This window comes from Ottowia oryzae, from assembly GCF_003008535.1.
Taxonomy (GTDB): Bacteria; Pseudomonadota; Gammaproteobacteria; order Burkholderiales; family Burkholderiaceae_C; genus Ottowia; species Ottowia oryzae.
The window spans coordinates 1,410,001-1,639,927 of the sequence record NZ_CP027666.1 but is presented as its reverse complement, the minus strand read 5'-3'; the positions used below and the strand labels follow the sequence as shown (position 1 = coordinate 1,639,927).

Below are 229,927 nucleotides of genomic sequence, written 5' to 3'. Positions count from 1 at the left end.
AAAGTAGCGCTGGTAGGCCGTCATGTCGAAGTGGCCGTGCCCGCTCAGGTTGAACAGGATGGTTTCGGCCTTGCCTTCGCGCTTGCAGCGCAGCGCTTCCTCGATCGCGCCTTTGACGGCGTGGTTGGCCTCGGGCGCGGGCACGATGCCTTCGGCGCGCGCAAACGCCACGCCGGCAGCAAAGCAATCCACCTGGTTGTAGGCCACGGCCTCCATCAGGCCCAGTTCGCGCACGTGGCTGACCAGCGGCGCCATGCCGTGGTAGCGCAGGCCACCGGCATGAAAGCCCGGCGGGGTGAAGGTGCTGCCCAGCGTGTGCATCTTGGTCAGCGGCGTGAGGTGCGCCGTGTCGCCAAAGTCGTAGGCGTATTTGCCGCGTGTAAGGCTGGGGCAAGCCGAAGGCTCCACCGCCACGATGCGCGGCGCCGTGCCGCCCCGCAGCCCGTGCCCGATGAACGGGAAGGCCAGGCCGGCAAAGTTGCTGCCGCCGCCGGTGCAGGCCAGCACCACGTCGGGCCACGCGTCGGCCATCTGCATCTGCTCCATCGCTTCCAGGCCGATGATGGTCTGGTGCAGCAACACGTGGTTCAGCACCGAGCCCAGAGCGTACTTGGTGTCCTCGCGCTGCGCGGCGATTTCCACCGCCTCGCTGATGGCAATGCCCAGGCTGCCGGGGTGGTCAGGGTGCTCGGCCAGCACGCGGCGGCCGTACTCGGTTTCGGCGCTGGGCGACGCGACGCAGCGCGCGCCGTAGGTTTCCATCAAGGCACGGCGGTAAGGCTTCTGGTCGTAGCTGACGCGCACCTGGTAGACGGTGACATCCAGCCCGAAGATCTGCCCGGCCATCGCCAGCGAGCTGCCCCACTGCCCGGCGCCGGTCTCGGTCGTCAGGCGCCGAACGCCCGCCTGGGCGTTGTAGAAGGCCTGCGGAATGGCCGAGTTGGGCTTGTGGCTGCCTGCGGGGCTGACGCCCTCATACTTGTAGAAGATCTTGGCGGGGGTGCCCAGCGCCTGTTCGAGGCGGTGCGCGCGAAACAGGGGCGACGGGCGCCACAGGCGAAACACCTCTCGCACCGCCTCGGGAATCTCGATCTCCCGCTCGGTGCTGACTTCCTGCTCGATGATGCTCATCGGGAACAGCGGCGCCAGATCGTCCGGGCTGATCGGCTGCATCGTGCCGGGGTGCAACACCGCCGGCATGGGCTTGGGCAGGTCCGCCTGAATGTTGTACCAGAACTTCGGCATCTGGCTTTCCTGCAGCAGGTACTTGGTGGGGGTGCTCACGTACGTTCTCCTCTGGGGGTCGTTGGGTGCGCCAAACCGGGCCAGCTCAGTGGGGGCTGCAGCCTCGGCGCGCGCCGACAATATAGCGGCGCCGTGCTGACGCCTTTGCTTGGCCGTGGGTGGCGGCGCAGTGGGGCACCCCACGGCACCCCCAGCACTACGCCGCCGCCAGTGCGGGCTGCGGGTCTGGGGCAGCAGGGCTGCGCGCGGCGATCACTCGTACACGATGGCCGCGCGGCCTTCATCGGCCTGGGCCATCCAGCTGGCCAGGGCCGCGTCGCTGGGGTAGAAGCTGGCCTGGTCGCCCAGTTGCAACTGGGCCATCGCGCCACCCGCGGGCGTGTGCCGCTCCATCAGCAGGCGCACGGGCAGGCCGCGCAGAAGGTCGCCGTGCTCGGTGCGCTCGACCTGTGGCGGGTACTCGTTGAGCAGACGGCGCACGTCGGGGCTCTTGCCGTTCACCGCCACGCGCAGGAACTTGCCAAAGCGGCAGCGCGCCGAGGGCAAATCCCAGACCTGGGTGATCTGCAATTGCAGGCCGCCACTGAACCTGTCCTGCATCACCTTGGCCAGCACGACGATGAATTCGTCGTCCTTCAGCAGGTTCTTGTGCTGCTGGATCAGCGCCTCATCCACGCGCGCGTCCAGCGCGCCGGATTTGTCGTCCAGCTTGAACAAGCCCAGCTTGCCGCGTTGGCCGTTGATAACGCGAAAGTCGCCCACGATGCCCGCCAGCAGCTGCGGCTCGCGGCTTTCAGACAGTTCGTCCAGGCTGCGCCGCACGAACTGGCGCACCTCGCGCTCTACCTCGTCGAACAGGTGCCCGGACAGGTAAAAGCCCACAGCGGTCTTCTCAAAGCTCAGGCGCTCCTTCACGCCCCAGGGCTTCACGGTGGGCAGCGGCGGCTCTTGCGAGATGGAGCCGTGGCCGTCGGCCATCATGTCGAACAGGCCGCCCTGGTTGGCGTTGGCCTCGTTGTTGGCGGCAAACTCAAACGCCAGGTCGATGGCGGCGGCCAGCGTGGCGCGGTCCATGTGCAGGGCGTCGAACGCGCCAGCGCGCACCAGCGCCTCCAGCGTGCGCTTGTTCACGCGGCTGCGGTCCACGCGGCGGCAAAAGTCGAACAGCGAGGTGAACGGGCCAGTCTCGTCCCCAGCCGGTCCGGTGCCACGGCCTTCGCGCGCGGCCACGATGGCTTCGATCGCCTGCTGGCCGGTGCCCTTGATGGCGCCCAAGCCATAACGGATCAGCGTGTCGGTGACGGGCTCGAAACGGTAGCGGCCACGGTTGATGTCGGGCGGCTCGAACTGCACGCCCGCACGCAGCGCGTCTTCGTACAACACCTTCAGCTTGTCGGTGTTGTCCATTTCCACGGTCATGTTGGCGCAGTAGAACTCCGCCGTGTAGTGCACCTTCAGCCAGGCCGTGTGGTACGCCAGCAGCGAATAGGCGGCCGCGTGCGACTTGTTGAAGCCGTAGCCCGCGAACTTCTCCATCAAGTCAAAGACTTCATCGGCCTTGGCTTCGCTGATGCCGTTCTTGGCCGCACCTTCACGGAAGATGATGCGGTGCTTGGCCATCTCCTCGGGCTTTTTCTTGCCCATGGCGCGGCGCAGCAGATCGGCGCCACCCAGGCTGTAGCCACCCAGGATCTGCGCGGTCTGCATCACCTGCTCTTGGTAGACCATGATCCCGTAGGTCTCGCTGAGCATGTCGGCCACCAGCGGGTGCGGGTATTCCACTTCCTCGCGGCCGTGCTTGCGGGCCACGAAGCTGGGAATCAGGTCCATGGGCCCCGGGCGGTACAGCGCGTTCAGGGCGATCAGGTCTTCCAGCCGGGTCGGTTTGGCGTCGCGCAGCATGCCTTGCATGCCGCGGCTTTCAAACTGGAACACCGCCTCGGTGCGCCCCTCCTGGAACAGCTTGTAGGTGGCCGCGTCCTTGAGCGGAATATTCTCGAACTGGAAATCCTTCTGCCCCGGATGGCGCTGCACGATGAATTCGCGCGCGATCTCCAGAATGGTGAGCGTGGCCAGGCCCAGAAAGTCGAACTTGACCAGGCCCACGGCCTCGACGTCGTCCTTGTCGTACTGGCTGACGGCCGATTCGCTGCCGGGCTGCTGGTACAGCGGGCAGAAGTCCGTCAGCTTGCCGGGCGCAATCAGCACGCCACCCGCGTGCATGCCGATATTGCGCGTCATGCCTTCGAGCTTCTTGGCCAGCTCGATCAGCGTCTTGACTTCATCCTCCTTGGCGTAGCGCTCGGCCAGGATGGGCTCCACCTTCATCGCGCCGTCGATGGTGATGTGCTGGCCCGGCTTGTTGGGGATCAGCTTGCTGATGCCGTCGCAGAACATGTAGCTCATGTCCAGCGTGCGGCCCACGTCGCGGATCGCCGCGCGTGCAGCCATCGTGCCGAAGGTGGCGATCTGGCTGACCGCCTCCTTGCCGTACTTGCCTTTGACGTAGTCGATCACGCGGTCGCGGTTGGACTGGCAGAAGTCGATGTCGAAGTCGGGCATCGACACGCGCTCAGGGTTCAGGAAGCGCTCGAACAGCAGCTTGTACTGCAGCGGATCCAGGTCGGTGATCTTCAGCGCATAGGCCACCAGCGAGCCCGCGCCCGAGCCCCGGCCCGGCCCCACGGGGCAACCGTTCTGCTTGGCCCAGTTGATGAAGTCACCCACGATGAGGAAGTAGCCTGGAAAGCCCATCTTGAGGATGGTGGCGATCTCGAACTCCAGGCGCTCCACGTACAGTGGGCGCTGTGCATCGCGCTGCGCCGCATCGGGGTAGATCTGCGCCAGGCGCTCCTCCAGCCCCTCGAAAGACGCCTCTCGGAAGTAGCTGTCGATGGTGTGCCCCTCGGGCACCGGAAAATTCGGCAACTGCGGCTTGTCCAGCACCAGCGTCAGGTTGCAGCGGCGCGCGATCTCGACGCTGTTGGCAAGGGCCGAAGGCAGATCGGCGAACAGGGTCGCCATCTCGGCGCCGGTCTTGAAGTACTGGTCTTCGGTGAAGCGCCGCACGCGGCGTGGGTTGCCCAGGATCTCGCCCTCGGCAATGCACACGCGCGCCTCGTGCGCCTCGTAATCACTGGCATCCATGAACTGGATCGGGTGCGTGGCAACCACCGGCAGCTTGAGCCGCGCCGCCAGCGCCACCGCTTCGGCCACGTGCGCCTCGTCCTCCGGGCGCCCTGCGCGCTGCAGCTCAATGTACAGCCGGTGCGGAAATACTTCGGCCAGGCGCAGGGCCAGGTCTGCGGCCAGTTCCTGGTTGCCTTGCAGCAGGGCCTGGCCGATGGGGCCGGCTTGCGCGCCCGACAGCAGGATCAGCCCGCCAGACAGCTCCTTCAGCCAGGCCCAGCGCACGGTGGCCACGTTCTTGACCACGCCTTGGGTCCAGGCGCGCGCCAGCAGCTCGGACAGGTTCAGGTAACCCTGGTGGTTCTGCACCAGCAGCAGCACGCGCGACGGCGGCTCGCCCTCGCCATCGGGCGACTCCAGGAAGACTTCCGCCCCCACGATGGGCTTCACGCCTTGGCCGCGCGCCGCCTTGTAGAACTTGATCGCGCCGAACAGGTTGCCGAGGTCGCTGATGGCCAGGGCCGGCTGCTGGTCGGCGGCCGCCCGGGCGACGGCGTCATCGACCCGGACGATGCCGTCCACCACGGAATATTCGGTATGCAGTCTGAGATGAACGAACATGAGACGAAAAGAATGGGCGCGCGCCGGGTTCAAAGCGCGATGTCAACCTGGCCGGTGCACGGCGTCAGCGCACTCCACACCAACGAAAAGCCTGATACGGCGCGGCTTGTGCGCATTTCTGCGCATTTCTTGGGCAGAGGGATCGCGGGGCGGGAATGTTAAAAATATACTCTGCGTGTGACACGGTGGCCGATGGCCGCCGAAGTCTTCAGGACGCCACCCCGTGGCTTGTGTTTTTCCGACAGTCTAGGTCAGCAGTGGGGCCTTTGCTGCGTTTGCTCAGATGCCCTTCGATCTATGTCTAACTTGAGACTCGGTGCTTACAAGCTTCCTGCTGCCGAAGTCGTGCTGATACAGACGCTGTTTCGACTCTACTCGCACGGCGGCGACTTCAACTGGACCTTTGTCACAGCCCCTCCGTACGACGCGCTGCTGGTCGATGGCGCCTCCAGCGACGCCGATTCGCCCGAAGTGGCCCGGATGGCCAGGTCCATCCTGCGCCTGACCCGCATGAACGGCGAGGCCGGGCCCGATACGCTGCAGCGCCCCATCCGGGCGGACAAGTTGCAGGATTGGTTGAACTCGGTGTCCTATGGCTTTCAGGACACGCGCCCCGTCGCTCAGACCAGTACGCCCGCCAGTGAGCCGCCCCCCGCAGCTGAGGCCGAGGCGCCCGCCATCAGCGTCAGCCCCGTGCGTTTCAAGCTGCGCCGCTGGCCCCCGGCGGCCTTGCTGCGCAGCGACCCGAACCGCATCCGCATGGCCACCGTGCTTTCGCGCCGTGCCTTGAACGCGGCCGAGCTGTCTTCCATCAGCGGCCAGTCCGTCGGCGACTGCCAGGCTTTCCTGCAAACCCTGCAGACCACCGGCCTGGTCGAGATGCAGCAGGAAGCGCCCGTGGTGGCCGCGCCTGCCAGCACCGATACCGCCTCCCGCCCCGCGGCCGCCACCGTGGCCAAGCCGACGTTCGCGCGCAGCCTGATTTCCGGCATCCGCCGCCGCCTTGGCCTGTAAACAGATTTCGACAACACCATGAACGAGTACAAGATTCTGTTCACCGGCACCATGGGCGCGGGCAAGACCACCGCCATTGGCGCGGTGAGCGAGACACCCCCCATCGTCACCGACGTTGAGAACAACGACCTCTCGCACACCAAGGAACGCACCACGGTGGGCCTGGACTTTGGCCAGTTCACACTGGACAACGGCGACCGCATCCGCCTGTTCGGCACGCCCGGCCAGTCGCGCTTTGACTTCCTCTGGAAGATCCTGTCCAAGAACGCCCTGGGCATGATCATCCTGACCGACAACTCGCGCCCCGACCCGCTGGGCGATCTGCGCGTGTACCTGGAAGGCTTCGCGGACGATCTGGACATCATGCCGTGCGCCATCGGCATTGGCCGCCTGGCCGAACACCCCACGCCCACGCTGGACGACTACATCAACGAACTGGCGCGCCACAACCGCGTGCTGCCGGTTCTGGAGGTCGATGTGCGCAAGCGCGACGACGTCATCCTGCTCATCGATACCCTGCTGGCACAGCTCGAAGCCGGCATGTTTGGAGAATAAACCCATGTCCGTGAAGATCAACCTGGCGCCTTCGGCCAAGGTCATCGCCAGCCGCGAAGCCGAAAACATGCTGAGCGAAGTCGATGGCGTGACCGCCGTCGTCATCGCCACGCTCGACGGCTTTGACGTCGCCTCCGCCATGCGCCATGGCGACCCCGCGCGCGTGGCCGCCATGGCCAGCTCGATCTCGGCGATCAGCTCGGTCGTGTCGCAAGAAGCCAGCCTGGGCCGCAACAAAAGCGTGACCATCGACACCGAATCCGGCTTTGCCGTAGTGTTCAGCGTGCACCGCCCCGACGCGGATCTGGTCATCAACGTCATCGCCGACGGCAGCGCGATCCTGGGTCAGGTGGCCTACCGCACCGCCCAGTTCGCCAAGACACTGGCCGAAGCATGAAAGAGAAGCGCCTGCAGGATGCCGTCGAGGCCATGGCGGCGATGCCCGGCCTGGAGGGCTGCGCGCTGGTCGAGATCGAAGCGGGCATGGTCTGGCACCACGCCGGCCACATCGAAGGCGTGCAAACCTTCGCCGAAGCCGCCAGCGACTACTGGCGCCTGTACACCCGGCTGTCGGATCAGTTCAAGGACCTGGGCGACCTGCGTGCCTCGGTCATGATGCATTCGCATGGCCGGCTGACGCTGCTGCCCTGCGGCACCGGCATGCTGCTGGTGACCCTGACGCGCCAAAAGTCCGAAATCGACTGGGCGCTGTGGCAAGAGAAGACGCGCGAACTCGCGCTGCTGGTCAACGAGCTTTGATGGCGCGCCGCCGCTCGTCGCAGTGCCCACGAGCGGCTTTCAAGTGAAATCGCCCTCTAGCGCCGGTCCCACCAGCGCCGGGTGCTATCAAATTTGAGTATCTTCGCTGCTAGCCTGGCGCGTTCGCAGCCGCTTGTGCGCCGAGCCCTGCGCTGCCACCACATCGTCGAAGCAGCCCACGCCACCCGCGTGCGGCGACCACCGCACAGCTGACGGGCGCCTCCGCGCCCGGCAGGCCAGCAGTTCGCTACCATTGGCGGCTGCCCCACCACCCCACTCTTGGTTACCCGTGCCCGCCTACACCTTTGAAGCGCTGCAAGTTGACGGCAAGACCCGCAAAGGCGTGGTCGAGGCCGACACCGCCAAGGCCGCGCGCGCGCTGCTGCGCGGGCAGTCGCTGGTGCCGCTGCAGGTGGATCCGGTGTCCGGCGGCGAGCTGGCCGCCGACGGTACGCAGCGCGCTGGCCGCTGGGGCGCCCGCGCCTTCAACAGCACCCAGCTGGCGATCTGGACGCGCCAGCTGGCGGGCCTGGTCGGCTCTGGCCTGCCGCTGGAGCGTTCGCTGTCGGCGCTGGCCGACGAATCGGACGACGTACGCCAGCGCAACCTGATCGCGTCGCTGCGGGCCGAGGTGAACGCCGGCTCGTCTCTGGCCAAAGCCATGGCCTTGCACCCCGCCGCGTTTTCGCCGGTGTACACCGCCGTCATTGCCGCGGGCGAACAGGGCGGCGATTTGGGCACGGTGCTGGAACGCCTGGCCGACGATCTGGAAGAGCGGCAGGCGCTGCGCTCCAAGCTGATCGGCGCGGCGCTGTACCCGGCCATCGTCACCGGCGCGGCCATCGTCATCGTCATCTTCCTGGTGACCTACGTGGTGCCGCAGGTGGCCACGGTGTTCACCGGCACCAAGCACTCGCTGCCCTGGCTGACCTCCGCCATGCTGACCATTTCGGCCTGGGTGCGCGACTACGGCTGGTACGCGCTGGGCGTGCTGGTGGTTGGCTTCATCGGTTTTCGGCTGGCGCTGCGCAACCCCGCGGCGCGACTGCGCTTTGACGCCGCCTGGCTCGAGCTGCCGCTGGTCGGGCGCCTGGCGCGCGGCTACAACGCCGCGCGCTTTGCCAGCACGCTGGCCATGCTGGTGGGCGCGGGCGTGCCGATCTTGCGCAGCCTGCAGGCCGCGTCTGAAACCCTGAACAACCAGGCCATGCGGGCCGACGCCGAAGATGCGCTGGTGATGGTGCGCGAAGGCGCGCCGCTGGCTTCGGCGCTGTCGCAGAAAAAGCGCTTTCCCGGCCTGCTGGCCATGTTTGCGCGCCTGGGCGAGCAAACCGGCCAGCTGCCGCTGATGCTGCAGCGCGCGGCCAACCAGCTTTCTGCCGAGGTGCAGCGGCGCGCGATGCAGTTGGCCACGGTGCTGGAGCCGGTGCTGATCCTCGCCATGGGCGTGATCGTGATGATGATCGTGCTGGCCGTGATGCTGCCCATCATCCAGATGAACCAGTGGGTCAAGTAAGCCCCACACCCGCAACCCCACACATCGCCATGGCCGCCACCCTTCAAGACCAGCTCGTGGTGGCGATATCCTCGCGCGCCCTGTTCGATTTCGAGGAAGAAAACCGCCTGTTTGAAACCGGTGACGCCGATGCCTATGTCGAGACACAGTTGCGCCGCATCGACATCCCCGCGCCGCCGGGCGTGGCGTTTTCGCTGGTCAAGAAGCTGCTGGCCTTCAACGAACCCGGCCATCAGCGGGTGGAAGTCGTGGTGCTTTCGCGCAACGACCCGGTCAGCGGCATGCGCGTGTTTCGCAGCGTGGCCGCCGCTGGCATGCGGGTGGAGCGCGGCGTGTTCACCCAGGGGCGCGACCCGTTCCGCTACCTGAAGCCGCTGGGAGCGCACCTGTTCCTTTCGGCGAACGAAGCCGACGTGCGCCAGGCACTGGCCATGGGTTTTCCGGCGGCGCGCGTGGCCACCGGCTCGGCCCGCGCGGGCGAGAACCACCCACACGAAGTGCGCATTGCGTTCGACGGTGATGCGGTGCTGTTTGCCGACGAAGCCGAGCAGGTCTTTCAAAAGCGCGGCCTGGCCGCCTTCCAGGCGCATGAAAAGCGCAAGGCCGAGCTGCCCTTGCCCGACGGCCCCTTCAAGCCGCTGCTGACCGCGCTGCACCGCCTGCAGGGTGCGGGCAGCCAGGCCATGCGGCTGCGCACGGCGCTGGTCACCGCGCGCAGCGCGCCCGCGCACGAGCGCGCCATCCGCACGCTGATGCACTGGGGCATTGGCGTGGACGAGGCGATGTTCCTCGGCGGGCTGCCCAAAGGCGAATTCCTGCGCGAATTCGAGCCGGATTTCTTCTTCGACGACCAGACCGGCCACATCGAGCAGGCGGCCGAGCACGTGCCGGCGGGCCATGTCGCCGGCGGCGTTACAAATTCCGCAGCGGGGGCGGAAACCTCTGAACGCCGCCGACGCTCCAAGTAGCATGAAACATCCATTGGCCTTGATCGGCGCCGCCTACCTTGGCGCCAGCCTGGCGTGCGGCGCCGCCTGGGCGCAAGACGCCACAACCGGCAGCACGGCGTCGCCCCCGGCGCCCAAAGCTGCGCCTAAGACCGCGCCCAAGACCGCATCCAACGCGCCATCCAAATCCGCTGCCAAACAGCCCAGCAAGAACGAAGAGCAGGCGCTGAAATGGTTCAGCATGCTGGACGCCGATGGCGACGGGCGCATCTCCTGGAAAGAAGCGCAAGTAGGCATCCGGCTTCGCCCCTCGCTGGCCGACGAGTTCAAGCGCGCCGACCTGAACGGCGACGGCTACCTGACGCAGGACGAAATCCGCAAGGTGGCCGACCGCCGCCGCGCCGAACGCGAAGCGCGCCGCGCCCGTGAACGCGTCGCCGCCGAAGGCCAGACCAGCGCGGCCAAGGCGCCAGCCGCCCCAACCACCACCCGCTGACGCCGCTGCGCGCCCTGCCGCGCTGCCAGCGCCGCCGTCGCTGCCCGAACGCGCCGTGCCCCACCTCATCAGCCTGGCAAGAAGCCAACCCGTCGCCCGCCGCGTGGCGCCCCATCTCAATGGCTCAACCAGGCTCCAGTGCCCGTTTCCGCTGCGCAAGCAGCTATGTTTTATATAGTACAAGGGGGGCGCTCGCCTGCTGCGTGGATGCGGCTGCGCTGAGGCGCTGACCCTGCGCCGCCTAGCCAGCCGCCGCTCCCACCGCAGCGCGCGGCCGCCCTATCCCTCCACCCACCTCGATGCCGAGCCGTGCCATGCGTCTTGCCGCCAGATTGGCCCAATTTCAGCGCTTCATGAGGCAGGTAGCGCACCTGTCGCTGCCCTACTTCCGGTCGGACGAAAGGTGGAAGGCGCGCGGCTTGCTGCTGGCGATCGTGCTGCTCAACCTGGGCTCGGTCTACATGCTGGTGCTGCTCAACGAGTGGAACCGCGTTTTCTACGACGCGCTGCAGAACAAGGACGCCGCGGTGTTCTGGGCGCAGCTGGGGCGCTTTACCTACCTGGCGATGATCTTCGTCGCCATCGCCATCTACCGCTTTTACCTGACCCAGCTGCTGCAGCTGCGCTGGCGCGCCTGGATGACGCGCCACCTGATGGGCCGCTGGCTGCAGGGGCACGCCTTCTACCGTATGGAGCTGGGCCGCTACGCCGCGCCGTCAGCACCCGGCGATGCCGCCATCAGCCCCAACGGCCTGCCCGCACCGGGCCAGCGCGTGCCCGACAACCCCGACCAGCGCCTGCAGGAGGACGTGAACCTGTTCACCACGCAGACCATCGACCTGTCGATGGGCTTTCTGAACGCGGTGGTCACGCTGGTCAGCTTTGTCGGCATCCTGTGGTCACTTTCGGGCGGCTTCAGCTTTGCACTGGGCGGGCACCAGTTCACCATTCCGGGCTTCATGGTATGGATGGCGGTGCTGTACTGCGTGGTGGGCAGCGTGCTGACGCACTACATCGGGCGGCCGCTGATCGGGCTGAATTTTGAGCAGCAGCGGCGCGAGGCCGACTACCGCCACCACCTGATGCGGGTGCGCGAATACAGCGAAGCCATTGCGCTGGACAAGGGCGAGCAGGCCGAGTACCGCAGCCTGGACCTGCGCTTTTCCGCCGTGCTGGCCAACTACCTGAAGCTGATCCGAAAGCAAAAGCAGCTGGTGGGTTTTACCAACGTGTTCGGGCAGGCCGCCGTGGTCTTTCCGATGCTGCTCGCGGCGCCGCGCTTTTTCAGCGGCGCCATCCAGTTGGGCGAGCTGATGCAGATCTCGTCGGCCTTCGACCGCGTGCAGGGCGCGCTGTCTTGGTTTGTAGACCGCTACGACAGCCTGGCCAGCTGGCGCGCCAGCACCGAACGGCTGACCAGCTTCGAGGCGGCACTTTCAAAGTCAAATGTGCCGCCAGCGCAGGTGCAGCCAGCGCCAGCAGCTACGAATATTGCAGCAATCCAGGCCGACGACCTGAGCCTGCAGCTGCCCGACGGCACGCCGCTGGTGCAGCACGCGCAGCTGCACGCCGCCGCAGGCCAGCACACGCTGGTCCAGGGTCCATCGGGCAGCGGCAAATCCACGCTGCTGCGCGGCCTGACGGGCATCTGGCCCTGGGCCACGGGCCGCGTGGCGCTGCCGGCCAGCACGGCGGTGATTCCGCAGCGGCCGTACTTCCCGGATGGCAGCCTGCGCGATGCGCTGGCCTACCCCGCGCCCGCTGGCGACTACAGCGACGCCGCGCTGCGCCACGCGCTGCAGCAGGCCCTGCTGCCCGAGTTGGCCAGCCGCCTGGACGACCGCGACAACTGGACGCAGAAGTTGAGTGGTGGCGAACTGCAACGCCTGGCCATCGCGCGGGTGCTGCTCAAGCAGCCAGCGTGGGTGCTGGCAGACGAGGCGACCAGCGCACTGGACGTGGCGGCCGAACAGCTGCTGTACCAGCGCCTGCAAGCGATGACGGAGCAGGCCGGCGGCGCGCTGGTGTCGGTCGCGCACCGCCCCACGGTAACGGGCTTTCACCAGCGCGTGTGGCGGCTGGTGCCTGAAGATGACCCTACCGGCGCCGTATCGGGCGCGGCGCGCTACCGCGTTGAATCCGAAGCGCTGGCGCCACAGCCCTGAAGGGGCAGCGGCAACGGGTGCGCGAATGGCGCGGCCGTTGCCCTGCCCTCAAGCGGCCCCGTCAGAAACGGTAGGCGTAGTAAACCTGCACGAAGTTGATGCCGGGGTTGGGCTTTTTGATGCCCAGGTTCGACAGATGCTGCAGCCGCACGCCCAACGTCGATCGCCCGTCTTGGCCAAACTGCATGCCTGCGCCCAGCATGTCGGCAAACTGGAAGGCGGTGCTCATGTTGTGATCGTCGGCCATCCGCGTGTGCGACAGCAGGCGCACGCCGATGGAGCCTTCTACAAAGAACACGTTCGCGCTGCCTTGCAAAGGCCGCTCCAGCCGCAGCACGGGCGAATAGCCCACCTCCACCACGTCGCGCGCCTGGGGCACGTGCCAGGCCGCCAGCACGCCTTCGTGCCGCAGGCGCAGCCGCCACGCATCGCCCTGCCACAGGGGCGCGGGCCGCGTCCAGCCGGCCACCACGCCCACCTGCCGCACGCGGGCGGTTTCGGAAGCGCCGCCGATCAGCGTCCAGTCCACCCCTTGGGCTTGCGCCGCGGCGCCCGCCAGCACCAGCGTGGCGCCAGCGGCCCAGCGGGCGATGCCGCGGCAAGCGTGGCCGACCGGCGGTGTTGAACGGGTGACGCGCGCATGGCGTGGGCTGAGCGGGGTGGCGAGGGCAAACATCGGAATATCAAAGGGTTGGATTCATCAGGCCGAAGCGGCTGTCTGCGCGGCCGTGGCGGCCTGGCTGCCGTACGGCAGGTCAAGGCAACCAGGCTTCAACAAGACTAGACAAGGCGCTTGGCATCGCCGTTTCATTTTTTCACAATACCGCGCGGGGTCTGTCGGACAAGGCCGCCAGACCCTGGCAGCCCGGGGCCGCGGTGATGCCAGGCCTGGCGCGGCGCGGCGGCTGAATCCTCGGCGCCTCAGGCGCGCGCGGCGGGCGCGGCGCTGGCGCCCCCCAGCGCCTGCCGCCAGCCTTTCCAGCCGGCCGCGCGCAGCGCGCAAGCGGGGCATTGCCCGCAGCCGTAGCCCCATTCGTGCCGCTGATCGCGCTCGGCGTGGTAGCAGGTGTGCGTGTGCTCCAGCAGGATGTCGACCAGCGCGTCGCCGCCGCCGTGCGGGTCTGCCGCCTGGCCCAGCGCGTGCGCCATGGCCCAGGTGGCAGCCTTGTCGATCCACATCAGCGGGGTTTCGATCACCAGGCGCCGGTCCATGCCCAGCGACAACGCCAGCTGCATGGCTTTCATCGTGTCGTCGCGGCAATCCGGGTAGCCGGAATAGTCGGTTTCGCACACGCCCGCCACGATGACCTGCAGCCCGCGCCGGTACGCCAGCGCGCCCGCAAAGGCCAGAAACACCAGGTTGCGACCGGGCACGAAGGTGTTGGGCAGGCCCGAACCGGCCAGCGCGATGGCGCTGTCGCGCGTCAGCGCGGTTTCGCTGATCTGGCCCAGCACGTTCAGGTCGATCACGTGGTCTTCGCCCAGGCGCGCGCGCCACTCGGGAAAGCGCGCCTGCAGCACGCGCCGCACCATCAGGCGCTGGCGCATTTCCACATGGTGGCGCTGGCCGTAGTCAAAGCCCACGGTTTCCACGCGGCGATAGCGGCTGAGCGCGTCGGCCAGGCAGGTGGTGGAATCCTGTCCGCCCGAAAATAGGACGAGGGCACTGTCGTGCATGGCGGCTCCAAAAAACAAACGTTATGTGCCGCTGGCGCAGGCTGCACCAGCGCTGGCAGCTATCTATTTAATAGTATTCGGAGCGCTTGCATGGCGCTGACCGCGCTGTGCCGTCGCCTGGGTACGCCCCGCAGCACCGCATTCAACCACGGCGCCAGCGCCTGCAACGCGGCGCGCCCGTGCGCTCAGCCAGCGCTAAGTGAAGCGTGAACCGCGGCGCGCGCACCGCATGGCTGACCGCACCTCAGCCGGGCTTGCCGTCGGCGCGGGGCCGGCCGTACCAATTGCCGTAGCGCAGCGCCCACGCCGTGACGACGGCGGCCCAGGCCAGCGCGGCCAGGGGCGTCAACGCCGCCGGCGCGCCTTGCACCGCGGCGATCAGCCGCAGCCCCACCGCCACCTGCAGCGCCCAGAACAGGCCCCACACCAGGTCGTCGGCCACCAGCGCGCGCCCGCTGTGCCCGCACGACACGCGCGTGACCATAGCCAGCATCAGCGACCCCAAGAAGCCCATGCTGAGCGCGTGCAGCGCGCCCAGGCCCAGCACGGCCTGCCCGGTCAGCAGCCAGATCGCCTGCGACGCGGCGCTGTACAGCAGGGCCACGCCAAACCAGACAAAGCCCACGTGCAGCATGGCCAGCAGGCGGATCTTCAGGCTTTGCGCCAGCCCCCAGACCACCGCCAGCCACAGCAGCACGGCGCCGGCAACGCTTTCCACCACGATGACGAACACCGTCCACTGCGGCCACGCGCGGGCCGAGGGCGCCGCCTGATCGACCCACACCGCCAGCACCTCGAACGCGGCCACGGCCAGCATGAACCACAGCACCCACATCGGCCGCCACACCTCGATCATCGGCAGTGCGCTGGAGGTGAAGAACGGAATCATCCTGTGCGCCACGGCCACGTAGGTCACGACGATGAAGCCCCACAACCCCGTGCGCACCGCCACCAGCGCCAGGTCGACGCGCCCCAACGCCAGGCATGCGCCCACCGCCGCCAGGCACAGCACGCCCACGCAGCCGCCCCACCCCACGGCCAGGGCGTGCACGCGGTCGGGCGCGCGGCTGGCGCGAATCAGCCGCCAGAACAGGCCGTACATCCAGAGCAGCCCCACCCAGGCCAGTGCCAGGCCCAGCAGGGCCACGCCAACCAGCGTGTGCGCGCCCAGCAGCCACAGGCCCCAGCCCACGGCCTGCAACACCCCCGGCGCGCGCAACTGGCGCGCCGCGTAGGGCGGCACGTTCAGCCACTTCGGCCCGGCGGTGAACAGAAAGCCCGAGAAATACAGCGGCATGAAGCCGAACACCATCACCGCCGCATGCGTCAGCGTAGGCGTCACGGCCCCGCCCAAGGCGAACGCGCCGGTGATGCGTCCCCACTGAACCGCCAGCCACCACAGGCTGGCCATGACCAGCACCACCGCCGCCAGGAAGAAGCCCAGCCGGTGCGGCGACGCCAGCAGCGTGCCAAAGCGCCAAGGCCCTTGCGTGGGCGGCGGCCGCTGGGGGCGCTGCGGCGCAGGCTGGATGGCGATCGGCACGGTGCGCGATTCGGGCGTTGTGACGGATGAGGGCAGCGCACTGGCGGCTGGCGCAGCGCGGTCGGGCGGTGGCGTGGGGGTGGATGTGACCATGCGGCTTTGTAGCGCCATGCCCGCAGTGTGGACATGACGATGGTCAAGTGTGCAGCGATGGCCCGGCCCTTCTGGCGATGACAAATGGGCGCCAGCCCTCGCACTATTCACTTTAATTTTGATAGCTGCTTGCGCTCATGGCGCGGGCGCTGGCGGCCTGAATCGCTGACCAACACCCCTCATGCAGCCGAACAGGCGCCGCGCCGCGCCCCGCCGGCAACCATTCAGCGCTGCGATGCGATGCCCTGCGCGCCTACCAGCGCCAGGCTGGCCTGCAGGCTTTCCCACGACGCCCGCATGCGCGCGTTCTGCCGCCAACGCCACACGCGGCGCAGGCGCAGCCGGGGCGCGCGGCGCCAAAGGCCCGCTGGCGCCAGCGCCGTCAGCGTGTAGAACAGGTGGTTCTGGTAGTGCAGCACCAACGTGTGCGCATCCACAGGCCAGTGCGCGTGCAGCAGGTAAGACGCGTACGGCGCGCCCAGCTGCTTGCGAGCCACGACGCGGTGTGTGCTGCCCAGCAGCAGGAAGTCGTTGGCTTCTTCAAAAAGACAATCCCACGAGGTGATCAGCAGCGCGCCCAGCGGCGTGTCGTACTGCGCGTCGATCACGAAGCCGGGCACGCGCTGGCCCGTGTCTTGGCCATCCAGGCGCAAAGCAGACGTCAGCGGCCAGGCCGCGTACGGCCCTTCGTGCTGCTGCAAGGTGTAGCGCTGCGTGGGCGTCATGCGGCGAGTATCCGCGCGTTGGCCGGGCCTGCGTGCGCCGCATGGGCGGGCGTCGGGCGCCGCATCGGCGGGCAGTTGCCCCGCCGCGGGCCAGGCCATTCAAGCCAAAAACGACTGTAGCGCCCTGCCCGCGAGCGCCAGCAGCTACTTATTGAATAGCAAACCCGCCTTGCGATCAGGCCGCACCTTCGCCCGTCACCGCCGCCAGCATGGCGGGCGAGCCCTGCACCGCCGCGCGCTGCATCAGGTGCTTGACGGCGCGCAGGCCGCCCAGCTCTTCGCCACCGCCCGCGCGGCCGGGGCCGCCGTGCTTGAGGTAGGGCAGCGCCGATCCGTGGCCGGTGGATTCGGGTGCGGCGGCGCGGTCCAGCACCTGCAGGCGCCCGTGCGTGGCGGCCATCGCGGTGATGGCTTTCACGGCGGTGGCGGCGTCCTTGGTGACCAGCGTGCCGGCCAGGCTGCCCTTGCCGCGCGCGGCCAGCGCCAGCGCCTCGTCCAGCCCTTGGTAGGCCATCAGCGTGCTGACGGGGCCGAAGGCCTCCACGTCGTGCGCGGCGTGGTGGGCCGCGTCCTGGGCCAGCAGCAGCGTGGGCTGGAAGTACGCGCCCTCGGCAATGCCGTCGCCCACGGGCGCAAAGCCTTCGCCGCCGCCAAACACCACTTCGGCGCCCTGGCGCAGCGTGGTCACGCGCTCGGCCACGTCGGCCTGCTGCGCCTGGCTGGCCAGCGCGCCCATGCGCACGCTGTCCAGCCGGGGGTCGCCCACGGTGGTCTTGGCCAGGCGCTCTTTCAGCCTGGCGGCCACGGCGTCGATGCGGTCGGCCGGCACCAGCGCGCGGCGGATGGCGGTGCATTTCTGGCCGGCTTTTTGCGTCATCTCGCGCGCCACTTCCTTGACGAAAAGGTCGAACTCCTCGTCGTCCGGCGTCACGTCGGGTGCCAGCACGGCACAGTTGAGCGAGTCGGCCTCGGCGTTGAAGGGGATGCTGCGGCGCACCAGGTTGGGCGTGCTGCGCAGCTTGGCCGCTGTGTCGGCCGAGCCGGTGAAGGTGACCACGTCCTGCTCCTGCACGCGATCGAGCAGATCGCCCGTGCCGCCGATCACCAGCTGCAGCGCGCCTTCGGGCAGGATGGCGGCATCGTTGATCAGGCGCACCAGCTTCTCGGTCAAAAAGCTGGTGGCGCTGGCGGGCTTGCCGATGCAGGGCATGCCCGCCAGGAAGGTGGGGCCGAACTTCTCCAGCAAGCCCCACACCGGGAAGTTGAAGGCGTTGATGTGCACGGCCACGCCGCCGCGCGGCACCAGCACGTGCGTGCCAGCGTAGGCGCCGGTCTTGCCCAGCGGGATCTGCGGGCCTTCGGGCCACAGGTTGCCGGACTGGGGCAATTCCTTGGCCATGCTGGCGTAGGCGAACAGCGTGCCGCTGCCGCCTTCGATGTCCACCCAGCCGTCGGCGCGCGTGGCGCCAGTGTGGAACGATAGGGCGTACAGCTCTTCCTTGCGCTCGCCCAGGTATTTGGCCAGCGCCTTGAGCATGGCGGCGCGCTGCTGAAAGTCGGTCTTGGCGAGCGCGGGCAGGCCCACGCTGCGCGCATAGGCCAGCGCTTCGGCGAAGTCGATCGCCTCGGCGTGCGTATGGGCCACCACGCTGCCGTCGATGGCGCTGCGCAGGGCCTGCGCGGGCTGCTGGCCAATCCAGCGGCCGGCGATGTAGCTTTGAAGGGGGGTCACGTAGGGCCTCGTGCTGTGCGATGGGTGATGGAAAAGCGCGCGACGCGCCAGGGGCTGGGCAGCGCAGTCAACCCGCGGGCGACGGCTGCCAATGATGAACAAAACAGCCGCTGGCGCAGGTGCCACCTGCGCCAGAAGCTATCAAAACAATAGTATTGGCGATGCGGCGCCTACGCCGCCGCCCGCGCGCCGCCGACGCCCAGGTAGGTGTCGATCACGCGCTGGTCGTGCATCAGCTCCTTGGCGGGGCCTTGCACCGCGACTTCGCCCATCTCCAGCACGTAGCCGCGGTCGGCCACGTTCAGGGCGGCGCGGGCGTTCTGCTCGACCAGCAGCACCGATACGCCGGTGCTGCGCAGGGCAGAGACGGTGTTGAGCACTTCGCGCACGATCAGCGGCGCCAGGCCCAGTGAGGGCTCGTCCAGCATCAACAGGCGCGGGCGGCTCATCAGCGCGCGGCCGATCGCCAGCATCTGCCGCTCACCGCCGGACAGGGTGGACGCCATCTGCGCGCGGCGCTCATCCAGGCGCGGGAAGATGGCGAAGATTTCCTTCATGCGCGCGGCCTGGTCGCGCTGGCCGCGCCGCCACAGTGCAAAGCCGCCCAGCAGCAGGTTGTCCTGCACCGACATCTCGCCGAACAGCTCGCGCTTTTCGGGCACCAGCGCCACGCCTTCGCGCACCATGGTTTCCACCGTGGGGCGGGCGATGGCCTTGCCGCCCAGGGTGAGGCCGCCGCGCGAAGGCAGCAGGCCCATGACGGCGTTCAGCAGCGTGGTCTTGCCCGCGCCGTTAGGGCCGATCACGGTGACGATTTCGCCTTCGCCCACCCGCAGCTCGATGCCGAAGATGGCTTGAACGGTGCCGTAATAGACAGAGAAATCGGGCAGTTGCAGCAAGGGCGTGCTCATGTCAGGTCTCCCCCCAGGTAGGCGGCGATCACGCGCGGGTCGGCCTGCACCTGCGCGGGCGTGCCGTGGGCGATGACGGTGCCGAATTCCAGCACGGTGATGCGGTCGGCCAGGTTCATGACGAATTCCATGTCGTGTTCCACCACCAAAATCGCCAGGCCCTCGGCGCGCAGCTGCGTCAACAGCCGGGCCAGGCCCTGCTTTTCAAGGTGGCGCAGGCCCGCCGCTGGCTCGTCCAGCAGCAGCACGGCAGGTTGGCCAGCCAGCGCACGGGCGATTTCAACGATGCGCTGCTGCCCCAGCGGCAGCGATCCCGCGGGCGTGTGGGCCACGGCGGCCAGGCCGCAGCGGTCGATCTGGCGCATGGCCTCGCCCAGCACGGCGGCTTCTTCCGCGCGGTCGGCGCGCAGCATGGAAGCCAGCCAGCCCGTGTGGCCGCGCCGGTGCGCGCCCAGGGCCACGTTGTCGAGCACGCTGCGGTCGCCCAGCAGACGCACGTGCTGGAAGGTGCGGCCCAGGCCCAGCGCCGCAAACGCGCGCGACGGCTTGCCCTGCATCGGCTGGCCCATCAACACCACCTGCCCTTCGGTGGGGTCGTCCACGCCCGAGATCATGTTGAAGAAGGTGCTCTTGCCGGCGCCGTTGGGGCCGATCAGCGCATGCACTTCGCCCGCGCGTACGTCCATGTGAACGGCGTTGTTGGCAATCAGGCCGGCAAAGCGCTTGGTGACGTTTTCGGCCTTCAGAACTTCCTGCCCCGCCGGCGGCAGCTGGCGCTGGTCCAGCGTGGCCGCGCCTTGGGCCGAGACGGTGGGCTGCGCGGGCGCGATCTTCAGCACGCGGTTGACCCAGCCAGCCAGGATCGGCCACAGGCCATTGGATGCGCGCTGCAGCACCAGCAGCATCAGCAGGCCGAACACCACGATCTCGAAGTTGCCGCTGGCGCCCAGCAGGCGCGGCAGCCAGTCCTGCAGCTGCTCTTTCAGCAGCGTGATCAGCGTGGCGCCCAGGACCGCGCCCCACAGGTAGCCCGAGCCGCCCACCACCGCCATGAAGAGGTATTCGATGCCGATGTTCAGGTTGAACGGCGTGGGGTTCACGAAGCGCTGCATGTGCGCGTACAGCCAGCCCGACACGGCAGCCAGCAGCGCGGCCAGCACGAACACCTTGATGCGCTGGCGGGCGGTATCGACGCCCATGGATTCGGCCATCAAACGGCCGCTTTTCAGCGCGCGGATGGCACGGCCTTCGCGCGAATCCAGCAGGTTGCTGAGCGCCCAGATGGCCAGCAGCAGCACCGCCCAGATCACCACGCCCAGAAGCCGCGGCGAGGCCAGCGACAGACCGAACACGGTCAGCGGCGGAATGTTGCTCATCCCGGTGAAGCCGCCCAGCCAATCCAGGTTGCCGAAGATGTAGTACAGGCTCAGGCCCCAGGCGATCGTGCCCAGCGGCAGGTAGTGGCCCGACAGGCGCAGCGTGGCCGCGCCCAAACCCCAGGCCACCAGCGCCGTGACCAACAGCCCCAGCACCAGCCCCACCCACGGGTACAGGCCCGCAGGCAGGAAGGACAGCCACTGCGCGGCGGCGGGGGACGTGCACACCCAGGCCGTGGCGTAGGCGCCCAGGCCAACGAAGGCCGCTTGCCCGAACGAAGTCATGCCGCCTACGCCGGTCAGCATGACCAGGCCCAGCGCCACCATGGCGTACAACCCGATGTACGACAGCAGCGTGACGGTGAACGGCGGCAGAAACGGCCACACCGCCGCCAGCACGGCGATGAAGCCGAGGACGAGGTACTGTTTTTTCATTCTTCGTCCTCCACGTGGTGCGTGTTTAGAGAGCGCCACCAGAGCACCGGAATGATCAGCGTGAACACCAGCACTTCCTTGAAGGCGCTGGCCCAGAAAGAGGCAAACGATTCCAACTGACCCACCAGCAGCGCGCCCGCCAGCGCCAGCGGATAGCTGGACAGGCCGCCCACGATCGCGGCGACGAAGCCTTTCAAGCCGATCAGAAAGCCGGTGTCGTAATAGATCGTCGTCACCGGCGCGATCAGCAGGCCCGAGATGGCGCCGATCAACGCCGCCAGCGCGAAGCTGAGGTCGCCCGACAAGGCCGTGGGAATGCCCATCAGCCGCGCGCCCACCCGGTTGATGGCCGTCGCGCGCAACGCCTTGCCGATGATGGTGCGCTCAAAAAAGAAGTACATCGCCACCACCAGCACGGCAGTGGTGCCGACGATGACCATCGACTGGCCAGAGATGCTCAGCCCGCCAACGTCCCACCGCGCCTCCGAAAACGGCGCCGTGCGCGAGCCTTCCGCCCCGAACAGGAACAGGCCCACGCCAACCAGCGCCAGGTGCAGCGCCACCGACACGATCAGCAGGATCAGCACCGTGGCGTCGGCCAGCGGGCGGTAAGCCAGCCGGTACAGCAGCGGGCCCATGGGCGTCACGGTCAGCAGCACCGCAACAACCTGCAGCAGCATGGCTTGCGGCTTGACCACCAGCAGCATCACCGCCGCCAGCGCGGGCACCACTACCGCCCATAGCAGCGTGCTTTTCCAGTCGACTTCGGCGCCACGCGCCTGGCGCACGCCTTCCACCACCAGGCAGACGGCGCACATCACCATCAGCAGCCAAAGCAAAGCGGGCGACTTGCCGGTCTGCAAGGCGGCCATGGCCAGCGCGGCATAGGCGACGAACTCGCCCTGCGGAATGAAGATGATCCGGGTGACGGAAAACACCAGCACCAAAGCCAGCGCCATCAAGGCGTAGATGGCTCCGTTGACGATGCCGTCCTGCACCAACATCAGGGCGATTTGTAAATCCATGCGCGCTACACCGTGGGTTGGGTGCTACAGAAAGATGAGCTTGGTGGCCAAAGCGAACACCGGCCAGCGGCCGGTGTATTTGTCAAACGCGCCCGCAGATCGCCTGCACCGCGGCGAAGGGCCAGCGGCGCAGACAGGGGCGCGAGTCGGGGCTTACTTGGTGCCCAGGTACTTCCACTGGCCGTTCTGGATCGTGACCATCACGCGCGCGCGCTGGTCCAGGCCCAGGTGGTCGTTGGCGGACATGTTGAAGATGCCGTGCGCACCCACCACGTCCTTGGTGCCCTCCAGCGCGTCGCGCAGCGCCGCGCGGAACTGCGGCGTGCCCGGCTGGCCGGCCTTCAAAGCGGTGGGAATCGCCACCTTCAGGATCTGGCCGGCATCCCAGGCGTGGGCGCCGAAGGTGCTGACGCTGCCTTTGCCATGCGCACCTTCATAAGCCTTGATGTATTCCTGAGCGGCTTTGCGCACCGGGTTGTCGGCGGGCAGCTGATCGGCCACCAGCACGGGGCCGGCGGGCAGCAGCGTGCCTTCCACGTCCTTGCCGCCCACGCGCAGGAAGTCGGCGTTGGCCACGCCGTGGGTCTGGTAGTACTTGCCGGCATAGCCGCGCTCTTTCAGCGTCTTTTGGGGCAAGGCAGCGGGTGTGCCAGAGCCGCCGACCAGCACCGCGTCGGGCTTGGCCGCCATGATCTTCAGCACCTGACCGGTAACGGCCGTATCGGTGCGCGCAAAGCGCTCGTTGGCCACCAGCTTGATCTTCTTGAGCTCCAGCGCCTTGGCGAATTCCTTGCCCCAGCCTTCGCCGTACGCGTCGGAAAAGCCGATGTACGCGGCCGTCTTCACGCCAGTGGCGGCCATGTGCTCGGCAATGGCCAGCGCCATCATGATGTCGTTCTGCGGCGTCTTGAAGACCCAGCGCTTCTTGGCGTCTTGCGGTTCGATGATCGCGGCCGAGGCGCCCAGCGTGATCATGGGCGTCTTGGCTTCAGAGATGGCGTCGATCATGGCCAGCGAAGCCGGCGTGGTGGACGAACCGATGATCACGTCCACGTTGCGCTCGGCAATCAGCTTGCGCGTGTTGGTCACGGCGGCGGTGGTGTCCGACGCATCGTCGAGCACGATGTAGTTCACCTTCTGCCCGCCGATGGACTGGGGCAGCAGGCCGATGGTGTTCTTCTCAGGAATACCCAGCGACGCGGCAGGCCCCGTGGCCGACAGCGTGACGCCCACGTTCACATCGGCCCAGGCGGCCGTCGTCATACCCACCACGGCCGCGCAGGCCAGCACCATCTTCTTCAATTGCATGGAATGTCTCCCCCAAAACAGGGTTCATGAGCAACAGGGTTCGGCCGGGTTCTTGGTAGAAACCTGACCGATCGGTCGGTTAATGATTCTACGGGTCGACGCCCGCCCGACAGCCGCTGTTCGCTCAGGAATTACCCTAGCCCGGCAGGTCGCCCGGCCACCAAAAACGCCGCCCCACGGCCAGGCGCACAAGCCCCAGCAAGGGCCATCAAGCCACGGCGCGGGCCGCCTTCAAGGCCGCGATGTCTTCGGCGCTGTAGCCCAGTGCCGACAGCACCTCACCCGTGTCCTGCCCCATGTGCGGTGGCTGGGCCCCGGCACCCAGGCGCTGGCCGTCCAGGGTGAACGGCAGCAGCGTGGTGCGGGCGGTCTGGCCCACACGATCGCCGTCGGTCAGCGTGACTTCGGCCAGGCCGCCGGTAGCCAGAAGGTGCGGGTCGTCGTAGAGCTCTTCGGGTTTGCGGATCGGCGCGTACGGCAGCCCGGCGCCTTCAAACAGCTCGGCCAGCGCTTGCGCACTGCGCTGGGCCAGCCGTTCGCGCAGGATGGGCATCAGCTCCGGCCGCAGGCGCACGCGTGCGTTGTTGTCGGCCAGGCGCGCGTCGGCCAGCAGATCGTCAAAGCCCAGCACCTGGCAAAAGGTTTTCCATTGCGCGTCGCTGACGGCGGCCAGGAAGATCTGCTCGCCGTCCTTGACGGTGAACACGTCGTACACGGCCCAGGCGGAAATGCGGTCCGGCATGGGCGCCGCAGGCTGGCCGGTGATGGCGTACTGCAGCATGTGCTGGCCCACTAGGAACACGTTGTTTTCAAACAAGGCGCTTTGCACTTCCTGCCCCTTGCCGGTGATGCCGCGCTGAATCAGCGCGCCCAGCGCGCCGATGGCGCCAAACATGCCGCCCATGATGTCGTTCACGCTGGTGCCGGCGCGCAGCGGGTCGCCCGGCCGGCCAGTCATGTAGGCCAGGCCGCCCATCATCTGCACCACCTCGTCCAGCGCGGTGCGGTGCTCATAAGGGCCGGGTAGAAAGCCCTTGCAGCTGACGTAGATCACCCGCGGGTTCTGCGCGGACAGGCTGGCGTAGTCCAGGCCATATTTCTGCATGGTGCCGGGCTTGAAGTTTTCGGCCACCACGTCGGCGCTGGCGGCCAGGCGGCGGGCCACGGCGGCGCCTTCAGGTCGGTGCAGGTCGATGGCGATGCTCTTCTTGCCGCGGTTGAACATGGGGAAGAAGCCCGCCCCAGAGCCCAGCAAATGGCGCGTGCGGTCGCCATGAATCGGCTCGACCTTGATCACCTCGGCGCCCAGGTCGGCCAGCACCTGCCCGCAAGTGGGGCCCATGACCATGTGCGTGAATTCGACCACGCGCAGGCCGGTCAGCGGCAGGCGGGGGTTGGGCGTGGGGGATGCGGTCATTGGATGAATCCTGGGCCAATCGCGCAGCGATGGCGCGCGCGCCGGTGAACGGAAATTGCTATCAATAGTGCAGCTGCCAGCGCTGTATGCACCAGCGCCAGAGGCACATTTCAACCTTAACCCAGCACATGGGCCAGGCTCAGCAGCACCAGCAGCAGCAGCCACAAGGCCACGGCGCGCCAGACCAGGCCGATCACCTGGTTGAAGTGCCTGCTGGTCGGGGCATCGCCGGGCAGCGCGTCGCCCTCCAGGTCGACCGGGCCCAACGCAGGCTGGCCCGGCGCCGCCGCGGTGTTCGCCACGGCAACGGGTTTGAGCGTGGCCCCGCCCAGCCGCACGCCGATGGCGCCCGACGTGGCAGCCAGAATCACGCCGTCGTTGCCGTCCGCAAACTGCGCGGCGTGCTGGCGCCAGGTGTCGATGGCGTCCTCAAAACTGCCGACGATGGCAAAGGCCAGCGCGGTGGTGCGCGCGGGTAGCCAGTCGATGGCGCGCCATGCGGCGGCGGCGGCGCTGCGCAGCGCCTGGCTGACGGGCTGGTCGGCCGAATCGCCCTTGCGCCCCCAGTACCCGGCGGCGAACGCGGCGTTGCGATAGAACACCGCCCCGGCGGGCCCCAAGCCCAGCGCCGCCAGCAGGCAGTACCAGGTCAGCACGCCAAACACATGCCGGTGCGCGGCCAGCACGGAGTATTCGATGACGTGGCGGACGATCTCGCTGCGCGGCAACGCGCTGGCGTCCACCTGCTGCCAGCGCGCCAGCAGCTGCCGGGCGCGCTCTTCGTCGCCCGCATCCAGCGCATCGCGGATGCCGGTGAAGTGGTAGCTGAACTGGCGAAAGCCCAGCGTGACGTAAAGCACCGCCACGTTCCACGCCAGCGCCAACGGCCACCCGCCCAGCCAGTGCAGAAACAGGTACACGCCCAGCGCCGCCAGCGCTGGCATCAGCACGGCCAGCGCCCAGGCCAGCCACGCGTGGTGGTGGCCACCCGCGTCTACCGCACGCCCTGCGCCGCGCACCCAGCGGCGCAGGGCGGCCACGGCGGCATTGCCCTGACCCAGCGGGCGCACCTGCTCCAGCAGCAGCGCAATCACGATTGCAAAAAATGCCATGCGGGAATGATAGTCAGCGCACGATGACAGTCAGGCCGTGCGGCTCAGGCGGACAAGAAGCGGTAGAGGTTGCGCAACATGCCGGCCGTGGCGCCCCAGATGAAGTGCTCCACGCCCTCAGGCGCACCGCGCGGCGTTTCGCCACTGCCCACGGAGGCCTGCGCCGCGTCGATGTAGGGCATCGAATACCACTCCCGCGCATGGCCATCCCACTCCAGGCGGTGCCGGCGGTGGTGCGCAGGGTCCATCAAGAACGCCAGCGGCACTTCAAACGCCTGGGCCACCTCGCTGGGGTTCAGGTGCAAGACAAAACCCGGCCGCACCAGCGCAACGACGGGGGTCACGATGAATTGGGTACCGGTGACATACACGGGCAACTGCCCGATCACCTCGGTGAACTCGGGGCGCAGATCCACCTCTTCGCGCGCTTCGCGCAGCGCGGCGGCGGTCACGTCGGCGTCTTCAGGATCGACCTTGCCCCCCGGAAACGCCACCTGGCCCGAGTGGGTGGACAGGTTGGTCGTGCGCTCGGTCAGCAGCACCGTCAGGCCACCCGGGCGCTCGACCAGCGGCACCAGCACCGCCGCGGCGGCGGGCGCGCGATCGGCAAAGCGCGGCTCTTGCCGCACCTCGGGCTGCCACGGCGGAGGGTGCTGAAAACGCTGGCGCAGTGCCTCGGCCGAAAGGCGGTCGCGCGGCACCGGCGGCAGCGTGGATGATTCGGCGCGCACGGGCACCAGGCGGGGGTCGAACAGCGGCAGTGGCGTCAAGGAAGGCGTGGTGCTCATGAAGCGGCTGGCCGGGGGCGCCCCACCTGAAGACGGCGGCGCCTGCGGCAGACAGAAATCCGTTGGATGCGTCGCGCAGGATTCTCACGCAAATGCGCGCGCCGTGTCGGGTGGGCGTGCGGCCCGCCAGCATCCAATGACAAAGCGCAGCCAGGGCTGCGCTTCTCAGCCGCCTCTCGGCCGGCGTCATCTCAGGTTTGGTGCAGTGGCTCAGCTTTTCTTCACCGGGCAGCTGTTCACACCCAACAGCGTGTACAGCGGGCAGAAGCTGAACAGCCCGGTCAACAAAGGCACGGCGCCCAGCCAGCCCCACCAGCCCACGGTGTTGGTGGCTGCCAGGCCGATCAGAACCAAGCCCACCACGATTCGCAAGACGCGGTCAATGCCGCCCACGTTGGATTTCATGAAAGCTCCTACAGAGTTGAGAACAGAAAAACTCAAGACAGCGGCGCGCGGTTCCACGGCGCCCTCGCCAGCACGCGCGCCATCCCGCAGAAGCCGGTGGCGCCCGCAAACATCAGCCCGGCGCCCACGAAGCCGGGCAGCACGTAGAACCACGGCGACACCGTGGTGCCCAGCACCGTGCCCGTGAACACCAGCGCGCCGGCCGCCAGTTGAACCTGGCGCTGCAGTTCGATCGGCGCATGCGCATCCTTCACCACGGGCAGACCGGCGCTGGCCCAGGCGTCCAGACCGCCCTCCAGGGCATAAGCCTCGCAGTCGGTACAGCGGGCCAAGGCCGCGGCGTTCATCTGCGTGCGCACGCCAGAGCGGCAGTGAAAGATGACGGGATGATTGCCCTCCAGGCGTGTTGCGCCGGACTGCAGGCTGGGCAGCGGCATGTGCTTGGCCAGCTCGATGCGCATGCGCGCCCGCTCATCGGCCGCGCGGATGTCCACCAGCACCGCACCCTGCGCAAGCAGGGCCTGTGCGGCCTGGGGCGAAATGGTTCTCAACGTCATAGCAGGGCTCCGAAGGTGGACGTGCGGATCAGCGGCAGAAGATGTCTTTGAGCGTGCCGATGAGCTTGGCGACGTTCGGGTTCTCGATGCGGTAGTACAGCGTCTGCGCCTCTCGCCGGAAGGTGATCAGCCCCTCGTCACGCATTCGCGCCAGGTGCTGCGACAGCGCCGACGGGCTGAGCGCCACCTGCTCGTTGAGTGCGCCCACGCTCATCTCGCCCTCGCCGATCAACAGGCACAACACCAGCAAACGGTGCGGATTGCCGACCGCCTGCAGCAACGCAGCGGCGTCGGCCGCGTTGTCCTGCAGGCGTTCGATGTCGGTTTTGCGTTGGATCATGGTCTTGAAGAAAGTGGTCGACGCTTAATTTAGATTCATGTTAATTTAGCAAAGTCTTAATTGCAAGTGCCACCTCGACCAGAAGGGCCTTGCCGACACAACCACCTCACTTCAACCTGGAGCTTTTCCGACCATGTCTGCCCCCAATTACAAACAGCTCACCCAGACGATTTCCGCCCACCTGGCGCCGCTGCACAAATCTCAGCCCGGCGTGATGAAGGGTTTCAGCGACATGGGTAAGGCCGCCATGGCCGCCGGCGCGCTGGACGCCAAAACCAAGGAGTTGATCGCGCTGGCCGTGGGCGTGGCCGCTCGCTGCGACGGCTGCATCGGCTTTCACGTCAAGGCGCTGGTGCGGCTGGGCGCCACGCGAAGCGAGGTAGACGACGCGCTGGGCGTGGCGATCTACATGGGCGGCGGCCCGTCGGCGATGTACGCGGCCAATGCCGTGGCCGCGTACAACGAGTTTTCCGTGCCTGTCGCGGCTTGAGCCCGGCGACAGCAGGGCCCGGGCGCCCATGAAAAAACCGCCTGGGGCACAGGGCCTTCAGGCGGTTTTTTCTGGAGCCGAAGCTCGCAGCGATCAAGCAGCCGTTTCGGTGACTTGCTTGGCCACGCGGCTGGGCAGCTTTTCCTTGATGCGGGCCGATTTGCCGCTGCGGTCACGCAGGTAGTACAGCTTGGCGCGGCGCACGTCACCACGGCGCTTGACTTCGATCTTGGCGATCAGCGGGCTGTAGGTCTGGAACGTACGCTCCACGCCTTCGCCGCTGGAAATCTTGCGCACGGTGAAGCCGCTGTTCAGGCCACGGTTGCGCTTGGCGATCACCACGCCTTCGTAGGCCTGCACGCGCTTGCGGGTGCCTTCAACGACGTTCACGCTCACGATGACGGTGTCACCAGGGGCGAATTCAGGGATGCTCTTGCCGAGACGCTCGATTTCTTCTTTTTCGAGCTGCTGGATCAGGTTCATGGTTTCCTCAGATCTCGATCATGCACGCGCTACGCTAGGGGCGGCAGACTGCGGTTGCGCCTTGAAAGCGCCACCCGTCCTAAAGAATGCCGCGGCCGGCAGAGGATCGAAAAGCCTTTGATTATAGCCCGGCAGGGCCTGTGCAGTCCATCAAGCGCGGTCGGCAGGCGCCTGCTGCGCCAGAAAGGCCTCGTCGGCGCGATCGAGCAAGCCGCTGGCGCGGGCAGCGGCAATCAATTCCGGGCGGTGGCGCTGCGTGAGCGCCAGGCGCTGGTCGCGCCGCCAGCGTTCAATCTGCGCGTGGTGGCCGCTCATCAACGCTGCGGGGGCGCTTTCACCTTCCCACGCTTCAGGCCGCGTGTAGTGCGGGCAGTCCAGCAGGCCGTCTACGGCAGGGTTGAAGCTGTCGAACTGGTGGCTGCCCTCGTCGTTCAGCACGCCCGGCTGCAGGCGCGCCACCGCGTCGATCAGCGCCAGCGCGGCGATTTCACCGCCCGACAGCACAAAATCCCCCAGGCTGATCTGGTGCGTCACGTACCGGTCGATGAAGCGCTGGTCTATCCCTTCGTACCGCCCGCAGATCAGCACCGCGCCGCTGCTGGCGGCCCAGCGTTCAACGGCCTGATGGCGCAGCGTGTCGCCGATGGGAGAGAAAAGCACGACCGGCGCCTGTTCGCCCCCCGCCTCACCGCGATCGGCGCGCACGGCCTGAAGGCAGCGGGCCAGCGGCTCGGCCATCATCACCATGCCGGGGCCGCCGCCGAACGGGCGGTCGTCCACGCGGCGGTAATTGCCCTCGGCAAAATCGCGCGGGTTCCACAAGCGCAGCACGATCTGGCCGCTGTCGAACGCGCGCCGCACGATGCCCGCCTGGGTGAACGGCGCAATCAACTCCGGAAACAGCGTAATGACGTCAAAGCGCAAGTTGCGCACGCCTTGGGCGGCAGGCGAATCGCTGGACTGGGAAAGATCGACCATCGGCAACAGGCGTAGGTACGGGAACGAACAAGCCGCGCAGTCTGCCACCGAAATCCTGCAGGGCCTTCAATGGCCCGCAGCAAGCGCCAGCCTCACTGCACGGTCTTGGGCTGGGGTGATTGCTGCGCGGCGGGCGTGAACAGCCGGCCCACGTCGACCGCGTCAAAGTGCTCCTGATTGCCGCAGAAATCGCAGCCCACCTCAATGCGCCCCTGTTCGGCCAGGATGGAATCGGCCTCTTCCTTGCCCAGGCCGCGCAGCATGCTGGCCACGCGCTCACGGCTGCACGAGCAGGCGAACCGCGGGCCCTGTGCGCCCTGCAGCGGCGGAAAGCGCAGCAGCTGCTCTTCCCAGAAAAGGCGCCGCAGGATGGTGTCAGCGTCCAGGCCCAGCAGCTCTTCGCGTTTCAGACTTTTGGCGAGGATGGCAATGCGCTGGTAATCGTCGTCGGCCAGCGCCGCCGGCTCGTCTTCGCGCTGCACGTTGCTGCGCGCCAGGTTGTCCTGCCCTTGGCCTGGCAGGCGCTGGATCAGCAGGCCCGCGGCCACCTGTTCGTCGGCGGCCAGCACCAGCGTGGTGTCCAGCTGCTCGGACTGGCGCATGTAGTGCTCGACCACGCCCGCCAGGTCCAGCAGCGGCGCGCCGCGCTCATCGTTCAGCGGCACCACCCCCTGATACGGCTGCTGCCCTTCGCGGCGGCTGCGTGGGTCCAGCGTGATGGCGCAACGGCCAAGGCCTTTCGCGTTGACCATCTGGGTCAGCGTCATGCCGGGAGGCACCGCGCCCACGATGGACGCCGTGGCGCGCAGGCGCAGGTCGTTCTGCACTTCGGCCACCGCCACCTTCACGGGGCCGTCGCCCATGATTTGAAGCACCAGCGCGCCATCGAACTTGATGTTGCCCTGCATCAGCACGGCGGCGGCCGTCATCTCGCCCAGCAGCTCGGCCACGGGCGGCGGGTAGGCGCCGGTTTGCGTGTTGGCGGCGCGGCGGCGCAGCACTTCCTGCCAGGCGTCGGTCAGGCGCACCAGCTGGCCGCGCACGGGCAGGCCGTCGAAGATGAATTTGTGCAGTTCGGACATCTGGGCAATATGGGGCGTGCGGGGCGGCTTATCAATGGCCGCGGGCGCCCGGTGCGTTGCAGGTTACAGCTTTTTCAGCGTGGCGCGGAACATGCGCGCATTGTCGATGTAGTGCTGCGCGCTTTGGCGAAGGCCTTCAATTTGCTCAGGCGTGAGCTGGCGGATGGCCTTGGCGGGCGCGCCGACGATCATGCTGCCGTCTGGAAACTCTTTGCCCTCGGTGACCAGCGCGCCCGCGCCCACCAGGCAGTTCTTGCCGATCTTGGCGCCGTTGAGCACGATGGCGCCAATGCCGATCAGCGATTCGTCGCCAATCGTGCAGCCGTGCAGCATCACCTTGTGGCCCACGGTGACATGCCGGCCCACCGTCAGCGGCTTGCCGATGTCGGCGTGCAGCACGCTCAGATCCTGGATGTTGCTGCCCTCGCCAATGCTCATGCTTTCGGTGTCGCCGCGCAGCACGCAGCCAAACCACACGCTGGCGTCGGGCCCCAGGGTGACGTTGCCCATGACTTCGGCCGAATCGGCGATCCAGGCGGTGGAATCCACCTGCGGTGCCTTGCCATCGATTTCGTACTGGGCCATGGTGTCTGTCTCCTTGCGCAATAGGGGGTGTACGGGCGGCTTGGCCCGCTGCCTACAATTCTAGGGATGGAGTTGCGCCCCCTTGCCCTCAAAGCCCTTTGCGAACCCGATCTAGAGCAAAAACTGGCTCTGGCGCAGGCGCTACAAGCGCAGGCAGCTACGCTTTTGATAGTGCCAGAGACCATGCTGCCAGCGCCTGCCGAGCTGCCTGGCCGCCCGGCGCAGCCCGAATTGATCGAGCCCAAGCGCGTCCCGCAGCGCAGCGTGCAATCGCCCGAAGGCCGCGCGGGGCTGATCCACGCCATCTGCCACATCGAGTTCAACGCCATCAACCTGGCGCTGGACGCGGTCTGGCGCTTTGCGGACATGCCCGAGGATTTCTACCGCGACTGGCTGCGCGTGGCGGCAGAAGAGGCCCACCACTTCAGCCTATTGCACACCCACCTGCAAACGCAGCTGGGCCACCGCTATGGCGACTTTCCGGCGCACGACGGGCTGTGGACGATGTGCGCCAAAACCGCGCACGACATCACCGCGCGCATGGCGCTGGTGCCGCGCACGCTGGAGGCGCGCGGGCTGGACGCCACGCCGCTCATCCAGGCCAAGCTGCGCGGCGTGGGCACGCCCGACGCGCTGGCGGCCTGCGACATTCTGGACATCATCCTGCGCGACGAGGTGGGCCATGTGGCGATCGGCAACCGCTGGTACGCGTGGCTGTGTGCCCGCCAGGGGCTGGAGCCGGTGGCGCACTACCGGCACCTGGTGCGCCACTACGCCGCGCCGCGCCTGCGCGCGCCCTTCAACACCGAGGCGCGGCGGCGTGCCGGCTTCAGTGAAGCGGAACTGGCCGCGCTGATCGCTGGGGATTAGCTCAGGCGCTGGCTGGCGGGGGCACCGCAACCGCTTGGCGATCCGTTGCGTGGCCCGCCTTACCGCCCGCATTCACGCCGGCGCCCTCTGCAGCGGCGGCGGCCAGGCCCGCCGCCAGTTCACCCAGGCGCTGCACCGCCGGCGCCAGCCGCGCGTCGCCCGGGTGCCCCACGTTCAGGCGCATGTGGTGCGTAAAACGCCCGTCGCCTGAAAACAGCATGCCCGGCGCCGTGCTGATGCCCTCGTTCAGCGCCAGGCGGTACAGCGTCAGCGCGTCCACCGCGGGCGGCAATTCCAGCCACAGAAAGTAGCCGCCCGTTGGGTGCGTTACCCGCGTGCCCTGCGGAAAGTGGCGCGCCACCAGCCGCCGCGCCTGTTCGCGCTGCTGCGTCAGCGCTTGGCGCAGCCCGCGCAGGTGGCGGTCATAACCGCCCTGCGCCAGAAATTCGGCCAGCGCCAGCTGCGCCGGCAGCGAGGTGGCCAGCGAACTCATGATCTTCAGCCGCAGCACTTGCGACGCAAAGCGCCCCGGCGCGGCCCAGCCCACGCGGTAGCCGGGCGCGAGGCTTTTGGAGAACGAGCCGCAGTGCAGCACCCAGCCTTCGGTGTCGAAGGCCTTGGCCGGGCGCGGACGCTGCAGGCCGCCGTACAGCTCGGCGTACACATCGTCCTCGATCAACGGCACGCCCCGGCGGCTGAGCAGCTGCACCAGCGCCTGCTTGCGCGCGTCGGGCATCAGCGCGCCCAGCGGGTTTTGAAAGCTGGTCATGCACCAGCACGCGGCCACGCGGTGCTCGTCCAGCAGGGTCTGCAGGGCCTCCAGATCGATGCCCTCAGCGGGGTCGGTGCGCACCTCCAGCGCGCGCAGGCCCAAGCGGTCAAGCACCTGCAGCGCTGCGTAGAACGTGGGCGACTCGACCACCACCAGATCGCCCGGGCGCGTGACCGCCTGCAGTGAAAGGTTCAGCGCCTCCATCGCACCGTTGGTGATGATCGGCTCATCCGCCCCCAGCGCCACACCGTGCAGCGCATAGCGCCGCTGCAGGGCGTAGCGCAGCCGCGCATCGCCCGCCGCGCCCGCGCTGGTGACCTGCACCGGCCGCACGCGGCGCATGGCGCGCGCGCCGCAGCGGGCCAGCTCTTCAAACGGGAAGAGGTGCGAGGCGGGAAAGGCCGAACCCAGCGGTACCAGCGCCTCATCCTGCACGGCCTGGAGCAGCTCCAGCGACAAATCGCTCACCCGCACTTCGGTGGCCTGCGGCACGGCCGGCGCGGCCGTGGGCTGCGCGCCCCGTACGCGGCGGCGGGCGCGCACGAAATAGCCCGACCGGGGCCGCGCCTCGATCAGGCCCTGCGCTTCCAGCAAGCCGTAGGCCTGAAACACCGTGGCCGGGCTGACGCCGCGCACGCGGCAGGTCGTGCGCACCGACGGCAGACGCTCGCCAGCGCGCAGTTGCCCGCGCGCAATGGCGTCTGTCTTCCAGCTCGTGCGCGAGCCGCTGGTACAGGGTTTCAACCGGGGCGGAAGCGGCTTCCAGCGCGGCCGCCTGCGTGCTTTCACCGTCTTGTTCTGCTGGCATCTGATATGGTCCTTTAGCCATTTATCTGAATCTACCAGTTCAAACCCGACCCGCGCATGCTTGGGGCATCGGCAGCGATGCCGCCCCCAACAAGATCCCACATGCGCAACCCGAGCCGTACCATCCCGATGACACCCGTGGCCGTGGAGGCTGCCCAGCGCATCCACGCACGCAGCGCCAACGGCGTCTTCGCGCACCGGCGCCTGGCGCTGGTGATACTCACCCAGCTGTTCTTCTACGGCGTGCCGTGGATCACCATCGACGGCCGCCAGGCGGTGCTGTTCGACCTGGCGCACCAGCGGTTTTACCTGTTCAACACGCTGCTGCTGCCGCAGGATCTGATTTTCCTGACCGGCCTGCTGATCGCCTGCGCGATGGCGCTGTTCCTGGTCACTGTAGCCGTTGGCCGCATCTGGTGCGGCTTTGCCTGCCCGCAGACCGTGTACACCGAGATGTTCATGGCGCTGGAGCGCCGCATCGAAGGCGACCGCTCCGCCCGCCTGCGGCTGGACCAGAGCGGCTGGGGCCCCAACAAGGTGGTGCGCCGCGGCGGCAAGCACCTGTCCTGGGCGCTGCTGTCGCTCTGGACGGGCCTGAGCTTCGTCGGCTGGTTTACCCCCATCCGCGAACTGGTGCACGGCCTGCCCTTCGACATGGGCCCGTGGAACACCTTCTGGATGCTGTTCTACGCCGCCGTCACCTACCTGCACGCCGGCCTGCTGCGTGAGCGCATCTGCCAGCACGCCTGCCCGTATGGCCGCTTCCAAAGCGCGATGCTCGACCGCGACACGCTGGTGGTGACCTACGACCAGGCGCGTGGCGAACCGCGCGGCCGCCACCGCGCAGCGCACGCCGAGCCGGTCGCCGCCTTCGCTGGGGCCGTTGCGTCACCCGCCACCGCGGCAGCCACCGCCAGCGCCGCCGTGGCTGCGGCATCGGCCGAACCCAAGCTGGGCGACTGCATCGACTGCACCATGTGCGTGCAGGTGTGCCCCACGGGCATCGACATTCGCAAGGGCCTGCAGGCCGCTTGCATCAGCTGCGGCGTGTGCATCGACGCATGCAACAGCATCATGGACAAGATCAAGGCGCCGCGCGGGCTGATCCGCTTCAGCCCTTTGAACCCCGATTCGCCGACCCGCGGCGCCCCGTGGCGCAAGCCGCGCCTGTGGGTGTATGGCGGGGTCATCATGGCCGTGGTCACACTGATGATCGCCGGGCTGATGACACGGCCCGAACTGCGCCTGGACGTGCAGCGCGATCGCGGCGTGCTGGCGCGCATGGCGCCCAACGGCGACGTGGAGAACCTCTACCGCCTGCAAATCCGCAGCGCCACCTTGCACCCGCAGCACCTGGACATCCAGGTGAAGGTGGACGGCACGCCCGTACCCGCTCGCCTGATCACAGCCCACAACGATGCGCCGCCAGAGCTGGACGCGGCCGGCAGCCTGAGCCTGCCCGTCACCGTCAGCCTGCCCTACGAAGGCGCGCAAGCCCTGCGCGGGCAAACCGTGCCCCTGCGCTTTGAGGTGCGCGGCACCGACAAAGGCACCAGCGAGGTGCTGGCCAGCTCCACCTTCCGCGTGCCGCGCTGACCCGATCGCCGCCCGCGCGCGGCACCCGACAGGGCCAGGGGGGGACACGCGTGGCCGCTGCGCCCTGTCGACAGCCCCGAGGACGCTGACCGCGACGAAGACGCCGGCACGGATGTGCCGCCCGCCCGGTCGATACCAACGCCCAAGACGCACACGCACAAGCACCCTGAAGACCCGGCGCCCATGAAGGCGCCCCCAGGTTCGCCTGCGGACGCGCGGCGCGTCCTGTGGTCGCTCTACTTCTCGGTCGCCCGCTTCACTTTGGCGCGGTTCCAGGCAGGAAGAATCGCCTTGCGCACGGGCACTTTGGCCAGGGCTGGGAACTGGCTTCGGAAAACAGCCTCGTCGGTGCGCCACGCGTCGGTGATGGTCACCTCGAACGTGCCGCCCGAAGCGCCCGCCACGGCCTGATCGATCAGGGGGATCACCGGCCCCGCCTTCAGCTCGCCCTCCTTTGCCTCGCGCACGGTGGCACGCACGTTGCCCAGGTAGAACACGCCATTCGGCTCTCGTACCGACAAGTTGGCATAGAGCGGCACCTCGAACGTGCCTTGAATGGGAAAGACCATGCCGTTGGCATTCAGCCTGCGCAGGACGTATTCGCCAGGCTCCAGCTCCAGCCTGGCTGCGTAACTGTTCACCGCCGCACCCGGCACGACGACGATGCCTTGGAGGTCTGCAGAAATCAGGTTGCCCTCCCATTTGTCGCCCACGCGGCGGTCGACGACGACCGTCTGAAGCCTGGGATGAAACGATGGCCGGTAACTGTTTTCCAGCGTCACCATCAACAGGTACACCGCCTTCTTGTCCTCGACCTTCTCGGCCGGGGAGGCGAAAGGCATGGTGCGAAAACTGGCGCAACCGGTGGTCAACAAAAGCAACAGGCACGCGCACAGCGTGGCCCAGGTTCGGCGTGTCATGGTGATGGCTCCCTTTGAAAACTTTGCTACTACAGATATCGGCCTATCAATCGAATCGCCTTCCAGCGCCTGCCCACATTGCGTTGGCAGCTATGGTTTTTGATGGCTGCGGACATGATAGCGCCCCCCGCTGACGCCGCCACTGGGCAGCACACGGGCGTTGCGGGCCGGCCCTGCACGCCGAGGGACGCGCACCGAATGCGATAGCCGCTTGCGGCCCCGGCTGCGTGACGCCTTCCGCCTGAAACCTCAAAAAAGCGGATATCGCGCGCCAGTCTTGCCAGCCATGCCGCCCATGCGGTGGCTTGCTTCGGCCACGCCTTGGTGGCGCGGCTGCGTGCGCGTTGGGCACCAGGCACGTTACCGCGGGATCTCGCAGCTTCGCACTGGATGCTTCTATTTCAATAGCTATCTGCGCAGTCTGCACCTGCGCTATCGGCCTAAAACCTTCCTATTCGATGCGCGTCCGGCATTCAACGCCCACCTGCGGCATCGTCCTCAGGCGCGGCACTGCCATCGCTCACTCGGTGCGCCGCGACCGAGCCCCCCAGACCACCCGCGCCCATGCCCAGCCCCATGCCCATTCCGGCGCCACCGCCGCCACCGCCACCCCCACGGCCACCCTGCCCGCGGCCTTGGCCTTGCCCTCCTTGCCCGCCCGCGCCGCGCCCAGCGCCGCCGCCGCTGCGCCCGGCCAATGCCGCAGGCCGCAGCGGCCCTTGCGCGGGCAGCAGCACATCGGCGGGGATCGGGTCCAGATCCAGCGCCTCGCGCACGAAGGTGCGCAGCGACACCACCAGCGCGGCCAGTTCGACCTTGCGGCCGGCCACCATTTCGCTGGCGGCGTGCGCGGCCAGGCGCACCTGCTCTTCGGTGCCCAGCAGGATGACGTCGGACAGCGCCGCCTCCACCGCGTCGCGAATGCGGCGGCGCCGCTCAGCGACCGATTCGGAAGGCGCGTCATCCAACGGTAGCGGGGCACCCGTGTCGGCAAGCACGTTGGCGGCCCCCGGCTCGCCGACGCCGGAGGGCGGCAATGCCGCGTCCAGCGGCTCCGGCACGGGCAAGCTGGTTCGGCGCTGGTCGCGCCGGTGCGTCGGGTCCACCGCCAGTTCACCCGTGAAGGCGCCGCCCAGCACCTTGTAGGCGGCAATCAGCGTGCGCAGGCGCTCGTTGATCTGGCGGTTCTCGCGCTCGCGCCGCCGCTGGATGGTTTGCATGAAAACCAGTCGGATGCCCACCGCGACAACCGAAACCAGCACCAGGCCCATCAGCGTGGTCATCATCGCGCTCCAGGAGCTGAAATCAAGATTGCGCACAGGCGGTGCCCTCAGGTTCTGCGGTCGGTCGATCTTAGGCCGCCCGAGGCGGTTGCGGGGCGTGCCGCGCGCTGGCTTCGTCTATATAGGCGCTGCGCGGTTACAGGCAGGATTGCCGCGCGCGCAACGGCACCAGGTAATGGCGACTTGGCCCGCACGGCGCGCGACCCTTGCGCCCATGCCATCCATAGCTACAGTCCCCCCAATACACCTTTGACACACTCGATTATGTCGGCCAAAGCCTTGTTTACCGCCTGATACCAATTAAACACAATCCAGCAACGAAATCGACAGCAAGGCACTTGTTAAAACAAGAACGCGCGTAACATACAGGCAATGCGATACAGCCAGCGCAAGCGCAAGCGCAAAGACCAATAGGTACGAATCGCCTCGGCGCTCGCGCAAAGGATCTAATACCAAGGTTTTAAATGGCAAGTCGCCAAATCCACAGTTATTGGCAAACAATGCATTGCCCCATTATCCACAGCTCATTCAATAATTTTTAGAAGGGAAAATTATGTCAATCACCAAGAAACTCGTTATTGCTGCGGCTCTGTCTGGCGCCGTGCTGGCCCCTTCCCTGTCGATGGCGCAAACCGCCGGCGGCACGGTTCTGGGCGTCTCTGAAACCGTGCTGGCGGACGTGGTCAGCGGCTGGAGCGTCAAGCGCACCATCCTGAACAAAGCGGTCTACAACAACGATGCCAAACCCGCCAAGGTCGGCAAGATCGAAGACGTGATCATCGCCCCCACCGGCTCGGTGTCTTACGCCATCATCAATTCCAGCGCATTCATGGGCCTGTCCAACCACCGCGTGGCGATTCCGGTGGAGCAGTTCAAGATTGAAGGCGACCGCATCACCCTGCCCGGCGCCACCAAAGACGCCCTGCGCGCCATGCCGGTGTTTCAGTACGCCAAGAAAAAATAATCTGACGATCTGAATCTGAATCCGCGCAGGCAAAGCCTGGGCACTCAGTTTTCAGATCGATCGCGCTCACAGCGCCAAGGCGGACAGATTTTCCGCACCACAAAAAAAACAGGCCCCGCAGGCCTGTTTTTTTATCTTCCAACGGCCATAAACCCCAATTTTTGTGCCGGTCCGCACGGGGTTTGCGATTCAACGCGGTTGAAGCAGCTGCTCAATCCGCCGCGCAAGCGCCGCGCTGACCAGTTGGCTGCCTTCGGCACTGAAATGGCCAGGGTCGTAATACAGCTGGTCTCCGCCCTTGTTCACGTAGCAGAAGCGGTCGTCGCAAAGCTCATCCATGGTGTTGAACCTGCTCGCGCCCGCCAGCCCGTCCAGCGCGCGATCCAGAGTGCCCAGGTACTGCTGGCGCTCGGCCTCGATGTCTGCGCGCGACACAACACATGCAGCGGGCTGGCGCCTGAACCGGGGGCGGATGGTGGCGTCGCACGCCAGCGCCGTGGCAAGCATGGGATAAGTGGGAATCGACTCAATGACCACCACTTTCTTGCCACTGGACAGAAGGCGCTGCACCGTCTGGCGCATACCCGCTTCGTACGCCTGCGCGCCGGTCTCCGACGCAGGGCCACCCATGCGCCGAAGGTTGTCGGCAGGCAGGTACATCAGGTACGCATTGGCGATGATCACGACCTTGATCTCAGGGTCGCCCGCCAGCGACTTGAGTGCCGCTTCGGTGTTCGCCGGGGTCCCCTTGTGCCCAGGGTGCGGAATATGCCCCGGCTTCCAGTCCACACCGTCCAGAAATGGCCACCCCGCCATGGAATAGACGGCGAGGCGGTCGCCGTATATCCACCTCAAGCCATATTCAAGATGCCCGGCATTGCTGTCCCCCAGCAGCGCAATCTTCCCTGTGCTGGGCGTTGCCGGCTTCGCATCATCGAATCGGCTCTTGGGTGGAATCACATAGGACTTTACGCCGAGCGCAATGACATTCTTGTACGCCAGCAGTGACGTGGCGCTTATACCGGCCATCAAGATAATCAAGATTATGGTCAGCATACCGCGCCGCTTGGCTTTGGCCAACGGCCTTTCAACCGCGTGGTATGTCAGCATGGCCAGCACCACCGAGCCGACCACCGCCATGTTTCGATGCGACTGCGACCACTGCCCATCGCCGATCAGGCGCGCAAATACCAAAAGGGGCCAGTGCCACAGATAAAGTGGGTAGCTGATCTTGCCCACATAAACCATCACCGGGTGCGAAAGAATTCGCCGGTTGACCCAAGCCGTGGGGCCTGCCGCGATAAACAGCACGGCGGCCAGCACCACCACAATAACGTAGTAGCCGGGGAACATTTTTGCGTCCAGCGGCGTGGCCAAGACCACCGCCAGCAGCAGCACCCCGCCCCAGCTCAGCGCGTTGCGGGTGCCCGGCAAGGGGCTCAGGTCAAAGGGCGTGGATGCGCGGTGCGCTGCCGCCAGCAGGCCGCCGGCCGCCAACTCCCAAAACCGGCCAAACGGCAGGTAAAAGGCGGCCGCCTGGTTTTTTGATGTGAGATAAATGTTCAGCGCCAGCGAAATGAAAACGACCACCAAGGTCGCATTCAGAAATGACATTCGCTTTCTGAATGCCAGCCACAATAGCCATGGCCAGACCAGGTAGAACTGCTCCTCCACCCCCAGCGACCATAAATGCAGCAATGGCTTGAGCTTGCTGGCGACATCCCAATAGCCTGCCTCGGCGTAAAAACCCATATTGGCAGCGAAAACACTGCTCGCCCAGGCAGACAAGCTGACCCTGCCGTATTCATCGGGGTAAAGAATCAGCGGCCCAACGAACACCACCGCTGCCAGCACCAGCAACAGCGCCGGGAACAGCCTGTTGATCCGCCGAACATAGAAATCCCTGAGAGAGAATGTCTGCAGGCGCAGTTGGTCAATCAGAATGCCTGTGATCAGGAAGCCCGAGATAACAAAGAAAACATCGACGCCAATGAACCCATTCGGAAAACGCGATGGCGCGGCGTGTACGGCCAACACCAGGGTGACCGCCAAGGCGCGCAGGCCATCAATATCGGGGCGGTAGGTGGTGCTCATAAAACGTTCACGCCAGCGGCCAAGGTGGTGTGGGCAGCCGGCTTGCCTCAACCCCGCGGGTGGTGCTGGGCGTGCAGCGCCTTCAGACGCTCGCGGGCGATGTGGGTGTAGATCGTGGTGGTCGATATGTCGGCGTGGCCGAGCAGCATCTGCACCGCGCGCAGGTCGGCGCCGTGGTTGAGCAGGTGGGTGGCGAAGGCGTGGCGCAGGGTGTGGGGCGACAGGGGCGAGGTGATGCCCGCTTCGCGCGCATAGCGCTTGACGATGTTCCAGAACATCACGCGCGACATGGCTGTGCCAGGGATTCGGCCCGCCGTCGTTATGAACAAATCATCCGTCTGGCGCCCGCCCAGCAAGCGCTGCCTGCTATCTAACATATAGCGATCCAGCCATTCCCGGGCGACTTCGCCAAACGGCACCAGGCGCTCTTTGCTGCCTTTGCCCATGACGCGCAGCACGCCTTCGGCCAGGCCCACGTGGTAGGTCTTGAGCTGCACCAGCTCGCTTACGCGCAGGCCGCTGGCGTACATCAGCTCCAGCATGGTGCGGTCGCGCACGCCCAGCGGCGTGGCTGCGTCGGGCGCGGCCAGCAGCGCTTCGGCCTGGGCTTCGCTCAGCGTCTTGGGCACGCGCAGCGGCTGGCGCGCGGCCAGCAGCTTGAGGGTGGGGTCGGCGTGGATCATCCGCTCGCGCAGCGCCCAGCGGAAAAAGCGCTTGAACACGGTGAGGCGCCGGTTGGCCGACGTGGCCCGCGTGGCCGCGCGCGCGGCAAAGTAGCCCAGCAGGTGGTGTTCGGCGCTGGCCAACACGCCCAGGCCGTGCGTGGCGTGCAGCCAGTCGGCGTACAGCTTCAGGTCGCGCCGATAGGCGTCGAGGGTGTTGCGCGCCAGGCCGTCTTCCAGCCAGAGGGCGTCCACGAAGGCGTCCACCTCGGGTGCTGGCACCGGTATGGCGCGGGCGGGCGTGGCGGGCGGTGGCGGCGCGGCGTGGGGATTCACGGCGCGACGATAGCAGAGGCCAGAAGCGCGGCTTTGTCCCACAAGCGCGGTGCCGCCCGGGCGCCTAGGATGGCGCACAGCCCGCCCTAAACCCTGCCCTGGCCCGCGAGACAAGCCAGACGGCGGCCCACACATCCAACCAGAAGAAGGCGACCACGGTGCAAGCGTTTGACTTACTGCGCGTCGGTGTGGCGTTGGCGTGCACGCTCGTCGGCACGGCGGCTTTGGCGCAAACCGGCAACCCCCAGGCCGGTCAGGCCCTTTACGCCAACGGCGTGCCGCCCGCGGTACCCGCTTGCGCCAGCTGCCACGGCGCGCAGGCACAGGGCGCGGGCACCTTCCCACCACTGGCGGGCAGCGGCGCGGCGTACGTGCGGGCGCAGCTGGACGCGTTTGCCGACGGCACGCGCGCCAACGCCGTCATGGCGCCCAACGCCAAGGGCTTGACGGCCCAGCAGCGCGCCGACGTGGCCGCCTACCTGGCCACGCTGCCCAGCGGCATTGCGCGCGCCCCGCAGCCGCCCGCGGCGCCCAAGGCCAGCGACGCAGGCGCCTGGCTGGCCCTGCGGGGGCGAATGGGCGAGGGCATTCCGGCCTGCGCCGCCTGCCATGGCCCGGCGGGCGAGGGCGTGGGCGAGCACTTCCCGCCGATTGCGCACCTGAACGCGGCCTACATGCAGGCACAGATCGACGCGTGGAAGCAAGGCCAGCGCGGCCCGGGCCCGCTGGGGCTGATGCAGGGCATCGCCAAGAAGCTGAGCAGCGACGACGTGGCCGCCGTGGCGAAATACTACGGCGCGCAGGCCAGGTAAGCCCGTTCGAGAGGCCCGCATGAACCCGCCCAACCCCTCTGATTCTGGCCGCGCAGCCGTCGGCACGAACGCCATCACCAGCGGTTCGGACGACTTCCCGTGGTGGCTGAAGTTCATCGCCATCATGTTCACCGGTGCGATCTTCGCGGTGCTGTTCCGCGCAGCCGTGGCCATCCCAGACGCCTTGACCGCGAACGACCCGTTTCGCCAAGGCACGCCCGCCAGCGCATTGGTGAACTCCGGCGCGCCGGCCGCGGCGGCCAGTGCCGCGCCCACAGATACCACGGCAGCTGCCGCGCCATCGGCAGTCAGCGTCAACGCCGCAACGGGTGCGGGCAACACGGGCAACGCGGCCAGCGCTGCGGCGGCCCCCGCCAGCGCCGCGGCCACCACGGCAACCGCAGCGCCTGCGCCGAACGGGGTCAGCAAAGTCGCCTTCAAGCCCCCGGCCGATGACACGCTGCCGGACGGCCCGATGGGCGACGTGATCCGGCGCGGTCAGCAGATCTTTCTGCACACCGGCACCTACGCCAAGGCCTACGTGGGCAACAGCCTGAACTGCGTGAACTGCCACTTGGACGCGGGGCGGCTGGCCAAATCGGCGCCCATGTGGGGCGCGTACGGGCTGTACCCCGCCTACCGCGCCAAGACCCAGCATGTCGACAGCTTTGAAGACCGACTGCGCGGCTGCTTTGAATACAGCATGAACGGCAAGGCCCCGCCCTACGGGGGCGAGGTGCTGGGCGCGCTACAGGCCTACGCGTACTGGATGGCCAAGGGCGCCCCGGCGGGCGAAAAGCTGCCCGGCGCGGGCTACCAGGCCCTGCCCAAGCCCGCGCAGCCGCCCGACTACCAGCGCGGCCTGGCGGTCTACAGCGCCCAGTGCGCGCTGTGCCACGGCGCCAACGGCGAAGGCACGCGCAGTGGCGACACGCAGGTGTTTCCGCCGCTGTGGGGCGCGCAGTCGTACAACTGGGGCGCGGGCATGGCCAGCGTGAAGAATGCGGCTGCCTACATCCAGGCCAACATGCCGCTCAGCCGCGGTGGCAGCTTGAGCGAGCAGGACGCCTGGGACGTGGCGCAGTACATCGACAGCCAAGACCGCCCGCAAGACCCGCGCTTCACCGGCAGCGTGGAGGCCACGCGCAAGCAGTTCCACGACGGCGACGGCTCGATGTACGGGCAGACCGTCAATGGCAAGCTGCTGGGGCGAAATACACGATGAAATAGGCCTCCAGCGCAGGCAGCACCAGCGCCGGCAGCTACTATTTTCATAGCACAAAGGATTCCGCCAGCCCGGGCCTCGTAGCGGGCTTGCCACGAAGTCGCGCCTTCATGGCCACACCGCGGCGCCGTCCAGCCAACGCAACACATGCGTCTGGGCAAAGAAAAAGGGCGCCGACTGGCGCCCTTCGCTGTGTGGCCCGGCTTTAAGCCAGGCCCCGGCAGTCACGCCCCTCAGAGCGTCAGCTTCTGCTTTTTCACCACTTCCTTGTAGACGTTGAATTCGTCCTTGATCTGCTTGGAGAACTCTTGCGGCGTATTGCCCACGATGATCGAGCCCGTCTCTTCGATGCGCTTTTTCACCGCCGGCTCTTCCAGCGCCTTCTTGGCCGCCGCATACACCTTGTCCACGATCTCCTTGGGCGTGCCCTTGGGCGCCAGGATGCCGTAGTAGGCCATGCGGTTCACCGGCTCCAGGCCCACCTCTTTGAACGTGGGCGTGTCAGGCAGATCCTTCAGGCGCGCGGGCGCGGCCACCACGATGGGCACCAGCTTGCCGGTCTTGATGAAAGGCAGCGCAGAAGGCAGGTTGTCGAACATGATCGGCACCTGGCCGGCCACCACGTCGTTCAGTGCCGGGCCCGCGCCGCGGTACGGAATGTGGGTGACGAACAGGCCAGTCAGGCTCTTCCACAGCTCGGTCTGCAGGTGGCCAATGCCGCCCGTGCCCGACGAGGCGTACGAATACTTGCCCGGGTTCTTCTTGAGCAGCTCGACGAACGACTTGTAGTCTTTTGCGGGGAACGACGGGTTCACCGCAATGATGTTGGGCGTGGCCGCGATGTTGATGATCGGCACAAAGTCGTTGATCGGGTCGTACGACAGCTTGGGGTTGATGGCCGGGTTGGCGGCGGTGGTCGACACCGTGGCCACGCTCAGCGTGTAGCCGTCGGGCGCTGCGCGCGCGGCTTCCGCCGCACCGATGGCGCCGCCTGCGCCGCCCTTGTTGTCCACCACGACCGACTGGCCCAGCGCCTTGGTCAGCGGCTCGGACATCACGCGGGCAATGATGTCCGTGGTGCCGCCCGCGGCGAAAGGCACGATCAGCCGGATCGGCTTGCTGGGGTAGTTGCTCTGCGCAAAGGCGCTGCCGCAAGCCAGCGTAGCAGTGGCAGCCGCGAGTGCAATCAGGTGGCGACGGTGCATAGGTTCTAACTCCTTCAATGCAAATAACCAAAAGTGTCGATTAGAAGGCCGAAACGGCCGATTGTTCAAACCCGCAACGCAAGTAAAGTGAGGGTTTGCCCCAAGCCGTGCGGGTATGCTCGCCCCCCGTGCACTACGCCCAGCTGCTTTTCCCTGATTTTTCGCTGATCTTGATCGGCTACCTGCTGTGCCGCTACACGGCGCTGAACAAGCCCGTCTGGCAGGCGGTGGAGGCGCTGGTTTACTACTTTCTGTTTCCGGTGCTGCTGTTCCAGTCCATCGTGCGCACGCCGCTGGATCTGGCCGCCGCGTCGGGCTTGATGGGCGCCGGGCTGCTGACCGGCCTGGGCGGCATTGCCCTGGCCTACGCCCTGCCCCGCCTGCCGGGGCTGGGCAAGCACATCGACCGGCGCGACCACGCGGTCAGCGCGCAGGTGGCCTTTCGCTTCAATTCGTTCATCGGCCTGGCGCTGGCCGAGCGCCTGGCGGGCGCGCAGGGCCTGCAGCTGATCGCCGTGCTGATCGGCGTGTGCGTGCCGCTGTTCAACGTGGCGGCCGTGTGGCCGATGGCGCGACACGCCGAGCGCGGCTTTCTGCGCGAGGTGGTGCGCAACCCGCTGATCATCGCCACCGCGTCGGGCCTGGCCTGCAACCTGATGGGCCTGACCACGCCCGACTGGGCGCTGCCCACGGTGTCGCGCATCGGCGCGGCGTCGATCGCGCTGGGGCTGATGGCCGCAGGCGCCGGAATGCAGTTTCAGTCGCTGGCGCGCGGCAAGGCGCTGGGCGTGGCGCTGCTGGCCATCCGCCACCTCATCACACCGCTGTTGGCCTGGGGCATGGCGCGCGCCTTCAGCCTGGGCCAGCCCGAAACGCTGATGCTGCTGACCTTCTCTGCCCTGCCCACGGCATCGAGTTGTTACGTGCTGGCCGCGCGCATGGGCTACAACGGGGCGTACGTGGCGGGGCTGGTCACGCTGTCGACGCTGCTGGGCATGATCAGCCTGCCTTTTGCCCTGGGGCTGATCGGCCGGGGCTGAGCGCGTTCACGGCCACGCTGGCGCGGCGCAAACGTGGTGTGAAGGCGGTGTGAACGCGGCGCAGGCTGTGTGCACAAATGCCGCCGTTGTCACCTTGCCGCGGTTGACGCATGACCTAGAATGCTATGAAATTGGCAGCGGCCGCCGCTCTACCGGCGCGGGCCAGGCACTCAAAATCCTCTGAAAACCCATGCCTTTACCTTCGCAAGGCCCAATCGACGTGTTCGCGCACGATGGCGCTGGGGTGCTCGGCATGGGCGCGCAAGGCGTCGCGCAGCGCCGCGCGGCGGTCGTCCTCTGCCGGCAGCGCAGCCAATGCGTTGCCGATGGCCACGGCCACGTTGCGCAGCCAGCGCACGTGGCCAATGCGGCGGATGGGGCTGCCTTCGGTGCGCTGCAGGAACTCTGCCTCGCTCCAGCGCATCAGATTGACCAGCTCTGCGCCGGTCAAGCCCGGGCGCGGGTCGAAGTCGGGCAGCGCGCTGCGCTGGGCGTACTTGTTCCACGGGCAGATCAGCTGGCAGTCGTCACAGCCGTAGATACGATTGCCCAGCCAAGGCCGGAGGGATTCGTCGATGGAGCCGTCGTGCTCGATGGTCAGGTAAGAGATGCAGCGCCGCGCGTCGATGCGGTGCGGCGCGACGATGGCGCCCGTGGGGCACACGTCGATGCAGGCCTGGCAGCGCCCGCAGTGCGGCGCCACCGGCTCGGTGGGCGGCAGCGCCAGGTCGATGTAGATCTCACCCAGAAAGAACATCGAGCCGCCTTCGCGATTCAGCACCAGCGTGTGCTTGCCGCGCCAGCCCTGGCCGCTGCGGGCGGCCAGCTCGGCCTCCAGCACCGGCGCCGAATCGGTGAACACGCGGTGGCCGAACGGCCCAATGGCGTCGGCCAGTCGCTGCTGCAGTTTTTGCAGCCGGTTGCGCAGCACCTTGTGGTAGTCGCGCCCCCTGGCGTAGACCGAGACGATGCCTTCGGTGGGGCGGTTCAGCCGGTCCAGCTCCAGCGCCTGCCAGTCGGGCGGCGTGCTGCGCGGCAGGTAGTCCATGCGCGCGGTGATCACGCTCACCGTGCCGGGCACCAATTCGGCCGGGCGCGCGCGCTTGAGGCCGTGCGCCGCCATGTAATCCATGCTGCCGTGAAAGCCGTCGGCCAGCCACGCCAGCAGCCCGGCTTCGGCGCTGGACAAATCCACGCCCGCCACGCCCACATGCGAAAAGCCCAGCTCGCGCGCCCAAGCGCCGATCTGGCTCCACAACGCCTGCGCGTCCATCGCCTTGTCATGCTCCACACCCCGATTCTAGAAACCGCTCCCCGCCGCGTGTGGCGCTGGGGCAGCGAAGCCGATACCGAGGCCTTCGCGCGCCAGCTGGCCGCCTCGCCTGCGCTGGGCGATGCGTTCATCGAACTGCATGGCGACCTGGGCGCTGGCAAGACCACCTTCGTGCGCCACCTGCTGCGCGCGCTGGGCATCACCGGCCGGGTTAAAAGCCCCACCTACGCCGTGGTGGAGCCGCACGAAACGCCGGCCGGGCTGGCGATTTCGCACTTTGATTTTTACCGTTTCAACGACCCGCTCGAATGGGAAGACGCGGGCTTCCGGGACCTCTTTGCCGCCCCCGGCCTGAAGCTGGCCGAATGGCCCGAAAAAGCCGCCGGCCTGCTGCCGGTGGCCGACTGGGTGGTGCGGATCGACGCGCTGGACGACGGCGCGCGGCAGGTGCAGGTGGCTGCGCCCACGCCGCTGGGGGTTCGTTTGCTGCAGGACATGCCTTGATGACCGAACCGCGCACGCCCCCCGCCCCCGCCCGCCGCCGCCTGCTGCTGCAGGGCGGCTCGCTCGTGCTGCTGCTGGGCACTCACCATATTGCGCGCGGCGCCAGCATCGTCGCCGTGCGCCTGTGGCCCGCCGAAGACTACACGCGTGTGACCATCGAGTCCGACACCGCGCTGAAGGCCACGCACCGCATGGTCGGCTCGCCCCCGCGCCTGGCGGTGGACATCGACGGGCTCGACCTGAACCCTACCCTGCGCGAGCTGGTGGCCAAGGTGCGCTCGGACGACCCGAACATCGCCGGCATCCGCGTGGGCCAGAACTCGCCCGGCGTGGTGCGCCTGGTGGTGGACCTCAAGCACGAGATCAAGCCCCAGGTCTTCACGCTGTCCCCGGTGGCGGCCTATCAGTACCGGCTGGTGTTCGATCTGTACCCCGCCAACCCGCCCGACCCTCTGGAGCAGCTGATCGCCGAGCGCATGAAGGACCTGGGCGCCAGCCCCGCGCCCGACGCCGCCAAGGCCAGGGCCGACGCCGCGGCCGTCGATTCGCTGGGCGACCTGATCGCGCGCCAGTTCGAGCGGTCCAACGCCTCTGGCCGCAAGCCCAGCGACACCACGGTGGCCCGCGCACCCAAGCCCCCACCGCCCGCAGCGGCCCCATCTCGGCCTGGTGCCCCGCCGCCGGTGGCGCGCGCGCCCGCGCGGCCGCCGGCCCCCGTGCCCGGCAGCACCGACCGCCTGATCATCGTTGCCATCGACCCCGGGCACGGCGGCGAAGACCCAGGCGCCACCGGCCCCGGCGGCACGCGCGAAAAAGACGTGGTGCTGCAGGTGGCGCTGAAGCTGCGCGACCGCATCAACAATTCCACCGTGGGCGGCAGCCCCATGCGGGCCTTCCTCACGCGCGATGCCGACTTTTTCGTGCCGCTGAATATGCGGGTGGAAAAAGCGCGCCGCGTGGGCGCCGACCTGTTCGTCAGCATCCACGCCGACGCCGTGCCCCACCCCAACGCCAGCGGCGCCAGCGTCTACGCCCTGTCTGAACGCGGCGCCAGCAGCACCACGGCGCGCTGGCTGGCGCAGAGCGAGAACGACTCTGACCGCGTAGGCGGCGCCAACCTGGGGGTGCGAGATTCGGCCTTGCAGCGCACGCTGCTGGACATGAGCACGTCAGCGCAGATTCGTGACAGCCTGCTGCTGGGGGACTCCATGCTCAGCCAGATCAAAGGGGTCGGGCGACTTCATAAAGCGCAGGTTGAGCGCGCCAACTTTGCCGTGCTGCGCCAGCCCGATATTCCCAGCATCCTGGTCGAGACCGCCTTCATCAGCAACCCCGAGGAAGAGACCAAGCTGCGCTCGGAAACCTACCAGAACAACCTGGCCAACGCGCTGATCAACGGCATCCAGAAGTACTTCGCCGCCAACCCGCCGATGGCGCGCAACCGGCAGATCTGACCTGCCCGGCGCCGCCGGATGTCAACAGCTTGCGCCTTGTCCTACAGCAAGCGCTGGCGCACTGTGATGCAATGCATACAGGCGGTGGCCCTGCCCTGTTGACGGGGCCGGTTTCCGCCCATTGCAAGTTCTCCTCATCCCATTCAACGGGCGTTCGCAAGGGCGCCCGTTTTTTATGGTGCTGACACAGCAGCTGAGCCCGGTCAGGCCGGGCTGCCACCTTGCTTTTCAGCGCGCCCCGCGCGCCAGCCGCCGTAGATGGCGATCAGGGCCGGCACCAGGATCAGCGCCCAGATGATCTTGCTCAGGTTGGCCTGCACCCACGGCATGTTGCCGAACACGTAACCGGCGGTGCACAGGCCCAGCACCCAGATCACTGCGCCCACCACGTTGAACAGCGTGAACTTGGCGCGCTGCATCTCCGCCACGCCAGCGACGAAGGGCACGAAGGTGCGAATAAAGGGCATGAAGCGCGCCAGGATGATGGTCACGCCGCCATAGCGTTCGTAGAACGCGTGCGCCTTGTCGAAGGCCTTTCGGTTGAAGAAGCGCGAATCCTCCCACTGGAACACCTTAGGCCCCAGGTAGCGGCCAATGCTGTAGTTGCACTGGTCGCCCAGGATGGCCGCCGCCAGCAGCACCGCGCACGCCACGCCGATGTGCATGTGCCCTGCGCCGGCCAGCGCGCCCACCACGAACAGCAGCGAATCGCCCGGCAGAAACGGCATCACCACCACGCCCGTTTCCACAAAGACGATGATGAACAGCAGCGCGTAAACCCAAACCCCGTACTGGGCCACGAAAGCGCCCAGGTATTTGTCGACATGCAGGATGAAGTCGACCAAATGCATCACGATTTCCATTCGCCAATTATCGGTGGGCAAGGTCACTGGCTTGAAAGCATTGCGCGTGGGTACCCAGGTGCTCGTCGCGGAACAACACATCGGCCAAGCGCACCACGCCCGCAAGGGGCGCCGTCCGACAGGCCAGGCGTGTCGCGCGCCTCACACTGAACGCTCCAATTTGCGCAGGATTGATTGCCATGAACCGCCCATCTCCCGAGCAAACCTCGGTGAACCTCAAAGCCAGAACGCCGCAACCCGGCGCGCTGCCCCATGAAAACGATCAAGCGCCAAGCAGCCAGAAGCCAGCGGCCAGGCAGGACAAGCAGAAGGTCGCCGTCGAGGGCTATGCCGATGCGCAGCGCGGCCGGCCTGACACCTCGGCCGCGCCCCAATTGCAGCAGCCATCGCCTGCGGAATCCCATGCTGCGGGAATGAAGCAAGGCGCACGGACGGAACCTGGGCGGAAACCGCGCAGCCCATGAGCACCAGCACCCGCCTGCGCAAGCGCGCCGCCGCTCCCGCCAAGTCCAACGCGACCGCCAGGCTGGAGACCACCTACCGTCGTCTGCAGCGAGCGCAGGTGGCGCTGGACAGCCAGCGCGCCAAACCGGCAAGCTCTAAAAAACTGCCGCAAACCGGCCCAGGCCTGGATGGGGAGCCCGCCCCGCCGCTGCCGCGCAAGCGCCTGCGCAAGCCCGGGCGCGAGGCTGAACTTGACTTGGCGCCGCGCTACCTGAATCCCGCCTACCTGGGTTCACGCAAGCTCGATGGCAAAGTGGCCCTGATCACCGGCGGCGACTCCGGCATTGGCCGCGCCGTGGCCACGCTGTTCGCGCGCGAAGGCTGCGACATCGTGCTGGTGCACCTGGGCGGCGAGCAACAGGACGCTGCCATTGCGCACGACGCAGTGGTCAACGAAGGCCGCAAGTGCGTGTTGCTGGCCGGTGACGTGCGCCAGCGCGGTTTTTGCGAGCGCGCCGTCGCCAAGGCCCTGAAGGCGTTTGGCCGGCTGGACGTGCTGGTGAACAACGCCGCGTTCCAGTTGCATGCCGACCGCCTGGAAGACCTCAGCGACGAGCGCATCGACCTCACGCTGCAGACCAACGTGGCCGGCTACCTGCGCATGGCACGCGCGGCGCTGCCGCACCTTGAAGCAGGCGCGTGCATCATCAACACCGGCTCGGTGACGGGACTGGCTGGCAGCCCCAGCCTGGTCGACTACTCCGCCAGCAAGGGCGCGATCCACGCGTTGACCAAGGCGCTGGCGCAGCAGGTGCTGGACCGCGGCATCCGCGTCAACGCTGTCGCGCCGGGGCCGGTGTGGACGCCGCTGAACCCGGCCGATAAGCGGCCATCGGACATGGCCGAATTCGGCAGCCACACCGCTTTTCGGCGCCCAGCCCAGCCCGAGGAACTGGCCCCGGCGTACGTATTCCTCGCTTCGCCCTGCACCGCGAGCTACATCACCGGCATCGTGCTGCCGGTGACCGGCGAGGTCGGCGCGATCTAGCGTTGCCGAAGCCGCGGCCAGCCAGCCGTTCACGAGGCAGCGGCGCGCCAGAGTCGAAGCCGCCGCGCGGCGATGGCTTTCTAGAATGGCGCCATGTCCCAAGCGCGCCGCCCCATCCTTGAGTTGCCTGACGAACTGATCAGCCAGATCGCCGCCGGCGAAGTGGTGGAGCGCCCAGCCTCGGTGGTGCGCGAGCTTCTGGACAACGCGCTGGACGCGGGCGCCACGCAGATCACGCTGCGCCTGTCGGCCGGCGGCGTGCGCCTGATCAGCCTGGAAGATGACGGCGACGGCATCGTGCCCGAGCAGATGGCCACCGCGCTCAAGCGCCACGCCACCAGCAAGATCGCCAGCCTGGCCGAGCTGGAAGCCGTGGGCACCATGGGCTTTCGCGGCGAAGCGCTGGCCGCCATCAATTCGATAGCTGAACTCGCTTTGCTGTCGCGCGCTGCAGGCCAATCCAATGCATGGATGCTGGATGGGCGCACGGGCGAGCTGAAACCCGCCGCCCGTGCAGGCGGCACGACCGTCGAAGTCAAAGAGCTGTTCTTCAGCGTGCCGGCGCGGCGCAAGTTCCTGAAAACCGACGCCACCGAACTGGCCCACTGCATCGAGGCGGTGCGCCGCCACGCGCTGGCCCGGCCCGACGTGGGCTTTGCCATCTGGCACGAAGGCAAGCTGGTGGAGCAGTGGCGCCGCCAGTCCGGCGAAGACGCCCGCGACCGCCGCGTGGCCGACGTGCTGGGCGAGGATTTCCTCGCCAACTCCATCGCCGTGGACCACCGCGCTGGCGCCGTGCGCGTGACCGGGCGCGCGGGCTTGCCAGACGCCGCGCGCTCGCGCGCCGACCAGCAGTTTGCCTACGTCAACGGCCGCTTCGTGCGCGACAAAGTCATCGTGCACGCCGCCCGCAGCGCGTACGAAGACGTGCTGCACGGCCACCGCCAGCCGGTGTACGTGCTGTTTGTCGAGCTGGACCCGGCGCGGGTTGACGTGAACGTGCACCCCACCAAGATCGAGGTGCGCTTTCGCGACGGCCGCGAAGTGCACCAGGCGGTGCGCCACGCCGTGGACCAGGCGCTGGCCGCCCCGCGCGCGGCGCTGCTGGCGCAAGCGGCCACCGGTGACGCACCGGGCGCGTCCGCCTGGGCCCCGCGCGAGGGCGATGGCGAAAGCGCCAGCCTGCGCGCAGAAAGCTTCATGCCTTTTCGCCCGCCAGCGCAGATGCCACTTGCGCAAGCAGCTATTAGTTCAGGAGCATCCAACGCGCTGGCGATGGAAGAGCTGCGCGCCCTTTGGCAGCCTCAAGTCAGCCCCGCGCAAGAAGGCGCTCCGCCGCCGATGCCCGCCAGCGACGCTGAAAGCGCAGGCGCCGACACCGTGGCCGCCACGCCCGAATGGCCGCTGGGCCGCGCGGTGGCCCAGTTGCACGGCGTCTACATCCTGGCGGAAAACCGCGCCGGGCTGATCGTGGTGGACATGCACGCCGCGCATGAGCGCATCGTGTACGAGCGGCTGAAAACGCAGCTGGAAGGCGCGCAGGTGGCCAGCCAGCCGCTGCTGATTCCCGCCACCTTCGCCGCCACGCCGCAGGAAGTGGCCACGGCCGAAGGCGCCGCCGATGTGCTGCAGCGCCTGGGCCTGGACATCACCCCTTTCTCGCCTAAAACGCTGGCCGTGCGCGCCGTGCCCGCCACGCTGGCGGCGGGCGACGCGGTGGAACTGGCGCGCAGCGTGCTCGCCGAACTGGCGCAGCACGACGCCAGTACGGTGGTGGAGCGTGCCCAGCACGAATTGCTGGCCACCATGGCCTGCCACGGCGCGGTGCGCGCCAACCGGCGCCTGACGCACGAAGAAATGAACGCGCTGCTGCGGCAGATGGAGGCGACCGACCGGTCTGACCAATGCAACCACGGCCGCCCGACCTGGCGGCAGCTGACCATGCGCGAGCTGGACGGCTTGTTCCTGCGCGGCCGCTAGCGCCGGCCGGCCGACGCGCGGCCTGGCCGCCACCCGATATTCATAACCAAGTCCGAGGAAGGGAAACCCATGTTGTTCGACATTCATCTGCCCAGGCGCACTTCGGTGGCGCGGGCCGCTCAAGCCAGCGCCGTGTTGCTGGCCGCCGCCTGGCTGGCCGGCTGCGCCCAGACAGGCGCGCCGGGCGCCAAGGCCGACGCGGCTTCGGGCACCAAGGCTTCGGCCGCCAGCGCCGCCGCCCAATCGCGCGCGGAATCGGGCGTGGACCGCATGCCGACCGAGCAGAACACCACGCCGTTTTTCACGCTCAGCTCTGCCACGGGCATCGACGAAAGCGTGAAGGTGCCCTACTACACCTACCGCGCCAAGGCGAGCTTCACCTACGACCAGCAGGGGCGCCTGACCCGCGTCGACAAGAATGAGCCGCTGGACGAAGGCTTCATGCCGCTGGATGCACCCGAAACGGCCGACCTGGCCTGCAAGCCCTGGGGCGCCGGCTACAACCAGCGCGTGGGCTGGCACCCGAGCACCGGCGTGTTCGTGGCGGGCGGCGCGCCCACCGCCATCCGCGGCAAGCAGCCCGTTGCCCTGGCACCGCTGGACCAGCGCGACCCGCAAGGGCTGCTGTTCAGCACCCTTCGCGTGAACGGCGTGCAGGCACTGTGGGCGCCTTGCGTGGGCGAAAAGCCCGCCACCGGTTACCAGGCCAACCGCTACCTGGGCGCGGGCGACCGCATTGCGCTGCGCGCCGAAGACGGCACGCGCGTTCAGCTGGCCTTGCCCAGCGTGCAGACGCCTTACGTCATGCTGGTGCCGTCGGATGTGCAGGAAAGGGGCTTCGGCGTGGTGCCGATGCGCCTGGCCATCGTGGCGGTCGACATGGCGCGGCGCCACGTTTCCCTGCAGGTGAAGCCACGACGCCGCAGCTGGAGCTGACCGCCATGGTCTACATGTTCACCCCCACGGCCGCCGAGGTGCGCGGCGCAAAGCCCCCTTACCGCGATGCCTACCGCCAGGCGGATGCCCACCTGGCCGCCTGCGCGGCGCCCACCAGCCCGATCGAGCCGTGCGCGTGGCCCAAGGCGTTCACACCCTACATGGACCCGGACAAGCCACAGGCCGCCCCGCGCGCCCGCGCAGCGCGCCGCCGCTGACCGACACGGGCGCAGGTACGCGCCCGATGCCTTGAGGCATCGCCGCCCTTGTCCTACAGCGGGGCTGGGGTGATCCGCCTACGGTGAAGGCTTGCCCGGTGCAAAGGGGTCCGGGGACCCAGTCGCACCGTTGTTGCCCCACCGTCACGGAGACCGCCATGAGCCAGAAACCCGAAGAGAACCTCGACCCCATCACCGGCGAGCCCGGCGCGCACCCGGTCGGCACCGGCCTGGGCGCCTTGGCGGGCGGCGCGGCGGCTGGCGCTGCCGTGGGCACGGTGGTCGGCCCCTTGGGCACGGCGGTGGGCGCCGCTGTCGGCGCCATCGTCGGTGGCATGGCCGGCAAGGCGGTGGCCGAGGCGGTAGACCCCACCGCCGAACACGCCTATTGGGAAGCCGAACACCCCCGCCAGCCCTACCACAAGGACGGCTACACCTTTGAAGACGACTACGCCCCCGCGTACCGCCTGGGCCTGCGCGACGTGCAGCAACACCAGGGCCGTCCGTATGAGGAGGTGCAGGAAACGCTGGCGCAGGACTGGGACATGTACCGCGGCAAGTCGCGCCTCACGTGGCCCGAGGCCAGCCCGGCGGCACGCGCCGCGTGGGAACGGGCGCAGCACCTGAACATGTCGTCCTGAAGCGCGCGGCCTGCCGGCCGACGGCAGGCGTCACCGGACGGGCTGCCGTTTAGTGGCGCCGCCGCCCCGCAGATCGACCAGGCGATCAGTCGTCGCGCGCGGCCTTGGCGTGATCCGCGAAGTCCGAGAACACGCCGTCAACCCCAAGCTCATAAAAGCGCCGGTACTCGGCCTTCGGGTCGCCCTTGTCGTCGGCGGCCAGGCGCTTGGCTTCGCTGCGGAAGGTGTACGGGTGCACGAACAGGCCGACCTTGTGCGCATCGGCCAGCACGCTGGTGGCGCGCATCACGGTGCGGTCTCGTTCGTCGATGGCGCCGTCGCCATTCAGGTCAACCGGCTTGCCGTCGGCGCCCACCGTCAGGCGCGTGGGAATCAGGTAGGGCTTCCAGGGCCCGATGCCGTCGGCGTAGGTCTTGATCTCGGCCAGGCCCGCGGGCGTGAGCAATGCGCCGTAGTTGCGCTTGTCGCCCGCCAGCGTGAGGTCGTAGGGCTGGCCCCACGGCAGACTGAAGTCGATGCTGCCGTCGGGGTTAATGTCGTAGCCATCCACCAGCTGCACCAGCCGCACGGCGGTCTTGGTGCGCAGGTAGCGCAGGTTGCTGGTCTCGAAGGATTGGATGATGACCGGCGAATCCTTCTTGGTCAGCCCCTGCTGCGCCAGCGCGGCCAGCAGGCGGTCTTCCAGCGGCAGGCCCAACTGCGCGTGGTACGTGGGGTGTTTGGTTTCGGGGTACACGCCGATGGTGCGGCCCACGCGCTTGGATTCGCTTTGCGCCAGCGCCAGCACTTCGTCGAAGGTGGGAATCGCAAACTTTCCATTGAAAGACTGGTGGCGGTCGGGCAGCGGCTGCACGGCGCGCAGGGTTTTCAGCTCTGCCAGCGTGAAGTCGCTGACGAACCAGCCCTCCTCTTCAAACCCGTCCACGCGCATCTTGCGCTTGCGGCTGGCGAATTCCGGGCGGTCCTTCACGTCGGTGGTGGCGACGATGTTCGGCTCATGCCGCGCCACCAGTACGCCGTCCTTGGTGGCCACCAGATCGGGCTCGATGAAGTCTGCGCCCAGATCCACGGCGCGGCGGTAGCCCTCCAGCGTGTGGTCGGGCAGGTAGCCGGCGGCGCCGCGGTGGCCGATGACCAGCGGCTTGTCGCCGTCCAGCGTGTTGTAGCTGCCGCTGCCGCCGCAGGCGACCAGGCTGGCGGCGACGAGCGCGCTGCCCATCAGGGTGTTGATCAGTGTCGTCATGGCGTTGCGGCTCCCTTGGGTCAGATGGACGTGGCGCGAGGCTAGCACCGCGCCGCGTATTGAGCGTGACAGCGGCGACAGCGCCACGCTCAGGCCTCTCGCCGCCTGCCGCCAGCCGCCATGCGCCGATGGCCTACGCGGCTGCGCGGCACGTGCTGGCGCGCTTTCTGGGGCGGCGCGGGTGAAATCAGGCGTTCACACTCAACGACAAGGAAAGCACGCCATGGCAGACATCGACCAGCAGCCACAAGAAAACCTGGGTGGGCCCGACGCGCGCGCCAAGATCCACGCCATCGGCAAGCACGCGCACATGTGCATGCTGGCCACCGGCGTTGCGCAGTACCCTGGCGACGTGCGCCCCATGGCGATCCAGGCCGTGGATGAGCAAGGCGTGTTCTGGCTGCTCAGCTCGTCTGAAAGCGAGAAGAACCGCGACATCGCCCTCGACCCGCGCGTGGTGCTGACCTGCCAGAACGACAGCCGCTACGAATACCTGGCCATCTCGGGCACCGCGCGCATCCACACCGACCGCGCCACCATCGACAAATACTGGACAGCGTTTGCCCGCGCGTGGTTCGACGGGTCGGACGACCCACGTGTCACCGTGCTCAGCATCACGCCCGACGAAGGCCATTACTGGCAGACCGAATCAGGCAAGGTGGTGTCCTTCGTCAAGATGAGCCTGTCCGCCCTCACCGGCTCCAAGCTGAGCGACGGCGGGGTGGACGGGCAGCTGACCGTCTGATGACCCGCGCCGCGCCCGCCCCCACGCCGCGCGGCGATCTGGTCGTGGCCACCCCGCGCGGGCTGTACTGCCCGGCGGGCGATTTCTACATCGACCCCTGGCGCCCCGTGCCGCGCGCGGTGATCACCCACGCGCACAGCGACCACGCGCGGCGCGGCCACGGCGCCTACCTGGCGCAGGCGCAGGGCGAAGGCGTGCTGCGCGCCCGCCTGGGTGCCGACATCCGCCTGCAGGCCGTGGCTTATGGCGAAGCGGTGAGCATCAACGGCGTGCGCGTGTCGCTGCACCCCGCCGGGCACGTGCTGGGCTCAGCCCAGGTGCGGCTGGAACACGCGGGCCGCGTATGGGTGACCTCAGGCGACTACAAGCTCGACCCCGACCCCACCTGCGCGCCGTTTGAGCCGGTGCGTTGCGACGTCTTCATCACCGAATCCACCTTTGGCCTGCCCATTTACCGCTGGCCCAGCGGCGAAGACCTGTTTGCCGACATGTCCGCCTGGTGGCGCGCCAACGCCGACGCGGGCCGCGCCAGCGTGGTGTACGCCTACGCGTTCGGCAAAGCGCAGCGCGTGCTGGCGGGGGTGGACGCCAGCGTGGGCCCGCTGGTGTGCCACGGCGCGGTGCAGGTGCTGAACGACGCCTACCGCGCCGCCGGCGTGGCGCTGCCCGCCACCCACCGCGTGACCGACGACGGCCTGGCACCCGCCGATTTGCGCCGCGCGCTGGTGGTGGCGCCGCCCTCCGCCGCGGGCACGCCCTGGCTGCGCCGCTTTGGCGACCAGGCCGACGCCTTCGCCTCGGGCTGGATGCAGGTGCGCGGGGCGCGCCGCCGGCGCGGGGTAGACCGTGGCTTCGTCCTGAGCGACCACGCCGACTGGCCCAGCCTGCAACGCGCCATTGCCGCCACCGGCGCCGAGCGCGTCATCGTCACGCACGGCAGCGTGCCGGTGATGGTGCGCTGGCTGCGTGAACAGGGGCTGGACGCAGGCGCCTTCGCCACCGAATACGGCGGTGAGGGCGACGATGACGACGGCCAGCCGGACGCGGCCCGTTCGTCTGGTGCGGCGAATGATGACGATGGCACCGAAGGCGCCGATGAGGCCAGCGGAACCGCGTCAGCCCTCAGCTACAAAAGCGAAAACGCTATCGAAAACGAAGCTGCCGGCGCTGAATCCACCAGCGCTGGAAGGCTTTTTGGCAAAGATTCCGGCAACGCCGTTGCTGCGCCGAACGCGCCGATGCAGCCCCCGCCGCCCACGCACCGCGCGCACTGACACATGCACGCCTTCGCCACCCTGTTCCACGCACTGGACGCCAGCACGTCCCACCTGGCCAAGCAGGCCGCGTTGCAGGCCTACCTGCGCGCCGCGCCGCCGGCAGACGCCGCCTGGGCGGTGTACTTCCTGGCGGGCGGCAAGCCGCGCCAGCTGGTGCCCACGCGCGTGCTGCGCACCCTGGCGCGCGAGGCCGCCAGCTTGCCCGAATGGCTGTTTGACGAAAGCTACGACGCCGTGGGCGACCTGGCCGAAACCATCAGCCTGCTGCTGCCCCCGCCCACCAGCGCCGACCAACGCGGCCTGGCCGAATGGATGGCCGACGACCTGCTGCCCCTGCGCGGCCTGCCGCCGGATGAGCAGCGCGCGCGCCTGCTGGCGCAGTGGCAGCGCCTGGCGCCCGATGAGCGCCTGCCCTACTTCAAGCTGATCACCGGCGCCTTCCGCGTGGGCGTGTCGCGCCTGCAGGTCACCCAGGCGCTGGCCGCCGTGTCGGGGCTGGACGCGAAGCTGATCGCGCAGCGGCTGATGGGCTACACCCACATCGGCGCGCAGCCCGGCGCTGCCGACTACGCCGCGCTGATCGCGCCGCAGGCCGCACCCAACTCGCTGCTGGGCGGGCGCGCGGCCGACCCATACCCCTTCTTCCTGGCCCACCCGTTCAACGAGGCGCCCGACCGGTTCGACGCGCTGCTGGGCCCGCCCGCCGACTGGCTGATCGAATGGAAGTGGGACGGCATTCGCGCGCAGGTGGTGCGGCGCGGCGACCAGGTGGCCGTGTGGTCGCGCGGCGAAGAGCTGATGACCGACCGCTTTCCCGAGCTGGCCGCCATGGCCCAGACCCTGCCCGACGGCACCGTGCTGGATGGCGAGATCGTCGTATGGCTTGCTCCTGAAATAGAAGCTGCCAGCGCAGGTGCAGCCAGCGCCGGCGCCCTGAATGATGCAGAACAAAGCTCAGCCGACGCCAGCGCCGTGCTGGCCGGCGCGGTGCGCCCATTCGCCGAACTGCAGCGCCGCATCGGCCGCAAAAACCTCACCCCCAAGATCCTGCGCGAACAGCCCGTGGCGCTGCTGGCCTATGACCTGCTGGAGCAGGCTGGCCAAGACCTGCGCGCCCTGCCCCAGCGCGAACGCCGCGCGCGCCTGCAGGCGCTGGTGGCGGCGCAAAGCCACGCTGCGCTGCACCTCAGCCCGCAGGTCACCGGCGCCAGCTGGGCCGACCTGGCGCGCCAGCGCACCGCCGCGCGCCGCCTGGGCACGGAAGGCTTCATGCTCAAGCGGCTGGACGCGCCCTACGGCGTGGGCCGCACCAAGGTGGCAACCGCGCAAGCCGTGGTCGCCGCCGCCGACGGGGAAAGTGCGGATGGCGCCACCGCTGCGGCAAACGGCGACGGCAACGCCCCGCCCGCCGCCGCACCCGCCCGCGTGGGCGCCTGGTGGAAGTGGAAGATCGACCCGCTGAGCGTGGACGCCGTGCTCATCTACGCCCAGCGCGGCCACGGCCGCCGCGCCAGCTTGTACAGCGACTACACCTTCGCCGTGTGGAACGCGCCGCCCGGCACCGAGGGCCGCGCGCTGGTGCCGTTTGCCAAGGCGTATTCCGGCCTGACCGACGCCGAAATGGCGCGCGTGGACGCCGTCATCCGCAAGACCACCGTCGAAACCTTCGGCCCCGTGCGCAGCGTGCGGCCCACGCTGGTGTTTGAGCTGGGCTTTGAAGGCATCGCCCGCAGCCCGCGCCACAAAAGCGGCATCGCCGTGCGCTTTCCGCGCATGCTGCGCTGGCGCGAAGACAAGCCGGTGGACGAAGCCGACACGCTGGACAGCCTGCACGCGCTGATGCCCGCATGAGCCGCGCCAAGCCACCGCCCTGCCCGTCGCGCCCCATCGGCGCGCCAGCCAGCGCCGATGCGCCCTCGCCTTCCGCGCCGAAAGCCAAGCACCGCCGTCCCAACGCCCAGCCGGCGCCGTCAGCCACCGCACCCGATGCCGCCACGCGCTGGCTGGCCGAGCGCGGCTGGGCACCGTTCGACTTTCAGCGCGAGGTGTGGCAGGCCATGGCGCAGGGCCGATCGGGCCTGCTGCACGCCAGCACCGGGGCGGGCAAGACGCTGGCGGTGTGGCTGGGTCTTTTGATGCATTTCTCGGCGCCAGCGCAGGCTGCACTTGCGCTGGCAGCTACCAAAACAAAAGCAAAGCTGCCACCCGCGCCGCCGCTGACGGTGCTGTGGCTGACCCCCATGCGCGCGCTGGCCGCCGACACGCTGCGCGCCCTGCGCGCGCCCATGGCCGCGCTGGCGCCCGACTGGACGGCGGGCCTGCGCACCGGCGATACGCCCGCGGGCGAACGCGCCGCCCAAACGCGGCGCCTGCCCACGCTGCTGGTCACCACGCCCGAAAGCCTGTCGCTGCTGCTCAGCCGCGCCGACGCGCACGACACGCTGGGCCGCGTCGGCGCCGTGGTGGTGGACGAATGGCACGAGCTGCTGGGCAGCAAGCGCGGCGTGCAGGTGCAGCTGGCGCTGGCGCGGCTGGCTTCTTGGAACCCCGCGCTGATGGTGTGGGGCATGTCGGCCACGCTGGGCAACCTGCCCGAGGCGCTGGATGCGCTGGTGCGGCCCTTGCAGCCAGCGGACGCCGCGCAGGGCAAGCGAGAAACTACGAATTTGATAGCTGCCGGCGCAGGCCCCACCAGCGCTGGCGGCCAAAAATCCTCTCACCCCCCGGCCAGCAATCACACCCCGCCGCCCGCGTTGATTCGCGGCCTGCTGCCCAAGGATCTGGTCATCGACACCCTGCTGCCCGCGCGCGCCGAGCGCTTTGCCTGGGCCGGGCACATGGGCTTGCAGATGCTGCCGCAGGTGGCCGAGGTGATCGACGGCGCGGGTTCCACGCTGATCTTCACCAACACCCGCTCGCAGGCCGAGCGCTGGTACCAGGCGCTGATCGAAGCGCGGCCCGACTTGGCGGGCGTGCTGGCGCTGCACCACGGCTCGCTGGACAAATCGGTGCGCGACTGGGTCGAGCTGGGCCTGAAGGAAGGCCGCCTGAAAGCCGTGGTGGCCACCAGCAGCCTGGATTTGGGGGTGGACTTTCTGCCGGTGGAGCGCGTGCTGCAGATCGGTAGCGCCAAGGGCGTGGCGCGCCTGCTGCAGCGCGCCGGGCGCAGCGGCCACGCGCCGGGGCGCACGTCGCGCATCACGCTGGTGCCCACGCACAGCCTGGAAATCGTCGAAGGCGCCGCCGCGCGCGAAGCCGTGGCCGCCGGGCAGATCGAATCGCGCCACAGCCCGCGTGCGCCGCGCGACGTGCTGGTGCAGCACCTGGTCACGGTGGCGCTGGGCGGCGGCTTCGTGCCCGACGCGCTGCTGGCCGAGGTGCGCCGCACCGCCGCCTACGCCGACCTGCCGGACGACGAATGGCGCTGGTGCCTGGATTTCGTGCGCCAGGGCGGCCCGTCGCTGGCGGCGTACCCCGACTTTCGCCGCGTGGTGCCGGGCGACGACGGCGTGTGGCGCGTGCCCGATGCGCGGCTGGCGCGGCGCCACCGCAGCAACATCGGCACCATCGTGAGCGACGCGGCCGTCAGCGTGCAATTCGTCGGCGGGGCGCGGCTGGGTTCGGTGGAGGAAAGTTTCATCGCGCGCCTGAAGCCGGGCGACGTGTTCATGTTCGCCGGGCGCCTGCTCGAGCTGGTGCGCGTGCACGAGATGACCGCCCAGGTGCGCCGCGCCCCGGCGGGCAGCCCCGCCCTGCCGCGCTGGAACGGCGGGCGCATGCCGCTGTCGAACACGCTGGCCGATGCGCTGGTGCGCCAGTTCGCGGCGTATGCGCGTGGCGAGCGCGCCAGCCCCGAGATCGACCGCGTGGCGCCGCTGCTGGCGCTGCAGCAGCAATGGTCGCGCCTGCCGGTGCCGGGCGAGCTGCTGGCCGAAACGCTCAAGACCCGTGAAGGCTGGCACCTTTTCCTCTACCCCTTTGCCGGGCGGCAGGTGCACACCGGGCTGGCGGGCCTGCTGGCGTGGCGGGCTGCGCGCGGGCAGCCGGGCACGTTCTCGATGGCGTTCAACGACTACGGGCTGGAGCTGCTGTCGCCCACGCCCATCGACTGGGCCGCCCTGCTGCCCGACATGCTGGCGCTGCCCGCCGAGCACGCCGCCGACCTGGCGCGCGGCCAGCGCCCCGCGCTGCTGGCCGAGGTGCTGGACAGCCTGAACGCGGGCGAGCTGGCGCGGCGGCGCTTTCGCGAGATCGCCCGCATCTCGGGCCTGATCTTTCAAAGCCACCCGGGCGAGCAGCGATCCAGCCGGCAGCTGCAGGCGTCGGCCAGCCTGTACTACGAGGTGTTCCAGCAGCACGACCCCGGCAACCAGCTGCTGCTGCAGGCGCAGCAAGAGCTGCTGGAGCAAGAGCTGGATGTCGACCGGCTGGCCGATACGCTACAGAAAATGCAGCAGCAGGCGCTGATGGTGCAAGCGCTGCAGCGCCCTTCGCCACTGTCTTTCCCGCTGATGGTGGAGCGCTTTCGCGAGCGCCTGTCCAACGAGCCGCTGGCCACGCGCATCGCCCGCATGGTGGCCGATCTGGAGAAAGCCGCTGGCGCCTCTGCGGCGGAGGAGGCGGCTGGCGCAGCGGGTGCAGCTGATGCGCCGGCCAGCGCGCCATCCGGCAGCGGCGCCTCGGCCAGCGCGGCGCCCAACAGCGTGCGGCAGGCGCTGGACCTGTCCGCGCCCGACGCCCCTCGCCAGCCCGGGCGGCGGCGCACGCGTAGGCGTGGCGATGGCAACAGCGGCTCAGGCGATACAGGCGCCCCGGTGCCGCGCCCGCGCTTGGCACGCCGGCGTGGCGCGGGCTGAGCTGCCCATCAATGCATCGCCCCGCGCCCTCGGGCTGCCAAACCAGACGCCGAAGCAGCCAAAGCAACCGCCACAATCGCCCGATGAGTTTTCTGGCCGAGCCCCCCGCCGCGCCGTCGTCGGTGCGCTTGCCGCTGCCGGGCACCGAACTGCACCTGCGCCCCGAAAAGGCCGTCTGGTGGCCAGAGCAGCGCACCTTGTTCATCGCCGACGCGCATTTCGGCAAGGCCGCCACCTTCCGCGCCCACGGCCTGCCGGTGCCCGAAGGCACGACGCAAGCCACACTGGGCGCGCTGACGGCCCTGATCGAAGACACCGCCGCGAAGCACATCGTCTTCCTGGGCGACTGGCTGCACGCGCGCGAAGGCCAGCTGCCGCAGGTGATGGCCGCGCTGGCCGCCTGGCGCGCGCAGCACGCCGCCGTGGCGCTGACGCTGGTGCGCGGCAACCACGACCAGCACGCGGGCGACCCGCCGCCCGATTTCGGCATGGCGGTGGTGGACGAGCCCTGGCGCATCGGCCCGCTGGCCGCCTGCCACCACCCGCAGCAGGTGGCGGGCGCCACCGTGCTGGCCGGGCACTGGCACCCCGCCGTGCACCTGGCCGGGCGCGGGCGCGACCGCCTGCGCCTGCCCGCCTTCTGGCACGCGCCGGGCCTGCTGGTGCTGCCCGCCTTCGGCGCCTTCACGGGCACCCACGCGCCCCCGCCCACGCCGGGCGCGCGCCTGTATGCGGTGGGCGGCCAGCGCGTGTGGCCTCTGCCGGGGTGAGCTGCCGGGCTGGTCTGCGTGCGTGAACTTTCAACGCTCAGCGCGCATCCGATCCATTCGATGAAACGCCTTGTACAGATCGCCTCTTTGCTTGCCGTGGCCGCGCTGACGGCGGTGGGCTGCCACACGCTGGATGAAAAGCAGCGCGCCTGGATTTTTCAACCCACCGACCGCGCCTGGGGCAACTCTGCCGTCGGCGCGCAGGGCATGCAGGACGTGTGGATCGCCTTCGATTCGCGCGTGTCGGGCCAGCCCGTCAAGCTGCACGGCCTGTGGCACGCCGCCGACCCCGCCGCGCCGCGCGGCAGCGCCACCTGCGCGCAGGCGCCCTTGCTGCTGTACCTGCACGGCGCGCGCTGGGACGTGCGCGGCTCGTCCGGACGCATCCGCCGCATGCAGGAATTGGGCTTTTCCGTGCTGGCCATCGACTACCGCGGCTTCGGCCAAAGCTCGCCCGGCCTGCCGTCTGAAGCGATGGCGGTGGAAGACGCGCGCGCCGCGTGGGACTGGCTGGCCGCGCAGCACCCCGGCGCGCCGCGCTTCATCTTTGGCCACTCGCTGGGCGGCGGCGTGGCCGTGCAGCTGGCCGAGCAGGTGCAGGACCAGCGCGGGCTGATCCTGGAAGGCACCTTCACGTCCATCCCCGACGTGGCGCGCACCATGAAATGGGGCTGGCTGCCCGTGGGCCCGCTGATCACGCAGCGCTTTGATTCGCTGTCGCACATCCAGCACGTGGGCTCGCCCGTGCTGGTGGTGCACGGCAGCGAAGACCGGCTGATCCCGCCCGAGCTGGGCCAGCGCCTGTACGACGCCGCGCCGGGGCCCAAGCGGTTCGAGCTGGTGCAGGGTGGGTCGCACCACAACACGAACAGCGTGGGGCAAGCGCAGTACCGGGCGGCGTTGCCGGAGGTGTTTGGGGCGGATTGCTTTGCGCGGCCGGTCGTGGGTGCGGCGGGGGCGGCGTGAGTGTTTGCCTACCGATCTGATTGCGGTGGAATACGGCTTTGGCGCTGGTACTGCCTGCGGTGGTAGCTATCTTTTTTGATGTTTGGTTGGGGTTGCCGAGGGCAGAAGCCGGGTCTCGGCCCGGCGGCCGACCTGCTTTCTTTTGCTTCGCCAAAAGAAAGTAGGCAAAGAAAAGGCGACCCCACTGGGCGTGTCCCTTCGCTTCGCTGCGGGCAACCTGCGATGCTCGGTCGTGGGGCGGCGCTGCGGAACTCACTTTGCTGCTGCGCAGCGCCGTTCGAACAACCGCAGCAAGCTAGAGCACGAAGCTGAGGGCATGCTGCGCTGCCCTCAGCCCGCCCCACGCCCTGCGCTTCTCGGCACGTCCAGAGGGGATCGAAGCCCGATACGGGCCATCGCTGCGCTCGGCCTGGGTGCAGGGGTTTGCGAGCGACGTCCAAGCAGTTACCTGCTACTGCGGCCGCCTTCCATCTTGGCTCTCCCCACCTGCGCTTCTCCTTCTGGGACTCTGAAGTCCAGCACCAGGGTTTGGGCAGGTTCAGTTCGGTGCGGTTAGTTTCAAGCCGGGCCAGGTCACATCGCGTTCAGCGATCAGTTGCGTCCCGTGGCACCCCAAACCCAGGGCCGAGCGAAGCGATGGCCCGTATGGTTCCCTACACCCTTCTGGATGCGCCTGGGGCGGGGTGCTGGTGGGGTGGCTCGTGCACCGAAGGATGCACGAGCTTCGTGCTCTAGCTGGCCGTAGTTGTCCGAACGAAGCTGCGCAGCGGCGAAGTGAGTTCTGCGGCCCACCCCGCCAGCGCCCCGACACAGGTTGCCCCGCAGCAAAGCGAAGGGGTCGCAGCCAGCAGGGTCGCCTTTCTTTTGAGTCCTTTTCTTTGGCGAAGCAAAGAAAAGGACTTCGGCCGCCGGGCCGAGACCCGGCCTCCGCCCTCAGCAACCCAAGCGAACATCAAAAAAGATAGCTACCAGCGCAGGACAGCCCAGCGCCACAAGCCAATCAACCACCCCCACAACCCATCTGCTACCCTCCCCCGGTGCCCGCCCCAACGCCCCCCACGCCCAGCCCCCTCACGCGCCCCCGCGCCCTGTGCATCGCCGGGCCCACGGCCAGTGGCAAAAGCGCGCTGGCGCTGGCGCTGGCCGAGCGGCTGCCGGTGGAAATCATCAGCGTGGATTCGGCGCTGGTGTACCGCGGCATGGACATCGGCACCGCCAAACCCACGGCGGCCGAGCGCGCGCTGGCGCCGCACCACCTGATCGACATCCGCGAGCCCACGCAGCCCTACAGCGCAGCCGAGTTCGTGCGCGACGCGCAGCAGCTGATCGCCGACATCCACGCCCGCGGCCGCCTGCCCGTGCTGGTGGGCGGCACCATGCTGTACTTCAAGGCGCTGTTCGACGGGCTGGACGACCTGCCCCCGGCAGACGCCGCCGTGCGCGCGGCCATCGAAGCGCGTGCGGCCAAATTGGGCTGGCCCGCGCTGCACGCCGAGCTGGCGGCGGTCGACCCGGCCACCGCCGCGCGCCTGGCGCCCGCCGACGGCCAGCGCATTCAGCGCGCGCTGGAGGTGTGGCAGATCACCGGCCAGCCCATGTCGGCGCTGCATACTACTAAAAACATAGCTGCCAGCGCCGGTACCGCCTGCGCTGGGCCGCTTTTTTCCTTGGAACCAGAAGACCGCGCCTGGCTGCACGCCCGCATCGCCCAGCGCTTTGACGCGATGCTGGCCGACGGCTTTCTGACCGAAGTGCAGGCATTGCGCGCACGCGGCGACCTGCGCCCGGACATGCCTTCGATGCGCTGCGTGGGCTATCGCCAGGCGTGGGAAGCGTTGGACGCCGCCGCGCCCCAAACGGGTGCATTGGGTGCGCCGCAGCTGGCCGCCCTGCGCGAACGCGGCGTGGCCGCCACGCGCCAGCTGGCCAAGCGCCAGCTGACCTGGCTGCGCAGCATGCCGCAGCGGCACGTGATCACAGTTGGTGACAATTCCCGTCCTTCGGCGTTGGCACAGCAGTTGCTGGCTTCGCTGCCGCCAGACTTTTTTTGACACGTTCTTGGCGCCCCGCCTGCTGCCTTCGGGCTGCACGCCGGCTGCGTCGCGCGTCGTCCGACGGCCCCAGGCAGGGCCAAAGAACAACACGAGAGGATCCATGAGCCCTGATGACGCCGACACGGCGCTGCTTCGCGCGCGCGCGCCAGAACCCCACGCCGACGCCGCTGGCGCCGATGTGGCCACCGGCAGCCAAGGCGCCTCGGCGTCCGCCCCAACGCCAGCCCCCTCGCCTCGCCGCCTGACCCAGCTGGCCGGCTTGTCCGCACTGATGTCGGCCGTGCTGGCCGCCTGCGGCGGCGGCGGCGGCAGTGGCGACGACAGCGGCGGCACGGGTACGACGGGCGGCACGGGCGGCACCGGTGGCGTGGGCCCCGACAGCGGCAACCCCCTGCGCCCAGGCGCACCGGGCACCGAGACGCGGCCTTCCACGCCCACGCCCTCACCCACACCAAGCCCCGCGCCCGGCCCCAGCCCCACGCCAAGCCCCGGCCCTTCGCCCAGCACGCCCCCGCCGCCCAGCCAACCGACCAGCATCACCACGGCTGAGGCCGCGCGCTTCCTGCACCAGGCCGCGCTCAGCGCCAGCGATGCCGACATCTCGGCCGTGCAGTCGATGGGCTATTCCGCCTGGCTGGACGACCAGATGAGCATGGCCAGCTACACCGCTGGCTGGGACTGGCTGATGGCGCAGGGCTACAACCGCCTGGACGTGCGCTACAACAGCCAGTACAGCGACTTCATGATGTGGAACCAGCTGGTCACCGCGCGCGACGCGGTGCGCAAGCGCGTGGCGCTGGCCTGGTCCGAGATCATGGTGGTGTCGGTCAGCAGCCTAGAGGGCGACACGCCTTCCTTCGCGATGGCCGCCTATTGGGATTTGCTGAACCGCAACGTGTTCGGCACCTACCGCCAACTGCTGCAAGAGATGACGCTCAACCCCGCGATGGGCGCCTACCTGAACACGCGCGGCAACCAAAAGGAAAACCCCGCCACCGGCCGCCTGCCGGACGAGAACTACGCCCGCGAGGTGATGCAGCTGTTCTCGATCGGCCTGTACCAGCTCAACACCGACGGCACGCCGCGCGGCGGCACGCCCACCGAAAGCTACGGCCCTTCGGACGTCAGCAACCTGGCGCGCATCTTCACCGGCTACGACCGCGACCCCGCCGGCCACCAGGCCGCCGTGTATCCGGTGGCCTACCGCAACCCGATGGTCGCCACCGCGTCGCGCCACTCCAACCTGGAGGCGCGCTTTCTGGGCGCCACCGTGCCCGCCGGGGCCGACCCGGCCACGCGCCTCACGCAGGCGCTGGACATCATCGCCAACCACCCCAACGTGGGCCCCTTCATCGGGCGCCAGCTGATTCAGCGCCTGGTCACCAGCAACCCCAGCGCCGCCTACGTGGGCCGCGTGGCAGCGGTGTTCAACAACAACGGCGCTGGCGTGCGCGGCGACCTGCGCGCCGTCACCAAGGCCGTGCTGCTGGACCCGGAGGCCCGCCGCGACCCTGGCGTGGCACCGCCCAACTGGGGCAAGCTGCGCGAACCCATGCTGCGCTTTGTGCAATGGGCGCGCACGTTCGACGTGACCTCGTCCGACAACCGCTGGGTGGTGTACAGCCTGGAATCCGCACTGGGCCAAAGCCCGCTGCGCAGCCCGTCGGTGTTCAACTTCTTCCGGCCCGGCTACGTGCCAGCGGGCACGGCCATGGCCGCCAGCGGCCAGCAGGCGCCCGAGTTCCAGATCACCAACGAGAACACGGTCGCCACCTACATCAACTTCATGCGCGACCGCATCGCGTACGGCTACAGCAGCGACAACTCGAAGATCGCCGCCAACTACACCCGCGAGCTGGGCCTGGTCAACGACCCTGCGGCGCTGGTGGCGCGGCTGAACCTGCTGCTGACGGGCAACCAGCTGTCGGCCTCCACGGTGTCCACCATCCGCGACGCCATCACCACGATCAACGCCGACAACGAATCGGGGCGCAACAACCGCGTGTGGGCGGCCATCCTGCTGGTGATGTGCTGCCCCGACTACATCGTCCAAAAATAAGGCAGCGGCCAATGACACAAGCAAGCAACATCGCACGCCGCGCCTTCCTGCAGCGCATGGGCCAACTGAGCGTGGCCGGCACCGCCGCCCCCTGGGCGCTGAACCTGGCAGCCATCAGCGACGCCGCAGCTTTCACCAACGACGGCTACAAGGCGCTGGTCTGCATCTTTTTGTACGGCGGCAACGACCACGGCAACACCCTCATCCCCTGCGACGCCAGTGGCTATCAGGACTACGCCACCGCGCGCGGCAGCGTGCTGACCACCAGCGGAGGCATCGTGATTCCGCGCTCGCAGCTCACCGGCAACGAGCTGTCGCCCGCCGGCCTGCCTTCGGGCCGCCAGTACGCGCTGGCGCCTGAGCTGGCACCGCTCAAGCCCCTGTACGAAGCCGGCAAGCTGGCCGTGCAGATGAACGTCGGCCCGCTGATCGTGCCCACCACGCTGACGCAGTTTCGCAACCAATCCGTGCCCTTGCCGCCCAAGCTGTTTTCGCACAACGACCAGCAATCGGTGTGGCAAAGCTCGTATGCCGAAGGCAGCGTGCGCGGCTGGGGCGGCAGCCTGGGTGACTTGGCGCTGCAGGCCGGCAACGGCGGCAGCTCGCTGTTCACCTGCATGTCGGTCACGGGCAACGCGGTGTTCCTGTCGGGCGCCAACGCGCTGTCCTACCAGATCGGCCTGGGCGGCGCGGTGGCCATCTCGCCCGTCACGGGCACGGCCTACGGCTCGGCCGCGTGCCAGTCGGCGCTGCGCAACCTGATCACGCAGCCGCGCACGCAGACGATGGAAAACGAGCTCAACCGCATCACGCTGCGCTCGATCGATTCGCAGGTCATCCTGGGCAACGCGCTGACGGGCAGCTCGGGCAAGTTTGACGGCGTGCTGCCCGACCAGGTCGGCGGCATGACCAGCAACCTGAACCGCCAGCTGAAGATGGTGGCGCGCCTGATCGACGGGCAGCGCTCGCTGGGCCTGTCGCGCCAGGTGTTCATGGTGTCGATGGGCGGGTTTGACCTGCACGACAACCTGGCCGTGAATCAGCCGCGCCTGCTGGGCACGCTGGCCGCCGCCATGTCGGGCTTTCAGGCGGCGATGGAATTGATCGGCAAATCCGACGCCGTCACCACCTTCACCGCGTCGGATTTCGGCCGCACCATCACTTCCAACGGCGATGGCTCCGACCACGGCTGGGGCTCGCACCACCTGGTCATGGGCGGCGCGGTCAAGGGCCGGCAGTTCTACGGCAACGCACCCACGGCCCCCCTGGGCGGGCCGGAGGACGTGGGCCAGGGCCGCTACATCCCCACCACGTCGGTGGACCAGTACGCGGCAACGATGGCGCGCTGGTTTGGCGTGGCGCCCACCGAAATGGCGCGCGTGGCCCCGTCCATCGGCAATTTCGACTTGAAAGACATCGGCTTCCTGCGCTGACGCGCCTTCTTGCTGGACCTTTTCAACCGCCCTCCGGGGCGGTTTTTTGTGCTCGCTGGCCGTTGTTGGTGGACCGCCGTGGCCACTGGCGCTTGCGCGCAGCCCCTGCAAACCGCCAAAGCATGGGAAAATCGCACTTTTGGCCGCCATCGCGTGGCCTTCACCCGCGCAACCCGCCTGCGCCGCCGCTCTTCACACAATCCATGTCGTCCTCCCTGCACCCCATGCTCAACGTGGCCATTCGGGCCGCACGCGCCGCTGGCGCCATCATCAACCGCGCCGCGCTGGACGTGGAAGCCGTTCGCATCTCGCAGAAGAACATCAACGACTTCGTCACCGAGGTTGATCACGCCAGCGAAGCGGCCATCATCGAGACGCTGCTCACGGCCTACCCGCACCACGGCATCCACGCCGAAGAGTCCGGCCGCGAGCATGGCAACCCGCATTCGGATCACATCTGGATCATCGATCCGCTGGACGGCACCACCAACTTCATCCACGGCTTTCCGGTCTACTGCGTCAGCATCGCGCTGGCCGTCAAAGGCCGAGTAGAGCAAGCCGTGGTGTACGACCCCACCCGCAACGACCTGTTCACCGCCACGCGCGGGCGCGGCGCGTACTTGAACGACCGGCGCATCCGCGTCAGCAAGCGCACGCAGCTGAGCGAAAGCCTGATCGCCACGGGCTTTCCCTTCCGCAAGGGCGACAACTTCCCCGCCTACCTGAAGATGATGGGCGACGTGATGCAGCGCACCGCCGGCCTGCGCCGCCCGGGCGCGGCCGCGCTCGACCTGGCCTACGTCGCGGCCGGCTTTACAGACGGCTTCTTTGAAACCGGCCTGCAGCCCTGGGACGTGGCCGCCGGCTCGCTGCTGGTGACCGAGGCCGGTGGCCTGATGGGCAACTTCAGCGGCGAAAGCGCGCCCATCGACCAGCCCGAATGCTTGGCAGGCAACCCGCGCGTGTACGCGCAACTGGTCACGCTGCTGCGCAAATACTCTTCTTTTGATAGCGCCCAGCGCCCGTCGGATGAGCGCAAGGAGCGTGTTTCGCTCAAAAAGCGCAACGCCGCCGCGGCCGATGACGGCGCCGCCGAGGCCCAGGGCGACAGCGCCGCCGATCAGGCCTTCCAGGCCTGGTCGGGCGACGAAGGCACGGCCGACGGCCCCGCCCAAGCGTGACCGGCGCCGCGCCAGACCGCCCAGCGCAGGGCGATGCGCCGCCGTTGCCCGCGGACGGCGTACAGCGCACCAGCACGCCAGACGCTGCTGCCAGCACACCCAACGACGACACCGCGCCCACCCACGCGCCGGGCTTTGCCGCCAACGTCGCTTTTCCGCGCGGCGTGCGCAGCTTCGTCGTGCGCGCGGGCCGCACCACCACCGGGCAGGCCCGCGCGCTGGCCGAACTGGGGCCGCGCTACGTGCTGCCCTACGATGCCGCCACTACAGATTTGGTAGCTGCCTGCGCTGATGCAGCGGGCGCTGGCGGCCAAAAATACACGCAAACCGTGCTGGAGATCGGCTTCGGCATGGGCCAGGCCACGGCGCACATCGCCGCGCTGCGGCCAGACACCCTATTCATCGGCTGCGAGGTGCATGAGCCCGGCGTGGGCGCGCTGCTTAAGCTGCTGGGCGAACAGCAGCTGGCCAACGTGCGCATCCTGCAGCACGACGCGGTGCAGGTGCTGCAGGACATGGTGGCGCCCGCCAGCCTGCACGGCGTGCACATCTTCTTTCCCGACCCGTGGCACAAAAAGCGCCACCACAAGCGCCGCCTGATTCAGCCGCGCCTGGTGCGCCTGCTGGCCGAGCGGCTGGCCCCTGGCGGCTACCTGCACTGCGCCACCGATTGGGAGCCGTACGCCGAGCAAATGCTGCAAGTGCTGGCCGCCGAACCGCTGCTGACCAACACCGCCACCGGCTACGCCCCCAAGCCCGATTACCGGCCCGAGACGAAGTTCGAGCGCCGCGGGCTGAAGCTGGGCCACGGCGTGTGGGACCTGGTCTTTCGCCGCAACGACGTGCCGGTGGCCGATGCGCCGCCCCTCGTCGCGGGCGCCGATTCGCTATCAGATCAGTAGCTGCCAACGCTGACAGCACCAGCGCCTGCGGACCATTTCTCTTCAAACCATGAGCCGCCCGCGCCGCCCCGCCGCACTGCCGCTGCTGGACGGCGTGAGCGCCAGCTGCGCCGTGGTGCATGGCGGCCCCTGGCCCAGCGCGCTGGATTTTCTGACCGCGCGCCTGCCGGTGCTGCACCGTGACGAATGGGCCGAGCGCTTCGCACGCGGCGAAGTGCTGGACGCGCAGGGCGCCGCCTTGGCGGCCAGCGCGCCGTGCCGCGAAGGCCAGCGGCTTTTCTACTACCGCCGCCTCGAAGCCGAACCTGCCGCGCCCGAAGCGCCGCGCGTGCTGCACCAGGACGACACCCTGGTGGTGGTCGACAAGCCGCACTTCATGCCCGTCACGCCGGGCGGCCGCTTCATCCAGCGCAGCCTGCTGGTGCAGCTCAAGCGCATGCTGGGTCTGCTCGACTTGGCACCGCTGCACCGCATCGACCGCGAAACCGCCGGGCTGGTGATGCTCGCCGTGCGTCCGGACGTGCGCGCCGCCTACCAGGCGCTGTTTCGCGACCGGCGCATCGACAAGCTGTACGAGGCCGTTGCCCCCGACGTGCCCGCGCTGGCCACGCCCCGCACGCACGCCAGCCGCTTGCAAGAGGATGCACAGCGCTTCTTTCTGTCATGCGAAGTGCCGGGCGAGCCCAACAGCTGCTCGCACGTGCAGCGGGTGGCGCCAGTCGGCAGCGCCGGCCACGCCTTGTACCAGCTGCGCCCCATCACCGGGCAACGCCACCAGCTGCGGCTGCACATGCTGGCGCTGAGCGCGCCTATTCTGGGCGACACCTTTTACCCGACGGTGCTGCACGGCCCGCACAGCGAGGCGGACGACCTCATGCGCCCGCTGCAGCTGCTGGCGCGCGAACTGGCGTTTGAGGACCCGCTGACGGGGCAGCGGCGGGTGTTCCGCTCGCAGCGGCAGCTGGCGGGCGCGGTGGGCGCTTGGCCGGCGGCTGCCCCATAGAGCCCGCGCGACAGCGCGGCGCACCATCAGGCGCTGGGCAGCGCCCCGAGATCGGTCAACGCGGCGGGTCGCAGGGGCGCATAGTCGCTTCGCCCACGCGCTTCGCGCCGCTCCCGCAGGCTGCGGCGCACGTCTTGCAGGAAGTTGGACGACGCAGCTTCATGCGTCATGGGCTTGTTGGATGCTGCGACGACGGACGCAACACGCGCTGAGCTGATGTTGCGGCCCACGTGGGCCGCTGCGGCCTGATCGTCGGCGTCTTCGATGTGCAGCAGCAGGGGCGCGCCCTTCAGCTCGCCCAGCTCATTGAGCTTGCGGCAAAAGAACTGGCGAATCTCCTCGCGCGATTCGCGGGGAACGCGCTGCAGCGTGGACAGCCTCAGCACATAGCCGCTGCGGCCATTGCCGTCCTGGCTGACCAGGCATTGCACGCGGCCTGTCATGCCCACGTGGCGCATCAGGTACAGGGTCGCGGCGCGGATCGTGCGCGCTGCGGCCTGCTTGGATCTCCATGGCAAACGCAGACGTTGGATAAACTGCATGACGAACTGGTAGTTAGAGAGCGGGCGATAGCGCCTGGGTACGTTGTAACCCATTGTCACCTTTTGTGCATTCGCGAAAGTGACATACGCCAAATATGCAACACTTTGGTTCTAATTTTTGACTTGACAGCCATGCCAGCCTTGCCCCCAGACCTGATCGTGTGCGAGCGCGACTGGCTGTCGTCCAACAACCTGCTGTGCCTGGGCGATGCGCCTGCGGTGATCGACACCGGGCACGTCAAGGCGGCGGGCGACACGCTTCGGCTGGTGCGCCAGCACCTGCAGGAACAGGCGTTAGGTCAGCATCCCTTGGCGCGCATCGCCCACACGCACCTGCACAGCGACCATTGCGGCGGCACCGGCGCGCTGCAAAAAGCCTGGCCCGGCGCCGAGACCTGGGTGCCGCAGCCGTCGCTGGCGGACGTGCATAACTGGGACGAAGCGGCCCTGAGCTTTGGCGACACCGCCCAGCGCTGCGACCGCTTTGGCGCGCAGCACGCCCTGGTGCCCGGCCACACCGTGCGCCTGGGCGCGCGCGACTGGGACATCCACGCCGCGCCCGGCCACGACAACCTGGCGGTGCTGCTCTTTCAGCCCAACACCGGCGTGCTGATGGCGGGCGACGCCATGTGGGAGCACGGCGTGGGCGTGATCTTTCCGCACATCGACGGTGTGGCGGGCTTCGAGCCCTTTCTGCACACGCTTGAGCTGATCGAGCGCCTGGCCCCGCGCGTGGTGGTGCCCGGCCACGGCGCGCTGTTCACCCGCGACAACGGCGCGCTGGACGCAGCCCTGGCGCGCGCCCGTTCGCGCGTGCAGTACTTCATCGACCACCCCGCGCAGCACGCCGCCTACGCGGCCAAGGTGCTGATCAAGTACCAGATGCTGGATGTGGAAGCCATGGCGCTGGCCGACTTTCACGCCTGGCTGGAAGCCGCGCCCGCGCTGCGCAAGCTGCACCAGCAGCACCGGCCCGACCTGGGCTGGCACGACTGGCTGGAATCGCTGCTGGCGCCGCTGTTCGACAAGGGCGTGCTGCGCCGCACAGCCACGCATGTGCTGGACGGCGCGTAGGGCGGGCGCGGCCGGGTTGAAAGCCCAATCGGCCTCCAGCGCTGGTGCAACCAGCGCCGACAGCTACCATTTAGATAGCAATTGGTAGACGCCTCACGCGCGGCGAGCCGTCAGGCCTTCACCTCGCTGGCGCTGATCTTGTACTTGAAGGTGGTCGGCTCGTACTGGTCGAACCAGCCATCGGCGTTCTCGGCCATCGGGTACATCACGAAGCCCAGCGCGTCGCCCTGGCTGCCCGGCAGCTTCACGTCGTGCGCGGTGTTGTAGGCCATCCAATTGCCTTCCCACGCGCCGTACAGGCCCTGGAACACCGGCGTGATCAAGGGGTTGCTCACGCTCTTGATCCATTCCGGCTTTTCTTGGCGCATCACCTTGGCCACGTCGGCCGGGTCCATCGGCGTCCAGCCCTTGGCTTGCAGGTAGACCTCGGACCGGCAGTGCTGGGCGCCTGTCAGGCTGGCCGAGCCGCTGCCCAGTTGCAGGTAACCAAACGCAGAAGGCGCCAGGCGAATGCCGTACACGTCGCGCGCGGGCACGCCCACGGCGCGGCACAGGCCGACGAACAGCGCGTTCAGGTCGGCGCACTTGCCGCCCAGGTTGCCGGTCTCCAGCATGGTCTTGATGTCGCCTTCACCGCAGCCTTTGACCTTGGGCTCGCGCCAGGCGTTGTGCACCACCCAGTCGTAGATGGCGCGCACCTTGGCTTCGTCACCGCGCGCGCCGCGTGTGGCTTTCAGCGCCGTTTGGCGCACGATGCCGTCGGTGGGGATCAGGCGCGTGGGCTGCAGCGCGGCGCGCAGCACGCTGGGGTCTTCGCGCTCGGGGCGGGCGCCCGGCGCGCGGCTTTGCGTGCGCACGCGGCTGGTCACTTCCACATACGGCTGCGCGGTGCCTGCGGCAAATTCGGCGGTGACCATGCGCACGCCCTGCTCGCCATCGGTCACCACGCGGGCCTTGCCGTTGCTGATGAAGGCATCGTCCAGCGGTGTTTGCCAGTCGGTCTGCACCGAAGGCAGCGGCACCCAGACGCGCGTGGCGCTGGTGGTGGCGGGCAAATCGACGCGAGTCACCACGTCAAAGCTGCGCCAGTCGCCGGCTTGCGGCGCAAAGCGCGGCGTGCTGGCGGCGGGGGCGGGGGCGGGCGACTGCGCCCAGGCATTGAGGGCCAGCGAGGCAGGCAGGGCCGCGGTCAGGCCAACGCCCGCCGCACGCCCGATGAAGGCACGGCGTACCAGGTTCATCCAGAGAACTCCTATCGGTCACGAAACGCCTGTCGGGCTGCACGAGGGCGCTAGGCAAGGCCCGGCGTGACCAACATCCCGAAAGCAGGCGACCGCCGCCGAAGGTGGCGCGCGGCGCCGGAATTATCGGCGGTGATGGGCGGTTGGCGGGCCGAAGGGGCTACCGTGCCAAGCAAGGGGGTTGATGCGTAGGGCTGGCCGCGTGCACGCCAGCCCGGTGCCGTCGCCCGCCGCCGTCAGCTGCGGCGCAGCGCCGCCACCCACTGCTGCGCCTGCGCGCCGGTCCAGTCCACCGCGCCGCTGACCACGCGCTGCGGCCGCCCTTGCGTGTCGACCAGCACCGTGGTGGGGAAGACCGTCATGCCCCAGGCGCGCGTGATGTCGCCGCGCGGGTCGGGCAGGACGGTAAAGGTCAGCCCTGCCTGCTGCACATAGCGCGCCACGCGCGGCAGCGGCTCGCGCACGTTCACGGCCAGCACCACCAGGCCGTCGCCTTCCAGATCGGCCAGCGTTTGCAGCGTGGGCATCTCTTCCTTGCAGGGTGCGCACCAGGTGGCCCAGAAGTTGATCAGCACGGGGCGGCCGCGCAGCGCTTCCAGCGACCACGCCTTGCCACTCATATCCGGGGCATTCAAAGCCGGCAACCGGCGCCCGCCAGGCCAGGTTCGGGCCACGTTTTGCGCCCCCGCGAGCGACGCGACGGTGCTTGCCGCCAGCGCGACGCACCAACGTCGGCGTGACACGGTGTTCATGGTCATGTCAGGCGGACAGCGTTCAAACCCGCTCGGCCACCCAGGCTTGAACGGATGCCAGGGCTTTCGGCAGGCCGGACGCATCCGTGCCACCTGCCATCGCCATGTCGGGCTTGCCCCCGCCCTTGCCGCCGACTTGCTGAGCGACGAAGTTGACCAGCTCGCCCGCTTTCAGCTTGCCCACGCTATCCTTGGTGACGCCGGCGGCCAGTTGCACCTTGTCGCCATCCACGGCGGCCAGCACGATGGCGGCGGTCTTGAGCTTGTCTTTCAGCTTGTCCAGCGTGTCGCGCAGGGTCTTGGCGTCGGCGCCGGGCAGCGCGGCGGCCAGCACCTGGATGCCCTTCACGTCCACGGCTTGCGTGACCAGCTCGTCGCCCTGGCTGGACGCCAGCTTGCCCTTGAGCTGGGCGATTTCCTTTTCCAGCGCCTTCACCTGATCCAGCGTCTGCGCCAAGCGGCCCTGCACTTCGGCCGCGGGCGCGCGCAGCGTGGCGGCCACGCTTTGCACGGTGGCTTCCAGGCCCTGCACGTACTGCAGCGCATTCACGCCGGTGATGGCCTCGATGCGGCGCACGCCCGCCGCCACGCCGCCTTCGCTGACGATCTTGAACAGGCCGATGTCGCCCGTGCGCTGTACGTGCGTGCCGCCGCACAGCTCGCGGCTGGTGCCGATGTCCAGCACGCGCACGGTTTCGCCGTACTTCTCGCCAAACAGCATCATGGCGCCGGTCTTTTGGGCGCTTTCGATGTCCATCACGCGCGCCTGCGTGGGCGCGTTGGCCAGCACTTCGGCGTTCACGCGGCGTTCGATCTCGGTGATCTGCTCGGGCGTGACGGCCTGGTTGTGCGCAAAGTCAAAGCGGGTCTTGTCGGCGTCGACCAGGCTGCCCTTTTGCTGCACGTGCGTGCCCAGCACCTCGCGCAGCGCCTTGTGCATCAGGTGCGTGACGCTGTGGTTGCGCATGGTGGCGGCGCGGGTGGCTTCGTCCACGCGCGCGTCCACGGCGTCGCCCACTTTCAGGGTGCCCTGCGTCATCACGCCATGGTGGCCGAACACGTCGGCGCGGATTTTCTGCGTGTCCTGCACGCCGAATTCCACCCCTTCGGCCACCAGCACGCCCGCGTCGCCCACCTGGCCGCCGCTTTCGGCGTAGAAAGGCGTGGTGTCCAGCACGACGATGCCGCTTTCACCTTCTTTCAAGGCGCCAACGCTTACGCCATCTGCGTAGAGCGCTACCACTTTAGAAGCATGAACCAGCTCATCGTAGCCGGTGAAGACGTTGGCGGCGCCGGTGTATTCCACCTGCCGGTCCATCTTGAACTTGCCTGCGGCGCGGCCGGCGGCTTTTTGCTTTTCCATGGCGGCGTTGAAGCCGTCCACATCCACGGTCACGTCACGCTCGCGCGCCACGTCCTGCGTCAAGTCCAGCGGGAAGCCATAGGTGTCGTGCAGCTTGAAGGCCACATCGCCCGGCAGCGTCTTCTGGCCGCCTTCCAGCGCGACATCCAGGATCTCCATGCCATGGGCGAGCGTTTCGTAAAAGCGCTCTTCCTCCGCCTTCAGCACCTCTTCCACCCGCTTGGCTTCGGCCTGCAGGCGCGGGTAGGCGGCGCCCATCAACTCGACCAGGGGCGCCACCAGCTTGTAGAAGAACGGCGTCTTCTGGCCCAGCTTGTAGCCGTGGCGGATGGCGCGGCGGATGATGCGACGTTGCACGTAGCCGCGCCCCTCGTTGCTGGGGATGACGCCGTCGCTGACCAGGAAAGACGTGGCGCGGATATGGTCGGCAATCACCTTGAGCGAAGGGTTGGCCAGATCGGTGCAGTCGGTTTCGCGCGCAGCGGCCTTGATAAGGGTGTCGAACAGGTCGATCTCGTAGTTGCTGTGCACGTGCTGCAGGATGGCGGCCAGGCGCTCCAGGCCCATGCCGGTGTCCACGCAGGGCGCGGGCAGGCGCTCGACGCTGCCGTCTTCCTTCATGTCGAACTGCATGAACACGTGGTTCCAGATCTCGATGAAGCGGTCGCCGTCCTCGTCGGGGCTGCCGGGCGGGCCGCCGGGAATGTGCGCGCCGTGGTCGTAGAAGATCTCGCTGCACGGGCCGCACGGGCCGGTGTCGGCCATCATCCAGAAGTTGTCGGACTTGTACTTGCCGCCCTTGTTGTCGCCGATGCGGATGATGCGCTCGGGCGGCAGGCCGATCACCTTGTGCCAGATGTCATAGGCCTCATCGTCCTCGTGGTAGACGGTGGCCAGCAGTTTTACGGGCGGCAGGCCGTAGACCTTGGTCAGCAGCTCCCAGCCCCATTCGATCGATTCGCGCTTGAAGTAGTCGCCAAACGACCAGTTGCCCAGCATCTCGAAGAAGGTGTGGTGGCGCGCGGTGTAGCCCACGTTTTCCAGGTCGTTGTGCTTGCCGCCCGCGCGCAGGCAGGCTTGCACGCTGGTGGCGCGCTTGTAGGGGCGCTTGTCGGTGCCCAGGAACACGTCCTTGAACTGCACCATGCCGCTGTTGGTGAACATCAGCGTGGGGTCGTTGCCGGGCACCAGCGGGCTGGAGGGCACCACGGTGTGGCCCTTGCTTTCAAAGAAGTCCAGAAAGCTTTTGCGGATGTCGGCCACCGACATGGGGGTCTGGGTGTTTTTCATGGTCTTTTTGTGCTCCAGCGCTGATGGGGCGTGCGCTGGCAGCTATGTTTATTGAAGCGCCGACCGGGTGGCGCCAGAATGGCTGCGGCGCGGTCGCCAAACCCCGAATTTTATCTGCGCGGCGCCCTTCGCGCCGGGCCATGCCGGGCCGCTCCCACCCGCCGGGGCGCGGTGCCCGGCCGAGCCGATCAGCGCCCGGCTTCGCCGTGGCCGTCGATGGTGCGGTCGATCAGCTCTTCGTTGTGGCGGATGAATTCTTCGCGCGTCATGCTGGAGGCGCGCCACTTGGCCTGCAGGGCGGCGTCGCGGTCCAGCCATTGGTCGCGCGTGGCGTGGTCGTATTGGTGGCGGCGCGCGTCTTGCGAGCCGTGCGAAGCGTCTTCGTGAAACTGGGACATGGTGAGGTTCCTGCTAAAAAAAATCGTCGAACTGCCGACGGTCAAAGGATGCTAGCACCGGCCGGGCAGCGCACGCAGGCGACTGATGTGCGTGCGCCTGCGCCCAAAATCAAGGCCGCCTGGCGTTGCCGCCGGCGGCCTTGGGGGTGGAGGGCGTGGTCCGATGCGGGCGCGAAGCCCGTGCGGATGTCAGCCCTGCCTGCGCGCCGCCGAAGCGGCGTTGCTCAGCGCCAGTTGGAGCGGGGGGCGCCGCCCGATGTGGTCTTGGGCCGTGCGATGTTGACCGTCATGTCGCGGCCGCCGAGGTCGCGGCCATTGAGGCCTTCCACCGCGGCGCTGGCTTCCTGGGCGCTGCCCATTTCGACAAAGCCGAAGCCCTTGGAGCGGCCGGTGTCGCGGTCGACGTTGACTTGTGCGGACACGACGGTGCCGAAGGCGGCAAATTCGCGCTGCAGGTCTTCGTCGCGCACGCCGTAGCTCAGGTTGCCGACGTAAAGTTTGGATTCGTTCATGGTTTAACTCTTTAAAGATATGAGTGAAGGGAAAGGGATCAGGGCCATCAACGGCGGCGAGGTGCGCCCGCGCCGGCGGGTGCCCTGCGCTCGATATGGCGGAACGTCAGCCGGCCTTTGTTGAAGTCGTAGGGCGACATTTCCAGCGACACGCGGTCGCCGGCCAGCACGCGGATGCGGTGCTTGCGCATCTTTCCGCCGGCGTACGCCACCAGCTGGTGGCCGTTTTCCAAGGTCACGCGAAAACGGGCATCGGGCAGCACTTCGTCCACCGTGCCCTGCATTTCGATCAGTTCTTCTTTGCTCATTCGCGCTCCTTGGTTGCTGGGGTTATGACGGGTAGCTGTTGGCTTGTTGTGCCTACGGCGCCAGGGCGAGTTGACGGCCTTGCTGGATGGCGTAGCGCACAGCGCGCGCAGGGCTGGAAAAGGCCTGCGCGAAGCGGTAGACGCGGTCGTGCGCGCCACGGCGAAGAGAGACCGAGGCCAGAAAGCCACCGGCGCCGTCGTCTTTGACCAGCGGGGTGACAAGGTAGTGGCCCACCCGGTCTTGGGTGTTGGAGGAATACATACTAGAAATCAAATGAATGCGTAGGTGCGGCCGCGCCCGCGCGCAAGGTGCGTGCAGACCAGCCGCCAGATGACACGGGGCTTGGCCGCATCCAAAGCGATGCTGCGCGCGGTGTCAGGGGTGTGAAGGTGTTGACCTTGTCAGGGACAACGGGGTCGCTCGAATTGAGGAGAGCTTGACAGTGGCCGACCGCCCGTGAGCTGGGGGTGGCTATCGCTAGGGCGCAGTGGCGTCCGCTAGATGCAAACCGACGCAGGGAAGACGAGAAGAGCCGTGCGTACCCGGGCAGTGTAGCCGTTTGTCGCCCATCGTGCACGCCGCGATGGCATTGGCCTTGCGCTTGGCCGCCGCCGGCCAGCGCAGGTCAATGGAAATCGCGGCTGGTGGTCAGCCCCGCCAGGCGGCCCAGCAGGTGCGTCAGGTCATCCAGGCGGTGGGCGATCAGGTGGCGCACCTGGCCGCTGCCGGGCCGCCCCCAAGCGGCCAGCACCCCCGCGGGGGGCAGCGCAGCAGGCGAAGCCGCGAAGCCTGGGGGCATGGGGGTCTCGCCGCTGCCCTGGTCGCGCTGCCATTCGCCGTGCACGGCCAGCAGTTGCGAGCGCAGCAAGGCGTTGCGCTGCGCCTCATCAAAGCGCAGGCTTTCCCACACGATCACGTTGACCGGGCCGGTTTCGTCTTCCAGCGTGACGAAGATCGTGCCCTTGGCCGTGGCGGGCTGCTGGCGGCCGATGACCAGGCCGCAGGCGATCACCTTGCGCCCGTGCGGCAGGCGGTCCAGCTGGGCGCTGCTGCGCACGCCGCGCCGCGCCAGCCGCTCGCGCAGCAGCGCCAGCGGGTGGCGCCGCAGGGTCAGGCCCAGCGCGGCGTAGTCGTGCACGATGTCTTCGCCCTCGGGCGCGGCGGGCAGCGCCAGGTCTTCTTCGTGAATGGGCGCGTCGTGCAGCAGCCCGCGCGGGGCGTTGGCCAGGGCGCGCTGCGCGGCCATGGTCGCCGATTCGGCCGCCTGGCGTGGGGCGGTTGTGGCGCCGCGCGGCGGTGCAGCCGATGCAACCGGTGTGGCGCGTGGCATGGGGCTGCGCGGGCTGTGGCGAGCGGCGCTGCTTTGCCATACCTGCTGGCGGCGGTGACCGGCCAGGCTGGCCAGCGCGTCGGCGGCGGCCAGCTGGCGCAGGTCGCGCGCGTCCAGCAGGGCGCGGCGGGCCAGGTCGTCCACGCTGGTGAAGGGCTGCGCGGCACGCGCGGCGGCGATGCGGTGGGCCGACGCCTCGGCCAGGCCCTTGATCAGCCGCAGGCCCAGGCGCACGGCGGGGCGTGGGCTGGCGTGGGCTTTTGGGGCGTTTGCTTCCAATTGAATAGCTGCTGGCGCTGGTGGCACGGGCGCTGGGGGCGTATTTTCTTCATCAGCAGCTTGGGCTGACCGGGCCATCGGCGCAATGAATTGCGATGCGCCCATGGTGTGGGCAGGCGGCACGTACAGCAGGTTCTGCGCAGGTGGCGGGGCGGAAGGTACGGCGGGTGGCACGCCAAACTCTTGCTCTTGCTCTTGCTCTTGCTCTTGCTTTGGCGCTGGTGGTGCCTCTTCAATCTCTATATTTTTGATAGCTGCTGGCGCTGGTGGCACGGGCGCTGGCGGTGTTTTTTCTTCATCGCCCATCTCCAAAGCGCAATCCCAGCCACTTACCGTCACGTCCGGGGGCAGCACCTGCACGCCGTGGCGGCGAGCGTCCTGGATGAGTTGCGAGGGGCCGTAAAAGCCCATGGGTTGCGAGTTGAGCATGGCGGCCAGGAAGGCCTCGGGCTCGTGGCATTTCAGCCACGCGCTTTCGTAGGCGATCAGGGCAAAGCTGTAGGCGTGGCTTTCAGGAAAACCGTATTCGCCAAAGCCCTGTATCTGCCGGAAGATGCGCGCAGCAAAGTCCGCGCTGTAGCCGTTGCCCAGCATGCCCTGGGTCAGTTTTTCTTCAAACGGGGCCAGGCCGCCCTTGCGCTTCCAGGCGGCCATGGCGCGGCGCAACTGGTCGGCCTGCTCGGCGGTGAAGCTGGCGGCCAGCATGGACAGCTCCATCACCTGTTCCTGAAAGATGGGGATGCCTAAAGTGCGCTCCAGCGCCTTGGCCAGGCGGGGCTTTTGGCCAGGCACATCGTGGTGCGACAGCTCGTATTCGATGGGCAAGCCGCGCCGCCGCCGTTCGCGCGCCTTCAGGTAGGGGTGCACCATGCCGCCGGTGATGGGCCCGGGCCGCACGATGGCGACCTGCACCACCAGGTCGTAGAAGGTGGTGGGTTTGAGGCGCGGCAGCATGCTCATCTGCGCGCGGCTTTCGATCTGGAAGGTGCCCACGGTGTCGGCCTGCCGGATCATCCGGTAGGTGGCCGGGTCTTCGCTCTGAATGTCGTAGCGCGTGAACTTGGTGCCACGCCGGCTGGCGACCAGATCAATGCAGCGGCGCACGGCGGTGAGCATGCCCAGCGCCAGCACGTCGACCTTGAGCATGCCCAGCGCTTCCAGGTCGTCCTTTTCCCACTGGATGACCTGGCGCAGCGCGGACGACGCGGGCAGCCAGGGGTCGAGCGGCGATGGCTCGGGCGCTGGCGTGCAGACATCAGCGTCAAGGCCGTTGGCGCTGATGGCTGGGGCGTCGCCGCCATCGTGCTCGGGCTCGGGCTCGTGCGGCAATACGCCCAGCGTGTCCTCCCAATCGTCGTCCCGCGTCATCGCCGCGGGCTCGACCGGCACCAGGCGGTGCAGCGGCGTTTCGGTCAGCACGAAGCCGCCCACGTGCTGGCTGAGGTGGCGGGGCGCGCCCTTGATCTGGCGCGTCAGCTCCAGCCACAGCTGCATCAGCGCGGGTGGCGCGGGGGCGCCGATGCTGTGCGCCAGCTCGCTCAGCCGGTGCGCGGCCAAGCCGTGATGACGGCCCCCACGCTCCACGCCTTCGTCTGTTGCGCTGCCCCCCGAGGGGGCTGCGCCGCCTTCGGGCGGCCGGGCGGCGGCGCTCCGGCCCCCACGCTCCACGCCTTCGTCTGTTGCGCTGCCCCCCGAGGGGGCGCTCGCCGCTTTCGGGCGGTCGGGCGGCGGCTCGATTTCAAACCAGTGGTGGTCTTTGGCGAAGGCGTCCACCAGCCGCGCGTCCACGCCCAGCGCGGTGCCCACGTCGCGCAGCGCGCTGCGGGTGCGGTAGCAGATGACGGTGGCGGCCAGCGCGGCGCGGTGGCGGCCGTAGCGGCGGTAGATGTACTGGATGACTTCCTCGCGCCGCTCGTGCTCAAAGTCGACGTCGATGTCGGGCGGCTCATTGCGGCGCGCCTTGCTGATGAAGCGTTCGAGCAGCGGGTGGGATTTTTCAGGGTCGGCCGCGGTGATGCCCAGGCACCAGCAGACGACCGAGTTGGCCGCCGAGCCGCGCCCCTGGCACAGGATGCCCAGGCGCCGCGCGGCGCGCACGATGTCGTGCACGGTGAGGAAGAACATCTCGTAGCCGCATTCGGCGATCAGCGTGAGTTCTTTTTCGACGAACGCCACGATGGGCGGCGGAATGCCGTGGGGGTAGCGCTGCGCGGCGCCTTCGTAGGTCAGGCGGCGCAGCGTTTGCGTGGGCGTCAGCCCCGGCAGCACGCCGTCGCGCGGGTAGTTGTATTGGACCTCGTCCAGCCGAAAGCGGCAGCGCGCGGCCACGGCCAGCGTGGCGGCCAGCGCAGGGGGCGTGTACACCTCGGCCAGGCGCGGGCGCGGGCGCAGGTGGCGTTCGGCATTGGGCTGCAGGGCAAAGCCGCACTGCGCCACCGGCCGGCCGATGCGGATGGCGGTCATCACGTCCTGCAGGCGCTTGCGGGCGCGCAGGTGCATGTGCACGTCGCCCGCGGCCACCAGCGGCAGGCCGGTGGCCGCGGCCAGGTGCTGCAGGGCCAGCTGGTGCAGGGCGTCGTCAGGTTCGGCGTGCAGCTGCAGCAGCAGCCCGGTCATCATGCCAAAGAGGCCGCCGGCGCCCGACTGACCAGCGCTGGCAGCTACAAAATCAGAAGCATTCAGCATGGTAAGCAGGCTGGGCCGGTCGGGCGCCCACAGGCGTTCGCAGCCCGGCAAGGCGGCCAGCGCCACGGGCAGCGGCGGCAGGCGGTAAGCGCCCTTGGCGGCCGCGCCTCGGCAGCGGGTGATGAAGGTGCACAGCTGGCCCCAGCTGGCCAGATCGCGCGCCAGCACCACCAGCGTGCCCTGCTCGGCCAGCGGGGCGCCCGGCGCGGTGGCGGTGGTAGGGTCAAAACGGAATTCGCTGCCGTAGATGAGCTGCAGCGGCGCGGCGCCCATGCCGCTGGCCGCGCGGGCGCTGTGCAGCGCGGCCAGCGCTTGGGCACCGACGCTGCCGTCGCCGGGGGCGGCTGCGGATTTCTCCAGCTCGCCCAGCGTCTGCCAGGCGCGCACCACGCCGGCCACCGAGCATTCGTCGGTGATGGCCAGCGCGCTGTAGCCCAGCGCCCAGGCGCGGTGCACCAGCTCTTGCGGGCTGCTGGCGCCGCGCTGGAAGCTGAAGTGCGTGAGGCAGTGCAGCTCGGCGTACGGCGGCGGGGCGGCCTGCGAGCTGGGTGTGCCGGGTGCGCCTTGTTCGCCCGCTTGGCTGGGCGTGCCGGGCGCGCGCGTGCCGGGCGGATCTTCGGGCGCGGGCGCTTCGGTCGGCCGCTGCGGCGCGCGCGATGCAGGCAGCGGCGGCGCGGCGCGCATCGCCCGGCGGGCGGCTTCGGCGAGCAGCTGCTGCGCCTTGCGGCTGGGCTCAGGCATACAGGCCGTGCAGAAACCAGCGCGGCGCAGCGCCCGCCGCACCGGGTTGCGCATGGGTGGGCCGCTCGCGGTAGATCCACAACAACTCGGCCGTGGCGCTTTGGGCGATGAAGTAGTCCCGACAGATGGGGCCCCCACGCTCCCCTGCTTCGCATGGTGCGCTGCCCCCCGTGGGGGCTGAGCCGCCTTCGGGCGGCCGAGCGGCGGCTCGTGGGCCCCCACCCTCCACGGCTGCGCCTGTTGCACTGCCCCCCGAGGGGGTGGAGCCGCCTCCGGGCGGCCGGGCGGCGGCTCGTGGGCCCTCACGCTCCCCTACTTCGCATGGTCCGCTGCCCCGGTCCAGGGAAGGGCCCCTGGACGTGCCAGGAGCCGGCGCTGAGCCACCTCCGGGCGGCCGAGCGGCGGCTCGTGGGCCCCCACGCTCCACGGCTGCACCTGTTGCGCTGCCCCGGTCCAGGGAAGAGCTCCTGGACATGCCAGGGGCCGTGATGGTGCCGCCTTCGCGTGGCCGGGCGGTGGCTTCTGCACCGACACGCTCGCCCGCTGTGCGTGGCTTGGTGTCCTGATCCGAGGCGGGGCTGCTCGACTCGCCGCTCCGTGCGATCAAGCTTTCTTCGGCGCTCGGCGGTGGCTCTGCTTCGGTGTCAGCACCCAACCACCAGCTCGCTTCGACGCGCTGGGGGCCAGAGATCAGCCGCAGGGGCTGGCCGTGGTACAGCGGCTGCTGGTCGGGGGCGATGGCCAGTGGCTGGGGTGGGCGCAGCAGCCAAGTGGGGCTGAGGGCGTCGGGCAGTTGGCGTGCAGCGGGGGTGGCGGGGGTGGCGGATGTGGCGGATGTGGTGGGGTTCATGCGGATTCCTTGGGGTGCTGCCTGCGTGCCCGGGCCTGCGGGGTTGGCCCGGCCGGCGCGGCGGGTTGGCGCGGTCGGGCGGCGCAGGGTTTGTTCGGCGTTTTGCCAGTGCTGGCGGCCTTCGGGGCGGTGGTCGGCCTGGGCGACGGGCACGCGCACGTTGTGCGCACCCAGGCGGGCGCTGACGCGTTCGATGAAGACGTGCCAGGGATCGCCGCGCGGCTGGTCTTCAGGCAGGAAGCTGGGGGTTTCGGCCTGCCAGGGGGCTGTGTCGACGGCGCGCAGGCACAGGCTGCGTGCGGGCGCCAGCATGGCAGTGCGGGCCAGCCGCTCGGCCAGCAGGCGCTGCAGGTGGGCCATGGCCTGCACGGGCTCGGCGGTGCGCAGCAGCACCGATTGCTGCGGCGGCAATTCCTGCCCGTTCAGGCGGCGCTGGTCGAAACGCCAGGTCAGCTCCAGCGCGCGCACGCCCTGGTGGCGCGCGGCCAGCCAGTGCTGCAGGGTTTGCAGCAGGCGCCGCGCCGACCAGAGCAGGGCCGGGGCGGTGTCGGCGCGCTCGGGCAGCTCGAGGGTTTGCTCAAACGTGTCGGGCGGGGTGATCCAGGCGAGGCTGTCGGGCGCGTGCCCCAGGGCCACATCCAGCGCCCGCCCCAGGGCCGGGCCAAAGCGCCGCGCCAGCCCGGCGCGGGGCAGCGCGACCAGATCGCCCCAGCGGCGGCAGCCCAGTTGGCCCAACACGGCCAAGTGCGGGCGCGCGGCGCTGAGGGTGTGCAGGGGCAAATCGGCGGCGCGCGGGGGCGCGTGCGGTGTGGCGGCCGTCCCGCCTGCCGGGCGCCGCTCTGAATCGGCCGCCAGCACCTTGAGCCGCAGCCGCGCCAGCGCCACCAGGCTGGTCGGCCCCTGCGCGCCGTGCACGGCCCCATCGGCCGGCTGCGACGCCCACACCTGGCGCAGCAGCGCGCGCCGCCCGCCCCACAGGCGTTCGCAGGCCGACACCTCCAACAGCAAGCCTTCATCCACCCAGGCGACGTGCGGTGTGAAGCCCAGCGCCCACCAGGCCAGCGCGTCGGGCGACAGCGGCGGGGCAACGGGCATTGGCCCCTGCGCGCCGGGCGCCCCCGCTGCACTTTGGCGGGGTGGCATGGCCGTGGCGCCTGCCTGGGCCGGCGCGTCAGGCCGCAGCCACTGCAGGGCGAGCCAGTGCATGGTCTTTATCCGCAGCAGGCGGTGTGAAAGGAGGCAGCGCCAGCTGGGCCTGCGCGGGGCGAAGGCGGCGTGGCCGCAGCAAGTGCACGCTGGGCGCGGGCGCAGTAGTTCTTGCGGGCGCGTTGGCGCTGCCCGGCGGCGCCCAGGGTACGAGCGGGATAGTTGGCACGGAGGCCGGCTCCGGGGCCGTTGGCGAGGTGGGTGCCAGCGTTGTCGTCGCTGGCGGCGCCGGAACCTGCTCTGCCAGCACCGACGTGGTGAACGTCTGCCAAGGCGCGGGCGCAGGCGCCAGCAGCACCTGCGCCGCGCGCAGCACGCTCAGCAAGGCGGGGCTGGCGGCGGACAGCCAGATCGGCGTGGCCAGCGGCGGCCCCCGGCGCTTGATCAGGTCAATACGCAACTGCGGCAAGCGGGCATCGACCTGCCCTTCTGGCGGCGCGCCGGCCGCGCCAACCAGCCGCAGGCGCGGCCGGCTGAGGGGCGGTAGCTGCGAAGCCACCCGCAGCCGCACGCGCGCTGGCGAGGCCGCTTGCGCCGCCTGGGCCGGGCGCACCACGAACAGCAAGGCGCCGGTAGAGGCTGCCGCCTGGTGCAGGCGCCGCAGATCGCCCGCGTTGGCGCGCGGCAGCCAGGCCACGACGGCGCCCACGTCCTGGCAGCGCAAGGCCTGCTCGGCCGCCCACGCAGCTTGGGCGGGCGTGGCGGGGGTGATCCACAAGGCCTGCGCCCAGGGCACGCCCGCCGCCACCAGCGCGGGTACATAGGGCTCATGCGGGGCCTGAATCAGGGCGACGCGCCCGGTTTGCGCCTGCTGCGCCAGCGCGGGCAGCATCAGGGGCCACAGGCTGCTGGCCGAGGTGGCCTGCAGCAATTCGACCAAGGCGCCCAATGGCCAGCCGGCGCCGGGCAACTGCGCATCCAGCGCGGCGTGGCCGGTGGGGCTGACGGCAGCATCCAGCGGCGCCAGCGCGTCGGCCATCCAGACGCCGTGCAAGGCCGCCTGGTCGACGGAAAAAGCAGTGTTCGCACCCATAAATAACTGTATTTATGTACAGTATTTTGGTGCTGCACTTGCCCCCTTGGCAAGCGATTCTTGCGCCATCCCGCCAGCGCTGGCGGGGCTTGGAAAGCTTGCTACAGCCTGATGAGCAGCCTGCCCTATCTATGTATGGGGGCCCGATCAATGCCAAGCCGTGGCGGCTGCGCTCAATCTTTCAGCCGGATCTTCTTTTCTACCTTGGCACTGGCTTTTTCTTCGCGCTTGCGCCGGTTGAACACCTGGCGCATGTAGCGGATGTCGGCGGCGGCCAGTTGTTTTTCAGCGGCGACGAACTGCTCCTGCTCTTCTTCGCGGATGTGGTGCAGGTACTCGTCGCGCACCTTGGCGAAGCGGCGCAGCCAACCGCTGGAGGCCATGTCGCGCGCGGCCAGATCGGCCAGCAGCTTGTCCATCTCCTTGTGCTCGCCCACGGCGTGGCGCGCGTCTTCGGTGGTGGCCGGGTGGCGCATCACGCTGGACCACAGCGCCTGCTCTTCGGCGGCGGCGTGGCCCTTGATCTCCAGCACCAATTCTTTGAACAGCCGCTTTCGCTCGGGCGACTTGCCGTGGGTGGCGTCGATCATGGCCAGCAGTGCGCGGTGGCGGTCGTGGTCTTCGACCAGACGGCCAAAGATGTCCGGGTTGCCGCGGAATGGGGTGGCCGGCGTGCTGCCCAGCAGCGCGGGCACGTCGGGCGCCACGGCTTTGGCCTTGGCAACGGCCTGGGCCTTGGCCTGCTTGGCGCTGGCCTTGGGCTTGGCTGGGGCCGCATTCGGGCGCGTGGAATGGGTCTTGGCGCCAGCGCGTTCGTGCGCGGCAGAGGGGCGTCGGGTCTTCGGCACGGTGGGATTCCTTGGGTGTTGTACGCAGCCGCTGCGGCGGCCTGGCCGGGTGGCGCGGCTCAGGTTAAGCCAAGCCCCGCCAGCCCTGCTGTAGGACAAAAGCGCCGGCCCCTGCGGCGCGCGGCCCCGTGCTTACCGCGCGTCGTCGCGCCCGGCACCGCCACGGCGCAACGTCAGCAGGCCCACGAGCCGCGACACCACCAGCGCCAAATACATCACCCCCGCGAATTCGCCCAGCATCACCAGCCCGCGCGCCATGGGCCGCAGCGGCACGATGTCGCCCAGCCCCACGCCCGACAGGGTGGAAAAGCTGAGAAAGAGCAACTCTGTCCAGGTGCGCGGCTGCTCAGGATGAAACTGCGCGCCAAAACTGTGTGGCGCTATCGCCTGGCAGGCGGCAAACAGGTGCGCAAACGCCCAGGCCAGCACGGTGAAGGTGGCGGCGGCGGCGTACAGCTCGTCGCGGCTGGCGTGGTCGTCGTGCAGCATGTAGGCCATCAGCGACGCGGCGGCGTAGAAATAGAAGGCCGATTCGGCCAAGGCGATGGCAAAGGTCAGCAGGCGCGAGGGCTGCACCTCGTTCCACGCCGACAGCACCACGCCCAGCAGCTGCGCGCCCAGCAGCAAGGCGCTGGGCTGGCGGCGCAAAAGCGCGGGGTACTGGCGCAGGTCGATCATGCGGGCGATTGTGCTTCACCCCAGCCAAGCAACGGCCTGGGTGGCTGGGCGAAAATCCTGCCCATGACATCCCCCGCAGCGGCGCCGGCGCGCCCCATCCGCCATCAATACGAAGACTTCATGCGCCACGTGGCCGAGCACGGCGTGGCCAAGACCGACCGCACGGGCACGGGCACGAAAAGCGTGTTCGGCTACCAGATGCGGTTTGATCTGAACGAGGGCTTTCCGCTGGTCACCACCAAGAAGGTGCACGTCAAAAGCATCATTTACGAACTGCTGTGGTTCCTGACCGGCTCGTCCAACAACAACTGGCTGCGTGAGCGCGGCGTGACGATTTGGGACGAGTGGGCCAAGCCCGACGGCGACCTGGGCCCGGTGTACGGCGTGCAATGGCGCAGCTGGCCCACGCCGGACGGTGGCCACATCGACCAGATTGCCGAAGTGGTCAAGCAGCTCAAGACCAACCCGGACAGCCGCCGCATCATCGTCAGCGCCTGGAACGTGGCCGATTTGTCCAAGATGGCGCTGATGCCCTGCCATGCGTTCTTCCAGTTCTATGTGGCCGACGGCAAGTTGAGCTGCCAGCTGTACCAGCGCAGCGCCGACATCTTTCTGGGCGTGCCCTTCAACATCGCCAGCTATGCGCTCTTGACGCACATGCTGGCGCAGCAGTGCGACCTGCAAGTGGGCGACTTCATCTGGACGGGCGGCGATTGCCATATCTACAGCAACCACACCGAGCAGGTGGCGCTGCAGCTTTCGCGCCAGCCTTTTGCGTACCCGCAACTGGTCATCAAGCGCCGCCCCGCGTCCATCTTTGACTACGAGTTTGACGATTTCGAGTTCACCGACTACCAGCACCACGCGGCGATCAAGGCGCCCGTGGCGGTCTGACGCGGCGTGGCTTTCGCACACCCTGGCACCATGATCACCTGTTACCTGCGCTACGTCATCGACCCGTTCAAGCTCAAGGAATTCGAGCATTACGGCAAGCTGTGGATTCCGCTGGTGGAGCGTTTTGGCGGGCAGCACCACGGCTATTTCCTGCCGTCCGAAGGGGCCAACAACATCGCGCTCGCGATGTTCACCTTCCCCAGCCTGGCGCTGTATGAGGCGTACCGCACGCAATCGCTGGAAGACGCGGAATGCCAGGCCGCTTTTCAGTACGCCGAAGACACGCGCTGCATCGTCAGCTACGAACGCAGCTTCTTCCGGCCCGTCTTTCGCGGCTGATCCTGCGCAAGCAGGCTGAGCTGCACCGCAGCCTGCGCGTCGCCCAGCGCTTGGCAATGCCTTCGCGGGCCGCAGCATGGCGCTGTCGGCGCTTTGACCAGCTGTAGCGGCGCGGGTCGATTGAACCTGCGCGCTGCGTCGCAGCCTCCGTTGCTGCCGCGTTTTTCCCATGCTGCGCAGCGGCCTACATCCCATTCGAGCCAGGCTTGTGAATCAGCCTCGCGCCAGCGCGCGCGTGCGGCTGCGCATGGGCGACACCTTGGCCGCTGCACCGCACCACGCGCTTTTATGATTTGTGCGGCATATCGATATGACGACGTATTGGTTGCCTAGGCCGCGGGGCATTCAGTAACCTCGCGGGTTTTCTAGAGCGCCATTCCGGTATCGGGCATGGCGTGATGACGACAACAACGAGACACATGCCCGACCTGCTCTCCCTCTACCGCACGATGGTGCGGATTCGCGCCTTTGAAGACGCGGCCGAAATCTCCAGCCAAGGCGGCGTGGCCGCCTGGGGCAAACAAGCCTCTGACAAACCCGCGCTGGTGCGCGGGCCGCTGCACCTGTCCACCGGGCAGGAAGCCGTGGCCGCCGGTGTATGCGCGCACCTCAAGCCCGCCGACCTGCTCACGTCCACCCACCGCGGGCACGGGCACACGCTGGCCAAGGGCGCCGACGCCACCAAGATGATGTGCGAGCTGTTTGGCCGCGCCACGGGCTACAACGGCGGCAAGGGCGGGTCGATGCACATTGCCGACTTTTCGGTCGGCATGCTGGGCGCCAACGGCGTCGTGGCGGCCGGCCTGCCGATCGCCGTGGGCGCGGCGCAAGGCCTGAAGATCCGCGGTCAGGACGCCATCGCCGTGTGCTTCTTCGGCGACGGCGCCATCAACCGCGGCCCGTTCATGGAGGCGCTGAACTGGGCCGTGGTGTACCACCTGCCCGTGCTGTTCGTGTGTGAGGACAACCGCATTTCGGCCACCACGGAAAGCGCCGCCATGACAGCCGGCCCCGGCGCCAGTGCGCGCGCCTCGTCCATGGGCATTGCTGCGGTGCAGGTGGACGGCACCGACGCACAGGCCGTCAGCGAGGCGGCGGCTGAGTTGATTCGCGAGATTCGCGCAGGCAGCGGCCCGCGCCTGCTGCACGCACTGACCGATCGGCACAAGGGCCACGTATCGGTAGACCCAGGCCTGTACCGCGACCCTGCCGCCGTGGCCGCAGCACTGGCGCGCGACGGCATTGCCCGCGCGCGTGCGCGCCTGGTCGAGCAAGGCCTGGGCGCGCAAGCCGACCAGGTGGATCAGGCCGCCAAGGCCGAGATCGACGCCGCCGTGGCTACCGCCACCGCCGCGCCGCCGCCCGACAAGGCGGCCGCGTACACCGATATTCAGAACACCGGCGCGGGGGTGTGGGCATGAGCACCGTGAACATGAGCGCCGCACGGCCGCCCGAAGGCGCGAAGGCCCCCTCGGGGGGCAGCGAGCCACGCGAAGCCGGGGAGCGTGGGGGCACGTTGACTTATTCGCAAGCCGCTGCGCTGGCGCTGTCGCAAGTGATGGACGCCGACCCCACCGTGGTCGCCCTGGGCGAAGACCTGGGCCGTGGAGGCGTGTTCGGCCAATACCGCGATGCCGAAGGCGTGCCGCTGGTCAAGCGCTTCGGGCCTGACCGGATCATCGACACCCCCATTTCTGAAAGCACCATCGTCGGCGCCGCCGTGGGCATGGCGCTGGCCGGCATCAAGCCCGTGGTGGAGCTGCGCGTGGTGGACTTTGCCCTGTGCGCCATCGACGAAGTGGTCAACCAGGCTGCGAAGAACCGCTACATGTTTGGCGGCCAGGGCCGCGTGCCCACGGTGATGCGCATGCCCATCGGCATCTGGTCGGCGTCGGCGGCGCAGCACAGCCAGTCGCTGGAGGCGTGGTTTGCCCACATTCCCGGCCTGGTGGTGGTCACACCCGGCACCCCGGCGGACAACCACGGCCTGTTGCTGTCGGCCATCGCGTCGGGCGACCCGGTGGTCTACATGGAACACAAAGAGCTGTGGCCCACCACCGGCCCCGTCACGCTGGGCGAAGCCGTGCCGCTGGGCAAGGCGCGCGTGGCGCGCGCGGGCAGCGACGTGACCATCGTGTCCTGGTCGCGCCAGGTGCAGGCGTGCCTGGACGCCGCCGAACAACTGGCGGCGCAAGGCGTGCAGGCCGAGGTGATCGACCTGCGCACGCTGTGGCCGTGGGACAAGGAAGCCGTGCTGAACAGCGCGGCCAAGACCGGGCGCCTGCTGGTGGTGCATGAAGCCATCCAGGTGGCCGGCTTTGGCGGCGAGATTGCCGCCACCGTGGCCGAGCACACCCACGCCAAGGTGGCCCGCCTGGGCGCGCCGCGCATCCCGGTGGGTTACGCCCCGGTGCTGGAAGAAGAAGCTCGCGTCGGCCCCGCCAAGGTGTTGGCGGCGGCCTTGAAACTGCTCCAACGCTGACCCTGAGGAAACCATGAAACTGACCATCCAAGGCGCCTTGCTCGCCGCTGCGGCCGCGGCCTCGTGGGCCGCCGCCACCCCGGCTCTTGCGCAAGCGCCCTATAAGCCCGAGTACCGCCTGTCCACCAACGTGAACAACGCCTTCCCGCTGGGGCGCGGCGCGGAAACCTGGGCCAAGCTGGTCAGTGAAAGGACGCAAGGGCGCATCACGGTGAAGTGGTACCCGGGCTCGTCGCTGGTGGGCGGCGAAACCACGCGCGAGTTCACCGCGCTGCGCCAGGGCACGCTGGATTTCAACGTGGCGTCGGTCATCAACTGGGCGCCGCACGTGAAGGAGCTGAACCTGTTCCTGCTGCCCTTCCTGGTGCCCGATGAGAAAGCCTTTGACGCGCTGACCAAGGGCGAGGTCGGCAAGGACCTGTTCGCCCTGATAGCCAAGCGCGGCGTGGTGCCGCTGGCCTGGGGCGAGAACGGTGCCCGCGAGATCAGCAACTCGAAGCACGAAATCCGCAAGCCCGAAGACCTCAAGGGCCTGAAGTTCCGCGTGGTCGGCTCGCCGATCTTCAACGACATCTACACCACCCTGGGCGCCAACCCCACGCAGATGACCTTCGCCGATGCGCAGCCCGCGCTGCAAAGCGGCGCCGTGGACGGGCAGGAGAACCCGCTGGCGCTGTTCGTGGGCGCCAAGATGACGTCGCTCAACCAGAAGTTCTTGACCAAGTGGAACTACGTCAACGACCCGCTGGTGTTTGCCGTGTCGCAAAAGGCCTGGGACAGCTGGACGCCCGCCGACCGCGAGATCGTGCGGCAGGCCGCCATCGAAGCCGCCAAGGCCGAGATTGCCGACACGCGCAAAGGCACCAGCCCGGGCGACGATGAGCTGATCAAGCAGGCCACCGCCGCCGGCACCAAGGTGACGGTGCTCACCCCGGCCGAGCAGCAGGCCTTTGCCACCGCCACCAAGCCCGTGATCGACAAGTGGACGCCGCAGATCGGCGCCGACCTGGTGAAAAAGGCGCAGGCCGCCGTGGCCGCCACGCGGGGCAAGTAGTGGCCTGCAGCGCGCTTGCGGTGAAACCCGCAGCGCGCCATTCATAACCAAAACCGCCTCTGGCGCTTGTGCAGAAAGCGCCGGCAGCTATCATTTTCATAGTTAACGGATTGCTTTGGCCCGCCCGCCGAAGCACCCATGCCCTGGCGAGACACCCATGACGCAGCCCAGCCCCGAGCTACCCCCTGAGCCGCGCGAGTCGCGGCCTTTTCATATCGAAGATGCCCTGGCCGCGCTGATCATGGCCGCGCTGTGCGTGATCACCTTCGCCAACGTGCTCACGCGGTACTTCACCAACATCTCGTTCGCTTTCACCGAAGAGTTCTCGGTGTTCCTGGTGGTGGTGATGACCTTTATCGGCGCCGCCACCGCGTTCACGCGCGGCCACCATTTGGCGATCACCTTTCTGGTGGACAAGCTGCCCGCGCGCGGGCGGCTCTGGCAGCGCCGCTTTGCCCTGGCGTGCGGGCTGGCCATGTTCGGCGTGCTGACCTGGTATGGCGCGCTGATGTGGTGGGACGACTTCGAGACGGGCCTGACATCGCCCGGCCTGGGCGTGCCGCAGTGGTGGTACACGCTGTCGGTGCCGGTGCTGTCGGCGTTGGTCGAGTTCCGGCTGCTGCAGCTGCTGTTCAAGCGAGCGCCCGCATGAGCTACGACGCGCTGGGCGCCATTCTGTTTGCGCTGTTTGTTTTCTTGCTGCTGGCCGGCGTGCCGCTGGCCGTCACGCTGGGCCTGGCGGGCACCGTGGTGGTGGCGTTTGCCGACCTGGGCCTGTCCTCGGTGCCGCTGAACGTCTACAACAGCATCTCCAAGTACCCGCTGCTGGCGATTCCGATGTTCGTGCTGGCCGGAATCATTTTCGAGCGCGCGGGCATCGCCGGGTCGATGGTGCGCTTTGCCTCGTCCATCGTCGGGCCGCGGCGCGGCGGGCTGGCGGCCACGGCCATCCTGGTGGCGATGATCCTGGGCGGCATCTCCGGCTCGGGCCCCGCCGCCTCGTCGGCCGTGGGCGCGGTGATGATTCCGCAGATGATCAAGGCCGGCTACCCGCGCGGCTTTGCGGCCAGCGTGGTGGCGGCGGGCGGCTCGACCGACATCCTGATACCGCCTTCCATCGCCTTCGTCATCTACAGCATGCTGGTGCCCGCTGCCAGCGTACCGGCGCTGTTTGCCGCGGGCATGGTGCCCGGCGTGCTGGCCGGCCTGGCGCTGATCGTCGGCTCGATCTGGCTGGCACGCCGCCACAAGGTGGGCAACGAGGCCGACGAGCCGCGCCCGCCGTTCTGGAAGAGCCTGCGCGAAGCCATCTGGGCGCTGATGGCCCCCGTCATCATCCTGGGCAGCCTGCGCACCGGCGTGGTCACCCCTACCGAGGCGGCCGTGCTGGCCGTGGTGTACGGCTTCGCGGTGGGCGTGCTGGTGTACCGCTCGCTGAGCTGGCGCACCATCTACGAGATATTGGTGGAGGCGTGCGAGATCTCGGCGGTGATCCTCACCATCCTGGCACTGGCCTCGGTGTTTGCCGTGGCCAGCAACGCGTTGGGCACCTTCGAGCACATGGCCAACTTCCTGGTCGGCCACATCTCGTCCGAAGTGCTGATGCTGCTGGCCATCAACCTGATCCTGCTGGTGGCCGGCATGTTCATCGACGGCATTTCGATCTTCTTCGTCTTCCTGCCGCTGTTCATCCCGATCATGCAGCACTTCCATTGGGACCCGGTGTGGTTCGGCGTGCTGATGACCTTGAACATCGCCCTCGGCCAGTTCCACCCGCCGGTGGGGCTGAACCTGGTGGTCACCTGCAAGTTTGCCGAAACGTCCATGGAATCCACCACCTACTGGGCCTTCGCACTGGTGCTGTTCATGGCGTCGGTGCTGGCGCTGTGCACCTTTGTGCCTTCGGTGGTGATGTGGCTGCCGCGTGCTTTAGGCTATTGAGCCATGAAAGTCGGACTTATCTACGCCCGCGCGCGCAACGGCGTCATCGGCCAGGGCGGCGTGATGCCCTGGCATCTGCCGGAAGACCTGGCGCATTTCAAGCGCGTCACGCTGAACCACCCGGTCGTCATGGGCCGGCGCACGTGGGATTCGATCCCGCCGCGCTTTCGCCCGCTGCCGGGGCGCACCAACATCGTCATCACCCGCCAGGAAGATTGGAATGAAACAGGCGCCCAGCGCTCGTCCAGCCTGCGCGACGCGCTACAAAAAGCAGAGAACCTTGACGGCACACCGAGCCAGGCCTGGGTGATCGGCGGCGCGCAGATCTATGCCCAGGCGATGCCCTTGGCCGACGAGCTGGTGGTGACCGAGATCGACGCCGACTTCGACGGCGACGCCCACGCGCCCGCCATCGGCCCCGAATGGCAGGAAGTGGCGCGCGAGCCGTTTGAGTCGCGCACCGGCCTGCGCGGCGCCTTTGTCACCTGGCGGCGCCGGGCGGATCGCTGAGCGCCAAACACGCGCGGCGCACTGGCGCCACAATCGCCCGAGAGCAGTCTGTTCAAGGGCAAGCATGAGCGAAGCATTCAAGGTGGGCGAGCACGTGGGCTGGAATTCCGAGGCCGGGCAGGTCAGCGGCCGCATCGTGCGCATCCACACGCAGGATTTCGACTGGAAGGGCTACACCCACCACGCCAGCGCAGCCGATCCGCAGTACGAAATCCAGAGCGACAAGACCGACCACCTGGCCGTGCACAAAGGCGCGGCGCTGCACCGCATCAGCGGCCCATGAGCGCGCCCGTGGCCGATCGCCTGCCGTACTTCACCATTGGCCATTCCACGCTGACGGTGGATGCGCTGGCCGAGCACCTGCACGCCGCGGGCGTGACGCGGCTGATCGACGTGCGCACCTTTCCCCGCTCGCGCACCAACCCGCAGTTCAACAGCGAAGAACTGGCGCGCGCGCTGGCCGAGCGCGGCATCGCCTACGAGCGGCTGGAAGACCTGGGCGGGCGGCGCGGCCGCCAGCGCGAGGTGGCGCCCGAGGTCAACGCTTTCTGGGACAACGCCAGCTTTCACAACTACGCCGACTGGGCGCTGCAGCCGCGCTTTCAGGCGGCGCTGAAGACGCTGCGCGAAGAAGGCCAGCAAGAGCGCTGCGCCATCATGTGCTCAGAAGCCGTGTGGTGGCGCTGCCACCGCCGCATCATTGCCGACTACCTGCTGGCTGCGGGTGAAAGCGTGTTCAACATCATCGACAAGAAGATCGAGCCCGCCCGACTGACGCCCGGCGCCGTGGTTCACACCGACGGCACGGTGACTTACCCGGAAGAAGCGCCGCGAGCGTAGCGCGGCGAACATGGCACGCAGGGCGCATCAGTGGCCGTGCAAGAGTCAGGCACGACCGAGCGGGCGCCGCCGCCGCGCGACCTTGAATTACTCTGCTTTTGATAGCTGCCAGCGCCCGCTGCATCTGCGCCAGAGCACGAAGCCACCCCAATCCTCCGGCCCATCGCAACACGGCGGCGGCCCCCGCAGCCCGGCTGCGTTGGCCAGGGCGCGAACCCGCCTGCAGCCTTCATGGCGCGGAATTCGGGGTCAAATCGGTCTATAAAGCCCGTTGTCGCTGGCGCGCCCTCGCCGCCACTGGATCAGCAAGAAGCCTGCCCATGCAAATCACCACCTGGAACGTCAACTCCCTCACCGCCCGCCTGCAGCACGTGCTGGACTGGCTGGCCGCCAACCCGGTCGATGTGCTGGCGCTGCAAGAGTTGAAACTGACCGACGACAAGTTTCCACACGACGCGCTGCGCGAAGCGGGTTACGAAGCGGCCGTTTTCGGCCAGAAGACGTACAACGGCGTGGCGCTGCTGTCGCGCACGCCCGTGGCCGACGTGGTGCGCAACATCGGCGGCTTTGCCGACGAGAATTCGCGCGTGATCGCCGGCACGGTGGCCGGCCCTGGCGGCCCGGTGCGCGTGGTCAACGGTTATTTCGTCAACGGGCAAGAGCCGGGCAGCGACAAGTTTGCCTACAAGATGCGCTGGTTGACGGGCCTGCAAAGCTGGCTGCAGACCGAATTGGCAGCGCACCCGCGCCTGGTGCTGGTGGGCGACTTCAACATCGCCCCCGAAGACCGCGACAGCTACGACCCGGTGGGCCTGGCCGAAACCATTCACCACACCACCGAAGAACGCCAGCATTTCAAGGAGCTGCTGGGCCTGGGTTTGACAGACGCCTTTCGCCAGTTCGATCAGCCGGACAAAAGCTATTCGTGGTGGGACTACCGCATGCTGGGCTACCAGAAGAACCGCGGCCTGCGGATTGACCACATCCTGGTCAGCGCGCCGCTGCTGCCGCAGCTGAGTGCGTGCAGCATCGACCGCGTTCCGCGCAAATGGCCCAAGCCCAGCGACCACGCACCGGTGACGGTGACGTTGTCTTGAATACGCGGGGCTGCGCCACCATATAAGGCTCAAAATCAAAACAAGGCGACCAGATGGGATGGATGCGTGGACGGCCTTGCGCGCTGAAGCCTAGCATTGCCACTGGCTGGCAGATCGGACAAGGCTTTCGCGCTCGCGCTGGGCACTTGTCCGGCGCCACTGCGCAGCACGCCTACGCCGCCTGAGCATCCCGCCCAGCGGGCCATCTGCCGCCCTCTTTTCGCCTGAATCCCACGCCGAATTCATCCCAACATGGCCGATTCCACCCCTTCCGCAAAACTTCCGATGGCGCCTGTTGAAGCGCCCGCCGCCCAGGCCGTCAACGTGCCGCTGCCCATGGCCGCGCACTTCATCGTGCTGAACATCACCCCCGGCGACGAGGCCGAGGACACGGTGAAAGCCTTTTTCGGCAACACCGCCGCGCTGATCCGCAGCGTGGAGCGCCGCATTCCCGAAGAACAGCTCAGCATGGTGGTGGGTATCGGCTCGCCCGCGTGGGATCGCCTTTTCGGCGCGCCCCGGCCTGCCGGCCTGCACGAGTTTCAGCCTTTGCGGGGCGACAAGCACTTTGCGCCTTCCACGCCCGGCGATCTGCTGCTGCACATCCGCGCGAAGTCAGAGCGCATGTGCTTCGAGATGGCGATGCAGTGCATGAACGCGCTGGGCGACGCCGTCGTGGCGGTGGACGAAGTGCATGGCTTTCGCTATTTCGAGGCGCGCGCCATGATCGGCTTTGTGGACGGCGTGGAAAACCCCGACGGCCAGGACGCGCTGGCCTCCACCCTGGTGGGCGATGAGGACCCGCGCTTCAAGGAAGGCAGCTACGTCATCGTGCAGAAGTACCTGCACGACATGAAGGCCTGGAATGCCACCGCGACCGACGAGCAGGAACGCGTGATCGGCCGGTCCAAGCAGGGCAACATCGAGATGGCCGAAGACGTCAAGCCGACCAACTCGCATTCCTCGCTGAACGTGATCGAGGACGCCGAGGGCAACCAGCTGTCCATCGTGCGGGCCAACCTGCCGTTCGCCAACGCGGCGCGCAACGAATACGGCACGTATTTCATCGGCTACGCGCGCGACCCGGCCATCACCGAGCAGATGCTGATCAACATGTTCATCGGCCGCCCGCCGGGCAACTACGACCGCCTGCTGGACTTCAGCACCGCCGTGACCGGCACGCTGTTCTTCGTGCCCTCGGCCACCTTGCTGGCCGCGCTGGGCGATGGCAACCCCTTTGCCCCCGGCGCTGCGCCGGCCAGCGGATCGGTGCCGACGGCGCCCGTGGCCGCGCCCGTCAGCAGCGGCACGCTGCCCATCGGCTCGCTGAAAGGCCAGCCGCAGTGGAGCCAGGCGCCCAGCGCCAGCGGCCCCGCGCCCGACGCCAGCAACTGATGCGGCCGCGCAGCGCTGTCGCACCGCACGATTCACCCCGTTTTCAAAGCCGCTGAGCGGCAGTACCTTTCAGGAGCCCCCATGAACAACCTTCACCGTGAACTTGCCCCCATTTCCGACGCTGCCTGGAAGCAGATCGAGGAAGAAGTCACCCGCACCTTCCAGCGCAACCTGGCCGGGCGCCGCTCGGTCGACGTGGAGATGGCCGAATCGGGCGTGAAGCGCTCGGCCATCGGCACCGGTCACCTCAGGCCGCTGCCCGCGCCACAGGAAGGCGTGGTTGCCCGCCAGCGCGTGGTCATGCCGCTGGTGGAGTTTCGGGTGCCGTTCGAGCTGACGCGCGAGGCCATCGACGATGTGGAACGCGGCGCCGAAGATTCGGACTGGCAGCCCGCCAAGGACGCGGCCGAACAGCTGGCCTATGCCGAAGACCGAACCATCTTCCTGGGCTACGCGGCCGCGGGCATCGAGGGCATCCGCGAAGGCACGTCCAACCCCGTGCTGACGCTGCCCGCGCAGGCCACCGACTACCCCGACGTGATTGCCGCCGCACTCAAGCAGCTCAAGCTGGTGGGCGTGGATGGCCCGTACGTGGCCGTGCTGGGCGCCAACGCCTACACCGCGCTGCAAGAGGCCAACGACAAGGGCTACCCGGTGCTCAACCACATTCAGCGCCTGGTGGGCGCCGACAACATCATCTGGGCGCCGGCCATCGAAGGGGCGTACGTGCTGTCTACCCGCGGTGGCGATTTCGAGCTGAACCTGGGCCGTGACCTTTCCATCGGCTACCTCAGCCACACCGAAACCACGGTGAAGCTCTACCTCGAAGAGAACCTGACCTTCCGCCTGCTGACGGCCGAGGCGGCCGTGGCCATCCTGCCGCAGGCCTGATCCATGGGGCCAGGGCGGCACCGCCGCCCGACCGAGCCGCCCGCGCACCTGCGCGGGTTTTTTTTCGCCCGGGTCATGCGGGATGGCCGTGGATGGCGATGCGGGCGCCGGGGTGCGCGCTGCCCGCCCTGCACGGCCTGCACGCCACGGCATTGACTATCAAGTTCATAGCAGCCGGCGCACGTCCATCCTGCGCTGGCAGCACTTTTCATTGGATTCTTCTCGCTCATAAAAAAGGGCCCGCACCCGGTGGTGAGAGCCCCTTGCTCTTTCGAGCGTGCCGCGCGCTCAGCCCGCCTGCACCGCCTGACGGAGCGCCGCGGGGGCTGCGCGGCTGCTGCGGCCCATCAGCCCCAGCACCACCTGCAGCGCCACGCCGATGGCGCCGACGATGAAGACCACGTCGCCGAAGGTGCGCACCCAGCGCAGCGTGACCAAAATCGGTTGCTGCAGGAACTGTTCGCTGCGCGCGTACCACAGCCCTTCGCTGGCGCTGGCCAGGAACTGGATCACGCCGATGGGCAGCAGGCTGGTGGAGATCATCAGCACCAAGCCCAGGTTCAAGCCCCAGAAGCCGGTTTTCATCAGCGCCTCGCTGAACACCACTTGCGGGCGCAGGTAGCGCAGCACCAGCAGCGTGAAGCCCAGCGCCAGGAAGCCGTACACCCCAAACAGGGCCGAGTGCGCGTGCACGGGCGTGGTGTTCAGCCCCTGGATGTAGTACAGCGAAATCGGCGGGTTGATCATGAAGCCGAAGACGCCCGCGCCCAGCATGTTCCAGAACGCCACGGCCACGAAGCACATCAGCGGCCACTTGAGCTTGGCCATCCAGTCGGCGCGCGCTTTCAGGCGCCAGTTCTCCCACGCCTCGTGGCCCAGCACGATCAGCGGCACCACTTCCAGCGCACTGAACGAAGCGCCCACGGCCATCACCGGCGTGGTGGTCCCCGCAAAGTAAAGGTGGTGGAAGGTGCCGGGAATGCCGCCCAGCAGGAACAACGAAGCCGACGCCAGGCTGGCCGTGGTGGCCATGCTGCGCGAAACCAGACCCATGCTGCTGAACACGAACGCCAGCGCGGTGGTGGCGAAGACTTCAAAGAAGCCTTCCACCCACAGGTGAACCACCCACCAGCGCCAGTACTCCATCACCGACAGGTTGGTGCGCTCGCCGTAGAACAGGCCCGCACCGTAGAACAGGCCGATGGCGCCCACCGAAGCCGTCAGCAGCGCCAGCAGGTTCTTGTCTTCCTTGGTGCGGGCGAAGAGCGCGGGCAGCACGCCGCGCAGCATCAGCACCAGCCACAGCAGGATGCCCACCCACTTCAGGATCTGCCAGATGCGGCCCAGGTCCACGTATTCGTAGCCCTGGTGGCCGAGCCAGAAGCTCCATTCGGCGGGCATCTTGTGCGCGATGGCCAGGTAGTTGCCGACGAAAGAGCCAACGCAAACGAAGACCAGCGCCCAGAACAGCACATCCACGCCCAGCTTCTGGAACTTCGGGTCGCGCCCGCCGTTGATGATGGGCGCGAGGAACAGGCCCACGGCCAGAAAACCCGTGGCGATCCAGAACAGCGCGGCCTGGATGTGCCAGGTGCGCGTGAGTGAATACGGGAACCACTGCGACAGGTCGATCCCGTAGAAGCTGCGCTCAACGGTGTAGTGCGCCGTAAAGCCGCCGATGAACACCTGGAACACGAACAGCGCCACCACCAGGAACAGGTACTTGCCCAGGCCGCGCTGCGAGGGCGTCAGCGCGAAGCTGGTCAGCGGATCGCGTGCGGGGGCGGCCGGCAGCGGCTCGTCGTGGTCGCGCAGGAAGGCCCAGCCCCACACCAGAAAGCCGATGCCCGCCAGCAGGATCACCACGCTGGCGATGGACCAGACGATGTTTTCGCCGCTGGGCACGTTGTCGATCAATGGCTCATGCGGCCAGTTGTTGGTGTACGTCACGTGGCTGTTGGGCCGCTCGGTGCCTGCGGCCCACGCCGTCCAGAAGAAGAAGTGCGTCATCGCCTGGCGCCGCTCGGCGCTGGGCAGCGTGTTTTCCTTCATCGCGAAATGCTCGCGGCTCTTGACCAGCGAGGGGTCGTCGGCGAAAAGCCGGTCGTAGTACTGCGCCGTCTGCGCCATGGCCTGCGCGCGCCGCTCGCTGACCACCAGGGTGTCACCGGCCTGGAGGCCGTTACCGCGGTATTCGGCCTTCAGCTGCGCGCGCAGCGCGGCCTGCGCGCCAACGTCGAGCTGGGCGTAGGGCTTGCCGTGAACCGCCTGGGCGCCCAGGTCCAGCCAGGCGGACAGCTCACGGTGCAGCCAGTCGGCCGTCCAGTCTGGCGCCTGGTAAGCGCCGTGCCCCCAGATGGAGCCCAGCTGCATGCCCCCCACCGATTGCCACGCGGTCTGGCCGTCGAGGATCTGCTCGCCCGTGAAGAGGGTGCGGCCATCGACCGTCGTCACCTTGCTGGGCACCGGCGGCGCCGAGCGGTAGACCTCGGCACCGAAGTAGCCGAGCAAAGAGAACATCACGATGCATACGCCGATCAGCGCGTACCAATATTTCTTGTACGGTCCCATGGGGCCCTCGTCTTTCAGTGCACTGCTGCGGGCGCGAAGCGCTCGAACAGGATGTTGTTTTCGATGTGGATATGCGTGACCAGGTCATCGCGGAACGCCTTCAGGCCCGCGTACAGCGCATGCCAGGTGGTGCACGCGCCGCGCGGCAGCGTGATGTCGTTCGTCAGTTCGTACAGGCGCTGCAGCGCCGCGCCGTGCTCGTCGTGTTCGGCGCGCATCACGCCAATGGGCATGCCCGCCCTGGCGCCCTGGCCCCGCACGATCAGCGGGAACAACACCATCTCTTCTTTGCGCATGTGGCTTTCCAGCTCTTGCGCCATGGTGTTCAGGTGCTCTGCTAGGCCGTGGGGACAGCCCTCGCGGTCGCCGTGAACCTGCTCGACCCGGCTGGCCAGGCGGATCAGCTCGGGCAGCTGCTCGCGGTGCACCGCGTGGTAGCGGTTCAGCACCAGCTCGACCAGCGCCTCGTCGCTGAACTGGCGCAGGTCCGGCTCATCCACCTGCGCGCCGCGCGCCTGCAGCGCCTGCAGTTCGGCGGCGACGGCCTCGGCGTCCAGGCCTGCGGCGGCGGCCGCTGTGCGCAGCGTGCGGTTGCCGGCACAACAGAAATCGACGCGGTGCGCTTCAAAGACGCGCGTGGCGCCAGGGATTTGGCGGGCCAACTGGCCCAGGGATTGGTCCATCAGATTCATGCTGTTTCTCCGGGGGGGATGGGGTGGAGTGGGTGAGCCGGCCTGCCGGCCTCGCGCCCGCGGGCAGCGCGAGGCCGGCGGCAGTGGCGATCAGAGCTTTCCGGCCTTGTAGACGCCGGGCTCGCCTTCGCCGGTGACTTCCAGCACGCCCACGGCGCCCTTGCCGGTGCGTGACAGCGCGTGGTCAACCAGCAGGTAGCTGCCGGGGTGCTGCACCTTCAGCTCAACGATGGTCGCGCCGCCGGGTGCGACCAGCGTGGTTTGCACGTTGGTCTTGACGGTGTTCAGCGCAGCTTCGCTGTAGACCTTGTCAAAGATTTCGCCGATCACATGGAAGGACGAGATCTTGTTGGGGCCGCCCACGCCAAAGTAGATGCGCACCGTCTCGCCCACCTTGGCCTGCAGCTTGTGCGTCTTGGTCAGGGCGCCCACCGCGCCGTTGAAGACGTAGTAGTCGGGCAGCTCGTTGGACATCTTGTCCAGATCCGGCTCCTGGTGGCCTTTGGCGCCGTTGGGGCGCTGCGTGTACATGTCGCCCTGCATCACGTAGTACTCGCGGTCCACCTTGGGCAGGCCCGCTTCCGGCTCGACCAGGATCATTCCGTACATGCCGGCGGCGATGTGCTGGGGCACCAGCGGCGTGGCGCAGTGGTACACGAACAGGCCTGGGTTCAGCGCCTTGAACGTGATGGTCTTTTCCTGCCCCGGGGCCACCTGCGTGTGCTCACCACCGCCGTGGCCGCCGGTCACGGCGTGCAGGTCGATCGAATGGATGGCCTTGCTGTCCTTCGAGTTGGCCAGCGTCAGCTCGACCGTGTCGCCCACGCGCGCACGCAGCATCGGCCCCGGCACCTGGCGGTTGAAAGTCCAGTAGGTGAAGGTGGTGCCATCGTCCAGCTTGCCCGCGAGTTCCACCGTTTCCATGCGCACCTTCTGCGTCTGGGGCGCACGCGCGCCGATGGCGGGCGGCACGCTGGCCGGGTCGGCCGACACACTGACCGCCGTTGGGTCGGGCCCGCGCAAGGGCGCAGGAGCCGGGGTGTACAGGGCCAGCGCCGCATCGGTCGAAGCGTTGCTCGGAGCGGCAGCAGCGCTGGCGGCCGCGGCGCCAGCCACGCGCAAGGTACCGGCCATGCCGATCTGGCGGTGCCCCGGCACCGAGCAGTAGTAGGTGAATTCACCCGGCGTCGTGACGGTGAAGCGCACCTTGGCCTTGCCCGTGCCGGCGCTGAACCGGGGTGTTTTCACCTTGAGTTCGTCGATCACGAAGTCGTGCTCGGCGCCCTCGCCGCTGTCCACCTGCACCTCGATGGTGTCGCCCACGCGGGCGTCGATCGTCGGGTTGACCTGCCCCTTGTCGTCGACGTAGACCATCTTGCCGTCGACGATGTTGGTGTGCAGCACCACCTTCTTGACGGCGGCGTTCGCTGCCGGTGCAGGCGCAGGCGCGGCGCTGGCCGTGCCCGCGGGCGCCGCGGCGGCGTGGCCTGTGTGCTGCGCGTGCGCTGGCATCGATGCGCCCAAGGCGAACATCAAGGCGCAAGCGGCGGCAGCCAGGGGCGCGAGGCGGGGGTGTGCGGTTTTCATTCTTTCTCCTGTGGTCGTGTTGGGCCGTTATCGGCACCCAAGAGATAGCGAGCTTCGTGCCCAGAAAAACCTCAATCACATCAACCAGTTAGAAAGATCAGGGTGATAATCACCCCCATCAAACAAGGTACTTGATACCCAATATGGTCAAAATCACCCTGGACCCGCTGCATCTCATGCTGCTGGCCGATCTGGTGTCGGAGCTGCCCGCCGCCGTGCGCATGCAGCGGCTGGTGACCAGCTTGCGCGCGCACTTTCATTGCGGGGCAATGGCGGTGCTGCAACTGGAGGGCGACCACCTGCGGCCCGTGGCGGTCGATGGGCTGAGCCACGAGGCCCTGGGCCGGCGCTTCGCCATCCGTGACCACCCGCGCCTGGCGGCCATCCTGCAGCGCGACGGCGTCACGCGCTTTCACCACGACAGCCTTTTGCCCGACCCGTACGACGGCCTGCTGACCGAGCGCGCCGGGCAACCGCTGGCGGTGCACGACTGCATGGGCCTGTCGCTGAACGTGGAGGGCGCGCGCTGGGGCGTCGTCACGCTGGATGCGCTGCAACCCGGCACCTTCGACGGCGACGCCCAGGCCGAGCTGGCGGCGCTGGGCATTTCGATCGAAGCCGCGGCCCGCATCACCCGGCTGGAAAACCAGCTGCGCGCCCTGAGCAGCAACAGCGGCCACACCGTCATCACGCCCGAGGGCACCTCGCGCGATGAGCCCGAAATCGTCGGCCAGAGCCCGCCGCTGCAGCACCTGCTGCATGAGCTGGACGTGGTGGCCGAATCCGACCTGCCGGTGCTGCTGCTGGGCGAAACCGGCGTCGGCAAGGAACTGTTCGCGCACCGGCTGCACCGCCTGTCGCGCCGCCGCGCGCGGCCGCTGGTGCACGTCAACTGCGCCGCCTTACCCGAGTCGCTGGCCGAAAGCGAGCTGTTCGGCCACGTGCGCGGCGCCTTCTCGGGCGCGGTGGGCGAGCGCGCCGGCCGCTTTGAGGCGGCCGAGGGCGGCACGCTGTTTCTCGACGAGGTGGGCGAGCTGCCGCTGGCCATTCAGGCCAAGCTGCTGCGCACGCTGCAGAACGGCGAAATCCAGCGGCTGGGCGCCGACAAGCCCAAGCGCGTGAACGTGCGCGTCATCGCAGCCACCAACCGCAGCCTGCGCGAGCAGGTGGCGCAAGGCGCCTTTCGCGCCGACCTGTACCACCGGCTGTCGGTCTACCCGATCCCGATTCCGCCGCTGCGCGAACGTGGCAACGACCTGCTGCTGCTGTCCGGGCGCTTCCTGGAGCTGAACCGCTCGCGCCTGGGCCTGCGCAGCCTGCGCCTGTCGGCCGACGCCGAAGAGGCGCTGCGCCGCTACCGCTGGCCGGGCAACGTGCGCGAGCTGGAACACGTGATCAGCCGCGCCGCGCTCAAGGCCGTCAGCCGCGGCGCCGACCGGCGGGCCATCGTCACGCTGGAGCCCGACATGCTCGACCTGGACGACCTGGCCCTGCCCGGCCCGGTGGCTTCTACCGCCACCGCCAACACCGCCGCACAGGGCGGCGCCGCGCTGTCCGTGCCGCCACCGTGGCAGGCGATGGCCGGCGCGCGGCTGAGCGACATCGTGGACGCCAGCCAGCGCGCCGCCATCCGCCAGGCGCTGGACAGCCACGAGCAGAACTGGGCCGCCGCCGCGCGCCAGCTGGGCCTGGACGCCAGCAACCTGCACAAGCTGGCGCGCCGCCTGGGGCTTAAGTCTTCGGCAAGGCCCCAGCCTTGAAATGCCGTCAAATGGCACTATCATTAGCACTCGTCGGATCTGAGTGCTAACAACCCGTTGCACACCGGTTCGTATGGATGTGAGTGCCCGCCCGCGCGGGCGTTCTTTTCTTGTTCAAACTCCAGGAGATTCAATTGAAACTTCGTCCTTTGGCCGATCGCGTGATCGTCAAGCGCACTGACAGCGAAACCAAGACCGCCTCGGGCATCGTCATCCCCGACAACGCCGCCGAAAAGCCCGATCAGGGTGAAGTGCTGGCCGTTGGCCCGGGCAAGAAAAACGACAAGGGCGAGCTCTCGGCCATGAACGTGAAAGTGGGCGACCGCGTGCTGTTTGGCAAATACAGCGGCCAGACCGTCAAGGTCGACGGCGACGAACTGCTGGTGATGAAGGAAGACGACCTGTTCGCCGTGGTCGAGAAGTAAGTTCTCCCCGCTTCCGGTTTACTCATCTTTTAATAGCTGCTCGCGCAGGTTGCACCAGCGCTAGAGCCAGATTTAATCCATATTTTCAGGAGCCATCAAAATGGCAGCAAAAGACGTAGTGTTTGGCGGCGAAGCCCGCGCGCGCATGGTCGAGGGTGTGAACATCCTGGCCAACGCGGTCAAAGTGACCCTGGGCCCCAAAGGCCGCAACGTGGTGCTCGAGCGCTCTTTCGGCGCCCCCACCGTGACCAAGGACGGTGTGTCCGTGGCCAAAGAGATCGAGCTGAAGGACAAGCTGCAGAACATGGGCGCGCAGCTCGTGAAAGAAGTGGCCTCCAAGACCAGCGACAACGCGGGTGACGGCACCACCACCGCCACCGTGCTGGCCCAGGCCATCGTGCGCGAAGGCAGCAAGTACGTGGCCGCCGGCCTGAACCCCATGGACCTGAAGCGCGGTATCGACAAAGCCGTTGCCGCCCTGGTCGAGCAGCTAAAAAAGGCCAGCAAGGCCACCACCACCAGCAAGGAAATCGCTCAGGTTGGCTCCATCTCCGCCAACAGCGATGAGTCCATCGGCAAGATCATTGCCGACGCGATGGACAAAGTGGGCAAGGAAGGCGTGATCACCGTTGAAGACGGCAAGAGCCTGGACAACGAGCTGGACGTCGTCGAAGGCATGCAGTTCGACCGTGGCTACCTGTCGCCCTACTTCATCAACAACCCCGAAAAGCAAGCCGCGCTGCTGGACAACCCGTACGTGCTGCTGTTCGACAAGAAGATCAGCAACATCCGCGAGCTGCTGCCCACGCTGGAAGCCGTGGCCAAGGCCGGCCGCCCGCTGCTGATCATTGCCGAAGAAGTCGAAGGCGAAGCGCTGGCGACCCTGGTGGTCAACACCATCCGCGGCATCCTGAAAGTGGTGGCTGTGAAGGCCCCTGGCTTCGGCGACCGCCGCAAAGCCATGCTGGAAGACATCGCCATCCTGACCGGCGGCAAAGTGATCGCTGAAGAAGTGGGCCTGTCGCTGGAAAAAGTGACGCTGGCCGACCTGGGCCAGGCCAAGACCATCGAAGTGGGCAAGGAAAACACCACCATCATCGACGGCGCCGGCAAGGCTGAAGACATCGAAGCGCGCGTCAAGCAGATCCGCATCCAGATCGAAGAAGCCACCAGCGACTACGACCGCGAGAAGCTGCAAGAGCGCGTGGCCAAGCTGGCCGGCGGCGTGGCCGTCATCAAGGTCGGTGCCGCTACCGAAGTCGAGATGAAAGAGAAGAAAGCCCGCGTTGAAGACGCCCTGCACGCCACGCGCGCTGCGGTGGAAGAAGGCATCGTGGCCGGTGGTGGCGTGGCGCTGCTGCGCGCCAAGCAAGCCGCTGGCGAAATCAAGGGCGACAACGCCGACCAGGACGCCGGCATCAAGCTGATCCTGAAGGCCATCGAAGCGCCCCTGCGCGAGATCGTCTACAACGCCGGCGGCGAGCCTTCGGTGGTGGTCAACAAGGTGCTGGAAGGCAAAGGCAACTTTGGCTTCAACGCTGCCAACGACACCTACGGCGACCTGATCGAGCTGGGCATCCTGGACCCGACGAAAGTCACCCGCACTGCGCTGCAGAACGCCGCTTCCGTGGCTTCGCTGCTGCTGACGACCGAAGCCATGGTCGCCGAAGCACCGAAGGACGAAGCACCTGCTGGCGGCGGCATGCCTGGCGGCATGGGCGGCATGGGTGGCATGGACGGGATGATGTAATTCACCCCGTCAGGCCCCCGGCCTGACCGTTGGCGGCCGCACGGCCGCTGACAAAAACTGAAAGGCCGCTGGAGACAGCGGCCTTTCTTTTGTCCGATCCGCTTCAAGTCAAATCGCCATCCAGCGCAGGCGCCACCGGCGCTGTCAGCTAGTATTTTTGAAGCATCGCCACTGACAAATCGTGCTCGCGCCGCTGGCCGCGCGAAGCGCCAAGCCGCAGCGCTGGCGCGCATGCCATGCTCGCCCGTCGCATCCACCCAATCGCCGCCCACCCCATGCGCCTCTGGTCACTTCACCCCCGTTACCTCGATCCGCAGGGCATGGTCGCACTCTGGCGCGAAACCCTGCTGGCGCAGGCCGTGCTGCGAGAGCAGACGCGCGGCTACCGCAACCACCCGCAGCTGGACCGATTCAAGGCCCACCCCGCTCCGCTGGACGCGATGAGCGCCTACCTGCAAGCCATCCACGCCGAAGCCACCGCGCGCGGCTACCACTTTGACGCCAGCAAGATCCGCCCCGGCGCCCCGGCGGCGCCGATGACCGTCACCGCGGGCCAGATGACCTACGAATGGGCGCACCTGATGGCCAAGCTGCAGACGCGCAACCCCGCCCTGCATGAGCGCTGGCGCGCCACCACCGCGCCCGAAGCGCACCCCTTGCTGACCGTGCACCCCGGCGACCTGGAGCCGTGGGAGCGGCCCTGAGCGCCAGACACAGGCCACATTGCCGCAACATACGCGCGGCACACCAGCGGCCCCGCATTCGAGGGTTGGCCTGAAAACAATCTGGTTACGATTGGCCGCCTCTCGTTGCAACCCTTGTCCGCGCCGTGCCAGATTCTTTGCCCGCCCCTCGCGATGTTCCTTCCCGCGCCCGCCGCCTGGGCCTGATGGCGGGCGCGCTCGGGCTGATCGCGCCGCCGCTGCTGGCCGCGCCGCGCGGGCCCGATCGCACGTCGCAGCGCGCCGCCTACCCGCTGGCGCCGGGGCGGTCGTTCTGGGTGCCCGAGCTGTCGCCCAGCGGCCCGGTGGTCGCCTTCGTCAACCTTTACACACAGCACACGCAGGTGTACCGCAACGGCATCGCGGTCGGCTATTCCAGCGTCAGCACTGGCAAGCCCGGGCACGGCACGCCGTCCGGCTTGTTCACCGTGCTGGAAAAGCGGCGGCACCACCGATCCAACCTGTACAGCAACGCGCCCATGCCGTGGATGATCCGGCTGACCTGGGGCGGCATCGCCTTTCACGGCGGGGCGCTGCCGGGCTACCCAGCGTCGCACGGCTGCATCCGCCTGCCGATGGACTTTGCCGCGCGCCTGTTCAGCGTGCTGGGCCACGGCGACACGGTGGCCGTGCTGCGGCACGCGCCCGGCGCCGGGCTGTCGCCCCTGCCCACGCTGGCGCCCATCGACCCGCAGGGCCAGCCCTTGCTGCAGCCCGGCATGATTGCCGCGCCGACGTACTGGCGTGAAGAGCGTTCGGCCACCGCCAGCGCGGCACCGGCCCAGCGCATGGGCACGGCGGCGGCTGCGTCCGCTTCCACCACGGCGGCCATGGCGCCCCAGGCAAGTGCATCAGCGTCCGCACCCATCGCGCCAGCCTCGGCGATGCCCTTGTCGCTGCTTGCCAGCCTGCCGCAGCGCCGGCTGTTCGTGATGCGCGGCGGGCGCATGCTGGCCTCTGCCGCCTTGCCGGAGGGCGTGTCGGCGTGGTCTGGCGCGACGCCGGTGCTGGTGTGGTCCGCCAAAGGCCAATGGGAGGGCGCGCACGGCACACAGCCCAGCGGCCTGTCAGACGCTCAGGTATGGCAGCAGCTGTTGGGCGGGCAAGCGGCGTGGGCCGAGCGCCTGCGCGCACACCTGGTGCCGGGCAGCACGCTGGCCATCAGCCCGCTGCCCGCGCTGAGCGACGTGCACACGGCCGCTTGGGGGCTGACTGCGTAGGTCGAAGCGACCGTGTGCCGATGGCGCGCAGGTCGCGCGGTCGGTTGGACTACAGGCAGCGCTGAATCCGGCGCCGTGCCGGATAGCCGGGCTGGCGCGGGCAGGCGCCTCAGCCTTGCCGCAACCAGCCCACCAGCGCGGCGGTAGACGCGTCCAGCGCCGCACACGCATCCGCGTCGGGCGACAGCAGCGCATTTTCGATCTCGCCCGCGTGGCGCTTGCCCAGCTCAACCCCCCACTGGTCAAAGCTGTTGATGCCCCACAGCGAGCCCAACGCAAACGTGCGGTGCTCGTACAGCGCCAGCAGCGCGCCGATGCTCTGAGCCGACTGGTCGGGCAGCAGCAGCACCGTGGACGGCCGGTTGCCCGGAAAGTGCCGTTCGGGCGCGTCGCCCGGCTGGCCCATCATCAGCGCGCGCGCCTGCGCCAGTGCGTTGGCCAGCAGCTTGCGGTGGTGCTCCGGCAGGCTGTGCGCGGCGGTGGCCGACAGCACGAATTCCACCGGCACCACGTCGCTGCCCTGGTGCAGCGCCTGAAAGAACGCGTGCTGCCCGTTGCTGCCCGCCTGCCCCCACACCGTGGCGGCGGTGGCAAACGGCACGGTGCGCCCGTGGGCGTCCACGCGCTTGCCGTTGCTTTCCATTTCCAGCTGCTGCAAGTAGGCCGGCAGCGCCCGCAGCCCATGCAGGTAGGGCACCACGCAGCGGCTGGCCAGGTGCAGGGCGTTGCGGTACCACAGGTCCAACAGCGCGAGCTGCACCGGCAGGTTGCGCGCCAGCGGGGTTTCGGCAAAGTGCCGGTCCATCGCATGGGCACCAGCCAGCAGCGCTTCAAAACCTTCGCGGCCCACGGCGATCGCAATCGACAGGCCGATGGAAGACCACAGCGAATAGCGCCCACCCACGCCTTCGTCAAAGCCCAGGCAGCGCTCGATGCCGAAGGCGCGCGCCGCCGTGGGGTTGGCGCTCAGCGCGACGAAGTGGCGCGCCACGTCGGCGCCGCCTTGGGCCTGGTACCAGGCGCGGGCCGACAGCGCGTTGCGCATGGTTTCGGCTGTGCCAAAGCTTTTGGACGCGACCAGGAACAGCGTCTGCTCGGGCCGCAGCTGGCGCAGCAGCGCGGCCAGCTCGTGCCCATCCATGTTGGCGACGAAGTGCACGCGCGGGCCACTGGTGGCCTGCGCCGCCGACAGCGCCTGCACCACCATGCGCGGGCCCAGGTCTGAGCCGCCAATGCCGATGTTCACCACGTCGGTGATGGCCTCGTCGGCTCGCACGGCGTCGGCCAGGGTCAGCATTTGCGCGCGCCAGTCTGCTATCGAATACAGAGCTGCCGGCGCTGATTCAGCGGTCGCTGGCGCCCAATTTCGCCATGCAACGTGGGTAACGGCGCGCTGTTCGCTGGCGTTGATGGGCTCGCCCGCCAGCAGCGCGTCGCGGTGGCTTTCCAGCCCGCATTCGTGCGCCAGCTTCGTCAGCAGGCGCTGGGCTTCGGCGTCGATCAGGTTCTTGGACAGGTCCGCCCGAACGTGCGGCGCCTCAAAGCTGAAACGCGCTGCGCGCTGCGCATCGGCGGCAAAGCCAGCGCGCAGATCGAAAGCGTCTTTACCAGTGAAAGCGCGCTGCGCGTGCGCCAGCAGCGGCGCCCAGCTGGGCGCCTCGTCGCAGCGAGGACGGTCTTGCCAGGTGGCCATGGCCTGGGTCAGGCCGCCAGCATCAGTGCGTCGAGCTTTTCGGCGTCGGCGATGAATGCGCGAATGCCCTCGGCCAGCTTTTCGGTGGCCATGGCGTCCTGGTTCAGCGCCAGGCGGAAGCCCGCTTCGTCGTAGCGCGCGGCGGGCAGGTCCATTTTTTGGGCGGCCGCAGGGTCCAGCGCGCGCTGCAGCGGCGCCTCACTGGCGGCCAGCTGCGCCAGCAGGTCGGGGCTGATGGTGAGCAGGTCGCAGCCGGCCAGCGCGGTGATCTGGCCGACGTTGCGGAAGCTGGCGCCCATCACCTCGGTGGCGATGCCGTGGCGCTTGTAGTGATCGTAAATGCGCTTGACCGACCGCACGCCAGGGTCGTTGGCGCCCGCCTGGGCGGCTTCGTCCCACGCGGCGCCGGCGGATTTCTTGTACCAGTCGTAGATGCGCCCGACAAAGGGCGAGATCAGCTGCACCTTGGCCTGGCCGCACACCACGGCCTGGCAGAAGCTGAACAGCAGCGTCAGGTTGCAGTGGATGCCGCGCTTTTCCAGCCGCTCGGCCGCGCGGATGCCTTCCCAGGTGCTGGCGATCTTGATCAGCACGCGGTCGGTGGGCACGCCAGCGGCCTGGTACAGCTCGATCAGCCGTTCGGCGCGGGTGTAGGTGGCGTCTTCGTCGAAAGACAGGCGCGCATCCACTTCGGTGGACACGCGGCCGGGAATGATGGACAGGATTTCGGTGCCAAAGCGCACCAGCAGGCGGTCCACCACCTCATCGAGCGGCTTGCCGCGGTGGGCGGCCACGGTGTCGGCCAGCAGCGGGGCGTACTCGGGCTTTTGCACCGCTTTCAGGATGAGCGATGGGTTGGTGGTGGCGTCTTGCGGCTTGAACTGGGCAAGCTGGCGGAAGTCCCCGGTGTCCGCCACCACGGTAGTGAATTGCTTGAGTGCGTCTAGCTGGTTCATGGCCGGTGATTATCGTGCCTTGCGCCGGCCTGTCCGTTACATACGGCGACGTTTCGGCGCGCGCGGCGCGGTGGCGAAAGCGCGGCAGCGCGGGCGCCGCCAGGCCACCCGCGCCGCGCCCGCCCATGCCTTACTTGAAGTTGCGCGTGCTGTACTGCGCGAGCGGCAGGCGCCCCAGTTGCGGCAGGCCGGTGGCGTCCTTGGGCTGGCGGTCGATGTAGTCGAACAGCACGTCGGCATCCAGCACGCCAATGTCCAGCCGGCGCGCAGCGGGCACGGCGGCCAGGGTCTTGTAGCCGTCGCCGCCGGTGGCGTTGAAGCTCAGCACGAACAGGCGGTAAGTCTTGGCAGGGTCCAAGGTGCCCCAGGCGCCGGTGGCCGGGTCGCGCACCTCGATCTGGCTGACGCGCGAGCCCGCCGCGGCTTTGGAATCCACGTCGAACCGCAGGCCGCCGGTGTAGGGGTACGGCCCCGTGGTGCCGTTGGCGCCAAAGGTGGCTTCCAGCCCGTCTTCGAGCATGGCCTTGACCTCGGCGCCCGTCACCTGCAAGCGGAACAGCATGTTGCCGAAAGGCAGCACCTGGATCACGTTGGCGGCCGTCACCCGGCCCAGCAAGGGCACGCGCACGCCGCCGCCGCTTTGCAGCGAGATGTCGGCACCGCCGTACTTGGCGTTGGCCACGTCCAGGTAAGCCTGCGCCACCAGCTGCTGGATATCACCACCGTGCTGGTTGACCAGCCCTTCGGCGTTGCAGCCCGTGCTGGAGCGGCTGTAGTCCACCGAGCCCGGCCCGCCCGGCACGCGGCGCGAGCACAGCTCGGTCGGCGCGCTGGCCACCACGGTTTTATTGAATACCTCAACCCGGGCCTTGAACGGCGCCAGCACGCTGGTGGCGTTGGCCGACGGCGCGGTCACCCGCAGCACGCCGGCAGCTTTCACGCTGGCGTCGATGGCGGCCTGCTCGGCGGCCGTGGGCGCCTTGCCGCCAAGCGTGTAGTTGTTGCCGATCAGCACGTGCGGCGTGCCCGCGCATTCCTGCACGTCGCCCTTGGCGTCGAAGCGCACCTTCAGCTCGCCCACCACCTGGGCGTATTCCCATGCCTGCACGATGCAGACCATCTTGCCGTCCTTGTCGGTGGCGACCGTGGGGTAAGCGCCCGCAGGCGAGCCCACGCCCAGCGTCGTCAGACTGGCCGGGCCGAGCAGCGTGTGCGAATCGCCGCCCACCACCACATCCACGCCGCTCAGCTTGGCCACCACCTGGCGGTCGTATTCGTAGCCTATGTGGCTGGCCAGCACGATCTTGTTCACGCCCTGGGCACGCAGCGCGTCGATTTCGCGCTGCGCAGCGGCGGCCTCGTCCTGGAAGGTGGTGTCCGGGTCGGGACTGGACGACGCCTTGGTCTTGCCCGCGATGGTCAGGCCGATCACGCCAATCTTCTGGCCGCCGCGCTCGAACACTTTCGAGGGCACCACATAGCCCGGCGCGCGCGATGAATTGAGTGCCGAGTTGGCGCCAAAGCTGGTGTTGGCGCTCAGCACGGTGGTGTTGCAGCTGCCTTTCTTGAGCAGGTCGAGGAAGCCCTTGAGGCCGCTGTCGCCCTTGTCGAACTCGTGGTTGCCCAGCGTGAAGGTGTCGAAGCACACGGTATTCATCATCGCGGCGTCGGCCTCGCCGTCGGCACCCGCGCGGTTGAAGTACAGCGTGCCCGTGAGCGCGTCGCCTGCGTGGATCTTCAGCACGTTGGGGCCAGCGGCCTTGGCGATGTCTTCAATGGCCTGCGTGACGCGCGGAAAGCCCGCCGCATCCACGGTGACGGTGGACGGCGTGGCGCCGCCCGTATTCAGCTTGAGCGTACGACTCTTGCTGTCCAGCGTGGAATGCTGGTCGTTGATGTGCACCAGGGTGAGGGTGTAGTCCGCAGGCGCGGGCGGGTTGGTGTCGTCGTCATCGCTGCCGCCGCATGCCGTGACCAGCAGCGTGGCCGCTGCGACGCTGGTCAGCGTTACCCACTTGGACCTTGATAGGCGCATCCCTCTACCTCTCGTCAAATGATTTTGGAAGGGGGATCGTGGCTGGCGGGTGTTTCAGTGGCGTGACACCTTGGAGGGTTGGAGGGGCAAGCGTGACGGCTTGATGTCGGACATCGGAAGTTTGCGTGGCGCCCGTCCTGCCTGCGCTGGCAGCTATCTTTTTTGGGTGTTGATGGGTCTGAGCCCCGGCGCAGGCCCGCTAGGGTCGTACCCCGATCTCTGCTGAGAAATTACTATCGAATAGATAGCTGGTAGCGCAGGTGGGGCTTGCGCTGAGGCGGCTTTCTTTTGGGAATCTTGGGTTGGCTGATTCGCTGAGGGCGGAGGCCGGGTCTCGGCCCTCAGCAACCCCAACCAAACATCAAAAAAGATAGCTGCCAGCGCAGGCCACACCAGCGCCAGCAGCCGATCTCTCAAAGATCAGAAGTCCGCCACCACCGATCCCTTGAACTCATCCTTGATGAACGCACGCACTTCAGGCGAGCGGTAGGCCTTCACGAACTTGGCCACCCACGGCTGCTTCTGGTCGGCCGTGCGCACCACCAGAATGTTCGCGTACGGGCCTTTGGGCCCTTCGATGGCGATGGCGTCCTTGGACGGGTTCAGCCCCGCCGGCAAGGCGTAGTTGGTGTTGATGGCGGCGGCGTCCAGGTCGTCCAGCGAACGCGGCAGTTGGGCGGCGTCCAGTTCAACAAAGCGCAATTTCTTGGGGTTTTCGGCCACGTCCAGCGGCGTGGCTTTCAGGCCCGCGCTGCCTTTGAGTTTGATCAGCCCCTGCTCTTGCAGCAGCAGCAGCACGCGGCCGCCGTTGGTCGGGTCGTTGGGGATGCCCACGCGCGCGCCGGGCTTCAGGTCGGCCAGCTTCTTGATCTTTTTGGAATAGATGCCGATCGGGAAGGTGACGGTGCTGGCCACGCTGGTGAACTTGTAGCCGCGGTCGGCAATCTGCTGGTCGAGGTAGGGCTTGTGCTGGTAGCTGTTGGCGTCCAGGTCGCCAGCGGCCAGGGCGGCGTTGGGCTGCACGTAGTCGCTGAACTCGACCACGGTGATGGCCAGGCCGTCCTTGGCGGCGGCTTTTTTGACCGCTTCCATGATCTGCGCGTGCGGGCCGGCGGTCACGCCCACCTTGATATTGGTTTTGTCCTGCGCCTGGGCCAGCGGGCTGCCCAGCAGGGTGAACGCGGCGATGGCGGCGGTGGCGATGAGCGAGGTGCGACGTTGCATGGTGAATCCCTTTCTGGTGGCGTCAAGCCGTGATGAGTAAGCCGGGGCTTTGGATAAAAGAAGCTTCCAGCGCCCGCGCACAGGGCGCGGGAAGCTATGAATTCAGGAGTATTGGTGAATCAGAGGTGGATCAACGGTGGCTGAGGCGGCGCACCAGCCAGTCGCCCGCGCTCTGGATGATCTGCACGAAGACGATCAGCACCAGCACCACGGCCAGCATCACGTCGGGCAGAAAGCGCTGGTAGCCGTAGCGGATGCCCAGGTCGCCCAGGCCGCCGCCGCCAATGGCGCCGGCCATGGCCGAATAGCCGGTCAGCGCCACCAGCGAAATGGTGATGCCCGCCACGATGCCGGGCAGCGCCTCAGGCAGCAGCACCTTCCACACGATCTGGCCGGTGGTGGCGCCCATGGCCTGCGCGGCTTCGATCAGGCCGCTGTCCACCTCGCGCAAGGCGGTTTCAACCAGGCGCGCAATGAAGGGCGCGGCCGCCAGCGTGAGCGGCACCACGGCCGCCCACGTGCCGATGGACGAACCCGTGATGAAACGGGTGAACGGGATGATGGCCACCAGCAGGATGATGAACGGGGTGGACCGCACGGCGTTCACCACCCCGCCCACCACGCGGTGAAAGAAGGGGCGTGGCAGCACGCTGCCGCTGTCGGTCAGCCGCAGCAGCACGCCCAGCGGAATGCCGATCAGCGCGCCCGCGGCGCCGGCCACGCCCACCATCAGCACGGTTTCCCACAAAGACGTGGCGAACAGGTCCCACAGCGCGGGGGTCAGGTTTTCAAACATCGCGGTCAGCCTTGCAGGGAAACGGTTTCACGCAGGTCGGCGGTTGCAGGGGCTTGTGCGACGTCGCCCGGCAGATCGAGCAGCTGGGCGTGCAGGCCCACCGTTTGCAGCGCGGCCAACGCGCCGTGCACGGCCTGGGCGGGGCCGCTCAAGAACACCGTCAGCGCGCCCACGGTGTGGCCCTGGATGTCGTCCACCTGGCCGTGCAGCACGCTCAGATCCACGCCGTATTCGCGAATCAGTCGCGACAGAAGCGGCTGCCCGGCCGCATCGCCCGCCACCGACAGGCGCAGCAGCTGGCCCACCTGGCCCGCCGGCAAGGCGGCCCGGGCGCGTGCGGCGTGGGCGTACACACTGTCCGGCAGCGACTGGGGCAGGATTTCCTCGATCAGGCTGCGCGTCACCGCGTGCTGCGGGCGGGTGAACACGTCGACCACGGCGCCCTGCTCCACCACCTGACCTGCGTCCAGCACGGCCACGCGGTCGGCGATCTGCTTGATGACCTGCATCTGGTGCGTGATAAGCACGATAGTCAGGCCCAGCTCGCGGTTGATGCGCGCCAGCAGGGCCAGGATGGATCGGGTGGTTTCCGGATCGAGCGCGGACGTGGCTTCGTCCGACAGCAGCACCTTGGGCTGGCTGGCCAGCGCGCGCGCAATGCCCACGCGCTGCTTCTGCCCACCGCTGATCTGCGACGGGTAGCGGTCCGCCAGCGGCGCCAGGCCCACCAGTTCCAGCAGCGGCAGCACGCGGGCGCGGATGTCGGCGCGCTTCATGCCCGCCAGCTCCAGCGGCAGCGCCACGTTGTCGAACACCGTGCGCGAGCTGAGCAGGTTGAAGTGCTGGAACACCATGCCGATTTCCTGCCGGGCGGCGCGCAGGCCGCGCGCATCCAGCGTCGTCAAATCGGTGCCGCCGACCCACACGCGCCCGGCGCTGGGGCGATTGAGCAGGTTGATGGTGCGCACCAGCGAGCTTTTGCCCGCGCCGCTGCGGCCGATGATGCCGAACACCTCGCCCGCGGGAATGTCCAGGTCGATATGGCGCAGCGCGGGCACGTCGGTGCCGGGGTAGCGCAGCTCGATGCCTTGCAGCTGGATGGCGCTGCCGGTGTGCGCCGGGCCGCGTGCAGCGGACGTACCGCGCTGGCCTGAAGCCGGGGCGGAAGATTCAACGCGCGCTGCGGCGCCCGCCTGGGCAAGGTCGCCCGCCGCGCGAGCCACCGGCCCAACCGGCCCTAGAGAAGCAAAACTGTCAGTCACAAACATGGCCATGCAAAAGGGTTGAGCAACGCGAACGCCCGTGCGCCAGCGTTGCCATACCGTAATCGGTCGATTCTCGGGATAACCCTTAGACATTACAACGAATAAAAAGTGTTTTGCATATTCCGTTACGGGCCGCGCGCGTGGCGCGCTTGACGGCGGTCAGGGCGACGGCGGCGCGCGCCTGCGGGGCAACCGACAGGCGGCGTGGCAAGCCGCCGCCCGCCGCTGCGGGGCCATCACGAGCTTTGGAACCGGCCTGCGCGGCGCATCGTGCGGGTAGCGTTTTCCCAGCGAGCGCACCTGAGAGCCGCAGCGCACAAAGACTATCGGCCTTGGAGCTTAAAAGGGCTACCGAAGGCGGTGAGGGGGCAGCGCCGCGACCCGCATCAATTCAAGCCGTATCAGCCTGTGGCCCAGTTGCCACCGGCGCTAGCCGCTTTTATTTCAATAGCAGAACGCCAGCCGCATTCGGCTCAGATGCGGCCCTCTTCCACCGCGTGGCAGGCCACCTGCACGCCGCGCAGGTGCAGCAGCGCGGGGCGTTCGGCCTTGCAGCGCGCGTTGGCGTGCGGGCAGCGCGGGTGAAAGGTGCAGCCGCTGGGCGGGTTCAGCGGGTTGGGCACTTCGCCCTGCACCGGCGTGCGGGCGCGGCCGGTGTCGTGCATCTTCGGAATCGCGTCCAGCAGCATGCGCGTGTACGGGTGCTGCGGCTGGGCGAACAGCTGGTGCTTGGGCGCCAGCTCGACGATGCGGCCCAGGTACATCACGCCGACCTGGTCGCTCACGTGGCGCACCACGGCCAGGTTGTGGCTGATGAAGAGGTAGGTCAACCCGCGCTCGCGCTGCAGGTTCTTCATGATGTTGAGCACCTGCGCCTGCACCGACACATCGAGGGCCGACGTGGGCTCGTCGCACACCAGAAACTCGGGCGCGGTGGCCAGCGCCCGCGCGATGGAGATGCGCTGGCGCTGCCCGCCCGAGAACTGATGCGGGTACTTGGCCATGTCGGCGGGCGACAGGCCTACCGACTGCAGCAGCTCGCCCACGCGCTCGCGCGCCTCGGCGTCGGACTTGGCCATGCCATGCTCGTGCAGCGGCTCGGCAATGATGTCGGCCACTTTCCAGCGCGGGTTCAGGCTGGCGTACGGGTCTTGGAAGATCATCTGCACGCTGCGGCGCAGGTGGTGGCCGTTCTTGCCCTTGAAGCCGGCGTGCGCGTCTTGCCCGCCAAAGTAAAAGCTGCCGCGCGTGGGCTCGTACAGGCCCACCAGCAGGCGCGCCACGGTGCTCTTGCCGCAGCCCGATTCGCCCACCAGCGCCAGCGTCTGGCCCTTTTCGATGCTGAAGGTGGCGTCGTCCACCGCGCGCAGCAGCTGGCGCGGCTTGCGTTCCAGCACGCGGTTCAGCCACGGGGGCGACACGTCGAAGGTCTTGGCCAGGCCCTCGGCGCGCACCAGCGGCTGGTGGTCTTGGGCGGGGGCGGCGTGGGCAGGTGCTTGCATCACGGCAGTGGCTTCGGCGCTCATGCGGGCACCCCCGTTTCGGTGACGCGCTGCACGCGCCCGTCGCCGGCGTGCAACCAGCAGGCGGCGCGGGTGGCGCCGGCGTTCATCAGGTCGGGCCGCTCGGTGCGGCAACGTTCTTGAAAGCCGTAGGGGCAGCGCGGGTTGAAGGCGCAGCCGCGCGGAATGGCGTTCAGGCGCGGCATGGCACCGTCGATCTGGTAGAGCACCTCAACGTCAGATTCCATGTCAGGAATGGCGGCCATCAGGCCTTCGGTGTAGGGGTGCGCGGGGTGGTTGATCACCTCGTGCACGGGGCCGATTTCGGCAATGCGCCCCGCGTACATCACGGCCACGCGGTCGCAGGTTTCGGCGATCACGCCCATGTCGTGCGTGATCAGCATCACGGCGGCGCCGCGTTCGCGGCACACGCGCTTGAGCAGGCTGATGATCTGCGCCTGGATGGACACGTCCAGCGCCGTGGTGGGCTCATCGGCCACGATCAGCTTGGGCTCGGCCGCCAGCGCCAGGGCGATCACCACGCGCTGGCGCATGCCGCCGCTGAACTGGTGCGGGTAATGGTCGATGCGCTGCTCGGCCGCGGGAATGCCGGTGTCTTTCAGCAAGTTGATGGCGCGCTGGCGCGCCTCGGCGGCGTTGACCGGCAAGTGCGTCTGGATGGTTTCGATCAACTGGCGGCCCACGGTGTACAGCGGGTTCAGCGAGGTCAACGGGTCCTGGAAGATGGCGCCGATCTGGCGGCCGCGAACGTGGCGCATTTCTTCGTGCGGCAGGTTGTCGATGCGCCGGCCTTCCAGCAGGATTTCGCCGCTGGCCACGTGGCCGGGCGGCTCCAGCAGGCCGATGATCGACGCGCCGGTGAGCGACTTGCCCGCACCGGATTCGCCCACCACGCCCAGGATTTCGCCCGGCGCAATGTCGAAGGAAATATCGTCCAGCGCGCGCAGCACGCCGCGCCGGTTGGGGAATTCGACCACCAGGTTCTTGACTTGCAGCAGTGACATCGTGGTTAAGTTACTCTGGTTTTGATAGCTGCCGGCGCTTGTCAGGCAAGCGCTGGCGGCCAAAACTACGATCAGTTCAGGCGTGGGTTGAGCGCGTCGCGCAGCCAGTCGCCCAGCAGGTTGACCGACAGCGCGATCAGCACCAGCATCAGCCCCGGGAAGATGGTGATCCACCATTCGCCCGAGAAGAGGTAGTCGTTGCCCACGCGGATCAGCGTGCCCAGCGAAGGCGAAGTGGGCGGCACGCCCACGCCCAGGAAGGACAGCGTGGCCTCGGTGATGATGGCCGTGGCCACCTGGATGGTGGCCAGCACCATCACCGGGCCCATCACGTTGGGCAGGATGTGCTTGAGCATGATGCGCCAGTTGGACACGCCCGTCACCCGCGCGGCGTGCACGTATTCCTTGCTGCGCTCGACCATGGTGCTGGCGCGCACCGTGCGGGCGTACTGCACCCAGCCGTTGCTGCCCGCGAACGCGATGGCCAGCACCAGCACGCCAAAGGCCACGCCCTCGGCCGCGTTGGGGTACAGCGCGCGCGCCACCCCGGCGATCAGCAGCGCGACCAGGATGGCGGGGAAGGACGACACCACGTCGCACACGCGCATCAAGAACCCGTCCACCCAGCCGCCCACGGCACCGCTGACCAGCCCCAGCAGCACGCCGATGGCCAGCGACAGCACCACCGCCGCCAGGCCCACGAACAGCGAAATGCGCGTGCCGTACATCAGCGCCGACAGGATGTCGCGCCCCTGGTCGTCGGTGCCCAGCAGGTAGGTGGCCTTGCCATCGGGGTACCAGGCGGGGGGCAGGCGCGAATCGCTCAGCTCCAGCGTGGTCAGGTCGAACGGGTTGTGCGGCGCGATCCACGGCGCGAACAGCGCGCAGAACAGGCACATGAAGGCAATGACCGCCGCGATGATGGCGGTGGGCGAGTGGCGAAAGCTGTAGCCGACGTCGCTGTCCCACCAGCGGTGCAGGATGTTGCTCATTTATTCATAGCTCCTTGCGCTGGCAGACACTGCGCTGGGTCGGGTTTCTTCAGCCATTGCAGACATTCGCTCAGTGTGGCTGCAGCCGGGGGCGATCCATCGCTTCGTATTCTTCATGGTCGTGGGTGACGTGGGTGAGTGAACAACAGCTGGCGCAGAAACGCCTGGCATGAGCCAGGGCGCCCTCAATGCCCCGAATTGGCCACCCGCAGACGGGGATCGACCACCACATAAAGCAGGTCAACGATCAGGTTGATCGTCACAAAGATCAACGCGATCAGGCACAGGTAGGCGGCCATCACGGGCACGTCGGCAAAGGTCACGGCCTGGATGAACAGCAGGCCCATGCCCGGCCACTGGAAAACGGTTTCCGTGATGATGGCGAAGGCAATCAGGCCGCCCAGCTGCAGGCCCGTGATGGTCATCACCGGCACCAGCGTGTTCTTCAGGGCGTGGCCGAAGTAGACGGCCCGGTCGGTCAGGCCGCGCGCCTTGGCAAACTTGATGTAGTCGGTGCGCAGCACTTCCAGCATCTCGGCGCGCACCAGCCGCATGATCAAGGTCAGCTGGAACACGGCCAGCGTGATGGCCGGCAGGATGATGTGCTTCCAGCCGGTGGCTGTCAGCAGGCCGGTGCTCCACCAGCCGATCTGCACCGTGTCGCCCCGCCCGAAGCTGGGCAGCCAGCCCAACCAGACGGAAAACACCAGGATCAGCAAGATGCCGATCAGGAAAGTGGGCAGCGAAACGCCCAGCAGCGACACCGTCATGAACAACTGACTGAGGAAGGTGCCCCGCTTGAGCGCGGCGTACACCCCCATCGGCACGCCCACGACCAGCGCCATGACGGCGGCGACCATGGCCAGCTCGAACGTCGCGGGAAAGCGCTCGCCCAGCAGGCGCGACACCTTGGCGCCCTGGCGCAGGCTGAGGCCGAATTCGCCCTGCGCCGCGTTCACCAGAAAGTGCCAAAACTGTACGAAGAAAGGCTGATCCAGCCCCAGATCGGCGCGCAACTGGCGAATCTGCTCCGGCGTAGCGTCTTGCCCCAGCAAGAACACCACCGGATCACCCACGTACTGGAACAGCAGGAAGGCGATGAACGCCACCGAAACCATCACGACGATGGCCTGCAAAAGTCGGCGAAGTAGAAAGGCACCCATCCGTCAGTGTCAATATGTAAAGCTATCGTTTCATGCTAACAGACCATGCAGCGCACCAGAACAGGGAATCTGCGTAGATGAACTGCCGGGCGCTGCGGGCCATCACGAGCGCCTGCCGCCCTATTTGCCGACCGCTTCGCGATTCAAGGCCATGTGGGCGAACAACGCAGGCGCGCTGAAAGACTCGCCTTGCAGGGCATGCAAGCAAGCGCGATGCCAAGGTCGCCGCGCGGCGACCAGATCGACCGCAGCCGTCAGGGCGCCGGCAAGATCGAAGCGCGGTGGCGCTCGCGGGCCCACAAAGTCAGGCCGCACAACATCACGATGACCTGGGTGCCGATGAGTGCCGCAAAGCCGGCGAAGAAGCCTGCCCCGGCGCTGCCCCCTTCGCCGCCGCCCACGGCCGAGATCACCCAACCCATGATGGCCGGCATGAAGCCCGCCACCAGACTGCCCACGCCGTTGGTCACGCCGAAGGCGCTGGCCACGAGCTCGGGTTGCGCACAGTACTGCAACGTGCTGGGATAGGCGGGGCTCATCAACCCCCAGAACAGGCTGGCTGCCACCAGGCTGTACGTGGCGGCGTAGGGGTCGACCATCTGGATCGCCGTCATCACCGATGCGCTGATGCCGATGCTGCAGACGACGAACAGCAAGGGTACGTTGCGCCGCGGGAGGCGGTCGATCAAGATGCCGCCGACCAGAACGCCGAACACCGTCGCGTACGGCGGCAGCGAGGCCAGCCAGCCCGTTTCGCGCATGGAAAAACCTCGGGCCTCTTTGAGGTAGGCGGGCAACCAGCTGCTGGCGCCCCACAGGTACGCCAGAAAGGCCGCCGTCATGACGGTCAGCAACAGCAAATAGCGGGTTTTGAGCGCGCCCACCACGATGCGGCCGACCTGGTCCAACGGCTCTGGCCCCTTGGCCTCAGGCGCCGCCGCCGGCATCCGCACAAAAGCCCACACCAGCGGGATACCCACCACGATGTTGATCAGGCCCAGCACATGGAACGAGGTTTGCCAGTCGTGCCCCACCACCAGGTACCCAACGAAGGGGTAGCCGATGGCCAGGCCCAGCCCTGTTCCCATGTTGACGAACGCGTTGGGCTTACCGTTTTCCTCCGAGCCGAAGTACGCCTTGATGTACTGCCCCGCCGGCCCATTTGGGTGCTCTCGCTCGCCGGATCACCTACGCGCAGCCTGTTGGTCGCCTCGACCAGGCGCGTGACGAACTCGTCATAGATGCCACGCGCCACGAACAAACGCGAACCTGCGATGCACGATTCGCCCGAGCTGCTGAAGATGCCGTAGAGCACGCCGTAAACGGCGTGATCGAGGTCGGCGTCTTCAAGCACCATGGTGGGCGACTTGCCGCCCAGCTCCAGCGAGACCGGCATCATCTTGTCGGCTGCGATGTGCGCGATGTGTTTGCCGGTGGTGGTACCGCCGGTGAAGGACACGCGCTTGACCAGCGGGTGCTGGGTGATGGCGTCGCCGATCACCGAGCCTTTGCCGGGCAACACGCTGACGATGCCCTTGGGAACGCCGGCCTCCTCACAGATCTTCGCGAGTTCGAGTGCCATCAGCGGCGTGACCTCGGCGGGCTTGACGACCACTGCGTTGCCGGCCGCCAGCGCGGGCGCGAGCTTCTGGGCTTCGCTGGCAATGGGCGAGTTCCATGGTGTGATGGCCGCCACCACGCCCATCGGCTCGCGGACGCTCATCGTCACATAGGTGCCGCGCGAAGGAGTGATGGTGTCCTCCAGCGTCTCCAGCGCGGCAGCGAAGAACTGGAAGGTGCCCGCGGCGCTGGCGACCAGCGCGCGCGTCTCGCTGATCGGCTTGCCGTTGTCCAGGCGCTGCTTCTGCGCCAGAGCCTCCGAACGCTCGCGGATGAGTGCTGCCACGCGGTGCAACACGGCGGCGCGCAAATGCGGCAGCATCTGCGCCCATCCACTGGTGCGAAAAGCCTGGTCGGCGCGGGCGATGGCTTCTTGTACGTCGGCCAGACTCGCAGCGCGCAGACGGGCGATGGGCTTGCCGGTGGCGGGGTACAGGCTTTCATACACGTCGCCACCGCCAAGACGCCATTCGCCGGCCACATTGATGGGGAGCAGTTCAAGGTTCGACATCGCAGGCGCTCTCGTTCTTGGGATCAGATAACCAGCGGAGCAGCGCGGCCACGCAAGGCTCGCACCGCGCTGTAGACGGTCAGTGCCGAGGTCTTGGGATTGGCGGACAGCGGCTGGTTGCGCATGGTCAGCTCGAAGCGGCCGAAGGCGCCGGTGGCCTCCACCTGGTGCACGTTCTCGGTGACGGCCGGGTCGGCGATCAGGCGTACGGCGGTGCGGTCAAGACCCAGTCCGGCCAGCGAGACGGTGGCAGCGACGTTGGCATTTTTGGGGTACAGGTGCGCAGCTTCTCGGGCAGACCCTTCGAAGATGACCGTCTCTGCGGTGAGCGTTTCCAGTTCACGCCCCTGCTCGGCCGGGGTGCCGCTCCAGGCAAGCGGCGGCTTGCGGCCGGTGTAGCGCACTGTTTCCAGGCCGCCAATGCGGGCGGCAGCGAGTGCGTCGATGGCGCCGATGGCGCCGGCGATCAATTGCACCTGCGTGCCGCCGTCGCGTGCAGCGGCCTCCAACTGCTCGGGCAGCCCGTGGGCAGACAGCGCGCCGACCGAGGCAACAATGGCCGGCACGCCGCGCTGTAGCGCCGGCAGCACGTGCTGCTCAATGGCCGAATGGCCGCCGGCTTCCAAGATCAAGTCCACGCCCAGAAACGGCACGGACTGCGTCACCCGGGCGTTTGGCGCCAGGCGGCCAGCAACGCTTCGTGCCTGACCCATACCGTGCGCTGGCACCACGATGGCTGCCGCCTGCAGATCGGCATCCGCCTGCACCAGCTCCAGCAACGCGGTGCCGATGGCTCCGCATCCAATCAGGGCGAATCGCACGGTCATCGAAGCCCTCAAACGGCGGGACTGGCGGGCACCTGATCCAGTTTGTTCACTGGCGGGCCGGCAAAATTGGTTTTGAATCCGCCGATCGAACGCATATCGATTTCCAGCAGAAACGGGCCTTTGGCAGCCCAAGCCGCTTTGAGTTGATCCGGCAGTTCGTCAAGGCTTGCAATCCGCGCATGCGGCAGCTGGATCGACGCACACAGTTGCGCGTAGTCTGGCGTGTGCAGCTCCACATAGCAGTGCCGGCCGCCATACGATGCGTCCTGAATGTTGCGAATGACACCGTATCGCTGGTCGTTCATCAGCACGATCAGTGCATCGCACTTCTCTTGCACCAGCGTGGCCAACTCGCCCAGGTTCAGGATGAAGCCACCGTCACCCGCCAGACCCAGGGTTTTCCTGCCAGATCCCGTTTCGGCGGCGCCAACCGCCGCGCCGATGGCCATGGGCATGCCCATGCCGATGCCGCCGCCGGTGGCGTGCACGCCCGCATTGGGCTCGAAGAAACGCAGTTCGCGGTTCCCCCACGTGCTGTTGGACAGCGTAACGTCACGAACCCAGTTGAACTTGCGGCCCGCTATGGTCTGCAGCTGCTGAACCAGTTGCGCGTAAGGGCCCAAGCCGTCGCGCAGCATGCCGGCGGCAGCGTCATGCGCTTTGCGCAGGTCGGCCAGCAACGCCGGATCGGCCTTGTAGCCGCGCTTTTCGAGCCGATCCGCCAAGCCTGCCAGCGCCAGACCGGCATCGCCACACACAAAACCGTCGTCCGCATAGCAGCGGCCCTGCTGCGCTGCGTCCACATCGACGCGCAGCAGTGGGCGCGGCAGCTGCAGTTCGTACTTCAGGGTTTCGTTGCTGCGTAGGCGAGTGCCCACCGCCAGCATGGCGTCGCAGGTCTGGAAGAAGGCTTCCACCGGCTTTTGAATGTTGTAGGCGCCCAGCGAAGCGGGGTCGTCTTCGGGCACGATGCCGCGCCCTTGCACGGTGGTCACGATGCCGAAACCCATGGCCTTGAGGCGCTCCACATGCTTGCCGGCATGGCGTGCGCCGCCGCCCAGCCACAACAGCGGCCGCCTAGCCATTGCTAGCCGATCGGCCATGGCGTCGAGAGCGGCTTCGGCCGGCGCCAAAACCGAGACCGGCAGGGGCGACAGATCGGCGGGCATGTGGACCAAGGTTTGCTGGATATCGATCGGAATCTCGACGCTGACCGGCCCCGTAGGTGCAGTCATTGCCGCCTGCACAGCGGCCTTGAGCGTGGACAGGCAAGTCCCGGCGCTGCGCACGCGGAAAGCCGCCTTGGATACGGCTGTCAGCATGGTCAGCTGATCGGGCGCCTCATGGATGTAGGACAGCTTTTGGTCGAGGTACTGCATCTCGATCTGACCTGTGATGTGCAGCAGCGGCGTGCCGGCCGTGTAGGCCTCGACCAAACTGCCGGCAATGTTGCCGGCAGCCGGGCCGGTGCTGGTGATGCACACCCCCAGGCTGGAGGTGGAGCGGGCGTAGGCATCGGCCATGTTGCCCGCTCCGGCCTCGCCACGTGCCATGACAAATCGGATCGCACCACGTTGGGCAAGCGCATCCAGGATTGGCATGTTGTGAATGGAGATCACGCCGAACGCAGCCTTGACGCCACACTGTTCGAGGAAGGCCGCGACCAAAGCGCCGACGGTGATTTTTGTGGCGGGGTTCGTCATGAGATCCGAAATGGGTTTCGTGGTTCGTTGGTCGATAGGCGCTGAGCAATACATAGCGGCTCAGGCGCTGCGCGAATGCCCACCTGATACGTCGATGTGACTTCCAGTGGTGTAGGAAGAAAAAGGCGAGACAAGGAATGTCAGCGCGCGGGCAGCTTCAACCGGCAGGCCAAGCCGCGCCAACGGAATGTGCTTGGTCGCGGCAAGGTTGGCGCTCCAGGTCTGCCAATCCTGGGATTTTTCCTCGCGCGCCTCAAAGCGGCGACGCCATTGACCCGATTCGACCAAGCCAATCAAGATGCCGTTGACCCGCACGCCCTGAGGCGCGAACTCTGTCGCCATGGAGCGGACAAGATTCAAAATCCCCGCGCGCGCTGCTGACGTGGCCACCATGTGCGGCTCTGGCTGGCGCGCCAGCAACGAATTGGCGCAGGCGATCGCGGCGTCGCCTAAGCGTCGTCGTTCTGCGGCCAGTTGCGGAAAGAAGGCCCGAGTGGGATGAATGACGGAAAGGAACTTGAGCTTGAGTTCATCCAACCAGGCTTGGTCATCCGTATCCGCGAAGGTGGACACACGCCCCTGGCCCGCGTTGTTCACCAGCATGGCTGCAGGGCCCAGCACGGCTTGACTTTCGTCCGCAAACGCCCGCACCGCTTCATCGTTCAGCACATCGAGTACGCGAGAGAATTTTGGAAGCAGGGAAGGCGGCGCGAAGAGCCTGCTCCGCCTGGGCGAGCCGCGCAGCATCGCGCCCGCAAAATGCCACGGCCGCCCCAGCAGACAAGAGTGTCTCGACCGTCGCCAGGCCGATGCCGGAGCTGCCGCCAGTGACCACCGCAACGCGGCCAACAAGCGCATCCGGCGGCAGAAAGCGTGAAATGGTCGACGTTGTCATAGTCACAGCCTTGGTTAGCTTGCTGTGCGCGCGCCCGATTGGCTCGCAGCGATGGCACGCGCGGCCCGCACCGCGGGCGCATAGCCCAACATGCCGGAAATCTCTCTGTCAACTCCAGGGATGCGAGGTATTCGAAGCCGAGGCGGAGGACGGGAGGGTGTGCAGAATTTTGTGTAAACGGACAATCCACCGCCGGCGCAAGCCGGCCTGTCCGCAAGCACAATGAGCACCAAGAAACACGACGTATCCGAAGAACTGCTGTCTGGCCTGCTGGCCAACTACAAGAAGCCCGAAGACCTCATCGGCGAGAACGGCCTGCTCAAGCAGCTGACCAAACTGCTGGTGGAGAAGGCGCTGGACGTGGAGTTGACCGAGCACCCGGGGCACGAGCGCCATGAAGCCGTGGCCAACGCCAGCGGCAACACCCGCAACGGCAAGAGCAAGAAGACCCTCAAGGGCGAGTTCGGCGAGCTGCCCATCGAAGTACCCCGTGACCGCCACGGCAGCTTTGAGCCCCAGCTCATCCCCAAGCACCAGACCCGCTGGAACGGTTTCGACGACAAAATCATCTCGCTGTACGCCCGTGGCATGACGGTGCGCGAGATTCAGAGCCACCTGCAGCAGATGTACGGCGCCGAGGTCTCGCCCAGCCTGATTTCATCGGTGACGGACGCCGTCAGCGAAGAGGTCAAGGTCTGGCAGGCCCGCCCGCTGGACGCCATCTACCCCATCGTCTATCTGGACTGCATCCACGTGAAGGTGCGCGAGGGCGCGGTGCGGGTCAAGGCGGTGTACCTGGCCATCGGCATCAACATGAATGGCGAGAAGGAGGTGCTGGGCCTGTGGCTGGCGCAGACCGAGGGTGCCAAGTTCTGGCTGCAGGTGGTCACCGAGCTGCGCAACCGGGGTGTGCAGGACATCTTCATCGCCTGCGTTGACGGGCTCAAGGGCTTCCCCGATGCCATCGAGGCGGTGTTCCCCAAGGCTGTGGTGCAGCTGTGCATCGTGCACATGGTGCGCCACAGCCTGAACTACGTCTCGTGGAAGCGCCGCAAAGAGGTGGCAGCAGACCTGCGCCACATCTACCAGGCCGCCACGGCCGAAGAGGCCGAGCTGCGACTGGGCGAGTTCGAGGCCAAGTGGGATTCGGACTACTTGCCCATCGGCCAGTCCTGGCGCAGGAACTGGAGTCGGTTGACGCCGTTCTTTGACTATCCGGCGGAAATCCGCAAGGTCATCTACACGACCAATGCCATCGAGTCGGTGAACATGGGCCTGAGGAAGCTGAGCAAGAACCGGGGCTCGTTCCCCAGCGACGAGGCGCTGACCAAGCTGTTCTACCTGGCACTGCGCAATATCAGCCAGAAGTGGACCATGCCCATCCGGGATTGGAAGGCTGCGCTGACCCGCTTTACTATTCAGTTCGCAGACCGCATCTCCGTCAATTGAAGTCCGAACCGTTTACACAAAAATTCGGGCACGCCCTCTCGTAGCTATTGGGTGACTGGTATCCCAGCGTGGAGTGCAGCCTGATAGGGTTGTAGAAGCCCACGATGTAGTCCGCGATGTCCGCCTTGGCCTCGGCATGGTTTGCATAGTCGCGCTGCCAGACACGCTCCATCTTCAAACTCAGGAAGAATCGCTCCATCACTGCGTTGTCCCAGCAGTTGCCCTTGCGACTCATGCTGCTCACCAGGCCGAGGCTGTGCAGCAACCCCATGTGCAGCTCGCTGGCGTACTGACTGCCTCGGTCCGAATGAACCAGCAATCCCGGCTTGGGGCGGCGGCTTGTGATGGCCATGCTCAGCGCCTCGCACACCAGCTGTGCTGGCATGCTCGGGGCCATGGCCCAGCCCACTACTTTTCTGGAGAACAGGTCCAGCACCACCGCCAGATAGAGCCAGCCACTGCGTGTGCGAACGTAGGTGATGTCGCTGGCCCATGTCTGGTTGGGCTTGTCAGGACTGAACTGGCGCTGCAGTACGTTGTCTGCAGCCGAGCCATGGCGACTGTCGGTGGTGTGCGTGAACTTGCGTCGCCAGCGCGCTCGCAGCCCGTGCGCGGCCATCAGGGTGCGTGCTTTGTGGCGCCCAACAGCCCAGCCTTGCAATTTCAGCTGTGCACTCAGGCGGCGACTGCCGTAGCTGCTGCCACTGGCATGGAAGACTGCTTTGGCCTGAAGGCTCAGCGGGCTCACTGCAGCCTTTGTGGTGGCACGCTTGCGCGCCGCGTACCAGCCCGAGCGGCTCATGCCGAGCACCCTGCACCACTGGCTCACTGTGGCCTTCTGCGCCTGTGCTTGCGCACTCATCAGGTCCTGAATCATTTCATTTCCCGGGCGAAGAAGGCCGACGCTTTTTTTAAGAGTTCATTGTCCGATTGCAATTGCCTGACCTGAGACTCCAATTGCCGAATGCGTTGCTGCTCGGCCGTCAATGGTTTGCCAACACCTGGGCGCCCGGCCGCCTCTTCGTCGTACTGCGCCAGCCAGCGGCGCACCGCGCTGTCAACCAGATCCAGATCCTTGCTGACCTGAGCCACGCTCAGATTCTGTTGTCGGCCCATCTTGGCCACTTGCAGCTTGAAGGCTGCGTCAAACGCCCTGCGCGCTCTTTTGTCTTTCATGTTCGTCATCTCCTCTGGGGTCTATGGGCCCCTATCGAGGTGTCCTATTTCATTGGACCATGACACCCCGGCCCTCTCCCGCAAGGGGAGAGGGAGGAAGACCGGAGATGTCGCTGTAGAGGGTCAGGCGGTCTGGAGCGCGGGTGCAAGGGCTGCAGCGTGGGGCTCGGTCGCATACCAGCTGCGCAGCTTGCCGGGGTTGAGCAGGCCTTGCGGGTCAAAGCGGCGCTTCATGCCCACCACGGCGGGGTCAAGGTTGTTCTGCTTGCCGTCTTCCACGATGTACACGTGTGGGTTGTTGATCTGCACGCCGTGGTCGCGGTAGATCTGCATGATCTGGTTCAGGCGCTCCTCAGTGGTGTAGCGGATGATCTGCAGGCCGCTGCAGTTGAAGGCGCCTTCCTTGGTGCGCAAGAACTCCAGGTGCATCATCACCTCGCCTTTCAGCGCAGCCTCCAGCGCCTTCACCTGTTTGAGGCGGTGCATGGGGTTGAAGCCGCTCTGGATGTAGGTCAGGCCCTTGTCCACCTTGAGGGCGTGCAGGGTGGTGTGGTTCCAGGTGTATTCGAGCAGCGTCTTGTGGCTGCTGGCCACTTCATCGGCCGTCTTGCGGTAGGTGACCTGGCCGCCGTGCTGGGCCACCATGTCGCGCATGCCTGCCTCGGAGTGCGGGGCCACCAGCAGCAGCACCGCGTGCTGGTTGGCAGGCAGGTGCTCGGCCAAGCTGGTGAAGTACTGCGGGATGGGGGCGGCCACAAAACACACCTCTTTTTTCTCCAGCCCGGGGGCGCTGCTAAAGCGGTCGGCAAACTCCAGCGCAGCGTCAAACTGCTCGAAGGTGGCGATGCATTCGGTCCACTCCACGGCGGGGGTCAGGGCCACTTCCAGCTCCAGCACGATGCCGTTGGTGCCGTAGGTGTGGTGCAGCAGCATGGCCTCGGGGCCGCGCAGTTCGATGATTTGGGGCTCGGGCTCTACCGTCATGGCGCGCACGGCCAGCACGTTGCCGGGCGCGGCCAGCGGGCCGTGGTTGATGGAGCCTGCGCCGCCAAAGCCGCCGCCAAACAGCCCGCCCAGCGTGGCGCTGCGGTAGGTGCTGGGCAGCCAGCGCAGTTCTTGCCCGTGGGGCTTGGCCTGCGCATCAAAGTCTGCCAGTCGGATGCCCGATTGCGCGCGGCCCACGCCGCCGCGCACCCAGCCAAAGGCGTTGTAGCCCGACAGGTCCAGGATCACGCCGCCATGCAGTGGCGTGCTCTGGCCGTAGTTGCCGGTGCCGCTGCCGCGCACGGTGAGTGGGATGCCCGCGCTGGCGCAGGCGGCCACTACCTGGCGGATTTCTGCCTCTGTGCGCGGGCGCACGGCGATGTCGCCGCGCTTGCCTGCCAGGTCGCGCTTGAGCACGGGGCTGAACCAGGCAAAGTCCTGCGAGAGGCGGCCCACGCGCAGCGGGTCGGCAATCCAGTCCAGGTCGGGCAGCAGGTCGTGCAGTTGTTGGGCGGTGGTGGTCATGTCGGTATCTCCTTGGCCGTTGGCGGCCGTTTTGGGCAAAAGGAAGCCCTTGCCGCGCGCCAGTGTCTGCGCGCGGTGTGTTGGCGATGGGGTTGAAAGGTCTAGTCGTGCGACGTTTCGCTGGCGTGCCAGCCGCCCAGGGCGACGCGTGTGAGCCATGCCATCAGCACGAAGAGCGCGACGCCGGTGAGCGAAATCAGCAGCAGCGCAGCAAACATGCGCGGGATGTTGAGCTGGAAGCCTGCCTGCAGGATCTGGTACGCCAGCCCTGCACCCTGGCCCCCGGTGCCCGCGACAAACTCGGCCACCACAGCGCCGATGAGCGCCAGGCCGCTGGAGATGCGCAGCCCGCCAAAGAAGTAGGGCAGCGCGCTGGGGATGCGCAGGCGCAGCAGGGTCTGCAGCCGCGTGGCGCGGTTGAGCTGGAAGTAGCTTTGCAGGTCAGGCTCCACACTGCGCAAACCCAGTGTGGTGTTGCTGATGATGGGGAACAGGGCGACCAGTGCGGCGCAGATCACCATCGATGCCGTCGGGTCCTTCACCCAGATGATGATGAGCGGCGCCACGGCCACAATGGGCGTGACCTGTAGCAGCACGGCGTAGGGGAAGAGCGCGGTCTCGATGCGTTTGCTCTGCACAAACAGGAACGAGATCAGCACGCCCGCCACCGTGGCCACCACAAAGGCCAGCACCGTGATCTTGACGGTGACCCACAACGAGCCGCCCAGTGCGGCCCAGTCGGTGAACAGCGTCTTCATCATCAGGATGGGCGAAGGCACCAGGTAGGGCGGCAGCTCCATGGCCGTGACCAGGCCCTGCCACAGCGCGATCAATACCAGGCCAACCAGCACGGGGTACACCACGCGCTGCACGCGGGGCTGGGCCATGAGTGGCGGGCGTTTGGGCGTTGCCTTGGTGGCAGGTTTGGCAGCGACTGGTGCAGGCGTCGAGCGCGGTGCGGCTGCGGGATGAGGGGCGACCACGGGCGACGCCATCGGTGCGGAAGGGAAGGGGGTGCTCATGCCACGGTCTCCTCGGTGTCCACGCTGGCGCGCAGCAGGCTGTCCTGCAGCAGCTTGGCATATCGGCTGAATTCGGGCGACACCATGAAGTCGGCCGTGCGGGGGTAGGGCGCGTCGATGCGGAACTCTTCGACCACGCGGCCGGGGCGCGCGGCCATCATGACCACGCGGCTGGAGAGGAACACTGCCTCGTGGATCGAGTGCGTCACAAAGATCACGGTGAGCTTCTTCTTGCGCCACAAGTCGAGCAGGTCGGCGTCGAGCTTGTGGCGCGTGATTTCGTCCAGTGCGCCAAATGGCTCGTCCATCAACAGCAGGTCGGGCTGGGTGACCAGGCCGCGCGCGATCGATACGCGCATCTGCATGCCTCCCGACAGCGCGCGGGGCAGGGCGTTGGCAAACTTGGACAAGCCCACCAGCGCCAGCGCTTCGGTCACGCGCGCATCGGCCTCGGCACGTGGCACACCCGCCAGGTCCAGCGGCAGGCGCACATTGGTCTGCACACTGGCCCAGGGCATGAGCGTGGGTGACTGGAAGACAAACGCCATCTTCTTGCCGCTTTCGTCCAGCTGCGCCACGGGCTTGCGCCACAGGTGCAGACGGCCGTCGGTGGGCTCCAGCAGGCCCGCCACCATTTTCAGCAGCGTGCTCTTGCCGCAGCCCGAGGGGCCGAGCAGGGTGACGAATTCGCCTTCCTCGATGGTCAGGTCCACCGGCAACAGGGCCTGCGTGCCATTGGGGTAGGTTTTCTCGGCAGAGAGGACCTCCACGGCGGGAGTGGAATGGGTGGCTGGTATCGGGGTGTGCATCAGCGGCGGAGAGTCAGCGGGGGATGTCATGGTCGCCTTTCGATGGATGCGGCCGGGCGTGGGAGGGCTGCGCACCGGCCGCTGTTTCAGGGCTGTCAGGGCTCAGGGCAGAACCTTGAGGTCTTTGACGAAGGCGGTGGTGTAGGTCTCGGTCAGCTTGACCTTGGCGGGGTCGATGAGCTTGGCGTCCACCAGGAAGTCGTAGCTGGCCTTGGCACGCGCGTCGGTCATGATGCCGATGCCCATGGTGGCTGCGTCGCCCCCGGTGGCCATGCCCATTTCCTTGAGCTTGGCCACGCTGTAGGCGAGCTGCTCGTCGGTCATGTTGGGGTTGTCTTTCTTGATGAGCGCGTTGGCGGGGGCCGGGTCGGCCAGGTAGCTCTTCCAGCCTTCCATCGACGCTTTCACGAACGAGGCCACGGCGGCGCTGCGGTCCTTCACCGTCTTTTCCATGCACGAGATGGTGGTGGCGTAGGCGGGGTAGCCCTGGTCGCTGAACATCAGCGTGTTGGCCTTGACACCCGCCTTCGCAATCGCAAACGGCTCGGAGGTCAGGTAGCCCTGCTGGGCGCTGTTCTTGTCGGCGACGAAGGGCTGGATGTTGAAGGTGTAGGGGCGGGTCTGCGAATCGGTGAAGCCGTACTTGGCCTTGAGCCAGGGCCAGTAGCCGCGCTGGGCCGACGAGGCGATCAGGATGGTCTTGCCCTTGAGGTCTTCGAACTTCTTCACGTCCTCGTGCGCGATGAGCACCTGCGGGTCCTTCTGGAATACGGCCGCCACATTGACCACGGGCACGCCGCCTTCACGCATCTGGATCATCTGCAGGTCGCTCGACCCCATCACGCATTCGGCCTGGCCGGCGGCCATCATCTGCACGATGTTGACCTGCGGGCCGCCCATCTTGATGGTCACGTCCAGCCCGTACTTTTTGTACAGGCCCGTAGCCACCGCCTGGTAGAAGCCGCCATGCTCGGCCTGCGCATACCAGTTGGTCATGTAGGCGAACTTTTCCTGCGCGTGGGCCTGCATGGTGCCGACGGCACCAACAGCGAGCAGCGCGGCTGCACCAAGTTTGGAAAGGCGGGAGGCGGTCTTCATCATGGTGGTACTCCGGTAGGGGATGGAGGTGGAACGAAGGGACAACGAAGGGAAAGGCGAAAAGGATTGGCGGTGGCGTTCGCAGGTTTCAGGCCAGTGCGGACGAGTGTTCGATGTGCCCGGTGTGATGGGCACGGCCCCAGGTGGGCTCAGTGCGCGGTGCCCACTGCAGCTTGTGCAGCTCGGTGATGGCGGCGGCCCAGCTCACGGCCAGCGATTCGAGGATGGCGTGGCCCTGCTCGGCCGTGGCGGGCAGTGGGTCGCCAATGATTCCGCTGGGGCCGAAGTCGCGGGCACTCCAGGCGCAGGCGGGGCGGCCGTCGGGCGAGAGCAGGGGCGAATCAAATACGGGCGGGTAGTTGACCACCGCGCGCTCCATGTGCACGGTGTCGGGGGCCAGGGCCAGCATCAGTGCGGTTTCGCCGTGGCCCGCATGCATGGCCAGGCGCTTTTCCTTGTCGGAGAGGAACTGGCCCGCCACATGCGGCACCCGCCAGGTGAAGCTGGGCACCACGATGAAGTCGCCATGGCGCAGCCGCAGCTCGCGGGCGCACATCTCCATCACCTGCGGCTGGCCGCCGTGGCCGTTGACGAACAGCAGCTTGCGGAACCCCGCGCGGTATACCGACTCGCCCACCTCGTTCATGGTGGCCAGCAGGGTCTCGCCGCTGAGCGTGACCGTGCCGGGGAAGTGCAGGTGCTCTTCGGACTTGCCGTAGGTAATGGGTGCCATCGCAAACGCTGGCACATCGGCCGGCAGGCGCGCCAGCGCATGGCCCACCACGCCTGCGCTGATGACGGTGTCCACCGCACACGGCAGGTGCGGGCCGTGCTGCTCGGTCGCGCCGGTGGGCAGCACGATGACGGTGTTCTCCTTGTCCGGCAGGTCTGCGATCTCGGTCCAGCTCAGGTAGGGCAGGTAACGGTGGGGCGGGTTGTAGCCGTGCAGCATGGGTGGTTCTTTCGTGAAGGAAGCTGTTGTCAGCGCAAAGGGAGGTAGGCCGTGGCCTCCACCTCGATGAGGATGTCGGGCGTGGGCAACATGCCGCTCACTTCCACCACGGTGGATGCGGGGGGCTCGCCGGGGAAGAACAGCTTGCGCACGCGGCTGTACTGCGGGAAGTGGTCCAGGTTCTTGAAGTACTGCACCAGCTTGAACACGTCGGACATCTGGCCGCCTGCGGCCTCGATGGTCTGGCGGATGCGGTCGAGCACGTACCAGCTCTGCGCGAGGATGGGCCCCTCCTTGATGTCGCTGCTGAACTCGCCCGTGCGGCCAATCAGCGTGGCGGCTTCATGCGGGATGTCGTCATAGCCGCGCACGATGCGGCTGGCGGCGGGGTCCACGGCGATGATCCCGCTCAGGTAAATGAAGTCGCCTGCGCGGCGCCATGCGGCGTAGCGGGCCAGGGGCTGGGCGATGCCCGGTGCAGGTGCGGTGACAGATGCGGTGCTCATGCGAGGCTCCTTGCGGATGAGGTGTTGGGCACGTGGGTGGGCACCTGCCAGGCGGCCGGTGCATGGCCGCTGGCGACGCGGCCCTGGCGCAGCACCACGCGGCCCTGCGCGCCTTGTGTGCGGGATGGAAAGCCCCAGTGGTCGGCCTGGGTGAAAACCAGCAGGTCCGCCATCGCACCGGGCTGCAGCGGCAGAGCGGTGGTGCCAGTGCGGCCGGTGCGCAGCCAGTCGGTGCGGCACAGCGATTCGCTCCATTGGTCGAACGGTGCCTCCAGCTGCGCCGCCAGCACGCCCGTGGCCAGGGACTCCAGCGGGTCGAAGCTGCCCACGGGGCAGAACGGGTCTTGCACGTTGTCGCTGGCCACCAGCACCGGGATGCCGCGTGCACGGGCCTCCTTCACCAGCGTAAGGCCACGCTGGCGCGGTGTGCGGCCGGTGGTGGCGTCCTGCAGCAGCAAATTGGTGATGGGCAGCGTCACCAAGGTGATCGGGCTTTGTGCCACGGCGTCGAGCGTGGCGAGGGCCGTGGCCTCGTCCTGTGCCGCCAGAGCGCAGGTGTGGCCGCACACCACATGGCCTTCAAAGCGCAGATCCTTGAGCAGTGCAGCCGTGGTCGCCAAGCCCTGGGCGCCGGGGTGCAGTTCTTCGTCCACATGCAGGTCCACGTTCAGCCCGTGGTGTTGTGCGGCTTCCAACAAGTGGCGCAGGGCCTGCGGGTCCCAGTTGGTGGAATGCACAAAGCCGCCCAGCAAGGCGCCGGGGCCGCTGGCGGCCACGGTGGCGGCCAGCTGCATGGCGGCGCTGCGATCTGTGTACAGGTGCAAGGGGATCAGGCTCACGCGCTCCAGCGTGATGCGGTCGGCCCAGTCATGGGCCAGTGCGCGCAACACGTTCCACGCCAGTGGCTGTGCGTCGGGCTCCCACCAGTCGCAGTGGGTGCGCAGGTGCACGGTGCCCGCGTCGCAGGCCCATTGCAGAGCGCGGCTGGCGCGGGCGTGGATGTCGGCCTCGGTCCAGCTTTGGCGGTCCACCATCATGGCCTCGATGGCGCCGAGCAGGCCGGGCTTGACAACGCCCATGCGGGGCAGGGTGAAGGCCTTGTCCAGGTGAGTGTGCGCATCCACCAGGCCGGGCAGCACCAGCGCGCCCGCCACGTCCCACACCGTGCCGTGGGGCGCTGGCTGGGTGCCATGGGGCAGCACCTGCACGATGCGGCCCTGGGCCAGGTGCAGGTCGGCCAGTGCGGGGTGGTGGCCCTGCTGCGGCCACGCGGAAGGCAGCAGCCAGCGCGGCAACCTTGCGCGCAGGATGTGGTCGGGAGTGCTGGATGCGTGCATGCCGTGGCCTTTAGAAATGGGTCTTATGCAAAGCGCGCCATGGCCTGGCCCACACGGGCCTTGAAGGCCGCCAGCCGGGGTGGGGTGGCCACGTTCATGTGGTAGTAGGCGTGGTAGTCCACCCGCGCCTTGCCCCCAGTGAGCAGGCGCATGTAGCGTGTGATGGACTTGCGCGGTGGGTCGCCCATGAACAGGGCCGTCCAGCGGGGGCGGCCATAGGTGACCACGGCAGCGATGCGCTTGATGTGCGTGAGCGAGGGCTTGACGTTGTGCGGATCGCTGATGTCAAAGGCCACGCCGGGCATGAGCACGCGGTCAAAAAAACCTTTGAGCATCGCCGGCATGCCAAAGCACCAGGTGGGAAAGCAGAACACCACCGCCTCGGCCCAGAGCAAGCGGTCCACATAGCCCTGCACGGGCAACTGGTTGCTGGGCACCTCGTGGTAGCCCAGCCGCTCCTCGCGGGTCATCACGGGGTTAAAGCCCTCGGCGTACAGGTCGCAGTCGTCCACCTCGTGGCCCGCGCCGCGCAGCTGCTGCACCACCTCGGTGTGCAGTGCGGCGTTGTAGCTGGTCTCTACCGGGTGGCAATAGATCACGAGGATGCGCATGGCGGGTGTCCTGGTTGTTGAAGTTCAGAGGTCGAGCGTGAGCGTGGGCCCGTGGCTGCGTGCGCAGCACACGGCGAGGTGGGTGGCTTGCTCTGCGGCGCTCAGGCAGCTGTCGCGGTGGTCGGGTTCGCCGTCCAGCCAGCGGGTCACGCAGGTGCCGCACACGCCCTGCTCGCACAGGGTTTCCAGCGGCACGCCTGCGAGCTGCAGCACGTCGGCCATGCTCTCGCCGGGGCCAACAGGCAAGCGCATCTGTCTGCGCTGCAGGATCAGCTCGAACGTGGGTTCTGTGCGGGTGGCGCTGGCGGTGTCAGGGGCTATCTGCATTGTTTGACCATGTGATTTGATCGATTGGTCAAACTATTGCAAAGGCTGTGCCAGCCACAAAAAGCCGTCAAACGTCTTTGTGGTGGATCAACGTGGCCTTGTTGCGACCGATTTGCGCCGCTTGCTGGTGCGCATCACGCCCCGCAGGCCCTCTGGCGCGCAGACCATGCCCAGAAATGGGCGTGGGGCTTTAGTCTGGTGCGAGGCCACAGCCCAGCAGCACAAAGCTGGTGAGTTCGCGCACGATGGGCTCGCGGACGAGGGTGTGCAGAATTTTGTGTAAACGGACAATCCACCGCCGGCGCAAGCCGGCCTGTCCGCAAGCACAATGAGCACCAAGAAACACGACGTATCCGAAGAACTGCTGTCTGGCCTGCTGGCCAACTACAAGAAGCCCGAAGACCTCATCGGCGAGAACGGCCTGCTCAAGCAGCTGACCAAACTGCTGGTGGAGAAGGCGCTGGACGTGGAGTTGACCGAGCACCCGGGGCACGAGCGCCATGAAGCCGTGGCCAACGCCAGCGGCAACACCCGCAACGGCAAGAGCAAGAAGACCCTCAAGGGCGAGTTCGGCGAGCTGCCCATCGAAGTACCCCGTGACCGCCACGGCAGCTTTGAGCCCCAGCTCATCCCCAAGCACCAGACCCGCTGGAACGGTTTCGACGACAAAATCATCTCGCTGTACGCCCGTGGCATGACGGTGCGCGAGATTCAGAGCCACCTGCAGCAGATGTACGGCGCCGAGGTCTCGCCCAGCCTGATTTCATCGGTGACGGACGCCGTCAGCGAAGAGGTCAAGGTCTGGCAGGCCCGCCCGCTGGACGCCATCTACCCCATCGTCTATCTGGACTGCATCCACGTGAAGGTGCGCGAGGGCGCGGTGCGGGTCAAGGCGGTGTACCTGGCCATCGGCATCAACATGAATGGCGAGAAGGAGGTGCTGGGCCTGTGGCTGGCGCAGACCGAGGGTGCCAAGTTCTGGCTGCAGGTGGTCACCGAGCTGCGCAACCGGGGTGTGCAGGACATCTTCATCGCCTGCGTTGACGGGCTCAAGGGCTTCCCCGATGCCATCGAGGCGGTGTTCCCCAAGGCTGTGGTGCAGCTGTGCATCGTGCACATGGTGCGCCACAGCCTGAACTACGTCTCGTGGAAGCGCCGCAAAGAGGTGGCAGCAGACCTGCGCCACATCTACCAGGCCGCCACGGCCGAAGAGGCCGAGCTGCGACTGGGCGAGTTCGAGGCCAAGTGGGATTCGGACTACTTGCCCATCGGCCAGTCCTGGCGCAGGAACTGGAGTCGGTTGACGCCGTTCTTTGACTATCCGGCGGAAATCCGCAAGGTCATCTACACCACCAATGCCATCGAGTCGGTCAACATGAGCTTGAGAAAGCTGACCAAGAACCGGGGCTTGTTCCCCAGCGACGAGGCGCTGACCAAGCTGTTCTACCTGGCGCTGCGCAACATCAGCCAGAAGTGGACCATGCCCATCCGCGATTGGAAGGCTGCACTGACCCGCTTTACTATTCAGTTCGCAGACCGCATCTCCGTCAATTGAAGTCCGAACCGTTTACACAAAAATTCGGACACGCCCGTGATCGGCGCTCACGAAGGTCAAAGGCAACGCCCAACGAATAGCGCGTTCTTTGAGGTCAGCCTCAATCGGTTGAACGGCGGGGATGGCCCCGCTCGCTGCTGGGCAAAGGCCAGAAACGGTCTTGCGGCGGGATTTCGCTGCATGCGCTCCGCCGGGGCGCGCGGCGGTGTCTAATGTGCCGCTGAATCGGCGCTGCTACTCACGAGGTCCAGAAAGCAAAAAGCCGCCCGAAGGCGGCTGAAGAGATACACAAGGATGCAGTCGTAACGACTGCACGTGCATCAGAAGTTGTGGCGAACGCCCAAACCGTAGTTATTGGTGCTGTCGAGGCGGAGCAACGCGCCATAGACAAACGTGCGCTTGGACAAGGCGTATTTGGCTTCCAGCAAACCGTTCGTGTACTTTTTGCCCATTTGGTTGCGCGTGTCGCGTGTCACGTCGGCAGTCAGGGTAAAGGCGCCGAAGTTGGCGGAGCCGCCCAGCGAGAAACCACGGCGCAGTTTCTCTTTGTCGTTGTAAGACGCGGCCAGCGCGAAGTTGCCAAAGGTGTACTTGGCACCCACGCCGTAGCCCAGTTTGCCGTTCTTCTGTTTGTGAGCTGCCAGACCGACGCCGATCGGGCCATTGGCGTAGATCGCGTTCACGTCCCAGCGAGCATTGCCACCATTGTCTGCCTTGAAGATGTAGCCAAGTTCGGCGCTGAACCCGCCCATGGTGGGCGTTTGGTAGCTGAATTGGCTGCTATTGCGAGGTGACGGATTGCCCGCGAAGCCGAAGGTGTTGGCTACAACCGAGTAGTTAGCGGCACCGGTCAGTTCCCATGTGGCCATCGAGTAGAACGAGGGATGCAGCGTACGACCCAGCTTCAAAGTACCCCAGCCGCCACCCAGCCACATGTTGGCCGCACGACCCCAGAAGCCACCACCAGAACCCAGTGCGGCGCCGTCGTCCAGGTCGAGACCCGATTCAAAGTTGAAACCTGCTTTGAGACCACCACCCAGATCTTCGACCCCGCGCACGCCGATGCGGCTGTTGCCGTTGTTCATCATGCTGCCGCTCTGGAATTCGACTTTGTTGCTGGCATCGTTACCGGGGGTTGTGCCACCGGAGCCGTATTTGATTTTGCCAACGCCAGCATCCGCCACGCCATACAGGGTGACAGACGATTGAGCCATAGCAGCGCCAGAAGCGGCGAGCACAGCCAGTGTGATGAGTGATTTTTTCATTGCAAGTCTCCAAAGTTAGATACAGAGCACCGGTACTGTGTTGAGTCAAACCGCCCAACTTCATCCGGTACAACCTCCCCAATCGGGAAGTTGCCTCTATTGCACCTAACATCGGCCGAACATGCAAAGGTTTCCGTGCGGGAAACCGGCCGGTCGGGCGGTTGTGTTGGCTTAACCCAACAAACCGCCCGCCTAAAGTCGATGCCATTGCGGCACCGACTGGCTTCAAACCAGGTCAGACTCTTTCAGAGAAATGTGCCCGACCCGTTTTGAAAACTACGATCAGAAGTTGTGGCGAACGCCGATACCGTAGTTGTTGGTTTTGTCCAAGCGCAGGAAGGCGCCATAGACAAACGTACGCTTGGACAGCGCGTATTTGGCTTCCACCACGCCGTTCGTGTACTTCTTGCCAGTCCACTCGTTCTTGGTGTCGCGCGTCACGTCAGCAGTCAGCGAGAAAGCGCCGAAGCCAGCGGAAGCACCCAGACCGAAGCCGCGACGAACAGCTTTGGAAGTGTTGGAGGCTTGCGTGTACGAACCAGCGATAGCGAAGTTACCGAAGCTGTACTTGGCGCCAGCTTGGTAGTTGGTTTTGCTGGTGCTGAACTTGTTAGCCGACACGCCAACAGCGATCGGGCCGTTGTTGTACATCAGGCCCAGATCGTAAGCAGCTTTGGAAGCGGCCAGATCGGTCTTGGTCACGTAGGCCACAGCAGCCGAGAAACCACCCATGTTAGGCGTGACATAGGCGAAGGCGCTGTTAGCGCGCGAGCCGATGCCAGCGTAGTTGTAGGTGTTGGCCAGAACCGAGTAGTTGGCAGTGCCGGTCAATTCAAACGTGGAGGTGGTCAGGTAGCTGGGCGTGAACTGACGACCCAGTTTGACCGTACCCCAGTTGCCGCCCAGCCAAATGTTGGCTTGACGAGCCCAGAAGGCGCTGTTCGTGGCGCTGCCGTCGTCCAGATCGATACCGGTTTCGAAGTTGAAGCCGGCTTTCAGGCCGCCACCCAGGTCTTCGGTGCCACGCACGCCCAGACGGCTGTTGCCGTTGTTCATGGTGCTGCCGCTCAGGAATTCATTCTTTTTCGAGCTGTCAGAGCCGCCCGATTTGACTTTACCCACGCCAGCGTCAGCCACGCCGTACAGAGTGACGGAAGACTGGGCCATAGCGGCGCCAGAGGCGGCCAGGACGGCCAGGGCGATCAGTGATTTTTTCATTGCAGGTTCTCCAGGGTAGATTGACACGGAAGAGAGAGATCGAAGCAACGTGGGGAACAGAAGAAATTCCTTCGCGGGCCCCAATGTCGCCCCACCCTTTGCTGAAAACATTTGAATTCAGGGGGAACGCAAATTCTATGTCCTTCGTCGGCGCTTAGCTAGGGTAAACGAGTGTTCGTTGCACTGCAGCAACACCCCAAACAGGCGAAGAATCCGCTCCTGGCGCCACCCTTGGGCCGCGGGAAGGCTCTACCATGGCGGCATGACGACCACCGACCGAGTTCTCTCAGCCGCCGACAGCGCTTTGCGCACACTCTTCGCGCAACCGCGCGCCGCGCGCCCTACGCCGCTGGCGTCCGCAAGCGCCGAGATGCCGCTTTCAGAGCCCGAAAAACGCGTGTCGGGCGCCCTCATGCGCGTCAACCACGTGGGCGAGGTGTGCGCGCAGGCACTCTATACAGCGCAGGCCATGACGACGAACGACCCGGTGCTGCGCCAGCACCTGGACGCGGCCGCGCGCGAGGAAACCGATCACCTGGCCTGGACGCGCCAGCGCCTGGACGAGCTGGGTGACCGCCCTTCCCTGCTGAACCCGCTTTGGTACGCGGGCGCGTTCGGCATTGGCTGGCTGGCGGGGCGCGTGGGGGGCGACAAGCTCAGCCTGGGGTTTGTAGTGGAGACCGAGCGGCAGGTCGAGGCGCATCTGGCCAGCCACATGAACCGGCTGCCGGCGGGCGATGCGGCATCGCGCGCCATCGTGGCGCAGATGAAGGAGGACGAGGCGAACCATGCCCGTGAAGCCGCGGCCGCCGGGGGCACGCCACTGCCGGCGCCGGTGCGCGGCCTGATGCGCCTGGCGGCCAAGGTGATGACGACCACGGCGCACCGCATCTGAGGCGGTGGCAGCGCCGCCTGAGCTTGAAACAGGCCATGAAATGGCCGACCCGATGGCAGCGAGTGCGACGCCCGGCGCAGCACCCCCGAGCGCATGCAGAGCGCGGGCCACAGCCACTTGACTGGTTTTTACCCAAGAAAACCGCCTCTAGCGCACAGCCCACCAGCGCTGGCAGCTACTCAATAAATAGCAAAAAACAAGCTTCTAACACCGTCCGCGTGCTGGGCAAGCCGCGCTGGCGATGGCTAAGTGACCACTTGCGCTTCTGAAGGGGTGTTCGCCATCCGCCTGGTCACGGCAAAGAATAACTGCAAGAAAACGCACGATAGCGCTACAGCCACCATCGCGAGCAGCTATCAATTTGATTGCACCTACGCCGGCCTAGGCCCAGAACAAGGTCCAGCCACCCCGGCACGGCCGGCCATTCACCGCCTCAAGCCACCTCAATCAGATCGAACGACGTGGTGATCTCGGCCGTCTTGGCCAGCATGATCGAGGCGGAGCAGTACTTCTCGTGGCTCAGCGCCACGGCACGCTCCACAGCGCTGGCGGGCACGCCCTTGCCCGTCACGGTGAAGTGCATGTGGATCTTGGTGAACACCTTGGGGTCTTCGGTGGCGCGCTCGCTGGTCAGCTTGACCGAACAGCCACGCACGTCGTGCCGCCCGCGCTTGAGGATCAGCACCACGTCGTACGCCGTGCAGCCGCCGGTGCCGGCCAGCACCGTCTCCATGGGGCGCGGCGCCAGGTTCTGGCCGCCGTTGGCGGGCTTGGCTTCATCGGGCGCGCCATCCATCGCGATGACGTGGCCAGAGCCCGTCTCTGCCACAAACCCCATCCCCGAGCGCGTACCCGCCGCGCCGGTCCAACTGACTGTGCATTCCATCCTTGGCCTCGTGAAAAATGCGTGCAAAAGGGAACGCGAGGGTAGCGGATTCGACACGCCAGCCCCCGCGCACAGGGAAAACTGCCGCAAATAGCAGGCAAGTTGTGTTGCATAGCAGCAAACACTCGGCGAACGCGCGTGCTTTTCGGTACACTGCGAGGCATGCGGTTGGTTTTCCAGCTGCACCGTTTGTCTCCTCCACCCCTTCAATAGGTGGATTAAGCCCTGAGGCCCTGGCCTCGGGGCTTTTTTTTTGCTGCAACGCACCACGGGCACACGCCCCGCACGGCGCAGGCGGCCGGCGCCGTATCATCGCCACTCGCTCCGCGCACTTTTCGGCGCTTGCGGGGCACCTTATTCAGCCTCCTGATCGCCCCCATGCCAGCCTCTCGCACCGCCGCGCCCAGCGCGGGCGCTTTTGCCGCCTCCACGACCGACACCGCCCATTCATCCACGCCCAGCGCTGGCGCCGCGGCGCTGACGGCCATCGACTACCTCAAGCAGGTGCTGACCGCGCGGGTGTACGACGTGGCGATCGAGTCGCACCTGGACCCGGCGCGCGCCCTCAGCCGCCGGCTGAACAACAAGGTGCTGCTCAAGCGCGAAGACCAGCAGCCCGTGTTCAGCTTCAAGCTGCGCGGCGCGTACAACAAAATGGCCAACCTGACGCCCGGCCAGCTTGAAAAAGGCGTGATCTGCGCCAGCGCGGGCAACCATGCGCAGGGTGTGGCGCTGTCGGCCCAGCGGCTGGGCACGCGCGCCGTGGTCGTCATGCCCACCACCACGCCGCAGGTGAAGGTGGACGCGGTCAAAACGCTGGGCGGCGACGTGGTGCTGGCGGGCGACAGCTATTCCGACGCGTACGAGCACGCCGTCAAGCTGCAGGCCGAGCAGGGCCTGACCTTCATCCACCCGTTTGACGACCCGCTGGTGATCGCTGGCCAGGGCACCATCGGCATGGAAATCCTGCGCCAGCACCAGGGCCCGCTGGACGCGGTGTTTCTGGCGATCGGCGGCGGCGGCCTGATCAGCGGCGTGGGCGCGTACATCAAGGCGGTGCGGCCAGACGTGAAGATCATCGGCGTGCAGATGAGCGATTCGTCCGCCATGGCCCAATCGGTGGCCAGCGGCGGGCGCGTCAAGCTGGCCGACGTGGGCCTGTTTGCTGACGGCACCGCCGTCAAGGAAGTGGGGGCCGAGACCTTCCGCGTGGCCGGCCAGGTGGTGGATGAGTTCATCACCGTCGACACCGACGCGGTGTGCGCGGCCATCAAGGACGTGTTCATCGACACGCGCAGCATCGTCGAGCCTTCGGGCGCCATGGCGGTGGCGGCGGTCAAGCAGTACGTGGCGCGCCAGCAGACCACGGGCGGCACCTACGTGGCGGTGTTGTCGGGCGCGAACATGAACTTCGACCGCCTGCGCTTCGTGGCCGAGCGGGCCGAAGTCGGTGAAGAGCGCGAGGCGCTGTTCGCCGTGACCATCCCGGAAGAGCGCGGCAGCTTTCGCCGCTTCATCGAGGCCATCGGCAACCTGCCGGCGGGCCCGCGCAACGTCACAGAGTTCAACTACCGCATCAGCGACGCGGCGCAGCAGGGCAAGGCGCACGTCTTCGTCGGCCTGACCACCGCCGGCAAGGGCGAATCGCCGCGCATCGCCGCTGCGTTTGAACAGGCGGGCTTCAGCGCCATCGACCTCACGCACGACGAACTGGCCAAGGAGCACGTGCGCTACATGGTGGGCGGGCGCTCACGTCTGGCGGTGGATGAGCGGCTGATGAGCTTCGTCTTTCCCGAAAGGCCCGGCGCGCTGCTGAAATTCCTGAACCTGATGTCGCCCAGCTGGAACATCAGCCTGTTCCACTACCGACACCAGGGCGCGGACGACGGGCGCATTTTGGTGGGCATGCAGGTGCCCGCCGCCGACGACGCGGCGTTTCACACCTTTCTGGATGAGCTGGGCTACCCCTGGGTGGAAGAAACCAACAACCCGGCGTATCGGCTGTTCTTGCAGCGCTGACAGCGCCAAAACGACCGCCCGGCGCGGGCAGCGGCCGATGCCGGTCGCCGCTCGCCTGTTGGGCTACGCCGCCGAGCGCGCGAAAAGCTCTTCGCCAGCGCTGACGGCCAACGGCGCGCGCCGCTGCGCCAGCGGCCAGCGCATGCCGACGCAAGACTCTTAAATTGATAGCTACCGGCGCCCGCTGCATCTGCGCCAGAGGCCGATTAGACCCACCCCACAGCGCCCGCCGCGCTGCCGCGCTTTATCAAACGCCCGGCGCGCGGCGCGGGGGGTAAGAGCGCATCGCGGGCACCGAGCCCGGCTTGCCGCTGGCGGACGTATTCACCGTGGGCGCCAGCTGGCCGGGGGTCTGCATGGGCACCGGCGTGGTGGGCGACGCACCGTTGCCATTGCCATTGCCTGGCGTGCCCTGCGGCGTGAGGCTGGGCGATGGCAGGGGCGGCGCCACCGCATCGCCCGCGCTGGAGCGCAATTCCATCGGCGGCATGTCCAGCCGCGCCTCGCGCCCGTTGGTGGCGATCACCACCGCGCGCTGCGACACCGACCGCACCGACCAGCCGTCCACCCCATCCACCGCCGCGCCCACGCGCAGGGGCTTGACGGGCGGCTTGCCGTCCACCGAGATCAGCGCCGCGCCCTTGCCCTGGTGCGTGACCACGCCACGCAGCGCCAGGCGCCCGGTGACGTCCGCCGCCGAAGCGGTGGTGGTGGGCGCATCGGGCGCGCCCAGCGTGCGCGCCACCGCGCGCGTATCGACCTGCACCGCGCCCGACGGCGCGCCGGCCGCAGCCACCGCCATCGGCGCGCCCGCATCGCCCGCACGCAGGTACCAGAACAGCGCACTGCCTGCGGCCACGGCCCACACGGCCAGGGTGACGCCACCCACGGCCCAGCGGGAGTTAGGTAACAGCTTCACCGGCGATCGCCTTGCTTGAACATGCGGCGATTATCATTGATGCGATTGATTTGGACTGTGGCGCGCGCCGCAGCGGGCCCTTTTTTCACGCCGTAACGATGACCGTCTTTTCCTCTCTGGGCCGCCGCGCCCGCCGCAGCCTGGGCTTTACCCTGATCGAGATGATGGTGGTGCTGGTCATCATCGGCGTGCTGGCCGCGCTGATCGTGCCCAATGTGCTGGACCGCACCGACGACGCCCGCGCCACCGCCGCGCGCACCGACGTGCACAACATCATGCAGGCGCTCAAGCTGTACAAGCTGGACAACCTGCGCTTTCCCACGGCCGAGCAGGGCCTGCAAGCGCTGGTGGTGCGCCCCACCACCGCGCCCGCGCCCGCCAACTGGAAGCCCTACCTCGAGAAGCTGCCCAACGACCCCTGGGGCCGCCCGTACCAGTACCTGAACCCAGGCGTGCAGGGCGAGGTGGACGTGATGAGCTTTGGCGCCGACGGGCAAAGCGGCGGCGAAGGCAAGAACGCGGACATTGGCAGCTGGCAGTAATTGGGATGCAACCCCCTGAGTCGCTGCGCGACCTCCCCCTTCTCTCTTCGCGCTGCGCGCTTCGGGAAGGGGGACAACGCGCGTGCCCGGCGCAGGTCCGGGCACCGCGTTCGCTGGGCTGGCCTGCTCCGCGGCCGTTTGCGCCGTGGGGTGCTGAGGCCGGCTGGGCTTGGGCTGGCGGCGGTGTGAGGCGTGCGGACAGCGGGATGACCTTGGCCGCTGGGTGGATGCGCGGCGGTTCTGCGCGTTCGCTGGCTTGGCCTGCTCCGCGAGCGTTTGCACGGTGCGGTGCTGAGGACGGGGCGACAGCTCGGCGTTCGGCCAGCCGGATCAGGCTGGCTGCCGGCTGGATGCACGGCCGCCCCGCGCCTTCGTCGGGCCGGTGCGCTCGGCACGCCACGCCGCTCGCCTGAAGGTGCCTTTTACTTCTGATTTGATAGCTTCCAGCGCCCGCTGGACAAGCGCCAGAGCCATGTTTCGCCCCCCAACCCCGCGCGGTTTCACGCTGATCGAGCTGATGGTGGTGATCGCCATCGTGGCCATGGGCACGGCGCTGGCGGGCCTCGCGCTGCGCGATGGCGATGCGAATGCGCTGGAGCGCGATGCCGAGCGGCTGGCGGCGCTGTTTGAATCGGCGCGGGCGCAGTCGCGCGCGGCGGGCGTGCCGGTGGTCTGGCACACCACGGCCACCGGCTTTGTGTTTGACGGCCTGCCCGCCAGCGCCGCGCCGCTGCCCACGCGCTGGCTGGACGGGCAAACGCGCGCGCTGGGCAACGCACCCGTGGTGCTGGGGCCAGATCCGATCATCGGCGCGCAGTCCGTGGTGCTGCAGCGCGCGGGCGGCACCACGCAGGCGCAGATGCGAGTGGCGACCGATGGCTTGCGGCCGTTCACGGTGGGGGCGCCATGACGCGCGCGCTGGAGGCGCTGGGCGCCTTGCCACCGCACGATTTGTGCATCGCACGCAAGGCGGAGGCGCGACGCGCGTTGCTGGCGCAGCGCGCCCAACGGCATTCGCTGGCATCGCCTGCTGCGCGGTCCGTAGGCCTGGGGATGGCGGCTGGCTGGGTTTTCGCAGCGCGCGCCGGATGGTTTGGGCTTCACCGCCAGGGTGCGGCGGGCGATGCGTTTGATGGCGCAGAAACTCCTGATTTCATAGCTGCCAGCGCTCATCCCACGGGCGCCAGAGGCTCATTTGACTTGCAACACCGCCGGCAGCGCGGCTTCACCCTGGTCGAGGTGATGGTGGCCCTGGCGATCACGGCGATCGCGCTGGTGGCGGGCCTGAAATCGACCGCAGCGCTGACGGACAACGCCGATCGCCAGGGGCGTTTGCTGCTGGGCCAGGTGTGCGCCGAAAACCGCCTGGTCGAGCTGCGTCTGGCGCGCCAGCTGCCGAACGTGGGCGACACGGTCAGCGACTGCGCGCAGGCCGGGCTGACGCTGCAGGTGGCGCAGGCGGTGCGGCCCACGCCGAACCCCAACTTCCGCCGTGTGGATGTCAGCGTGCTGGACGGCGGGCGGCAGGTGGTGCGGGTGACCAGCATCATGGGCAGGAACTGATGCCACCGATGCCATCGCCCCCGTCGGTGCCGCGCGCGTTTCCCCCCCATTCGTCGCGCCGTGCGCTGCGGACTGGGGCACGGTGCGACCAAGCCGCTCTGGCCGTCAATCCTAATTTCATAGCTGCCAGCGCTGACCCCACCAGCGCCAGGGGCCGATTTGGTCCGCAATCTTCGCCCCTGCGCAGCGCCCGCAGGCCCAGCGGCTTCACCCTGATCGAGGTGCTGGTCGCGCTGACTATCATGGCGGTGATGGCCATGCTGACCTGGCGCGGCATCGATGGCATGGCGCGTGCGCAGGAAAGCACGCGCCGCTACACCGACGACGTGCTGGCGCTGCAGGCCGGGCTGTCGCAGTGGCGCGCCGACCTCGACGCCATGATGGTCTGGCCCGTGACCGACGGCAGCCCGCCCTACCAAACGTCTGCCTCGCAGCGCAGCCTGTCGTGGGACGGGCGGCTGCTCCGCATCACCCGCGCCAGCGCTGGCGAGCCGGCCGGCGGCCTGCGCGTGGTGGCCTGGACGCGCCGCCCCGACGGCCAGTGGCTGCGCTGGCAGTCGGCGCCCTTCCTGTCGCAAAACGCCTGGAAGGCCGCCTGGGACAACGCCGAGAACTGGAGCCAAACCGCCAACGAGCAGGCCGCAGACGGCACCGGCGCCCAGGCCGTGCGCGTGGCCAACGCCACCGAATGGCAGGTGCATTACTTTCGCAACAACGCCTGGACCAACCCGCTGTCCAGCGGCGCCGAATCGGCCGCCGCCGTGGGCACCCTGCCCGACGGCGTGCGCCTGCTGATCAACTTCGCCCCCGGCCAGGCCATCAACGGCCCAATGGTGCTGGACTGGGTGCGGCCCAACTTCGGGGGGGCTTCATGAGGGCGCAGCAGCCCTCGGCACGCCAGCGCGGCGCCGCCTTGCTGATGGCCATGATCACCGTGGCCCTGGTCGCCACGCTGGCCGCCGCCGCCATGTGGCGCCAGTGGCGGGGCGTAGAGGTCGAGGCCGCCGAGCGCGCGCGCGTGCAGTCGGCCTGGATCTTGACGGGCGCGTTGGACTGGGGCCGGCTGATTCTGGCGGGCGATCTACGGGAGGACCGCAACCGCGGCTTCGACGCCGACCACCTGGGCGAGCCCTGGGCCGTGCCGCTGGCCGAGGCGCGCCTGTCCACCTTCCTGGCCGCTGGCGAGGCCAGCAGCGACACCGACCGCGACGCGTTTCTGTCCGGCCAGATCACCGACATGCAGTCGCGCATGAACGTCATGAACCTGGTGGCGGGCGCGCCGTCGCAGCAGTTGGATGCCTTCACCCGCTTCACCCGCCTGTTTGAGCTGCTCAACCTGCCCAGTGGCGAGCTGGGCGCGCTGCAACGCGCCCTGGCACGCGCCAGCGCGGCGATGCGCGGCCCCACCGACGACGGGGGCGACGCGCCCCTGCTGCCGCGCCGATTCGAGCAGCTGGCCTGGCTGGGCCTGCCCGCCAGCACGCTGGACACGCTGCGGCCCTACGTCACCGTGCTGCCATTGGTGAACAACGCGCCCACCCCCGTCAACCTGAACACCGCCAGCGCGCAGGTGATCGCCGCCAGCATCCCCGAGCTGGACATGGCGCGCGCCCAGCGCGTGGTGGTTCAGCGCGACAGCAGCTTCTTCAAGCAGCCGTCAGACGCGATGCAGGCCGTGGGCGGCCCGCAGGCCAGCACGACCTGGGTCAGCACCACGTCCGACTTTTTTGAGGTGCGTGGCCGCCTGCGGCTGGACGACGTAGCGCTGGAAGAGGTTTCGGTGGTGCAGCGCGACCGCCGCACGCGCCAGGTCACCACGCTGTGGCGCGAACGCACGGCGCTCACCGTCGATCTGGGCAACGGCGCGGGCGCCACGCCCCTGGCGCGGGCGGCGGGCGCGCGCTGAGCGCCTGCCTGGCCGACACACACGCCGCCTACAATCGCCCGACTTCGCCATGAGCTTGTTGTTACTTTCCCTGCCCCCCGGACCGCCGGGCAGCTACGAATACGCCACCTCGACCGACGGCCAGACGCTGGCCTCGCACGGGGCGGCGACCATCGCGCTGCTGCCGCCCGCCGGTCGCGGCGTGGAGGTGGTGGCCATGGCAGCGGCCAGCCAGGTGTCGTGGCACCGCGTCACGCTGCCGCGTGGCGTGGGCCCCAACTCACCGCGCATCCGCCAGACGCTGGTCGGCCTGCTGGAAGACGTGCTGCTGGACGAGCCAGAGCACCTGCATTTCGCGGTGGACCCAGACGCCACCGGGGGCGGCGGCGCCTGGGTGGCGGTGTGCAACCGCGCCTGGCTGTCGATGCACCTGCGCGCGCTGGACGCGGCCAACCGCCCCATCACGCGCATCGTGCCGGAGCTGCGCCCGCGCAGCGGCAACCTGCGCATGATCATCACCGGCGAGCCAGACACCGCCCGCGTGCTGATGAGCGGCGACCTGGTGCCCGGCGGCGCCCAGGCGCTGCCCCTGACGCAAGGCACGCTGGCGCTGCTGCAGCTGGATTCGCTGAAAAGCGGAGACCCGGAAGACCCTGAGCGCCCCAAGCTCGAACTGCTGGCCGAGCCGGCCGTGGCCGAGCTGGCAGAGCAGATGCTGGGCCGCCGCGTCACCATCCACCAGCCCGCCAAGCGCTTGCTGGCGGCCAGCCGTTCCAACTGGGATCTGGCGCAGCTCGATTTGACCCGCACTGGCCGCGCCCGCGCCGCCCAGCGCGCCGGCGCCCTGTGGCGCGACTTTCTGCACGCCCCGCAATGGCGCCCCGCGCGCTGGGGCGTGGTGGGCTTTCTCGCCGCCAACCTGGTGGGGCTCAATTTATGGGCCTGGCGCACGCAGGCTGAACTGCAAACCCGCCGCGCGCAGGTCAACAACACGCTGACGCAAACCTTCCCGAACGTGCGCGCGGTGGTCGACGCACCGGTGCAAATGGGGCGCGAAGTGGCGGCGCTGCGGCAAAGCTCGGGCGCCACGTCGCACCGCGACCTGGAACCCATGCTGAGTGCTTTAGGCCAGGTGGTCGGCACCCAGACAACGCCGACAGCTATCGAATATGCAGCAGGCGACATGCGCGTGCGCGGCCTGCCGCTGCCCGCCAGCGCCATCGCCGACGCCAACCAGCGCCTGCGCCCGCTGGGCTACAGCGCCCACACCGATGGCGACGCGCTGGTCATGCGCCAGGAGGCCGCCACACCATGAACCGCCGAGAAAACAGCGAACCCAACCGCCTTGGCGCCGCCTGGGCGCGCCTGGACGCACGCGAGCGCCGCCTGGTGGCCATCGCCGCCACGGTGGTCGGGCTGGCCCTGCTGTGGTGGGTGGGCCTGGCGCCTGCCCTGCGCACGCTGCGCGAAGCCCCGGCGCAGCGCGCGGCGCTGCAGGTGCAGGCGCAGAAGATGCAGCAGCTCAAGGCCGAGGCGGATGCGCTCAAGTCGGTGCCGCGCCTGGCGCAAGAAGAAGCGCTGCGCGCACTGGAAACCGCCATGAAGCAGCGCCTGGGCGACACCGGCCAGCTGAGCGTGATGGGCGACCGCGCGAACGTGGTGCTCAAAGGCGCATCGGCGACGGCATTGGCCGACTGGCTTTCTGACGTGCGGGTGAATGCGCGCGCCACGCCGGTCGAGGCGCGCCTGACCCGCAGCGGCGACACCGCCCCCGGCGCGCCGGTGCACTGGAGCGGCACGCTGTCGCTCAGCGTGCCCAGTTCATGAGATCGTCCGCGCACCAGCGCCTACGCGCACCATGAGCCTTCTGCCCTGGAAACGGCGCACCGCCGCCCCGGCGGCCGAAGCGCCCGGACACGCGCCGCCCTGGGGGTGGGCCTGGGCCGGCGCGTTGCTCGGTCTGCTCCTGGTGCTGGTGCTGACGGCCCCGGCGCGCTGGCTGACGCAAGCCGTCATGCAGGCCAGCGGCGGCCGCGTGCAGCTGAACGACCCGGCAGACAGCCTGTGGAACGGCTCGGCCAAGCTGGTGCTGACCGGCGGCGCGGGGAGTCAAGACGTCACGGCCCTGCCCGGGCGCGTGCACTGGCGCCTGCGCCCGGGCTGGAGCGGCGTGCGCGTGGCGCTGACCGCCGACTGCTGCACCGCCACCCGCCCGATCGAGCTGGCCATCAGCCCCCGCTGGGGTGGCGCGAGCGTCACGGTGGCTGACAGCCAGTCGCAATGGCCGGCCGCGGTGTTGACCGGGCTGGGCACGCCCTGGAACACGGTGCAGCCGCAGGGCGAACTGTCGCTGGCCACGCGCGGGCTGGCGCTGGAAACGGTGGCCGGGCGGCTGACGGTGCTGGGCGCGGCGGACATCACGCTGCGCCAAGTGTCATCCAGGCTGTCTACATTGCAGCCCCTGGGCTCTTACCAGCTTCAGGTGAACGGCGGCGACGCCGTTTCGCTGCAACTTTCCACGCTGGAGGGCGCCTTGCGGCTTTCCGGCAGTGGCCAATGGGTGGGCTCGCGCCTTCGCTTCAATGGGGAGGCCACGGCCGCCCCCGGCATGGAGGCGCAGTTGGCCAACCTGCTCAACATCATCGGCCGCCGCCAGGGCGAGCGGGCGATCATCTCTATCGGCTGAGGCGCCTCAGACCTGACCCCGAAGTTCAACAAACCCGGGCAAGTCGTTGTTTTTATGGAATTTTCACGCTTACTCGCACGCCAACTCCTGACGCTGGCGGGACCAACTGATACATTGGACATCGCTTGCAGAAGTGTTTGCCCAATGGCCCGCGACCGTGCTGAATCCCCCTTCTCCGCCGCCAAGCAAGTCTGTTTGCGCTGCGCCCTGCACCACGTGCTGAAGCACTGGGGCCAGACCGCGACCGCCGTCACGCTGCTGTCGGCCGCGACCCTCGTCAACGCGCAGGCCGCCATCACCGCGATCACCGGGCAGCAAGTGAATGGGCGCGACGCGGTGCGCGTCGAGTTCAACGGCGCCACTGACGTGGTGCCCACCAGCTTCAAGATGGATTCGCCCCCGCGCATCGCCATCGACCTGCCCGGCATCGAAGCCGGCACCATCGCGCGCAGCGTGCCGCTGGCGCAGGGCAACATCAAAAGCATTCGGCTGGCCGCTGCGGGCGACCGCACACGCTTGGTCATGGAACTGGCCGAAGCCGCCGAGCTGCGCACCGCACGCGACGGCAATGCGTTGGTGCTGACGCTGGAGCCCTCCGCCCGCCCCGCCGCCCCGAAGGGCGACACCGTGGTAGCGCAAGCCGACACCAGCGCCGCTGGCGAAGCCGCAGCGTCGCGTAAGCGGGCCACTGCCCACGCCGCGCCCAAATCCGCCGCTGCCGAGACGCCCTCCACGCGCGGCAACGTCACATTGGACTTTGCCAACGCCGAGATCGACGCCGTGGCCCGCACCATGGCCACCATCACCGGCAGCAACGTGGTGGTCGATCCGCGCGTAAAAGGCACGATGACGCTGACCAGCACCACGCCGGTCAGCCCCTCGCAGGCGATGCGGCTGTTCTCGACCCAGTTGCGCACGCAGGGCTTCGCGCTGGTCGAGTCCAACGGCATGTACGTGGTCTTGCCCGAGGCTGAGGCCAAGCTGCAAAGCAGCGCCGTGTCCGCCGGCCAGCCGCGCGCCACCGGCGGGCAGATCGTCACGCAGATCTTCCGGCTGACGCACGAGAACGCCAACAACCTGGTGCCGGTGCTGCGCCCGCTGATCAGCCCCAACAACACGATCAACGTCAATGCGGGCACCAACTCGCTGATCATCACCGACTACGCGGACAACCTGCAGCGCCTGTCGCGCATCATCTCGTCGCTGGACGTGTCCAACGCCACCGGGGTGGAGGTGGTTCGCTTGCGCCACGCCGTGGCGTCGGATCTGGCGCCGCTGGTCGCGCGCTTGCTGGAGTCGGGCGGCAACGGTACCGCCGTGGTGGCCCAAGCCGTGCCGGGCCAAGGCAATGTGCCGCCCGCGGCCGCCGTCAACACCGGCAGCGGCGACGGCTACCGCACCACGCTGGTGCCCGAGCCCCGCAGCAACGCGATCATCGTGCGCGCGGCCAACCCGGCCCGGCTGGCAATGGCCAAGACGCTGATCGAGCAGTTGGACCAGCCGCCCTCTGCCCGCGCCGACGGGGGCACCGGCAACATCTACGTCGTTTACCTGAAGAACGCCGATGCGACCAAGCTGGCCGTCACGCTGCGCGCCGCCCTGGCCGCGCTGCCAGGCCAGGCCAACACCGGCGCGGCCGGCGGAACCGGTGGCGCAGCCGCAATGCCAGCCAGCGCCAACACCGGCCTGGGCGGCAACCAGGCCCAGGCGAGCATGGGGCAAAACGGCAGCAGCGGCCTGGCCAGCGGGCCCAGCATCAACGCGGCGGGCAACAACCAGCCGTCGACGGGCGGCCAGATCCAGGCGGACCCTTCCACCAACTCGCTGATCATCAGCGCGCCGGAACCGGTCTACCGCGAGTTGCGCGCGGTGATCGACAAGCTGGACCAGCGCCGCGCGCAGGTGTTCATTGAGAGCCTGATCGCCGAGGTGCGCTCCGACAAGGCGGCTGAATTCGGTATCCAGTGGCAGGGCCTGCTGGGCCGGCGCGATGGCACCAACGTGGGCATCATCGGCACCAACTACGGCAGCGGCGGCGACAACATCATCAACCTGGTGGGCCAATTCGCCAACGGCAAGCCTACTTCATCCAACATCATGCTGCCCAACCAGGGCATGAACCTGGGCCTGGCGCACCGCGTGAACGGCCTGTTCACCCTCGCTGCGCTGGCCAACTTCCTGCAGTCGTCCGGCTCGGGCAATGTGCTGTCCACGCCCACGCTGCTGACGCTGGACAACGAAGAGGCCAAGATCATCGTCGGCCAGAACGTGCCGTTCGTCACCGGGAGCTATTCGAATACGGGCGCCAGCGGCAGCACGCTCAACCCCTTCCAGACCTACGAGCGCAAGGACGTGGGCCTGACGCTGCGCGTCAAGCCGCAGATCAGCGAGGACGGCACCATCAAGATGGTGATCTACCAGGAAACGTCCGACGTCGTCCAGAACTCGGTGAACGCGGCGCAAGGCCCCACCACCAACAAGCGCGCGATCGAATCCAGCGTGCTGGTGGACGACGGCGCCATCGTGGTGCTGGGCGGCCTGCTCGAAGACCGCTTCGCCAACGACGAAAGCAAGGTGCCCGTGCTTGGCGACGTGCCGGTGATCGGCAACCTGTTCAAGTCCCAAAGCCGGCAGAACTTCAAGACCAACCTGATGGTTTTCCTGCGCCCCGTGATCGTGCGCGATGCCGCTTCCACCGAAGCCTATTCGCTCGATCGCTACGAGCTGATGCGCTCGGTGCAGCAAGGCCATCTGCCGCCGGCCAACCCGGTGCTGCCGGTGAATCAAGGGCCCATGCTGCCGCCGGTGGTTCCCGCCAACCCAGCCGCCTGGAGCCGCACGGCGCCGCCGCCACCGCTGATCAGCGCCCCCGCCGCGGGTGAAGGCAACTACTACGGCGGCACCACGTTCACCAGCCCGTAGCCATGCGCTACCCGTTGCCCTATGCCTTCGCGCGCACTGCGCGCCTGTTGCTGGAAGACGATGGCCACGGCCTGACGCTGTGGCACGACGGCCACCCCGAGGCCGGCCACCTGAGCGAGGTGATGCGCCGCTACGGCGACGCGCCCGAGCCCCTGGCCCTGCAGCAGGCCGACGCGCAAAGCCTGGCCCAGCGCATCAGCACCGCGTATTCGCAAAGCGAATCCAGCGCCGCAGCGGTGGTGAGCGAGGTCGAATCCGATGCCGACCTGTCGCGCATCATGCAAGAGCTGCCCGCGGTCGAAGACTTGCTGGAATCGGCCGACGACGCGCCCATCATCCGCATGCTGAACGCGCTGCTGACCCAGGCCGCGCGCGACGGCGCCAGCGACATCCACATCGAGGCTTACGAGCGCCATTCCAGCGTGCGTTTTCGAGTGGACGGCGCGCTGCGCGAGGTGGTTCAGCCCAACCGCGCCCTGCACGCCGCGCTGATCAGCCGCCTGAAGATCATGGCCGACCTGGACATCGCGGAAAAGCGCCTGCCGCAGGACGGCCGCATCAGCCTGCGCCTGGGCACGCGCGCCATCGACGTGCGCGTGTCCACCCTGCCCAATGCCCACGGCGAACGCGCGGTGCTGCGCCTGCTGGACAAGTCCGAAAGCAAGCTCACGCTGGAGGCGGTGGGCATGCAGGGCGAGGTGCTGGGCCAGTTTGAAAAGCTGATCGCCCAGCCGCACGGCATCATCCTGGTGACCGGGCCCACGGGCTCGGGCAAGACGACCACGCTGTACGCCAGCCTGGCGCGGCTGGACGCCACCCGCAACAACATCATGACGGTGGAAGACCCGATCGAGTACGACCTGCCCGGCGTCGGCCAGACGCAGGTCAACAGCAAGATCGAGTTGAACTTTGCCCGTGCGCTGCGCGCCATCCTGCGCCAAGACCCGGACATCGTGATGATCGGCGAGATTCGCGACATCGAAACCGCGCAGATCGCCATCCAGGCCTCGCTGACGGGCCACCTCGTGCTGGCCACGCTGCACACCAACGACGCGGCCAGCGCCGTCACCCGCCTGATCGACATGGGGGTCGAGCCCTTCCTGCTGTCGTCCTCGCTGCTTGGCGTGCTGGCCCAGCGCCTGGTGCGCAAGTACTGCGCGGCTTGCGGCGGCAAGGGCTGCGACGTGTGCGGCCATACCGGCTACCAAGGGCGCACGGGCGTGTTTGAGCTGCTGGTGCTGGACGACGGCATCCGCGCCCAGGTGCACGCCCAGGCGCCAGAGGCCGACATCCGCGCCGCCGGCCTGGCCGCAGGCATGCAGCTGATGCGCGATGACGGCGAACGTCTGATCGCGGGTGGCATCACCAGCCGCGAAGAGCTGCTGCGCGTGACGCGGGACTGATTGGCGCCGCGCGCTGTGCGCGGTGGCACCTGGCGGCGGCCAGCTCGCCGCGCCAAGCTTATGAATTCAATCGGCCTCTAGCGCCCGCTGCTCCAGCGCTGGCAGCTATTGTTTTTGAAGTGAACGCGGGGCCATGCCGTCATGGCGACATGGCTTGCACACACGCCGCGCCCGGTTACTTGCTGGCGTTTGACCGGTGAAGACCGGCGCTGCGCCAACCTAAAGCCACTTTCGACGCAGTACGGCCTTGGTCATGCGGCCCCCGCGTTCAGGCGCCGCGCATCGGCGCCGCTCAGGCGACGGCCGCCTCGTCGGTGCGCGTGGCGCCCTTGTTGTCCTTCCAGGTCACCGACACCTTGTCGCCCACCTTGGCGCCCTTGATGGTGAACTGCAGGAAGGGGTTCTTCGACACCGCCGCGCCCCATTCGCAGCTGAACACCGGCTTGCCGTTCAGGCTGGCCGACACCTCCGCGATGTGCCAAGCGGGCACCACGGTGCCGGAAGGATCCTTGCGCTGCCCGGATTCCATCTCGTGCGTCATCAACACCCGCACGGTGGCCTTGTCGCCCGCGGCCTGAGCGCGGATTCGCATGGGTTCTGCCATCGTTTCTACTCCTGTCCAAAATGTCTGTTGCCGGCCTGAAGCACACTGCGACAGGCGGCGGCGCCGCAATCAGCCGCCGCAGCCGCCCAGCGTCACGGTGACCGCCTTCTTGGCGTAATGCGCCTTGCCGTCGGCGGTGATGGCCACGGCGTACACGTCGGACGATTCGCCCATCTTGGAGCGCGTGGCAAAGTTCGCCTCGACCTGCGGGGTGACGTTGAACACGGCCACCAGCGCATTGGGGTTCTTTTCGACCAGCAGCACCAGCTGCTTCACGTTGGGCAGCGTAGAGGCCAGCGCCAGCGGCACCACGGCGCCGTTTTCGGCCACGTCGGGCGCCGTCAGCGTGACGGCGGTGCTGGGGGTGGGCGCCCCGGCCGCGCCCAGCGCCTTGAGCGCGTCGTTCACGCTCTTGGCGTCGAAAGCGGCCTTGTTGAACGCCAGCGCGTACTGCGGAAACAGCCCGGTGCCGGCCAGCAGCCCCGCCACCACGGCGCCTTGTTTCAGTGTCTGTCGACGGGTTTGCGTCATCGTCATGCTCCTCTTCGATTGGCCAATGCTAATGCGTGAACCCTTGCCGCACCAAAATGGCGCTGTAAACCCCCCGGTAGTTTGCGGCCGGACTTGATCTGGTCAAATTCCGGCGCTGCTTGCGGGTGACGGGCATACGACACGCGCACGACAGACATGCGACGGACGCTACGTTTTACATAGCTTCCAGCGCTTGCTGCACCTGCGCCAGCGGCTGAAATGGGCCTTGAATCACTCTGATCCGCCTCGATACGCCAAGGCGGTGCGCACCGCTGTCAGCCGCGCGTCCACGTAGGCCGCGCAGAAATCGTTCGCGCCGCCCACCAGCCAGGGCGCCACCTAGCACCCCTCAGGCCCAAGAAACGACGGCGCGGGCGACACGTGGCCTGCAGCGCACCTAGCAACGCATATGGCAGCAGAAAAGCGCTGCAGCGCCCTACCCTACAGCGCCAGCAGCTATCTTTTAAGGAGTAACTCCGCTGCGGCGCCGCGCACACACCCGGCGCGTGCAGCGGGCCTTCAGCGAGTTGCCGAAAGCCCACGCAGGCCGCATCAGGCCAGTGCGTCGGCCCAGATGTTGTTGGCCCAGCCCAGCGCATACGCGCCTTCCAGGGGGCTGGCCACGTCCGACAAGCCGCCCGAGCCGGGCACGGTGAGCAAGGTTTTCTTCTCGGCGTCGTAGCGGTGCACGCTGGACACGTGCACCACCTCGGTCGCGCTGACGAAGCTGTAGCAGGTGTTGTTGTAGATCGGCAGCGGGTTGGGTTCGCGCCCGCTCATCAGCGCGACGATGCCGGCCGCGGCCACCTTGGCGTGCTGGTTGGCCATGTGCCCGGATTTGGGCATCAGCGGCGCCACCTGCAGCGCGTCGCCCAGGATGTGCACGTTCTTGGCGGCCTTGGATTCCATGGTCAGCCAATCCACCTCGCACCAGCGCTTGTTGGCGGTTGTCAGGCCCGCGTTGTGGGCGATGTCGCCCGCGCGCTGGGGCGGCAGCACGTTGAGCACGTCGGCCTTGATGTCGTCGTTGAACTCGAACTTCAGCGTGCCGGTGGCGGCGTCCACGTCGGTCAGGCTGTGCCGGGGGCGGTAGTCGATGATGCCGTTGTAGCGGTCGGCCCAGGCTTTCTTGAACAGCGCGGCCTTGGACGTCACGTCTTCGTTGGCGTCGAGGATCAGCACCTTGGACTTGGGCTTGGCGCGGCTGAAATAGTGCGCCACCAGGCAGGCGCGCTCATACGGGCCGGGCGGGCAGCGGTAGGGCGCCAGCGGGATGGTCAGCGCGTACACGCCGCCGTCGGGCATGGCTTCCAGCTGCTGGCGCAGCGCCACGGTCTGCGGGCCGGCCTTCCAGGCGTGCAGCACCTTGTCGCGCGCGCCGGGCTTGGCCAGCCCCGGCAGAGCGTCCCACAGAAACTCAACGCCGGGCGAAAGCACCAGGCGGTCGTACGCCAGCGTGTCGCCGCTGGCCAGCTTGAGCACGCGCTTGTCCAGGTCGATGCCCACGGCGCTGTCCTTGACCACTTTCACGCCGTGGCGCTTGGCCAGGTTGTCGTACGACACGGTGACGTCCGCGATCTGCTTGGCGCCTTCCAGCACCAGGTTGGAGATGGGGCACGAGACGAAGGCGGCGTTGGGCTCGACCAGGGTGACGTCCAGCGCGCCGTCCGACCACATGCGCAGGTACTTGGAAGCGGTAGCGCCACCGAACCCGCCACCGACGACGACCACCTTGCCGCGGCCCGCGCCGCCCGTGGACGCACAGCCTGCAGACAGGCCCAGCACCGATGCGGCCGAGCCCACCTGAATGAATTGACGACGATCCATGCTCTGCCTCCTCAAGGTTTCTGCGCCGCAAACCATGCGGCAATGGCGCTCAGCTGTTCATCGCTGTAGCCCTTGGACAGCTGGTGCATGATGGTCGCCGGGCGCTTGCCCGCCTTGAACTCCAGCAACTTCTTGAGCGTTTCTTCCTTGCTGGTGCCCGCCAGCGCAGGCATGCCGGGCTGGGCGCGGCCATTGGTGCCGTGGCAGCTGGTGCAGCCAGCGGCCCAGCTGCGAACTTGCAAGGGGTCAACCTGGGCGTGCGCGGCGCCGCCAGCGCACAGCGCGGCCAGGGCCATGCCCAAGGGCACAAAAGATTTCATCGGGGCTTCTCCTATCGGTTTTTCAGATCGCGGGCGCGCCTGGGGGGCGGGTACGCTTGGATACAGTCAAGAAAATCATAGTGGACATACCCCCTCCCAGGTAGCGCAGGCGCGTGAAGAGGCAGGGGATGGCGTGGATTGCCGTCCATAGCCGGCAAAGCAGGTGGCCCAGCCAGCGGGCAATCAGCCAGACGGGGCGCCAGCGCTGCGTGTGTCCGAGCGCAGCGTGCGGCTCAGCAGCACGACGGGCACCAGCCCGACCAGCACCAGGGCCAGCGAGGGTAAGGCCGCTTCGCCCAGGCGTTCGTCGCGCGCCAGCTGGTTGGCCACCACGGCCAGGGTGTCGGTATTGAAGGGCCGCAGCACGATGGTGGCAGGCAGCTCTTTCATCACGTCCACAAACACCAGCAGCGCACCGGCCATGCTGGCGCGGCGCAGCAACGGCCAGTGCACGCGGGCGGCCACGCTCAAGCCCCCGGCGCCCAGCATGCGGGCGGATTCGTCCAGGCTGCGCGGCACGCGCGCGTACCCGCTTTGCATGGATTGCAGCGCCACCGCCACAAAGCGCACCAGGTAGGCCCACACCAGGCCGACGATGGTCACGGTGATCCAGCCGCCCACCCCGCTTTCAGGCCAGCGCGCCTGCACCCAGCCCACGGGCAGCAGCATGCCCACCACGATGACCGCGCCCGGCACGGCGTAGCCCAGCGCCACCAGTTGGGCCGCGCCGCGCCGCAGCGGCGTGGGCGCGCGGCGCACGCTGTAGGCGATGAACCACGCCGCCAGCACCGCCAGCGCCGCGGTGATGGCGCCCAGGCGGATGCTGTTCCAGGCCCAGACGAGGAAGCGGTCCCACGGCAGCACCGACCAGTCGGCCGCCAGCGGGCGCAGCATGAAAGCCACCGGCAGCACAAAGCCCATCAACACCGGCAGCAGGCACAGCACCCAGGCCAGCGCACGGCGCCCGCCCGTCAGCACGATGGGCCGCGCCTCGCTGGAGCTGGCGCGCGCCGTGGCGCTGCCAACAAAGCGCAGGCGGCGCTGGGCGCGCTGCTCCAGCCACAGCAGCACGACCACCAGCGCCAGCAGCAGCGTGGCCAGTTGCGCGGCGGCCACGCGGTTGTCCATCGACAGCCAGGCTTTGTAGATACCGGCGGTGAAGGTCTGAATGCCAAAGTAGGCCGACACGCCGTAGTCGGCCAGCACCTCCATCAGCGCCAGGGCCGTGCCCGCCGCAATGGCCGGGCGCGCCATGGGCAGCGCCACTTCCATCAACCGGCGAGGCAGCGATGCTCCCAGCAGGCGCGCGGCCTCCATCAGCTGCGGCGCGCGCTCTGCCAGCGCGGTGCGTGCCAGCAGATAGACGTACGGGTACATCGAGAACGAGAACACCCAGGCCGCGCCGCCCACGCTGCGCACTTCGGGCAGCAGGCGGCCTTCCAGCCCGAAAGTGGCGCGCAGCCACACCTGCAGCGGGCCGGAGAACTGCAGGAAGTCGGTGTACGCGTACGCGGTGACGTAGGCCGGCATGGCCAGCGGCAGCAGCAGCAGCCATTCAAAGCTGCGGCGGCCGGGAAAGTCGAACACCGTGACCAGCACCGCTGCGGGCACGCCCATGGCGATCACGCCCACGCCCACCATCAGCGTCAGCTTGACGGTGACCCACAAATACTCGGGCAGCACCGTGGCGGCCATTTCGCGCAGGATCTGCGCCGAGACCTCGTTCCACTGCAGCCAGGACGCGCCCACCGCCAGCACCGGCAACACCAGCACGAAGGCCAGCAGGACAAGCAACAGGGTAGGCAGCGCGCGCAAGGGTCGTGGGGGCAAAGAAAACAGAACAAGCGCAGCGCGCCTGGCCCGCCAACTCGGCGAACGGGCCAAATGAGAATTGTACGTATCTACAATCGACGCCATGTTCTTGCAGATCAACCAGGTGGACGTGCGCTACCCCGGCGCCGAACGCCCCGCCGTCCTGGGGGCCACGCTGGGCCTGCGCGCGGGCGATATCGGGGTGCTGATTGGCCCCTCAGGCTGCGGCAAGACCACGCTGCTGCGCGCCGTGGCGGGGCTGGAGCGCGTCAGCGCCGGCGAAATCCGCCTGGGCGATGAAGTGGTCAGCAGCGCGCGCGTGCACGTCGCGCCCGAACGCCGCCGCATCGGCATGGTGTTTCAGGACTACGCGCTGTTCCCGCACCTGGACGTGGCGCACAACGTGGGCTTTGGCCTGAAGCATTTGGCCGCCGCCGAACGCCGCGCCCGCGTGGCCGAGGTGCTGGCACTGGTCGATCTGACCGGCAGCGAAAAGCGCTTCCCGCACGAGTTGTCGGGCGGGCAGCAACAGCGCGTAGCCCTGGCGCGCGCCATGGCGCCCTCACCCCGCCTGCTGCTGCTGGACGAGCCGTTTTCCAACCTCGATGTGGACTTGCGCGAGCGCCTGGCGCATGAGCTGCGCGGCATCCTCAAGGCCGCGGGCGCCACGGCGCTGTTCGTCACCCACGACCAGCTGGAAGCCTTCGCCATTGGCGACCAGATCGGCGTGATGCAGCAGGGCCGCCTGCACCAGTGGGACGACGCGTACAGCCTGTACCACCGCCCGGCCACGCGCTTCGTGGCGGATTTCATTGGCCACGGCGTCTTCGTGCCCGCGCACATCGTCGCCACCGCCGACGGCGCGCGGATCGACACGCCCCTGGGCACGCTGCGCAACGTAACCGACTGCCCGCTGCCGGGCGCCGATGGCGGCGAGCGCTGCGACCTGCTGCTGCGCGCCGACGACATCGTGCACGACGACAGCGCGCCGGTGAAGGCTGAGGTGCTTCGCAAGGCGTTTCGCGGCTCGGAGTTTCTCTACACCCTGCGCCTGCCCAGCGGCGAAACGGTGATGGCGCACGTGCCCAGCCACCACGACCACCAGATCGGCGAACACATCGGCATCCGCCCGGCGGTGGACCATGTGGTGACGTTTCCGGCTGAAAGCGCCTGAACTGGGCGCACGCGCGTCCGACCAGAAGGCGGAAGCACTATTTAAATGATAGCTGCCAGCGCTGGCGCATAGGGCGCCAGAAGGCTTTTTTATCTATAACTTGGCACTACCCGCCGACGGCCCGCGCAGCGCCGCCACGTCGTCGCGCAAGCTGGCCGCCCACTCGCGCCGCTCATGCCCCTGCGGAGGCTGCGGCGCGCCATAGCTGACAACGGCGCGTATGCCGGGCGTGGTCAGCGTGCGCCACACCGAGCCGCCCAAGCTTTGATCGCCAATGTAGATCGGCGCCATGCTGATGGCGCCGGTGCGCATGTCGACGAATTCCAGCGCCACCGGCAGCACGGACGACTGCGCCGAGATGGCCGCCTGGATCAGGTTGGCGTGAAACGGCAGCAAGGTGCGGCCGTCGCTGGTGGTGCCTTCGGGGAAGACGCCGACCACCTCGCCGCGCAGCAGTGCATCGCGCATGTGGTGCACCACGCGCAGTGCATCGCGGCGCGATTCGCGCTCGATGTAGAGCGTGCCCGCCTCGGTGGCCATGGTGCCGATCACCGGCCAGCCCTTGATGTCGGACTTGGCGACAAAGCGGCAGAACCCGGCGGCGTGCATGACCAAAATGTCCAGCCACGAGATGTGGTTGGCCACCAGCATCAGCGGGCCACCGGCCGGCGGCGTGCCACGCACTTGCAAATCGATGCGCCACACGCGCAAGAAACCTGCAGCCCAGCGCTGCACTTCTGCCTCGCGCTGGGCCTGGGTGAGCTTTGCAAAGCGTGTGCGGATGGTCCACCAGCCGCCCAGCAGGTGTGCCCCGCCGCGCAGCAGCAGCCAGCTGGCGCGCAGGGCTTTCATGGCAAGGGCCGCCGGGCTGCGCGGCGATGCGCAGAGCGACCGTGGCGAAGGGGATGGCGTCGCCCGTGGCGCTTGTCCATCAAGCCTCAGCCCCCGTGCGCCAGGTGGCCACCCACCAGTGTGCAGCGCACACGCCCGGCCATTTCGTAGCCCGAGAACGGGGTCAGCTTGCCCTGGCTGAGCAGCGCGTCGGGCGTCACCGTCCAGCGCGCTTCGGGGTCGAACACGCACAGATCGGCCACGCCGCCTTCGGCCAGCCGCCCGACGCTGGCCTGCAGCGTGCCCAGCGCCGCGCCCAGCACCTGGGCAGGCGCGGTGGTGACGCTGGCCAGCGCGCGCATCACTCCGCCCTCGCCCGCCGCGTGGCCCCACTTCAGCGCCAGCGGCAGCAGCAGCTCCAGCCCCGTGGCGCCGGGCTCGGCCTCGGCAAAGGGCAGCTGCTTGGCGTCGGCCTCCACAGGCGTGTGGTCGGACACCAGCGCGTCGACGGTGCCGTCCAGCAAGGCGGCGCCCAGCGCCTCGCGGTCGCGCTGCTGGCGCAGCGGCGGGTTCACCCGCATGCTGGTGTCGAAATAGCCGATGTCTTGATCGGTCAGGTGCAGCGAATGGATGCTGACGTCGGCCGTCACGTTCAGCCCCTCGGCCTTGGCCTGGCGCAGCAGCGCGACGCCCGCAGCGCTGGACAGGCGCGACAGGTGCACACGCGGGCCTTTCGCCCCGCCCGCAGCACGCAGCAATTCAAACAAGGTGTGCAGCGCAATCGTCTCGGCCGCCGCCGGCACGCCGGACAGGCCCATGCGCATGGCCAGCGGTCCGCTGGCGGCCACGCCGGTGCCCAGCCAGGGGTCGAGCGGGCGCAGCCACACGGCGTAGCCGAAGGTGTTGGCGTACTGCAGCGCGCGCAGCAGCACCTGGGTGTTGGCGATGGGCACGTCGGCCTGGCCAAAGGCCACGCAGCCGGCGTCGGTCAGCTGCCCCATCTCGGTCAGCACTTCGCCTTTCAGGCCACGAGTGAGCGCGCCCTGCGGGAACACGCGCGCCTGGTGCAGCTTTTCGGCGCGGTTGCGCAGCATCTCGACCAGACCGGGCTCGTCCAACACCGGGTCGGTGTCCGGCGGGCAGACGAGGCTGGTCACCCCGCCGGCCACGGCCGCCGCCATCTCGCTTTCCAGCATGCGAGCGTGTTCATGCCCGGGCTCGCGCAGGCGCGCGGTGAGGTCGACCAAGCCCGGCAGCACCCAGCAGCCGCGCGCATCCACCGTGCGGCTGGGCGCGAAGTCGCCGGGCAACTTGCCGATGCCCAGGATGCGGCCCGCCGCGACGGCGACGTCGGCCACCTCGTCGCGGCCGGTGGCTGGGTCGATTACACGGCCGTGTTGAATCAGTAGCTTCATGGTGTTGAGCTGTGTGAAGGGCTTTGCCCCGGCTGACCCAGAATGTCTTGCAAGGCCCGCACCAGCGCCTCGCATTCCGGTTGAGAACCGACGGTGATTCGCAGATAGTTGGCTATGCGCGCCTGCTTGAAGTGGCGCACCAGAATCTTGCGCTCGCGCAGCGCCTGCTGCAGCTGGGCGGCATCGCGGCGCGGATGCGTGACGAACAGAAAGTTACTGCTGGAAACCGGCCCTGAAAAGCCGAGGGCTTGCAGTTCAGCCGCCAACCATGCGCGGCTGGCGACGATGCGTTGGGTGATCGCATCAAAATGCGCGCGGTCTTCCAGCGCGGCCTGCGCGCCCGCCTGCGCCACGCGATCCAGCGGGTAGGAGTTGAAACTGTCCTTGACGGTGTTCAGCGCTTCGATCAGATCAGGGTGGCCCAGCGCAAAGCCCACACGCAAGCCGGCCAGCGCGCGGGATTTGGACAGTGTTTGAACCACCAGCAACTGCGGAAACTCGTTGACGAGCGAGGCCGCGCTTTCGGCACCGAAATCAACGTAGGCCTCATCCAGCAAGACCACCGAATCTGGGTTGCCCGCCAGAAGCTGCCGCACCTCTGACAGCGGCAGCGCCAGGCCTGTCGGCGCATTGGGGTTGGGCAGCACGATTCCGCCGTTGGGCTGTGCGTAGTCCGTCACTTGGACGTGAAGGTCGCCGTCCAGCGGCACGGCCTGGCATTCGATGCCGTACAGCGCGCAGTACACCGGATAAAAGGAGTAGCTGACATCGGGCACCAGCACCGGCTGGCCATGGCGCAACAGTGCCATGAAGGCGATGGCCAGCACTTCATCTGACCCGTTGCCAACGAAGACCTGTTGCGGCTGCAGGGCGAACTGCGCCGCGATGGCGTCGCGCAGCGTGGTGGAGCGCGGGTCAGGGTACAGGCGCAGGCGCGCGTCGCACTGCTCGGCCATGCGCTGGAGCGCCAAGGCCGAAGGCGGGTACGGACTTTCGTTGGTGTTGAGCTTGATCCAGTCGTCCTGCTGCGGTTGCTCGCCCGGCGTGTAGGCGCTCAGCTGCCGGATCTGCGGACTCCAGAACCTCTGCTGCGTCATGCCTCGTTACCCGCCACGATGCTCAGCACGGCCATGCGCACCGCGATACCAAAGGTGACCTGCGGAAGGATGACGCTCTGCCGGCCATCCACCACATGGGAATCGATTTCCACCCCGCGGTTGATCGGCCCGGGGTGCATGACGATGGCATCGGGCTTGGCCCAGCGCAGCTTTTCGGGCGTCAGGCCAAAGCTCTTGAAGAATTCCTGGCTCGACGGCAGCAATGCGCCGCTCATGCGCTCATTTTGCAGGCGCAGCATGATGATGACGTCGGCATCCTTGATGCCTTCTTCCAGCGTGTGGCACACCCGCACGCCCATCGGCCCGAAATCACCAGGCACCAGAGTACGAGGGCCGACGACCCGCACCTCGGCCGCGCCAAGGGTGGTCAGCGCGTGAATGTCGGAGCGCGCCACGCGCGAGTGCAGCACGTCGCCCACGATCGCGACCGTCAAGTTGGAAAAATCCTTCTTGTAGTGGCGGATGGTGTACATGTCGAGCAGGCCCTGCGTGGGGTGCGCATGCCGCCCGTCGCCCGCATTGACGACATGCACGTGCGGCGCCACGTGCTGCGCGAGCAGGTACGGCGCCCCACTTTCGCTGTGGCGCACCACAAAGATGTCGGCGGCCATGGCGCTCAGGTTGGCCACGGTGTCCAGCAGCGATTCGCCCTTGGCGGTGGATGAGCGGGCGATGTCCAGCGTGTACACATCGGCAGACAGCCGGGTGGCGGCAATGTCGAAGGTGGTGCGCGTGCGGGTGCTGTTTTCAAAGAACAGGTTGAAAACGCTCTTGCCGCGCAGCAGCGGCACCTTTTTGACCTCGCGGTCGCTCACGCTGACGAACTGCGCCGCCGTATCCAGGATGTGCGTCAGAATGTCGCGCGGTAGCCCCTCGGTGGACAGCAGGTGAATGAGTTCGCCATGGGCGTTGAGTTGGGGGTTGCGTCGAGCCAGCACGGCTTACTCCTTGCCTTCGACGCGGAAGCTGAACGCACCGCCGTCGCCACGCGCCAGCGCCAGCGACTGCCCTGCGGGCAGGCTGATGCGGGCTGCCGCAAAGTCCGCCGCGATAGGCAGCTGGCGGCCGCCCCGATCGACCAGCACGGCCAGGCGAACGCGCGCGGGGCGCCCATAGTCAAACAGCTCGTTGATCACCGCGCGGATCGTGCGGCCGGTGTAAAGCACGTCGTCCAACAGGAGGATGTCGGCGCCATCCACCTCGAAAGGCAGGCTGGTTTGCGCCGCTGAGGCCAATCCCCGCTTGGCGAAATCGTCTCGGTGCATGGCCGAGGAGATCGCGCCGGCAGGGGCTTCGCGTTTCAGGTCGTTCTGCAACCGCTCGACCAGCCATTGGCCGCCAGAGACGATGCCCACGAGGTGTGTCTGCGCTGCCAGCAGCGGACGCACGCCAGCGGCCAAATCGCCGTAAAGCGCCTCGGCGTTCAACGCCAATGAGCTCATGAAAGTCCTCTCAAGAATTGCTCAAGGATGATGGCCGCAGCCGCCGCGTCGGCGTCGCGCGCGCCTTGCGCGTGGGCCTCGGTGGTGCTGTAGCGCTCGTCCACCTCATACACGGGCAAGCCAAACCGCGCGCGCAACTGGCGCGCGAAACGCTGTGCGCGTCGGGTGTTGTCGTGCGCCGCGCCATCCGGGTGGAAAGGTACGCCCACCACGAGCGCATCGGGTTGCCACTCCTGAATGCGAGCCTGAACCGGCGCCCAGCGGGCGTCGCCTTCGGCGCGTATCGTGGGCTGCGGCGTAGCGGTGCGTGTCAGGCGGTTGCCCGTCGCCACACCGGTCCGCTTCAGGCCAAAGTCAAAGGCCAGAAAGCTGGCCTGGGAGGGGGGCACCATGGCCGGTGAGGTCACCGCTGCAGCGCCCGGGCCTCGCGCAGATTCGCTCATTCAGGCATGCCCCGCGTCGGGCGAAAGCATCCATGCCTCCAGACCCAGCAGGCGCATGGCGCGCTCGTACCGCTGATCGATTGGCGAGTCGAAAATCACACTGGTGTCGGCGTCTACCGTCAGCCAGCTGTTACCCGCAATTTCGGATTCAAGCTGCCCCTCGCCCCACGAGGAAAAGCCCAAGGTGACGAGCACGCGTCGCGGGCCGCCTCCACTCGACATGGCCTCAAGGACGTCCTTGGAGGTGGTCATTTCAAGGCCGCCGGGCACAGCCAGTGTGGACGCGTAGATCGACTCGTCGGCGCCCAGGCCCTCTGCCGTGACCGGGTCATGGAGAACGAAGCCGCGCTCAGTCTGCAGGGGACCACCATGAAAGACCGGCTGAACACTCAACTCTTTGCGGTCGAGCGGCAAATCCACCTTCTCGAACAAATCCCCAAGGCTGATCTCACCCGGCTTGTTGATGATCAGACCCAGCGCGCCACGCGCCGTGTGCTCGCAGACATAGACCACGCTGCCCGCGAAAGTGCCGTCTTCCATGCCGGGCATGGCAATCAGGAAGTGATTGGTCAGGTTAATCGGCTGCACAGCATCGGCCATGCACCCGATTCTAGCGGCCGGGTGCCGGCCGCACCCTCACTTGTCGGCCACCTCGGCGCTGGTGTAGGTCTTGATCAGACCCAGCAGTTCATCTTCGGCGTAGGGCTTGCCCAAGTAATGGCTGACGCCCAGCTCGCGCGCATGCTCGCGGTGCTTTTCAGCGATGCGAGACGTGATCATGATCACCGGCAGATCGGCCAGTTTCTCGTCCGCCCGGATGTTGCGCACGAAGTCGAAGCCATCCATGCGGGGCATCTCGATGTCCGACAAGACCACCGCCGGGCGCTCAGCCTGCAGTCGCTCCAGCCCCTGCAGACCGTCCGCAGCCAGTGCCACGCGGTAGCCTTCGCGCTGCAGCAGGCGCTGCGTGACGCGCCGCACCGTGATGGAATCGTCCACCACCAGAACAAGAGGAATGTCCGAATGCGTCGCCGCCGGCAACGCCACCGGAGCTGCTGGCACGCCTTCCACCACCACAGGCGCTTCTTCGGCGTGAGCTTCTCTTGAAAGGGCTTGCGCCTGGACACCGTACACCGCCGCCAACGCCACGGGGTTGTATATCAGCGCGACGGCACCAGACGCCAGCACGGTGATGGCGACCAGGCCTGGCAGGCGTGACAGCTGCGGCCCAAGCGCCTTGACCACCACTTCCTGATTGCCCAACACTTCGTCGACGTGCACGGCCACGCGCTGAGCAGCCGACCGGAAGATCACGACAGGCGTGGAACGGCCACGCGGCTCGGCGCTGCGCGCAGAGTTCTGCATCAGCGCGCCGGACCAGAAGAACGGCAGGGTCTCTGCGCCGTATCGGAACGTGCCACTGCGGTACGCCTCTTCGAGCTCTTGGGCAGATGCGCGCTGGACGATCTCGACCAGGTTGGACGGCACGCCCACGGCCAGCTGCCCTGCGCGAACCATGACCACGTGGGTCACGGCGGTGGTGAGCGGAAGCACCAGCCGGAAGGCCGAGCCATGGCCCTCTTGCGTACTGGTCTCGATGCGGCCACCCAGCGCCTGCACTTCCGTTCTCACAACGTCCATGCCCACGCCGCGGCCAGCCAGCTCGGTGACTTCCGTTGCCGTTGTAAATCCGGGCGCGAAGATCAGGTTGCCGACCTCGTTGTCGGCCACTTCGGCGTCGGCATCGAGCAAGCCCAGCTGGATGCCACGCTCACGGATGCGTGGCAGATTCAGACCCGCACCGTCGTCGCGAAACTCCACTGAAACGTCGTTGCCCGCCTGCTCGACCTGAATGGTCACCAGGCCAGTCGCATCTTTGCTGCGGGCCGCGCGAACCGCCTGGCTCTCGATGCCGTGCACCACGCAGTTGCGCAAAAGGTGCTCGAACGCCGGCGTCATCCGGTCAAGAATGCCGCGGTCCATTTCGATCGAGCCACCGCTGATGTCCAGGCGAACCTGCTTGCCGGTCTCTTTGGAGGCCTGACGAACCACGCGATAGAGGCGCTCAGAAATGCCCTCGAACTCCACCATCCGCGTGCGCAGCAAGTCGCGCTGCAACTCGCGCGATTGGCGCGCCTGCGCGGCCAGATCGTCCTCGCTCGACTCGATCGCACGTTGCAGGCTGCGCTGAACGGTCGCAACGTCGTTGACCGATTCGGCCATCATGCGGGTCAATTCCTGCATGCGCGTGAAACGGTCGAATTCGAGCGGGTCGAAGTTCTGCTTGGCATCCTTCGACAAAGCCAGCCGCGATTGCATCTGCGTTTCGGCCTGCAGCTCAACGTCGCGCAGCTGTCCGCGCAGACGCTCGAGGTTCCCCGTCAGTTCGCCGAGCGAGTTGCGCAGTTGACCCACCTCGGTTTCCAGCCGGGCCCGCGAACTCATGAGTTCGCCGGCCTGTGCCGCCAAGCGATCCAGCAGCTGGCTGCGAACCCGAACGGATTGTCCTGCGGCAACGCGCGCAGACACCAGGGAGAGCGGCGCCGGCAAGGCGACGTCGCCCAACACAGGCGCCGGTCGCTCGGAGACTTCACTTTGCCCCGCCGGTTCACCCGCAGGAGCCTCGGCAGCGGCTGAAATCGCCGCCGGCGGATTGACGATCGACGCAACGCTCGGGGCAGCGGCGCCGACATCCTCGCCCTCCGCACCAACGGCCCCGACTTGCAGCCGCTTGAATGCGAGCTCAAGCTCATCGAGGTGATCGAGCAAGGGCTCGATATCACGCGACTCGATGCCATCGATGCCGATGGTCTCTATCGCAGATTCCGTGCGGTGTGCCATCTCGCCCAGGCGCAGCGCCCCTGCGAGACGCGCACTGCCCTTGAGGGTGTGCAGCGCTCGCAGAACCTGACCGCGCGGGCCCCGCTCTTGCGGGTGCGATACCCACTCGCGCATCGAAGCGCTGAGCTGAGGCAGCAGCTCTTCCGCCTCTTCCTCGAAGATGGGGAAAAGGTCGGGGTCAACCGCATCGGCAACGTCGATGTCATCGGCAATGCTCGCGGCGGAAGCGTCCGTCGGCGCAACGTGTGCCGGTGCGGGCCGGGGCTTGGCGGTGGATGCCGTCGCGGCAAGCTCGGTTGCTGCAGCGGCCTGTGCAGGCTCGGCCGCCCCGTCCGTCTTGGGTTCGCCCACGGTCGGTTCGAGCGCTTGCACGCGCCGAAGGATGTCAGGACTGGGCGCCTTCAGGATGCCCGCTGCAAATTGGTGGAGGACACGCCGAACGTCCTCGGCAGCCTCATTGAGCACGCCTGCCTGTTCGGCTGTGCCGTAGGGCTGCCCGTGCAGGCGCTCCATCGCATGCTCGACTGCGCGCGACAGTTCAGAAAGCGCAGCAAAGCCGACGGTGGCCGAGCTGCCGGCCAACGAGTGAGCGCGCGCAACGGCACGCTCCGGGACTGGCTGATTGAGCTCAAGCGACCATTCGGAAAGCTCAGTGATCAGCTGTCGCGACCACTCATCCGCCTCGTTGAGATAGACGTTGTACAGCGGCGTGCTGATGCGCAAGTCGCCGATCTGCTTGTACGCGTCGTCCGTTTCGCCTTCCGTTGAAACTTGATCGTCGGAAAGATCCCGCGGGGCGGGTTCATGCGCGGCAGCGGACTCAACAGCTCCATTTGCTTCTTGGCCGGGCGCATCGATCGCAAAGTCCAGCTCGCCAAGCGCCAGTGCCAGAGGCTCATGCGTCGTCTGCTCGGTCGGCACATCACCTGCGTCGAGCAGCGTCTGCGCATCGGCATCGACACTCAAATGCTCGAACAACTCGACGGGAGTTTCTGCGTCATGCGCGGGCGCCGCTTCTGCCTCAGAAACGTCAGGGGCATCGTTCGACTCTTCGGACGCAGCGAAATCCAATTCGCTGAGCTCAAGACCAAGCAGCGGCGTATCGGCAACCGACGCATCTGTCGGTTTCTCGAGGGAGTGCTCGCTGTTCGGCGCCAAGTCAGCCGCTTCAGCGGACTCAGCCGCCACGTGCCCGTCCGATGCTGGCGAAAGGTCGAACAGCTCGGCTGCGTCCAAGTCAATTGTTTCGATCGCCTCTATGTCGAGCGGCGCCAGCGCGTCACTTGTCGTCGAAACCCCATCGACCGCCGTATGGCTTCCTGCCTCGCTCAGAGTCAGGTCCGGCAGATCAAGATCCGCCAAAGGCAGCGGTTCGGGCGCTACCACCTGATCATTCCGCAACTCGCTATCCGCGCTTGCGACGTCCGACGCTGTGACGTCGATGACGTCAGCCTCTCCGCCCACCGAAACACCGTCAGAGACGTGAACCGGCTCCACAGGCACGGCAACGAGCGCTTCACCGGCCTCGAAATTCAAATCCAGGTCGAGGCGCTGACCGTCCTGTCGCAAGGCATCCGCCACCAAACAGAACGGCGCCGCATGCCACGAATCCGCGCGCTTCTCGGCAATGGCCTCAACCCATTGCCCAAATCCACCCAGCGCCTCTTCGGCAACGCCACGCAGCGCTTCGTTCGCCGGCTTTTGTTCGGCCAGCCACGCATTGAGCAACTGCTCCATGGACCAGGCAGCCTCGCCAAACTCGCTCAACCCGACCATGCGCGAGCTGCCCTTGAGCGTGTGGAACGCGCGCCGCAGCGTAGTGATTTGCTCTACGTCCGCAGGCGCTGTCTTCAAGGTAGCGATGGCGCCATGGCCGTTCTGGACCACCTCACGCGCTTCCTCCAGGAAGATGTCCAGCAGATCGTCGTCTTCTGCGGCGCCCGAATCCGCCTGCACTGTCTGCGAGGCCGGTGGCGCAGTTGGCGCCGCAGTGCCCGCCATGGCCGACAGCGATTGAAGCGCGCCGGAAAGCTCGTCCGCGTCCTGACGCCTCGCAACATCCGCAGCGTGCGCCGCCGCTTGGGCAAGTGCCGGCTTCTCATCCAAGGCCGCCTTGGCAGCCAACTGCTCAAGTTGAGCAGGCAAGGACTCCGCCGGAACTTGATCAAGTCGATCGAAGTCCGAAACCGGCTCTGACTCAGACAAGTCGAGTTCGAGGTCGAGCGGTGCGGACACCGCCGGATTGACAACGGAACTGCGCTCACGCCCGGAGACGTGCTTGAGCTCACCGGAATCGGCATCAAACACGAACAGGCGGCGAGCCAACACGGGCTGATAGCCCAACATGTCGATCAAAAAGCCCAGCGCGCCAGCAGTATTGCCCAGCTTTTCAAACAGCGGCGCGTTCGCCTGGGCGTCGATCTCGTCTTCCGAGGAAAGCAAACCTTCGACACTCTCGCGCATTCGAGAGACGGCAATGGCAGCCTGATCCAGACCCAAGACAGACAACACGCCCTTCATCTGACCAAGAAGGCCAGGCACAGGGCTGAGTTGCTCCTTGTTCGCTGGATTTCTGAAGAATTGGTCGAGGTGCTGCTCGGTTTCGCTCAGCGTGGTACGCAGCTCGCCCACCACCGTACCCATCGTCTGGCGGTCGCTGAAGCTGCGGTACAGCTCCTCCATCCAAGGCTCCAGCGCAGGTGCCGCCTGGTTCTTGCGCACGGCATCGAGTCGCTCGGCCAGCTGCGTCAAGCGGTGCGTAAACACCGCGTCGCCTGGCTGAAAATCATTGAACGAAGCTTCGAGGAAAAGCACGGCCGTCGCCGTTTCCATCGAAAGCTCCGGACTCGGCGGATGCGACGAAGAGGCGATCTGCTGCGCGACCCGGGTCAGAGCGTCGGCCAGCGGCCGGCCGTTGGCGTGCAACTTGTTCAGCGACTCAACCACCAAGCCAAACTGATCCACGCACGCCTTCTGGCGCGCCATGTCGCCGCCGGCCAATGCGGACCAGTTCTCCTTGACTGATTCGATACGCCGGCGCGCCTGCGCAAGCACTGCCGGATCGTAGAGCCCGAAGCCGGACTCGTCGTAGTTGACGGGTTCGTAGCTGTCCAGGGCCCAGGCATGCTTGACCGCAGCGACGACCGGAGCGGCGCTGGGCTGCACACGCTGAGCCTGCGCGACAAAGAACAGGAGATCCTGCGCAAGCCGCTCGGAAACGCTCTGATCTCCCCGCGCGAGCGACGCGTACTGCAAAAGAATGCGCGACGCCGCCCGTTTGGCGTACACATCCATCGGAACCAGCGCCTTGGCCAGCGCCTCAAAGAACGCGGCCGACAGCTTCCAGAAGATCACCGGCTGGCGTGCGGTCTCACCATCCGCCAATCCCAGGGCCACAACACTGAGCTCTGACGCAGCGTTCACATCGCCGCGCTTCATGATTTTGAGCACCCGCTGGTCGAGTCGACCGCGGATATCCGGGCCGTACGAAATACGCTGCGCGGCAGCGGGCGTCGCCGCATCGACCCAGCGCCATGTATTGGCCCACAGGTCCGCAGGGTGGATACGGTCCGCCCCCGACATCTCCAGCACCTGCTTGTATTGGGGGAACAAACCCAGTGCCGCGCGCGGTTTCTCGCTCAGCTGATTCTCAAGGTAGTCGACCAGTGCAAAGCCGGCGCGCTCCAGCTTCGCAGCTTCGGCTTCGCTGCAAGTCTCAGGGCGCAGCACGTACTTCTGCACGGCCGATTCCATAGCGCGAACCATTTGGGCCGCCAAACCCTGGCCCACCATGTCGAGCGCGCCCACCACTTGGTGCAGGTGCTGGCGTGCAATACGCAGCTGGCTCGCGTCCACCGCGGCCAAGTCGACGCCGCGTGCGGCTTCCGCGTCACGTGCATAACGCTTAAGGGATTTGGTCGCTATATCGATGGACTTGCGAGTCTCTTCAAGAACCCAGGCCAGCGGCCCAAGGTCTCCCGTTACAACACCGCCCAACTCGTCAGACCTGATCTGGCCGTTCGTCACCATGGATTCTTGTACTCCGAAAGCAATCCCGATACCTCAGCAAGCGACACGGCCTGACATCACTGCGGGCCATGCGCCAGGGCTTAGGCAATCTTGAAACGCGCCACCGACTGACGCAGTTCATCGGCCATGCGGGCCAATTCACGCACCTGGTTCGCCGTGGTGCGCGTGCTTTCTCCGGTTTGCTCCGTCACAGCAAAAATGTGCTGAATGTTGCTGGCCACCTCGTTGGCTTGGTCGGCCTCCTTGGAAGCAGAAGAGGAAATCTGCTCGATCAGCTCAGCCAGCTTGCGGGACACCTGGTCGATCTCAGACAGCGCGGTACCGGCGTTATCCGACAGACGCGCCCCTTCAACCACACCCTGCGTGGATCGCTCCATGGCGGCCACGGCATCTTGCGTGTCGGTCTGAATCGCCTTGACCAGCGCTGCAATCTGCCGCGTCGCGTCGCCTGAGCGTTCCGCCAGACGCTGCACCTCCTCGGCAACCACCGAGAATCCACGACCTGCTTCACCGGCCGACGCCGCCTGAATCGCCGCGTTCAACGCCAATACGTTGGTCTGCTCGGTAATGTCTGCAATCAGTTCGGTGATCTCACCAATTTCTTGCGACGACTCGCCCAGCCGCTTGATGCGCTTGGACGTTTCCTGGATCTGATCGCGAATCGCGTTCATACCGCCAATGGCGTTCTGCACGGCAGTCAGCCCGGATTCGGCAGCGACCAGCGACTGACGCGCCACCGATGCCGATTCCTGCGCTTGAGACGACACATCGTTAATGCGCGCAGCCATGTCCAGCACCGACTGGCCGGTCTCGCGAATCTCGCGCAGCTGCTCGGTCGATGTGGCCAACAGCTCCGTCGAAGTGGTTTCCACCCGCGATGTGGTTTGGGCCACTCGTGTCGCCGTGCTCTGCACGTTGCCCACCAGAGAGCGCAACTCCTCCACTGTGTAGTTCACCGAGTCGGCGATAGCGCCGGTGATGTCCTCTGTCACGGTGGCCTCCTGGGTCAAATCGCCCTCAGCCACCGTTTGCAGTTCGTTCATCAGTCGAAGAATGGCCGCCTGGTTCGCGTCATTGACGCGTTTACTTTCCTGCTGCTGCTGCTCGGCGGAATGACGCTGCAGTTCGGCCATGCCTTGACGCTGGCGGCTCTCGCGCAACTGAACGTAGCCGAAGCCGACGGCAGCGAGCACCGCAACCACGGCCGGGATGAGCAACGCCAGGAAGCTCTTCCAGTTGAGCCCCGACTCGGAAGACAAGCTGGTCTGCAACGCCTCCAGATCCTTACGCAGCGGTTCACTGTCTGCCACCACGGCGGTCTGCGCTTCACGTGCGGACACCAAGCCCTGCAGGTTGCCCAGAATGCCGCCCGCCAAGGTGCGCGTTTCTTCGTACATCTTGAGCAAAGCGCCCAGGCGCTCGCGAGTCTGCTCGTCGCGCGCTGGCGGCAGACGCAGCTCCTGACTGCCGTTGAGCAAGCCCTGAGCGATCTCGCGGAACGAGTTCAAGTCCTTACCCAGCAGGAACACGGCCTCCGGGCTGACGCCCTCCATCGTCATGAACTCGTTGGCGGACTTGCCGATACGCTGCGTCAACATCACCAGCTGACCGGCGGCGGAGATCTCCGCTGCCGACGCGTTTTGTTGCAGCTTCAGCGAGGAAATGGTCTCGGCCACCTCCAGCAGGTCAGAAGACTGGCGGCTAACCGAGCGCAAGGAACTGCCCACTTGCGTCAAGGTTTTCTGCTGCCCGAGAACAACTTTGGCGTTCTTGTCCGCGCGATCCACCAGGCTGGAAATGGTGCCCAGGGACTCGCTGTATTCGCCGCCGAGGGGCGGCACCGTGTCGTTACCGCTTTTCAAACCCTGCACGTTGGTCGTCAACGCCGACGATGCCTCTTTCAGCTCCGTGAACGCTTCTGGGCTTCCGACCAAGGCCTGCGACACCGACTTCGCGACCCGCTGCGATTGCATCAGCGCCTGACCGGTCGCACCCACTTGCGCAGCCGCGCGATTGGTCTGCGAAATCACCCAGTACACCGCCACCGCCAAAACGATGAACGAAGCCACCAGTGCAAACGACAGAATGCGCTGGTGCTGGGCGGCTGTGCGCGTGCCCAGCACTGGAATGGCGAATATGTCCTCGCTGGACGCAGGCGCCTCTTCCGCGTCTTCGATGCTGGATGCCATCACGGTGCTGTCGAGCGGGGCACGAGACTCGTATGCGGAGCCAGAAGACCCGCGCACACTGTCTTGCACAACGGTCTCTTCGCTGTCCGCCGGAACGGTCTGCGGCTTTTTCTTGAACAGATCCGATAGAGGGTTTGCCATTTTGGAACCTTGGAAAAAACTAGACGCCGATTACGAGGAAGGGCTGGTGCTGCGACAAGGCCTGCAGGTTGATCTCCTGCCATTGCACGCCATCCATGTCGGTGTACGTGTGACCGAAATACGAAGGAGCGCCTTCGGGTGCCGGCGCTGAAGAGGCGAACGATTCGACCGTGCGAAGCCCATGCAAGCCATCCACCAGCAACGCGCAGCTGGTCTCAAGCATCGGGTTGAGGGCAATGAGTCGCGATTGACCCAGTTCGAGCTCAGTGCGCCGAATGGGCCCACGGCTTTCCACGAAAGCCGCCAGATCCACGATGCTGTGCAGGCCGCCGCGCAGGTTGGCGACACCCAGGAACCAGTCGTGCGTGTAAGGAACGGATTGGACATCGGTCCAGGGGAAAATCTCGCCGGCGTGGCTCAGCGGGAACAGCAGCCGCCTGCCGCGCGCCTCCACCGCCAGCCAGGATGCGGCAACGCCTGAGGTGCGCGCGGACTGCAGCCGCTCGGTCAGTCGACTCTGAAACTCGCGAAGTGCCTGCTTGCTCGACATATCGGATCAGCCCAGCGCCTTGATCTTGGCCATCAGTTCGGCTTGATCGACCGGCTTGGTGATGTAGTCGCGCGCGCCCTGGCGCATGCCCCAGACGCGGTCGGTTTCCTGGTTCTTGCTGGTACACATGATGATGGGCACGTCGGCGTAGCGCGGATCGCGGTTGATCGCGCGCGTCAGCTGAAAACCGTTTTGCCCCGGCATGACCACGTCCATCAGGATCAGGTCCGGTTTGGAGGCCTCGAGCCGCTTGTGCGCATCGTCGGCGTTCTCGGCCGAACTCACGCTGAAGCCCGCCTTCTTGAGCATGTCGGTCAGGAACATGATCTCGGTCTTCGAATCGTCCACGATGAGGACACTGCGAATGGGCATCTTCAATCTCCTCAGCTGCTCGAGCCAAATTGTTCAACCGCTTGCAGCAGCTGATCTTTCGTGAAGGGCTTGGTCAGGTAATCCTGCGAACCCACCATGCGCCCGCGCGCCTTGTCGAACACCCCGTCCTTCGAGGACAGCATGACGATCGGCGTGGATGAGAACTTTTCGTTTCGTTTGATGATGGCACAAGTCTGGTAACCGTCCAGACGAGGCATCAGGATGTCGCAGAAGATCAGATCCGGCTGCGCATCGTTGACCTTGGCCAGGGCATCGAAGCCGTCTTCGGCGAGCATGACCTCGTGGCCGCCCTGCTTCAGAAAAATCTCTGCACTGCGGCGAATGGTGTTGCTGTCATCGATGACGAGCACGCGCTTTTGAGCCATTGAACCCTCACGACTTTCTGCTCAGGGCTTACTGAACAACGCCCTGAAGCACATATAAAAGACAGATCCGACGCGCTCGGTCAGATCTGCACCATCTCGAAGTCTTCTTTTCTTGCTCCACACTCAGGGCAAGTCCAGTTCATGGGCACCTGCTCCCAAGGCGTACCTGGCGCGATACCATGATCGGGCGCTCCAGCACTTTCGTCGTAGAGCCAACCGCAGATCAGACACATCCAAGTCCTTGAATTCATTACAGCTTAGGTTCCATGTCCTTAGAATGCAATTGATTGTATCCAGCGCGCTTGGCAGCGCTTGGCACTTTGTCGCACCTAGTGAATCAAATAGCGTCTGATGCAGCCTGACGCCCCCTTTCCACCCACCGAACCGTCGCAAGATTGCGACACGTCTGCCCCCACCCCTGGGGAAGACACGCTTGCGTGCGTGCTCGTTTTCAACGCCTGCGATCCCGTCGGTGCGGGCGGCGTGAGCGGCGATGCGCTCGTCGTCGCCTCCATTGGCGCGCACGCCCTGCCCGTCACCACCGGCGTGTACCTGCGCGATACGCGCGAGACAGCCGGCTGGGCCGCCTTGCCTGCCGCCGCGGTGGAAGAGCAAGCCCGCATGGTCGCCGAAGACATTCCGGTGCAGACGATCAAGGTGGGCTTTCTGGGCAGTGCCGAGGCCGTCGCGACGGTGGCGGCCTTCACTGCCGACTATGCCGAAGCGCCCGTCGTCACCTTTCTGCCCGACCTCTCCTGGTGGGAACAACCCGAGATCGAAGCCTACTTGGACGCGCTGCGCGACCTGTTGCTACCGCAGACGGCCGTGCTGGTGGGCAACAACACCACGCTGCGGCACTGGCTGCTGCCCGAATCCGCCACCGACCGGCGCGCACGCCCCACCGATCTGGCCCGCGCCGCGTCCGCCCTGGGTGTGTCCTACGTCCTGGTGACCGGGTTGGCGCTGGACGGCGACCGCGTCGGCAACGTGCTGGCCTCACCCGAGGCCGAGCTGTTCAGCCACGCGTATGAGCGCATCGAAGCCGGCTTCATGGGCGCGGGCGACATCCTGTCCGCCGCCCTGGCGGCCCTGCTGGCCAACGGCAGTGAACTGACCCACGCCGCTGCCGAGGCGCTGCAATACCTTGACCAGGCGCTGGACCACGGCTTTCACCCCGGCATGGGCCGCGCCGTGGCCGACCGCCTCTTCTGGGCCGAGACCGACGACGAGCCCGCGCCCGGCGCTGCCGATGGCGACGCGCACGGTGACGGCCCGCACCCCATTCACATCCCCAGTCCTTCCAATGACATCCAACACTGATTTGAACGACGCCCTGATGGCGCGCGCCCGCCGGGTGATTCCCGGCGGCGTGAATTCGCCCGTGCGCGCCTTTCGTGCCGTGGGCGGCACGCCCCGTTTCGTGGAACGCGCCCGCGGCGCCTACTTCTGGGACGCCAACGACCAGCGCTACATCGACTACATCGGCTCCTGGGGCCCGATGATCCTGGGCCATGGCCACCCCGCCGTGCTGGAGGCCGTGACCAAGGCCGCCGAGCAAGGCTTTTCCTTCGGCGCGCCGACCGAGCGAGAAATCGAACTGGCCGAGGAAATCCTGTCGCTGGTGCCGTCGATGGAAATGGTGCGGCTGGTCAGCTCAGGCACGGAGGCGGGCATGAGCGCCATCCGCCTGGCGCGCGGCGCCACCGGGCGCGCCAAAATCATCAAGTTCGAGGGCTGCTACCACGGCCATGCCGACGCGCTGCTGGTGAAGGCCGGCTCGGGCCTGGCCACCTTCGGCCACCCCACCAGCGCGGGCGTGCCGCCCGAGGTGGTGCAGCACACGCTGGTGCTGGAATACAACAACATCGACCAGCTGGAGCAGGCCTTTGCCGAGCACGGCGCCGACGTGGCCGGGCTGATCATGGAGCCGATCGCCGGCAACATGAACTTCGTGCGCGCCACGGTCGATTTCACCCGCCGCTGCCGCGAGCTGTGCACCCAGCACGGCGCGCTGCTGATCTACGACGAGGTGATGACCGGCTGCCGCGTGGCGCTGGGCAGCGCGCAAAGCGTGTATGCGCAGGCGATTCCGGGCTTCGAGCCCGACATCACCGTCATGGGCAAGGTGATCGGTGGCGGCATGCCGCTGGCGGCCTTTGGCGGCAAGCGCGCCGTGATGGAGCAACTGGCCCCGCTGGGCCCGGTGTACCAGGCCGGCACGCTGTCGGGCAACCCGGTGGCCACCGCCTGCGGCCTGGCCACGCTGCGCGAAATCAAGCGGCCGGGCTTCTTTGAATCGCTCACCGCCAAAACGCGCCGCCTGGTCGACGGCCTGAGCGCTGCCGCTGCGGCCGAAGGCGTGCCCTTCTCGGCCGATTGCCAGGGCGGCATGTTCGGCTTCTTCCTGCTGCCGCAGCTGCCGCAGAACTACACGCAGGTGATGAAGACGGACGGTGAGCGCTTCAACCAGCTGTTTCACGCGCTGCTGGACCGGGGCGTCTACATTGCGCCCGCGCTGTACGAGGCCGGTTTTGTCAGCGGTGCGCACAGCGACGCAGACATCGACACCACCGTGGCAGCCGCCAAAGAGGCATTCAGTCTGCTTCCAAAATGAGAGCTTTCAGCGCAGTAGGGACGGGCGCCAGTGGCCGATTTTCCTTGAAATAACCCGTCGACCGAGCGTCTTGCGCGGAACCGCCCGGTGGGCACGCAGGTGTGTGAATTTGTCTACGGTCGGATGCGCGCCGGCCGCCAGTTTGCGCACTGCGCCCGCGCGATTGGGTATGCTGCGGCTGATTCGCCTGAAGGTAACCGAATGAGAACCCAAGCTTTCCTATTGATGGCCGCACTGATGGCCGCTTCCGCCACCGCATCGGCCCAGAGCGCCACCGGCGCCGCCGAGGCCGCCGCGCCCGTGCCGGTCGCCACGCAGGTCATGCCGCCCGCCGCGCCAGCGCCACAAGCCGCGCCCGCCACGGCCGTCGCTGCACCCGTGGTCACCGCCCCGGCCGCTGCGGCACCCGCCGCTACCGAACGCCGCGCCCGCCAGCGCGCTGCGGCGGCCAAGAAAGACGGCGCGGCCGTGTCGACGACCCGCGAGGTAGACCTGAGTACCCTGGTGACCAAGGATTCCAGCGCCAAGCCGGTGGACGAGACGCGCAGCACCGACCGCTTCAACCACCAGGGCGTGAATTGCTCGCTGTACCCCGCGCGCTGCAATTGAATCGCACCGGCTGCAGGTCCGGCGCTCACACACCAACCCCATAAAAAAGAGCGGCCCTGCCGCTCTTTTTTATGGCCGGCGGCCTTCGCCGCCGGGGTGCGCCTCAATGCCTGAAGTGCCGCACCCGCGTGAACACCATGGCCACGCCGCGTTCGTTGGCGGCGTCGATCACCTCTTGGTCGCGCATCGACCCGCCCGGCTGAATGACGCAGCTGGCGCCGTGGTCGATCACCACGTCCAGGCCGTCGCGGAAGGGGAAGAACGCGTCGCTGGCCACGGCCGTGCCTTGCAGCGACAGGCCCGCGTGCTGCGCCTTGATGCTGGCGATGCGCGCCGAATCCAGGCGGCTCATCTGCCCGGCGCCCACGCCCATGGTCATGCCGTCCTTGCAGAAGACGATGGCGTTGCTCTTCACGAACTGCGCCACCTTCCAGGCGAACAGCAGGTCTTCGATCTGCTGCGGCGTGGGTTTCAGCTGGGTGACCACCTCCAGCGCGTCGGCCGTCAGCACATGGAAGTCGGCGGTCTGGATCAGCAGGCCCGAGCCCACGCGCTTGACATCCATCGCGTTCTGGCCGCGCGCCCAGGGCGTCGCGCCGTCGCGCTGCACGTCGTCCAGTGAAATCTGCAGCAGCCGCACGTTGGCCTTGGCGGCGAACACGGCGCGCGCTTCGGGCGTGAAGGCGGGCGCCATCAGCACCTCGACAAACTGCTTGGCCACCGCCTCGGCCGCCGCGCCGTCCACCGGCACGTTGAAGGCGATGATGCCGCCGAAGGCGCTGGTCGGGTCGGTCTGGAAAGCCTTCCGGTAGGCCGCCAGCGCGTTAGGCGCCACCGCCACGCCGCAGGGGTTGGCGTGCTTCACGATGACGCAGGCCGGCACGCTGAACTGCTTGACGCATTCCCACGCCGCGTCGCCGTCGGCGATGTTGTTGTAGCTCAGCTCCTTGCCCTGCAGCTGCACCGCGGTGACCAGCGAGCCCGGCGCGGGGTACAGGTCGCGGTAGAAGGCGGCCTGCTGGTGCGGGTTTTCGCCGTAGCGCAGATCCTGCAGCTTGATAAAGCGGCCGTTGCTTTGGGCAGGAAATTCGCTTCTGGCCGGCACCCCATCAGCGCCAGCAGCTTCGAAATCGATAGCAGAAAGGTAGTCGCTGATGGCCGCGTCGTAGTTGCTGATGCGGTTGAACGCGGCCACCGCCAGGCCAAAGCGCGTTTTGTCCGACAGGCGGCCGCCGCTGGCTTTCAGCTCGGCCAGCACCGCTTCGTACTGGCTGGCGTCGGTCAGCACGGCCACGTCTTTCCAGTTCTTGGCGGCGCTGCGCACCATGGCCGGCCCGCCAATGTCGATGTTCTCGATCGCGTCGGCCAGCGTACAGCCGGCCTTGGCCACCGTCGCCTCGAACGGGTACAGGTTGACGACCAGCAGGTCGATGGTGTCGATGCCGTGCTGCTGCAACGCCGCCATGTGCTCGGGCACGTCGCGCCGCGCCAGCAGCCCGCCATGCACCTTGGGGTGCAGCGTTTTCACGCGGCCGTCCAGCATCTCGGGGAACTGCGTCACCTCGGCCACCTCGGTCACCGGCAGGCCCGCGTCTTCCAGCAGCTTGGCCGTGCCACCGGTAGACAGCAGCTTGAAACCCAGCGCCGACAGCGCGGCGGCGAATTCGGCAATGCCGGTCTTGTCTGAAACAGAAATCAGCGCGTTCATAGGTCAGATCCAAAAAAATAATCAAATGGGCCGCCAGCGCAGGTGCAGAAAGCGCGAGCAGCTATCAAATTAAAAGCAAAATGGGCCATCGTGCGAACCCCGCAAAGCGCCATGCCGACTCGGCGAACGGCAAGGCTGAATCCGCCCCACGCCGCGCGAAAGCCCAGCTGCCCGCACCTCGCTGGCCGACATCACCAGCGAAAGCCCAGCCGCCCCCCACACACCCCGGTCATGTGGCCGGGAGCCGACCAGGCCTGCGAACGCCGTTCCCTCATCTCGCGCCGGGAACTGGTGTTGTCCCCCCGCCCGAAGCGCGCAGCGCGAAGAGTGCGGGGGGAAGCGGCGCAGCCGCTCAGGGGGGCGGTCATATCAGCTTATGTTCGACCAGCTTCTTGCGCAGCGTGTTGCGGTTCATGCCCAGCCACTCCGCCGCGCGCGACTGGTTTTGCCCGGCGTGCTGCATCACCACGTCCAGCAGCGGCTTTTCGACCACGCGCGTGACCATGTCGTACAGGCCACCGGGTTCGGTGCCGTGCAGGTCGCGAAAGTACGCCTCCAGGCTTTCGCGCACGCAGATTTCAATCGGGTTGTTGCTCATGCTTCTAGCGGGCCTCCAGCTCCCCCGCGGGCTGCGACGCGGGCTCGCCCAGGGGCAAGCGTTCGTGGCGTGCAGCCATTTCCTCAAAGTAATCGGCCACCGCTTGCCACTGCAATTCGGCCGCCTCCAGCGCATTGATGCGCTCGCGCAGCGCCTCGCCCCCCGGCAGGCTGCGCACGTACCAGCCGATGTGCTTGCGCGCCGAACGCACACCGGTGTAGTCGCCATACAGGCTGTAGTGATCGTGCAGATGGTCCAGCAGCGCGCGCCGCACTTCCAGCACCAGCGGCGGCGCCAGGCGCTCGCCCGTGGCCATGAAGTGCGCGATTTCGCGGAACAGCCAGGGGCGCCCCTGCGCGGCGCGGCCGATCATCACCGCGTCGGCGCCCGTCGCGCGCAGCACGGCCTGCGCGGCCTCGGGCGAATCGATGTCGCCGTTGGCCACCACCGGAACGCGCAGCGCCGCCTTGATGGCGGCCACGGTGTCGTGCTCGGCCTGGCCTTTGTAACCCTGCTCGCGCGTGCGCCCGTGCACGGTGACCATTTGCACGCCCGCGCTTTCGGCGGCGCGCGCCAGCGTGGGCGCGTTTTTCACCTGGGCGCACCAGCCGGTGCGCATCTTCAGCGTGACGGGCACGCCGCGCGGCGCGCAGGCGGCGACCACCGCCTCAATGATTTGCAGCGCCAAGCGCTCGTCCTGCATCAGCGCGCTGCCGGCCCATTTGTTGCACACCTTCTTGGCGGGGCAACCCATGTTGATGTCGATGATCTGCGCGCCGCGGTCGACGTTGTAGGCCGCGGCCTCGGCCATCATGGCCGCGTCGGTGCCCGCGATCTGCACCGCAATCGGCCCGGGCTCGCCCGCGTGGTCGGCGCGGCGGCTGGTCTTGAGCGTGTGCCACAGGTCCTTGCGCGACGTCACCATTTCGCTGACCGCGTAGCCCGCGCCAAAGCGGCGGCACAGCTGGCGAAAAGGCCGGTCGGTCACCCCCGCCATGGGGGCAACGAACAAAGCGTTGGGGAGACGGTAAGGACCGATGTGCATGGGAAGGGCCTCGGCGCCAGGCGTGCAGCCAGCGAAACGGTGGTTTCGCGGTAAGACGGCCAGCGCGGTCAGGGGGCGAATTTTAGCTGCTCAATTTTTCAGCAACTGAAACCGAGGGGCGAATCGACACGACGGCACGCGGGCCGCCGCATTCACCCATCAGCTGCGGCGCCATGTGGGGCGCCAACTGCCTACACTCACCTGGCTATGGAAGTCTGGCTCAACCAATTGCTGCAGTCGCTGGCGCTGCCGGAATACGGCCTGTCCACCATTTTTGTGGTGGCGTTCATCTCGGCCACCCTGCTGCCGCTGGGGTCGGAGCCGGCCGTGTTCGGCCTCATCAAGCTGAACCCGCACCTGTTCTGGCCCGCCATCCTGGTGGCCACGGTGGGCAACACGCTGGGCGGCATGGTGAGCTGGTGGATGGGCCTGGGCGCGCACAAGGCGGTAGACCGCTACCGCGACTCGCCCACGCACCTGCGCGCGCTGCGCTGGCTGGAAAGGCTGGGCCCGCGCGCGTGCTTCTTCGCCTTCCTGCCCGTCGTAGGCGACCCGCTGTGCGCCGTGGCTGGCTGGCTCAAGATGCCCCTTGCGCCCTGCGCCGCCTACATGGCGGCGGGCAAGTTCGCGCGCTACGTGGTGATGACGGTGGCGCTGCTGTATGTTTGGCCGAATGGCTAGAAAAGCTGGCGCAGCGATGCGGATCACCGCAGGGGGCGTACGGGCGCACGGCGCCGCCACCATGCCGAAACTATATTATTGATAGCTGCTGGCGCACGCCCCACCAGCGCCAGAGGCCGTTTTGTTTGATATTTTCCCTGCCAACCGCCCGATGACCTTGCCGCTGTTCGATGACGACGGCGCTGGCCCAGCCCCCGCTGGCGCCGTCACCCACCTGGGTGCCCGGGCCGTGGTGCTGCGCGGCGCCGCGCTGTCGCATCTGCCCGCCGTCTGGCCCGCGCTGCAGGCGGTGGTGGCGCAAGCCGGCTTTCGCCACATGGCGACGCCCGGCGGCCGGGCGATGCAGCTTGCACTGACCAACTGCGGCGCGCTGGGCTGGGTAAGCGACGCGCGCGGCTACCGCTACAGCGCACAAGACCCGGCCACCGGCCAGCCCTGGCCCGCCCTGCCCGCGCCCTTTCTGCCGCTGGCGCAATCGGCCGCCGCCCAGGCGGGGTTTGACGGCTTTGCACCCGACGCCTGCCTGATCAACCGCTACACCCCCGGCACCCGCCTGTCGCTGCACCAGGACAGGGACGAGCGCGACTTTGGCCAGCCCATCGTTTCCGTCTCGCTGGGCCTGCCCGCCGTGTTTCTATGGGGCGGCCTGCAGCGGGCCGACCGGCCGCAGCGCGTGCCGCTGTTTCACGGGGACGTGGTGGTGTGGGGTGGCGCCGACCGGCTTCGCTTTCACGGCGTGGCGCCGGTGCCAGACGGCACGCACCCGCTGACGGGTGCGGCGCGCATCAACTTCACCTTCCGCCGCGCGGGGTAAGCGCTGGAGCGGATTCGGGCGCCTATTCGGGCCAAGGATGCGTGCGCGCTAAAAGAAAAACGCTGGCTCAGACGTTGAACAGGAAGTTCATCACGTCGCCGTCCTTGACGACGTATTCCTTGCCTTCGCTGCGCATCTTGCCGGCGTCTTTGGCGCCCTGCTCGCCCTTGAATTGCACGAAGTCTTCAAAGGCGATGGTCTGCGCGCGGATAAAACCGCGCTCGAAGTCACCGTGGATCACGCCCGCGGCTTGCGGTGCGGTGTCGCCCACGTGGATCGTCCAGGCGCGCACTTCCTTCACGCCGGCCGTGAAGTACGTCTGCAGGCCCAGCAGGCTGAAGGCGGCGCGGATCAGGCGATTCAGACCTGGCTCGGACTGGCCCATTTCCTCCAGGAAGATGGCCTTGTCTTCGTCGTTCATCTCGGCCATGTCCGCTTCCATCTTGGCGCAGATGGCCACCACCGGCGCCTTCTGGCTGGCGGCGTAGTCCTTCAGGCGGTCCAGCAGCGGGTTGTTGTCGAAGCCGTCTTCGCTGACGTTGCCCACAAACATCGCCGGCTTGGCGGTGATGAGGAACAACTGCTTGAGCAGCGCGCGGTCTTCCTTGCTCAGGTCCAGCGTGCGCACGGGGCGCGCTTCGTTCAGCGCTGCCTGCACCGGGCCCAGCAGCTTGAGCATGGCCACGGCTTCCTTGTCGTTGCCGCTCTTGCTGGCCTTGGTGTAGCGCTGCACGGCCTTTTCGACCGTGCTGAGGTCGGCCAGGCACAGCTCGGTCTGGATCACCTCGATGTCGGCAATCGGGTCCACCTTGCCCGCCACGTGGATGACGTTCGGGTCTTCAAAGCAGCGCACCACGTTGACGATGGCGTCGGTCTCGCGAATGTGCGCCAGGAACTGGTTGCCCAGGCCCTCGCCCTTGCTGGCACCGGCCACCAGACCGGCGATGTCCACGAACTCAACGATGGCCGGCAGGATGCGCTCTGGCTTGACCACCTCGGCCAACTGCTGCAGGCGCGGGTCGGGCACTTCCACGACGCCCGTGTTGGGGTCGATGGTGCAGAAGGGGTAGTTCTCCGCCGCGATACCGGCTTTGGTAAGGGCGTTGAAGAGGGTGGACTTGCCCACGTTGGGCAGGCCCACGATGCCGCATTGCAGGCTCATGGGGGGCTTTCAGCTGGATTCGGGATAACCGCCCATTTTAGAAGCCCCGCTCAGCAGCAGCGGCCCCCGCCTGCGCCGTAGCGCGCCTGCAGGCGCTCGCGGTAGAACTCCTCGTAGCTCATGGGCGCACGGTCGGGGTGGGTGGCGGCCATGTGGGTGAGGTAGGTGTCGTAGTCGGGCAGGCCCACCATCAGCCGCAGCGTCTGACCAGCCTTGCGGGCCGAGCGCGCCAGGTAGCGCCCGGCCTCAGGCAGCGTGGTGGGCAGCATCAGCCCGCCACCAGCGGCTCGTACGGGGTTTCGTGCACCGTGGGCCGGTTGGCCGCGCGCGCAGCCAGGCAGGCCTTGATGCTGTAGGCCAGCACGCTCAGCACCACGAAGATGAACAGCGCGCACAGGCCAGCGTCCAGGCGGTCGTTGAAGACGATGCGCGCCATGGCCTCAGGCGTCTTGGCGGGTGCGACCAGCACGCCGTTGGCGATGCCGTCGGTGTACTTGGCGGCGTGCGCCAGAAAGCCCACTTTCGGGTCGGCAGAGAAGATTTTTTGCCAGCCGGCCGTCAGCGTGCAGGCCAGCAGCCAGACGGCCGGGGCGGCCGCCACCCAGGCGTAGCGCTCGCGCTTCATGCGGAACAGCACCACCACGCCCAGCATCAGCGCTACGGCGGCCAGCATCTGGTTGGAGATACCGAACAGCGGCCACAAGGTGTTGATGCCGCCGAGCGGATCCACCACGCCCTGGTACAGGAAGTAGCCCCAGGCCGCCACGGTGAGCGCGGTGGCAATCAGGTTGGCCGGCAGCGAATCGGTGCGCTTGAGCGCGGGCACGAAGCTGCCCATCAAATCCTGCAGCATGAAGCGGCCAGCGCGCGTGCCCGCATCCACGGCCGTGAGGATGAACAGCGCCTCGAACAGGATGGCGAAGTGGTACCAGAAAGCCATCATGGCCTGGCCGCCGATGGCCTGGTGCAGGATGTGGGCCATGCCCACGGCCAAGGTGGGCGCGCCGCCGGCGCGGCCAAGGATGGTGCTTTCACCCACGTCCTTGGCGGTCTGCAGCAGCATGTCGGGCGTGACGGCAAAGCCCCAGCTTGAGATGACCTGGGCCACGGCCTCAGGCGTGGTGCCCACCAGCGCGGCCGGGCTGTTCATGGCGAAGTACACCCCGGGTTCGATGCACGACGCGGCCACCAGCGCCATCACCGCCACGAAGGATTCGGCCAGCATGCCGCCGTAACCGATGAAACGCGCGTCGCGTTCGTTGTCCAGCATCTTCGGCGTGGTGCCCGAAGAGATGAGCGCATGGAAGCCCGACACCGCACCACAGGCGATGGTGATGAACAAAAACGGGAACAGGTTGCCCGACCACACCGGGCCATTGCCGTGCACGAACTTTGTGAGCGCCGGCATCTGCAGCGTGGGCATGACGAACACGATGCCGATGGCCAGCGCCACGATGGTGCCGATCTTCAAGAAGGTCGAGAGGTAGTCGCGCGGAGCCAGCAGCAGCCACACCGGCAGGCTGGCGGCCACGAAGCCGTAGCCCACCAGCAGCCAGGTGAGTTGCTTGCCGTCAAACGTGAAGAGCGGCGCCCATTCGGGGCTCTGGCTCACGGCCTGGCCGCCGAAGATGGCCAGCATCAGCAGCACGAAGCCGATGGCAGAGATTTCGCCGATGCGTCCTGGGCGGATGTAGCGCAGGTACACGCCCATGAACACGGCCACCGGCACCGTGGCCGCCACGGTAAAGGTGCCCCACGGCGACTCGGCCAGGGCCTTCACCACGATCAGCGCCAGCACCGCCAGGATGATGATCATGATCATGAAGGTGCCGAACAGGGCGATCATGCCGGGCACCACGCCCATCTCCTGCTTGACCAGGTCGCCCAGCGAACGCCCGTCGCGCCGCGTCGAGATGAAGAGGATGATGAAGTCCTGCACCGCGCCGGCGAACACCACGCCGGCCAGCACCCACAGCAGCCCGGGCAGGTAGCCCATCTGCGCCGCCAGCACCGGGCCGACCAGCGGGCCGGCGCCGGCGATGGCCGCAAAGTGGTGGCCGAACAGCACATTCTTGTCGGTCGGCACGTAGTCCAGGCCGTCGTTGTGCCGGTGCGCCGGGGTTTTGCGGGTGCCGTCCAGGCCGAGCACCTTGTTGGCGATGAAGAGGCTGTAGTAGCGGTAGGCGATCAGGTAGACGCAGATGGCCGCCGTCACGATCCACAGCGCATTGATGCTTTCGCCTCGACTGAGGGCCACGGTTCCGAGCGCGAAAGCGCCGACCACGGCCACGACCAGCCACACCAGGTGGCGGCGGATGCTGTGCATGGAAATGTCTCCTTGGAATGAATGCTTACAGTTTTCCGTGCAAACCGCATGCCCGCATCCGTCGGACTACGCGAAAGACTTACGCGCGACTACGTACGTAAATTCACGTATCAAGCCTCATGCCGCCCTTGCGATCCGGTATGTTCGACCGCGTAGCGGATCAGCTCGGCCAGGCTGTCGATGGACAGGCGGCGCTTGATGCTTTGGCGGTGCGCCTCCACGGTGCGCACGCTCAGCCCCAGGGCCCGGGCCATCTGCTTGCTGGATTCGCCACGCCCCAGCGCCGCGAGTATTTCCGCCTCGCGCGGGGTCAGCAAAGGGCGTGCCTCGGCCGCGCGCGCCGGCCAGCGCGAGACCGCCGGGCTCAGAAAGACACCGCCGGCAGACACCGCCTCGATGGCCGCCACGATCTGCGCCGACGGCGCGTCCTTGAGCACGTAGCCGCGCGCCCCCAGCTGCAGCGCCTGCTGCACGTACTCGGGGTTGTCGTACATGCTCAGCATCACGATGTGCGGTGGGCTCGGGCGCTGAAGGATTTGCGCGGCCAGCTCCAGCCCGTTCATGTCCTTCATGCCCACGTCCATCAGCAGCAGGTCGGGCGCGGCGGCATCCATCAGCGCCAGCGCCTGCGCGCCGCTGCCTGCCTCGCCCACCACGTGGATCCACGCGACGGACTCCAGCCGCGCGCGCAGGCCGTCGCGCACCAGCGGGTGGTCGTCGACAAGAAACAGGCGGACTTGGCGGGTCATGCGGGGGTGGGCAGCTCGGCCTCGATGGTAGTGGCGCCGGGCTCGGAGCGCAGGCGCAGCCGGCCACCGACGGCCGCCATGCGTTCGCGCATGTTGCGCAGCCCAATTCCGCGGCGCGCATCCATCTGCAGGGCCGGCACGTCAAAGCCGTGGCCGTCGTCCTGCACCCGCAGGCGCACGCTGGCGGCATCGAATTGCAGGGTCAGCGTGACGCAGGCGGCGCCCGCGGCGTGCTTGTGCACGTTGGTCAACGCCTCCTGGGCCACGCGAAACAGCGCAGTCTTGGCCTCGGGCAGCAGCGGGCGAGGCACGCCCTGCACCACTGTGCTGGCCTCGATGCCGCCTTGGTCGCTGAAGTCCTGCGCCAGCCGGTCCAGCGCGGCCGGCAGGCCCAGCGTGTCCAGCAGCGCGGGGCGCAGCCCATGCGACAGCCCGCGCACCTCTTGCAGGGCGTCGTTCAGGCGCTGCAAAGCCTTGGTCAGCGCGGGCGGCGCGTCGGGCGTGGCCAGGCTGTCGATGTACGCCTCGATCTGCAGCTTGACGCCCACCAGCGCCTGGCTGGTGCCGTCGTGCAGCTCACGCGCCAAATGGTGGCGCTCGTCTTCTTGCGACTGAACCACGCGCCGCGCCAACAGGCGCAACTGGGCAGCCGCCGAGCGATGCTCGCTCAGGTTCAGCCACAGCCCGGCGGCGCTGACGGCCAGCAGGCACAGCGCAGCGATGGCGGCGATCCACAGCAGCGTCACGGTCACGTTGGCGTTCATCTGCCGATCCACGGCGGCCAGGGTGTCCTGGATGTCGTCCAGGTACAGCCCCGTGCCCACCACCCAGTTCCAGCGCGGCAGCACGATCACGTAGCCCAGCTTGGGCGCGGTCTGCTCGCTGGACGGCTTGCGCCATTCGTAGTCGACAAAGCCGCCGCCGGGCTGCTGCGCAGCACGGATCAGGTCGCGCAGGGTGTAGCGGCCCTGGGTGTCGCGCAAGTCCCACAGCGACTGGCCCACCAGCTCGGGCTGGCGCGAGTGCATAAGGCTGCGGCCCTGCAAGTCATAGACGAAGAAGTAGCCGTCGCTGCCGTAGTCCAGCGCGGCCAGGCGGCGCAGCGCTTCGGCTTGGGCGGCATCGTCCTGCCGGCCGCTGTCGTACAGGAGCTTGATGGTGCTGATCGCCAGCGCGCCGTAGGTGCGCAGCTCGCTGCGGCGCTGCGCCATGTAGCTGTCTTCGATCAGGCTGCGCTCACGCTGGGCCAGGTCGCGCTCCTGGTGCCACACCGCCAGCGCGACCAGCACCAGCGCCAGCAGCAAGGGCGCAGCGGCCAGCGCGATGATCTTGGTGCGCAAGCGCATCGGGCGCCTTCTTGGGCTCAACCGGGGGGCGGCTTCAGTCGAACTGCCAGTCGCCCACCACCGCGTCGCCCACGCGCAGGCGCTGGCCCACGCCGTCAAGCACGATGGCGTTCATGCCGAAGGTCAGCGCGCCGCCCACGCGCGGGTCGGCGCGGTAGGTTTGCAGCGCATCCATCACCTGCGGCGCGGGTTCGCCGGTGGCGGGGTCGACGTTGGGAATGGGGCAGCGCGCGCAGGGCTTGACCAGCTTCAGCCGCACCGGCCCGCCTGCGGTGGCGATGTGCAATTCATCCACGCGGTCTTCGTCGTGGGCGGCGGTGCCGGCCAGCACCAGGTTGGGCCGAAAGCGCCGCATGTCCACCGCGGCCACGCCGTTGGCGGCCATTCGGGCGTTCAATCCGTCCAGCGCGGCGGTGGTGGTGACCAGCAGGGCAAAGCCGTCGGCAAACTGGTTGGGCGACTCGATGCCGCCCGTCCACTTCAGGCTGGATAGGCGGCGCACCTCGGGGTCAAAGCGCACCAGGCGCAGGCCGGGCTGGCCCAGAAAGTCGCTGAACCACTGCGCAGCCACGTCGCCCATGTCCCACGCGTCCACGGTGTCGGCCCACACCTTCGCGCGCGTGGGCGACACCACTTCGTTCATGCCCAGGTGCAGCGCCAGCATGCCCGGCGCGCGCAGCACCACTTCGTAGCGGCGAATTTGCGGCACGACCAGCGCCATGCGGGGCAGCTCGCGCTGGGTGACAAAGCGGCCCGTGGCGTCGACCACCATCCAGGCACGATCCAGGTCCAGCCCGGTTTCGGTCAGCTCGGCCTCTTGCAGCGCCACGCCGGCGCAGGATTTGACGGGGTAGACGAACAATTGCGCCACGCTGGCGTGCAATCGGTCATCGTTCAGGTCGTCTGCGGGGGCGGGGTCAGGATGGGCCATTACTATTAACTTGATAGCTGCTGGCGCAGGTGCATCGTGCGCTGAAGGCCGATTTGACCACAAAGCCATTGCCGCAGCACGTGGGCGCATGCCGCCTACAATCGGGGCCATCATGGCTGTCACCCACGACATCTGCATCCGCGGCGCCGGCATCGTCGGGCGCACCCTGGCGCTGTTGCTGGCGCGCGAACGCCTGCGCGTGGCGCTGGTCGCCTCGCCGCGCCCACCCGACGCCGCCGACGTGCGCGCCTACGCGCTCAGCCCCGCATCCCGCGCGCTGCTGCAGTCACTGCGCTGCTGGCCCGCCGAATCGGCCGCCACGCCCGTGCTGGGCATGCAGGTGCGGGGCGACGGCGCCGGGCAGGTGCATTTCAGCGCCGCCGCGCAGGGCGTGGACGCGCTCAACTGGATCGTGGACGTGCCCGCGCTGGAGCAGCAGCTCACGCAGGCGTGCCAGTTTCAGGGCGACATCGACGTGGTGGATGAGCCCGTGGCCGCGCAGCTGACCGTGGTCTGCGAAGGCCGCGCCAGCCGCACCCGCGCCGAATGGGGCGTGGAATTCGACCGCACGCCCTACCCGCAACACGCCATCGCCACCCGGCTGGACTGCGAATTGCCGCACGGGCAGATCGCCCGCCAGTGGTTCACGGCCGATGGCGAAATCCTGGCCTTTCTGCCGCTGGACGGCCCGCAGGGCCACCGCGTGGCGGTGGTCTGGTCGGTGCGCGCCGAGCGCGTGCCCGAGCTGATGGCGCTGCCCGACGGTGCCGTGGCCGCCATGCTGGCCGACCTCAGCGGCCACGCCCTGGGCGCGCTGCAGCTGTGCGCCCCGCGCGCCACCTGGCCACTGGTGCTGGCCGCCGCGCAGCGCTGGGTGGGCCGCGTGCCGGATGCGCCGCAGCGCAGCTTTGCGCTGGCCGGTGATGCCGCGCACGCCATGCACCCGCTGGCTGGTCAAGGCCTGAATGTGGGCCTGGGCGATGCCGCCGAGCTGGCGAGCGTGCTGGCCGCGCGCGAGCCTTGGCGCACGCCGGCCGATTTGAAGCTGCTGCGCCGCTATGAGCGCGCCCGCCAGGGCGAATGGCTGCGCATGCGCCTGGCCACCGACAGCCTTCAGCTGTTGTTTGGCCGGCCCGAACCGCTGGCCGCCGCCGCACGCAACTGGGGCATGCGCCTGTTTGACGCCAGCGGGCCGATCAAATCCGGCATCACGCGCCTGGCGATGGGAACTGCCTGAGCCGCCAGCCACTCTGAACCTTTCACCTTTTCACACGTCCCTCATGAACAAGAACCTGATTCGCCGCGCTGCGGTGGCTGCCCTGCTCGCGCTGCCCCTGCTGGCCACCGCCCAAGACAAAGAAGCCGCGGCCATCCGCAAGAACCTGGGCGAGCGCATTCCCGCGTTGAGCCAGATCGACGAGATCCGCAAGACGCCCATGGCAGGCCTGTACGAAGTGCGCGTGGGCACCGACATCCTGTACACCGACGCCGAAGGCAACTTCATCGTGCAGGGCAACCTGCTGGACACGCGGTCGAAGAAAAACCTGACGGAAGAGCGCGTCGAGAAGCTCACGGCCATCAAGTTCGACGAGTTGGACACCAAGAACGCCTTCACCATGGTACGCGGCAACGGCAAGCGCAAGCTGGCCGTGTTTGCCGACCCCAACTGCGGCTACTGCAAGCGCTTTGAAAAAGACCTGCAGAAAGTCAACAACGTGACGGTGTACCTGTACCTGATTCCCATCCTGGGCCAGGATTCGGTAGAGAAATCCAAGCAGATCTGGTGCAGCATGAACAAGGGCAAGACCTGGGACGACTGGATGCAGCGCGACGTGCTGCCCAAGGGCGCCAGCAGCTGCAACACCGACGCGCTCACGGCCAACCTCGAGTTTGCCAAGAAGTACCGCATCACCGGCACCCCCACGCTGGTCTTTGCCGACGGCACGCGCGTGCCGGGCGCCATCAACGCGCAACAGATCGAGCAGCAACTGGCGCGCTGAGCCGCCACCGCCGGGACGCCTGCCATGCGCCTGGCGCGCAGGGGCCTGCGGGGCTTAAGCCTGGTGAAACACCGCCCCGCAGCCTGGCTGGCATGATGGCGCTTGAACCCGCACCCCAAGCCGATGCACCGGCGCGGCGCTGAGCCTGCCGCGCTACCGACCGATCTCATGCCCGCCGCCCGCACCCCCACCCGCCGCACCGACGCCGCGCCCGTCGGCTACACCCTCACCCTCGACCGGCTGCGCCACCGCTACGTGGTGCAGATGAAGCTGACGCCCATCACCGACGTGCAGCGCGTGTCGCTGCCGGTGTGGATTCCGGGCAGCTACCTCGTGCGCGAGTTCGCCCGCCACCTGAGCGGCTTGCGCGCGCAGCAGGGCCGCGCCGAGTGCGAAGTCACCCAGCTCGACAAGAGCACCTGGGACATTGCCTGCCAGCCGGGCCGCCCGCTGACCATCGAATACACCGTGTACGCGCGCGACAACTCTGTGCGCGCCGCCTGGCTAGACAGCCACCGGGGCTTTTTCAACGGCACCAGCGTGCTGCTGCGCGCCCACGGCCACGAAGGTGCTCCGCACGAAGTCACCGTACGACCACCCGCCGATGCGCCCGACTGGCAACTGGCCACGGCCATGCCCACCGTGCGGTCGGACAAGCGCGGCTTTGGCACCTACCGCGCGGCCGACTACGACGAGGCGGTGGACCACCCGTTTGAGCTGGGCGCTTTCTGGAGCGGCCAATTCAAGGCGGCCGGCGTTCCCCACCGCCTGGTGGTGGCCGGCGCACCCGCCGCCTTTGACGGCGAACGCCTGCTGCGCGCTGCGCGCAAGATTTGCGAAACCGCCATCGCCTTCTGGCACGGCAAGGCGCGCCCGCCGCACCGGCAGTACGTGTTCATGCTGAACGTGGTGGACGACGGCTACGGCGGGCTGGAGCACCGCGCCAGCACCGCGCTGATCTGCGGGCGGCGCGACCTGCCGCGCCACGGCGCCCCGGCCGAGGCCGCACGCGTGGGCGAGGGCTACGTCACGCTGCTGGGGCTGATCAGCCACGAATACTTTCACACCTGGAACGTCAAGCGCATGCGGCCGGCCGAGTTCGCCCGCTACGACTACACGCAAGAAAACTACACGCGCCTGCTGTGGTTCTTTGAAGGCTTCACCAGCTACTACGACGACCTGCTGCTGCGCCGCGCGGGGCTGATCGACGACGCGGGCTACCTCAAGCTGCTGACCACCACCGCCAACCAGGTGCTGCAGGCGCCGGGGCGGCAGGCGCAATCGGTCGCGCAGGCCAGCTTTGACGCCTGGACGCGCTATTACCGCCCCGACGAAAACACGCCCAACAGCACCATCAGCTACTACAGCAAAGGCGCGCTGGTCGCGCTGTGCCTGGATCTGACGCTGCGCGAAGCCGGCCGAGGCACGCTGGACGACGTGATGCGCAGCCTTTGGCAGCGCACCCGCGGTGGCCCGCTGACCGAGGCCGACGTCGCCGCGGTGCTGACCGATCAGGCCGGCCGCAGCTTCGCCACCGAGCTGACCGCCTGGGTGCACGGCACCGAAGATCTGCCGCTGAAAGACTTGCTGGAAGCCCAGGGCGTGCAAGTGCTGCAAGAGCCGTCGCAGGTGGCGCAGACGCTGGGGCTGCGCGTGACCGAAAGCGGCGGCACCGTCACGCTGAAAGTGGTGCTGGATGGCGGCGCCGCCGCCGCTGCCGGCATGGCCGCGGGCGACGAATGGCTGGGGGTCGAGCCCGTGACCGAGGCCCGCCAAGGACGCCGCGCAGCCGCTGCCAGCACCAGTCAGGCCACGCAGACCGCCGCCGGCTGGCGCCTCACGCGCCTGGAAGACCTGCCCTTGTACGCCGGCCGGGCGCGCCGCGTGCTGGCGCTGGTGGCGCGCGACAAACGCCTGCTGCGCCTGCCGCTGGAGCTGCCCACCGGCGCCACCACCTGGCGGCTGGTCAGGCCGGCGGGCGCCGATACTCAGGGATGGCCCGCACGCTGACCCCTCCGTCGCGGCCCGCCGTGCGCCGCGCCTTGCTGGCGGCACTCGGCATCGCGCTGCTGGCGCACGCGGCGGTGCTGGGCTGGGTGTCGGTGTTGCTGCAGCCGCCCAGCCTGCTGCGCGAATTGGCGCAGCCGATGTACACCCGCACCCTGCAGGCCAAAGCGCCTGCGCCAACGCCCGACGCGGTGGCTACGCAGGTCGCCGCCAATTCAGCACCAAATCGGCCTTCAGCGCACATCCTGCCTGCGCCAGCAGCTATTAAAAACAAAGCAAATAATCACCCGAAGCCGGCACCCAAACCAGCCCGCGCCGCCAGCGCCGCCGCTGAAGACCAGGCCCCCACCGTCACCGACACTGGCACCGGCACCGCCCAGGCGGGCGCGCCCGACGCCACCGCGCCCGCAGATTCCGCCACCCGCGGCAGCGACTCGCCCGACGCAGCCGCCCAGATCGCCGCCGCCCAGCAGGCAGCCGCCTCAGCCCCGGCGCAAGCAGCCAGCGCGGCAGCGTCCGCGCCCAGCGTGGCGGCGACCTCGGCGCCAGAGCCCACGGCATCGGCGCCCGCCGTGGCGGCCAGCGGCGCCGTGCCGGCCTTCGTGCAGACCTGGCCGGGCGACACGCGGCTCAGCTACCAGCTCAGCGGCAACTACCGGGGTGAGCTGCACGGCAGCGCCCAGGTGCTGTGGCAACGCGAAGGCACGCGCTACCAGGCGGTCGTGCAGATGGATCTGGGCATCCTGCTGTCTTCACGCTTCACCAGCCAGGGGGCGATCACCGAACAAGGCCTGCAACCCGAGGTGTACGAAGAGCAGGTGCGCCAGCGCCGGCGCGGCGTGCGCATTGGCGAAGACGTGCGGCTGAACAACGGCAACCGCGTGCCGCGCCCCAACGCGGTGCAGGACGCGGCCAGCCAGTTCGTCGAGCTGGGGCACCGCTTTGCCACCGGGCAAGTGCCACTGCGCCCGGGCGGGCAGGTCAACTTCTGGCTGGCACGGCCCGGCGGCGTGGACGAGTGGACTTACGACATCCTGGGCGAGGAAACCCTGCAGCTGCCCACCCTGGGCGCCGTGCAGGCCGTTCATTTGAGGCCGCGGCAGCTGGCCAAGCCGCGCGGCTCCATCGTGGCGGAGATCTGGTTCGCGCCCAGCCTGCAGTACCTGCCAGTGCGCATCCGCATCACCCAGGGCGAAGACAGCTACGTCGATCTGCTGGTGCAGACCATCGACCAGCGCTAGCGCCGCCGCACGGCCCCGAGCTGCGCCGCTGTTCGCGCGCCATCGGGTAAAGCCGGCACGCGGCGCCGGTCAAGTCTTTCGGCATAACCCTTGCCGCCACCGTGGAATCTGAGCCACGGTTGGCCTACCGCCTGTCGGATAGACAGCCACCTCGCCCACGGTCGGCCGCGCGCGCACACGCAGGCCCAGCAAGGCCTGGCGCGCACCAGACGCCGCGCGGCAAGTTTGCGCTCCATCAGAAATTTCACACGATCGGCCAAAAGCACGCCATCTACTACTGGTAGTGGCTTAAACTCCACCCACACACTAGATGTAGTGCTTCAACCCACTCCCCCACGGGGAGTCGCTTTACACCGGATTGCGCCCTCGCGCGCCGCAATCCTTTATCCGACAACAACTTGAATCGAGGATCTCATGCCAACAGCACGTGCCGCCACGCCTGCCCCCACCACCGCCCGCACCGCACCGCCCACGCTGAAAGATGCCGTGTCGGCCGCGCCCAGCGGCGCGCTGGCGCAGTACCAGATCATGCGGCGCAACGGTGCCGTGGTGGTGTTCGAGCCCGCCAAGATCGCCGTCGCCATGATGAAGGCCTTCCTGGCCGTGCATGGCACGCAGGGCGCAGCGTCGGCCAGCGTGCGCGAGGTGGTCGATGAGCTGACGCAGAACGTCGTGCGCGCGCTGATGCGCTCGCGCCCGGGTGGCGGCACCTTCCACATCGAAGACGTGCAGGACCAGGTCGAACTCGGCCTGATGCGCGGCGGCCACCACGAGGTGGCGCGCGCCTACGTCCTGTACCGCGAGCGCCGCGCGCAAGAGCGTGCGCAGCAAGCCGCCACCGCCAGCGCTGCCGCGCCCGCCACGGTGCTGCACGTGCTAGAAAAAGGTGAGCGCGTGGCGCTGGACCTGCCTGCGCTGAAGGCACTTTTTGACCAAGCCTGTGCCAACCTGGGCACCGACGTCAGCAGCGCGCCCATCCTGGATGAAACCCTGCGCAACCTGTACGACGGCGTGCCCGTGGACGAGGTGTACAAGGCCGCCATCCTGGCCGCCCGCACCCTGATCGAGAAAGACCCGGACTACACCTACGTCACCGCGCGCCTGCTGCTGCACACCATCGCCAAGGAAGTGCTGGGCGAAACCTTGAGCCTGTCGCAGCTGGGCGAGCGCTACCCCGAGCATTTCGCCCAATGCATCCGCACCGGCGTGCAAAACGAGCTGCTGGACGAGCGCCTGCAGCAGTACGACCTGGCGCGCCTGGGCGCGGCACTCAAGCCCGAGCGCGACCTGCAGTTCGACTACCTGGGCCTGCAGACGCTGTACGACCGCTACTTCCTGCACGTGAAGAAAAGCCGCATCGAGATGCCGCAGTCTTTCTTCATGCGCGTGGCCATGGGCCTGGCGCTGAACGAGATCGACCGCGAGGCGCGCGCGATCGAGTTCTATGAAGTGCTGTCCAGCTTCGACTTCATGAGCAGCACGCCCACGCTGTTCAACAGCGGCACGCTGCGTTCGCAGCTGTCGAGCTGCTACCTGACCACGGTGCCGGACGACCTGGACGGCATCTATGAATCCATCAAAGAGAACGCGCTACTGTCCAAATTTGCCGGCGGCCTGGGCAACGACTGGACGCGCGTGCGCGCCCTGGGCAGCCACATCAAAGGCACCAACGGCGAATCGCAGGGCGTGGTGCCGTTCCTGAAGGTGGTCAACGACACGGCCGTGGCCGTGAACCAGGGCGGCAAGCGCAAGGGCGCGGTGTGCACCTACCTGGAAACCTGGCACCTGGACATTGAAGAATTCCTGGAGCTGCGCAAGAACACGGGCGATGACCGCCGCCGCACGCACGACATGAACACGGCCAACTGGATCCCCGACCTGTTCATGCGCCGGGTGATGGAAAAGGGCAGCTGGACGCTGTTCTCGCCCTCCGACGTGCCCGACCTGCACGACCGCTTTGGCGCTGATTTCGAGCGCGCCTATGTCGCGTACGAAGAGCGCGCCGCGCGCGGCGAGATCCAGCCCAGCAAGACCCTGCCGGCCATCGACCTGTGGCGCAAGATGCTGTCGATGCTGTTCGAGACGGGCCACCCCTGGATCACCTTCAAGGACGCCTGCAACGTGCGCAGCCCGCAGCAGCACGTCGGCGTGGTGCATTCGTCCAACCTGTGCACCGAAATCACGCTGAACACCAGCGACACCGAAACCGCGGTCTGCAACCTGGGCTCGGTCAACCTGCTGCAGCACTTGAAGGACGGCAGCGTTGACCACGAGAAGCTGAAGAGAACCGTGGCCACGGCCATGCGCATGCTCGACAACGTGATCGACATCAACTACTACGCCGTGAAGAAGGCGCGCGATTCCAACCTGCGCCACCGCCCGGTGGGCCTGGGGCTGATGGGCTTCCAGGACGCGCTGTACGCGCTGCACATCCCCTACGCCAGCGAGCAAGCGGTGGAGTTCGCCGACCGCTCGATGGAGGCGATCTGCTACCACGCCTATTGGGCATCGACCGAACTGGCGGCCGAGCGCGGCAAATACAGCAGCTTCAAGGGCTCGTTGTGGGACAAAGGCGTGCTGCCGATCGACTCGATCCAGCTGCTGGAGCAAGCGCGCGGCGGCTATGTGGAAGTAGACCGCACCAGCACGCTGGACTGGGACGCGCTGCGCGCCAAGATCGCCAAGGACGGCATGCGCAATTCCAACTGCGTGGCGATCGCGCCGACGGCCACCATCAGCAACATCATCGGTGTGGACGCATCGATCGAGCCGTGCTTTGGCAACCTGTCGGTCAAGTCCAACCTGTCGGGCGAATTCACGGTGATCAACCAGTACCTGGTGCGCGACCTCAAGCGCCTGGGCCTGTGGGACGACGTGATGGTGATGGATCTCAAGCACTTCGACGGTTCGCTGCGCCCCATCGACCGGGTGCCGCAGGACATCAAGCAGCTGTACGCCACGGCGTTCGAGATCGAGCCGCAATGGCTGGTGGAGGCCGCCGCGCGCCGCCAGAAATGGATCGACCAGGCGCAGAGCCTGAACATCTACATGGCTGGCGCGTCGGGCAAGAAGCTGGACGACACCTACAAGCTGGCGTGGCTGCGCGGCCTGAAGACCACCTACTACCTGCGCACCACCAGCGCGACGCACGCGGAGAAATCCACCGTGCACAGCGGCAACCTGAACGCCGTGTCGAGCAGCGCACCCGCCGGCGGCGGCGTGAGCGCACTCGACGCTGCGGCGGCGCAAGCACGCGCGCAGATGGACGCCACGCCGGCGACCGACATCAAGTTCTGCGCCATCGACGATCCTGGCTGCGAAGCCTGCCAGTGATCTCGCGACGTGTGGGCGGCGCGCGTTTCGATGCCTGGCCGCAACACACCATTCACCTCAAACCCTTCGCAACGCGTTCGAATGCTTTGCATTTCAACGCGTTGCTCCCATAATTGGAGCACTGAACCATCATGTTGACCTGGGACGAAGATCAATCCAGCACCGAACTGCAACCCCGCTTGCAGCAGGCAACCGCGTTGCCGACTTCGACGCTGGCGGAACCGACCCGCGAAAAACCTACTCAAGCCGATGGCACCCAGCGCCGCGTGAACGCCGCTGACAAGCGCATCATCAACGGCCAGACCGATGTGAATCAGCTGGTGCCGTTCAAGTACAAGTGGGCCTGGGAAAAATACCTGGCCACCTGCGCCAACCACTGGATGCCGCAGGAAGTGAACATGACGCGCGACATCGCGCTGTGGAAGAGCCCCAACGGCTTGTCCGAAGACGAGCGCCGCATCATCAAGCGCAACCTGGGCTTCTTCGTCACCGCCGATTCGCTGGCCGCCAACAACATCGTGCTGGGCACCTACCGGCACATCACCGCGCCGGAGTGCCGCCAGTTCCTGCTGCGCCAGGCGTTTGAAGAAGCGATCCACACACACGCCTACCAGTACATCGTCGAATCACTGGGCCTGGACGAATCTGAGATCTTCAACGCCTACCATGAAGTCGATTCGATCCGGAACAAGGACGAATTCTTGATCCCGTTCATCGACGCGATCATGGACCCGAACTTCAAAACCGGCACGCCCGAAGCCGATCAAACGCTGCTCAAGAGCCTGATCGTTTTCGCCTGCCTCATGGAAGGCCTGTTCTTCTACGTCGGCTTCACGCAGATCCTGGCGCTGGGCCGCCAGAACAAGATGACCGGCGCGGCCGAGCAGTACCAGTACATCCTGCGCGACGAGTCGATGCACTGCAACTTTGGCATCGACCTGATCAACCAGATCAAGCTCGAGAACCCTCACCTCTGGACACCCGCCTTGAAGGCTGAAGTGAAGGTGTTGTTTGAAAAAGCGGTCGAGCTGGAATACCGCTACGCCGAAGACACCATGCCGCGTGGCGTGCTGGGTTTGAATGCCTCCATGTTCAAAGGCTACCTGCGCTACATCGCCAACCGGCGCGCTACGCAGATCGGCCTGGAGCCGCTGTTCCCGAATGAGGAAAACCCGTTCCCCTGGATGAGCGAGATGATCGACTTGAAGAAAGAACGCAACTTCTTCGAGACCCGGGTCATCGAGTACCAGTCCGGCGGCGCGCTTTCCTGGGACTGAGAGACGCCCACGCCTTTGTGTATGCCTTCGTATTTGCACCCCGCTCGCCGAGGATCGCCTCTGCAGCGGGGTTGCGCCCAAATTCATGGTGTTGGTCCGCAGGCCAGCGCCATGAATCGCTTTGTGTGTCCCAACAGGCACGAAGCGTTTCCTGCTGTTGAGAGTTCAACTTGATCAAGGAGAGAAAAATGGCAACTGCAAAGAAACCGGCCGCCAACAAGGCCGCAGCAACGAAGGCTTCATCGGCTAAAAAAGCGGCTTCGGCCACCAAGGCAGCACCGGTCAAGAAGGCCGTAGTGAAGAAACCTGCAACCACCACCAAGGCGGCTTCGGCCACCAAGGCAGCACCGGCCAAAAAAGCCGTAGTCAAGAAGGCCGCCACTAAGGTCACCACCGCCAAGGCCGCTTCGGCCTCCAAGGCGGCGTCGGCCAAGAAAGCTGTCGTCAAGAAAGCCACCACCACCAAGGCGGCCACGGCGAAGAAGGCGGCACCGGCTAAAAAAGTCGTAGCCAAGAAAGCCGCGCCGGCCAAGAAGGCAGCACCCGCCAAGAAAGTTGTCGCCAAGAAAGCCGCACCGGCTAAGAAAGCGGCACCAGTCAAAGCTGCGGTAGCGAAGAAAGCTGCACCGGCCAAAAAAGCCGCCGTGAAGACCGTTGCCTCGACGAAGAAAGCGGCGCCTGTGAAGAAAGCCGCCGCTGCCAAGCCGGCCGCCACCAAAGCGGCTGCGCCCAAGAAGGCTGCCGCGAAAAAGCCTGCCGCCCAGACGACCCTGAACCCTCAGGCTGCGTGGCCGTTTCCGACGGCCAGCAAGCCCTGACCGTGTGGTTGAGCCAGCCCGGGCACGCCCGGGTGGGCCAAGCACTCCACCCGCCCGGCAATTTGCCCGGCGGGTTTTTTCTTGCTGGATTTCCTGGGCCGCGACACAGGATCCGGTCGAACGCTGAGCGCGTAGCCCGCGGCAAGCACGCGCGTTGAAGGATGGCGGGGCGAGCGCGCGGTGCGCTCACTCGGCCAAACCGAAATCGGGTTACGCCTTGGCGATCACGTCGGCATCGACGGTGTAGTTCTGCGGCCCGCGCGAAGCGATTTTCAGAGCGCCCAGCCGATTGCCCAACGCCGCGCAGCGTGCCAGCGGCCAGCCCCGCTCCAACCCGAAGAGCATGGCGCCGCGCCAGGCGTCGCCGCAGCCGGTCGGGTCGACCACTTCGGCCGCTGGCGTGCCGGGCACATGGGTGCGCTGCCCGTCCTGCCAGATCTCGCAACCGTCTGCGGCCAAGGTCACCACCAGGCCCTTCACGCGGCGAGAAAGCGCGTCCAGCCCGACGCCGATGCGGTCGCACAGCATGCGGCCTTCGTAGTCGTTGACCGTAACCCAAGTGGCCAGTTCAACAAAGCGCGCCAGCTCTTTGCCGTCGAACATGGGCAAGCCCTGCCCCGGATCGAAGACGAAGGGAATGCCCGCCGCGTGGAACTGCTCGGCGTGCTCCAGCATGGCGTCGCGCCCATCGGGCGAGATGATGCCCAGGCGGATGTCCTCACGCGCCTGGATGCGGGTGCGGTGCGCCATCGACATCGCCCCCGGGTGAAAAGCGGTGATCTGGTTGTTGGCACGGTCGGTCATGATCATGGCCTGCGCCGTGTACGTCTCTTGCTCTTGCCGCACGAACTCGGTGCTGATGCCCAGTTGCTTGAGCCGGTCGAGGTAGTCGCCGCCGTCGTTGCCCACCGCCGCCACCGGCAGCGGCACGCCGCCCAGTTGACGCATGGCGTAGGCGATGTTGCCGGCACAGCCGCCAAAGTCGCGCCGCAGCGTCGGCACGAGGAAAGACACGTTCAGGATGTGCAGCTGCTCAGGCAGGATCTGCTGCGCGAACTGGCCTTCGAAGCCCATGATGGTGTCAAACGCCAGAGAGCCGCAAATCAGGGTAGCCATAAATCAGAAGGAAAGTAGTCAAGCAGCACGACCGCCATGAGGAGCAAGGAGGTCGCGCGGCAGGTTCAGAGGTAAAAACTCAGGGGTAAAAAGCCACCACGCGGTAGCCGGTGATGGCGCTGGCATTGTCCACGCCGACCAGGTCCAGCGCGCTGGCACCCGCAAACTCGCCGCGCGCGCCCAGAGTGGGCGGCGCGTGCAGCTCGGCGGCACTGACCACGCGGCGCACGACGGGTTGTTCCATCGCATCGGTCAAAGTCAGCTCCAGCGCTGGCGTGGCCACGGCGACGGCCGACGAATTGCGCAAGGTCACGGTGAAACGGAAAGATGCTGCGCCGGTGCGGTTGAACGCCGAACTGTCGATGAGGATCGCGTCCAGATCGCGGTAAGGCGCCACGGTGCAACCCAGCGGCGCACAGAGTGCGTTCAACGCGGGCGCCGTGGCGGGCGCGTGCGCGGCCAGCCAACTGCGGTGCGTCAGCGCGACCTGCATCCCAAGCGCAGCCAGCAGCAACACGGCGCCCAGGCGCAGGGCGACGCGCACGGGCGTCGATCCCCAGAACGCGCGCCGCTGCGCTGCGGCGACGAACGAGGGCTCGCTGCCGTCGGGCAACAAAGATACCGGGCCAGATCGACTGGCCTCATCGTCGGCTGTGCGGTCGGACGATTTGCGGGGCTTCGCACCGTTCGCCGGTGATTGACCGATGTCGCTGAGCAGGAAGTCGACAGCGCCGCTCGCCGCCGGGCCGGCCGTGGCGCCAGCGGCTGCGGCGCCTGCGTCGCGCGCATCAGCCCGCGGGCGCCGACGGCGGGTGGTTCGTATCGTCTGATCGACGTCAGGCGCGGGCGCGGGCGCTGTTTGCGCCGCGTCTTGCGGCCCACCTTCCGGCTCAGCAGCTTCCCGTGCGGGGGCGTCTGGCTTGAGGGCGCTGGGCCGCGTAGTCGAATCGCCGGCGTCCGGTGGCGCGCCAGAAGATTCGGGCGGCGCGGGTTGCGAGTCCGGCGCATCGCCACGGGCGCGCGCACGGGCGCTGCGCCAGGCTTCCAACTCATCGGGCAAGGATGAGGCCCTGGCCGGGCTCCATGTGGCGGGCGTGACCGGCGGCGCATCAGGCGCCACCGTGGGCACCGTGTCTCGCTCTCGTCGGCGCAGAAACAGCGCAGCGCCCGGCACCGCCGCGCTGGTTTCGTGCGCGTCGGCGCCAGCCGGCAGCGTGAACGAGACCCCGTCGGGCGTCTCTGCCCGCGCGCTGGGCGGCGGCGGCGCGATGGGGGTCGGTGGGTCGAATGCGGTGGGCGGCTCAGCAACTTCCGGCGCGGGCGCGTCATGGGGTTGCGAGGACGGCGCCGGAGAAGCCGGTAAGGGCGCCGGCGGCGGTTCTGCGTCCGTGCCTGACGGTGCTGGTGCCGATGGCACGTCCGCCGAGGTTGGCTCTGCCGCCCACGCTGCCGCAGGCGCCTGATCCGACACAGCTTCATGCCACGACGGCGCCTGTGGCTCGCCTGATGCGACGAACCCCTGGGGCGCAGACGCTGGCTCCGGACCCAGCTCCGGCTCAGGTTCCGGCGTCGGCAGCTCTGGCTCCAGCTCTGGCTCCGGTAGCGGCTCTGGTGTCGGCTCCGGCGGTGGCGGTGGCGGTGGCGGTGGCGGTGGCGGCGAGATTTTCGCCATGGCCTCCACGCTTTCCTCGTAGGGAAGCAGGTTCCGCGAGGCGTCGAAGACTTCCTGGCAGTTGCCGCAGCGCACCCAGCCGCCCGACACGCGCAGCTGGTCGGCCACGACCTTGAACAAGGTCGAGCAGCTCGGGCAGCGCGTGATCAAACTCATGGGGGCGAATTGTAGGCAGCGGCGTTAGGCCGCCCCGCGTCAGGCCGGGCGGCGCGCCACCAGCAGCACCCAGCCGTCCTCGGCATCGGCCACGTCCAGCGCCAGGTAGGGCGCATAGGCGTCCTGCAGCTCGGCCGTCTGCCGCTCGAGCACGCCGGCCAGCACCAGCGCGCCGCCGGCCGCGACATGCTGGCACAGCAGGGGCGCCAGCACCTTGAGCGGCGTGGCCAGGATGTTGGCGAGCACCGTGTCGTACACGCCCTGCGCGGCGTCGGGCAGGCCCGCGCTCAGCGTCACGCCGTTGGCGGCGGCGTTGTCCTGCGTGGCGCCCACGGCCGCTTCGTCGATGTCCACCGCGTCCACCTGCGCAGCGCCGTGCAGCGCGGCGCCGATCGCCAGGATGCCCGAGCCGCAGCCGTAGTCCAGCACGCGCGGGCCGACCGGCGCGTTGGCAGCGATCCAGCGCAGGCACATGCGCGTGGTGGGGTGCGTGCCGGTGCCAAAGGCCAGGCCTGGGTCCAGCCGGATCACGGTGCGCGCCTCGGGGGGCACTTCGTGCCAGGTGGGCACGATCCAGAAGCTGGGCGTGACGGGCACCGGTTCAAACTGCGATTGCGTCAGCCGCACCCAGTCCTGATCGGGCACGGCGGCCACGGCCTGCACGGTGCAGCCGTCGAAGAAGTCTTGCAGCGCCAGCAGGCGTGCGGCCTCTTGCGCAGGCGCCTCTTCCGGGAAGAGCGCCACGACGCGCGTGCGCGACCAGCTTTGCGCGGGCGGCGGCATGCCGGGTTCACCGAACAGCGCGCGTTCGGCGTCGGTGTCGGCGTCGGCGTCTTCCACCGACACGCTGAGCGCGTCCAGCGCGTCCAGCGCTTCCGTGATGGGCTCGACGCGGTCTTCCGGGCAGGTCAGGCGCAGTTCAAACATCTGATGGCAATACTATTGTTTTTATAGCTGACAGCGCTGGCTGCACCAGCGCTGGAGCATGTTTTGGCTTATAGACCGGTGCGCTGGCGCGCTTCCAGCCAGCGCTCCAGGTAATGGATGTTGGTGCCGCCTTCCATGAAGCGCGCGTCCATCATCAGCTCGCGGTGCAGCGGCACGTTGCTGTTGATGCCCTCGATGGCCGTTTCCGACAGCGCCGTCTGCATGCGGGCGATGGCCTGCTCGCGCGTGTCACCGTAGACGATGATCTTGCCGATCATCGAGTCGTAGTTGGGCGGCACGAAGTAGTTGGCGTACACGTGCGAATCCACCCGCACGCCAGGGCCGCCCGGCGCGTGCCAGGCCGTGATGCGGCCGGGCGAAGGGGTGAAGTTGAACGGGTCTTCGGCGTTGATGCGGCACTCGATCGCGTGGCCCTTCATCTGGATCTGGCGCTGCGTGAAGGGCAGCTTTTCGCCCGCGGCCACCATGATCTGCGTGCGCACGATGTCCACGCCGGTCACCAGCTCGGTCACGGGGTGTTCCACCTGCACGCGGGTGTTCATCTCGATGAAGTAGAACTCGCCGTTCTCGTACAAAAACTCGAACGTGCCCGCGCCGCGGTAGCCGATCTTCTTGCAGGCGGCCACGCAGCGCTCGCCAATGCGTTCGATCAGGCGGCGCGGAATGCCGGGCGCCGGCGCTTCCTCGATCACCTTCTGGTGGCGCCGCTGCATCGAGCAGTCGCGCTCACCCAGGTAGACGGCGTTCTTGTACTTGTCGGCCAGCACCTGGATTTCAATGTGGCGCGGGTTCTGGAGGTATTTCTCCATATAGACGGCCGCGTTGTTGAACGCCGCCGCCGCCTCGCCCTTGGTCATCTGCACCGCGGCGATCAGCGCCGCCTCGGTGTGCACCACGCGCATGCCGCGTCCGCCGCCGCCGCCCGCCGCCTTGATGATCACCGGGTAGCCGATCGCCTTGGCGATCTTGCGCACCGCCGCCGGGTCTTCAGGCAGCTCGCCTTCCGAGCCGGGCACGCAGGGCACGCCCGCCTTGATCATCGCCTGCTTGGCCGACACCTTGTCGCCCATGATGCGAATCGACTCGGGCGTGGGGCCGATGAACTGGAAGCCGCTTTTTTCCACCCGCTCGGCAAACCCGGCGTTTTCGCTCAGGAAGCCGTAGCCGGGGTGGATGGCCTCGGCGTCCGTCACTTCGGCCGCCGAGATGATGGCCGGCATGTTCAGGTAGCTTTGCGCGGACGGCGCCGGGCCGATGCACACCGCCTCATCGGCCAGCTTGACGTATTTGGCGTCCTTGTCGGCCTCGGAATACACCATGACCGCTTTAATGCCTAACTCGCGGCACGCACGCTGCACACGCAACGCGATCTCGCCGCGGTTGGCCACCAGAATCTTCTTGAACATCGAAACTCCCGCGCCTCACCGAGCGGTGGCGCTTGCCGAAGGTCGGCCAGCCCGCCCGCGGTGGAAAAGAAATGAAGGATGCCGGCCCGGCCCACCCCGTCCGCCCGCCATTGGGGCCGCCGGGCGCCCGAGCGTTCGCACGCGCGGGCGGGAAAGGCCGTTGCCGTCCACTTACTCGATCACGAACAGGGGTTGGCCGTATTCGACGGCCTGGCCGTTTTCGCCCAGGACCTGGGTCACGGTGCCGGATTTCTCGGCCTCGATCTCGTTGAGGATTTTCATCGCCTCGATGATGCAGAGCGTGTCGCCCTCTTTCACCTGGCTGCCAACTTCGATGAAAGCCTTGCCGCCCGGGCTGGCCGAACGGTAGAACGTGCCGACCATGGGCGATTTGACGACGAAGCCCGAAGGGGCCGCCGCGGCCGCAGGGGCAGCCGCCTCGGCCGCAGGCGCAGCAGCCGGCGCCAGCGCAGGCGCGGCGACCGGGGCAGCGGCTGGTGCGGCCATCGGTGCGTAGACGGTTTGAACGGGAGCTCCATGCCCAGCCTTGACAATGCGCACCTTGCCTTCGGCTTCGGTGATCTCCAGCTCCGACACGTTGGATTCGGAGACGAGGTCAATCAGGGTCTTGAGTTTGCGCAGGTCCATGCAATGCCTGTGAATGGGGAAATCGTGCGAATTTAACTCAATTTCGCCCTATTTTGCATAACTTGGTTTCAATTTCGCCCAATCCCACGTCGACCTTTGTGACGGATGTTGAGCGATGTCACCGCTTGAAGGCCTCTTTTGGCGCCCCGATGGCACCGCCGCACCGGTAAGCGCCGGCGGGGCAGTGTCAGGCGTTCCAGGCCGCCAGGTCGGCGGCGTGCAGCTGGCCGATCTTGCGCTGCTTGATGCTGCCATCTGCGCCGAACAGCACCGAAAACGGCAGCGCGCCGGCCTCATTGCCCAGGGTTCGGCTGAAATCAACGCCTTCCATGCCCGCCAGCGCCACCGGAAAGCTGACGGGCGCGCGGGCCAGAAACTGGTTCACCGGCGCCGGTTTGTCGACCGCCAAACCCAGCACATGCAGGCCGTTGGCCTTGTTTTGGGTGTAGAAGGCGCTCAATAGCGGCATCTCTTCCACGCACGGCGGGCACCACGTGGCCCAGAAGTTCAGCAGCAGGCGCTGGCCGCGCAGGCTGCTGAGCGCCAGCGTGCCGCCGTCGGGCGTTGGAAAGCTGCGATCCCAAAAGCCGGCCAGGTTGGCCGTATCGACCGCGCCAGGGCTGAAGCGCTTCAGGGCGACGCCCGCGCCGGCTGCGGCGGCCAGCACGCCCACGGCGCCCATGACCCAGCGGCGCGAATGGCCGCTGGCCTGGCCGGGTGCGTCGGGCGCCGCGCCGGGTGGTTGTGTGGGGGTGGTGCTCATGGGGCGGCCTCTTCGGCTTCGGCCATGCGGCGCTCCAGCGCGCGGGCGTCACCGCGTGGCGCGCGGCCGTTGCTGCCGGGTTTCAGCGCGCCGCGCAGGTCGTCGTGGTCGTGAATCATCAGGTGCACGCCGATGGTTTCGCCCAGCTCGGGCGCGGGGGTGCTGAAGCTCAGCGCTTCCACGGTGGCGCCGTTGAAGCCGGTGATGCTTTGCGCGTCGTAGGCAACGCGGTTGTCGATCAGCGCGATCTCGGCCGATTTGGGGTCGTCGCAGAACAGCTGCAGATAAATGTCGGACAGGCGCGTGGCGGTGCCGTTCCACACCGCGCCGGCGATGTGCGGGCGAAATTCGGCCAGCCGATGCATCCACACCAGCGCCAGGCGGCGCAGCGCGGCCAGCTCGGCCGGTTGCGTGTCGCCGTGAAACAGCTGGATGTAGGCGCGCACCTCGGCTTCCATCAGATCGTTGTCTGGCAGGGCGGTGCGCGGCGGCGCGCCCAGGCTTTTCTGCGCGCGGCGCTTGGCCGCACCGTAGTCCAGCCCTTCTTCGACCACCAGGCGCGCGGCGTGCGCGGCGATCTCGTGCGTCAGGGTTTCCATGCGCGCATTCTGCCCTGCCCGCGTCAATCCCTTAAAGTGAACGCCAAACCCGCACGCGCCCACCGCGCAGGAGCCGCCCGCATGCCCCGCACGACCCCGCCCGATTCGCCTTGGCCCCAGCTTGGTTGCGCGCACGCCGGTCTGGCGCGTCTGGCCATGGGCCGATCAGATTCGTGGTCAAAACAGCCCCTGACTCAGGCGCAGCCAGCGCTGGCAGCTATTATTTTCAGAGTGACAGGCGCAGGCGTTTTTACCCACCGGGCCGCCGGTCGCCGCGCCTGCAGCCGCGCAGGGGCCCGCCATGGCTGAGCGCGAACCCACGCCCCCCACCGGCAGCGCGCACCAGATCGTCATCGTGGGCGGCGGCGCCGGCGGGCTGGAGCTGGCCACGCGCCTGGGCGACACGCTGGGCCGGCGCGGGCAAGTGGCGGTCACCCTGGTCGACCGTGCCCGCACCCACGTCTGGAAGCCCAAGCTGCACGAAATCGCCGCGGGCAGCATGAACATGGACGCGCACGAGCTGGATTACCTGGCCCAGGCGCATTGGCACCACTTTCAGTACCGCACCGGCGAAATGACGGGGCTTGACCGCGCCCGCCGCCAGATTCACCTGGCGCCCTACATCGACGACGAAGGCCGCCAGGTGATTGCCGCGCGCAGCCTGCCGTACGACACGCTGGTCATGGCCGTGGGCAGCCTGACCAACGATTTCGGCACGCCCGGCGTGGCGCAGCACGCCATCAAGCTGGAAACCGCACCCGACGCCCGCCTGTTCAACCAGCGCCTGGTCAACGCCGCGCTGCGCGCGCATTCCCGCGCTGACCAAGACGCGGCTGGCGATGGCCACCCCGACACCCCGCGGCACCTGCGCGTGGCCATCATCGGCGCGGGCGCCACCGGGGTCGAGCTGGCCGCCGAGCTGCACCACACCATGCGCGAACTGGTGTCCTACGGCATGCAAAGCATTCAGATCGAGCGCGATCTGCGCATAGATTTGATCGAAGCGGCCGAACGCGTGCTGCCCGGCCTGCCGCCGCGCCTGTCCGCCGCCACCGAAGAGCTGCTGCGCGGCCTGGGCGTGCAGGTGCACACCAACGCGCGCGTGGCCAGCGTGGAAGCGCACACCGTCGTGCTGGCCGATGGCCAGCGCATCGACGCCGACCTGATCGTCTGGGCCGCGGGCGTGAAGGCGCCCGCCTTTCTGGCCGACCTGGACGGGCTGGAGACGAACCGCATCAACCAGCTGGTGGTGCGGCCCACCCTGCAAACCACGCGCGACGCGCACATCTTCGCCCTGGGCGACTGCGCCGCCTGCCCCTGGCTGGGTACCGACAAGACCGTGCCGCCCCGCGCCCAGGCCGCGCACCAGCAGGCCAGCTTCATGCTGGGGCAGATCAAGCGGCTGCTGGCCGGCCAGCCGCTGCGCCACTACCAGTACCGCGACTTCGGCTCACTCGTCTCGCTGGGCGAATACAGCACCGTGGGCAACCTGATGGGCGCGCTGGTGGGCGGCAACATGGTGTTTGAGGGCTTTTTCGCCAAGCTGATGTACAAGTCCCTGTACAAGCAGCACGAGCTGGCGCTGCACGGCTTCACCAAGGTGGCGCTGGATACGCTGGCGCGCACCATCACGCGCCGCACCGAGCCGCATGTGAAGCTGCATTGAGCCGTGGCGCCGCCGTGTTTCGGCGCCAACGCAGGCGCGGCCAGCGGCCGGTTTCGTCGCGCGCCGCCAGTCAGCAGCCCTGTCCGATCACTATCAAAAGCGTAGCTACCGACGCTTACCATTGCTGCGCCAATTGGCAATTTCGCTGACAAGATTGCAACGACCACATCGTTCGCCGCAGTGGCTGATCAGCCGTCGGACGGAGAAAACGATTTCTGCGCGTCGAAACATAAAGCTACACTTCCAGAAAGTTGAGACAACTCCAGCTGCAAGAGACATACCCATGGCCGATGGACTGAAGCGCACAACAACGTCCCGCCCCCTGCGCGCTCGCCGTTGGGGCGCCGCGTTCGGGCTGGCCGCGGCCCTGATGTCCGGCGCCCCCACCGCTTGGGCGCAAAGCTACCTGCCCGTCGGTCCGCAGAAAAACGTGCCGGTAGCCACCGTCACCGGCGGCGGCTGGGTCGAGTGCTACCGCGATACGTACAACAAGGGCAACGACGGCGCCGCGTGGCAGGCCGCGCAAGCCGGATGCGCCGGCGCACGTCTGATGCTAGCCTGCCGCCCCACCGGCAGCAGCACGATCCAGTTGCTGGCGCAGGCACCGCGGGCCGATGTGCTGACCGACACCGGCACCGACTTGACCACCACGCACACCGCCAACGGCACGGCCTGGTACTGGAACAACAACTTATCCTGGGGCTTTGCCGCCCAGGGAGACAGCGTAGCCAAGAACGAATGCGACGTAGCTGGATCGGGCGACAACGACGCCCGGCTGTGCTGGCACAGCGTGAATAACGCTGGTGGTTATCGTTGCGGCGCGGACATGGGCCTGAACAGCAGCACCACCTTTGAACGCATCATCTACGCGCCGCCGCCTTCTTCTGCCGACCTGGCCATCACCAAGACTGACGGCGTCACCACCGCCACCGCGGGCGGCAGCCTAACCTACACCATCAGCGCCAGCAACGCCGGGCCAGACTCGGTGACCGGCGCGACCGTTACCGACACGCTGCCCGCCGCGCTGAGCGGCGCTACCTGGACGTGCGTGGGCGCAGGCGGAGGTACTTGCGCGGCTTCGGGCAGCGGCAACCTCAGCCAGGCAGTCAACCTGCCCGTTGGGGGCAGCGTGACGTTCACGGTGTCTGCGACCGTATCCGTCGCGGCCACCGGCACGCTGAGCAACACCGCCACCATCACCGCACCCACGGGCGTAAGCGACCCCAATGTGGTCAACAACAGCGAAACCGATACCGACACCATCACACAAGGTGGCGAATTGGCGGTCACGCTGACGGGCACCGCCGGGCCAGTGACGATTGGCGCGCCGGTCACTTACACGCTGGTGGCCAGCAACACGGGCCCATCCACAGCCACGGGGGCCGGCGTGACGGGCGCCATGGCCGCACAACTACAGGGGCTGGCCTGGACGTGCGTGGGCTCGGCCGGCGGCGTTTGCGCTGCATCCGGCGCGAACAACTTGATTGACATCGCCACCCTGCCCGCAGGCGCCAGCGTGACTTACACCATCACGGGGACGGTGGCGCCCACGGCAACGCCGGGCACCATCAGCAGCACCGCCACGCTGACGCCACCGGCGGGCTTCAACGACCCGCTCACCGCCAACAACCGCGCGACGGCGTTCACCGCCATCGCCGCACCGGCCATCCCCACGCTGTCGGCTTGGGCCCTGGCGCTGGTGGCCGCGCTGATGGCCAGCGGCGCTGCGCTGTCGCTGCGGCGCAGCGCGCGCGGGCGGGGTTGACGCACCGCGAACTGGGGGCCTCGTTGAGGAGGTCAATCCTGCGGCGCGGCGCCGGGCTGTTTCACGCCTTACGCTATCGGAATGAAAGCTGCCAGCGCTGGCCAGACGGGCGCTAGCGGCCCAAATGGCTTTGATTTTTAGTACCCGGCCCGCGCCTACAATCGCTGCCCATGCATATTCACATTCTGGGCATTTGCGGCACCTTCATGGGCGGCGTGGCGGCGCTGGCGCGCGAGGCGGGCCACCGCGTGACGGGGTGCGACGCGGGCGTGTACCCGCCCATGAGCGACCAGCTGCGCGCGCTGGGCATCGAGCTGATCGAGGGCTACGGCGCCGACCAGCTGGCGCTGCAGCCCGACGTGTTCGTGGTGGGCAACGTGGTCAGCCGCGCCCGCCTGCCCGATGGCAACCCCAAGTTCCCGCTGATGGAAGCCATTCTGGACGCGGGCCTGCCCTACACCAGCGGCCCGCAGTGGCTGGCCGAAAACGTGCTGCAGGGCCGCCACGTGCTGGCCGTGGCGGGCACGCACGGCAAGACCACCACCACGTCGATGCTGGCCTGGGTGCTGGAAAGCGCGGGTCTGTCGCCCGGCTTTCTGGTGGGCGGCGTGCCGCTGAACTTCGGTATTTCGGCCCGGCTGGGCGCGCAGGCCACTGGCCAACAACGGCCCTTGTTCGTCATCGAAGCGGACGAATACGACACTGCGTTTTTCGACAAACGCAGCAAGTTCGTGCACTACCGCCCGCGCACGGCGGTGCTGAACAACCTGGAGTTTGACCACGCCGACATCTTTGACGACCTGGCCGCGATCGAGCGGCAGTTCAACCACCTCGTGCGCACCGTGCCCGCCACCGGGCGCATCGTCGTCAACGACCTGGAAGAAAGCCTGGCGCGCGTGCTGTCGCAAGGCTGCTGGAGCGAGCGCACCGGCTTTGGCAGCGCGGTGAGCGACTTCACCGCCCACGGCGAGCCGAGTGATTTCGAGGTGCAGCGGCGCGGCGTGGCCGTGGGCCGCGTCAGTTGGGCGTTGTCGGGCGTGCACAACCAGCTGAACGCGCTGGCCGCCATCGCCGCGGCCGAGCACGTGGGCGTGCCGCCGGCGGTGGCGTGCCAGGCGCTGGCCAGCTTTCAGAACGTGCGCCGCCGCATGGAAGTGCGCGGCACGGTGCCCCGCGCCGGTGGCGCCATCACGGTGTACGACGACTTTGCGCACCACCCCACGGCGATCCGCACGACGGTGGACGGCCTGCGCCGCCAGTTGGACGCGGCGGGCCGGCAGGCCGAGCGCATCCTGGCCGTGTTCGAGCCGCGCAGCAACACCATGAAGCTGGGCACCATGAAAAGCCAGCTGCCCTGGTCGCTGGAACACGCCGACTTGGCCTTTTGCCACAGCGGGGGGCTGGACTGGAACGCCGCCGCCGCGCTGGCACCCATGGGCGAGCGCGCTCAGGTGGCGGCCACGGTGGACGAGATCGTGCAGCAGGTCGCCGCAGCCGCGCGGGCGGGCGACCATGTGCTGTGCATGAGCAACGGCGGCTTTGGCGGCGTGCACGCCAAGCTGCTGGCGGCGCTGCGCCCCGCGGATTGAGCGCGGCCCGCAGGGGGCGGGTGCCGTGACTGCGCGGATGCGTCGTGCATCCCGTGCGCCCGAGGATGGGGGCGCCGGCAGTCCCAGGCGCTGCGCCCCATCAGGCCGCAAGCAGGCTTACGGCGCGGGGCAGCCAGAAGCGGCAGCATTGCCGCTACACCTTGCGCCCGTCGACCGTTAACGCCAGCGGCGCAGCGCCCAGACGCCCAATCCCAGCAACAAGGTCAGCGTGAGCCAGAACGCCGGCCCGCCACCCACGGGCACCGCGACCGGCGCGGCCAGCAGCGCCAGTGCAATCCCGCCCGGGACGGTGGCGCCCGCCGCAACGGCCGCCGGGTTGGGCTGCGCGTAGGCGGGCCCGGCCGCGGCCCATTGGAATCCGGGCGGTGCCGTCGGCAAGGCGCCTATCGCCAAAGTGCAGTTGGAACTGCCGGCCGGCACGGCCAACGCCGTAGACGCCGTGTTGCCCGCCCCCAGAACGACACTGCCGCTGTAGCTTTGCGACGGGTTCTGGCACGTGGCGGTGAAGGGCACGCGCTCACCCGACAAATCCACCGAGCCAGCGGCCACCGACACCGTGACTTGCAGCGACGCCATCGGGAGCGTGCACGCCAGTGACGCACTGGCGGGCGCGCTGACCTGCCCCGCCGCCGTGCTGAACTGCCCACCCGCCGCCGCGCGGCCGGGGGTGATGGTGTTGGTGATGGCGGCGCCCGTGCATTGGGCCGATGCGCTGGCTGGCCAACGAACAGGCACCGTGACGGCGCAAGTGCCGGGCGTGCCACCCGTGCCCGCAGGCAGGGTGCCACCCGCCAGCGCCAGCGTGCCGTCGCCTGACGCGCCCGTTATCGTGCCGCCGCAGGTGTTGGAAAGCGGCGCGCCATCCAGCACCAGGGGCGCGGGCAACACATCGGTAAAGCGCACGTCGCTCACAGCAACCTGCGGGTCGGTGCGATTGGTAACGGTGACCATGAGGTTGCTGGTGCCACCCGGCTGAACGGCGTTGGGGGCAAATTGCTTGGTGATCTGGCCGCCGCCGCAGGCCGACACGCCACGCACCAACAAGCCGCCTATGGGCGTCGGCGTGGTCCACGTTGCCCCGCTGAAGTTCTGCACGAGCACCACGATTTCGTTGGTACCCGCCTGCCAACCACTGCTCAGCGAAAACTCGCCGGGGATCGTGTAGTGCGGATCACTTGTGGTCCAACCGCCCCCGATCACGGCGCCGTCCTGCTTGACGCCGTTGACGAACACGGCCAGCACCAAATCGTCCACGTGGAAATGCACGCCAAGCCCGAAATCGGCCGGCGCGACAGCGGGATCCAGATTGAAACGGTAGCGGTAGTACGTCCGTGAATAGCCCTCGCGGTTGGAGTTCACGGCAATCCAGTTGGCATTCGGATACGTCTGCCAAATCCACGGCGCGCCGCTGGGTACTACGACGGTGGCGGGATGCCAATCCGCGGCCGATTTGGCCACCAGGGTGTTCGCTTCGTCCGAGCCCACCGGGGTGTATTGCCAGTACGGATCGGCCTGGTTGTAGCCAACCAGGGTACCCGCCGCGTCGGTACCGGTGTTGATGCGGTTGGGCGTGCTGCAACTGAGCGTGGGAAGCGCCTGCGCCAGCGCGGTGCTGGGCAGCCATGCGGCCACCATCAGCGCGCCCGTCACGGCGGCCAGTTTCTGCACCCGCTTGCAAACGTCCAACAGACCTTGTGCTGCCCGCATGGCTTCCTCCCTGTCTAGATCCCGCCGATTGTCGTTGGGTGACTGCGGCCGGCTGACGGCCAGGCTCCTTGCGCGCCCTGCCGCAGCCGGCAAATAAACACTTCAAAAACAATAGCTGCCAGCGCAAGCGGCGACTGCGCCAGAGCCTGTTTTTATGCTCAAAAAGCTGCGGCCAGGCGACCACCCGGTCAGCTGCCGTTCAATAGGAAATCGCCATCGCGCCAAGGTCGACCCGCACCACCGGCTTGGCCAGCGCAGCACTGGCGGCGCGGGCAAAGGCCGGGCCCCATTCGGCGTCGTTCAGCAGGCGTGGGCCGGCGTCGCGCGCCACCACCAGCACCTTGTCGGCCAACAGCAGCTTGCCAGTGGGCCGCAGGGGCTCGCTGCCCAGCTGAACGAACTGGGCGTCCAGCCAATCGCGGCCTTCCGCATTGGTCATGGGCGTGGCCGCGTCCAGGGCGAACACCCATTCGGTCTGCTCATCCTGAACAACGCTGACTTGGCTCTGCATGGGTGTCTCTCGGTGGGTTTTGCGGTTGGATCATGGGCGGCAGGCATCTCGGCCGCGCCCGGTGAATCGGAACGTCGCAGTCTAACGTCGCCGCGCCCCTTGCGAGCCTGCATGCCTGCTCAGCGGCCTAGGTGAATGCCCTGCCCTGCCGCTGGTTTGCGGCTTTTCCGGCCCGATCAAGGGCCGATTGCGGTACGCCCCGACCCAGGCCAGCGCCACACCGCACACCGCCGCGCTCTTGCAAGCGCAGCAGCTTCCGCTGGCCACTGGGCACGCAGAGCCAAAGTGGCTTATCGGGCGCGTCGGGCGCTGACGGCGTTGGACAACACCTCCAGGGCCTCTTCCGTGCCTTCCCAGCCAAGGCACGCGTCGGTGATGCTCTTGCCGTACTCCAGCGCGCTCACCTGGTCCTTGCCGGGTGTGAATTTCTGGGCACCCGCGTGGATGTGGCTCTCGATCATGGTGCCGAAGATGCTGCGCGAGCCGCCCGCGATCTGTGCGGCCAAGTCGCGCGCTACGTCCAGCTGCTTCTCGTGCTGCTTCAAGCTGTTGGCGTGGCTGCAGTCCACCATCAACGTAGCGGGCAACTTGGCGGCCGCCAGGTCGGCGCACGCCGCAGCCACGCTGGCGGCGTCGTAGTTGGGCGCCTTGCCGCCACGCAGGATCACGTGGCAATCCTTGTTGCCATCGGTGTGAACGATGGCAACCTGGCCGTTCTTGTGCACCGACAGAAAATGGTGCCCGCGCGCGGCGGCCTGAATCGCATCGGTGGCGATGCGGATGTTGCCGTCGGTGCCGTTCTTGAAGCCAATGGGCGCCGACAGGCCGCTGGCCAGTTCGCGGTGCACCTGGCTTTCGGTGGTGCGTGCGCCAATGGCACCCCAGCTGATCAGATCGGCGATGTACTGGGGCGAGATCACGTCCAGAAACTCGCTGCCCGCGGGCAAGCCCAGGCGGTTGATGTCGATCAGCAGCTGCCGCGCGATGCGCAGCCCCTCGTCGATGCGGTAGCTTTCATCCAGGTACGGGTCGTTGATCAAACCCTTCCAACCGACGGTGGTACGCGGCTTCTCGAAGTACACGCGCATCACCACTTCCAGCGTATCGGCGTACTTGTCGCGCAGTGGCTTGAGCCGGCGCGCGTAGTCCAGCGCTGCGTCCGGGTCGTGAATCGAACAGGGGCCGACGATGACCAGCAGCCGGTCGTCCTTGCCATTGATGATGTGGCGAATCGACTTGCGGGTGTGGGAGATGAGATTTTCGACCTGGGTGCCGCGAATCGGGAAGAAGCGGATCAGGTGGTCTGGCGGGGGAAGCACGGTGATGTCCTTGATGCGTTCGTCGTCGGTCTCGCTGGTTCGTTCGACGCTCGCATACCAGGAATCGCTGGCGGGGCTGCTGCTCTTGGGGCTCATGGGGCTTCCTTTTTTGGGATGAGATCGAAGGGCTCAAACAAAAAAACCGCCGGGGCTTTCGCACCGGCGGTTTTCGAGATTCTTGGCTTGTCTGCTGTTTGTTTAAGCGCGCGCCACTCGTCCGCCGGATTCCGGGAACCAAAAGTAGCTAAAGTAAAACGCGCGCGTTGCAGACATAGCCGCAGACTGTAGCACAGCGGAATGCAATGGATCGACCAGCCGCTTTTTCAGCCGGTGCCGCCAACGGTCAACCCGTCGATTCTCAACGTCGGCTGGCCAACGCCCACGGGCACGCTCTGCCCCTCTTTGCCACATGTGCCGACGCCCGAATCCAGCGCCATGTCGTTGCCTATCATCGAAATCTTCTTCAACGATTCGGGGCCGCTGCCGACAATGGTTGCGCCTTTGACCGGGTACTGGATCTTGCCGTTTTCAACCCAGTACGCTTCGCTGGCAGAGAAGACGAACTTGCCACTGGTGATATCCACCTGGCCGCCGCCGAAGTTGGTCGCGTACAACCCCTTCTTGATGCTGGCGACGATCTCCTTCGGATCTTTGTCACTGCCTAGCATGTACGTGTTGGTCATGCGCGGCATTGGGATGTGCGCGTAGCTCTCGCGCCGGCCGTTGCCCGTGGGCTTGACCTTCATCAGGCGGGCGTTCATCGCGTCCTGGATGTAACCCTTCAGGATGCCGTCTTCGATCAGTACATTTTTCTGCGTGGGGTGGCCTTCGTCATCGACATTCAGGCTGCCACGACGATCCGCAATGGTGCCGTCGTCCAAGACCGTCACGCCTTTGGCGGCCACACGTTGCCCGATCCGACCTGTGAAGGCGCTCGACCCTTTTCGGTTGAAATCGCCTTCCAGGCCATGCCCAACCGCCTCGTGGAACAAGACACCCGGCCATCCTGGCCCGAGGACAACCGTCATCTCACCCGCCGGCGCGGGGCGGGAATCCAGGTTGGTCAACGCGGCGGACACGGCTTCGTCCACGTACCGTTGGATCAGCACCTCGTCGAAGTACGCGAGCCCGAATCGCCCGCCCCCTCCAAACGAACCAATTTCGCGGCGGCCATTTTGCTCGGCAATCACCGTCACCGAAAGTCGCACAAGCGGACGCACGTCAGCGGCCAAGGTGCCATCCAGGCGCGCGACCAGCACCACATCATGCTCGCTGGCTAGGCCAGCCATGACCTGCACGACGCGAGGATCTTTAGCGCGCGCGAGCTTTTCAACCTTCTCGAGCAGCGCTACCTTGGCAGTGCTGTCCAACGTCCCGATGGGGTCCAGACCGGGGTAGAGCCGGCGGCTGCGAGCCAGCTGGCGCTTGCCCACCTTGATGCGCTTGGATTGCGACGCACCGTTGATCGCGCGGACGGTTTGCGCGGCATCGGTCAGTGAGGCGAGAGAAATATCGTCCGAATACGCGAATGCAGTCTTCTCTCCTGCGACGGCGCGCACGCCAACGCCCTGGTCGATCGAGAAGCTGCCCGTCTTCACGATGCCTTCCTCCAGGCTCCATCCCTCGGCGCGGGTGTACTGAAAGTACAGGTCGGCATCGTCCACCCGATGCTCGGCGATCAGCGCGAGCGTCCTGCTCAGATCACTCTCGGTCAAGCCAAATGGAGTCAGCAGCAACTCGGTCGCAACGCCGAGCCGCTCAATGGTGGGTTCTCTGGAGATCATCAGGAATTCTAGTGCGACGCGACGCGAGATGCCGCCGGCTCTGGCGAAGCACCTATCGAAGCTACGTCGACTTGCCTCTCAAGGTTATCTGCATGCCCACACGGTGAGATTTTCACTTCCCCAAAGCAAAACGCCCAGTCATTGCTGACTGGGCGTTTGCTGCTGTAATAGCCTGACGATGTCCTACTTTCACACGGGAATCCGCACTATCATTGGCGCTAAGGCGTTTCACTGTCCTGTTCGGGATGGGAAGGAGTGGTACCACCTTGCTATGGTCATCAGGCATAACTTTTTGCCGGCCTGACTAGGTCAGGGCGACGAATTCATAGAGTGAATCAGTTTGTTTTGATTGGCGTCACTTGGCATAACACCTGATCGATTGATCAAAGTTATAGGGTCAAGCCGCACGAGCAATTAGTACTGGTTAGCTTAATGCATTACTGCACTTCCACACCCAGCCTATCAACGTCCTGGTCTTGAACGACTCTTTAGGGGGCTCAAGGCCCCGGCAGATCTCATCTTGAAACGAGTTTCCCGCTTAGATGCTTTCAGCGGTTATCTCTTCCGCACTTAGCTACCCTGCGATGCCACGGGCGTGACAACAGGTACACCAGAGGTGCGTCCACTCCGGTCCTCTCGTACTAGGAGCAGGCTTTCTCAAATCTGCAGCGCCCACGGAAGATAGGGACCAAACTGTCTCACGACGTTTTGAACCCAGCTCACGTACCTCTTTAAATGGCGAACAGCCATACCCTTGGGACCGGCTACAGCCCCAGGATGAGATGAGCCGACATCGAGGTGCCAAACACCGCCGTCGATATGAACTCTTGGGCGGTATCAGCCTGTTATCCCCAGAGTACCTTTTATCCGTTGAGCGATGGCCCTTCCATACAGAACCACCGGATCACTATGTCCTGCTTTCGCATCTGCTCGACTTGTCAGTCTCGCAGTTAAGCACGCTTATGCCATTGCACTATCGTCACGATGTCCGACCGTAACTAGCGTACCTTCGAACTCCTCCGTTACACTTTGGGAGGAGACCGCCCCAGTCAAACTGCCTACCATGCACTGTCCCCGATCCCGATAAGGGACCTAGGTTAGAACCTCAAACACACCAGGGTGGTATTTCAACGTTGGCTCCATGCGATCTAGCGACCACACTTCAAAGCCTCCCACCTATCCTACACAGATCTGTTCAAAGTCCAATACAAAGCTACAGTAAAGGTTCATGGGGTCTTTCCGTCTTTCCGCGGGGAGATTGCATCATCACAAACATTTCAACTTCGCTGAGTCTCTGGAGGAGACAGTGTGGCCATCGTTACGCCATTCGTGCAGGTCGGAACTTACCCGACAAGGAATTTCGCTACCTTAGGACCGTTATAGTTACGGCCGCCGTTTACTGGGACTTCGATCAAGAGCTTGCACCCCATCAATTAATCTTCCAGCACCGGGCAGGCGTCACACCCTATACGTCCACTTTCGTGTTTGCAGAGTGCTGTGTTTTTGATAAACAGTCGCAGCCACCTATTCTTTGCAACCCTTTCATGCTCAGATGTTCTCATCACACTACTAGGGCACACCTTCTCCCGAAGTTACGGTGTCAATTTGCCGAGTTCCTTCTCCAGAGTTCTCTCAAGCGCCTTAGAATACTCATCTCGCGCACCAGTGTCGGTTTGCGGTACGGTCGTGTATAGCTGAAGCTTAGTGGCTTTTCCTGGAACCCCGTTCAGTCACTTCGCGAGCAAGCTCGCTCGATCGGCAGCCTCGGTATATAACAAGCGGATTTACCTACCTGTCGCCTACATCTGCCTAAACCAGAATCCAATAACTGGATGACCTATTAGGATCCGTCCCCACATCGCACTATACATCGGTACAGGAATATTGACCTGTTTCCCATCAGCTACGCATCTCTGCCTCGCCTTAGGGGCCGACTTACTCTACGCCGATGAACGTTGCGTAGAAAACCTTGCGCTTACGGCGAGCGGGCTTTTCACCCGCTTTAACGCTACTCATGTCAGCATTCGCACTTCTGATACCTCCAGCAGCCTTTACAAGCCACCTTCACAGGCTTACAGAACGCTCTCCTACCACGCACATTACTGTGCATCCGCAGCTTCGGTAACTGGCTTAGCCCCGTTACATCTTCCGCGCAGGACGACTCGATCAGTGAGCTATTACGCTTTCTTTAAATGATGGCTGCTTCTAAGCCAACATCCTGACTGTTTTAGCCTTCCCACTTCGTTTCCCACTTAGCCAATTTTAGGGACCTTAGCTGGCGGTCTGGGTTGTTTCCCTCTTGTGTCCGGACGTTAGCACCCGGTGCACTGTCTCCCAAGCTGTACTCTGCGGTATTCGGAGTTTGCCTTGGTTTGGTAAGTCGCCATGACCCCCTAGCCAAAACAGTGCTCTACCCCCGCAGGTAATACTTGAGGCACTACCTAAATAGTTTTCGGAGAGAACCAGCTATTTCCAGGTTTGTTTAGCCTTTCACCCCTATCCACAGCTCATCCGCTAGTTTTGCAACACTAGTCGGTTCGGACCTCCAGTACCTGTTACGGCACCTTCATCCTGGCCATGGATAGATCACCTGGTTTCGGGTCTACACCCAGCGACTATTCGCCCTATTCGGACTCGATTTCTCTTCGGCTTCCCTATTCGGTTAACCTTGCCACTGAATGTAAGTCGCTGACCCATTATACAAAAGGTACGCCGTCACCCCGAAGGGCTCCGACTTTTTGTAAGCATGCGGTTTCAGGATCTATTTCACTCCCCTCCCGGGGTTCTTTTCGCCTTTCCCTCACGGTACTAGTTCACTATCGGTCGATGATGAGTATTTAGCCTTGGAGGATGGTCCCCCCATGTTCAGACAGGATTACACGTGTCCCGCCCTACTTTTCTCTAGCCTAGTACCACACGTCTGCTTTCGCATACAGGACTATCACCTGCTATGGTCGGCTTTTCCA

Annotated in this window: 193 protein-coding genes, 2 rRNA genes and 4 pseudogenes (2 of these 199 running past the window's edge); 84 read left to right on the top strand and 115 right to left on the bottom strand. The window is 67.2% G+C overall.

The window, feature by feature from the left end:
- Both C6570_RS07665 and dnaE read right to left on the bottom strand, forming a co-directional pair.
- Positions 1–1,284 carry the 5' portion of a TrpB-like pyridoxal phosphate-dependent enzyme gene (locus C6570_RS07665; protein WP_106702688.1) on the bottom strand. It extends 81 nt beyond the left edge of the window, so the window shows 1,284 of its 1,365 coding nt (coding positions 1–1,284); it begins with the start codon at positions 1,282–1,284; its stop codon lies off the left edge, out of view.
- Positions 1,285–1,497: 213 nt separating this feature from the next.
- The gene (gene dnaE, locus C6570_RS07660) at positions 1,498–4,995 is read right to left on the bottom strand and encodes a DNA polymerase III subunit alpha (protein ID WP_106702687.1); all 3,498 of its coding nucleotides are present in this window, start codon (positions 4,993–4,995) and stop codon (positions 1,498–1,500) included.
- Between the two features lie 297 nt (positions 4,996–5,292).
- On the opposite strand from dnaE, the gene C6570_RS07655 reads away from it, so the two are divergent.
- From C6570_RS07655 to C6570_RS07620, 8 genes are all read left to right on the top strand, one after another.
- Positions 5,293–6,009, top strand: coding sequence for a hypothetical protein (locus C6570_RS07655; RefSeq protein WP_106702686.1), 717 nt, complete (start codon positions 5,293–5,295; stop codon positions 6,007–6,009).
- An 18-nt stretch (positions 6,010–6,027) separates the two neighbouring features.
- The gene (locus C6570_RS07650) at positions 6,028–6,564 is read left to right on the top strand and encodes a GTP-binding protein (protein ID WP_106702685.1); all 537 of its coding nucleotides are present in this window, start codon (positions 6,028–6,030) and stop codon (positions 6,562–6,564) included.
- Between the two features lie 4 nt (positions 6,565–6,568).
- Entirely contained in the window at positions 6,569–6,961 is a 393-nt protein-coding gene (locus C6570_RS07645) for a roadblock/LC7 domain-containing protein (protein ID WP_106702684.1), read from the top strand.
- Positions 6,958–7,323, top strand: a complete 366-nt coding sequence (locus tag C6570_RS07640; protein ID WP_106702683.1) for a hypothetical protein — start codon at positions 6,958–6,960, stop codon at positions 7,321–7,323. The genes C6570_RS07645 and C6570_RS07640 overlap by 4 nt, the downstream gene beginning before the upstream one ends.
- Positions 7,324–7,612: 289 nt before the next feature.
- The gene (gene gspF, locus C6570_RS07635; RefSeq protein WP_106702682.1) at positions 7,613–8,839 is read left to right on the top strand and encodes a type II secretion system inner membrane protein GspF; all 1,227 of its coding nucleotides are present in this window, start codon (positions 7,613–7,615) and stop codon (positions 8,837–8,839) included.
- A 29-nt stretch (positions 8,840–8,868) separates the two neighbouring features.
- On the top strand, positions 8,869–9,807 hold the full coding sequence (locus C6570_RS07630; RefSeq protein WP_106702681.1) for a 5'-nucleotidase: 939 nt from the start codon (positions 8,869–8,871) through the stop codon (positions 9,805–9,807).
- Position 9,808: 1 nt separating this feature from the next.
- Positions 9,809–10,282 carry an EF-hand domain-containing protein gene (locus tag C6570_RS07625; RefSeq protein ID WP_164675507.1) on the top strand — a complete coding sequence of 158 codons (474 nt, stop codon included), beginning with the start codon at positions 9,809–9,811 and terminating at the stop codon, positions 10,280–10,282.
- A gap of 353 nt (positions 10,283–10,635) precedes the next feature.
- Positions 10,636–12,447: an ABC transporter ATP-binding protein/permease gene (locus C6570_RS07620; protein ID WP_245896348.1), complete on the top strand. Its 1,812-nt coding sequence runs from the start codon at positions 10,636–10,638 to the stop codon at positions 12,445–12,447.
- A 61-nt stretch (positions 12,448–12,508) separates the two neighbouring features.
- Here C6570_RS07620 and C6570_RS07615 read toward each other — a convergent pair whose 3' ends face one another.
- The 15 genes and pseudogenes from C6570_RS07615 to C6570_RS07545 all read right to left on the bottom strand — a co-directional run bounded on the left by C6570_RS07615 (position 12,509) and on the right by C6570_RS07545 (position 27,891).
- Entirely contained in the window at positions 12,509–13,123 is a 615-nt protein-coding gene (locus tag C6570_RS07615) for an acyloxyacyl hydrolase (RefSeq protein ID WP_106702678.1), read from the bottom strand.
- A gap of 245 nt (positions 13,124–13,368) precedes the next feature.
- Positions 13,369–14,124, bottom strand: coding sequence for a 7-cyano-7-deazaguanine synthase QueC (gene queC, locus C6570_RS07610; RefSeq protein WP_106702677.1), 756 nt, complete (start codon positions 14,122–14,124; stop codon positions 13,369–13,371).
- A 244-nt stretch (positions 14,125–14,368) separates the two neighbouring features.
- Complete coding sequence (locus C6570_RS07605) at positions 14,369–15,760, bottom strand: NnrS family protein (protein WP_106704574.1); 1,392 nt, start codon at positions 15,758–15,760, stop codon at positions 14,369–14,371.
- Positions 15,761–15,984: 224 nt separating this feature from the next.
- On the bottom strand, positions 15,985–16,485 hold the full coding sequence (locus C6570_RS07600; protein ID WP_123812235.1) for a hypothetical protein: 501 nt from the start codon (positions 16,483–16,485) through the stop codon (positions 15,985–15,987).
- A gap of 187 nt (positions 16,486–16,672) precedes the next feature.
- A pseudogene (gene paaZ, locus C6570_RS07595) lies at positions 16,673–18,217 on the bottom strand (phenylacetic acid degradation bifunctional protein PaaZ); the annotation flags it as partial.
- A gap of 170 nt (positions 18,218–18,387) precedes the next feature.
- Positions 18,388–19,128 (bottom strand): ABC transporter ATP-binding protein, encoded by a 741-nt coding sequence (locus tag C6570_RS07590; RefSeq protein ID WP_106702674.1) that lies wholly within the window; start codon positions 19,126–19,128, stop codon positions 18,388–18,390.
- Positions 19,125–20,939 carry a branched-chain amino acid ABC transporter ATP-binding protein/permease gene (locus C6570_RS07585; protein WP_106702673.1) on the bottom strand — a complete coding sequence of 605 codons (1,815 nt, stop codon included), beginning with the start codon at positions 20,937–20,939 and terminating at the stop codon, positions 19,125–19,127. Before C6570_RS07585 ends, C6570_RS07590 begins: the two co-directional genes overlap by 4 nt.
- Entirely contained in the window at positions 20,936–21,964 is a 1,029-nt protein-coding gene (locus C6570_RS07580) for a branched-chain amino acid ABC transporter permease (RefSeq protein ID WP_106702672.1), read from the bottom strand. The genes C6570_RS07585 and C6570_RS07580 overlap by 4 nt, the downstream gene beginning before the upstream one ends.
- A 153-nt stretch (positions 21,965–22,117) precedes the next feature.
- Positions 22,118–23,272: an ABC transporter substrate-binding protein gene (locus C6570_RS07575; protein WP_106702671.1), complete on the bottom strand. Its 1,155-nt coding sequence runs from the start codon at positions 23,270–23,272 to the stop codon at positions 22,118–22,120.
- 208 nt (positions 23,273–23,480) lie between these two features.
- A complete protein-coding gene (locus C6570_RS07570; RefSeq protein ID WP_106702670.1) occupies positions 23,481–24,689 on the bottom strand; it encodes a CaiB/BaiF CoA transferase family protein in 1,209 nt (402 codons plus the stop codon).
- A 116-nt stretch (positions 24,690–24,805) separates the two neighbouring features.
- The gene (locus C6570_RS07565; protein WP_106702669.1) at positions 24,806–25,801 is read right to left on the bottom strand and encodes a CobD/CbiB family protein; all 996 of its coding nucleotides are present in this window, start codon (positions 25,799–25,801) and stop codon (positions 24,806–24,808) included.
- Positions 25,802–25,845: 44 nt separating this feature from the next.
- Positions 25,846–26,589 (bottom strand): NUDIX hydrolase, encoded by a 744-nt coding sequence (locus C6570_RS07560; protein ID WP_106702668.1) that lies wholly within the window; start codon positions 26,587–26,589, stop codon positions 25,846–25,848.
- Between the two features lie 210 nt (positions 26,590–26,799).
- Complete coding sequence (locus C6570_RS07555) at positions 26,800–26,994, bottom strand: YgaP family membrane protein (RefSeq protein WP_106702667.1); 195 nt, start codon at positions 26,992–26,994, stop codon at positions 26,800–26,802.
- A gap of 32 nt (positions 26,995–27,026) precedes the next feature.
- Positions 27,027–27,551, bottom strand: a complete 525-nt coding sequence (locus C6570_RS07550; protein WP_106702666.1) for a rhodanese family protein — start codon at positions 27,549–27,551, stop codon at positions 27,027–27,029.
- Between the two features lie 28 nt (positions 27,552–27,579).
- Positions 27,580–27,891 (bottom strand): ArsR/SmtB family transcription factor, encoded by a 312-nt coding sequence (locus tag C6570_RS07545; protein WP_106702665.1) that lies wholly within the window; start codon positions 27,889–27,891, stop codon positions 27,580–27,582.
- 133 nt (positions 27,892–28,024) lie between these two features.
- Between C6570_RS07545 and C6570_RS07540 the strand changes: the two genes are divergently transcribed.
- Positions 28,025–28,381 carry a carboxymuconolactone decarboxylase family protein gene (locus tag C6570_RS07540; protein WP_106702664.1) on the top strand — a complete coding sequence of 119 codons (357 nt, stop codon included), beginning with the start codon at positions 28,025–28,027 and terminating at the stop codon, positions 28,379–28,381.
- 93 nt (positions 28,382–28,474) lie between these two features.
- Here C6570_RS07540 and rplS read toward each other — a convergent pair whose 3' ends face one another.
- The 4 genes from rplS to C6570_RS07520 form a co-directional block, all read right to left on the bottom strand.
- Positions 28,475–28,864, bottom strand: coding sequence for a 50S ribosomal protein L19 (gene rplS, locus C6570_RS07535; protein WP_106702663.1), 390 nt, complete (start codon positions 28,862–28,864; stop codon positions 28,475–28,477).
- A gap of 150 nt (positions 28,865–29,014) precedes the next feature.
- Positions 29,015–29,788, bottom strand: a complete 774-nt coding sequence (gene trmD / locus C6570_RS07530; RefSeq protein WP_106704573.1) for a tRNA (guanosine(37)-N1)-methyltransferase TrmD — start codon at positions 29,786–29,788, stop codon at positions 29,015–29,017.
- Between the two features lie 146 nt (positions 29,789–29,934).
- Entirely contained in the window at positions 29,935–30,924 is a 990-nt protein-coding gene (hslO, locus tag C6570_RS07525) for an Hsp33 family molecular chaperone HslO (protein ID WP_106702662.1), read from the bottom strand.
- 63 nt (positions 30,925–30,987) lie between these two features.
- Complete coding sequence (locus tag C6570_RS07520) at positions 30,988–31,509, bottom strand: gamma carbonic anhydrase family protein (protein WP_106704572.1); 522 nt, start codon at positions 31,507–31,509, stop codon at positions 30,988–30,990.
- 66 nt (positions 31,510–31,575) lie between these two features.
- Between C6570_RS07520 and C6570_RS07515 the strand changes: the two genes are divergently transcribed.
- Positions 31,576–32,379 (top strand): ferritin-like domain-containing protein, encoded by an 804-nt coding sequence (locus C6570_RS07515; protein ID WP_106702661.1) that lies wholly within the window; start codon positions 31,576–31,578, stop codon positions 32,377–32,379.
- A 1-nt stretch (position 32,380) separates the two neighbouring features.
- Here C6570_RS07515 and C6570_RS07510 read toward each other — a convergent pair whose 3' ends face one another.
- On the bottom strand, positions 32,381–33,895 hold the full coding sequence (locus tag C6570_RS07510; protein WP_106702660.1) for an aminotransferase-like domain-containing protein: 1,515 nt from the start codon (positions 33,893–33,895) through the stop codon (positions 32,381–32,383).
- 165 nt (positions 33,896–34,060) lie between these two features.
- Between C6570_RS07510 and C6570_RS07505 the strand changes: the two genes are divergently transcribed.
- A complete protein-coding gene (locus tag C6570_RS07505; RefSeq protein ID WP_164675506.1) occupies positions 34,061–35,554 on the top strand; it encodes a 4Fe-4S dicluster domain-containing protein in 1,494 nt (497 codons plus the stop codon).
- Positions 35,555–35,790: 236 nt separating this feature from the next.
- Here the strand turns inward: C6570_RS07505 and C6570_RS07500 are convergent, their stop codons facing one another.
- Together C6570_RS07500 and C6570_RS07495 are read right to left on the bottom strand one after the other, a co-directional pair.
- The gene (locus C6570_RS07500; protein WP_106702658.1) at positions 35,791–36,474 is read right to left on the bottom strand and encodes a hypothetical protein; all 684 of its coding nucleotides are present in this window, start codon (positions 36,472–36,474) and stop codon (positions 35,791–35,793) included.
- 473 nt (positions 36,475–36,947) lie between these two features.
- Complete coding sequence (locus C6570_RS07495) at positions 36,948–37,793, bottom strand: hypothetical protein (protein WP_106702657.1); 846 nt, start codon at positions 37,791–37,793, stop codon at positions 36,948–36,950.
- A gap of 517 nt (positions 37,794–38,310) precedes the next feature.
- Between C6570_RS07495 and C6570_RS07490 the strand changes: the two genes are divergently transcribed.
- On the top strand, positions 38,311–38,721 hold the full coding sequence (locus C6570_RS07490; RefSeq protein ID WP_106702656.1) for a PRC-barrel domain-containing protein: 411 nt from the start codon (positions 38,311–38,313) through the stop codon (positions 38,719–38,721).
- Positions 38,722–38,910: 189 nt separating this feature from the next.
- On the opposite strand, the gene C6570_RS07485 is transcribed toward C6570_RS07490, so the two are convergent.
- Positions 38,911–40,815 (bottom strand): acyltransferase family protein, encoded by a 1,905-nt coding sequence (locus C6570_RS07485; protein ID WP_106702655.1) that lies wholly within the window; start codon positions 40,813–40,815, stop codon positions 38,911–38,913.
- Positions 40,816–40,862: 47 nt separating this feature from the next.
- A complete protein-coding gene (gene xerD / locus C6570_RS07480; RefSeq protein ID WP_425437911.1) occupies positions 40,863–41,813 on the bottom strand; it encodes a site-specific tyrosine recombinase XerD in 951 nt (316 codons plus the stop codon).
- A 158-nt stretch (positions 41,814–41,971) separates the two neighbouring features.
- Here xerD and C6570_RS07475 point away from each other — a divergent pair, with 158 nt between their 5' ends.
- Both C6570_RS07475 and C6570_RS07470 read left to right on the top strand, forming a co-directional pair.
- Positions 41,972–42,625 carry a c-type cytochrome gene (locus C6570_RS07475; RefSeq protein ID WP_245896347.1) on the top strand — a complete coding sequence of 218 codons (654 nt, stop codon included), beginning with the start codon at positions 41,972–41,974 and terminating at the stop codon, positions 42,623–42,625.
- Positions 42,626–42,644: 19 nt separating this feature from the next.
- A complete protein-coding gene (locus C6570_RS07470; RefSeq protein WP_245896346.1) occupies positions 42,645–43,850 on the top strand; it encodes a c-type cytochrome in 1,206 nt (401 codons plus the stop codon).
- 233 nt (positions 43,851–44,083) lie between these two features.
- Here the strand turns inward: C6570_RS07470 and C6570_RS07465 are convergent, their stop codons facing one another.
- The gene (locus C6570_RS07465) at positions 44,084–45,055 is read right to left on the bottom strand and encodes a tripartite tricarboxylate transporter substrate binding protein BugE (RefSeq protein ID WP_106702653.1); all 972 of its coding nucleotides are present in this window, start codon (positions 45,053–45,055) and stop codon (positions 44,084–44,086) included.
- A gap of 128 nt (positions 45,056–45,183) precedes the next feature.
- Between C6570_RS07465 and C6570_RS07460 the strand changes: the two genes are divergently transcribed.
- Positions 45,184–46,095, top strand: coding sequence for an AEC family transporter (locus C6570_RS07460; protein WP_106702652.1), 912 nt, complete (start codon positions 45,184–45,186; stop codon positions 46,093–46,095).
- Positions 46,096–46,291: 196 nt separating this feature from the next.
- Here C6570_RS07460 and queG read toward each other — a convergent pair whose 3' ends face one another.
- The gene (gene queG, locus C6570_RS07455; protein WP_211297688.1) at positions 46,292–47,368 is read right to left on the bottom strand and encodes a tRNA epoxyqueuosine(34) reductase QueG; all 1,077 of its coding nucleotides are present in this window, start codon (positions 47,366–47,368) and stop codon (positions 46,292–46,294) included.
- Positions 47,369–47,377: 9 nt separating this feature from the next.
- Between queG and tsaE the strand changes: the two genes are divergently transcribed.
- Positions 47,378–47,872, top strand: a complete 495-nt coding sequence (gene tsaE, locus C6570_RS07450; protein ID WP_245896344.1) for a tRNA (adenosine(37)-N6)-threonylcarbamoyltransferase complex ATPase subunit type 1 TsaE — start codon at positions 47,378–47,380, stop codon at positions 47,870–47,872.
- Positions 47,872–49,326 carry an N-acetylmuramoyl-L-alanine amidase gene (locus tag C6570_RS07445; protein ID WP_106702650.1) on the top strand — a complete coding sequence of 485 codons (1,455 nt, stop codon included), beginning with the start codon at positions 47,872–47,874 and terminating at the stop codon, positions 49,324–49,326. The genes tsaE and C6570_RS07445 overlap by 1 nt, the downstream gene beginning before the upstream one ends.
- Before the next feature lie 203 nt (positions 49,327–49,529).
- Here the strand turns inward: C6570_RS07445 and C6570_RS07440 are convergent, their stop codons facing one another.
- Complete coding sequence (locus C6570_RS07440) at positions 49,530–50,189, bottom strand: DedA family protein (protein WP_106702649.1); 660 nt, start codon at positions 50,187–50,189, stop codon at positions 49,530–49,532.
- 179 nt (positions 50,190–50,368) lie between these two features.
- On the opposite strand from C6570_RS07440, the gene C6570_RS17985 reads away from it, so the two are divergent.
- From C6570_RS17985 to C6570_RS07415, 6 genes are all read left to right on the top strand, one after another.
- Positions 50,369–50,653 carry a hypothetical protein gene (locus tag C6570_RS17985; protein ID WP_123812234.1) on the top strand — a complete coding sequence of 95 codons (285 nt, stop codon included), beginning with the start codon at positions 50,369–50,371 and terminating at the stop codon, positions 50,651–50,653.
- Positions 50,650–51,681 carry an SDR family oxidoreductase gene (locus tag C6570_RS07435; protein ID WP_106702648.1) on the top strand — a complete coding sequence of 344 codons (1,032 nt, stop codon included), beginning with the start codon at positions 50,650–50,652 and terminating at the stop codon, positions 51,679–51,681. The genes C6570_RS17985 and C6570_RS07435 overlap by 4 nt, the downstream gene beginning before the upstream one ends.
- A gap of 93 nt (positions 51,682–51,774) precedes the next feature.
- Positions 51,775–53,661, top strand: coding sequence for a DNA mismatch repair endonuclease MutL (gene mutL / locus C6570_RS07430; RefSeq protein WP_106702647.1), 1,887 nt, complete (start codon positions 51,775–51,777; stop codon positions 53,659–53,661).
- A gap of 69 nt (positions 53,662–53,730) precedes the next feature.
- Positions 53,731–54,597 carry a hypothetical protein gene (locus C6570_RS07425; RefSeq protein WP_106702646.1) on the top strand — a complete coding sequence of 289 codons (867 nt, stop codon included), beginning with the start codon at positions 53,731–53,733 and terminating at the stop codon, positions 54,595–54,597.
- A 5-nt stretch (positions 54,598–54,602) separates the two neighbouring features.
- Positions 54,603–54,815, top strand: a complete 213-nt coding sequence (locus C6570_RS07420; RefSeq protein WP_106702645.1) for a hypothetical protein — start codon at positions 54,603–54,605, stop codon at positions 54,813–54,815.
- A 158-nt stretch (positions 54,816–54,973) separates the two neighbouring features.
- Entirely contained in the window at positions 54,974–55,456 is a 483-nt protein-coding gene (locus C6570_RS07415) for a glycine zipper 2TM domain-containing protein (protein ID WP_106702644.1), read from the top strand.
- 85 nt (positions 55,457–55,541) lie between these two features.
- Here C6570_RS07415 and C6570_RS07410 read toward each other — a convergent pair whose 3' ends face one another.
- Positions 55,542–56,699, bottom strand: coding sequence for a glycerophosphodiester phosphodiesterase (locus tag C6570_RS07410; protein ID WP_106702643.1), 1,158 nt, complete (start codon positions 56,697–56,699; stop codon positions 55,542–55,544).
- 223 nt (positions 56,700–56,922) lie between these two features.
- Here C6570_RS07410 and C6570_RS07405 point away from each other — a divergent pair, with 223 nt between their 5' ends.
- The 12 genes from C6570_RS07405 to C6570_RS07345 all read left to right on the top strand — a co-directional run bounded on the left by C6570_RS07405 (position 56,923) and on the right by C6570_RS07345 (position 73,945).
- A complete protein-coding gene (locus C6570_RS07405; protein ID WP_164675505.1) occupies positions 56,923–57,444 on the top strand; it encodes a pyridoxamine 5'-phosphate oxidase family protein in 522 nt (173 codons plus the stop codon).
- Positions 57,444–58,718: a ligase-associated DNA damage response exonuclease gene (locus tag C6570_RS07400; RefSeq protein ID WP_106702641.1), complete on the top strand. Its 1,275-nt coding sequence runs from the start codon at positions 57,444–57,446 to the stop codon at positions 58,716–58,718. The genes C6570_RS07405 and C6570_RS07400 overlap by 1 nt, the downstream gene beginning before the upstream one ends.
- A gap of 3 nt (positions 58,719–58,721) precedes the next feature.
- Complete coding sequence (locus C6570_RS07395; protein WP_245896342.1) at positions 58,722–60,572, top strand: cisplatin damage response ATP-dependent DNA ligase; 1,851 nt, start codon at positions 58,722–58,724, stop codon at positions 60,570–60,572.
- Entirely contained in the window at positions 60,569–63,577 is a 3,009-nt protein-coding gene (locus C6570_RS07385) for a ligase-associated DNA damage response DEXH box helicase (RefSeq protein ID WP_106702640.1), read from the top strand. Before C6570_RS07395 ends, C6570_RS07385 begins: the two co-directional genes overlap by 4 nt.
- 83 nt (positions 63,578–63,660) lie before the next feature.
- On the top strand, positions 63,661–64,347 hold the full coding sequence (pdeM, locus tag C6570_RS07380; RefSeq protein WP_106702639.1) for a ligase-associated DNA damage response endonuclease PdeM: 687 nt from the start codon (positions 63,661–63,663) through the stop codon (positions 64,345–64,347).
- Positions 64,348–64,407: 60 nt separating this feature from the next.
- On the top strand, positions 64,408–65,313 hold the full coding sequence (locus C6570_RS07375; protein ID WP_106702638.1) for an alpha/beta hydrolase: 906 nt from the start codon (positions 64,408–64,410) through the stop codon (positions 65,311–65,313).
- Between the two features lie 1,037 nt (positions 65,314–66,350).
- Positions 66,351–67,364, top strand: coding sequence for a tRNA (adenosine(37)-N6)-dimethylallyltransferase MiaA (gene miaA, locus C6570_RS07370; RefSeq protein ID WP_106702637.1), 1,014 nt, complete (start codon positions 66,351–66,353; stop codon positions 67,362–67,364).
- A 103-nt stretch (positions 67,365–67,467) separates the two neighbouring features.
- Positions 67,468–69,426 carry a DUF1800 domain-containing protein gene (locus C6570_RS07365; protein ID WP_106702636.1) on the top strand — a complete coding sequence of 653 codons (1,959 nt, stop codon included), beginning with the start codon at positions 67,468–67,470 and terminating at the stop codon, positions 69,424–69,426.
- A gap of 11 nt (positions 69,427–69,437) precedes the next feature.
- Positions 69,438–70,859: a DUF1501 domain-containing protein gene (locus C6570_RS07360; protein WP_106702635.1), complete on the top strand. Its 1,422-nt coding sequence runs from the start codon at positions 69,438–69,440 to the stop codon at positions 70,857–70,859.
- 203 nt (positions 70,860–71,062) lie between these two features.
- Entirely contained in the window at positions 71,063–72,040 is a 978-nt protein-coding gene (locus tag C6570_RS07355; RefSeq protein WP_106704568.1) for an inositol monophosphatase family protein, read from the top strand.
- Between the two features lie 44 nt (positions 72,041–72,084).
- Positions 72,085–72,942: a tRNA (guanosine(46)-N7)-methyltransferase TrmB gene (gene trmB / locus C6570_RS07350; RefSeq protein ID WP_106704567.1), complete on the top strand. Its 858-nt coding sequence runs from the start codon at positions 72,085–72,087 to the stop codon at positions 72,940–72,942.
- A 49-nt stretch (positions 72,943–72,991) separates the two neighbouring features.
- Entirely contained in the window at positions 72,992–73,945 is a 954-nt protein-coding gene (locus tag C6570_RS07345) for a pseudouridine synthase (protein WP_106702634.1), read from the top strand.
- 26 nt (positions 73,946–73,971) lie between these two features.
- Here C6570_RS07345 and C6570_RS07340 read toward each other — a convergent pair whose 3' ends face one another.
- On the bottom strand, positions 73,972–74,487 hold the full coding sequence (locus tag C6570_RS07340; RefSeq protein WP_106702633.1) for a hypothetical protein: 516 nt from the start codon (positions 74,485–74,487) through the stop codon (positions 73,972–73,974).
- A 132-nt stretch (positions 74,488–74,619) separates the two neighbouring features.
- Between C6570_RS07340 and C6570_RS07335 the strand changes: the two genes are divergently transcribed.
- Complete coding sequence (locus C6570_RS07335; RefSeq protein WP_106702632.1) at positions 74,620–75,561, top strand: MBL fold metallo-hydrolase; 942 nt, start codon at positions 74,620–74,622, stop codon at positions 75,559–75,561.
- 110 nt (positions 75,562–75,671) lie between these two features.
- Here C6570_RS07335 and C6570_RS07330 read toward each other — a convergent pair whose 3' ends face one another.
- From C6570_RS07330 to C6570_RS07265, 12 genes are all read right to left on the bottom strand, one after another.
- Positions 75,672–76,802, bottom strand: coding sequence for a transglutaminase-like domain-containing protein (locus C6570_RS07330; protein WP_106702631.1), 1,131 nt, complete (start codon positions 76,800–76,802; stop codon positions 75,672–75,674).
- Positions 76,803–77,038: 236 nt separating this feature from the next.
- Positions 77,039–77,422, bottom strand: a complete 384-nt coding sequence (locus C6570_RS18145) for a TlpA family protein disulfide reductase (RefSeq protein WP_164675504.1) — start codon at positions 77,420–77,422, stop codon at positions 77,039–77,041.
- A 154-nt stretch (positions 77,423–77,576) separates the two neighbouring features.
- The gene (gene alaS / locus C6570_RS07320; RefSeq protein WP_245896340.1) at positions 77,577–80,207 is read right to left on the bottom strand and encodes an alanine--tRNA ligase; all 2,631 of its coding nucleotides are present in this window, start codon (positions 80,205–80,207) and stop codon (positions 77,577–77,579) included.
- 188 nt (positions 80,208–80,395) lie between these two features.
- Positions 80,396–80,605: a hypothetical protein gene (locus tag C6570_RS07315; RefSeq protein WP_106702629.1), complete on the bottom strand. Its 210-nt coding sequence runs from the start codon at positions 80,603–80,605 to the stop codon at positions 80,396–80,398.
- Between the two features lie 224 nt (positions 80,606–80,829).
- Positions 80,830–81,117: an RNA recognition motif domain-containing protein gene (locus C6570_RS07310; RefSeq protein WP_106702628.1), complete on the bottom strand. Its 288-nt coding sequence runs from the start codon at positions 81,115–81,117 to the stop codon at positions 80,830–80,832.
- A gap of 47 nt (positions 81,118–81,164) precedes the next feature.
- Entirely contained in the window at positions 81,165–81,425 is a 261-nt protein-coding gene (gene infA / locus C6570_RS07305; RefSeq protein ID WP_106702627.1) for a translation initiation factor IF-1, read from the bottom strand.
- Positions 81,426–81,477: 52 nt separating this feature from the next.
- Positions 81,478–81,687 (bottom strand): hypothetical protein, encoded by a 210-nt coding sequence (locus C6570_RS07300; protein WP_106702626.1) that lies wholly within the window; start codon positions 81,685–81,687, stop codon positions 81,478–81,480.
- Between the two features lie 364 nt (positions 81,688–82,051).
- Entirely contained in the window at positions 82,052–86,461 is a 4,410-nt protein-coding gene (locus C6570_RS18395) for a helix-hairpin-helix domain-containing protein (protein ID WP_164675503.1), read from the bottom strand.
- Positions 86,454–88,517 (bottom strand): hypothetical protein, encoded by a 2,064-nt coding sequence (locus C6570_RS07280; protein WP_106702625.1) that lies wholly within the window; start codon positions 88,515–88,517, stop codon positions 86,454–86,456. The genes C6570_RS18395 and C6570_RS07280 overlap by 8 nt, the downstream gene beginning before the upstream one ends.
- Positions 88,483–89,550 (bottom strand): translesion DNA synthesis-associated protein ImuA, encoded by a 1,068-nt coding sequence (gene imuA, locus C6570_RS07275; RefSeq protein WP_106702624.1) that lies wholly within the window; start codon positions 89,548–89,550, stop codon positions 88,483–88,485. The genes C6570_RS07280 and imuA overlap by 35 nt, the downstream gene beginning before the upstream one ends.
- Positions 89,551–89,723: 173 nt before the next feature.
- Complete coding sequence (locus C6570_RS07270; protein WP_106702623.1) at positions 89,724–90,398, bottom strand: hemerythrin domain-containing protein; 675 nt, start codon at positions 90,396–90,398, stop codon at positions 89,724–89,726.
- A gap of 132 nt (positions 90,399–90,530) precedes the next feature.
- Positions 90,531–91,076 (bottom strand): ion channel, encoded by a 546-nt coding sequence (locus tag C6570_RS07265; RefSeq protein WP_106702622.1) that lies wholly within the window; start codon positions 91,074–91,076, stop codon positions 90,531–90,533.
- Between the two features lie 63 nt (positions 91,077–91,139).
- Here C6570_RS07265 and C6570_RS07260 point away from each other — a divergent pair, with 63 nt between their 5' ends.
- From C6570_RS07260 to C6570_RS07200, 13 genes are all read left to right on the top strand, one after another.
- Complete coding sequence (locus C6570_RS07260; protein WP_106702621.1) at positions 91,140–91,970, top strand: thymidylate synthase; 831 nt, start codon at positions 91,140–91,142, stop codon at positions 91,968–91,970.
- A gap of 30 nt (positions 91,971–92,000) precedes the next feature.
- Entirely contained in the window at positions 92,001–92,309 is a 309-nt protein-coding gene (locus tag C6570_RS07255; protein WP_106702620.1) for an NIPSNAP family protein, read from the top strand.
- A 419-nt stretch (positions 92,310–92,728) separates the two neighbouring features.
- On the top strand, positions 92,729–93,730 hold the full coding sequence (locus C6570_RS07250; RefSeq protein WP_245896338.1) for a thiamine pyrophosphate-dependent dehydrogenase E1 component subunit alpha: 1,002 nt from the start codon (positions 92,729–92,731) through the stop codon (positions 93,728–93,730).
- 137 nt (positions 93,731–93,867) lie between these two features.
- Entirely contained in the window at positions 93,868–94,791 is a 924-nt protein-coding gene (locus C6570_RS07245; protein WP_245896437.1) for an alpha-ketoacid dehydrogenase subunit beta, read from the top strand.
- A 13-nt stretch (positions 94,792–94,804) separates the two neighbouring features.
- On the top strand, positions 94,805–95,845 hold the full coding sequence (locus tag C6570_RS07240) for a DctP family TRAP transporter solute-binding subunit (RefSeq protein ID WP_106702619.1): 1,041 nt from the start codon (positions 94,805–94,807) through the stop codon (positions 95,843–95,845).
- 157 nt (positions 95,846–96,002) lie between these two features.
- Entirely contained in the window at positions 96,003–96,497 is a 495-nt protein-coding gene (locus tag C6570_RS07235; protein WP_106702618.1) for a TRAP transporter small permease, read from the top strand.
- Positions 96,494–97,786 (top strand): TRAP transporter large permease, encoded by a 1,293-nt coding sequence (locus C6570_RS07230; RefSeq protein ID WP_106702617.1) that lies wholly within the window; start codon positions 96,494–96,496, stop codon positions 97,784–97,786. Before C6570_RS07235 ends, C6570_RS07230 begins: the two co-directional genes overlap by 4 nt.
- A gap of 3 nt (positions 97,787–97,789) precedes the next feature.
- Positions 97,790–98,296, top strand: coding sequence for a dihydrofolate reductase (locus tag C6570_RS07225; RefSeq protein ID WP_106702616.1), 507 nt, complete (start codon positions 97,790–97,792; stop codon positions 98,294–98,296).
- Positions 98,297–98,360: 64 nt separating this feature from the next.
- Positions 98,361–98,579, top strand: coding sequence for a hypervirulence associated TUDOR domain-containing protein (locus C6570_RS07220; RefSeq protein WP_106702615.1), 219 nt, complete (start codon positions 98,361–98,363; stop codon positions 98,577–98,579).
- Complete coding sequence (locus C6570_RS07215) at positions 98,576–99,136, top strand: DUF488 domain-containing protein (RefSeq protein ID WP_106702614.1); 561 nt, start codon at positions 98,576–98,578, stop codon at positions 99,134–99,136. Before C6570_RS07220 ends, C6570_RS07215 begins: the two co-directional genes overlap by 4 nt.
- A 320-nt stretch (positions 99,137–99,456) precedes the next feature.
- Positions 99,457–100,233: an exodeoxyribonuclease III gene (gene xth / locus C6570_RS07210; protein ID WP_106702613.1), complete on the top strand. Its 777-nt coding sequence runs from the start codon at positions 99,457–99,459 to the stop codon at positions 100,231–100,233.
- A gap of 252 nt (positions 100,234–100,485) precedes the next feature.
- Positions 100,486–101,628: a Dyp-type peroxidase gene (locus tag C6570_RS07205; RefSeq protein ID WP_245896336.1), complete on the top strand. Its 1,143-nt coding sequence runs from the start codon at positions 100,486–100,488 to the stop codon at positions 101,626–101,628.
- An 81-nt stretch (positions 101,629–101,709) separates the two neighbouring features.
- Positions 101,710–102,519 (top strand): family 1 encapsulin nanocompartment shell protein, encoded by an 810-nt coding sequence (locus C6570_RS07200; RefSeq protein WP_106702611.1) that lies wholly within the window; start codon positions 101,710–101,712, stop codon positions 102,517–102,519.
- 288 nt (positions 102,520–102,807) lie between these two features.
- Here C6570_RS07200 and C6570_RS07195 read toward each other — a convergent pair whose 3' ends face one another.
- From C6570_RS07195 to nirK, 3 genes are all read right to left on the bottom strand, one after another.
- A complete protein-coding gene (locus tag C6570_RS07195; RefSeq protein ID WP_106702610.1) occupies positions 102,808–105,090 on the bottom strand; it encodes a nitric-oxide reductase large subunit in 2,283 nt (760 codons plus the stop codon).
- Between the two features lie 14 nt (positions 105,091–105,104).
- Positions 105,105–105,782 (bottom strand): iron-sulfur cluster repair protein YtfE, encoded by a 678-nt coding sequence (gene ytfE / locus C6570_RS07190; RefSeq protein ID WP_106702609.1) that lies wholly within the window; start codon positions 105,780–105,782, stop codon positions 105,105–105,107.
- Between the two features lie 90 nt (positions 105,783–105,872).
- Complete coding sequence (nirK, locus tag C6570_RS07185; RefSeq protein WP_245896335.1) at positions 105,873–107,369, bottom strand: copper-containing nitrite reductase; 1,497 nt, start codon at positions 107,367–107,369, stop codon at positions 105,873–105,875.
- A gap of 143 nt (positions 107,370–107,512) precedes the next feature.
- Here nirK and norR point away from each other — a divergent pair, with 143 nt between their 5' ends.
- The 5 genes from norR to C6570_RS07160 all read left to right on the top strand — a co-directional run bounded on the left by norR (position 107,513) and on the right by C6570_RS07160 (position 113,246).
- On the top strand, positions 107,513–109,129 hold the full coding sequence (gene norR, locus C6570_RS07180) for a nitric oxide reductase transcriptional regulator NorR (RefSeq protein ID WP_106702607.1): 1,617 nt from the start codon (positions 107,513–107,515) through the stop codon (positions 109,127–109,129).
- A 134-nt stretch (positions 109,130–109,263) separates the two neighbouring features.
- Positions 109,264–109,554, top strand: a complete 291-nt coding sequence (groES, locus tag C6570_RS07175; protein ID WP_106704562.1) for a co-chaperone GroES — start codon at positions 109,264–109,266, stop codon at positions 109,552–109,554.
- Between the two features lie 100 nt (positions 109,555–109,654).
- Positions 109,655–111,304, top strand: a complete 1,650-nt coding sequence (gene groL / locus C6570_RS07170; RefSeq protein WP_106702606.1) for a chaperonin GroEL — start codon at positions 109,655–109,657, stop codon at positions 111,302–111,304.
- Between the two features lie 275 nt (positions 111,305–111,579).
- Positions 111,580–112,008: a pyrimidine dimer DNA glycosylase/endonuclease V gene (locus C6570_RS07165; protein ID WP_106702605.1), complete on the top strand. Its 429-nt coding sequence runs from the start codon at positions 111,580–111,582 to the stop codon at positions 112,006–112,008.
- Between the two features lie 125 nt (positions 112,009–112,133).
- Positions 112,134–113,246 (top strand): L,D-transpeptidase family protein, encoded by a 1,113-nt coding sequence (locus C6570_RS07160; protein ID WP_211297660.1) that lies wholly within the window; start codon positions 112,134–112,136, stop codon positions 113,244–113,246.
- 109 nt (positions 113,247–113,355) lie between these two features.
- On the opposite strand, the gene pgi is transcribed toward C6570_RS07160, so the two are convergent.
- The 15 genes and pseudogenes from pgi to C6570_RS07085 all read right to left on the bottom strand — a co-directional run bounded on the left by pgi (position 113,356) and on the right by C6570_RS07085 (position 131,453).
- On the bottom strand, positions 113,356–114,939 hold the full coding sequence (pgi, locus tag C6570_RS07155) for a glucose-6-phosphate isomerase (protein ID WP_106702603.1): 1,584 nt from the start codon (positions 114,937–114,939) through the stop codon (positions 113,356–113,358).
- Positions 114,940–114,947: 8 nt separating this feature from the next.
- Complete coding sequence (gene tal / locus C6570_RS07150; protein WP_106702602.1) at positions 114,948–115,895, bottom strand: transaldolase; 948 nt, start codon at positions 115,893–115,895, stop codon at positions 114,948–114,950.
- 130 nt (positions 115,896–116,025) lie between these two features.
- Complete coding sequence (locus C6570_RS07145) at positions 116,026–117,930, bottom strand: bifunctional metallophosphatase/5'-nucleotidase (RefSeq protein WP_106702601.1); 1,905 nt, start codon at positions 117,928–117,930, stop codon at positions 116,026–116,028.
- Between the two features lie 420 nt (positions 117,931–118,350).
- On the bottom strand, positions 118,351–119,154 hold the full coding sequence (locus C6570_RS07140) for a MetQ/NlpA family ABC transporter substrate-binding protein (RefSeq protein WP_106702600.1): 804 nt from the start codon (positions 119,152–119,154) through the stop codon (positions 118,351–118,353).
- Between the two features lie 130 nt (positions 119,155–119,284).
- Complete coding sequence (locus C6570_RS07135; RefSeq protein WP_106702599.1) at positions 119,285–119,950, bottom strand: methionine ABC transporter permease; 666 nt, start codon at positions 119,948–119,950, stop codon at positions 119,285–119,287.
- A 5-nt stretch (positions 119,951–119,955) separates the two neighbouring features.
- Entirely contained in the window at positions 119,956–121,212 is a 1,257-nt protein-coding gene (locus tag C6570_RS07130; RefSeq protein ID WP_425437922.1) for a methionine ABC transporter ATP-binding protein, read from the bottom strand.
- Between the two features lie 476 nt (positions 121,213–121,688).
- Positions 121,689–122,717: an ABC transporter ATP-binding protein gene (locus C6570_RS07125; protein WP_245896434.1), complete on the bottom strand. Its 1,029-nt coding sequence runs from the start codon at positions 122,715–122,717 to the stop codon at positions 121,689–121,691.
- Between the two features lie 20 nt (positions 122,718–122,737).
- A complete protein-coding gene (locus C6570_RS07120; protein ID WP_106702597.1) occupies positions 122,738–123,742 on the bottom strand; it encodes an ABC transporter ATP-binding protein in 1,005 nt (334 codons plus the stop codon).
- Positions 123,743–123,813: 71 nt separating this feature from the next.
- The gene (locus C6570_RS07115) at positions 123,814–124,734 is read right to left on the bottom strand and encodes an ABC transporter permease (RefSeq protein WP_106702596.1); all 921 of its coding nucleotides are present in this window, start codon (positions 124,732–124,734) and stop codon (positions 123,814–123,816) included.
- 185 nt (positions 124,735–124,919) lie between these two features.
- Complete coding sequence (locus C6570_RS07110) at positions 124,920–125,897, bottom strand: ABC transporter permease (RefSeq protein WP_106702595.1); 978 nt, start codon at positions 125,895–125,897, stop codon at positions 124,920–124,922.
- A gap of 254 nt (positions 125,898–126,151) precedes the next feature.
- Positions 126,152–127,051: pseudogene (locus C6570_RS07105) on the bottom strand (MFS transporter); the annotation flags it as partial.
- Positions 127,024–128,028, bottom strand: a pseudogene (locus tag C6570_RS07100) (aldehyde dehydrogenase family protein); the annotation flags it as partial. The pseudogenes C6570_RS07105 and C6570_RS07100, both read right to left, overlap by 28 nt.
- Positions 128,029–128,051: 23 nt before the next feature.
- Complete coding sequence (locus C6570_RS07095) at positions 128,052–128,855, bottom strand: aspartate dehydrogenase (protein ID WP_106702593.1); 804 nt, start codon at positions 128,853–128,855, stop codon at positions 128,052–128,054.
- A gap of 8 nt (positions 128,856–128,863) precedes the next feature.
- Positions 128,864–130,558 (bottom strand): thiamine pyrophosphate-binding protein, encoded by a 1,695-nt coding sequence (locus C6570_RS07090; RefSeq protein ID WP_106702592.1) that lies wholly within the window; start codon positions 130,556–130,558, stop codon positions 128,864–128,866.
- Between the two features lie 60 nt (positions 130,559–130,618).
- A pseudogene (locus C6570_RS07085) lies at positions 130,619–131,453 on the bottom strand (SDR family oxidoreductase).
- A 222-nt stretch (positions 131,454–131,675) separates the two neighbouring features.
- On the opposite strand from C6570_RS07085, the gene C6570_RS07080 reads away from it, so the two are divergent.
- Positions 131,676–132,902 carry an IS256 family transposase gene (locus C6570_RS07080; protein ID WP_106702591.1) on the top strand — a complete coding sequence of 409 codons (1,227 nt, stop codon included), beginning with the start codon at positions 131,676–131,678 and terminating at the stop codon, positions 132,900–132,902.
- Here C6570_RS07080 and C6570_RS07075 read toward each other — a convergent pair.
- From C6570_RS07075 to C6570_RS07030, 10 genes are all read right to left on the bottom strand, one after another.
- A protein-coding gene (locus C6570_RS07075; protein WP_211297659.1) for an IS3 family transposase occupies positions 132,895–134,087 on the bottom strand; the annotation gives its coding sequence in 2 pieces (ribosomal slippage) (positions 132,895–133,820 and positions 133,820–134,087; 1,194 coding nt in all). The genes C6570_RS07080 and C6570_RS07075 overlap by 8 nt on opposite strands.
- Positions 134,088–134,201: 114 nt before the next feature.
- A complete protein-coding gene (locus C6570_RS07070; protein WP_106704560.1) occupies positions 134,202–135,587 on the bottom strand; it encodes an FAD-binding oxidoreductase in 1,386 nt (461 codons plus the stop codon).
- Positions 135,588–135,688: 101 nt separating this feature from the next.
- The gene (locus C6570_RS07065; protein ID WP_425437910.1) at positions 135,689–136,609 is read right to left on the bottom strand and encodes an ABC transporter permease; all 921 of its coding nucleotides are present in this window, start codon (positions 136,607–136,609) and stop codon (positions 135,689–135,691) included.
- Positions 136,606–137,418 carry an ABC transporter ATP-binding protein gene (locus C6570_RS07060; protein WP_106702590.1) on the bottom strand — a complete coding sequence of 271 codons (813 nt, stop codon included), beginning with the start codon at positions 137,416–137,418 and terminating at the stop codon, positions 136,606–136,608. The genes C6570_RS07065 and C6570_RS07060 overlap by 4 nt, the downstream gene beginning before the upstream one ends.
- A 102-nt stretch (positions 137,419–137,520) precedes the next feature.
- Complete coding sequence (locus tag C6570_RS07055) at positions 137,521–138,519, bottom strand: ABC transporter substrate-binding protein (protein ID WP_106702589.1); 999 nt, start codon at positions 138,517–138,519, stop codon at positions 137,521–137,523.
- Positions 138,520–138,604: 85 nt separating this feature from the next.
- A complete protein-coding gene (locus tag C6570_RS07050; protein WP_106702588.1) occupies positions 138,605–139,468 on the bottom strand; it encodes a creatininase family protein in 864 nt (287 codons plus the stop codon).
- A gap of 29 nt (positions 139,469–139,497) precedes the next feature.
- Positions 139,498–139,974, bottom strand: a complete 477-nt coding sequence (locus C6570_RS07045) for a RidA family protein (RefSeq protein ID WP_106702587.1) — start codon at positions 139,972–139,974, stop codon at positions 139,498–139,500.
- A complete protein-coding gene (locus tag C6570_RS07040) occupies positions 139,971–141,311 on the bottom strand; it encodes an amidohydrolase family protein (RefSeq protein ID WP_106702586.1) in 1,341 nt (446 codons plus the stop codon). The genes C6570_RS07045 and C6570_RS07040 overlap by 4 nt, the downstream gene beginning before the upstream one ends.
- A 23-nt stretch (positions 141,312–141,334) precedes the next feature.
- Positions 141,335–141,922: an NAD(P)H-dependent oxidoreductase gene (locus tag C6570_RS07035; protein ID WP_106702585.1), complete on the bottom strand. Its 588-nt coding sequence runs from the start codon at positions 141,920–141,922 to the stop codon at positions 141,335–141,337.
- A gap of 24 nt (positions 141,923–141,946) precedes the next feature.
- Positions 141,947–142,249: a 2Fe-2S iron-sulfur cluster-binding protein gene (locus C6570_RS07030; protein ID WP_106702584.1), complete on the bottom strand. Its 303-nt coding sequence runs from the start codon at positions 142,247–142,249 to the stop codon at positions 141,947–141,949.
- Positions 142,250–142,577: 328 nt separating this feature from the next.
- On the opposite strand from C6570_RS07030, the gene C6570_RS07025 reads away from it, so the two are divergent.
- Positions 142,578–143,804, top strand: coding sequence for an IS256 family transposase (locus C6570_RS07025; protein WP_106702583.1), 1,227 nt, complete (start codon positions 142,578–142,580; stop codon positions 143,802–143,804).
- A gap of 320 nt (positions 143,805–144,124) precedes the next feature.
- Here the strand turns inward: C6570_RS07025 and C6570_RS07020 are convergent, their stop codons facing one another.
- On the bottom strand, positions 144,125–145,069 hold the full coding sequence (locus tag C6570_RS07020) for a porin (RefSeq protein WP_106702582.1): 945 nt from the start codon (positions 145,067–145,069) through the stop codon (positions 144,125–144,127).
- A gap of 282 nt (positions 145,070–145,351) precedes the next feature.
- A complete protein-coding gene (locus tag C6570_RS07015) occupies positions 145,352–146,314 on the bottom strand; it encodes a porin (RefSeq protein WP_164675502.1) in 963 nt (320 codons plus the stop codon).
- Between the two features lie 235 nt (positions 146,315–146,549).
- On the opposite strand from C6570_RS07015, the gene coq7 reads away from it, so the two are divergent.
- Entirely contained in the window at positions 146,550–147,182 is a 633-nt protein-coding gene (gene coq7, locus C6570_RS07010) for a 2-polyprenyl-3-methyl-6-methoxy-1,4-benzoquinone monooxygenase (RefSeq protein WP_106702580.1), read from the top strand.
- Positions 147,183–147,615: 433 nt separating this feature from the next.
- Here coq7 and C6570_RS07005 read toward each other — a convergent pair whose 3' ends face one another.
- The gene (locus C6570_RS07005) at positions 147,616–148,068 is read right to left on the bottom strand and encodes an OsmC family protein (RefSeq protein WP_106702579.1); all 453 of its coding nucleotides are present in this window, start codon (positions 148,066–148,068) and stop codon (positions 147,616–147,618) included.
- A 378-nt stretch (positions 148,069–148,446) separates the two neighbouring features.
- Between C6570_RS07005 and ilvA the strand changes: the two genes are divergently transcribed.
- A complete protein-coding gene (gene ilvA, locus C6570_RS07000; protein ID WP_106702578.1) occupies positions 148,447–150,087 on the top strand; it encodes a threonine ammonia-lyase, biosynthetic in 1,641 nt (546 codons plus the stop codon).
- Between the two features lie 247 nt (positions 150,088–150,334).
- On the opposite strand, the gene C6570_RS06995 is transcribed toward ilvA, so the two are convergent.
- Positions 150,335–151,006 (bottom strand): hypothetical protein, encoded by a 672-nt coding sequence (locus tag C6570_RS06995; RefSeq protein WP_106702577.1) that lies wholly within the window; start codon positions 151,004–151,006, stop codon positions 150,335–150,337.
- A gap of 98 nt (positions 151,007–151,104) precedes the next feature.
- On the opposite strand from C6570_RS06995, the gene gspG reads away from it, so the two are divergent.
- From gspG to C6570_RS06945, 10 genes are all read left to right on the top strand, one after another.
- The gene (gene gspG / locus C6570_RS06990) at positions 151,105–151,548 is read left to right on the top strand and encodes a type II secretion system major pseudopilin GspG (protein WP_106702576.1); all 444 of its coding nucleotides are present in this window, start codon (positions 151,105–151,107) and stop codon (positions 151,546–151,548) included.
- A gap of 472 nt (positions 151,549–152,020) precedes the next feature.
- Positions 152,021–152,458: a prepilin-type N-terminal cleavage/methylation domain-containing protein gene (locus C6570_RS06985; protein WP_106702575.1), complete on the top strand. Its 438-nt coding sequence runs from the start codon at positions 152,021–152,023 to the stop codon at positions 152,456–152,458.
- A gap of 332 nt (positions 152,459–152,790) precedes the next feature.
- Complete coding sequence (locus C6570_RS18390; RefSeq protein WP_245896433.1) at positions 152,791–153,111, top strand: type II secretion system protein GspI; 321 nt, start codon at positions 152,791–152,793, stop codon at positions 153,109–153,111.
- Between the two features lie 221 nt (positions 153,112–153,332).
- Positions 153,333–153,986 carry a PulJ/GspJ family protein gene (locus C6570_RS06975; RefSeq protein ID WP_342747948.1) on the top strand — a complete coding sequence of 218 codons (654 nt, stop codon included), beginning with the start codon at positions 153,333–153,335 and terminating at the stop codon, positions 153,984–153,986.
- Positions 153,983–155,017 carry a type II secretion system minor pseudopilin GspK gene (gene gspK, locus C6570_RS06970; protein ID WP_164675501.1) on the top strand — a complete coding sequence of 345 codons (1,035 nt, stop codon included), beginning with the start codon at positions 153,983–153,985 and terminating at the stop codon, positions 155,015–155,017. The genes C6570_RS06975 and gspK overlap by 4 nt, the downstream gene beginning before the upstream one ends.
- A 49-nt stretch (positions 155,018–155,066) precedes the next feature.
- Complete coding sequence (gene gspL / locus C6570_RS06965; protein ID WP_106702573.1) at positions 155,067–156,311, top strand: type II secretion system protein GspL; 1,245 nt, start codon at positions 155,067–155,069, stop codon at positions 156,309–156,311.
- Entirely contained in the window at positions 156,308–156,823 is a 516-nt protein-coding gene (gspM, locus tag C6570_RS06960; protein ID WP_106702572.1) for a type II secretion system protein GspM, read from the top strand. The genes gspL and gspM overlap by 4 nt, the downstream gene beginning before the upstream one ends.
- Before the next feature lie 31 nt (positions 156,824–156,854).
- Positions 156,855–157,682: a type II secretion system protein N gene (gene gspN / locus C6570_RS06955; protein ID WP_106702571.1), complete on the top strand. Its 828-nt coding sequence runs from the start codon at positions 156,855–156,857 to the stop codon at positions 157,680–157,682.
- A gap of 144 nt (positions 157,683–157,826) precedes the next feature.
- Positions 157,827–160,604: a type II secretion system secretin GspD gene (gspD, locus tag C6570_RS06950; RefSeq protein ID WP_245896329.1), complete on the top strand. Its 2,778-nt coding sequence runs from the start codon at positions 157,827–157,829 to the stop codon at positions 160,602–160,604.
- A gap of 2 nt (positions 160,605–160,606) precedes the next feature.
- The gene (locus tag C6570_RS06945; RefSeq protein ID WP_106702570.1) at positions 160,607–162,007 is read left to right on the top strand and encodes a GspE/PulE family protein; all 1,401 of its coding nucleotides are present in this window, start codon (positions 160,607–160,609) and stop codon (positions 162,005–162,007) included.
- Positions 162,008–162,299: 292 nt separating this feature from the next.
- On the opposite strand, the gene soxZ is transcribed toward C6570_RS06945, so the two are convergent.
- The 5 genes from soxZ to C6570_RS06920 all read right to left on the bottom strand — a co-directional run bounded on the left by soxZ (position 162,300) and on the right by C6570_RS06920 (position 167,119).
- The gene (gene soxZ, locus C6570_RS06940) at positions 162,300–162,611 is read right to left on the bottom strand and encodes a thiosulfate oxidation carrier complex protein SoxZ (protein ID WP_211297658.1); all 312 of its coding nucleotides are present in this window, start codon (positions 162,609–162,611) and stop codon (positions 162,300–162,302) included.
- 69 nt (positions 162,612–162,680) lie between these two features.
- Positions 162,681–163,142, bottom strand: coding sequence for a thiosulfate oxidation carrier protein SoxY (gene soxY, locus C6570_RS06935; protein WP_106704555.1), 462 nt, complete (start codon positions 163,140–163,142; stop codon positions 162,681–162,683).
- Between the two features lie 552 nt (positions 163,143–163,694).
- Entirely contained in the window at positions 163,695–164,969 is a 1,275-nt protein-coding gene (locus C6570_RS06930; protein ID WP_106702569.1) for an NAD(P)/FAD-dependent oxidoreductase, read from the bottom strand.
- An 11-nt stretch (positions 164,970–164,980) separates the two neighbouring features.
- On the bottom strand, positions 164,981–165,289 hold the full coding sequence (locus C6570_RS06925) for a c-type cytochrome (RefSeq protein ID WP_245896327.1): 309 nt from the start codon (positions 165,287–165,289) through the stop codon (positions 164,981–164,983).
- Positions 165,290–165,472: 183 nt separating this feature from the next.
- Complete coding sequence (locus C6570_RS06920; protein ID WP_245896326.1) at positions 165,473–167,119, bottom strand: ABC transporter permease; 1,647 nt, start codon at positions 167,117–167,119, stop codon at positions 165,473–165,475.
- 85 nt (positions 167,120–167,204) lie between these two features.
- Here C6570_RS06920 and C6570_RS06915 point away from each other — a divergent pair, with 85 nt between their 5' ends.
- Entirely contained in the window at positions 167,205–168,275 is a 1,071-nt protein-coding gene (locus C6570_RS06915; protein WP_106702567.1) for an ABC transporter ATP-binding protein, read from the top strand.
- Positions 168,276–168,368: 93 nt separating this feature from the next.
- Here the strand turns inward: C6570_RS06915 and C6570_RS06910 are convergent, their stop codons facing one another.
- The 13 genes from C6570_RS06910 to C6570_RS06850 form a co-directional block, all read right to left on the bottom strand.
- Positions 168,369–169,127: a lysophospholipid acyltransferase family protein gene (locus C6570_RS06910; RefSeq protein WP_106702566.1), complete on the bottom strand. Its 759-nt coding sequence runs from the start codon at positions 169,125–169,127 to the stop codon at positions 168,369–168,371.
- Positions 169,128–169,213: 86 nt separating this feature from the next.
- Complete coding sequence (locus C6570_RS06905; protein WP_106702565.1) at positions 169,214–170,521, bottom strand: dihydroorotase; 1,308 nt, start codon at positions 170,519–170,521, stop codon at positions 169,214–169,216.
- Positions 170,518–171,618 (bottom strand): histidinol-phosphate transaminase, encoded by a 1,101-nt coding sequence (gene hisC, locus C6570_RS06900; RefSeq protein ID WP_106702564.1) that lies wholly within the window; start codon positions 171,616–171,618, stop codon positions 170,518–170,520. Before hisC ends, C6570_RS06905 begins: the two co-directional genes overlap by 4 nt.
- Positions 171,615–172,577, bottom strand: a complete 963-nt coding sequence (locus tag C6570_RS06895) for an aspartate carbamoyltransferase catalytic subunit (protein ID WP_106702563.1) — start codon at positions 172,575–172,577, stop codon at positions 171,615–171,617. The genes hisC and C6570_RS06895 overlap by 4 nt, the downstream gene beginning before the upstream one ends.
- 3 nt (positions 172,578–172,580) lie before the next feature.
- Positions 172,581–173,081 carry a bifunctional pyr operon transcriptional regulator/uracil phosphoribosyltransferase PyrR gene (pyrR, locus tag C6570_RS06890; RefSeq protein ID WP_106702562.1) on the bottom strand — a complete coding sequence of 167 codons (501 nt, stop codon included), beginning with the start codon at positions 173,079–173,081 and terminating at the stop codon, positions 172,581–172,583.
- Positions 173,078–173,473 (bottom strand): Holliday junction resolvase RuvX, encoded by a 396-nt coding sequence (gene ruvX, locus C6570_RS06885; RefSeq protein WP_245896324.1) that lies wholly within the window; start codon positions 173,471–173,473, stop codon positions 173,078–173,080. Before ruvX ends, pyrR begins: the two co-directional genes overlap by 4 nt.
- 51 nt (positions 173,474–173,524) lie before the next feature.
- Positions 173,525–174,124 carry a YqgE/AlgH family protein gene (locus C6570_RS06880; RefSeq protein ID WP_106702560.1) on the bottom strand — a complete coding sequence of 200 codons (600 nt, stop codon included), beginning with the start codon at positions 174,122–174,124 and terminating at the stop codon, positions 173,525–173,527.
- Positions 174,125–174,160: 36 nt separating this feature from the next.
- On the bottom strand, positions 174,161–180,394 hold the full coding sequence (locus C6570_RS06875; protein ID WP_106702559.1) for a hybrid sensor histidine kinase/response regulator: 6,234 nt from the start codon (positions 180,392–180,394) through the stop codon (positions 174,161–174,163).
- 80 nt (positions 180,395–180,474) lie between these two features.
- Positions 180,475–182,724 (bottom strand): methyl-accepting chemotaxis protein, encoded by a 2,250-nt coding sequence (locus C6570_RS06870; protein WP_106702558.1) that lies wholly within the window; start codon positions 182,722–182,724, stop codon positions 180,475–180,477.
- A gap of 19 nt (positions 182,725–182,743) precedes the next feature.
- On the bottom strand, positions 182,744–183,274 hold the full coding sequence (locus C6570_RS06865) for a chemotaxis protein CheW (protein ID WP_106702557.1): 531 nt from the start codon (positions 183,272–183,274) through the stop codon (positions 182,744–182,746).
- Positions 183,275–183,280: 6 nt separating this feature from the next.
- Positions 183,281–183,646 (bottom strand): response regulator transcription factor, encoded by a 366-nt coding sequence (locus tag C6570_RS06860; protein WP_106702556.1) that lies wholly within the window; start codon positions 183,644–183,646, stop codon positions 183,281–183,283.
- An 11-nt stretch (positions 183,647–183,657) separates the two neighbouring features.
- Positions 183,658–184,032 (bottom strand): response regulator, encoded by a 375-nt coding sequence (locus tag C6570_RS06855; protein WP_106702555.1) that lies wholly within the window; start codon positions 184,030–184,032, stop codon positions 183,658–183,660.
- An 80-nt stretch (positions 184,033–184,112) separates the two neighbouring features.
- A complete protein-coding gene (locus tag C6570_RS06850; RefSeq protein ID WP_106702554.1) occupies positions 184,113–184,283 on the bottom strand; it encodes a rubredoxin in 171 nt (56 codons plus the stop codon).
- Between the two features lie 190 nt (positions 184,284–184,473).
- On the opposite strand from C6570_RS06850, the gene thiD reads away from it, so the two are divergent.
- From thiD to C6570_RS18260, 3 genes are all read left to right on the top strand, one after another.
- Entirely contained in the window at positions 184,474–185,352 is an 879-nt protein-coding gene (gene thiD, locus C6570_RS06845; protein WP_245896322.1) for a bifunctional hydroxymethylpyrimidine kinase/phosphomethylpyrimidine kinase, read from the top strand.
- Positions 185,336–186,646, top strand: a complete 1,311-nt coding sequence (hemL, locus tag C6570_RS06840; RefSeq protein WP_106702552.1) for a glutamate-1-semialdehyde 2,1-aminomutase — start codon at positions 185,336–185,338, stop codon at positions 186,644–186,646. Before thiD ends, hemL begins: the two co-directional genes overlap by 17 nt.
- Before the next feature lie 201 nt (positions 186,647–186,847).
- Positions 186,848–187,255 carry a hypothetical protein gene (locus C6570_RS18260; protein ID WP_211297657.1) on the top strand — a complete coding sequence of 136 codons (408 nt, stop codon included), beginning with the start codon at positions 186,848–186,850 and terminating at the stop codon, positions 187,253–187,255.
- Positions 187,256–187,358: 103 nt separating this feature from the next.
- Here the strand turns inward: C6570_RS18260 and purH are convergent, their stop codons facing one another.
- The 3 genes from purH to dusB all read right to left on the bottom strand — a co-directional run bounded on the left by purH (position 187,359) and on the right by dusB (position 190,606).
- Positions 187,359–188,963 carry a bifunctional phosphoribosylaminoimidazolecarboxamide formyltransferase/IMP cyclohydrolase gene (gene purH, locus C6570_RS06830; RefSeq protein ID WP_106702551.1) on the bottom strand — a complete coding sequence of 535 codons (1,605 nt, stop codon included), beginning with the start codon at positions 188,961–188,963 and terminating at the stop codon, positions 187,359–187,361.
- A 364-nt stretch (positions 188,964–189,327) separates the two neighbouring features.
- Positions 189,328–189,561, bottom strand: a complete 234-nt coding sequence (locus tag C6570_RS06825) for a Fis family transcriptional regulator (protein WP_106702550.1) — start codon at positions 189,559–189,561, stop codon at positions 189,328–189,330.
- 4 nt (positions 189,562–189,565) lie between these two features.
- The gene (dusB, locus tag C6570_RS06820) at positions 189,566–190,606 is read right to left on the bottom strand and encodes a tRNA dihydrouridine synthase DusB (RefSeq protein ID WP_106702549.1); all 1,041 of its coding nucleotides are present in this window, start codon (positions 190,604–190,606) and stop codon (positions 189,566–189,568) included.
- 207 nt (positions 190,607–190,813) lie between these two features.
- On the opposite strand from dusB, the gene C6570_RS06815 reads away from it, so the two are divergent.
- A complete protein-coding gene (locus C6570_RS06815) occupies positions 190,814–191,287 on the top strand; it encodes a YqaA family protein (RefSeq protein ID WP_106702548.1) in 474 nt (157 codons plus the stop codon).
- A gap of 151 nt (positions 191,288–191,438) precedes the next feature.
- Positions 191,439–192,101, top strand: a complete 663-nt coding sequence (gene alkB / locus C6570_RS06810) for a DNA oxidative demethylase AlkB (protein ID WP_106702547.1) — start codon at positions 191,439–191,441, stop codon at positions 192,099–192,101.
- Positions 192,102–192,168: 67 nt separating this feature from the next.
- On the opposite strand, the gene ychF is transcribed toward alkB, so the two are convergent.
- From ychF to C6570_RS06780, 6 genes are all read right to left on the bottom strand, one after another.
- Positions 192,169–193,263, bottom strand: coding sequence for a redox-regulated ATPase YchF (gene ychF / locus C6570_RS06805; RefSeq protein WP_106702546.1), 1,095 nt, complete (start codon positions 193,261–193,263; stop codon positions 192,169–192,171).
- A 50-nt stretch (positions 193,264–193,313) separates the two neighbouring features.
- Positions 193,314–193,532, bottom strand: a complete 219-nt coding sequence (locus C6570_RS06800; protein WP_106702545.1) for a YbdD/YjiX family protein — start codon at positions 193,530–193,532, stop codon at positions 193,314–193,316.
- Positions 193,532–195,589 carry a carbon starvation CstA family protein gene (locus C6570_RS06795; RefSeq protein WP_106702544.1) on the bottom strand — a complete coding sequence of 686 codons (2,058 nt, stop codon included), beginning with the start codon at positions 195,587–195,589 and terminating at the stop codon, positions 193,532–193,534. Before C6570_RS06795 ends, C6570_RS06800 begins: the two co-directional genes overlap by 1 nt.
- Positions 195,590–195,699: 110 nt before the next feature.
- Positions 195,700–196,338: a response regulator transcription factor gene (locus tag C6570_RS06790; protein ID WP_106702543.1), complete on the bottom strand. Its 639-nt coding sequence runs from the start codon at positions 196,336–196,338 to the stop codon at positions 195,700–195,702.
- A complete protein-coding gene (locus C6570_RS06785) occupies positions 196,335–197,684 on the bottom strand; it encodes a cache domain-containing protein (RefSeq protein WP_106702542.1) in 1,350 nt (449 codons plus the stop codon). The genes C6570_RS06790 and C6570_RS06785 overlap by 4 nt, the downstream gene beginning before the upstream one ends.
- Positions 197,685–197,718: 34 nt before the next feature.
- On the bottom strand, positions 197,719–198,615 hold the full coding sequence (locus tag C6570_RS06780) for an MOSC domain-containing protein (protein ID WP_106702541.1): 897 nt from the start codon (positions 198,613–198,615) through the stop codon (positions 197,719–197,721).
- Positions 198,616–198,727: 112 nt separating this feature from the next.
- Here C6570_RS06780 and C6570_RS06775 point away from each other — a divergent pair, with 112 nt between their 5' ends.
- From C6570_RS06775 to C6570_RS18385, 7 genes are all read left to right on the top strand, one after another.
- Complete coding sequence (locus tag C6570_RS06775; RefSeq protein WP_106702540.1) at positions 198,728–199,852, top strand: FAD-dependent monooxygenase; 1,125 nt, start codon at positions 198,728–198,730, stop codon at positions 199,850–199,852.
- Between the two features lie 43 nt (positions 199,853–199,895).
- The gene (locus C6570_RS06770) at positions 199,896–200,615 is read left to right on the top strand and encodes a DsbC family protein (protein WP_106702539.1); all 720 of its coding nucleotides are present in this window, start codon (positions 199,896–199,898) and stop codon (positions 200,613–200,615) included.
- Between the two features lie 168 nt (positions 200,616–200,783).
- On the top strand, positions 200,784–202,625 hold the full coding sequence (locus C6570_RS06765) for a M61 family metallopeptidase (protein ID WP_106704553.1): 1,842 nt from the start codon (positions 200,784–200,786) through the stop codon (positions 202,623–202,625).
- On the top strand, positions 202,610–203,863 hold the full coding sequence (locus C6570_RS06760; protein WP_106702538.1) for a DUF3108 domain-containing protein: 1,254 nt from the start codon (positions 202,610–202,612) through the stop codon (positions 203,861–203,863). Before C6570_RS06765 ends, C6570_RS06760 begins: the two co-directional genes overlap by 16 nt.
- Positions 203,864–204,277: 414 nt before the next feature.
- A complete protein-coding gene (locus tag C6570_RS06755) occupies positions 204,278–207,196 on the top strand; it encodes a ribonucleoside-diphosphate reductase subunit alpha (RefSeq protein ID WP_106702537.1) in 2,919 nt (972 codons plus the stop codon).
- Between the two features lie 131 nt (positions 207,197–207,327).
- Complete coding sequence (locus C6570_RS06750) at positions 207,328–208,473, top strand: ribonucleotide-diphosphate reductase subunit beta (protein ID WP_106702536.1); 1,146 nt, start codon at positions 207,328–207,330, stop codon at positions 208,471–208,473.
- 188 nt (positions 208,474–208,661) lie between these two features.
- Entirely contained in the window at positions 208,662–209,291 is a 630-nt protein-coding gene (locus tag C6570_RS18385) for a histone (protein WP_106702535.1), read from the top strand.
- A gap of 210 nt (positions 209,292–209,501) precedes the next feature.
- Here C6570_RS18385 and C6570_RS06740 read toward each other — a convergent pair whose 3' ends face one another.
- From C6570_RS06740 to C6570_RS06710, 7 genes are all read right to left on the bottom strand, one after another.
- On the bottom strand, positions 209,502–210,407 hold the full coding sequence (locus C6570_RS06740; RefSeq protein WP_106702534.1) for a carbohydrate kinase family protein: 906 nt from the start codon (positions 210,405–210,407) through the stop codon (positions 209,502–209,504).
- A gap of 79 nt (positions 210,408–210,486) precedes the next feature.
- Complete coding sequence (locus C6570_RS06735; RefSeq protein WP_106702533.1) at positions 210,487–212,235, bottom strand: DUF3426 domain-containing protein; 1,749 nt, start codon at positions 212,233–212,235, stop codon at positions 210,487–210,489.
- Between the two features lie 39 nt (positions 212,236–212,274).
- Positions 212,275–213,162, bottom strand: a complete 888-nt coding sequence (prmA, locus tag C6570_RS06730; protein WP_106702532.1) for a 50S ribosomal protein L11 methyltransferase — start codon at positions 213,160–213,162, stop codon at positions 212,275–212,277.
- 68 nt (positions 213,163–213,230) lie between these two features.
- Positions 213,231–214,589 carry an acetyl-CoA carboxylase biotin carboxylase subunit gene (gene accC, locus C6570_RS06725; RefSeq protein ID WP_106702531.1) on the bottom strand — a complete coding sequence of 453 codons (1,359 nt, stop codon included), beginning with the start codon at positions 214,587–214,589 and terminating at the stop codon, positions 213,231–213,233.
- A gap of 171 nt (positions 214,590–214,760) precedes the next feature.
- Positions 214,761–215,237, bottom strand: a complete 477-nt coding sequence (gene accB / locus C6570_RS06720) for an acetyl-CoA carboxylase biotin carboxyl carrier protein (RefSeq protein ID WP_106702530.1) — start codon at positions 215,235–215,237, stop codon at positions 214,761–214,763.
- Positions 215,238–215,424: 187 nt separating this feature from the next.
- Entirely contained in the window at positions 215,425–216,000 is a 576-nt protein-coding gene (locus C6570_RS06715) for a TlpA disulfide reductase family protein (protein WP_106702529.1), read from the bottom strand.
- Positions 215,997–216,599, bottom strand: a complete 603-nt coding sequence (locus tag C6570_RS06710; RefSeq protein ID WP_106702528.1) for a hypothetical protein — start codon at positions 216,597–216,599, stop codon at positions 215,997–215,999. Before C6570_RS06710 ends, C6570_RS06715 begins: the two co-directional genes overlap by 4 nt.
- A gap of 301 nt (positions 216,600–216,900) precedes the next feature.
- On the opposite strand from C6570_RS06710, the gene C6570_RS06705 reads away from it, so the two are divergent.
- The 3 genes from C6570_RS06705 (at position 216,901) to mpl (ending at position 221,619) form a co-directional block, all read left to right on the top strand.
- Positions 216,901–218,265, top strand: coding sequence for an NAD(P)/FAD-dependent oxidoreductase (locus C6570_RS06705; RefSeq protein WP_106702527.1), 1,365 nt, complete (start codon positions 216,901–216,903; stop codon positions 218,263–218,265).
- A 283-nt stretch (positions 218,266–218,548) separates the two neighbouring features.
- A complete protein-coding gene (locus C6570_RS06700) occupies positions 218,549–220,030 on the top strand; it encodes a DUF11 domain-containing protein (RefSeq protein ID WP_106702526.1) in 1,482 nt (493 codons plus the stop codon).
- Positions 220,031–220,200: 170 nt separating this feature from the next.
- Entirely contained in the window at positions 220,201–221,619 is a 1,419-nt protein-coding gene (mpl, locus tag C6570_RS06695; RefSeq protein ID WP_106702525.1) for a UDP-N-acetylmuramate:L-alanyl-gamma-D-glutamyl-meso-diaminopimelate ligase, read from the top strand.
- 177 nt (positions 221,620–221,796) lie between these two features.
- Here mpl and C6570_RS06690 read toward each other — a convergent pair whose 3' ends face one another.
- From C6570_RS06690 to C6570_RS06665, 6 genes are all read right to left on the bottom strand, one after another.
- Positions 221,797–223,347 carry a DUF7933 domain-containing protein gene (locus C6570_RS06690; protein ID WP_123812233.1) on the bottom strand — a complete coding sequence of 517 codons (1,551 nt, stop codon included), beginning with the start codon at positions 223,345–223,347 and terminating at the stop codon, positions 221,797–221,799.
- A 199-nt stretch (positions 223,348–223,546) separates the two neighbouring features.
- Positions 223,547–223,858: a hypothetical protein gene (locus tag C6570_RS06685; RefSeq protein ID WP_106702523.1), complete on the bottom strand. Its 312-nt coding sequence runs from the start codon at positions 223,856–223,858 to the stop codon at positions 223,547–223,549.
- Between the two features lie 290 nt (positions 223,859–224,148).
- Positions 224,149–225,273 (bottom strand): 3-deoxy-7-phosphoheptulonate synthase, encoded by a 1,125-nt coding sequence (locus C6570_RS06680; protein WP_106702522.1) that lies wholly within the window; start codon positions 225,271–225,273, stop codon positions 224,149–224,151.
- Between the two features lie 227 nt (positions 225,274–225,500).
- Positions 225,501–226,961 (bottom strand): metalloprotease TldD, encoded by a 1,461-nt coding sequence (tldD, locus tag C6570_RS06675; protein WP_106702521.1) that lies wholly within the window; start codon positions 226,959–226,961, stop codon positions 225,501–225,503.
- Positions 226,962–227,131: 170 nt separating this feature from the next.
- Positions 227,132–227,244, bottom strand: a 5S ribosomal RNA gene (gene rrf, locus C6570_RS06670).
- Between the two features lie 110 nt (positions 227,245–227,354).
- Positions 227,355–229,927: ribosomal RNA gene (locus tag C6570_RS06665) — 23S ribosomal RNA — on the bottom strand; it runs 294 nt beyond the window's last position.

What these genes read in the sequence shown, in the direction of transcription:
- C6570_RS06945 (WP_106702570.1), top strand. Translation starts at nt 160,607, where the DNA reads ATGCGCTACCCGTTGCCCTATGCCTTCGCGCGCACTGCGCGCCTGTTG.
- C6570_RS06910 (WP_106702566.1), bottom strand. Translation starts at nt 169,127, where the DNA reads ATGAAAGCCCTGCGCGCCAGCTGGCTGCTGCTGCGCGGCGGGGCACAC.
- C6570_RS06680 (WP_106702522.1), bottom strand. Translation starts at nt 225,273, where the DNA reads ATGAGCCCCAAGAGCAGCAGCCCCGCCAGCGATTCCTGGTATGCGAGC.
- C6570_RS07545 (WP_106702665.1), bottom strand. Translation starts at nt 27,891, where the DNA reads ATGATCCAACGCAAAACCGACATCGAACGCCTGCAGGACAACGCGGCC.
- gspL (WP_106702573.1), top strand. Translation starts at nt 155,067, where the DNA reads ATGAGCTTGTTGTTACTTTCCCTGCCCCCCGGACCGCCGGGCAGCTAC.
- C6570_RS07620 (WP_245896348.1), top strand. Translation starts at nt 10,636, where the DNA reads ATGAGGCAGGTAGCGCACCTGTCGCTGCCCTACTTCCGGTCGGACGAA.
- coq7 (WP_106702580.1), top strand. Translation starts at nt 146,550, where the DNA reads ATGACGACCACCGACCGAGTTCTCTCAGCCGCCGACAGCGCTTTGCGC.
- C6570_RS06905 (WP_106702565.1), bottom strand. Translation starts at nt 170,521, where the DNA reads ATGAAGCTACTGATTCAACACGGCCGTGTAATCGACCCAGCCACCGGC.
- prmA (WP_106702532.1), bottom strand. Translation starts at nt 213,162, where the DNA reads ATGTTTGAACTGCGCCTGACCTGCCCGGAAGACCGCGTCGAGCCCATC.
- C6570_RS06860 (WP_106702556.1), bottom strand. Translation starts at nt 183,646, where the DNA reads ATGCCCATTCGCAGTGTCCTCATCGTGGACGATTCGAAGACCGAGATC.
- C6570_RS07505 (WP_164675506.1), top strand. Translation starts at nt 34,061, where the DNA reads ATGCGCAACCCGAGCCGTACCATCCCGATGACACCCGTGGCCGTGGAG.
- C6570_RS07220 (WP_106702615.1), top strand. Translation starts at nt 98,361, where the DNA reads ATGAGCGAAGCATTCAAGGTGGGCGAGCACGTGGGCTGGAATTCCGAG.
- purH (WP_106702551.1), bottom strand. Translation starts at nt 188,963, where the DNA reads ATGAACGCGCTGATTTCTGTTTCAGACAAGACCGGCATTGCCGAATTC.
- C6570_RS07410 (WP_106702643.1), bottom strand. Translation starts at nt 56,699, where the DNA reads ATGACGACACTGATCAACACCCTGATGGGCAGCGCGCTCGTCGCCGCC.
- C6570_RS07260 (WP_106702621.1), top strand. Translation starts at nt 91,140, where the DNA reads ATGACATCCCCCGCAGCGGCGCCGGCGCGCCCCATCCGCCATCAATAC.
- C6570_RS07365 (WP_106702636.1), top strand. Translation starts at nt 67,468, where the DNA reads ATGAGCCCTGATGACGCCGACACGGCGCTGCTTCGCGCGCGCGCGCCA.
- C6570_RS06875 (WP_106702559.1), bottom strand. Translation starts at nt 180,394, where the DNA reads ATGGTGACGAACGGCCAGATCAGGTCTGACGAGTTGGGCGGTGTTGTA.
- groL (WP_106702606.1), top strand. Translation starts at nt 109,655, where the DNA reads ATGGCAGCAAAAGACGTAGTGTTTGGCGGCGAAGCCCGCGCGCGCATG.
- alkB (WP_106702547.1), top strand. Translation starts at nt 191,439, where the DNA reads ATGACCTTGCCGCTGTTCGATGACGACGGCGCTGGCCCAGCCCCCGCT.
- C6570_RS07265 (WP_106702622.1), bottom strand. Translation starts at nt 91,076, where the DNA reads ATGATCGACCTGCGCCAGTACCCCGCGCTTTTGCGCCGCCAGCCCAGC.
- soxY (WP_106704555.1), bottom strand. Translation starts at nt 163,142, where the DNA reads ATGACGCAAACCCGTCGACAGACACTGAAACAAGGCGCCGTGGTGGCG.
- C6570_RS07250 (WP_245896338.1), top strand. Translation starts at nt 92,729, where the DNA reads ATGCCCGACCTGCTCTCCCTCTACCGCACGATGGTGCGGATTCGCGCC.
- accC (WP_106702531.1), bottom strand. Translation starts at nt 214,589, where the DNA reads ATGTTCAAGAAGATTCTGGTGGCCAACCGCGGCGAGATCGCGTTGCGT.
- C6570_RS07330 (WP_106702631.1), bottom strand. Translation starts at nt 76,802, where the DNA reads ATGAACCTGGTACGCCGTGCCTTCATCGGGCGTGCGGCGGGCGTTGGC.
- ytfE (WP_106702609.1), bottom strand. Translation starts at nt 105,782, where the DNA reads ATGAATCTGATGGACCAATCCCTGGGCCAGTTGGCCCGCCAAATCCCT.
- C6570_RS07245 (WP_245896437.1), top strand. Translation starts at nt 93,868, where the DNA reads ATGGACGCCGACCCCACCGTGGTCGCCCTGGGCGAAGACCTGGGCCGT.
- C6570_RS07335 (WP_106702632.1), top strand. Translation starts at nt 74,620, where the DNA reads ATGCCAGCCTTGCCCCCAGACCTGATCGTGTGCGAGCGCGACTGGCTG.
- xth (WP_106702613.1), top strand. Translation starts at nt 99,457, where the DNA reads ATGCAAATCACCACCTGGAACGTCAACTCCCTCACCGCCCGCCTGCAG.
- gspD (WP_245896329.1), top strand. Translation starts at nt 157,827, where the DNA reads ATGGCCCGCGACCGTGCTGAATCCCCCTTCTCCGCCGCCAAGCAAGTC.
- C6570_RS07650 (WP_106702685.1), top strand. Translation starts at nt 6,028, where the DNA reads ATGAACGAGTACAAGATTCTGTTCACCGGCACCATGGGCGCGGGCAAG.
- C6570_RS07565 (WP_106702669.1), bottom strand. Translation starts at nt 25,801, where the DNA reads ATGGCATTTTTTGCAATCGTGATTGCGCTGCTGCTGGAGCAGGTGCGC.
- ilvA (WP_106702578.1), top strand. Translation starts at nt 148,447, where the DNA reads ATGCCAGCCTCTCGCACCGCCGCGCCCAGCGCGGGCGCTTTTGCCGCC.
- C6570_RS07215 (WP_106702614.1), top strand. Translation starts at nt 98,576, where the DNA reads ATGAGCGCGCCCGTGGCCGATCGCCTGCCGTACTTCACCATTGGCCAT.
- C6570_RS18145 (WP_164675504.1), bottom strand. Translation starts at nt 77,422, where the DNA reads ATGAGTGGCAAGGCGTGGTCGCTGGAAGCGCTGCGCGGCCGCCCCGTG.
- C6570_RS07630 (WP_106702681.1), top strand. Translation starts at nt 8,869, where the DNA reads ATGGCCGCCACCCTTCAAGACCAGCTCGTGGTGGCGATATCCTCGCGC.
- infA (WP_106702627.1), bottom strand. Translation starts at nt 81,425, where the DNA reads ATGAGCAAAGAAGAACTGATCGAAATGCAGGGCACGGTGGACGAAGTG.
- C6570_RS06735 (WP_106702533.1), bottom strand. Translation starts at nt 212,235, where the DNA reads ATGAGTTTGATCACGCGCTGCCCGAGCTGCTCGACCTTGTTCAAGGTC.
- gspG (WP_106702576.1), top strand. Translation starts at nt 151,105, where the DNA reads ATGACCGTCTTTTCCTCTCTGGGCCGCCGCGCCCGCCGCAGCCTGGGC.
- C6570_RS07125 (WP_245896434.1), bottom strand. Translation starts at nt 122,717, where the DNA reads ATGCAAGCACCTGCCCACGCCGCCCCCGCCCAAGACCACCAGCCGCTG.
- C6570_RS07055 (WP_106702589.1), bottom strand. Translation starts at nt 138,519, where the DNA reads ATGATGAAGACCGCCTCCCGCCTTTCCAAACTTGGTGCAGCCGCGCTG.
- soxZ (WP_211297658.1), bottom strand. Translation starts at nt 162,611, where the DNA reads ATGGCAGAACCCATGCGAATCCGCGCTCAGGCCGCGGGCGACAAGGCC.
- dnaE (WP_106702687.1), bottom strand. Translation starts at nt 4,995, where the DNA reads ATGTTCGTTCATCTCAGACTGCATACCGAATATTCCGTGGTGGACGGC.
- C6570_RS07540 (WP_106702664.1), top strand. Translation starts at nt 28,025, where the DNA reads ATGTCTGCCCCCAATTACAAACAGCTCACCCAGACGATTTCCGCCCAC.
- hemL (WP_106702552.1), top strand. Translation starts at nt 185,336, where the DNA reads ATGACATCCAACACTGATTTGAACGACGCCCTGATGGCGCGCGCCCGC.
- C6570_RS06715 (WP_106702529.1), bottom strand. Translation starts at nt 216,000, where the DNA reads ATGAGCACCACCCCCACACAACCACCCGGCGCGGCGCCCGACGCACCC.
- C6570_RS07030 (WP_106702584.1), bottom strand. Translation starts at nt 142,249, where the DNA reads ATGCAGATAGCCCCTGACACCGCCAGCGCCACCCGCACAGAACCCACG.
- C6570_RS07615 (WP_106702678.1), bottom strand. Translation starts at nt 13,123, where the DNA reads ATGTTTGCCCTCGCCACCCCGCTCAGCCCACGCCATGCGCGCGTCACC.
- C6570_RS06870 (WP_106702558.1), bottom strand. Translation starts at nt 182,724, where the DNA reads ATGGCAAACCCTCTATCGGATCTGTTCAAGAAAAAGCCGCAGACCGTT.
- C6570_RS07205 (WP_245896336.1), top strand. Translation starts at nt 100,486, where the DNA reads ATGGCCGATTCCACCCCTTCCGCAAAACTTCCGATGGCGCCTGTTGAA.
- C6570_RS07405 (WP_164675505.1), top strand. Translation starts at nt 56,923, where the DNA reads ATGGCAGACATCGACCAGCAGCCACAAGAAAACCTGGGTGGGCCCGAC.
- C6570_RS07355 (WP_106704568.1), top strand. Translation starts at nt 71,063, where the DNA reads ATGTCGTCCTCCCTGCACCCCATGCTCAACGTGGCCATTCGGGCCGCA.
- C6570_RS06865 (WP_106702557.1), bottom strand. Translation starts at nt 183,274, where the DNA reads ATGTCGAGCAAGCAGGCACTTCGCGAGTTTCAGAGTCGACTGACCGAG.
- C6570_RS07005 (WP_106702579.1), bottom strand. Translation starts at nt 148,068, where the DNA reads ATGGAATGCACAGTCAGTTGGACCGGCGCGGCGGGTACGCGCTCGGGG.
- C6570_RS07110 (WP_106702595.1), bottom strand. Translation starts at nt 125,897, where the DNA reads ATGGGTGCCTTTCTACTTCGCCGACTTTTGCAGGCCATCGTCGTGATG.
- C6570_RS07470 (WP_245896346.1), top strand. Translation starts at nt 42,645, where the DNA reads ATGAACCCGCCCAACCCCTCTGATTCTGGCCGCGCAGCCGTCGGCACG.
- mpl (WP_106702525.1), top strand. Translation starts at nt 220,201, where the DNA reads ATGCATATTCACATTCTGGGCATTTGCGGCACCTTCATGGGCGGCGTG.
- C6570_RS06850 (WP_106702554.1), bottom strand. Translation starts at nt 184,283, where the DNA reads ATGAATTCAAGGACTTGGATGTGTCTGATCTGCGGTTGGCTCTACGAC.
- C6570_RS06690 (WP_123812233.1), bottom strand. Translation starts at nt 223,347, where the DNA reads ATGCGGGCAGCACAAGGTCTGTTGGACGTTTGCAAGCGGGTGCAGAAA.
- C6570_RS07145 (WP_106702601.1), bottom strand. Translation starts at nt 117,930, where the DNA reads ATGCGCCTATCAAGGTCCAAGTGGGTAACGCTGACCAGCGTCGCAGCG.
- C6570_RS18260 (WP_211297657.1), top strand. Translation starts at nt 186,848, where the DNA reads ATGAGAACCCAAGCTTTCCTATTGATGGCCGCACTGATGGCCGCTTCC.
- C6570_RS07435 (WP_106702648.1), top strand. Translation starts at nt 50,650, where the DNA reads ATGAGCACCAGCACCCGCCTGCGCAAGCGCGCCGCCGCTCCCGCCAAG.
- C6570_RS07605 (WP_106704574.1), bottom strand. Translation starts at nt 15,760, where the DNA reads ATGGTCACATCCACCCCCACGCCACCGCCCGACCGCGCTGCGCCAGCC.
- C6570_RS07600 (WP_123812235.1), bottom strand. Translation starts at nt 16,485, where the DNA reads ATGACGCCCACGCAGCGCTACACCTTGCAGCAGCACGAAGGGCCGTAC.
- C6570_RS06855 (WP_106702555.1), bottom strand. Translation starts at nt 184,032, where the DNA reads ATGGCTCAAAAGCGCGTGCTCGTCATCGATGACAGCAACACCATTCGC.
- C6570_RS07655 (WP_106702686.1), top strand. Translation starts at nt 5,293, where the DNA reads ATGTCTAACTTGAGACTCGGTGCTTACAAGCTTCCTGCTGCCGAAGTC.
- C6570_RS06705 (WP_106702527.1), top strand. Translation starts at nt 216,901, where the DNA reads ATGGCTGAGCGCGAACCCACGCCCCCCACCGGCAGCGCGCACCAGATC.
- C6570_RS06915 (WP_106702567.1), top strand. Translation starts at nt 167,205, where the DNA reads ATGTTCTTGCAGATCAACCAGGTGGACGTGCGCTACCCCGGCGCCGAA.
- C6570_RS07440 (WP_106702649.1), bottom strand. Translation starts at nt 50,189, where the DNA reads ATGGAAATCGTGATGCATTTGGTCGACTTCATCCTGCATGTCGACAAA.
- C6570_RS06755 (WP_106702537.1), top strand. Translation starts at nt 204,278, where the DNA reads ATGCCAACAGCACGTGCCGCCACGCCTGCCCCCACCACCGCCCGCACC.
- C6570_RS07645 (WP_106702684.1), top strand. Translation starts at nt 6,569, where the DNA reads ATGTCCGTGAAGATCAACCTGGCGCCTTCGGCCAAGGTCATCGCCAGC.
- C6570_RS07065 (WP_425437910.1), bottom strand. Translation starts at nt 136,609, where the DNA reads ATGAGCACCCCCTTCCCTTCCGCACCGATGGCGTCGCCCGTGGTCGCC.
- C6570_RS07025 (WP_106702583.1), top strand. Translation starts at nt 142,578, where the DNA reads ATGAGCACCAAGAAACACGACGTATCCGAAGAACTGCTGTCTGGCCTG.
- queC (WP_106702677.1), bottom strand. Translation starts at nt 14,124, where the DNA reads ATGCACGACAGTGCCCTCGTCCTATTTTCGGGCGGACAGGATTCCACC.
- C6570_RS07570 (WP_106702670.1), bottom strand. Translation starts at nt 24,689, where the DNA reads ATGACCGCATCCCCCACGCCCAACCCCCGCCTGCCGCTGACCGGCCTG.
- C6570_RS07640 (WP_106702683.1), top strand. Translation starts at nt 6,958, where the DNA reads ATGAAAGAGAAGCGCCTGCAGGATGCCGTCGAGGCCATGGCGGCGATG.
- alaS (WP_245896340.1), bottom strand. Translation starts at nt 80,207, where the DNA reads ATGAAAAACACCCAGACCCCCATGTCGGTGGCCGACATCCGCAAAAGC.
- C6570_RS07280 (WP_106702625.1), bottom strand. Translation starts at nt 88,517, where the DNA reads ATGCACTGGCTCGCCCTGCAGTGGCTGCGGCCTGACGCGCCGGCCCAG.
- C6570_RS06710 (WP_106702528.1), bottom strand. Translation starts at nt 216,599, where the DNA reads ATGGAAACCCTGACGCACGAGATCGCCGCGCACGCCGCGCGCCTGGTG.
- C6570_RS07035 (WP_106702585.1), bottom strand. Translation starts at nt 141,922, where the DNA reads ATGCGCATCCTCGTGATCTATTGCCACCCGGTAGAGACCAGCTACAAC.
- C6570_RS07555 (WP_106702667.1), bottom strand. Translation starts at nt 26,994, where the DNA reads ATGAAATCCAACGTGGGCGGCATTGACCGCGTCTTGCGAATCGTGGTG.
- nirK (WP_245896335.1), bottom strand. Translation starts at nt 107,369, where the DNA reads ATGAAAACCGCACACCCCCGCCTCGCGCCCCTGGCTGCCGCCGCTTGC.
- rplS (WP_106702663.1), bottom strand. Translation starts at nt 28,864, where the DNA reads ATGAACCTGATCCAGCAGCTCGAAAAAGAAGAAATCGAGCGTCTCGGC.
- C6570_RS07465 (WP_106702653.1), bottom strand. Translation starts at nt 45,055, where the DNA reads ATGCACCGTCGCCACCTGATTGCACTCGCGGCTGCCACTGCTACGCTG.
- C6570_RS07225 (WP_106702616.1), top strand. Translation starts at nt 97,790, where the DNA reads ATGAAAGTCGGACTTATCTACGCCCGCGCGCGCAACGGCGTCATCGGC.
- C6570_RS07070 (WP_106704560.1), bottom strand. Translation starts at nt 135,587, where the DNA reads ATGACCACCACCGCCCAACAACTGCACGACCTGCTGCCCGACCTGGAC.
- C6570_RS07080 (WP_106702591.1), top strand. Translation starts at nt 131,676, where the DNA reads ATGAGCACCAAGAAACACGACGTATCCGAAGAACTGCTGTCTGGCCTG.
- C6570_RS07230 (WP_106702617.1), top strand. Translation starts at nt 96,494, where the DNA reads ATGAGCTACGACGCGCTGGGCGCCATTCTGTTTGCGCTGTTTGTTTTC.
- C6570_RS07060 (WP_106702590.1), bottom strand. Translation starts at nt 137,418, where the DNA reads ATGCACACCCCGATACCAGCCACCCATTCCACTCCCGCCGTGGAGGTC.
- C6570_RS06740 (WP_106702534.1), bottom strand. Translation starts at nt 210,407, where the DNA reads ATGGCTACCCTGATTTGCGGCTCTCTGGCGTTTGACACCATCATGGGC.
- C6570_RS06795 (WP_106702544.1), bottom strand. Translation starts at nt 195,589, where the DNA reads ATGCACAGCATCCGCCGCCACCTGGTGTGGCTGGTCGTGGCCGTGGTC.
- C6570_RS07120 (WP_106702597.1), bottom strand. Translation starts at nt 123,742, where the DNA reads ATGTCACTGCTGCAAGTCAAGAACCTGGTGGTCGAATTCCCCAACCGG.
- C6570_RS06765 (WP_106704553.1), top strand. Translation starts at nt 200,784, where the DNA reads ATGCCCGCCGCCCGCACCCCCACCCGCCGCACCGACGCCGCGCCCGTC.
- C6570_RS07625 (WP_164675507.1), top strand. Translation starts at nt 9,809, where the DNA reads ATGAAACATCCATTGGCCTTGATCGGCGCCGCCTACCTTGGCGCCAGC.
- C6570_RS06790 (WP_106702543.1), bottom strand. Translation starts at nt 196,338, where the DNA reads ATGACCCGCCAAGTCCGCCTGTTTCTTGTCGACGACCACCCGCTGGTG.
- C6570_RS07310 (WP_106702628.1), bottom strand. Translation starts at nt 81,117, where the DNA reads ATGAACGAATCCAAACTTTACGTCGGCAACCTGAGCTACGGCGTGCGC.
- C6570_RS07515 (WP_106702661.1), top strand. Translation starts at nt 31,576, where the DNA reads ATGGAGTTGCGCCCCCTTGCCCTCAAAGCCCTTTGCGAACCCGATCTA.
- C6570_RS07375 (WP_106702638.1), top strand. Translation starts at nt 64,408, where the DNA reads ATGAAACGCCTTGTACAGATCGCCTCTTTGCTTGCCGTGGCCGCGCTG.
- C6570_RS07315 (WP_106702629.1), bottom strand. Translation starts at nt 80,605, where the DNA reads ATGTCCCAGTTTCACGAAGACGCTTCGCACGGCTCGCAAGACGCGCGC.
- C6570_RS06930 (WP_106702569.1), bottom strand. Translation starts at nt 164,969, where the DNA reads ATGGATCGTCGTCAATTCATTCAGGTGGGCTCGGCCGCATCGGTGCTG.
- accB (WP_106702530.1), bottom strand. Translation starts at nt 215,237, where the DNA reads ATGGACCTGCGCAAACTCAAGACCCTGATTGACCTCGTCTCCGAATCC.
- C6570_RS07585 (WP_106702673.1), bottom strand. Translation starts at nt 20,939, where the DNA reads ATGAAAAAACAGTACCTCGTCCTCGGCTTCATCGCCGTGCTGGCGGCG.
- C6570_RS07095 (WP_106702593.1), bottom strand. Translation starts at nt 128,855, where the DNA reads ATGACCGTGCGATTCGCCCTGATTGGATGCGGAGCCATCGGCACCGCG.
- C6570_RS06775 (WP_106702540.1), top strand. Translation starts at nt 198,728, where the DNA reads ATGGCTGTCACCCACGACATCTGCATCCGCGGCGCCGGCATCGTCGGG.
- C6570_RS07385 (WP_106702640.1), top strand. Translation starts at nt 60,569, where the DNA reads ATGAGCCGCGCCAAGCCACCGCCCTGCCCGTCGCGCCCCATCGGCGCG.
- dusB (WP_106702549.1), bottom strand. Translation starts at nt 190,606, where the DNA reads ATGCACATCGGTCCTTACCGTCTCCCCAACGCTTTGTTCGTTGCCCCC.
- C6570_RS06880 (WP_106702560.1), bottom strand. Translation starts at nt 174,124, where the DNA reads ATGGCCGATGCTGTGCAGCCGATTAACCTGACCAATCACTTCCTGATT.
- pgi (WP_106702603.1), bottom strand. Translation starts at nt 114,939, where the DNA reads ATGGCCACCTGGCAAGACCGTCCTCGCTGCGACGAGGCGCCCAGCTGG.
- C6570_RS06985 (WP_106702575.1), top strand. Translation starts at nt 152,021, where the DNA reads ATGTTTCGCCCCCCAACCCCGCGCGGTTTCACGCTGATCGAGCTGATG.
- C6570_RS07040 (WP_106702586.1), bottom strand. Translation starts at nt 141,311, where the DNA reads ATGCACGCATCCAGCACTCCCGACCACATCCTGCGCGCAAGGTTGCCG.
- C6570_RS06685 (WP_106702523.1), bottom strand. Translation starts at nt 223,858, where the DNA reads ATGCAGAGCCAAGTCAGCGTTGTTCAGGATGAGCAGACCGAATGGGTG.
- C6570_RS07425 (WP_106702646.1), top strand. Translation starts at nt 53,731, where the DNA reads ATGTTGTTCGACATTCATCTGCCCAGGCGCACTTCGGTGGCGCGGGCC.
- C6570_RS07360 (WP_106702635.1), top strand. Translation starts at nt 69,438, where the DNA reads ATGACACAAGCAAGCAACATCGCACGCCGCGCCTTCCTGCAGCGCATG.
- C6570_RS07575 (WP_106702671.1), bottom strand. Translation starts at nt 23,272, where the DNA reads ATGCAATTGAAGAAGATGGTGCTGGCCTGCGCGGCCGTGGTGGGTATG.
- C6570_RS06780 (WP_106702541.1), bottom strand. Translation starts at nt 198,615, where the DNA reads ATGGCCCATCCTGACCCCGCCCCCGCAGACGACCTGAACGATGACCGA.
- C6570_RS07255 (WP_106702620.1), top strand. Translation starts at nt 92,001, where the DNA reads ATGATCACCTGTTACCTGCGCTACGTCATCGACCCGTTCAAGCTCAAG.
- C6570_RS07300 (WP_106702626.1), bottom strand. Translation starts at nt 81,687, where the DNA reads ATGTATTCCTCCAACACCCAAGACCGGGTGGGCCACTACCTTGTCACC.
- C6570_RS07090 (WP_106702592.1), bottom strand. Translation starts at nt 130,558, where the DNA reads ATGACGAACCCCGCCACAAAAATCACCGTCGGCGCTTTGGTCGCGGCC.
- C6570_RS07590 (WP_106702674.1), bottom strand. Translation starts at nt 19,128, where the DNA reads ATGAGCACGCCCTTGCTGCAACTGCCCGATTTCTCTGTCTATTACGGC.
- C6570_RS07135 (WP_106702599.1), bottom strand. Translation starts at nt 119,950, where the DNA reads ATGTTTGAAAACCTGACCCCCGCGCTGTGGGACCTGTTCGCCACGTCT.
- C6570_RS06770 (WP_106702539.1), top strand. Translation starts at nt 199,896, where the DNA reads ATGAACAAGAACCTGATTCGCCGCGCTGCGGTGGCTGCCCTGCTCGCG.
- C6570_RS06925 (WP_245896327.1), bottom strand. Translation starts at nt 165,289, where the DNA reads ATGAAATCTTTTGTGCCCTTGGGCATGGCCCTGGCCGCGCTGTGCGCT.
- C6570_RS07560 (WP_106702668.1), bottom strand. Translation starts at nt 26,589, where the DNA reads ATGAGCACCACGCCTTCCTTGACGCCACTGCCGCTGTTCGACCCCCGC.
- pyrR (WP_106702562.1), bottom strand. Translation starts at nt 173,081, where the DNA reads ATGAGCTCATTGGCGTTGAACGCCGAGGCGCTTTACGGCGATTTGGCC.
- C6570_RS07395 (WP_245896342.1), top strand. Translation starts at nt 58,722, where the DNA reads ATGCACGCCTTCGCCACCCTGTTCCACGCACTGGACGCCAGCACGTCC.
- C6570_RS07490 (WP_106702656.1), top strand. Translation starts at nt 38,311, where the DNA reads ATGTCAATCACCAAGAAACTCGTTATTGCTGCGGCTCTGTCTGGCGCC.
- C6570_RS07050 (WP_106702588.1), bottom strand. Translation starts at nt 139,468, where the DNA reads ATGCTGCACGGCTACAACCCGCCCCACCGTTACCTGCCCTACCTGAGC.
- C6570_RS06750 (WP_106702536.1), top strand. Translation starts at nt 207,328, where the DNA reads ATGTTGACCTGGGACGAAGATCAATCCAGCACCGAACTGCAACCCCGC.
- C6570_RS07340 (WP_106702633.1), bottom strand. Translation starts at nt 74,487, where the DNA reads ATGCAGTTTATCCAACGTCTGCGTTTGCCATGGAGATCCAAGCAGGCC.
- C6570_RS07345 (WP_106702634.1), top strand. Translation starts at nt 72,992, where the DNA reads ATGAGCCGCCCGCGCCGCCCCGCCGCACTGCCGCTGCTGGACGGCGTG.
- C6570_RS07520 (WP_106704572.1), bottom strand. Translation starts at nt 31,509, where the DNA reads ATGGCCCAGTACGAAATCGATGGCAAGGCACCGCAGGTGGATTCCACC.
- C6570_RS07240 (WP_106702619.1), top strand. Translation starts at nt 94,805, where the DNA reads ATGAAACTGACCATCCAAGGCGCCTTGCTCGCCGCTGCGGCCGCGGCC.
- hisC (WP_106702564.1), bottom strand. Translation starts at nt 171,618, where the DNA reads ATGACGCAGCAGAGGTTCTGGAGTCCGCAGATCCGGCAGCTGAGCGCC.
- tal (WP_106702602.1), bottom strand. Translation starts at nt 115,895, where the DNA reads ATGAACCAGCTAGACGCACTCAAGCAATTCACTACCGTGGTGGCGGAC.
- C6570_RS07200 (WP_106702611.1), top strand. Translation starts at nt 101,710, where the DNA reads ATGAACAACCTTCACCGTGAACTTGCCCCCATTTCCGACGCTGCCTGG.
- C6570_RS06700 (WP_106702526.1), top strand. Translation starts at nt 218,549, where the DNA reads ATGGCCGATGGACTGAAGCGCACAACAACGTCCCGCCCCCTGCGCGCT.
- C6570_RS06825 (WP_106702550.1), bottom strand. Translation starts at nt 189,561, where the DNA reads ATGAGCAACAACCCGATTGAAATCTGCGTGCGCGAAAGCCTGGAGGCG.
- queG (WP_211297688.1), bottom strand. Translation starts at nt 47,368, where the DNA reads ATGGACGCGCAGGCGTTGTGGAGCCAGATCGGCGCTTGGGCGCGCGAG.
- C6570_RS07020 (WP_106702582.1), bottom strand. Translation starts at nt 145,069, where the DNA reads ATGAAAAAATCACTCATCACACTGGCTGTGCTCGCCGCTTCTGGCGCT.
- hslO (WP_106702662.1), bottom strand. Translation starts at nt 30,924, where the DNA reads ATGTCCGAACTGCACAAATTCATCTTCGACGGCCTGCCCGTGCGCGGC.
- ruvX (WP_245896324.1), bottom strand. Translation starts at nt 173,473, where the DNA reads ATGGTGCCCCCCTCCCAGGCCAGCTTTCTGGCCTTTGACTTTGGCCTG.
- imuA (WP_106702624.1), bottom strand. Translation starts at nt 89,550, where the DNA reads ATGGGTGCGAACACTGCTTTTTCCGTCGACCAGGCGGCCTTGCACGGC.
- ychF (WP_106702546.1), bottom strand. Translation starts at nt 193,263, where the DNA reads ATGAGCCTGCAATGCGGCATCGTGGGCCTGCCCAACGTGGGCAAGTCC.
- C6570_RS07400 (WP_106702641.1), top strand. Translation starts at nt 57,444, where the DNA reads ATGACCCGCGCCGCGCCCGCCCCCACGCCGCGCGGCGATCTGGTCGTG.
- C6570_RS18385 (WP_106702535.1), top strand. Translation starts at nt 208,662, where the DNA reads ATGGCAACTGCAAAGAAACCGGCCGCCAACAAGGCCGCAGCAACGAAG.
- C6570_RS07045 (WP_106702587.1), bottom strand. Translation starts at nt 139,974, where the DNA reads ATGAGCACCGCATCTGTCACCGCACCTGCACCGGGCATCGCCCAGCCC.
- C6570_RS17985 (WP_123812234.1), top strand. Translation starts at nt 50,369, where the DNA reads ATGAACCGCCCATCTCCCGAGCAAACCTCGGTGAACCTCAAAGCCAGA.
- C6570_RS07415 (WP_106702644.1), top strand. Translation starts at nt 54,974, where the DNA reads ATGAGCCAGAAACCCGAAGAGAACCTCGACCCCATCACCGGCGAGCCC.
- C6570_RS18390 (WP_245896433.1), top strand. Translation starts at nt 152,791, where the DNA reads ATGGTGGCCCTGGCGATCACGGCGATCGCGCTGGTGGCGGGCCTGAAA.
- C6570_RS07580 (WP_106702672.1), bottom strand. Translation starts at nt 21,964, where the DNA reads ATGGATTTACAAATCGCCCTGATGTTGGTGCAGGACGGCATCGTCAAC.
- C6570_RS07140 (WP_106702600.1), bottom strand. Translation starts at nt 119,154, where the DNA reads ATGCAACGTCGCACCTCGCTCATCGCCACCGCCGCCATCGCCGCGTTC.
- C6570_RS07420 (WP_106702645.1), top strand. Translation starts at nt 54,603, where the DNA reads ATGGTCTACATGTTCACCCCCACGGCCGCCGAGGTGCGCGGCGCAAAG.
- C6570_RS07485 (WP_106702655.1), bottom strand. Translation starts at nt 40,815, where the DNA reads ATGAGCACCACCTACCGCCCCGATATTGATGGCCTGCGCGCCTTGGCG.
- C6570_RS06760 (WP_106702538.1), top strand. Translation starts at nt 202,610, where the DNA reads ATGGCCCGCACGCTGACCCCTCCGTCGCGGCCCGCCGTGCGCCGCGCC.
- C6570_RS07500 (WP_106702658.1), bottom strand. Translation starts at nt 36,474, where the DNA reads ATGACACGCCGAACCTGGGCCACGCTGTGCGCGTGCCTGTTGCTTTTG.
- C6570_RS06815 (WP_106702548.1), top strand. Translation starts at nt 190,814, where the DNA reads ATGGAAGTCTGGCTCAACCAATTGCTGCAGTCGCTGGCGCTGCCGGAA.
- gspK (WP_164675501.1), top strand. Translation starts at nt 153,983, where the DNA reads ATGAGGGCGCAGCAGCCCTCGGCACGCCAGCGCGGCGCCGCCTTGCTG.
- C6570_RS07195 (WP_106702610.1), bottom strand. Translation starts at nt 105,090, where the DNA reads ATGGGACCGTACAAGAAATATTGGTACGCGCTGATCGGCGTATGCATC.
- C6570_RS07550 (WP_106702666.1), bottom strand. Translation starts at nt 27,551, where the DNA reads ATGACGTTGAGAACCATTTCGCCCCAGGCCGCACAGGCCCTGCTTGCG.
- mutL (WP_106702647.1), top strand. Translation starts at nt 51,775, where the DNA reads ATGTCCCAAGCGCGCCGCCCCATCCTTGAGTTGCCTGACGAACTGATC.
- C6570_RS07115 (WP_106702596.1), bottom strand. Translation starts at nt 124,734, where the DNA reads ATGAGCAACATCCTGCACCGCTGGTGGGACAGCGACGTCGGCTACAGC.
- C6570_RS07235 (WP_106702618.1), top strand. Translation starts at nt 96,003, where the DNA reads ATGACGCAGCCCAGCCCCGAGCTACCCCCTGAGCCGCGCGAGTCGCGG.
- gspN (WP_106702571.1), top strand. Translation starts at nt 156,855, where the DNA reads ATGAGCCTTCTGCCCTGGAAACGGCGCACCGCCGCCCCGGCGGCCGAA.
- C6570_RS07165 (WP_106702605.1), top strand. Translation starts at nt 111,580, where the DNA reads ATGCGCCTCTGGTCACTTCACCCCCGTTACCTCGATCCGCAGGGCATG.
- norR (WP_106702607.1), top strand. Translation starts at nt 107,513, where the DNA reads ATGGTCAAAATCACCCTGGACCCGCTGCATCTCATGCTGCTGGCCGAT.
- gspM (WP_106702572.1), top strand. Translation starts at nt 156,308, where the DNA reads ATGAACCGCCGAGAAAACAGCGAACCCAACCGCCTTGGCGCCGCCTGG.
- C6570_RS06800 (WP_106702545.1), bottom strand. Translation starts at nt 193,532, where the DNA reads ATGCTGCCCACCACGCTGCCTGAGGCCGGGCGCTACCTGGCGCGCTCG.
- C6570_RS18395 (WP_164675503.1), bottom strand. Translation starts at nt 86,461, where the DNA reads ATGCCTGAGCCCAGCCGCAAGGCGCAGCAGCTGCTCGCCGAAGCCGCC.
- C6570_RS06785 (WP_106702542.1), bottom strand. Translation starts at nt 197,684, where the DNA reads ATGCGCTTGCGCACCAAGATCATCGCGCTGGCCGCTGCGCCCTTGCTG.
- tsaE (WP_245896344.1), top strand. Translation starts at nt 47,378, where the DNA reads ATGCTCCACACCCCGATTCTAGAAACCGCTCCCCGCCGCGTGTGGCGC.
- C6570_RS07445 (WP_106702650.1), top strand. Translation starts at nt 47,872, where the DNA reads ATGACCGAACCGCGCACGCCCCCCGCCCCCGCCCGCCGCCGCCTGCTG.
- tldD (WP_106702521.1), bottom strand. Translation starts at nt 226,961, where the DNA reads ATGATCTCCAGAGAACCCACCATTGAGCGGCTCGGCGTTGCGACCGAG.
- pdeM (WP_106702639.1), top strand. Translation starts at nt 63,661, where the DNA reads ATGAGTTTTCTGGCCGAGCCCCCCGCCGCGCCGTCGTCGGTGCGCTTG.